We start from the raw sequence: 230,686 nt of genomic DNA on the forward strand, positions 1-230,686 counted from the left end.
ATTGGACAAAATGTATCACTAGGTACAAATTGCAAGATAGGTCATAATTCAATAATTGAAAAAAATGTATCTGTTGGAGATAATTGCACAATAGGTTCCAATACAATAATAAGAAATTCGCTAATAAGTAATAACGTAAAAGTTCTAGATAACTGCGTAGTTGGAAAGCATGGTTTTGGTTTCTTTCCAAATAAAAATAAGAATTTAAGATATCCACATATTGGCATTGTAATTATTGAGGAAAATTGTGAAATAGGATGTGGTTCTACAATCGACAGAGGATCAATGTCAAATACAGTCATAGGTAAAAACACTTACTTTGATAACCAAATACACATAGCTCATAATGTTAAAATAGGAGAAAATTCTATTATAGCAGGACAAGTGGGAATTGCTGGTAGCTCAATTATTGGTTCGAATGTAAGAATAGGTGGCCAAGCAGGAATTTCAGGACATATTAAAATTGGTAATAATGTAGAAATTGGAGGTGGCTCAGGTGTAATTAAAAATATTCCAGATAATACAAAAGTAATGGGTTACCCAGCAAAAAATATCAGAGATTTTTTAAGAGATAATAAATGATACACAAAACTGCAATTATTGATTCAAATGCTAAAATTTCTCAAAATGTAACAATTGGACCTTATTCTATTATAGGTGCAAATGTAGAAATAGGAGATGGAACAGTAATTCAGTCTCATGTAAATATAACAGGTGATACTAAGATTGGTGCTAACAATAAAATTTATTCATTTGCTTCTATAGGAAATGATCCACAAGATTTAAAATTTAAGGGTGAAAAAACTTTATTAGAGATAGGTGATAATAATCAAATAAGAGAATATGTTACTATAAATCCAGGCACAAAAGGTGGTGGAGGTAAAACCAAAGTAGGCAATAATTGTTTGTTTATGGTGTCTTCTCACATTGCTCATGATTGTATTGTTGGTGATAATGTTATTTTAGCAAATAATGTGCCATTGGGTGGCCATGCTCATGTAGATAATAATGCCATAATTGGTGGTAATTCAGCTGTACAACAATTTACTAGGGTTGGTAAATTTGCAATGATAGGTGGCATGTGTGGTGTAGTAAGAGATGTGATACCATATGGAATAGCACACGGAAATAGAAGTATATTGCAAGGAATAAATCTTATTGGTTTAAGAAGGAAAAATATTTCAAATAAAGAAATATTATCTCTTAGCGAAGCTTATAAAATAATATTTAAGAATGAAAATTTAACAGAGAATTTAAGTAATTTATCAAATGATATAAGAAAAAATGAATTAGTTTCTGAAGTAGTTAGTTTTATAGAAAAAGATAAAAAAAGACCAATTTGCACTCCCTTTTCTAAATAAAATGATTGGTTTGTTTTTAGGTGACACAGATTTTCCTGAAATAGTTTTAAAGAAAATTAAAAAATTAAAAAAAGAATATTTTATTATAGATTTTTCTAAAAATAATAAATTTAAAAGAGATAAAAATTCTTACAGGATTAGCATTGGAAAATTTGGAAAAATAATCAAATTAATTAAAAAAAAAAAATCTAAAAAAGTTTTGTTTGCAGGTAAAATTGCAAAGCCTAATTTTACATCCCTTAGATTAGATTTTAAAGGTATATATTATATGCCAAGTGTTATTAGAGCTTCTAAAATTGGTGATGCTGCAATTATAAAATCTATAATTAAGATTCTTGCAGATGAAGATATTAAAGTTATTAGCTCTGTTTATTTTAATCCAGAACTATCTCTTAAAAAAGGAAATTATACAAAAAATAAGCCTAATATGAATGATAACAACTCAATTAAAAAAGCTAAAAATTATTTCAATAAAATTAATAGTTTGGATCACATACAGGCTTTAGTTGTCAAAGATCAAAAAATAATTGCAAAAGAGGGAAGGCAAGGAACAAAAAAAATGCTTTCAAAAGTAAAGAAAAATTCAAAAGGTATATTAATAAAATTACCTAAAAATAAACAAGATTTAAGAATGGATTTACCAACTGTTGGTTTGCAAACTTTAAAAGATATAAAAAAATATGGATTAAAGGGTCTAGTTTTAAAATCTAAAAAGAATATTTTTCTTGATAAAAAAGAAGTAATAAATTTTGCAAATAAAAATAAAATTTTTATTAAAGTTATATGAAAAAAATTTTTGTATTAACTGGTGAACCATCAGGAGACAAACTTGCATCAACTTTAATTTCAAGATTAAAACTAGAAAATTCTGAAATTGAATATTTATCAGTGGGTGGTACTCACCTAAAAAATTTGGGAATCAAGTCTATTTTTGATTTTAAAGAAATTACATATTTAGGATTTACAAGTGTATTGCTTAATATTTTTAGAATTAAATCAAAAATAAATAAAACTGTAGAAGAAATAGTAAAATTTAACCCTGATTTATTGTTAAGTGTTGATAGTCCTGATTTTACTTTGCGTGTAGCAGAAAAGGTTAAAAAAATAAATAACAACATTAAAACAATTCATTATGTAGCACCTCAAGTATGGGTATGGCGAAAGAATAGAGTTAAAAAAATTAAAAAATTTATTGATCACATTCTTTTGTTGTTTGAATTTGAAAAAAAATACTTTGATGAAGAAAATATTAATAATACTTTTGTTGGCCATCCTCTAATAGAAATAAATCAAAATAACAAAACTATTATTGATAATATTTTACCTAAAAATAAAAAAATAATATCTATATTTCCTGGTAGCAGAAATTCTGAAACTAATGTTTTGTTACCTATATTATTGGATTTTATTAAATTAATGAATAAAAAGCATAAAGAATATTTTTTTTATATTCATGCAACAGAAGAAAATAAAAGTTTAATTTTAGAACATGTAAAAAAATATAACTTTGACAATATAGATATAGTGTCTGATGAAAATATTAAATCTGAAATTTTGTCTAAATCTATTTTTGCTGTTTCAAAATCTGGTACTGTTTCATTACAAATTTGTAATTTTAATGTTCCATCAATTATTATTTATAAACTTAGTTTTATAAATTTTATGATTTTTAAAATGTTAGTTAATGTAAAATTTGCAAATATTATAAATATAATTAATAATCGTGAGATAATCCCTGAATTACTTCAAAAAGAATGTAATGCAGATGAAATATATAGGTCTGTAATTTATTTTCTTAAAAACCCCGAGTTGATGAAAAAACAAGTAAGTGATTGTTCCAAAACTTTAGAGGGCATCAGATCTAAAACTTCATCTGTTAGTGAGGCAAGTTCTATTTTAATTAAGTATCTTTCTTAATCTTTTCTCAACATCTGCTTTACCTAAAGATATAACAATATCATATAGGCCTGGTCCAAATTTAGATCCTGTTAGGGCTACTCTTAACGGTTGACCTACACCTTTGAAATTTGTTTCATGTTTTTTTATCAAGTTGTTGACTATTGGTTCTAAATTATCTCTAGTTAAACTTTCTAAGTTTTTGATTTCATCTTGAAATTCATTAATTATTTTTTTGGATTTATCGTCAATTAGTTTTAAATCATTTTCATTAAAATTAACTTCATCATTAATGATATATTTTGCATTATTAAATATTTCTTCCAGTGTTTTCGCTTTATTTTTTAAAAATACTAAAGATGATTTTATTTTTGATGCTTTTTCTGTATTAATTTTATCTTTATATTCTTCACAATATCTCAAAAGATGATCATACAGATCATTTTCATCAATATTTTTGATATAGTGCTCATTCATTGACAAAATACGGCTCATATCTAATTTTGACGGTGATTTTCCAATACCTTCTAAGTTAAAAAATTTGATACTTTCCTCTAAAGTAAATATTTCTTTGTCTTGATATGACCATCCTAGTCTAAGTAAATAGTTTCTTAATGCGTCAGGCATAATTCCAATTTTTGAGTAGTCATTCAATGTTGAAGCATTATCTCTCTTTGATAATTTTTTACCGTCTATTGTGTGAATTAAAGGAATATGGGCAAAAAGTGGCACATCCCATTTCATTGCTTCATAAATTTGTATTTGTTTAAAGGTATTTATTTTATGGTCATCACCTCTAATTATATGCGTCATTCCCATTTCATGATCATCTACAGTTGCTGACAAATTATAAGTTGGAGTTCCATCATTTCTTAATATTACAAAATCTTCTATTGTACTGTTTTCAATTTCAACATCGCCCTGAACTAAATCCTTAAGAATTGAATTTCCTTCAATTTTACTTTTAAATCTAATTACAGGTTTAATTTCTTTAGGAGCATCTTTTTCTTCTGCATCCCTCCATTTTCTGTTGTAAATATAAGGTATTTTCTTTTGTCTAGCTCTTTTTTTTTGCTCTTCTATCTCTTCAGGTGAACAGTAACATTTATAGGCATACCTGTTTTTTAATAATTCATGTGCAATTTTTACATGATCATCAATTTTTTTTGATTGAATATATTCTTCACCATCATGTTTTATCCCTAACCAATTTAAGGATTTAATTATTTGTATTTTGTGTTCTTCTTTCGATCTTTCTTTGTCAGTATCTTCAATTCTTAAATGAAAAGTGCCTTTTTGATTTTTTGAATATAACCAATTAAATAAGGCAGTTCTAACACCACCAATATGAAGAGCCCCAGTAGGTGAGGGAGCAAAACGAGTTGCTACTTTTGACATCAGAGATATTTAGACTATTTTTTTAGAAGTTTCTATATAAAGATACTAAAACACCCTGAACTTTTACTCTATCGGGGCCAAATATTTTGGTTTCATAGTTTCTATTTGCACTTTCCAATGCAACAACTTTACCTTTTTTGCGAATTCTTTTTAACATTGCTTCATGTTCGTCAATTAATGCGACTACAATTTTTCCGTTATCTGCTGTATCTGTTCTTTTAATAATAACTGTGTCTCCTTCGTGGATTCCGGCTTCAATCATTGAGTCTCCTTGAACTTTCAATCCAAAATAATCTCCATTTTTTTCTAAATTATTTGGTAATGGTATTCTTGAAACTTCATTTTGTATTGCTTCAACAGGAGTACCTGCAGCAATTTTTCCTAATACTGGAACCTCCATTTCATCTGCATTGTTAATTTCATCGTCTAAACCACCTTTTATAACGCTTGGTGAAAAACTATTGTAAATATCATTTGCTGAAGCTGTTTCAGGTAATTTTACTACCTCTAAAGCTCTCGCTTTATGAGCTAATCTTTTAATAAATCCTCTTTCTTCTAAGGCGCTAATCAATCTATGAATACCTGACTTTGATTTTAAGTTTAGAGATTGTTTCATCTCTTCGTAAGAAGGAGATACACCAGAACTTCTCAACTTCTTGTTGATAAATAAAAGCAGGTTTTTTTGTTTTTTTGTTAGCATAAGAACAAATATCGTACAAATGATGTTCTATAAAAGTTCTTTTGTTTTAACAATACTAAAAAAATTTAGTAAAATAGCGCTTAAATTGACTACAAAACTGAAAAAATTGAATTTTCATCCAATTTTTTCAAAAGTGATTCACCAATTAAAAAAGTATTAATTGAAGTCTTACTGTTTAATTCCAATAATTCTTCTTTAGATTTAATACCACTCTCAGAAATTAGAGGTCCTTTATGGTTTTTTACAACATTATAAATATCATAGGTTGTATTTATATCAGTTTTAAGTGTTTTTAAGTTTCTGTTGTTAATACCAATTAGTGCATCTTTAAAATTTAATGCCTTTTGAGCCTCTTCAACAGTATGTACTTCTACTATTACTGACATATCTAATTTCAATGCCTCTTGATATAAATTGTTTGCAAGATCATCTGAGACTCCAGCTAAAATAATTAGAATTGCATCTGCACCATAACTTTTGGCAAGTGGCACTTGAAAAGTATCAATAAAAAAATCTTTACATAATATCGGTAAGTTAACCTTATCCTTTATTTTACTTATATGGATTAAATTTCCTAAAAAATAATCTTCTTCAGTTAAAACTGATAAACAAGTAGCATTATTTTTTAAATAAATATTAGCAATTTCTACTGGATTGTAGTCTTTAATTATAACACCCGCAGAAGGACTTGCTTTTTTTATTTCAGCAATAATTGAAGTTTTATTTTCTTTTAAGTTATTTTCAATTTTACCTTTAAAATTTATGTATGATTTATTTTTTTGTATTAATTCATCTAATTTTTTAAGATCTATTGATTTTTTTAGATTATCAATTTTTTCGATTTTTTTTTTAATTATATTTTCTAAAACGTTTTCAGACATTTTGTATTTGTTCCAAATGTGAAAAAGTTTTACCAGAAAGAATAAATTGTCTTGCGTGATTATAGGCTTCTTTAAAATCAACAAACTTTTCTGCAACGATTAAACCAGCTGCAGCATTTAAACAAACTGCTTTTGAAAAATCATTATCTTTACCTTTAAATATTTCAATCATTTTATCTGCATTAAATTTTGCATCATTACCAATTAAATTCTCAAATTTCTCTGCATTCACACCAATTGAATTAGGATCAACCAAAATTTCAGATATTTCTCCATTCTTCAATTGTATTATATTTGTTTTTGCATAAGGAGATATTTCATCCAATCCATCTTCGCTGTTTACTATCCACGCAAATTTTATATTTAAATTTTTTAATCCCTCTGCAAAAATTGTTAATAATTTTTTATCAAATACTCCAACAACCTGTCTTTCTACTAGAGCGGGATTACTTAAAGGACCAATCATATTGAAAATAGTTCTTTTACCGATTTTCTTTCTTACAGGGCCTACAAATCTCATAGCACTATGATAATTTGGAGCAAACATAAAACCAAAATTGTTATTGCTTATTTCTCGTTCTATTTCTCTCGGCTCTAAATCAATTTTAATATTAAGAGCTTCCAAAACATCTCCAGAGCCACATTTTGAGGATACAGCTTTATTGCCGTGTTTTGCAACTTTTATACCCATACTAGCCAAAAGCAAGGCTGATGCAGTTGATATATTAACAGTGTTCATACCGTCACCACCTGTACCGCATGTATCTATACAATCTTGAACGTTTACTCTTTTAGATTTTTCTCTAAGGACATAAACACCCCCAGCAATTTCATCTGCAACTTCTCCTTTTTCTGAAAGAAGTGTTAAAAAATTATAGATTTGATCCTCATCAGCTTTACCAGTCATTAAAATCTCAAATGCTGACTTACTTTCTTCAAAGGTTAAATTTTCTTTATTTTTAAGTTTTTCTAAAATCTTTTTCATAAAATTAATAATTAATAAAATTTTTTAAAATTTTCATTCCCATCTTAGTTTTAATACTTTCTGGATGAAATTGTACACCATGAATATTAAATTGCTTATGTTGGATAGCCATAATTACCCCATCATTAGTTTCAGCCGTAATCTCTAAATCTTTCGAGAGGGTTTTTTTATCAATAATTAAGCTATGATATCTTGTAGCCTCAAAGGAACGAGGCAGATTTTTTAAAATCCCAATTTTTTTTGATTTAATTTTGCTAGTTTTTCCATGCATTAATTTTTTTGCCTGGATAATTTTAGATCCAAAAACTTGACCTATAATTTGATGTCCAAGACAAACACCTAAGAAAGGTAATTTTTTATATAATGATTTTAAAATTCTTATGCAATTTCCAGATTGATTTGGATTTCCAGGTCCAGGTGAAATAACAATTTTATCATATTTTTTTCTTAATATTTCTTTAGAGTCAATTTTATCATTTCTTATGACATCAACTTTTGCATCTAATGAAGAAATGTAATGATAAAGATTAAATGTAAAACTATCATAATTATCTATTAATAATATTTTCATTATCTTAAAGCATTTATCAAAGCTTTCGCCTTGTTCACTGTTTCATCATATTCTTTTATAGGCTTACTATCAGCCACGATACCTGCTCCAGCTTGTACATAGAATTTTTTATTTTTTGCTACAGCTGTTCTTAATGCAATACAAGTATCAAATTCTCCATTAGCAGAAAAATATCCAATTCCACCAGCGTAAACTTTTCTTCTTGATGTCTCTAATTCATCAATAATTTCCATTGCTCTTATCTTAGGAGCACCAGATACAGTACCAGCAGGAAATCCTGCCAACAGTGATTTAAATTTTGAAAACTTTTTATTATACTCTCCAACTACATTGGAAACTATATGCATTACATGAGAGTACCTCTCAATTATGAAACTCTCAGTTACTTTTACAGTATTTATTTTTGATACTTTACCAGCATCATTTCTTCCTAGATCTAAAAGCATTAAATGTTCAGAAAGTTCTTTTTTGTCTTTAAGAAGGTCTTTTTCATAAAAAAGATCTTCTTTTTTATTTTTTCCTCTTGGTCTAGTACCCGCTATTGGTCTAACTGTAATTTTATTATCTCTTAGTCTTACTAAAATTTCTGGACTTGCTCCAATAATTTGGAAGTCATTAAAATTGAAGTAAAACATAAAAGGAGAGGGGTTCGTTACTCTAAGTTTTTTATAAATTTCCAAAGGTTTTTTTGTTAATTTTGCTTCAAATCTTTGACTTAAAACAACTTGAAAAATATCACCAAGTTTAATGTATTGCTTAGCTTTATTAACCATTGCAAGAAATTTATTTTTAGATGTGTTTGATTTAACTTTAATTTTTTTTTCTTTTAATACTTTTTTTGTATCAATATTTTTGATCGATGATTGAATTAATAGTTTAAATAGATCAGTTTTTATAGAGTCATATTTTTTCTGATAATTTTTAATTTTTTCATCATTAAAAACATTACTTATATAAAATATTTCTTTTTTTAAATTATCATGAATTACCAAGGTTCTTGGTCTTATCAATCTTACATCAGGTAAATTAAGATCATTTTTACATGAGTTAGGAATTTTTTCTATGTACCTAATAGAGTCGTAAGAAAAGTAACCTGAAATTAGCGAACAAATTTTAGGTAAATTCTTAGGTGTATCAAATTTAAAATTTTCAATAATTTTTTCTATTAACTCTTCTGGTTTATCTTTAAGAATGATTTTTTTATTTTCAGTGATTAAATATGACTTTTGGTTGTTGAACTCCCATATCTTATCAGGATCTTTACCAAAAATTGTGTATCTACCTTTAATTTTTCCTTTCTCAACAGACTCAAATATAAAACTATTTTTTTCTTCTAAAAAATTATCAATTAAATTTATTACTTCATCATCAGAATTTACTTTTTTAGAAGTGTATATAATCTGATTTTTTTTGCTTCTATGTCGAAACTTAAAATCTTTGAAGCTTCGATTAATTATCATTTGAAATAGTTTTTAATTCTATCAATAGTTTTTTGATTTAGTTGAACCTGATATTTATTATTCAACAGGGTATCGTAAGATTGTAAAATACTTTTTCTGTTGTTTGTATTTTGTGAATTTACAAATCCTTTATATTCCTCACCTTGTTTATTTATTTTATTTTTATTTATATCTTTTATTTTGACTAAAAATATTTGATCATTAGTATTGTTTACTAAAGCAAAAGAATTTTGAGGTAATGAGTAGAGCATTTTAATTGAATTTATTTCAAACAGCCCATCATCACTAATTGAATTAATTGATCCAGTTTGGATTTTACCTGAACTTAACTCTATAAATTTACTTTCATTAAATCCATCATTCTGTATCTCTTCAATTATTTTTCTATTGTAATCAAATTTACCTTTTTGATAAATAAGCTCGACAATTTCACTTTTTACTATCTCATCATTTAGATCTGGTGAACGATCATATTCATTCTCTATATTATAAAGAATATAATTATCGCCACTTTCAAATATATCTAGTTTGCTTGATTTCTTAGAGTAAATTAACTTTTCGTTCGTACTAGTGTTTTCATCTGGAGCAAATTCATTAATATTATTCACATCAACATTTATATTTTCAATTATCGAACTAAAACTTTCATTTTGAGAAATTTTATTTTCTATTGCATCAATTTCGTCAAAAAAGTCTTGATTAAATTCATCAATTCCAATTAAATTTTTTGGATTTAAAACCACATATTTGAAGTCAATATATTCTCTTTTTAATTGATCTTTATTTTCTTCAATAAATGTATTGATTTCATCTGATGTATAATGTTCTTTAATCTTATATAAATTATCCATATCAAAGTATTCAATAGATAATGATTTATTGTTTTCTTCAAATTTACTTTCTATTAGAAATTCAGGGGTAACAGTACCTGCACCGATAAAATCAAATAAGTGTTTCTGTAAACCTTGATTTTTTAATTTCAACTCAAACAAAGGAGCAGACATATTATTTGAAAGTAAAAATTTTTCATATTTAATTCTTTCAAAAGCACCATTCTCGTCTTTAAAATTTTTATTGTCTTTTAAATATTTTAAAATTGTCTTTTCGTTTATAGAAAGTTTAAAATCTTCAATCTCTAGATCAATTAAAGTTGTTGAAATAAGTCCTGATAGTAATTCTTCTATAATGTTGTTGTCTAAATTATTTCTTATTGCTTCTTGTGAAATTCCACTTTGATTAACATAGTCCATGAAATCTTGAGTGGTAACGTTAGTTTTATTTATTTTAGCAATATTATTTTGATTGTTAGTACTAAAGCCACCGCCAAATCCACCAAAGCCAAAAGCTATTATGATGATTACTATTAGAACTAATCCACCAAATTGTTTCCAACCTAAATTTTTTAATTTTTCAACCATAACGTTATAAATTTATTGATCTGTAAAAAACAAATCTATAGATTAAAAAGTCAATTATGACAAATAAATATATGTATTTTATAGCTAATTGGAAAATGTTTGGAGATTTAAAAACTATAAATTCATTAGATAAAGTTATTAAATTCTCAAAAAGTCATAAAAAAAATAAATTCAAACTAATTTATTGTCCTCCAAATACTCTAATACGTCCAATCTCAAAAAGACTTGGTAAAACAAATATTGAAGTTGGTGCACAAAATTCTCATCAAAATTTAGATTATGGAGCTTTTACAGGCCAGGTTAATTCAAAAATGCTTAAAAGTGTTGGAGCAAAATATGTGATCTTGGGTCATTCCGAAAACAGAATGGCAGGAGAAGATGACAATCTAATTAATCTTAAAATAAAAAATTCAATTAAATCTGGTTTAAAAATTATTTTTTGTATTGGTGAAACTCTAAAACAAAAAAGAGATAAAAAGACTAATCAAGTTTTAAATAGTCAATTAAAGAAAGGATTAAAATCTATCATAAAAATTAATGATATAATTATTGCGTACGAACCAGTATGGTCAATTGGAACTGGTTTAATTCCTTCATCAGAGGAATTGTCTAAATCAATTAAATTTATAAAAAGTAAATTTGGAAAAAAATCTCCAAAAGTTTTATATGGAGGCTCTGTTAACAGTAAAAATATTGATCAATTAAAAATAATTCCTGACATAGATGGTTTTTTAATAGGTGGAGCATCACAAAATCCAAAGAAATTTATTGATATAATTAAAAAAACCATTAATTAAACCCACATGGAAACATTATTACTTGTAATTAACATCATACTTGCATTTATTTTAGTTGTGCTTGTGCTACTTCAAAAATCAGAGGGTGGCGCTTTAGGTATTGGTGTTTCTCAAGAAAATTTCATGCTATCTAGATCAGCTGGTAGTTTTATTACTAAAGCAACTGCTATAGTTGCAACTTTATTTATCATTTGTAGCTTAGCGCTGACAATAATTTCTAGAGCAGAATTAACGCCTACAGGATCAGTTTTAGACACTGTTGAAGAAAAAACTGAAGATACTCCATCAATTCCTGAAAATAATTAATTAATACTTTCTATTTCTTTTTTTATTAGCTATAAGATAATTCCATGGCGCGATATATATTTGTCACTGGCGGCGTGGTTTCATCTCTAGGAAAAGGTTTATCATCAGCATCATTAGCTTACCTACTACAATCTCGAGGTTACAAAGTTAGACTTAGAAAATTAGATCCTTATCTAAACGTTGACCCTGGAACAATGAGTCCATTCCAACATGGAGAAGTTTTTGTAACAGATGATGGTGCTGAAACAGATTTAGACTTAGGTCATTACGAGAGATTTTCAGGAGTTACTGCAAAGAAAACAGATAATATTACTACAGGAAAAATTTATAGTGATGTTCTGAGGAAAGAACGAAAAGGAGAATATCTTGGAAAGACAGTTCAAGTTATTCCACATATAACCGACAGAATTAAAGAATTTATTAAATACGACACCTCAAAAGAAGATTTTGTAATTTGCGAAATAGGCGGAATTGTAGGAGATATTGAAAGTTTACCATTTGTTGAAGCTATAAGACAATTTTCAAATGATATTGGAAAAAAAAATGCTTTATTTATTCATTTAACTTTAGTTCCATATTTAAAAGCCTCAGATGAAATAAAAACTAAACCAACACAACATTCTGTTAAAGAATTGAGAAGTATTGGTATTCAACCTGATATAATTATTTGCAGGTCAGAAAGACCAATACCTTTAGAGCATAGAAAAAAAATATCTCTATTTTGTAATGTTGATATTAAAAATGTAATTGAAACAGTTGATGTAAAAACTATTTATGAAGCACCAATTAGTTTTGCTAAAGAAAAGTTGGATGTTCAAGTTTTAGATTATTTTAAAATAAAATCTAAAAAATCAAATAACCTAAATCCTTGGAAGAAAATTACCAAAATTACACTTAATACAAAAAAACAAGTTAATATTGCGATAATAGGTAAGTATGTAGAATTAAAAGATGCATATAAATCATTAGATGAAGCCTTGACGCACGGAGGAATTACAAACAACCTGAAGGTAAATTTAGTTAGAATTGATTCAGAAAAATTAAAAATTTCTGAAATTAAAAGTAAACTTAAAAATGTTTCAGGTATTTTAATACCAGGAGGTTTTGGAAAAAGAGGAACTGAGGGAAAAATCGAAGCAATTAAATATGCCAGAATTAACAAAATACCATTTCTAGGTATTTGTTACGGTATGCAAATGGCAATAATAGAATTTGCTAGAAATAAATTAAAAATTAAAAAAGCAACTTCTTCTGAGTTTGATAAAGGTGGTGTTCATATAATTGGTTTAATGAATGAATGGGAAAAAAGTGGAAAAAAAGTTAAAGGTACAGATAAAAATTTAGGTGGAACAATGAGGCTTGGTTCTTATGATGCAATTTTAAAAGATAAGTCTAAAATTAGAGATATTTATAAATCAAGATTAATCAAAGAAAGACACAGACATAGATATGAAGTGGATATTTCATTTAAGGAAAAATTTGAGAAAAATGGACTAATATTTTCTGGTTTATCACCAGATAATAAACTTCCTGAGATAATTGAGCTTAAAAATCATCCTTGGTTTATTGGAGTTCAGTTCCATCCTGAATTTAAATCTAGACCTTTATCTCCTCATCCTTTATTCTCTTCATTTATCAAAGCAGCAAAAAATCATAAATGAGTAGTATTACAGTCAATTGTGGGAACATAGAAATTTCAAACGATAAAAAAATTTGTATTATTGCTGGTCCATGTCAGCTTGAAACAGAACAGCATGCAATGGACATGGCTGGAAAAATAAAAGAAATAACTTCCAAATATGGTTTAGGTTTTATTTATAAAACTTCTTTTGATAAAGCTAATAGAACAAGTTTAAAAGGTAAGAGAGGTGCTGGTTTGGAAGCTTCGTTACCTGTATTTGACAAAATTAAAAAAGAATTAAATGTTCCAATTTTAACTGATATTCATAATTCAGAGCAATGTTCAGTAGTTGCTAATCATGTTGATGTTTTACAAATTCCAGCTTTTCTTTGTAGACAAACTGATCTTTTAATTGCTGCAGCAAAAACAAACAAAATTATAAATGTTAAAAAAGGTCAATTTTTAGCTCCTTGGGACATGGTAAATGTTACAAAAAAAATATCAGCCTCAGGCAACTCAAATATTCTAGTTACCGAAAGAGGTGCAAGTTTTGGATACAACACTTTGGTTTCTGACATGAGATCTTTACCTATTATGGCTAAGAATGGTTATCCAGTTATTTTTGATGCAACGCATTCAGTTCAGCAACCTGGAGGACAAGGAGAGTCTTCTGGTGGTCAAAGAGAATTTGTTGAGTATCTTGCAAGAGCAGCTGTTGCTGTTGGGGTTGCTGGTGTATTTATAGAAACTCATCAAGATCCTGATAATGCACCATCTGATGGACCTAACATGGTTCCTCTAGATAAACTAGAAAATTTACTAAAACAGTTAACTGAAATTGATAACCTTATTAAGTGAGTAAAATAACAAAAGTAAAAGCGCGGCAAGTTTTTGATAGTCGGGGAAATCCAACTGTAGAGGCAGAGGTTTATACAAATAATTTAAGTGCATCTGCCATATGCCCATCAGGTGCATCTACCGGAACTTATGAAGCTTTTGAAAAACGAGATAAAAATAATAAGAAGTATCTAGGTAAAAGTGTTTTAAAAGCTGTTGAATCAGTAAATACAAAAATTTCAAAAAAATTAAAAGGTCAAAGCGTTCATAACCAAGAGAAAATTGATGCCTTATTAATTAATTTAGACGGTACCAGACAAAAAACTAATCTAGGTGCAAATGCTATGCTTGCAGTATCTATGGCTGTAAAAAAACTTTCTGCAAAAGTAAAAAAACTACCTTTGTATAAGACATTTTTTTTAAAAAATAATTTTAAATTACCTTATCCATTAATGAATATTATTAATGGCGGAGCTCATGCGAATAATGGTCTTAGAATTCAAGAATTTATGATACGACCAGATAGAGCAAAAAGTTTCTCTGAAGCAATGAGGATTTGTTTTGTTGTAATTAAAAACCTAAGTATTTTAATTAAAAACAAAGGCTATTCTACATCAGTAGGTGACGAGGGAGGTTTTGCACCTATGATTAGTAGCAATAACCAAGCTCTAGACTTGATTGTTTCAGCAATTAAGAAATCTGGATTTGTTAATGGTAAAGATGTTTCAATTTGTTTGGATGTAGCTGCAAATGAATTGTTTAAAAAAAATAAATACTCAATCCATTCAAAAATTTTTGTTTCTGTTGAAAAATCAATCAAAGAATACCAAAAAATTATTAAGAAATATAAAATTAAATCTATAGAAGATCCTTTTGCAGAAAATGATTGGTTAGCTTGGAATAAATTAATGCGTTCTGTCAAAAATGTTCAGATTGTGGGAGACGATCTTTATGTTACAAATCTTGAGAGATTAAAAAAAGGATTTTTAAATATTTCATCTAATTCAATATTAATTAAACTTAATCAGATAGGAACTGTTTCTGAAACTTTAGATGTAATTAAATTTGCTCAAACTATCGGTTATAAAACAATAATTTCTCATAGATCTGGAGATAGTGAGGACACATTCATTGCTGATTTAGCAGTTGGAACAAATTCTAATCAAATTAAAACAGGATCTTTAGCACGTTCAGAAAGAGTTGCTAAATACAATCAATTAATTCGTATTGAAGAAGAACTTGGAAATAAGGCAAGAATGAATAAAATCAATTAATGTTGAGATTAATAAAAAGAAATTATTTTTTATTAACATCAATTTTTTTAATATTATATTTTATTTTTAATTTAGTTTCTGGAGAAAGAGGGCTTTTTTCATATTTTGAAAAAAAAGAACTTTTGTCTGACTTGAAAAAAGAAGAGACATTATTAATTAAGAAAATAGAGGATATAGATCATAAAAATTCTTTATTAAGTACAAATCTAGATTTAGATTATGTGGAAATATTAATTAGAGAAAGATTTTTATTTGGTAAAAAAGGTGAAACGATTTATTTAATTAAAAAAGATGAAAAGTAGACATCCTGAAAAAGAAAATAAGCCGATAAATCCAATAAAAAAAAAACCAGATTGGATTAGATCAAAGCTTACAAATAGCAAAGAATTTTTTTTAACAAAAACAATAGTTAATAATAATAATTTAGTAACTGTTTGTCAGGAAGCAAACTGTCCAAATATTACTGAGTGCTGGAGTAAGAGACACGCAACTTTTATGATAATGGGTGATACTTGTACAAGAGCATGTGCTTTCTGTGATGTTAAAACTGGCGTTCCAGGAAATCTAGATTTATTAGAACCAGTAAAAATTGCAGAAGCTGTAAAAAAGTTAAATTTAAAACATGTTGTAATAACTTCAGTTGACAGAGATGATTTAGACGACGGAGGTACTCAACATTTTTATAATGTGATTAATCAAACAAGAAAATCAAATCCAAATACAACTATAGAAGTTTTAACACCAGATTTTTTAAGAAAAGGGGAAGCTTATAAAAAAGTTATTGAGGCTAAACCAGATGTTTTTAATCATAATATTGAAACTGTACCCAGTCTTTATTTAAAAGTAAGACCAGGATCTAGATATTTTGCATCCTTAGAACTTTTAAAAAATGCAAAGAAAATTGATAAAAATATTTTTACTAAATCTGGAATTATGGTTGGGTTAGGAGAAACAAGAGATGAAATATTGCAAGTTATGGATGATTTGAGAGCAGCTGATGTAGATTTTATAACTATCGGCCAGTACTTGCAGCCATCAATAAAACATTTTCCATTAGATAGATATTATACCCCAAAAGAATTTGATGACTTAGGAACTATAGCAAAAGCTAAGGGATTTTTATTAGTTTCCTCATCACCTTTAACAAGATCTTCTTATCATGCCGATGAAGATTTTGCTAAGTTACAACAAAAAAGAATAAAAAGTAATTAATGCCTAAAGCATCAGTTACACGTCATATCGCACGTGACAAACAAACATTAATTAATTTTGTTTTAGATATTGAAAAGTATCCTGAATTCATTCCATTTTGCATAGACTCAAAAGTTTACGAAATAAATGACATGGGAGAAGTAAAAAAAATAATTGCTGATCTGACCATTGGTAAAAGACCCTTTATAGATACTTATAAAAGCGATGTAAGATATGATAAAAAAAACGACTCTATTCATGTAACCAATATTGATGGTCCCTTAAAACATCTTGAAAATAATTGGAAATTTGTAGAAAAAGATAATTTAACTGAAGTTCAATTTGATGTTGATTTTGAAATTAAAAATAAGTTTTTGAATTTAATAATGGAAAAATCATTTCAATTTGGTTTAAACAAAATAGCTGATGCTTTTCAAAAAAGAGCTGAAAATCTTTAAGAAATAATTTTTGTAATTTTTTTTAATACTTCTCTTACTGTATTTTTTTGAATATTTGATCTGTTCTTAGATCTAAATTTATTTTCTAAAATTAATAAATATTTTCCTGTTTTAATCCCAATATAAACAAGACCAACTGGTTTTAATTTTGATCCTCCTCCGGGACCAGCTATACCAGTAATTGATACATTGATTTTGCTTTTAGAAATTTTATATAAATTTTTTACCATTTCTTCACAGCATTCTTTGCTTACAGCACCATATTTTTTAATGATATTTCTATCTACTTTTAAGATTTTAGTTTTTGCCTCATTAGAGTAAGTAATTAAACCCATTTGAAAGTACTTGGATGAATTTGCTAATTTAGTAAGATTGCTAGCTAACAAACCCCCTGTACAAGATTCAGCTACTGAAATTGTTAATTTTTTATCTATCAATTTTTTATGTAGTTTTTTTAAATTCATCAAAATATAAAACTAACTAAATAGATTACGACCATTGAGTAAAGACCAGCCATTATATCATCCATAATTATACCAAAATAATTTTTATGATTTTTATCGAAATAGCTTACCGGAAATGGCTTTAAAATATCAAAAAATCTAAATGATAATAAAGATATGATGTAGTAAAATTCAATATCAATATTGATTTGATTGGTTTGATTTAAATATAGTAGAAGTATCAAAGGCATCGATTGACCCAAAACTTCATCGATTACAATTTGTCTAGGATCTTTATTTTCAAATTCACTCTCAGTGTCTTTGACTGCATAAAAAGAGTAAAAAAACAAAATAATAAAAAAAACTATTGAGAATTTTAAACTTGTATAATCAAGAATTTCATAAGCTATATAAATAAAGATTGTGGTGACAACCGATGCAACAGTACCAGGCATTTTTGTTAAGTATCCGTACCCAAAGAAAGTTGAGATTAAAACATTAATTTTTTTCATTTTGATATCGAGCAAATTACTTCACAGGCAATTGCTTTTTCTTTTCCTATTAATCCAAGTTTTTCTGTAGTTTTACCTTTTAAATTAATTAAATCTTTATTTAAATCTAACAGATTTGAAAGCGAATTTATTATTTTATCTCTGTATTTTGATATTTTTGGTTTTTCACATATCAAATTTATATCTAAATTATTGATATAGTAATTATTTGAATTTAACAATTCTATTATTTGTTTTAGCATTTTTGGAGATCTAATATTTTTAAACTTGTTACTGTTATCAGGAAAAAAAGTTCCAATATCTTTTTTTCTCATAGCTCCTAATATGGAGTCAATTATTGAATGAATAATTACATCACCATCAGAGTGTCCTTTTAATCCTGAGTGATAAGGTATTTTAATACCTCCCAAATAAAGTTTTTTACCTTTGATTAATCTATGAATATCAAATCCTAAACCAAAGTAGGTTTTTTTTTCTTTAATATCTTCTTTGAAAGTAATTTTAGTATTTAAATTTTCACCTTGAACAAATTTTACTTTATGATTGTTTTCAATAAATATTGTTGATTCGTCTGTGACTATGTTTTTTTGCTTTATTGATAAGTTATATAATTCTTTGAATTTAAAAGCTTGGGGGGTTTGTGTTAAAATAGAATTATCTCTGTTTAAATTGAATATTTGATTTTTAATTTTATATTTGATTGAGTCTTTAGATTTGATTGCAGGTATTACTGCCTTATATTTTTTTAGTGAAGTTATTAATTTATTTAAAAGATTTATTGTAAAATTTGGTCTTGCAGCATCATGTATTAGTACATTGGTGGGTTTGTATTTCTTAATAAACTTCAAAGCAATCAATGAAGAATCAGATCTTTCTTTCCCACCAATAATAATTGAAACATTTTTAGGAAATATTTCTTTAATTTCTTTTTTATTGTTAACTACAATTACTATTTTTTTGAAAAGTTTTGATTTTAAAGCTTTATCAAGAGAGTGTTTGAATAAAGGCTTACCCTCGTAAATGATGTATTGTTTAGGTTTTTTCGAATTAAACCTTTTGCTTTGTCCTGATGCAAGTATTATAAAATAGTTATTCATATTTATAGAAATTTTATACCTAAATGTCAGATTTTATTAAGAAAAACATTTATTTGATAATATTATTTATTATCACATTATCGATAGGTTTTTTAACATTTTTAACTTTTATTGATAAAGGATTTATAAAACTAACTGATAAAAATTTACTATATCTTTTAATATTAAATATCCTTCTTCTAACTACGCTTTTTGTATTTATTTTTTTTGAAATTAGAAGAGCAATTAAAACAGATATTGATAAAGACGGTTTAAAATCTAACAAAAAGTATATCACTGTATTTGCTCTATTTACTTTAATACCTTCAGTTTTAATTTCTATTTTTTCATTATTCCTTTTTTCTTTTGCCTTAGAAAAATATTTCGACAAGAAAGTTACAACTGTAGTTAATAATTCTTATGAGTTAGCTAAAAATTATGTAGAGGAGATTAGAAATAAAATTCAATCAGATATTGTTTTAATAGCCTTTGATACTAATAAAAGCAAAAATTTTTTAAATGATAATCCAAATGAATATAGGAGATTTTTAGATACCCAGAAATTAATTAGAGGTGTTGATGAAATTCACATCATCAATATTGATAAAAAATTATTATTTACATCACTAAAAGATGATCAGCCATATGTGCCTCCTGTAGATAGAGCTTTAGCACTAGTTCTTGATGATGATAGACCTTTAAAAATTATAAACGCACCAGAAAATATGTCAGCTGCAATTATGCGACTACAAAATTTTGAAAATAGATTTTTATATGTAATTAAATATCTGGATAAAAATATCTCTAAATATTTAACCGAGTCCCAAGAAGCTATAAATTTTTATTATACTGTGGAAGAAAAGAGTACAGGCATTAAAATTTCTTTTGCAATTATTTATGTAATAGTTGTCAGTGTATTGTTGTTTGTATCTATATCAATAGCTATACGATTTTCTTCTAGATTTTTTAGATCTATTAACAATTTAATTAATGCATCAGTGTCTATTGGTGAAGGTAAATTTGATACTAAAGTCCCCGAAGTAAAAACTGATAAAGATTTAGAAGTTTTGAATAAGAATTTTAATCTAATGATTGACAGACTTAGAAATCAACAAGAAAAATTAATTATTAATGAAAGACATGAGGCATGGAGTAATTTAGCAAGAAAACTAGCACACGAAATCAAGAACCCATTAACCCCAATTCAGTTAACAATAGATAGAATGAAATCAAAATATTCTAACCAAGTTAATGAAGAAGATAAAAAAAATTTTGATGAAAATCTAAAGATAATAAATAATCAAATTAAACAAATAGGAAATTTAGTAAATGAGTTTTCTGATTTCGCTCGAATGCCAAAACCTATTTTAAAAGAAAATAATTTAATTCAAATTATTGAAGAAAACATTAAACTATTAAATGAATTAGATAATTCGATTACTATTTCTGTTAACACCAATACAAAAGAGGTATTTTTAAATAGCGACAAAGAACAACTTGCAAGGGTTTTCTTTAATTTAATTAAAAATTCTATCGAAAGTATTCAACAAAGAGCAGAAAATGACAGTAATTTGGAGAAAAAAATCGCCATTGAAGTTAATGAGGAAAATAACCACATATCAATCAATATAATAGATAATGGTATTGGTTTTGGAATATTTGCAGCAAATATTAAGGATATTTTAAATCCATACTTTACTACTAAAAAAAATGGAACTGGATTGGGTCTTTCAATAGTAAGTAAAATTATAAATGACCATAATGGAAAAATTGAATTTATACCTTTAAACGAAGGCGCGAAAATTAAAATAGATTTTATTAAATAAAATGAGTTCAGAGATATTAATTGTTGACGATAATGCTGATATTAGGAATATCATTAATGAGTTAATTTTAGATGTTGGTTATAAAACAAGACTTGCTGCTAATTATAATCAAGCATTATCTGAAATAGATAAAAAACTTCCAGATGTTGCAATTCTTGATGTTAAATTAGATAAGGGTGATAATGATGGTATAGAATTGTTATCGCATATCAAATCAAAAGATAAAGATGTACCTGTTATAATAATATCAGGACATGCAAATATAGAAATGGCTGTAAAATCTCTTCACGAAGGAGCCTTTGAATTTATTGAAAAACCTTTTGATCAAGAGAGACTGCTTAATTTTGTTAGAAGGGCAGTTGAGAATTATAATCTTAAAAAACAGAATAAAGAATACGAAACAAAATTATTTTCATCATATGAATTAATTGGAAATAGTAAAAATATTTTAAATATAAACGATCAAATTAAAAAAATTTCAATAACAGAAAGTAGAGTATTTATTAATGGTCCATCAGGATCTGGAAAAGAATTAATAGCAAGAAAAATTCATAAATTATCTAAAAGAAATAAAAATCCTTTTGTAGTTTTGAATGGAGCTTTATTAGACTCAAATAAATATGAACTTGAATTATTTGGAGAAGAAAAAGACAACGGCTCTATATCTTATGGAGCGTTAGAAAAAGCTAACAAAGGTACTTTATTGATAGATCAAGTTTCAGAAATACCATTGGATATACAGTCAAAAATTTTGAGAGTATTAACAGATCAAAAGTTTAAAAGAATTAATGGTTCAAATGATGTAATTGTGAATGTTAGATTAATTTGTTCTTCAAGTAAGGATTTAAAGAAAGAAATTGAAATAGGAAATTTTAGAGAAGATTTATTTCATAGACTTAATGTTTTTGAAATAAACGTTGAACCATTGAGTCAACGTATTTCAGATATTCCACTTTTGATTAAATATTTTTCAAAAAAAATATCTGAAAATTACAATATTAATGAATTAGAAATAGATGAAGACAACACTTATATCTTAAATCATGATTGGCACGGTAATGTTAGAGAGTTGAGAAATTTAATTGAACGAATTGCAATTTTACAACCTGATACAAAAGAAAAAATTTCAAATATAATAAAAGAATCCTTAAAAAATATTAATTTCAATGAACAATTGGCTGAAAACAGCCTATCTGTGCCATTAAAAGAGGCTAGAGAAAAATTTGAAAAGGAGTATTTAACTATCCAATTGAAAAAATTTAATGGGAATATTTCAAAAACAGCTAATTTTGTTGGAATGGAAAGAAGTGCCTTACACCGAAAATTAAAAGGCTTAGGAATTAAAGAATTTAATTAAATGAACATAATCATTTGTGGCGCAGGTAGAGTAGGCTTTACTATTGCTAAACAGCTTAGTGAGCAAGGTCATTCTATCACTGTAATAGATCCATCGAGCGAGGATATTCAAAAAATTGATGATGTACTCGATGTAAAAGCTATTGTTGGAAAAGGAAGTTATCCATCAATTCTTGAAAAGGCAAATGCGCAAGAGGCTGATATGATTATAGCAGTAACTCGAAATGACGAAATTAATATGGTTATATGCCAAATTGCATTTTCTATTTTTAAAATACCAAAAAAGATTGCCAGAATAAGATCGCAAGACTATTTAAATCCTAAATTTACAACTGTTTATAATAAAGAAAATTTACCAATAGATGTTATTATTTCTCCAGAAATTGAAATTGCAAAATCAATTCAAAGAAAGTTAGAAGCCCCAGGTGCTTTAGATAGTGTACCTTTTGCAGAAAATAAAATCAGGCTACTTGAAATATTGATTAATGAAAATTGTAGTTTGATCAATATTAAATTAAGTGATCTTACAAAAAAATACCCTAATCTCAAAGCAAATGTAATTGGTGTCATAAGAGAGGATAGGTTTTTTATTCCAAAAAAAACCGATGAAATAATAACTAATGATAAAATTTATGTAATTATAAATTCAACACAAATGTCTGAAACTTTAGAAGCATTTGGACATACCGAAAAAGTTTCTAAAAAAATTCTCATAGTTGGTGGAGGCAATATTGGTTTTAATTTAGCAAAGAATATTGAAGATAATTTAGATGCTGCAAGAGTAAAAATTATTGAAAAAAATAAAGATAGAGCTGAATTTCTTGCAAGTGAGCTAAACAATACAATAGTTATTAATGGAGATGCTTTAGATGAGGAAGTTTTAGCTGAAGCAAATTTAGAAGAAGCAGAGACTGTTCTAGCTCTTACAAATGATGATGAGGATAACTTAATGGTAAGTGTTTTAGTAGAAAAATTTGCAAAAGATGAAAAAGAAATTGATGACAAAAGAACAATGGCATTAATTAATAAGCCAAATTATTCATTATTACAGAACTCACTCAAAATTGACGATTTGATTGATCCTAGAATGAATACTGTTTCTAGTATTTTAAAACATATACACAAAGGAACAATTGAAACAGCTTATACAATAATGAACGGGGAATATGAGGTTATAGAGGCCGAAATTATTGAGACATCCGAATTAATCAATAAGGAGTTAAAAAATTCCAACCTTCCTGAGGAAATTCGAATAGGTGCTGTACTTAGAGACGATAAAGTAATTATACCTAGGTCAGACTTTGTATTTCAAAAAGATGATAAAGTTGTTTTTTTAGCCAAAAAAGACTCAATAACTGTTGTTGAAAATATTTTTAGAATTAGCTCAATTTAATTAAATGCCAATACTTCGGGTAAAATATTTAAGTTTTTTCTTTCTATTAATTTCAGCTTTTTCATTTTTAAATATTATTTACTCTTATTATTTCAACTTATACTTAAACTTAAATACATATTACTTTAGCTTAGTAATCTCTGGTTTAATTAGTTTTTTGTTCTTTAAAATTAATACCTCAGATAAAAAACCTACAATATTTGAAAAAATACTAACTGTGCTTTTGGGATATTTTATTATGCCATTAGTATTATCCATTCCATTTTATTTTAGTATTTATAATTTAACATTTTTAAATTCATTATTTGAAGCAGTCTCTGGTTTTACTTCAACTGGTTTTACAATATTTGAAAATATAAAACATATTGATCAGGGTTTAGTAATTTGGAGATCATCAATTCAATGGATAGGTGGTTTATACTTTTTATTTTCGATAATTTTTTTGATTGATATTTACGATGAAAACTTAAAAAAATCTCTCACAAATTTTTTATCATTTAATACAACTGAAATTTTAAAACAAACAATTAAAATATTTTTTTTATATTTAAGCTTAACTTTAGCTATTTTTATAATTCTTAATATATTTGGAATTAGATCATTTAATTCATTAAATTTAGCAATGACAATTATTTCATCAGGTGGTTTTTTACCTGTAAACGATATCTCAACTATACTTGTACAAAATTCACAGATAATAATTTTTTCTTTATTAATGCTAGTTTCTTTTTTTAGTATTTTTTTTGTATATAATTTAATATTTTTAAGAAAAAATATTAATTTTTTTCACGAGGATATTCACCTATTTTTATACTTAGTAATAACTATCGGAATATTTTTTATATTTTTTAGTTACGATAACACTTTTTCTTATAGTTTTTTATCTTTAGTGAGTAGTATTTCTAACATTGGAATTTCATTGAATGTAGAGCAAACTAATCTTCAATTCTTGTACTTTCTTTTAGTTATAATTGGAGGCTCATTTATTTCAACAAGTTCAGGATTAAGATTTTTAAAAATTTACTCTTTAACAAAATATTCTTTAAACCAAATACTTTCTTTTAGTAGACCCAAAAATGTATTTATGAATAAGTTAGTATTTTCTAAAATTAATTTTGCAACTCATGATATAAATAAATATTTTCTTACAATTGTGATTTTTATAATTTCACTTTTTTCATTAACGATTTTTTTATCTTTGAGTGAGATCAATTTTGAATACTCATTTAAACTAGCAGTATTAACATTAATGAATACTGTTAACTCCTCAGCGTATGGAATAAGTGATTTTGATTTCCAAAGTTTACATTTTATTACTAAATATATTCTTATTTTCTTTATGATTATTGGTAGAATTGAATTGTTATCTTTATTATTGATAGCTAAAAAATTTCTGTTTAAATATTAAATTTGTAATATATATGTATTTCAAATATTGCGCCCTTAGCTCAGCTGGATAGAGCATCGGTTTTCTAAACCGAGGGTCGTAGGTTCGAATCCTTCAGGGCGCGCCATTCCTTAGTCTTTTGACCATAATTTCCTCTTGAAGTAGTTTTTCTAAAATGGTTTAATCCTGCGAATTCAAAACTAAGTTTTGAATTATTTGTTAACAAATAATAATAACTAAAAAGGAAGAATAATGTTTAAATACTTAAAACAATTAACTTCTTTAGTGGCAATGGTTGCAGTGTTGTTTACTTTTACAACAGAAACTATGGCTGCTAAAAAATCTAAAACACTTAAAAACACTCAAAAGAAGGGTTTTGTAAGATGTGGAGTATCTCAAGGTCTTCCAGGATTTTCTAATGCTGATGCGGCTGGAAATTGGACTGGTATCGACGTTGATGTATGTAGAGCAGTAGCTGCTGCAGTACTAGGTGATGCAAACAAAGTTAAGTTTACACCATTAAGTGCTAAAGAAAGATTTACAGCTTTAACTTCTGGTGAGATTGATATCTTATCAAGAAACACAACTTGGACTCTTTCTAGAGATGCTGATATCGGACTAACTTTCGTTGGAGTAAACTTCTACGATGGTCAAGGTTTCATGGTTAGAAAAAGTTCTGGTATTACTTCAACAAGCCAATTCAAAAATGGTATCTCAGCTTGTACAAACATTGGTACAACAACTGAGTTAAACATGAGAGACTTCTTTAACTCTAAAGGAATTTCTTATGAGCCAGTTGCTTTTGAAAAAGCTGACGAAGTCGTAGCTGCTTATGATGCAGGTAGATGTGATACTTACACTACTGATAAATCAGGTCTTGCTGCACAAAGAACTAAAATGACTAACCCAGATGATCACATTGTATTACCTGAAACTGTTTCTAAAGAGCCTTTGGGACCAGTTGTTAGACAAGGTGACTCAGTATGGGAAGATATCGTTAGATGGTCTTTAAATGCTATGATCGAAGCTGAGGAGTATGGAATTACTTCAGCTAATGCAGATATGATGAAATCTTCAGACAACCCAGCTGTAAAAAGATTAGTTGGTGCTGAAGGTGAATTAGGTGCTGCTTTTGGTCTAGACAATGAGTGGAGCTTAAGAATTATCAAGCAAGTTGGTAACTATGGTGAAAGCTACAAAAGAAATATAGCTGACACTGGAATTTTACCAGACAGAGGTCCAAATGAATTATGGACTAAAGGTGGAATTCTTTACGTACCACCTGCAAGATAATTGCATATTTAATTAATTAAAAAGGGCTAGATTTTTCTAGCCCTTTTTTTTATAAGCTCTTAAATGAACTTCAAATTACAAAAAATAGTTCCTCAGTTAGTTACAGTTTTAGCGGTTGTTCTAGTTTTTGGTTTCTTTAGTTATAACGCCCAAGTCAATATGGAAAATAGAGGTATTGATTTTGGATATGGTTTTTTATCTCAAGAATCTTCTTTTGATGTTCAATTTTCTTTAATTGAATATGACGGATCACATTCTTATTTTAGAGCTTACTTAGTTGGATTGTTAAATACTATTTTAGTTTCTGTTATTGGAATAATATTTGCAACTATTCTTGGAGTTATAGTTGGTGTTGCAAGACTTTCACCAAACTATCTTATTAATAAATTTGCAGCATTCTATGTGGAATTTTTCAGAAATATTCCATTACTTTTACAAATATTTTTTTGGTATTTTGCTGCTTTAAGAGCATTGCCATTACCTCAAGATGCTGATGCAATGTTTGGTGTCTTCTTTTTAACAATCAAAGGCTTTTATGTTCCAGCTTTTGTTTGGGAAAACTTTAATGTTTTCTTTTATTCAATAGTTGCAGCAATAATTGCTATTGTAGTTATAAGAATTCATGCAAGAAAAGTTCAAGAAACCGAAGGTAAACAGTTACCAGTTTTATGGATATCTATAGGATTAATTTTTATATTACCTTTATTAAGTTTTGTTATTGGCGGGGTAAGTCTCTCGTTTGAAATTCCAAAATTAAAACAACTTGCAACAACATCGTTTATCTATGAGGGCGGTGTAAGTTTACCTCCTGAATTAATAGCATTAACTTTATCTTTAGCATTATATACAGCAACTTTTATTGCTGAGTGTGTAAGAGCTGGTATTCAAGGTGTTGGAAAAGGACAAAAAGAAGCTGCTGCATCTATTGGTTTAAATCCAAATCAAGTTTTGAAATTAGTAGTAATGCCTCAAGCTTTAAGAATTATTATACCACCAACTACTAACCAATATTTAAATTTAACTAAAAATTCATCATTAGCAGCTGCAATTGCTTATCCAGATTTAGTTTTAGTATTTGCAGGTACTGCGTTAATGCAAACAGGAAAAGCTATTGAGATTGTTTCTATTACTATGCTTACTTACTTAAGTTTGAGTATATCAATTTCTATATTGATGAATTGGTACAATAAAAAAATTGCTATTAAGGAAAAATAAATGTCAAAAATTAATTTTTTAAGACCTGATAAAGAAAATTTGAATACATTTTTGTATCTAGGTTCTTTATTATTTTTTATTAGTGTTTTAGATGTATTTTTGAATTCATTTTTTAATGTTAACATTACAGGTTTTCTACCAACGTTGTTAAGTTTTGTGATCCCTTTAGTGATCGGATTTATAGGTCTTCATTTTATTAGGATTGAACATAGCGGTTATAAATTTTTAGATAGTTTAAACAAAAATATTAATACCAATAGCTTTAATGCTGTTCTTTCATTATTAATTATTTTTGTAATCATTAAAGCAACACCACCAATTCTAAGTTGGTTTTTTGTTGATGCTAGTTTTGCAGGAGACAGTAAAGATGTTTGCTCTGGTAATGGTGCATGTTGGACTTACATCAAAGTTTGGTTTAACAGATTTATGTATGGAATGTACCCAAATGCAGAACAATGGAGAATAAATTTATCATTTATTTCTTTAGCATTACTTGGATCAGTTGGATATTTTGCTACAGAAAAATTTAAAAAGTATTTAACTTTATACTATGTAGTTATTTATCCATTTATTGCGTTTCTATTTATTTTCTTTTTTATTTCAGGTGGACCAGTATTTTTTGATTTTTCTTACGGTATAATTGCTGCTGTTATTTCAATTATTCTTGGATTTTTTATTCCAAGTAGATTTAAATTTTATTATTTTTTAATTGTTCCATTAACAATTTACATAGTTCTTAAATACTTTGTATTTTATGAGGAATTAATAGAACTCGGCAAACTTGACGGTTTAAACTGGGTTGAAACTGGTGCATGGGGAGGATTATCTCTAACATTCATTATCTCTTTCTTCTGTTTAATTTTCTGTTTTCCTATTGGGATGGCTTTTGCTTTAGGAAGAAGATCTGAACTGCCTTTGATCAGATATATATCTGTAGGATTTATTGAGTTTTGGAGAGGGGTACCGCTTATCACAGTTCTATTTATGTCTGCTGTAATGTTTCCGATGTTTTTACCAGAGGATTTTTTCATAGATAAATTAGTTAGAGCAATTATAGCTATTTCATTATTTGAAGCTGCATATGTTGCAGAAGTTATAAGAGGAGGCTTGCAAGCTTTACCAAGAGGCCAATACGAGGCAGCAAGATCACTAGGTATGGGATATTGGAAAATGCATATATTTGTAATTTTACCTCAAGCACTTAAATTAGTAATTCCAGGCATTGCCAATACTTTCTTAGCTTTAGTAAAAGATACACCTTTAATATTTGTAGTTGGTTTATTAGAGATTGTTGGAATGTTAAATTTGGCAAAAACCAATCCAGAATGGTTAGGATTTGCAATGGAAGGCTACGTATTTGCAGCAATAATTTTCTGGATTATTTGTTATGCAATGAGTAAGTATAGCTATAATCTAGAACAAAAATATAAAACAGAGCGATAATTATGTCTGACAGTATTATTAAAATTAAAAATGTAAATAAATGGTTTGGAGATTTTCAAGTATTAAAAGACATAAATTTAGAAGTTAAACCAAAAGAAAAAATTGTGGTTTGTGGTCCATCTGGTTCTGGTAAATCAACATTAATTAGATGCATTAACAGATTAGAGGAACATCAACAAGGGGATATCATTGTTGATGGCAATACTTTAACAGAGGATACAAAAAATATTGAACAAATTAGGGCTGAAGTTGGAATGGTTTTCCAACAATTTAATTTATTTCCACATTTATCAATCGTTGATAACTGTACACTTGCTCCTATTTGGGTAAAGAAAATGCCAAAAAAAGAAGCTGAGGAATTAGCACTAAAACATTTAGAAAGAGTACAAATTCTTGATCAAGCTCAAAAATTTCCAGGTCAATTATCTGGTGGTCAACAACAAAGGGTAGCAATTGCTAGAGCCCTATGCATGGAACCAAAAATTATGTTGTTTGATGAACCAACATCTGCCCTTGACCCTGAAATGATTAAGGAAGTTTTAGATGTAATGGTCGATTTAGCTAATCAAGGTATGACAATGATCGTGGTTACGCACGAGATGGGTTTTGCTAAAGAAGTTGCAGATAAAATGATCTTTATGGATGAAGGAATGATAGTAGAAAAAGCTGATACAAAAGAGTTTTTTGCTAATCCTAAGAGTGATCGTACTAAGCTTTTCTTAAGCCAAATCTTGTAAAATTTATATACATTTTAATCTTAACAATTGCTTGACAGGTTTTTAGTTTTTAAGGTTTTTTTATTAAAATAAATAAATTTTTCTATTGCAGTAGTTGAAATAAATTTGTTCAATAGGTTTTTAAAATTTAATTAAGAGGGGTCTTAATGGAAGATAATTTCAACAAACACTTAGGGAACAAACTTAAGTTAAGAAGATTGGCTTTAGGTTTAACCCAAACAAAAGTAGCAAAAGCTATTAATGTTACATTTCAACAAATTCAAAAATACGAAAAAGGCACTAACGGAGTAAGCTCAATTAGATTACTTCAACTTTCAAATTATTTAAAAGTACCAATAAATTATTTTTTCGAAGATTTTTCAGAATATTTAGTGAACTTAGAAAAATCTCAAGAAGGACATATGAATGTTAATTATAATTTTTTAGCAAAAGTTTATTCAGAACTTAATGCTGATCAAAAATTAAAATTTAACAAAACATTACAAATTTCAGGATCTAATATTTCTAAAGCAGTTTAATCATAACCAAAATGAGACCCTTTTGGTTAATAGTTAACTCTTAATAATTCTAGATTAATTTTTTTGGCTCCTCGGGCAGGACTCGAACCTGCGACCAATTGATTAACAGTCAACTGCTCTACCAACTGAGCTACCGAGGAATATAAAAATCACAACTTACTTTTTTTTAAAACTAAAACAAGATTTTTTTTGGAGGCAACGCCCGGAATCGAACCGGGATACAAGGATTTGCAATCCTCTGCGTAACCATTCCGCCACGTTGCCATCTTGTTTTAGACGAATAGCTTCAGGCCTTTTTATATTAAATTTTTTATATTAGTCTATTAAATAACGATCCAAATTGATTATTGTTAAATAAGATTATTAAATTATAAACTTTAAAATCAATGAGTAACGATAAATATATCCATTCTGAAGTTGAAAATAAGATTTACTCCTATTGGGAAAAAAATGAATTATTTAAACCAAAAGAAAATTCTAAAAAATTTTCAATAGTAATTCCTCCACCAAATGTAACTGGTAGCCTTCATATGGGGCACGCATTAAATAATTCAATTCAAGATTTATTAGTTCGTTATCATCGGATGAATAATTATGAAACTTTATGGCAACCAGGAACTGACCATGCTGGTATTGCAACACAAGCCTTAGTAGAGAAAAAACTCACTTCTGAAAAGATAGATAAGAATGAGATTGGTAGGGAAAAATTTATTGAAAAGGTTTGGGAGTGGAAAGAGCAATATGGTGACATAATAATTAACCAATTAAAAAAACTTGGTTGTTCTTGCGATTGGTCAAGAAATGCATTCACAATGGATGAAAATTTATCCAAATCAGTTATCAAAGTTTTTGTAGAACTTTATAATAAAGGTTTAATTTATAAAGATAAGAAATTAGTAAACTGGGATACCGTTCTTAAAACTGCTATTTCAGATTTAGAGGTAGATCAAAGAGAAGTAAATTCAAAAATTTACTATATTAAATATCCTATAGATGGAACCAGTGAATTTATAACTATAGCAACCACAAGACCTGAAACAATGATAGGTGACACTGCTATAGCTGTTAATCCAAAAGATGAAAGGTTTAAATCATTTGTTGGTAAAACAGTAACTATTCCAATTGTTGGTAGAAAAATAAAAATTATAGAAGATGATTATGCTGATCCTGAACAGGGCACAGGTGCATTAAAAATAACTCCTGCTCATGATTTTAATGATTATGATGTTGGTCAAAGAAACAATCTAGAAATAATAAATATTTTTACTGAAGAGGGTAAGATAAATGAAAACGCACCTGAACACTATAAAGGTCTTGATAGATTTGAAGCAAGAAAAAGAATTTTAAAAGAACTGAAAGAAAAAGAATTTTTTGTTAAAGAAGAAAATATTAAAAATAAAGTTCCATATGGAGATAGGTCTAATTCTATAATTGAACCTTTTCTAACAGAGCAATGGTTTGCTGATGCTGGCAAATTATCTGTTAAAGCTAAAGAAGTTGTTAATTCAAAAAAAACAAATTTCTTTCCTGAAAATTGGTCAAAGACATATTTTCAATGGATGAATAATATTGAGCCTTGGTGTATTTCAAGGCAGTTGTGGTGGGGACATCAAATACCTGCATGGTATGGACCAGATAATAAAATTTTTGTTGCTATAAATGAAGAAGAAGCAAAGTCTCAAGCAAAAGAGTTTTACAAAAAAGAAGTAGAGCTAAATAGAGATCCTGATGTTTTGGACACTTGGTTTTCATCTGGTTTATGGCCTTTTGCTACTTTAGGGTGGCCAGAGGATGATGATTATTTAAAGAAATTTTATCCAACTTCAGTATTGGTAACTGGTTTTGATATTATCTTTTTCTGGGTTGCAAGAATGATTATGTTTGGAACAGAATTTTTAGATAAAGAACCTTTTAAAGATATATATGTTCACGCACTTGTAAGAGACGAAAAAGGACAGAAAATGTCCAAATCAAAAGGAAACGTAATTGATCCATTAGATCTAATTGAAAAATACAGTGCTGATGCATTGAGATTTACTTTACTTTCAATGGCTTCACCTGGAACAGATGTTAAATTATCTGAAGATAGAGTTAAAGGTTATAGAAATTTTTTAAATAAATTATGGAATGCAAATAATTTTTTAATAACAAATGAATGTGATTTTAAAGATATTGATGATCTACCTAATTTAAACATAAATATTAATAAGTGGATATATTCAGAGTTAATAGAAGCAAAAAATAAAATTCAAAAAAATATTGAAGATTATAGATTTGATGAAGCTGCAAAAAACGCTTATCAGTTTGCATGGCATTCGTATTGTGATTGGTATCTAGAGTTATCTAAGACTATTCTATTTTCAGATGATAATGATGCAAAAGCAGAGGTTAAAAAAGTATCATCTTGTGTATTTAAACAAATATTAATCTTGCTTCATCCATTTATTCCATTTGTAACAGAGGAAATATGGCTAAAAGACCAATTTGATAAAAATGGAAGTGATTTTTTAATGTATAAAAATTGGGTAACAGGAGAAGTTGATAAAGACGATAGCACTGATCAGGTAGAAAATATCATCAATATTATTTCTGAGCTTAGATCCTTTAAAAATGAGCTAAATGTTAGTCCAGGATCATTTATTGATATCTCAGTTAAAGGTATCAATGACAATCAAAAAGAATTTATTAATAAGAATGAAGTTATCTTAAAAAAACTTGGAAGAATAAACAACATACTTGATAATGATTTAGAAAAACCTGCTGCAACAATGGTTGTTTCAGGTGACTTATTTAAAATCTATTTTGATAAAGATGTGGATTTAAAATTAATTAAAGAAAACTTAACAACTAAACAAAGTAAATTAGAACAAGAAATGAATAAAATTTCTCAAAGATTAGATAATAAAAGTTTTGTAGACCGTGCTCCAAAAGAGATTGTTGAACAAGAAAAAACTAATTATAATAATTTAAAGAATGATATTGAAAAAATATCAATAACAATAAAGGGTATATAATGGCAAAATTTAATAAAAAGAAACTTCCAAGCAGACATACATCATTAGGACCAGATAGAGCACCACATAGATCTTTTTACTATGCAATGGGTGAAACTGAAAAAGATGTAGCAAAGCCCTTTGTTGGAGTGGTTTCAACTTGGAATGAAGCAGCACCTTGCAACATAGCTTTAATGAGACAAGCACAATCTGTTAAAAAAGGTGTTAGAGCAAATGGTGGAACACCAAGAGAATTTTGTACAATTACTGTTACTGATGGTATTGCAATGGGTCATGAAGGAATGAAGTCTTCATTAATCTCAAGAGAAGTTATTGCGGACTCTGCTGAACTTACTGTTAGAGGACATTGTTATGATGCATTAGTTGGTATAGCTGGTTGTGATAAATCTTTACCAGGTTTAATGATGTCAATGGTTAGACTTAATGTGCCAAGTGTATTTATTTATGGAGGATCAATTCTTCCAGGTACTTACAAAGGAAAAGATGTAACTGTAGTAGATGTATTTGAAGCAGTTGGTAAACATTCATCAGGACAAATGTCTGCAGCAGAACTTAGAAAGCTAGAATTAGTAGCTTGTCCAAGTGCAGGTGCTTGTGGTGGTCAATTTACTGCTAACACAATGGCATGTGTATCAGAAGCGATTGGTTTAGCGTTACCTTATTCAGCAGGAACTCCCGCTCCTTATGAGGAAAGAGATAAGTACGCAAAAGAAAGTGGTAAAATGGTTATGAACCTTTTACAAAAAAAAATTAAACCAAGAGATATTGTAACAAGAAAAGCTTTAGAAAATGCTGCAACCATTGTTGCTGCAACAGGTGGATCTACTAATGCAGGTCTTCATTTACCAGCTATTGCTAATGAGGCAGGAATTAAATTTGATTTAATGGATGTTGCAAAAATATTTAAACGAACACCTTATCTTGCAGATTTAAAACCTGGTGGAAAATATGTTGCAAAAGATATGTGGTTAGCAGGTGGTGTACCAATGTTATTAAAAACTTTATACGAAGGTGGATATATTCATGGTGATTGTATGACTGTTACAGGTAAAACTATGAAAGAAAATTTAAAAAATATTAAATTTAATCCTAAACAAAAAGTAATGAGATCTTACAAAGATCCATTATCACCAACAGGTGGTGTAGTTGGTTTAAAAGGAAACTTAGCTCCAGAGGGTGCAATAGTCAAAGTTGCAGGACTTAAAAAATTACAATTTACTGGAAAAGCAAGATGCTTTGATAATGAAGAAAGCGCTATGAAAGCTGTTCAAAGCAGAAAGTACAATGATGGTGATGTAATTATTATCAGATACGAAGGACCAGTTGGAGGTCCTGGTATGAGAGAAATGTTATCAACAACTGGAGCAATTTATGGTCAGGGAAAAGGTGAGAAAGTAGCCCTTATAACCGATGGAAGGTTCTCTGGTGCTACAAGAGGCTTTTGTGTGGGTCACGTAGGCCCTGAGGCCGCTCTAGGGGGTCCTATAGGTCTATTAAAGAACGGAGATATCATTGATATAGATGCCAAAAAAGGAACTATCAATGTAAGACTTTCTAAAAAAGAATTAGCTTCTAGAAAAAGAAAATGGAAAGCTAAAAAATCTGACTTTGGATCAGGTACTTTGTGGAAATATGCGCAAACAGTAGGACCAGCATATTTAGGCGCTCCAACTCATCCAGGTAAGAAAAAGGAAGTGAAAGACTACTCAGAGATTTAATGAAAATAAGACCAGTTATTTTATGTGGTGGTGCTGGTACCCGCCTTTGGCCAAATTCTAAAAATCATCAAGCAAAACAGTTTATTGATTTTGGTAATTGGACTTTACTTGGAAAAACCTTAGAGAGAACAAAAGCATCCATTTATGATGCACCTATTATAAGTACTAACAAAAAATATCTCAGTAAAGTTAAACAACATTTAAAAAAAAATAAAATCAATAAATACAAAATTGTTGTAGAGCCAGCTAAAAGAAACACAGCACCAGCTATTTTAAGCACAGCTTTAATAAAAGATATTCCTGATAATCAGCCACTAATGTTTTTCACAGCTGATCACTTGATTGAGAAGATGAATATATTTAATAAGGCCATCAATAAAAATAAGTCTAATCTTAATGAAAATAATATTTTTGTATTTGGCATTAAACCAAAATCCCCAACGAGTGATTATGGTTATTTCTTAACTAAAAAAATTAAAGGTAATATTAATAAAGTAACAAGATTTATTGAAAAACCTAAAGAAGCAAAAGCAAAAGAAATCATTCGAAAAAATGGATATTGGAACTCAGGAATGTTTTATCTTAGAAAAGATTCAATCATCAATAACTTTAAAAAATATAACCCAACCATATATAGAAATTGTGTAACAGCTGTTAATAAGGCAAAATATAAATCAAACATTTATCATTTAAATAAAGCCTCATTTATAAAAGCAACTGCTAAATCTTTTGATTATGCAATTCTTGAAAAAACAAAAGAAATTAATGCAATTAAATTAGACATACCTTGGTCAGATCTTGGAAGTTGGAAAGAGATTTTAAAAATGTATGATAAAAATAAAAACAGATACATAAAGAAGATAAATGTTTATTACAGACCATGGGGTAGGTACACGAACCTATTCGAAGGCAAAGAGTTTTTAATTAAAGAACTTTATGTTAAACCAAAAGGCATTTTAAGTTTACAAAAACATCATCACCGTGCTGAACATTGGTTGGTTACCCAAGGAAATGCTAAAATAACTCTAAATAAAGAGACAATTACTAAAAAACCTGGAGAGCATATATTTATTCCATTAGAAGCCATTCACAGAGTTCAAAACCCTGCACAAAAACCAGTTAAAATTATGGAAGCCCAAGTAGGCTCAATATTAAAGGAAACTGATATTGTAAGATTTCAAGATGTGTACGGAAGAGTTTCGTAAAATTAATAATCTTGTAATAATTAGTTTATATTTTTGAAATAATTAAATTCTAAAAGATTAGAACAAAATTTTAATAAGTTTCTAAATTATTCTTACCTCTTAATTTTAAAATTTTGTGAGTAAATCACTTTCCTCTTCTTACAATTTAAGAAGAGGAAAGACGAATTAAAATTTTTAATTATTTACTGATGCTGGATTTTGTTTATTTTTTTTTTTAGCTAGTTTTTTAGCTTTTTTCTCAGCAATTTTTTTCTCTACACTTGCAACTTTTATACTGATCTTATCTAGTTTTTTTTCTTTTAAACTAATTTTATTTTTTAATTTATGAATTGATTTGTTTATTTTTTGTTTTTTCTTTGCAAAGTTTTTTAGTTTTTTCTTCATATCAACCCCCAATTGTATTTAAATTAAATAAATTATTGCAAACTTTCAAAATGAAGTAAATAATATTTTTAGGCTGCTTTTAGTAAATTAAATTTTCTTTTAGAAGATTTGATAACTATATCTTTAAGAGAGCCAAAGTTATCACCATCTATTTGTATTGGTATGCTTTTATCAAAAGTTTTAAGTTTAACTTCGTTTGCATTTTTTGTGATTACCGAAGTTGATTTATTCAGATTGCCATTAAAAATAATTAAAAAGATATAGTATAAAAGTTTCATTCTACTTAAATCTTTAAAGATATATGTTGTAAATTTTTCTTCAAAAATATTTGTATCTGTTATTTTATGGTGTCCCGCATAATATCTACTATTCGAGCATAACACCCAATCTGCTAACAATTCATCGTTGTCAATATTTACTTTAATCTTAGTATTTTTCATAAAAATAAATTTTTCTAATCCTTTAATTCCAAATATAACCTTTCCAAGTATTTTTTTAATTTTAGAATTTATAGATTGAACAATTTGAGCATCCCAACCTATGCCAGCCATGAGAATAAAATAATTATCATTAATTTTAACAAGATTAGTTTTTTCCAAGTTATCCGAAATTAATGTTTGTAAAATTTTGTTTATATTTTTAGACATTCCAAGTTCTGCTTGTAAAATATTTGCTGTACCAGCTGGCACATATCCAATTGCAAAATTCTCTTTTGGTTGAAAATTATTTTTGATTAGTTGATTTATGGCAAAACATACAGAGCCATCACCTCCTGCAATTACTAATCTATCGTAATCTTCTTTTACGATTTGTTTAAATAAATCTTCAGCTTCTTTTTCAGTAACAGTTTCAAAGAGATCAACATGATGCGACAATTTTAGGTTGTTGCAAATTTTTTTTATAAAATTGGATTTTCTACCAGAAGAAGCTTTTTTGTTATAAATAAAGCAAAATTTCATTTTATCTTATAATTTTTATTTTAATAAATCTTTAACATTACTATGACACAAACAAATTAATGATTCTAGTATTAATTGAGAATAATTATCTCAGATCGGAGTTGCATAGTGAAACCCATTTTAAAATATAAAAGTATTTTTATTTCAGATGTTCATCTTGGAACAAAGGGATGCCAAGCGGAGAAATTGTTAGAATTTTTTAAGAATACAAGATCTGAAAAATTGTATTGTGTTGGTGACATTATAGATGTGTGGGCATTACAAAAAAACTTTTATTGGCCGCAAGCACACAACGACGTAATTCAAAAAATATTGAGAAAAGCTCGTCATGGTACAGAAGTGTTTTATGTTATTGGTAATCACGATGAAGTATTTAGGAAGTTTATTCCAATGCATTTTGGACAAATCAAAATGATTAACAGAGTAATTCACCAGTCGGTACAAAATAAAAATTATTTAGTTGTTCATGGCGATGCTTGGGATGGTGTTATGCGATATGCCAAATGGCTCTCCAAGTTAGGTTCAATAGCTTATGAAATGCTATTGAGACTAAACATAGTTATTAATTTCTTTAGAAAATTGAGAGGAAAAACTTATTGGTCTTTGGCTAAGTATTTAAAATATAAAGTTAAAAATGCAGTTAAATATATCGGTGAATATGAAAGAACTATTGCTCAATATGGTAAGAAAAAGAAATTTGATGGAATAATTTGTGGTCATATTCATCACGCTACGAATGAGGATTTTGATGGAGTAAATTACTTAAATTGTGGTGATTGGGTTGAGTCTTGCACTGCACTCGCTGAAAATTATGATGGTACTTTTGAAATAATTTATTGGGACAAAATTAGAAAAGATTATGTAAATGTAGATGAGGATGAAATGATATCATCTAATACAGTAGAAGATGATCAACTTAAAAAAGCATCTTAATGAAAATTTTGATTGTAACAGATGCTTATTATCCACAAGTTAACGGTGTAGTTAGAACTCTTCATGAAACTGGTGAAATATTAAAATCTCAAGGTCATCAAATTGAATATATAACGCCTCAACAGTTCATGACTGTACCGATGCCAAAGTATAATGAAATTAGATTGTCTTTGAATGTTTGGCCAAGAGTAGGAAACTTAATTAAATCAATAAATCCTAACGCAATTCATATTGCAACAGAGGGTCCTTTAGGTTTTATGGCAAGAAGGTATTGTATAAAAAATAAATTAAAATTTACTACAAGTTTTCACACCAGATTTGATAAGTATATGAAGCTTTATATGCCGATCATCCCAGCTAAATGGTCAGAAAAATTTTTATGTAATTTTCATAATAAAGCAGAGAGAATTTTAGTAACAACAGAGTCGATGCGAAAAGAATTGATCGATTTAGGAATTGATAATAGCAAGATGGTAACTTGGACAAGAGGAGGTAACCATGGTGCTTTTAAAAATCCACAAAAAAGAGATCTACCTTACAAAAGACCAATTTGGATTTACGTTGGAAGAGTAGCGGTAGAAAAAAATATTAAAGCATTCTTAGACTTGGATTTAGAGGGCACCAAAGTCGTCATAGGCAAAGGTCCAGATCTTGAAAATTTGAAAAGGAAATTTCCCAATGATATTTTTTTAGGTGAGAGAACTAATGGAGAATTGGCTTCACACTTTGCATCATCAGATGTTTTTGTATTTCCCAGTAAAACTGACACTTTTGGTATTGTTGTTTTAGAATCTTTAAATTGTGGTACACCCGTAGCAGCATACCCTGTACCAGGCCCAAAAGATATTTTAGGTGGAACTAAAATTGATACTTTGGATAATGATTTAAAAGCTTCTGCTTTGAAAGCTTTAAAGATAAGCAGACAAGATTGTCTAGAATTTGCTAAAAAATACAGCTGGGAAGAAACTGCTAAGATATTTTTTGATAATATTTCACCTAATTAATACCTATAACAATATTTTTTAAATTTTCGGAAATCTCTTCATTAGTTAAATTTTTTGTTTTAAGTTCATAAATAGGTTTATTTATTATAACTTTGAAAGTTTCATTTTTCTTGTTTAAGAGTTCACGTATAAATAAAGCTCTTCTTAAATTGTTATTTATAAATCCTGTAAACTGAAAAAACTTACTATTTTTTCCAAAAAATTTTACAGGTATTATTGCTGGATTACTTTTCTTTATTATAGAACCAATCAATGGTTTCCACTTTCTTTCCTTTGGGTTATCAAATATGAATTTTGAAGTAGCAACTTCACCAGATGGAAATGTGATTAAACAACCACCACTCATTATGTGATTTATGGAATTATTTTTGCTATTAATATTGAAGATAACATCTTCTTTATTAGTGCTAAATTTTAAAGGGTATAAATATTCTTTAATGTGATCAATCTTGGTTAATTCATTATTTATAAGAATTTTGTAATCTTTCCTAATATTAGAGACTATAGAAGAAAGTATTAAACCGTCTAAAATGCCAAAAGGGTGGTTTGCAACTAAGATAGTTGGTCCTGATAAAGGTATATTTTGAATTCCTTGAGCATCATATTTAATATTTAAAATTTTAAGAGTTTCATCCCAAAAATTTTTGTTATTAAAGTTATTATAATTTTTGGAGTATAGATTTTGTATATAAGAATATTTTGTAATTTTTTTTAATATTTCCACAATATTAGTAAGAGAATTTTTCTAAATACTTTGTATCAATCTTATTAAATTCTACAAAAACAAATATATCAATAGTTTTAAATTTAGGATCAATGATTGCACCATTTCCAATTTTAGCATTTAGCTTCAGGTATCCTTTGATCAATGTTGGAAGATTTTTTATTAATTTTAAAGATGGTTTAACTTTTTTATTGTAATCAATATTTATTGACATTTTTGGATTTGCTGTGACCTCAACTTCTTTATTCATTAAAAAATTTTGTTGTAAATAAATTAACTCGTCTTCTATTTTTTTATAATCTGTGTGCAAGAAACTAGCTGTACCAAACAAACCCTGTATTTTATTCGATATTACGTATCTATGAATTTCTTTCCACATTGATTGTAGTACATTTTTATTCCTATGATCTTTGTGAATACATGACCTGCTAACTTCCAATAAATTATTATATTTTGGTGATCTAATTAGATTATCTAAATTATATTCTTCACTAGTACAAAATCCTACATTCCTACTATTTTCCTGCTTAAGTAACCTGTATGTACCGATAATACTGGTTTTACTAAATTTATTTTTTTTATATGAAACTATTATATGATCACAATATTTATCATAAATATCAGTATCTTTTTTGAAACCTGAAATGTTTATTATTTTTTTCTTTTTTCTATCTTCAAAAAAAACTTTATACCTTAGTTTTTGTGCAGCTTTTATCTCACTTTTGGTATCTGCCAATTTAGTGACAAAAGTAGGTTTAAAAAAATTTCCAGTGTTTATGTAAAATTTTTTACTATAATTAGTATTTGAAAAATGTTTTAAAGTTAACATTTAAATTAAATAAGAGATTCTTATTTAATTTTTGTTAAACATATGTTTCAAATTTCTTACAGATGATTGGTTTTTTTGAATTAATTTTAATATTAATAATAATAATTTTAGTAATAAAATTATGGAATACTAAAAAAGATAGCATTGAAGAAAAAAAAACTATCTTATCTAAATATGATCCAAATAAAGATAAAAAATTTATTTTAGATGAATTAGAAGATCAATTTATTGCTCTTAATAAATTAAACATAATTGATTACGCTAATCCGAGTGCCAAAATAAGATTTGGTAATAATTTAGAAAATAAACATTTAGGAACAATTATAAGAAATCCTGAGTTAGATAATCTTATAAAAAATGTAAAATTAAGTAATAAAACTGATCATATAGATCTTGAAATTGATTTACCATCGTATCAGCATTACAGGGTTTATGCCATCCCCGGTCCAACAAAACTATTTCCAGATCAAGAGTCTGTGGTGTTATTTCTTAAAGATTTGACAGAAATTTCAAAAGCTCAAAAATTTAGAACTGATTTTGTTGCAAATGTAAGTCATGAATTAAGAACTCCACTTATGTCAATTAAAGGTGCGGTAGAAACTATACAAGGACCCGCAAAAAACGACGAACCAGCTAAGCAAAAATTTTTAGATATAATGGGCTCACAAACCTCAAGAATGGAAAATTTAATTAACGATTTATTAATTTTAAGCAGAATTGAATTAGAAGAACATATTAGACCAAGTAATAAAATAAGTTTAGAAAAAATATTTAATAAATTAAAAGACATACACATTACAAATATCGAAAAAAATAATATAGATTTGAATATTAATGTAGACAAACATTTTGATAAAATTATTGGCAATGAAGATAGAATGCTAACTGTTTTTTCCAATTTAATTGATAATTCAATTAAATATTCCGAAAAAAATAAATCTATTAAAGTATTAACATCAAAAAGTGTTGGCAAACTAGTTAAACCAGGTGTTAAAATTTCAATTATAGATGAAGGTATCGGTATACCTCAAAATCAGATTGTTAGAATTACTGAAAGATTTTATAGAGTAGACATTGAAAAAAGTAAAAAAGTTGGTGGCACAGGTCTGGGTTTAGCAATAATGAAACATATTGTAACTCAGCACAGAGGTGAATTTGAAATTAAAAGTCAATTGGGTAAAGGCACAGAATTCAATATTCATATACCTAGTGAATTGTAATTTATTACATTTATCAATACTTTTAGATCATTAATTTAATTTGTATTAACTTTCTTTTTTTGTAAGAATCTTAATTGTTATGGTTATGTTTAAAAAAATTTTATTTTTTTTTCTTTCTCTAATGTTGTTAACTTCTTCCTTGAATGCTCAATCAATTACAACATTGCTTAGAAATCAACAACTCACAGTCTATGATATTGGTATATTTAGATTGCAAGAGGATATGAAATCAACAATTCCTCAAGTTCAAAAACATTTTCCTGATAAACAAATTGAAATTGATGATGTTTATACAGATGTAGTTTCATCATTATGGAGAAATACAATTGATTTAATAGTATCTGTACCAATGAGTGAGACATTGACAAAAACAAACTATTTTTCAGATATGTATAGATGTAAGAATATTTTTTTTTCTGTTAGAGATCATTTATTAAGGAACCAAAATGAAAGTAATTATAATTTCTCAAGAGCCTCATCTTATGTCGTTTCAACATTTTCAACTCCTACAAGCTGGCCTTCATGGAAATACGAGCATAAAATGATAAAAGAACTAGTATCTATGATACAACTAGAAGTTACTTTAAGACCTTCAAATGAGCTTGCTTTTAAAGAAGGTGTTAGCCCCATCAATTGCAAAGGAAGTCTTGCTGATGATTTTGATACAATTGTTGTAACTAAAAATTTCAATTAAAAAGTTAGGTTTTTAACAAAACTGTAACAAATCTGTAATATTAACATCCATATTCAAATCTAATAAGCGAGTCGTTGATTAAATTTAATTACGAAAGGAAATATCAATGAAAAAACTAACTATTATCCTTGCTTCGTTCTTAGTACTAACTTTAAGTACTGTAACGTCTCAAGCGAGAGATCAAATTACAATCGTTGGTTCTTCAACTGTATTCCCATACGCAACAGTAGTTGCTGAAAGATTCGGTAAAAAAGGATTTAAAACTCCTATCATCGAATCAACTGGAACAGGTGGTGGAGCTAAATTATTTTGTGCAGGTGTAGGTGAAGCTCACCCAGACATCACAAACGCTTCAAGAGCTATGAAAGATAAAGAAAAAGCTCTTTGTGCAAAAAATGGTATTACTGATATTGTAGAAATTATTATTGGTAACGATGGTATAACATTAGCTTACAGCTTAGATGCGGAGCCAGTTAATTTCACAAAAGAGCAATTATATTTAGCACTTGCTAAACACACAGTAGTTGACGGTAAATTAGTTGATAACATTTACAAAAACTGGAATGAGATCGATTCAAGCTTACCAAATAAGCCAATTAAAGTAATGATACCTCCAGGAACTTCTGGAACTAGAGATGCATGGAATTCTTTAGTAATGAAAAAAGGTATGACTAAAGAAGCTAAAGCTCTTTATAAAGCTGGTGCAAGCTCAAATAAAAAATGGGCAAAGCCTGAAAAACTTTACAGAGAAGATGGTTTGGCAATTGAAGTTGGAGAAAACGATAGTTTGATCATTCAAAAACTTGTTGAAGATAAAGATATGTTTGGTTTCTTTGGTTTCAGTTATTACTTAGCAGCTAAAGATAAATTACAAGCAGCAAGTATTGATGGTGGACAACCTTCATTAGAGTCTATTCAAGATTATAGCTATGCTGTTGCAAGACCTTTATTTTTCTATGTGAAAAAAGCTCACGTAGGTGTAATTCCAGGTTTACATGAATTTGTAAAAGAATTTACAAAAACAGGAACTATTGGGAAAAGAGGTTACTTAGCAGACATTGGTTTAGTACCATTAGATAAAGCTATGTACAGAACTACAAGAGATAATGCCACAAATCTTGTAGCAATGAGCGAGTAATTTTGATTTGTTAATAAATTTAAAAAGGCCCTTTTGTAAGGGCCTTTTTTTTAATACAAGATTAAATATATATAAATGAACTCGGTAATATTTTTAACAATTGTTCTATTAGCGCTATCGAGTTATTTTTTTGGACGTAAAAAGGCATTTGCCATAAGATCTTCTAATACTAGACTTACAGCTTTACCAAAATTTTATGGATACTATTTATCAATATGGTGTGCAGCACCTGCATTTATTATTTTTGCATTGTGGTCTATATTTGAACCAACTGTAGTAAAATATATTGTTTTACAATCTTTTAGTGATCAAGGATTGTTAGAAGGAGAATTAAATCTCATATTTGAAAAAACTAAGTCACTTTCAAGAGGACAGTTTAGTGGTGAAATAACTACAGCATTACAGGCAGCAGCAGACAAGTATGCATCTTTACGAAGCACAGCTTCAGCTTCAAAAGCTGTAATTGTATTATGTTTACTTATTGCCTCAATAGCTTACGCTTATAACAGGTTATCTAAAAATACCAGAACAAGGGAACCTGTAGAAATTTTTTTACAGTGGTTGTTTTTCTTTGCTTCTTTAGCAGCAATATTAACTACTGTTGGTATTGTTTTTTCTCTTTTGTTTCAAACAATAGAATTTTTTAAAATTATTCCATTTTTTGATTATTTATTTGGCATGCATTGGTACCCAGCAAAAGCTTTTGTTAGAGATGCTAGTGAAGCTCTTGACCCATCAATGTATAGTGATACGTTTGGTGCAGTACCAGTTTTTGCGGGTACTTTTTTTATCGCATTTATCGCAATGTGTGTTGCTATACCAATAGGTTTATTAAGTGGAATTTATCTAGCAGAGTATGCATCAAAAAAATTTAGACAATTTGCAAAACCAATTGTTGAAATACTAGCTGGAATTCCAACAGTCGTTTATGGTTTTTTTGCAGCTTTAACTGTTGGTCCTTTTTTAAAAGATATCGGAACAGCTGTTGGTTTAGATGTTTCTGCAGAAAGTGCACTTGCAGCTGGTGCAGTAATGGGAGTGATGATTATTCCATTCGTTTCAAGTTTGAGTGACGATGTCATAAATAGTGTTCCTCAGAATTTAAGAGATGGTAGTTATGCAATGGGTGCAACAAAATCTGAGACAATTAAAAGAGTAATTTTTCCTGCTGCTTTACCAGGTATAGTTGGTGCAATTCTTTTAGCTGTTTCTAGAGCTATAGGTGAAACTATGATTGTAGTTATGGCTTCTGGATTAGCTGCTAACTTAACTTTTAATCCACTGGAATCTACTTCAACAATTACTGCTCAAATAGTAGTAATATTAATCGGAGATCAACAATTTGAAGACCCTAAAACTCAAGCTGCTTTTGCTTTAGGATTAACATTATTTGTTGTTACGTTAATTTTAAATGTAATAGCTCTTTCAATAGTTAAAAAATATAGAGAGAAATATGATTAATAGAGAAGAATTTTTAAATAAACGATATAAGGCTGAAAAACGTTTTCAAATGTATGGCAAAACAGCCATCATATTAGCTTTATTGTTCCTAGCTTTATTTTTATTTAAAATTTTTTCTACAGGATATACAGCTTTTCAAAAAACTTGGATAATAGTACCAATTAATTACGATCCAGAATTTATGTATTTGGATGCTGATCAGAAACCTTCTATGGAGGATTTGCAAGAGTCTGAATATTTCGATGTTGGTATAGAAAGTTTTGCAGCATTAGATCAAAATGCTGATGAAGATCAAATCACAGATATTAAAAGAATGTTTGCTTTTATATTTGAGGAGGAAATCAAAGACCATATACTTTCAAATCCAGATGATTTTGGAAAAATTGTTGAAGTTAAGTTGACAGCATCGGATGATTTAGATCAAGTATTTAAAGGAAACTATCCAAGAGATTTACCTGAAGAGCGAAGAAGAGTTAACGATTATCAATTGAATATTTTTGATAGATTAAATTCTGAGGGAAAAGTCGTAAGCAATTTTAATTTTAGTTTTTTTACTAACGCCGATTCCAGAGAAGCAGAGTTGGCCGGTATTGCGAGTTCATTCATGGGTTCATTGTTCAGTATATTGGTTTGTTTAGCTGTATCATTTCCAGTGGCTCTTTTAGCAGCAATTTATTTAGAGGAATTTGCACCCAAAAATAGACTTACAGATTTTATAGAGGTAAATATTAATAATTTAGCGGCAGTCCCATCAATAGTTTTTGGGTTGCTTGGTCTTGGTGTGTTACTTGCAGTATTTGGCTTACCGAGATCCACTCCTTTAGTTGGAGGAATAACTTTATCATTGATGACATTACCAACGATCATTATAGCAGCTAGAGCATCATTGAAAGCAGTTCCGCCAAGCATCAGAGAAGCCGCTCTCGCCATGGGAGCTAGCAAGATGCAAACAACACTACATCATACAGTTCCTTTATCCTTACCAGGAACCTTATCTGGAACAATAATTGGTCTAGCTCAAGCCTTAGGTGAAACTGCACCTTTGATTTTAATTGGAATGGTTGCTTTTGTTAATACCATACCAGGCTCGCCCATGGATCCAGCTGCCTCTTTACCAGTTCAAATATATATTTGGGCTGAAAGTGCTGAAAGAGGTTTTGTCGAAAAGGTATCAGCTTGTATAATGGTATTGTTGATATTTTTAGTATTAATGAATCTAGCAGCACAAATGATAAGACATAAATTTGAAAAGAAATGGAACTAAAAAATGAATAAAATAGAAGCAAAAAAAGTAAATGTTTTTTATGGAGATAAACAAGCTCTTTTTGACATCAACATGGATATACCAGAAAGACAAGTAACGGCATTAATTGGCCCGTCTGGATGTGGAAAATCTACTTTTCTAAGATGTTTAAACAGAATGAACGATGTAATTGAAATTTGTAAAGTTGAAGGAGAAATTAAAATTAATGATTATGATATCAATCAAAAGAGTACAGACGTTGTAAGATTAAGAGAAAAAATTGGAATGGTGTTTCAAAAACCAAATCCATTTCCTAAAACTTTGTATGAAAATATTTCTTATGGACCTGAAATCCACGGTATGGCTCAATCTAAAGATGAGCTTGATCAAATTGTTGAAGATAGTTTAAAAAAAGCAGCTCTTTGGAATGAGGTTAAAGATAGATTAAATGAACCAGGAACAGGTCTTTCAGGAGGACAGCAACAAAGACTTTGTATAGCAAGAGCCATTTCTGTTAAACCTGAGGTAATTTTAATGGATGAACCTTGTTCAGCTTTAGATCCTATAGCAACAGCACAAATTGAGGAACTAATTGATGAATTAAAAAAAGAACATACTATTGTTATAGTAACTCACTCAATGTCTCAAGCAGCACGTGTATCACAGCAAACTGGATTTTTTCATTTAGGTAAATTGATAGAAGTTGGGTCTACTGATAAGATATTTAAAAACCCGAATCAACAACAAACACAAGATTATATTACAGGGAGATTTGGATAATGACTGAGAAGCCACATACAGTAAAATCTTATGAGGAACAATTACAACAACTAACTAATAATTTGGTTATTATGGGAGGTAATTGTGAAACAGCTTTGGGAAATTCTATAAAGGCTCTGTGCAATAACGATAACTCAATTGCAGATACTGTAATAAATAATGATGCTGTCATTGATAATTTTGAAAGTCAAATAGAACAAGAAGTTGTTGATTTGATTGCATTAAGACAACCGATGGCTATAGATTTAAGGGAAACTGTAACTGCTCTCAAAATATCTTCTGACCTTGAAAGAGTAGGTGATTTAGCCAAAAATATTTCTAAAAGAACCAAACTAATAAACAATAATTTACCTGATAATCTGACACAATCTATAGAGAGAGTTGGAACTATGGTGCAAAAACAACTTAAATTAGTATTAGACTCATACACAAATAGATCACCTGAAATGGCATTAGATGTTTGGGAAAAAGATGAAGAAGTAGACAATCTAACTAATTCGTGTATGGAAGAAGTAATCAAATATCTCAAGTCAGGAAATGAAAATATTGAGTATGGATCTCATTTGCTTTTTGTTACAAAAAATATTGAAAGAATAGGAGATCATGTAACTAATATTGCAGAACAAATTTATTTCCTAGTTAAAGGATCTTACTTAGAAGGAGATAGACCTAAAGGTTCACAGCCAATAGTTAATGGTGAAAAATAAATAATGTCTGCACATCTGTTTATAGCTGAAGATGAGTCTCCTATAATAACATTGTTAAAGTATAATTTAGAAAAAGAAGGTCACAAAGTAAGTTATTCAGAAAATGGAGAGGATGCTCTTAAACAAATAAAAGACAAACATCCCGATTTAATATTAATGGATTGGATGCTACCTGATTTATCAGGGGTAGATATTTGTAAAAATTTAAAAAAAGATAAAAAATTTAAAGACATACCTATAATAATGGTTACTGCCAAAGGTGAAGAGGAAGATAAATTAAAAGCATTTGATACAGGTGCTGACGATTATGTTACAAAACCATTTAGTCAAAAAGAATTAAATGCAAGAATAAAATCTCTTTTAAGAAGATCTAAACCACAGTCCTCTGAAGATGTGGTTGTTTTCAGTGATTTAAAAATAGATAGAATAACAAAAAGAGTCTACAGAAAAAATATAGAAATTAACCTGGGTCCTACAGAATTTAAGCTTTTGGATTTTTTTATCAAAAATCCAAAAAGAGTTTATTCAAGAGAACAGCTTCTAAATAATGTTTGGGGTGAAAATATATATGTAGAGTCTAGAACCGTAGATGTTCATATTAGAAGATTAAGACAAGCAATAAATATTAAAGATACAAAGCCATTAATAAGGACAGTAAGATCAGCTGGCTATTCTTTAGAAACCTGAATATCCTTAGGTCTTACAAATTCTTTCAATACACCTTTGTTTACAACTTCAGACCAATCTTTAATTTTAAAATTAATTTTAGCAAAAGCTGATGTTGAAAATTTATAATTAAGTAGTTTAAACAAATTACTATTATGATTTTTTATCAATTCTCTAACTAAATTTGTTATTACCGGCTCGTGGTTAATTAAAAGTATAGAATTATATGTTTTTGGAACTTTTTTGATATATTCAATTATTTTCTTCTCATCTGTTAAATAAAGTTTTTTTGATGAAAAAATTTTTTTAGGCTTTTTTAGCTTTTTTAATAATATTTGTAAGGTTTTTTTGGTTCTCTTTGATGAAGAAACTAAGACATAATCAAAATTAATTTTTTTTGTAACAAAAAATTCACAAACCAACTTAGCATTTTTCTTACCACGTTTATTTAATGGTCTATCAAAATCCTCCAAATTTAAGTTGCTCCAACTAGATTTTGAATGTCGCATGACATATAATTCAAACATATTTCCTAAATATTATGAGTACTCAAAAAAAACAATACAAAGATGAACTTAAATCAAGATATATCAATAGAGAATTATCATGGTTAAAATTTAATGATAGAGTTCTACTGGAAGCACAAAATATTGAAAACCCACTATTTGAAAGAGTTAAATTTTTATCAATAGCAGGTTCAAATCTTGATGAATTTTTTATGGTCAGAGTTGCTGGACTACATAGTCAAATAAAACAAGAGGTTGATTCTTTAAGTTCTGATGGTCTTACACCTGAAGAACAAATGGCAAAAGTTGTAAGTGAAACAAATAATCTTTTAAAAAAACAGAATAAAATTTTTAAAGAATTAGTTTTACAATTAAAAAAAACCAATATTAATTTAGCAAAACCTCAAAGCTTAAGTAATTCTGAAAAAAAAAAATTATTAGAAATTTTTAATGAGGAAATTTATCCACTATTAACACCTTCTGCAATTGATCCAGCACATCCATTTCCATTTATAGTTAATCAAGGACGTGCTTTAGTAATGAAATTGAAGAAGAAAAATAAAAAAAGAATACTCAATTCTATTATTGTTATACCAAAAGCATTACCTAGATTTATAGAAGTTAAAGGAAATAAAAATTTTAAAAAATATGTTGTTATTGATGATTTGATTAGTTTTTTTGCTTCAGAAATCTTTCCTGATCATAACGTTGAACTTAAGATGCTCTTTAGGGTAATAAGAGATAGTGATGTGGAAATACAAGAGGAAGCTGAAGATCTTGTAAGATCATTTGAGTTGGCATTAAAACAAAGAAGAACAGGGGATATTGTAAGACTTGAGATTATAAAAAATAGTAACAATGAACTTGTTAAATTTATAACAAATAAGTTAAACATTAATTCTGATTATATTTATGAAATAGAAGGATTAGTTGGTATTCAAGATATTGACCAAATTTGTAAAATTAAAAATCCAAAGTTTAAATTTAAACATTTTAATCCAAGAGACGTTGAGAGATTAAAAGAATATAACTATAATTTTTTTGAAACAATTAAGAAAAAAGATTTAATAGTTCATCATCCGTTTGAAACTTTTGATGCTGTAATTGAGTTACTTAATCAAGCAGCCAACGATAAAAAAGTTATTGCAATCAAACAAACCCTTTATCGAACAACACTAGACTCGCCTATAGTAAAAGCACTTATTTTAGCAGCAGAAAATGGTAAGGCTGTAACAGCCTTAATAGAAATAAAGGCTAGATTTGATGAAGAAGCAAATATACAATTGGCTAGAAGCTTAGAGAAAGCTGGTGTTCAAATTGTTTATGGTTTTGCAAAATACAAAACACATGCAAAATCTTCACTAATATTAAGAAGAGAACAAGGTAAAATTCAAACTTACATTCACTTGGGTACAGGCAATTATCATCCTGTAAATGCTAAAATTTACACTGATTTATCATTATTTAGTTCAGATAAGAAATTAGCATCCGATGTAGAAAAGTTTTATAATTATGTTACAGGCTATGCCAAACCAAGAAATCTTAATAAAATTTCTATTTCTCCAATAAACTTAAGAAAAACACTTAATGAACTAATAAATAATGAAATTTTAAATTCCAAAAAAGGGAAGAACGGAGAAATTTGGGCAAAAATGAATTCATTAGTCGACCCGGATATAATTGATAAACTATACGAAGCGTCAAATGCTGGTGTTAAAATTTATTTGTTTGTTAGAGGAGTTTGTTGTTTGAGGCCAGGATTAAAAAATATATCTGAAAATATTATAGTAAAAAGCATTATTGGAAGATTTTTAGAACATTCTAGAATTTACTGTTTTGCAAATGGCAAATCAATGCCAAGTAGAGAAGCCAAAGTATTTATTTCTTCTGCTGATTTAATGCCTAGAAACCTTAATCGGAGAGTAGAACTTCTAGTTCCAATTGAAAATAAAACAGTACACGAGCAAGTTTTAGACCAAATAATGTTGGCAAATTATTTAGACAAAAAACAAAGTTGGGTTCTTAATGCAAATGGAGATTACAAAAAAATTCAATATAGTAAGAACGATTCCTTTTCTGCACACGATTATTTTATGAATAATCCAAGTCTGTCAGGAAGGGGAAAGGCTAAGTTAAAAATGAAACCAAAAAAACTAAATTTAAAAGCAGTTTGAGATGCAAATAAAAGTTTTAAAAAGTAAACAAAGTTTAAAACTAAAACAAGCAAAAGTCGCTATAATAGATATTGGATCAAATTCTATCAGAATGCTTATTTATGATGATTTTAGCTCATCAAGGGTACCTTTTTTTAATGAAAAAGCTGTTTGTGAGTTAGGAAAGAATTTAGACAAATCCAGAAAACTACATAAATCAGGTGTAGTCTACGCTTTAAAAGTATTAAAAAGATTTTCTGAAATTTTAAACATTTCAAAAATCTCTAACATAAAAATTATTGCAACAGCTGTGCTAAGAGAAGCTATGGATGCAAAACCTTTTGTGCAGGAAGTTGAAAAACTATTTAAAAAAAAAATTGAGATTTTAACCGGTGAAGAAGAAGCTGAGAGTTCAGCTGAAGGTGTAAAAATTGGATTTGATAATGTAGATGGTCTGGTTGCTGATTTAGGAGGTGGAAGTTTAGAGTTAGCTCGCATAGAAAATGGAACGATAACTAATAAAACATCATTACCCTTAGGTGTTTTGAGGCTATTAAATAACCCTATAGTAAAAAAAAGAAACTTATCTAAGTATATAAAAAAATTATTGAGAGATGAAAAATGGTTATCTAAGAAAAAATTTGAAAATTTATATTTAGTTGGTGGAACTTGGAGAGCTTTATTTAAATTACATCTGTTTCAAAATAACCACCCAGTTCACATTATTCATCAATACTCTATTGATAATCAATCATTGTCAAAATTTATAGAAAAAATCTCTGCTATGAATAAATCTAAACTTAAAACTGTTGAATATATATCCAAATCAAGAACACCATATTTGCCTTATAGTTCTATAATTTTAGGTGATTTAATGAATATTACTAATCCAAAAAATATAATATGTTCGATTAGTGGTATTAGGGAAGGTTCTCTTGCAAAAGATCATTTTAAAAATGTAGATGGTAAAGAGGTTTTTGATAAATCATTAGAGCATATTGCAAAAAAAAGAGGAGACTTAGGTTTTACCTTTAAAAAATATTTTGAATTTATAAAACCAGTTTTTGATGGAAATGAACACTTTAGTGAAAAATTGTTAAATTGGGCTTGTGTTCTAAGTCATATGGATTGGGGTTTGGGAGCATTTCAAAAAGCTGAATTAGTTTTTCAAGAAACCTTAAATACTCCTTTATTAAGATTATCTCACAAAGAAAGAATTCAAATAGCTTTATCATGTTACTGGAGATACTGCAGTATAAAGTATAATCCAAAAATAGAATATCTCACCTATCTAAATAACAATGAAATTTTCTCGAGTAAGCAAGTAGGTTCAGCACTAAGATTTGCCCATTCACTAACTTCAATTTCAACAATTTTTTTAGAGGAATTTAAATTATACAGAAGAGGGAACGCTGTTTTTTTAAAAATACCTTCAGAACATCAGGAAATAATTTCTAAACAAGTCACAAAAAAATTTAAAGCTTTATCAAGAGAATTATTTTTAGAACCTAGAGTAATATACTCAAATAACTGAAATAAATTTTTAAAATACAACTTAGAAGAGATCGCTACTTTTATTGTAACAAAAAGTTAAAAAAAATTAAACTTTTTATTAATCAATTTGTAATTTTTTTTTGCAATTGTATTCACAAAGGAGAAAAAAATTATGAATAAAAAAAATATTGAGTTGCATAATTTATCAATTGATGAATATGATGAAATAAATAATCCACCACCATCTGAAGTAGAATTTGATATTATTTTAAAAAAAGCAATGAGTAGAAGAAGCTTTATAAAAGGCAGTGCTATGTTTGGTGCATCAGCTTTTGTATTGGGTTCTGGTTTGAATATGCTTAGCACATCAGATGCTGAGGCAGCTTTTTCAGGATTAATTGATTTTAAACCAATAAAAGCAAATACAACCGATGACATTACAATACCTAATGGTTTTAATTGGGAAATAGTAGCTAAATGGGGTGATCCACTTTACAGTAAAGGAAAATGGTTTGATCACTTCACAAGAGGTGATGGTGAAAGTCAGGAATTATCATTTGGTGATAACAATGATGGTATGGATACTTTTACCACAAAGGATGGAAAGACAATTATTGCTGTAAACAATGAATATGTAAATAGATCTATAATTTATGGCAACAGACGAACAAAACTTCCAGAAAATGAGGATGATGTAAGAAAAGGTAAGGCTGGCCATGGAGTAAGTATTTTTGAAATCTCAAACGAAAATGGAAAGTGGGAAATAGTTAAAGACTCTATGTACAACAGAAGAATTACAGCAGAGTCTCTTATGGAAATTACTGGTCCAGCAAGAGGTCATTCACTATTGAAAACAATCTCTGATCCAACTGGTACTAAATCATTAGGAACTTGGAATAATTGTGGAAATGGTAAAACTCCATGGGGCACTTATTTAGCCTGTGAGGAAAATTTTAATGGTTATTTCTCTAACACAGACCCTGATGCAGAAGTTCCGCCTGAGTTTAAAAGATATGGTATATCTACTAAAGATTGGGGTTATGCTTGGGGAAAATATGATAATAGATTCTCTTGGGATTTAGAGCCAAATGAACCTAATAGAGCAGGATATGTAGTGGAGATTGATCCTCTTAATCCTTCATCAACACCAAAAAAAAGAACTGCGTTAGGTAGATTCAAGCATGAAAACGCAGAAGTAGTTCTTGGAAAAAATAATGAAGTTATTGTTTATCTTGGAGATGATGAAAGAGGTGAATATCTTTATAAATTTATATCATCAAAAAAATATAGTAAAAATGGTGATAATTCCGAAGTTTTAGAAGATGGAGATTTATTTGTTGCCAAGTTTGATGACAATGGCAAAGGTAAATGGTTACCTTTAACACCTGAAACAACAGGAATGAAGTCTAAAGCCGAAATAGCTATTCACACTAGAATAGCAGCTTCTGCAGCAGGTGGGACTACAATGGATAGACCTGAATGGGTTGCAGCAAATCCATTAAAAGCAGAAGCATATGTTGCTTTAACAAATAATAAGAACAGAGGAAAAAAACCAAATGCTGGTGGTGATGATACGTCTGTAAATGGACCTAACCCTAGAATAAATAATCAATATGGTCAAATTGTTAGATGGACAGCAGACAGAGGTGATCATGCCTCATCTGATTTTAAATGGGATATATTTGTTTTAGTTGGAAATCCAGCTGTTCACAAAGGACCAAATGCTGGATCTAAAAACATAACTAAGGAAAATATGTTTAATGCTCCTGATGGTATTAAATTTGATTCTAAAGGAGGATTATGGATACAAACTGATGGAAAGTATTCTAATTCGGGAGATTTTGCTGGAATGGGTAATAATCAAATGTTGTATGGTGACCCAAAGACAGGTGAGATTAAAAGATTCCTTGTAGGACCTAATGAGGCAGAGGTTACAGGATTGACCTGGAGTAAAGATTACAAAACAATGTTTGTTGGTATTCAACATCCAGGTGAAAAAGGTAATTCTACATGGCCAGACGGACCTGGTACCGCTCCAAGATCTTCAATTATTGCTATTAGAAAATATGATGGCTCTAGAATTGGTTAATTAACATTAAACCCCTTTAAATACGCTCGATAATTTATCGAGCGTATTTTTTTTTATAAAACAAAAACATACCGATATGTGATGCGTTGTTAAATTTACCATTCTTAATTAATTTAATTATTTGATGATCTGAAACTATATGTATTTTTATTCCATTTTCTGGCTTTGAAATTTTAATAAGATTATTACAAAAAAAACCAGTAATTTTAGTGGTGAGCCGACCTGGTTCAGAATAAAACGAAGTAATTTTTTTCAATTTATTTCTTGATTTATATCCCGTTTCTTCAATTAGTTCTTTTTTAGCAGATATTAAAGCCGTTTCATGTTTTTCAATGATACCAGATGGAAATTCATAATTAATTTTATTTATAGGAATTCTTTTCTGAGAAACCAAAATATATTTGTTATTTATTTTAGGTATAACTATCGAAAGATTAGACGTCTTAAAATAATGATAAAATTCTTTTTTTTTAAAAGGTTTATTGATTAGTTCAATATTATTACTGAGTTTAAAATTTTTCAATTTTTCTGTAAGAATAATTTTTTAACTATAAAAATTGCTATTATCATTCCAATTAATTCTGCCATTATATAAAATGGTGTATTTAAATAATTTATACCAGTAAATGATTCTGTAAAAGTTCTAGCTATTGCAACTGCAGGATTTGCAAATGATGTTGATGAAGTAAACCAGTAACCAGCTGTAATATATAAACCAACTGAAGCAGCTACAGTAATTTTACCCGATTTCATTGAACCAAAAATTATCATTATAAGACCTAAAGTAGCTACTATTTCTGATACAAATATATAAACACCATCTCTTGATTTTGTTGATAGCTCAAATATTTGATGTTCAAAAAAAAAGTTAGCTAAAGCTACACCCAACATGCACCCTAAGATTTGAGCAGAAATATAAAAGGGAAGTAATCTTTTTTTTAATTTTCCAGTAATTGTCATTGCAACACTAACAAATGGATTGAAGTGAGCACCAGATACGTCAGCAAATACTGTAATTAACACAAATAAACCAGCGCCTGTTGCTATAGTATTGGCAATTAGCATTACAGCTATATCGTTGGTCAGATTTTCAGCCATTAAGCCTGATCCAACTATGATCATTACTAGAAAGCAACTTCCAATAAATTCTGAAAGAAAATATCTACTTTTATTTTTCATTTACCCAATCTTTAATTTTACTACTTATAATATTGAATGTGTTTCTAATGATTATTTGCTTTTCTTCATTATTTGCACTTTGAAGTTTGGATACAGGATCTTCAATATCCCAATGTATTATTTGTTCCTTTTGAGGCCAGATAGGGCACACCTCATTATTTGCGTTATTGCATACGGTAAATACATGATCCATTTTTATTTCATTATTTATAAATTCTTCAAAGTTTTTAGAACTATAGTTGCTTAGATTATAATTTTTGTTTTTCTCTAAAAAACTTTTAACATCTTGATTGATTGTTCCAGAAGGATTACTTCCAGCACTAAAAGCTTTAAATTTATCTGAGTATTCATTATTTATAATACTTTCAGCTATAATACTTCTTGCAGAATTACCAGTGCATACAAATAATATATTTTTCATTAAAAAATAATTTTATAAATACCAATTACAAATAGTGGAATTTGTAATCCAAAATTAGTTAAGATAGCCTTATCCTTTAATAAAAACCCTGAAATTGTCCATCCAACAACACCAAGTCCATGAAAATATATATTCAGTGGATAAATATTAAGATTTGTAAGTAAAATACCAGTTAATACCAAAAATGTACTGATCCATTTAAGATATTTTTTTAAAAATAACATTCAAAATTTATATGAATGTTATGTTAAAGATTTATTACAAAGAACTTTAATGTAATTTAATTTTTTTGGAGTTCGTAGATTGAAACGTAGTGTTTCTTTTTAGGTAGTGGGATTATTGTTGGAACTTTAGTTAATCTTGGTTTTATCGATTTATTTCCTACAATAATATTTTTGTCATAATTTTCTAAATTTACTTCAGGATGAGGGTTTCCATCATTGATTAATGGCCAAGCATCACAAGCTCTATAACCAAATAAAATTAAGGGTCTTGAGTTATTCATAAGATTGTGTCCAGACCCATGGACTGATCTACAATGAAAAAACACTACTGTACCAGCGGTTCCTGTTATAGAAACACTATCTTTAGTTCCTATTTTATTTTTCTTAGTATCTATTTTTCCAACAAAGTAATTTTCTTTGCTGTGGTGGCTATATAATTTCTTTTTGTGTGAATTTTTTATTATTTTAAGAGGCCCATTTTTTTCATAGCAATCATCTAAATATATACCAACTGTGATTAAATCATCATTTGTATGTGGGTAAAAAGCCCAATCTTGGTGCCATCCAATTTCACTTCCTTTTTTCTTATTAGGTAGTTTAAAATTTAATTTACCAAGATGAAATCTAACTGTTCCACCTAACAATTTTTTAGCTATTGATATTATCTTTTTATCTCTAGATAAATCATAGAAAACTTTATGTCTGTTCTGAGGATTATTTAATCTTAATATCTCTTTATTATTTGAAGAATCTGAATTGTAAACAAAATGGTAATTATCATATGACTGAGTACCATTTTTACCATTACTTTTTTTTCTTTTTTTTTCTTTAGAAATTACTTCATTAACAATTTTATTAATTTTATTTATCTTTGTTTGAGAAATTAGGTTTTCTTTAACTATAAATCCATTTTTCTTAAATAAATTTAAGTCTTTCATCAACCAACTATAATCAAAAATATATAATTTAGACAATAATTTTTTTAAACATTATGTGTAAATTATGTTGACAATATTTTGTTATGTTATAACATAACAATATGTCTAATAAAGAATTAGTCTTTAATATAATTAAAAAATCATCCAAGCATTTAACTGCTTATGAGATATTAGATAAGCTACAAAAAATTAAAAAAACTCAACCAATGACTGTTTATAGAGCTTTGGATAGTTTGATTGAAGAGGAGAGAATTCATAAATCAAATCAAACAAAAACTTATATTTTATGTAATCATACTCATGAAGATAATCATAATACAGCTATAGCAATATGTGAGAAATGTGGTGATACAGAAGAACTTAAATCAAATATCTTTTTAGAATTTTTTAAAAAAAATAATATTAAAAAATATGATTTTAATAGTTTTAAAATGGAAGTTTTAACTACTTGCAAGGATTGTAATTAATGGAACACGCACATTCTCTACCTGAATTTTTACATTTTTTAGAAGAAGTTGATATTTTGAGAGGTGTAATTTTTGGGTTAGTGCACACAATAATTCCTGTAATTGGTTATTATTCCGGATGGAGTATCAATAGACTATTAAAAATTATTTCTAACGGATATATAGCTGGATTGGTTGGTGTTATATTTGCTCATATTATTGCTGATTTTATAGCTGCTACTTTAGATCCACACTTAAAATCTGCAGCAATAGGGATAGTGATTGGTGGTTTGATACCTTTGTCAGTAATACCTTTAATGGAAAAATATGTTACCAAAAGTAAGTATCACGTAGTAGTAGGTGATCACGAAGATTTAAAAAAGGATTTGAAAAGTAAGCATAAATAATATTTAATGATTGGGTGTCTACAGTAGCACTTACTTTAAATGAGATTTATGATTTAGCTAAAAAAACACTTTTAGCTAATGGATGCGATGATGAGACAGCATCAATTTTATCAGATTTAATTAGAAATGCTGAAAGAGATGGATCAGTATCACATGGTTTGTTTAGATTACCAGCATATGTTATAGGCCTTAAAGGTGGAAAGGTAAATGGCAAAGGGAAACCCGAAATAAAAAAAATATCACCTTCTGTAATTAAAGTTGAGGGAAATAATTGTTTAGCACCTGTTGTATTAAATAAAGGATTACCTGAATTAGCTAAAGCTGCAAAAGAAAATGGTGTTGCGGTATTAGCAATAAACAATTCACATCATATGGCCGCTATGTGGCCTGAAACAGAAAAATTAGCTGAAGATGGTTTAGTTGCTTTTGCCTGTACATCTTACAAACCTGCTGTTGCACCTGCAGGAGCTATAAAACCATTATTTGGAACGAACCCAATTTCATTTGCTTGGCCAAGACCTGGAAAAACTCCAGTTGTTTACGATATGGCAACTGCATCGATGGCTATGGGTGAAGTTCAGGTTGCCAAAAGAGAAGGGCACAAAGTTCCACTTGGAACTGGTTTGACTAAAGATGGAAAAGAAACAACTGATCCAGGTCAAATTGCTGATGGTGGAGTATTATTACCGTTCGGTGGTTACAAAGGCTCTGCAATTGCAATGATGGTTGAATTATTAGCGGGCGCTTTAGTTGGTGATAATTTTAGTTACGAAACAGCTGCTAAAGATAATAACGATGGTGGACCTCCAAGCGGTGGTGAATTTATATTAGCAATAAATCCAGATAAAACTTCAGGAACTGATTGGCAGAAACATGCAGAAGAATTTTTTGAGAAGATGAAATCAATGGGTGAAGTAAGATTACCAGGTGAAAGACGTCATAAAAATAGATCGGACACTGGTCCAAGAAATATAAACGAAGAGTTAGTTAATAAAATTAAATCTTTAAGCTAAAGTAATTTCAATAGGAGTGTGGTCAGAGGGTTTTTCTCTTCCACGAGGATCTTTGTTGATATTTATATCTTTAATTTGATCAATTAGTGAATTTGAAACTAAAAAATGGTCAATTCTCATGCCATTATTTTTTTGCCAAGCACCTCTCATATAATCCCAAAATGTGTATCCTTCTTTCTCTTCATTAAAATATCTATATACATCATTGAAACCCAGATTTATCATCTCTCTAAATTTTTTTCTAATTTCTAACCTATATAAAGCGTCATTCTCGAAACTTTTTACATTATAAACATCTTCTGCAGATGGAATTATATTAAAATCACCTGCAAGAATTAAGTTTGGATTTTTCTTAGATAAAGTTTTTAGTTGTTTGATTAATTGATCTAGCCAATTTTTTTTGTAGTCATATTTTTCAGTATCAACAGGATTTCCATTGGGAGTGTATATATTTATTATTTGAATAGTTTTTTTCTTATGTTCAAATTCAGCAGAAATTATTCTTGATTGTTTTAATTTATCTTTAATTAAATCAGTTCTAATATTTTTTAATTTATTTTTTGAAATAATTGCTACACCATTGTAACTTTTTTGACCAAATACGTGGCTTTCATAATCAATTGAAGAAAAATCATCATAAGGAAAATTGATATCCTCGGTTTTGATTTCCTGCATCATTAAAATATCTGGTTTATATTTTAATAAATAGCTTTTGATATTTTCAATTCTTGCTCTTACAGAGTTAACATTCCAGGATGAAATCAGCATTAAAGTGAGAAAGAAACACCACAACCACAAGAAGATTTTGTTTGTGGGTTAGATATTTTAAATTGTTCACCTATTAACTCAGAAACATAGTCAACTTCAGACCCTTTAAGTAAATCTGCAGAAGTTTTATCAATTAAAATATTTTGATAATTTAGATCGTCATCTTGTTTTGATTTGTCAAAAGTGAATTCGTATTGAAATCCTGAACAACCACCACCTTTAATAGCGATTCTAAAAAATGAACCTTTATCTTTTTTTGCTAACAAACTTTCTATTTGTTTTAACGCATTATCTGTAAATTTAATTTCTTTAATCATGTCTCAACACTGATATTACTAATATAATACTTAATTATTTTAATTAAAGGATGAAAAAAGACGCTTTGTTAGGGGTATACAAAAGTAAAGGCAGACTAATTAAGGAAGCTAACTCAAAATATCGATCTCCTTTTCAAAGAGATAGAGATCGTATTATTCATAGCGCATCATTTAGAAGGTTAAAACATAAAACCCAAGTATTTGTTAATACTGAAGGAGATCATTTTAGAACAAGGATTACTCACTCAATCGAAGTTGCTCAAATTGCAAGATCAATAGCTAAATATTTAAAATTAAACGAGGATTTAGCTGAAACTTTAAGTTTAGCACATGATTTAGGCCACACCCCGTTCGGTCATGCTGGAGAAGATGCCTTACATGAATGCATGGAGAATTATGGTGGTTTTGATCACAACCTTCAAACTTTAAGAATAGTTATGTTTTTAGAAAATAAGTATTTTAAGTTTAAGGGATTAAACTTGACCATAGAAACGTTAGAAGGTCTTCTTAAACATAACGGACCTGTTGAGGATATTGGTTTAGTTAATAAGTTAATAGGGTTAAAAGCTTTTAAAGGTAAAATTGAATATAATTCATTTCCCTCTCTTGAAGCTCAAATTTCAGCAATTTCAGATGATATTGCTTATAACAATCATGATATTCAAGACGGAATAAAAGCTAATCTTTTTAAAATGGAGGAATTGGTCGAAATAGATTTTTTTAAAAATATTCATAAAAAATATAAAAATAAAATTACTAATAAAAATTATAAAATTGCAATTTATCAAATTATAAGAGACTCAATTGATCTCATGGTTAGAGATTTATTGAGCAATACCCAAAAAAATATTCAAAAACTTAAGGTAAAATCCTCAAGAGATGTAGCTAAATCTAATGAGTTAATCGTTTGTTTTTCTAACCAAATTAAGAATGCAGAAAAAGAAATTAAATCTTTCTTAAGAGACAAAATGTACGACAACAAGTCAGTATTGAAAAAAAATCATAAAGGTAAATTAATAATTAAGAAATTGTTTAAAATAATTAAATCAAATCCAAGAAAATTTTTGTCCAAAGATCAATTGACTAAAGACAAATATAGAGCTATTTCAGATTTTATATCTGGTATGACTGATAGATATGCTATTAACCTTTATAACGATAATAAATGAATATTTTTGAATTATATTTAGATAAAATTAAATCTGTTATCGTCGATTTGAATAAAAATAATAAACTAGAAATTCCAGAGAGTTTTAATGGTATTAATGCAGAAATACCTCCACCAAAATTTGATTGTGATATTTCAACAAATGTTGCAATGGTTCTATCAAAAATCAATAAAACCTCACCATTACAGCTAGCAGAAAAACTTGCTCCCGAAATTAAAAATAATGACAGCGAAATCGAAACAATATCTGTAGCCAAACCAGGATTTATTAATATTAAATTTAAACCATCTTATTGGTCAAATTTTATTAAAAGTATCACAGATAATGCAGATAGTTTTGGAATAAATGACAAAGAGAAAAAAAATAATTATTTAGTAGAGTTTGTTTCAGCAAACCCGACAGGTCCTTTACATGTAGGACATTGTAGAGGTGCTATTCTAGGTGATGTTATCTCTAATGTTTTAATTTTTAATAAACACAAAGTTACAAAAGAATATTATGTGAATGATTATGGTAACCAAATTATAAATTTTACTAAATCAGTATATTTTAGAATAAGAGAAGTTCATTTTAAAGAAACATTTCCTGAAGATAATCCTGATTTGTACCCTGGGGATTATCTAATTGATTTTGCAAAAAATATAATTTCAAATAATTCAGATCTTAAATTTGATAATTTTGATGAAATTAGAGATAAATTAACTGTCTTATCAATAGAGCAGGCGCTTCTGCTTATCAAAAACAATCTTAATAGCTTGGGTATTAAACATGATAATTTTGTTAGTGAAAAAAATATCGTATTAAACAATGAAGTTGAAAGTGTAATAGATTTTTTAGAAAAAAATAACTTTATTTATAAAGGAAAAATCAAAGCCCCAGCTGGTGAAGATAACAAAGATTGGGTTGAAAGAGAGCAATTATTATTTAAATCAACAGAATTTGGTGACGATAAAGATCGTGCACTTCAAAAATCTGATGGCACATGGACTTATTTTGCAAGTGACGTTGCTTATCATAAAAATAAAGTTGATCGAAATTTTGATTACTTAATCAATATTCTTGGAGCAGATCATGCAGGTTATATAAAACGGATTACCTCATCGGTTGAAGCACTGTCAGGAAAAAAAGATACATTAATTTGTAAAATTAGCCAGTTGGTCAAGTTAATTAAAGATAACAAGCCTTTCAAAATGTCTAAAAGAAAAGGAGATTATATTACCGTAGATGACTTGATTGAAGAAGTTGGAAGAGATGCAACAAGATTTATTATGCTTAACAGAAGTAGTGATGTTGAATTAGATTTTGATTTCGATGCAGTCAAAGAAAAATCTAAAGACAATCCATTATATTATGTTCAATATTGTTACGCTAGAATTTCATCTGTATTTAAACATATAGATAAAGACTTAAATTCAAAAATTGAATTATATGATTTCAATTTTGAATATTCTAATGATGAAATTAAAATTTTAAAAAAATTATCTGAATGGCCAAAATGTATTGATGCAGCTAGTACAAAATTAGAACCACATAGAATACCTGTTTACTTATACGATCTTGCATCGGAATTTCACTCGTATTGGAATTTAGGAAAACAATTTCCTGAAAAAAGGTTCATTAATGATCAAAAAACAGTCTCACCAGATAAATTGATCTTTTTGAAGGCTATTTCTAATGTAATAAAAACAGGCATGGATATTGTTGGTGTAGATACACCAAATCAAATGTAATGCTTAAAGAAATAAAGTACTTAATATTTGTTTTAGTAATACTTTTATTTATTTTTTTTACAGGAAAATATTATTTTTCAGATGAACACAAAAAAAAATCATATAGATCTCATCAAAATATTGATGAGAAAATAAAATTATATTCAAAAAATTTACCAGTTTTAGAGAATGATACTCAAAATGTAATTGAGTATGTTAAGCAAACAAACAAAAAGAAAAAGAAAAAATTTAATTTTTGGAAATTATTAGATAATGATAAGTAAAAGAAAATCTTTTATAGTTGGTTTAAAATCAACAAAGTTATCTAAAAATGAAATTTTATTTCTAAAAAAATATAAACCTTGGGGAATTATCCTATTTACTAGAAATATTACATCTTTTGATCAAGTTAAAAAATTAACCTCTAGCATTAGAAAAATTTTTAAGGATAAAAAATATCCAATCATGATTGATCAAGAAGGAGGAAGAGTAAACAGATTAAGAAATTTAATTTCCTTTGATAATATGACATCTGAATATTTTGGAGATTTGTTTAGTAAAGATAAAAAAAAATTTGAAATCGTTTATAAGTTATTTGTAGATAAAACCTCTTATTTATTGAATTTAATTGGTGTGAATATCAATACTGTTCCAGTTTTAGACCTTAGAGTAAATGGTGCAAGCAAGGTAATTGGTGATCGATCTTATTCAAAAAATAAAAAAATTGTCTCTAAATTAGGGGATATTTGTATTGAATTATTTCAAAATAACTCAATAGGAACTGTAATGAAGCATATACCTGGTCACGGTTTAGCAAAAGTCGACAGTCATTACTTAACACCGATTATTAACAAAACATATAGATATCTTCTTAAAAACGATTTTTGGACATTTAAAAAGAAGAAATGTTTATTTGCAATGACAGGTCATGTTGTTTATTCAAAAATTGATAAAAATAACACTGCCACACACTCTAAAAAAATAATTAATATTATTAGGAAAAATATAGGATTTAAGAATATTTTAATTTCAGATGACTTATCAATGAAGAGTTTAAGTGATGATTTAAAACTTAATACTATTAATTTATTCAGCGCAGGTTGTAATATAGCACTTCATTGCAATGGAAATATGAAAGAAATGAAGATAGTCGCAGAAAATTCACCTCAAGTGAATAGTTTTATTGTTAAAAAAACATCTCAATTTTATAAAATTTTAAGTTAATATCTTTTCATGTCTGCCACTGATTCTGAATTATTTAATGTTGATATAAATAATTATAATGGACCATTGGATGTACTTTTAGATTTAGCAAAAGCTCAAAAAGTTGATCTAGAAGAAATATCTATAACTATGTTAGCAGATCAATTTCATGAGTATATTACTAATGAAAAAAACTTAAATTTAGAAATTGCTTCTGAATATCTTTTAATGGCGACATGGTTAGCTTATTTAAAATCAAAATTACTTTTGCCTGGTACTCCTGAAGAAGAATTTAAAGTTCAAGAAGTTGCAGAAAAGTTAAAATTACAGCTGAAAAAATTAGAATTAATTAGATTATTATCCGAACAAATGCTTAAGAGAAAAAGATTAGGTAGAGAAATAAGAACAAGAGGTATGAAAGGAAATATTAGATCAATTTATAGCACGGAATATAACTTAAGTTTATTTGAACTAATGAAAGCTTACTCAACAATAATAATGACTAAAGATTTTCAAAAAATGAATATTCCAAAACTTCCTGTTTTTACAACAGAAGATGGCATCAAAACAATTAGAGAATTTTTTGGCAAACTATTTGAGTGGAAAAAATTGGATGAATTAATACCAAGTAATTTTAAAAGTGGTTCAAAATACAAAAAAACTGGCAAAGCTGGAATTTTTGCTGGATCATTAGAATTAGTTAAAGAAGGAAATTTATCAATTAAACAAGATAAATTATTTGATGAAATATATATAAAGGAAATAAATGATTAAAAAAGCAAAAGCTTCAAAAGATAATGTTTTAAAATTCCCATCAAAATTATCTGATTTAGATAAAGAAATAGAAGCAATTATTTTTGCTGCAGCTGAGCCTTTAGATGTAGATACAATAGAAAGTAAAGTTTCTAAAAAAGGTAATGTTCCAGAATCTTTAGAAAAATTAAAACAAGAATATTCAAACAGGGGAATTAATTTAATTTGTATAAAAGATAAGTGGTCTTTTAGAACATCACCAAATTTATCAAGTTTGATGTCCCAAGAGAAAACTGTTGAAAAGAAACTATCCAGAGCTGCAGTAGAAACCTTAGCTATAATTGTTTATCATCAACCGGTTACTAGAGCTGAAATTGAAGAAATAAGAGGTGTTGCTTTTGGTACTAACACTTTAGAAATATTAATGGAATTAAATTGGGTAAAACCAGGTGGTCGAAAAGATGTTCCAGGTAGACCAATTCAATACATAACTACAGATGATTTTTTAAGTCATTTCAACATACAAAAATTATCTGACCTTCCAACAATTGATGAATTAGGAGCTGCCGGTTTAATTGATAGTTCAAGTGTTGATAATGCTATTTTTGGAACTGGAAAATTTTACAAAGAAAAGCAAGAAGAGAAAAAAGAAGATATTTATTCTAATATAGATGAAATGCTTAATAGCACTCTAGATCCTGAAGAGAAAGAATAGTAAAAAAGTAACTTTCAAAATAACCTTAAAAAGGTTATAAGTTTTTTATGAGTATAGGAATTTGGCAAATAGCTATTGTAGTTATATTGGTTGTTTTATTGTTTGGAAGAGGAAAAATTTCAAGCTTAATGGGTGATGTAGCTAAAGGTATTAAAAGTTTCAAAAAAGGAATGGCGTCAGACGTAACTGACGATACAGAGCCAAAAAATATATCTGACGATAACAAAGACTCGGATAACAAAAATTAATTTAAATGCCTACTATCGGTTGGTTTGAAATTTTAATTGTTGTTGCTATTGCTATAATAGTTCTTGGCTCAAAGGATTTTCCAGTAATGTTAAAAAAAGCAGGGTCGTGGATTGGATCAGCTAAAAGGTACGTTAATAATATTCAAAATGAAGTTTCAAATCTAGAGATAGATGAAGAAAAAATTGACAACGAAATAAAAAAAGAAATTAAAAAAGATGAGTAATGAAGATCAGGAAGGTGGATTTGTAAGTCACCTTACAGAATTAAGAAAAAGGTTAATAAATAGCTTTATTTTTTTATTTATATTTTTTGTAATTTGTTACTTATTTGCAGAACATATCTATGGTTTTCTTGTTGATCCATTTGCAAGAGCTGTAAAAGAAGATGGCTCTGATAGAAGATTGATATTTACAGCTTTGCAAGAAACTTTTTTAACATATCTTAAAGTATCTTTCTTCACAGCTTTTTTTGTTACATGTCCTTTTATCTTGATGCAAATTTGGAAATTTATTGCACCGGGTTTGTATAAACATGAAAAAATAGCAATTCTGCCTTACCTTATATTAACACCAATATTATTTTTTTTAGGAGGTATGCTGGTTTATTATTTGATAATGCCACTTGCGATTAAATTTTTTCTTTCATTTGAAAGCACAGGTCTTTCTACAAATTTACCAATCCAATTAGAGGCTAAAGTTAATGAATATTTATCACTAGTTATGAAATTAATTTTTGCATTTGGTATCAGTTTTCAGTTACCAGTTGTTTTAAGTCTATTAGCTAGAATCGGAATAGTTGATAGTCAATTTTTAAAAGAGAGAAGAAAATATGTAGTTGTTATAATATTTGCAGCAGCTGCATTGTTAACACCACCAGATCCAATTACTCAAATAGGTTTAGCAATACCTTTATTAATTCTGTATGAATTATCAATATTTTCAGTAAAATTTATAGAAAATAAAAATTTACAAAAAGAAGATGCATAACATTAAAGAAATACGAAAAGATTTTTCCAAATTTCAAAAATCTCTTGAAAAAAGAAATTTAGAAGTAGATTTTGAAAAAATTCAAAAATTAGATGAACAAAATAGAAATTTAATTCAAAAAAAAGAAAGTTTAGAAAAAGAAAAAAAAGATATTTCTAAATCAAAAGATGAGAGTTTGTTTAAGAAATCTAAAGAAATTAGCAAGGAACTTGAGAAAATTGTAGAAGATCAAAAACAAATTAAGTTTGATTTAGATAGTATACTGTCTAGCATACCCAATATACCACATGAAGATGTTCCAAATGGTAAAGACGAAAATGATAACAAAGAAATATTAAAATCAGGAGAGATACCCAATTTAGAGTTTAAACCCAAAACACATTACGAATTAGGTGAAAAACTAAATATGCTTGATTTTGATTTAGCTACAAAAACTACTGGTTCAAGATTTGTATTTGTAAAAGATAAATTGGCTCTTTTAGAAAGGGCAATATCAAATTTTATGCTTGATACGCATATTCATCAAAATGGTTATCAGGAAATATCACCACCATTAATGGCATCAGAAAGCACTATGTACGGCACTGGACAGTTGCCAAAATTTGAAAATGATCAGTTTGAAATTAAATTTGACGAAGGTTCAGATAGAAAATTTTTGATACCAACAGCAGAGGTGATTTTAACCAATATTGTTAAAGATAAAATGATTGATCTTAATAATTTACCAATGAGATTTGTTGCTTCAACTCCTTGTTTTAGAAAAGAAGCTGGAAGTTATGGAAAGGATACAAGGGGCATGATTAGGCAGCATCAATTTTACAAAGTTGAAATGGTAAGCATTGTTGAGAATGAAAAATGTTTAGAAGAATTAGAGAGAATGACAGATTGTGCAACTGACATACTAGATAAATTAGAGTTACCTTATCGGAAAGTAATTTTATGTTCAGGTGATATGGGTTTTAGCGCAGAGAAGACCTATGATATAGAGGTATGGTTGCCATCAGAAAATAAATATAGAGAAATATCATCATGTTCATCTTGTTCAACGTTTCAAGCACAGCGTATGAAGGCAAGATATAAAAACAATAATAAGGAAAATGTTTTTGCAGGTACGTTGAATGGAAGTGGTTTAGCTGTTGGAAGAACTCTGATTGCAATTATGGAAAACTATCAGCAAAAAGATGGTTCTATTATAATTCCTAAAGTTCTAAGACCTTATATGAACAATATGGAATTGATTTCTAAGAATTAAAGTTGTTTTAATTAGTTAGATGGTATAAGAATGCCATAATTTAAAGGAGATTTATGGAAGGTTCAGGAATAGGTCAATTTATACCGCTAATTTTAATTTTTGTTATTTTTTATTTTTTCTTAATTAGACCACAGCAAAAAAAAGTTAAAGAGCATAAAGCAATGGTCGAAAGTTTAAAGAGAGGTGATAAAGTAGTCACTTCTGGTGGTATAACAGGAAGAGTAGAAAGATTAATTGATAACGACAAAGTAGAAGTTGAAATAGCTGAAAATGTTAAAGTAGAAATTGTTAAAGCTACAGGTATTCAAAGTCTCTTAAACAATACTCCAGAAGTTAAAAAATAATCAATTAAGATAAGTGCTTTATTTTTCTAAACTAAGAATCTTATTTGTAACTTTATTTTCTTTATTATTTATTTTAATTGCGTCATCAAATTTATTTAAGTTTGATGATAGTTTTTTTAATAAGAAAATAAATCTTGGTCTAGATTTACAAGGTGGTTCTTACCTTCTACTTGAAATTGATAATAAGCCTGTAATTGAACAAAAATTACAAAATTTAACAACTACTATTAGAAATTATTTTAAAGAGAAAAACATCAAAGTTAATAATATTAAAATTGATAATCAAAATATTTTTTTCAATGTTGCTGATTTAGACAAACAAGCAGTACTAGATGTGTTTCAAGATGAAAATAGTGATCTAAATCCTTATTACCCAAGATTTAAATCACACCAACTTGATATCGAAGATAATGGTATCAATTTAAAAGTAAGTTTTTCAAGACAAGGAATAATAAATCTTAAAACTTCATCGCAAGATCAAGCTATAGAAATTGTAAGAAGAAGGGTAGATGAAGTCGGTACTAATGAACCAAATATTTTAAAAAGAGGTAATGATAGAATCCTTGTTGAACTTCCCGGGTTAGATGATCCTCAAAGAATTAAATCATTATTAGGAAAAACAGCAAATCTTACATTTAGATTTGTAACTAATGATGAAAGTGACAGATTTGGTGTTGAGAAGTTAAAATTTGAAGATGGCTTAGAAGAGGCAACAGTAAGCAAAAGAATAATCATCAGTGGTGAAAATCTATTAGATGCACAACCAAAAATGGACACTCAAAACAATCAAACTATTGTGTCATTTACATTAGATCGAGTAGGTGCCAAAAGATTTGGTAAAGCAACATCTACTGGTATTGGAAAACAATTGGCCATTATTTTAGATGGAAAAATAATTAGTGCACCTGTTGTTAGAGATACAATAGCAAGTGGTTCTGGACAGATCAGTGGAGGATTTACTTTTCAAAGTGCTACAGATTTAGCTTTATTATTAAGGTCTGGAGCATTACCTGCTCCATTAGAAATTATAGAGGAAAGGACTGTAGGTCCTGATCTAGGACAAGATTCGATTAATGCAGGAATGATCGCTTTAGCCATAGGTTTTTTATTAGTTATTATTTTTATGTTTGTTAAATACAAAGTGTTTGGATTAATCACTAACATAACATTAATAATTAATTTGTTTTTATTGCTTGGTATTTTAACTTTATTTGAGGCAACACTAACTCTCCCAGGTATAGCAGGTATCATTTTAACTGTTGGTATGGCAGTTGACGCAAATGTATTAATTTTTGAAAGAATTAAAGAAGAACTTAAAGATGAAAGTAATAATATTTTAGCTTTTGATTGGGGTTACACAAAATCAAGAACGGCAATTATTGATGCAAATATCACTACTTTATTAGCAGCTATAATTTTATTTTTTATGGGTTCTGGTCCAGTAAAAGGATTTGCTGTCACTCTAGGTGTTGGAATTTTTACAACACTATTCTCGGTTTATTTTATAGCAAGATTGTTCACTAGTCTTTATGTGACAAGAAATAAAAATAAGGAAAAACTAATCTAATGATAGCCTTTAATAAATACTATAATCACTTTAACATTCTATCTATACTTTTAATTACAGCATCACTTTTATTACTAATTTTTAAAGGTTTAAATTACGGTATAGACTTTAAAGGTGGAACATTGATTGAACTAAGGTCATCAGATAGCAAAATTAGTGTTAGTTCATTGAGAGATAAGTTTAATCAAATGGATTTAGGAGATATTTCTGTTAAAAAATTTGGAAATGATACTGATTTTCTAATTAAATTCGAAAATAAAGATAATAAAAAAAATATTATTGAAGAAATTAAAAAGGATTTAGATAGTTCTTTTGGAAATAACTATGACTTTAGAAGAGTTGAAAACGTAGGTCCTAAAGTAAGCGCTGAATTGCTTAAAGCTGGCGTGATAGCAATTTCTTTATCTTTAGCTGTAATGCTTATTTATATTTGGATACGTTTTGAGTGGCAATTTAGTTTGGGTGCTATTTTGGCTCTATTTCATGATGTAATAGTAACATTGGGAATTTTTTCATTATTTAGTCTTGAGATTAATTTATCAATTATTGCAGCTGTTCTAACAATTGTTGGTTATTCTATGAACGATACGGTTGTAATTTTTGATCGTGTTAGAGAAAATTTAAGAAAATATTCAGATATTAAAATTTTTGAATTAACAAATATTTCAATTAACGAAACTTTATCTAGAACAATAATAACCTCAGCTACAACATTGTTAGCTTTATTGGCGATATTCTTTTTTGGTGGTGAAATTTTAAAAGGTTTTTCTTTAGCAATGATACTTGGTGTTGTATTTGGAACTTATTCTTCGATTTATATAGCTAATACAGTTTTAGTGAGATTAAGAGTATCACAAAAAACAGTCTTAAGAGAAGACGATAATAATAAAACAGTTTAATATAAGTTTTGAGCAGCTACCATAGAAAGCAACATTGGTAGAGATAAAAGTGTATTTGTTCTTGAAAACAACATTGCAGTTCTAGCAGACTTAGCCTTTGTTTCTGGATCAGCTTCAACTATTCCTAAAGCTCTTTTTTGGTTTGGCCAAATCACAAACCAAACATTAAAAGCCATTACAATTCCTAACCACATACCAATTCCTATTGCTGTATGTTTTGGAACACCAGATCCAATGCTAAAAGTCATAGCATCATGCAAATATCCATTTAACAGAGCTAAAATTAATCCTGAAATAACAGTAAAAGCAGCTGCCCATCTAAAATAAAATAATGCAGCTGGAGCAATCACTTTTCCAATAGCAGGCTTTTGCTCATCAGGTATTTTTCCCATATTTGGAATTTGAACAAAATTAAAATACCACAATAATCCTATCCACATTATTGCAACAACAACATGAATGTATCTAAATAACCAGCTCCAAAAAAGAGTATCGAATGCAATACCATCATTTAAATAGGAAAGACCTAAAAACAATATAATTGCTAATGCAAGCGATGCATGAATTGTTTTAGATAGTGATGATAATAAACTGCTCATGATTCTTAATTAATATACACTAAATTTAGATTTTTTATAAGTTTTTATATTTAATACAAAAGAGGTTTTAAAAACTGGCCTGTGTAGCTTTCTTTTACTTTGCAAACTTCTTCAGGTTTACCTTCTGCAACAATTTTACCACCTTTAACACCACCCTCAGGACCCATATCAACTATATGATCAGCTGTTTTTATAACATCTAAGTTATGCTCTATTACAACTACGGTGTTTCCTAATTTCACGAAGGTGTGAAGAATTTCTAGTAATTTTTTAATATCGTGCTGATGCAGTCCAGTTGTTGGTTCGTCTAATATGTACATAGTTCTACCAGTTGATCTTTTTGATAATTCCTTGGCTAGTTTAATCCTTTGTGCTTCACCACCTGATAGTGTAGTGGCCTGTTGTCCAATTTTAATGTAACCAAGTCCAACTTTTTTTAAGGTTAATAATTTAGATTTAATATTTGAAATGTTTTCAAAATATTCACAACCTTCATCAACAGACATATCTAAAACATCAGCTATACTTTTTCCTTTAAACTTAATCTCTAAAGTTTCTCTGTTGTATCTCGTTCCTTTACACTCATCACACTGAATATAAACATCTGGTAAAAAATGCATTTCATAAGTAATAACTCCATCACCTTCACACGCTTCACATCTACCGCCCTTAACATTAAATGAAAACCTTCCTGGTTTATAACCTCTAGTCTTAGACTCTGGTAAGCTAGTAAACCAATCTCTTATAGGACCAAAAGCTCCAGTGTATGTGGCTGGGTTAGATCTTGGAGTTCTACCGATAGGTGATTGGTCGATATCAATAATTTTGTCAATTAATTCTACTCCTTTGTAACCCTTAAAAGCTTTAGGAGTTTTTCTAGCTTTATTATTAAGTGTTAGGTTTAATGCATGGAATAACGTTTGTAAAACTAATGTAGATTTACCACTACCAGAAACTCCAGTTACACAAGTAAATGTGCCTGTAGGAATTTTTAGATTAACATTATTTAAATTATTTCCACTAGCACCATTTATTTCTACAAATCTACCATTCTTTGCTAATCGTCTAGTTTTAGGAACTTCAATTTTTTGTTTATTTGCAAGATACTGTCCCGTTATACTCTTCTTGTCCTTTTTAAGTTCTTCGTAAGTTCCTTGAGCTGTTATTTGACCACCATTCGTTCCTGCTTCTGGTCCAAGGTCAATAATGTGATCTGCATTTTCCATTGTCTCAGTATCATGTTCAACAACAATTACTGTATTTCCAAGATCTCTTAATCTTTTTAATGCGTTTATTAATTTAACATTATCTTTTTGATGTAAACCAATTGATGGTTCATCTAAAACATACAATACTCCGGTCAAACCAGATCCAATTTGTGATGCTAATCTAATTCTTTGAGCTTCTCCTCCCGATAAAGTTCCAGACTCCCTTGAGAGTGTTAAATAATCCAAACCAACATTAAGTAAGAAATTTAATCTTTCATTTATTTCTTTTAGGACATGTTCTGCAATTTTGAATTGCCTTTTATCTAAATTATTTTCTAAGCTTTTAAACCATTCAGCGGCATCATGAATTGATTTTTTAGTAACTTCACTAATATTTAAATCATTAATCTTAACACATAATGCTTCCTCTTTAAGTCTATCACCATTACAAGATTCACATGCAGTATCAGATTGATATTCGGCTATTGCTTCTCTTTTCCATTCACTATCAGATTCCAAGAAACGTCTTTCAAGATTGTTAATTACACCTTCAAAAGTTTTTTTATATGAATATTTTTCATATCCATCATCATAATTAAATTTAATTTCGTCTTCATCTGAGCCATATAAAATTATATCTTTAATTTTTTTTGGAAGTTTTTTCCATTTTTCATCAAGAGAAAATTCATAATGTTTTGCAAGAGAAGCTAATGTCTGTGCATAATATAAAGTTGTCGATTTAGCCCATGGTTCAATTGCTCCATCCGCTAAACTTTTACGATCATCTGGAACTACTAAATTTGGATCTACATTTAATTTCATTCCTATACCTTCACATTCTTCACAAGCACCATAAGGACTATTAAATGAAAACAATCTTGGTTCTATTTCTTCAATAGTAAAACCACTTTCTGGACAAGCAAACTTTGTTGAGTAAATTAATTTTTCAATTTTTCTAAATTTTTGAGGAAGAGTTTCATCTTCGTATTCAACAAAAACTAATCCATTAGCTAAATTTACAGCTGTTTCTACGCTTTCAGCTAATCTGTTCCCAAGTTTTGAATTGAGTACAATTCTATCAACTAGAATTGAAATATCGTGCTTTAATTTTTTATCAAGATTAGGAGATTTTTCTATATCGTATAATACATTATCAATTTTTATTTTTCTAAATCCACGTCTCTTATAGCTTAAAATATCTTTTTTATATTCACCCTTACGACCTCTAACTACTGGAGCATAAATATAAATTGTAGATTTTTTTGGTAATTTTTTTATTAAATCAACAATTTGAGTAATTGTTTGTGAGGTTATTGGCTTACCTGTAAAAGGAGAGTAGGGAATACCTGCTCTTGCGTAGAGCACTCTCATATAATCATAAATTTCAGTAACAGTTGCAACAGTTGATCTGGGATTTTTTGAAGTGTTTTTCTGCTCAATTGCTATAGCAGGACTTAAGCCTTCAATTAAATCAACATTTGGTTTTTTCATTTTATCTAAAAACTGACGAGCGTAGGCAGATAAGCTCTCGACATATCTTCTTTGACCTTCTGCATAGATGGTATCAAAAGCTAATGAAGATTTTCCTGACCCAGACAAACCTGTTATCACTACAAATTTATCTTTTGGAATCTCTACAGTCACATTCTTCAAATTGTGTTCTTTAGCGCCCTTAATAACTATCTTTTTCATCATATTTTTAGTTGCTTTGAGTCAATAAAATTAATATTCAGAAGAATTGTGATATAAATCTTATTAATTAATTTAACAAATATTAAAATATTATGGCTGGAAGTTTAAATAAAGTATTATTAATTGGTCGTTTGGGCGCAGACCCTGAAATTAAACAAATGGTAAATGGCAAGAGTGTAGCTAGACTAAGTCTTGCAACCAGTCAAACATGGAAAGATAAAAATACTGGTGAAAGAAAAGAAAAAACTGAATGGCACCGTATAGTTGTATTCAATGAAGGATTGGTAAATGTTGTTCAACAATATTTAAAAAAGGGCGCTCAAGTTTATGTAGAGGGACAACTGACAACACGTAAATGGAAAGATGAACAATCTGGCCAGGATAAGTATTCAACAGAAATTGTTATACAAGGTTACAATTCTTCACTTACAATGTTAGGTGGAGGAAATACAGGTGGTGGAATTCAGAATGACACAACTCAACAAAACAATATTGAGGATTCTTCTCAAGTGTCAAATGATATGGATGACGAAATACCATTTTAATTTCTATGCAAAAAACTGAAGAACCAAAAGATAAGAATATTAATCTAATCTCTATGCATGACGAGATGAGCTCGTCTTATTTGTCTTATGCAATGAGTGTTATTGTAAGTCGTGCATTACCTGATGTAAGAGATGGATTAAAACCAGTTCATAGAAGAATTCTTTATGCAATGTATAAAGGTGGTTATGATTGGTCTAAACAATTTAGAAAATCAGCAAGAATAGTCGGGGATGTAATTGGTAAATATCATCCTCATGGTGATCAATCAGTATATGATGCTTTAGTTAGGATGGTGCAAGATTTTTCAATGAGCTTACCTTTGGTTCAAGGGCAAGGTAATTTTGGATCCATTGATGGTGATCCAGCAGCTGCTATGAGATATACCGAAACAAGATTATCAAAAGTCTCACAATATTTGATTGATGATATCGAAAAAAATACGATTAGTTTTAAAAGCAATTATGATGAAACAGAGAAAGAACCTAGCGTTTTACCTGCACAATTTCCAAATTTATTAGTTAATGGGGCTGGAGGTATAGCTGTTGGGATGGCAACTAGTATTCCTCCTCATAATCTTGGTGAGATAATTGATGGAACTTTAGCCTTAATAGAAAACAAAGATATTAAAATAAAAGAACTGATGAAACATATTCCAGGACCAGATTTTCCAACTGGAGGAGTAATAATCGGTAAAGATATAATTAAACAAGGTTACAACAATGGAAGAGGTTCGTTTAAAATTAGAGGTGAAGTATCAGTTGAAAGCTTAAAGAATGGTAGAGATAGATTAGTAATTACTTCAATTCCATACCAAGTAAATAAAGCGGTATTAAATGAAAGAATTGCACAATTAGTTAGAGAAAAGAAAATTGAAGGTATTAAAGATATAAGAGATGAGTCTAATAGAGAAGGTATAAGAGTTGCTATTGATTTAAGAAATGGTGTTGAGCCAGAAACAATTAAAAGACAGCTATACAAAAACACTCAAATAGAAAGCTCTTTTGGTTTTAATACTTTAGCAATAGTAGAAGGGAAACCAAAAACATGCACATTAAAAGAATTTCTTTCTAATTTTTTATCATTTAGAGAAGATGTAGTAATCAAAAAAACAAAATTTGATCTTCAAAAAGCTGAGGAAAGAGCTCATATCTTAATAGGTCTATCTGTTGCAGTAGAAAACTTAGATAAAATTATAAAAATCATTAGATCTTCCAAAACACCTGAAGATGCAAAAAATGCTATCCTTAAAACTAAGTGGAAAATAAACAAATCACAAAAATTAATTTCTTTAGTAGAAGGAAAAAAAGGTAAAAATATTTATTCTTTATCCGAACCACAAGTGTTAGCTATCTTAGAATTAAGATTACAGAAATTAACAGCTCTTGGTATCAATGAAATTGAAGTTGAGATAAAAAAATTAGCTGAATTAATTGCAAAATATAAAAAAATTATATCCTCTAAAAAAGAACTTTTGAGAGTAATAAGTGAAGAATTAAAAAATATTAAAGAAAAATTTGCAGTTCCAAGAAGAACTAAAATAATTGATGCAGTTTTAAATTACGACATAGAAGAAACAATACAAAAACAATCTGTAATTATCACAGTAACTTTGCAAGGATATATTAAAAGAGGCTCATTAAATAATGTGAAACAACAAAAAAGAGGTGGAAAAGGTAAATCTGGAATTACTACCAGAGATCAAGACTCTGTAATACAAACTCTGTCGGTGAATACGCATACATCAGTTTTATTTTTTTCAACAGAAGGACTTGTTTATAAAATTAAAGCCTGGAAAATACCTGAAGGGTCATCAGCGTCAAAAGGTAAATCTTTATTCAATATTCTCCCATTAAAAAGTCATCAATCTATTAGCTCAATTATGCCAATGCCTGATGAGGATACAGACTCAAAAAATTATCAAATTATTTTTGCAACAGCACAAGGTAAAGTTAGAAAGAATAGTTTAGAGGATTTTTCATCCATTAATGCTTCAGGAAAAATTGCAATGAAACTTGACAACAACGATAAAATTGTTGGAGTTAAAATTTGTAAAGATGATCAAGACATAATTCTAAGTACTAAATTTGGAAAATGTATCCGTTTTGAAGCTAGAAAATTAAGAGTATTTAAGGGAAGGTCTTCTAAGGGAATAAAAGGGATTGAACTTGCTTCTGGAGATCAAATTGTTTCATTGTCCGTAATTGATAATGATAAATTAAATAAAAATGGAAAAAAATCAAAAGATGAAAAATCAGAATTAAAAGCAAAAGAAAAATTTGTTTTAGCAATAAGTGAAAACGGTTATGGCAAAAAGACTTCTCATATTGACTACAGAGTTACTAATAGAGGTGGAAAGGGTATTATTGGAATTATAAATTCTCCAAGAAACGGGAATATAACCTCATCTTTTCCAGTTTTTGAAGGTGATGAAATTTTAATTTCCACAAACAAAGGAAGAGTTATTAGAGTTGCAGTGAAAGAAATAAGAACCGCTAGTAGAAATACTCAAGGTGTAAGAATTATAAAATTATCTGGTGATGAAAAAGTTGTTTCTGCAATTAAAATTGATGATAATTTAATTTAATGAGTAAAATTGCTATTTATCCAGGAACTTTTGATCCAATCACTTATGGTCATATAGATGTTATTAAAAAAGCACTAAAACTTTTTGATAAAATAGTAGTTGGAGTTTCAGATGTTAGTAATAAAAATTATTTATTTTCATCAGATGAAAGAATAGAAATTGTTAATAAAGCTTTATTTAAGGATTTAAAATTAAATAAAAAAAAAATTATAGTTGTTTCCTTTGGTTCACTAACCACTGATTTGTGCAAAAAATATAAATCAAACATCATTTTGCGTGGCTTGAGAGCTGTATCTGATTTTGAATACGAATTTCAACTTGCTGGAATGAATAGAAAACTCAACCAAAATATTGAGACAATTTTTTTAATGTCAGATGTAGAAAATCAAATCATTTCCTCAAGGTTTGTTAAAGAAATTGTAAAATTAAATGGAAATATTAAAAAATTTACTACCAAAAGCACAATAAAATCTTTAAAAGAAAAATATGAATAGAATTTTATCGTACATATTTATTTTATTTTTTGTTAGTGCAAATCAATTAATAGCTGAGGAGAATATAATGATTTTAAAACTAAAAGATGGTGATGTAAAAATTGAATTATTTGAAGACGTGGCACCAAATCACGTCAAAAGAATAAAAGAATTAGCTAACAGCGGAAAATATGACAACGTTGTATTTCATAGAGTAATCGATGGTTTCATGGCTCAAACAGGTGATGTTAAATTTGGAAATTCAGAGTCTAAAGAATTTGATTTAAGAAGAGCAGGTATGGGTGGATCTGATATGCCTGATTTAGAACAGGAGTTTAATAGTTTACCTCATGATAGAGGCACATTATCTATGGCTAGAGCTCAAGATCCAAATAGCGCAAATAGCCAGTTTTTCATTTGTTTTCAACCAGCACCTTTTTTAGACAGACAGTATACTGTTTTTGGTAAAGTTATTGAGGGAATGGAGTTTGTAGATAAAATTAAAAGAGGTGACCAAAATAACAATGGTGCTGTAACAGATCCTGATAAAATTATAAGTTTTAAATCTTTGTAAAATATTAAATGGCATTAAAAAATTTTGCCTTTAAAGTTTTAAACAAAGATAAATTTGCTAGACGCGGTGTTATAGAAACTCATAGGGGTGAGATTAATACACCAGCATTTATGCCTGTTGGTACACAAGCAACAGTTAAAGCTTGTACAATCAACGATATAAAGAAAACTGGATCAGAAATAATACTATCTAACACATATCATTTAATGATCCGTCCTGGAGTGGAAAGAGTTGCTTCAGCAGGTGGTTTACATGAGTTCATGAATTGTGATTTACCAATACTTACAGACTCAGGTGGTTTTCAAGTAATGTCTCTATCAAAGTTAAATAAAATAGATCGCGAAAAAGGGGCCATATTTAATTCACACGTTGATGGAAAAAAATTTTATTTAAGTCCTGAAGAAAGTATTAGGATTCAATTAGGCTTAAATTCAGATATTGTAATGATAATGGATGAGTGTCCAAAAAAAACTGAAGATTATGATTTAATAAAAAAATCTATGGATCTATCTTTGTATTGGGCTGAGAGATCTAAAAAGGCATTTGGAAACAATCCTCACAAAGCTTTATTTGGAATTATTCAAGGAGGATTATTTAAAGATTTAAGATTAAAATCCCTTGAAGGACTTACAAAGATCGGGTTTGATGGGTATGCGGTTGGAGGATTAGCTGTAGGTGAAACTCAAGATGAAATGTTTGCTACTTTAGATGGTATTAAAGAACATTTACCAGATGAAAAACCCCATTATTTAATGGGTGTTGGTACACCATCAGATATTTTAGGTGCTGTAAAAAGGGGTATAGATATGTTTGATTGCGTTCTTCCAACTAGATCAGGTAGAACAGGTCTTGCTTTTACTTGGAATGGACGGGTAAATATTAAAAATAACAAATACCAACATGACAACACACCGTTAGATCCGAATTGTGAAAATTTAAATTTAAATAAATATTCAAAAAACTATTTAAATCATTTGTTTAATACCAATGAAATATTAGCATCAATGCTATTAACACTTCACAATATAAATTTTTATCAAGAATTAATGTCCGAAATCAGAAAAAATATTATGAATAATACATTTGATGAATTTCACGATAAATACATTGATAAGTTGTAGTTTTATTAACTGTGCTATTATGTGTACAACTTTGTAATGAAAACCCCTCATTTATAACGAATTCTTTTTATAAAAATTACATTGAACGAATTGAAATATTAAAATTTATCTGTATACAAACCATATTCATTTTCATAAAAATGAATCTTTGTGGGCCGTTAGCTCAGTTGGTAGAGCAATTCCCTTTTAAGGAATGGGTCGATGGTTCGAGTCCATCACGGCTCACCACTTTTTGAATTTAACTTATTTCAATTGGTGGATAATCAAGAATTACCTCATTCATCCAATCATTTAACTGTTTAATTCTAGTGTCAGATGAAGGGTGGGTACTCATAAATTGTGGAGGCTCTTTGCCTTTATTAAATTCTCTCATTCTTTCCCAAATTTTAACTGTTTCTCTGATATCATATCCAGATAAAGATGAAAAAATCATACCAAGATAATCAGCTTCGCTTTCTTGTTTTCTGTTAAATGGATTCATTAGTCCAATTTGAGATAGTAGGCCAACTGTATCCATTCCTGTTGTTCTATTGATATCTGATAATATACCTCCACTTGCAATATCAATAATTCTGGTACCTGTGTTTAGCAAAACTCCTCTACTTGCTCTTTCAACTGAATGTTTTGCAACAGCATGAGCAACTTCATGTCCCATTACTGCAGCCAGACCATTAGTATTTTTTGTTACATCAAGTATACCTGTATAAACCGCAATTTTCCCTCCAGGCATACACCAAGCATTTCTAACTTTTTTATTATCAATTAATATATATTCCCAATCAAAATTAGCAGTTGGATCATTTAAATTAGATCTATAGAAATATTCACTAATTGAATCTTCCATTTTTTTTCCAATTTCTTTTATTTCATTTAAAGTTTTTGTATCATCACTCATTTTCTCTTTTTCTTTAACTTTCTCATAAATTTGAGCAGCTTGAGCATTTAATTTAGCTTCTGGTATTAATTTTAATTGTTTTCTATCAGTAATTGGAGCACTTGTGCATGAATGTAGAAGTATGCTTCCACAACCACATCCAACATATGTTAAAAATTTTCTTCTATTCATTTCATTCTAAAATTGGTAATAATTTATCATTATGAATCTTAATAATAAAATTTTAGTAGTATTATTTATCATTGCAATAATTTTTGTTACATATTCTAGTTATAGTTAATAAATGAAAGAAACCAAAAAGAAACCTATAAAAAAAAGAGAAATTATAGGTCTATGGTTTTATATTTTATCTTTAAAAATTAGGAATTATTTTTTTACTGGTGTTGTTGTTTTAATACCAATAGGACTAACTATTTATTTAAGTAAATTTTTAATAAATACTTCTTCAAAAATTTTACCTTCTCAAATAAATCCTAATTATTATTTACCATTTAATATTCCTGGCCTAGAGATAATTATTTCAATTATTTTCATAACAATCATTGGATTTATATCTTTATCTTATTTAGGGAAAAAATTTCTTCAGTTAATAGACAGTTTATTTAAAAAAATACCACTCCTAGGAACTTTTTGGTCTGCAATTAAACAAATGTCACAATCATTTAAAGAAAGTGGAAGTAAAAGTAAGAGTGTTGTACTTGTTGAATATCCAAGAAAAGGTGTATGGGCTGTGGGTTTTGCAACTAAAGAAAATTCTGGAGAAATTGCTGAAAAAACAAATCAAAAATTAATAAACGTATTTGTTCCAACAACTCCAAATCCAACAAGTGGTTTTTTGCTGATGTTCCCAAAAGACGACGTTATATTTTTAAACATGACTTTTGAGGAAGCTTCTAAATTTATTGTATCGGCCGGTACAACAACAACTGAAAAAAATTAAGCTATATCGTTAATTATATCTGCTCTATCGTACAATTTAATTAAAGGTTTAAACTTACTTAAATTTTCATTTTCAAGTTCAATTCTTTTTATTTCTTTTTCAGCTAATTCAAATAAGTCACTGTTTTGAATTGGGTCTGCTAATTTGAAATTTTTAACACCACTTTGTTTAAAACCCAATATATCACCGAAACCCCTAATCTTCATATCTTCTTCAGAAATAACAAATCCATCATTGGTCTCTTTTAATATATTTATTCTTTTTTTAGCATTTTCACTCAAATTTGACTTGAACATCAAAATACAAGTTGCTTCCTTCTCTCCACGACCAACTCTACCTCTTAATTGGTGGAGTTGAGATAGGCCAAACTTATTTGCATTTTCGATTATAATTACATTTGCGTTAGGAAAATCTATTCCAACCTCTATAATAGTTGTTGATACTAATATTTTAAACTCTTTATTTAAAAATTTTTTCAAAATTTCATCTTTTTCAATTATATCTGTTTTTCCATGAAGAATAGAAACTTGTTTTGGGAATAATTTTTTTAAATATTCAAATTTTTGAATTGCAGAAGTGTGATCTAATTTTTTAGACTCTTCAATTAATGGACAGACCCAAAATATTTGATTACCTGAATTAATTTCTTTTTTTATAAATTTAATTACATCATCAATTTTACTTTCTAATTTACTGTAAGTTTTTATCATTTTACGGTTTTTTGGTTTTTCTCTAATAATTGACAAATCCATATCGCCATAAATTGTCATTGTTAAAGTTCGTGGAATAGGTGTGGCTGTCATCAATAGAACATCACAATCATTTCCCCCTTTGTCAGATAATCTTTTTCTTTGATTCACGCCAAACTTATGTTGTTCGTCAATAATAATTAATCCTAATTTTTTAAATTTAACTGTTTTTTGAAAAATAGCATGTGTACCAAAAATTATATTAATCTTATTATTTATTAGTTCATTGAGGATTAATTTTTTTTCTCTGTAACTAGACTTACCAGAAATTAACTCTATTGATATGCTTGATGGAAAAATTTTTTTTGCTAAATTATAATGTTGTCTTGCTAGTATTTCGGTAGGGGCCATAACAGCTACTTGGAAACCAGAATTGATAGTATTAAATGCAGCTAATAATGAGACAATTGTTTTTCCACTTCCAACATCTCCTTGTAATAATCTAAACATTTTAGTTGAGGATGATAAATCCTCATTAATTTCGTTAATCGATTTAATTTGATCATCAGTTAATGAAAAATCTAATTTATTAATAAGTTTTTTTTGTTTATTTAAATTAATAATTTTATTTTTTTTCTTAACTTTCTTAATTTTTTTTCTTATTTCTGAATTAACTAAAAATGTTGCAAATATTTCATCAAAGGCAAGTCTTTGATAAAAATGATCTTTGTATTTTCCTATATTCTCATGCTTGTGTAATTCTTTAATTGCATCATTCCAATTGATATTATTGAATTTATTTAAAATTTTACTTGAGTGCCATTCTTTTAAGTTAGGTAATTTATCTATTATTTGTTTTATGATTTTATTATAAATTTTCTCAGATATTCCTTCAGTTAATGAATATTTATTATGAACTTGTTTAATTAAACTTGAGTCTTCAGATACATATTTAGGATTGGTTATTTGATATTTGTTTTTAAAGTAGCCAATTTTCCCACTTACAGTTATTTCTTTTCCTAAAGGTAATATTTTTTTAATATATCCTTCATAACTATTAAAAAAAACACAATCTAGCTCACCTGTTTCATCTGAACACTTAACTCTATTTGGTAATTTTCTAATTCTTGGAAACAAATATTTATTTGCTACAACAGTAACAGTTTGATTTTCTCCGATCTTTAAATCTTTTACTTTAGTTGACAAACTTCTGTCTGTATAAGCCTTTGGAAGTTTCCAAAGTAAATCAAAAATATTATTTATATTCTTTTTCTTAAGTAAATTTGTTGTTTTTATACCAACGCCATTTAAAGCTGTTAGATCAGATAATAAATATTCAAAATTAGTTTTATTATCCATAATAAATTAATTATAATCTAATAATGACCCTCAATATAGATGATTTAAAAAAAAAAATTATTTATCGTTCCAATTATCGAGGTACAAAGGAAATGGATAAGCTCTTAGGTAAATTTGTAAAAAAATACATTAATGATTTGCAAAAAGAGGATTTAATTGATTTAGATAAATTTCTTAATATTGATGACACAAATTTATATAATTTCTATAATGGCTTCGATACTGAATTTAAAATAGAAAAAAACAATATTAGCTTGTTGTTTAAAAATTTTAAATATTAAGAAGATGGCGGAGAGACTGGGATTCGAACCCAGGAAAGAGTTGCCCCTTTGCCGGTTTTCAAGACCGGTGCTTTCAACCGCTCAGCCATCTCTCCGTGAGCAAGGTTTTATAATTATAATTATTTAATTCAACCATAAAATAGTCGAAAAAAACTCATTAACGACTAATATCAAAGCTAGATGAACAAAGAATTTAATAAAGGCCTTTTACTTGCTGGATTTGGATCTTTTTGGTGGGGTTTTTTTGGGGTTTTGTATTTTAAATATATTACTTTTATTGGTTATATAGAGCTAGTAGTCCACAGATGTTTATGGACTACTTTGACTTTAATATTAACAACTTTCTTTTTTTCAAAGTGGGATATTTTTTTTAAGATAATTAAAAGTAAACAAAATTTAATTTACCTTTTTATTTCAGGTTTTTTGATTTTTATGAATTGGGGCGTTTGGATTTATGCTATTGCTACTAATAGAATTATAGATGCTAGTTTTGGTTATTTTATAATGCCAATTTTAAGTGTTCTTCTTGGTTTTATTTTTTTTAAAGAAAAATTAAATAATAAAAGAATATTTTCAATTTCCTTAGTTATATTATCAATTTTATATTTAATTTTTGTAAGTTTAAAATCGCTTCCCTGGGTCGGTATATTTGTAGCACTAAGTTGGGGCTTTTATAATTTAGTAAGAAAAAAGGTTAATGTTGATACTGATATTGGTCTCTTAATAGAAAGTTTATTTATATTACCAATTGCAATTGTTGCATTCTATCTCATTGCAGTTAATGGTTACAATGATTTCTTGTTATCCAACCCTCCAATGATGTTAATAATATTGTTGGCAGGTCCAATGACGGTAATACCTTTATTTTTATATGTTAGAGGAGTTGAATTATGTGGATTGGGTCCGACAGGGATGATTTTCTATATAACCCCAACTCTTCAATTTTTACTAGGTTTTTTTTATTACGATGAAGCTTTCTCATTTAATAAACTAGTAAGTTTCATTTTAATCTGGATTGCTGTAATAATATATTTAAGAGATTTATATGAAACTCATTAAACTTATATTTATTTTATCTCTTTGTTTTCATTCAAACACATTAGCAGATATCAATATAGAATTCGAAAACTGGAAAAAAAATTTCAAAAAAATTGCTCTAGTAAATAATATTTCTGAAGCAACATTTGACCTAGTTATGTCTAACACTAAGTTTTTACCTGATGTAATTAAATATGATAGATATCAACCAGAGTTTTATGAAGATACAAAAACTTATATTTCAAAAAGAACCTCTGACCAAAAAGTAAAAAAAGGAAAACAACTTTATATTGATAATTTAAGTTTAATTAATTCTGTTGAAAATCAATTTAATATAGAAAAAGAGCTTCTTTTATCATTAATGGGAATAGAAACAAATTTTGGTACCTATGTTGGTAAAATGGACATTCTTTCTTCATTAGCTACATTAAGTTTTGACAAAAGAAGGTCAGAATTTTTTACCAAAGAACTTTTAATACTTTTGAACTTAATTGAGAAAAATCAAATTGATTATAAAACATTGTATGGTTCTTGGGCGGGTGCTTTTGGTTACTTCCAATTTATGCCTTCTACTATGAAAAATTATGCAACAGATTATGATGGCAATGGTTCAATAAATTTAAAAAGTAACCCTGATGCTTATGCTTCCGCGAGTAATTATTTAAAGAAAATAGGTTGGAAATCTAATGAACCATGTTTTTATAGAATTGATCTGAATAATGATATTCCAAAAAAATATTTAAATATTTCTGCAAAAAAATTACATGATAAGAAACAATTAAAGTTTTTTAGACAATACATTCAGAACAATTCAATTATTTCAAATAATTATGATGAATTAGAAGTTGCAATAATAACACCAGATAAAGATATAATTCCTGATGCGGAAACTCTAAATCCAGCTTATGTGGTATTTAATAATTATGAAATAATTTTACAATGGAATAGATCTTTAAGATTTGCTTTAGCAGTCTGCACATTAAAGGATAAATTCAAAAATGAACTTTAAAAAAGTATTACCATTATTGTTGTTTATTTTTTTTGTGGGATGCAAACAATTAGAAACAACTCAAAAGAAAACTATAAAGAAAGAACCTGATATATTAGCAGCAGAAACAACTTTAAAATCTTCAGATGAAAATGAAGTAAGTAATTCTAAATATATTTTTGATAGAGAGTATACTAACCAAGGCTTTGCATTAATTTACGACGAAAATCTCTTTGATGAAAAAAGTATTTCAAAAAAATTAGATAATAGAGGTTTGTTTATTTTTCATACCAAAATTAGAAAAAATTCTTTTGTGAAAATTACTAACCCTGAAAATAAAAAAACTGTTATTGCGCAAGTGATATCTAATAAGGTAATTTTTTCAAATTTTTATAATTCAGTAATCACCAAAAGAATTGTTGATGAATTGTTGCTTGATGAAAATGAACCTTATGTTGAATTATCTCTAATTTCTAATGAATCAACTTTTGTAGCCAAAAAAGCTAAAACGTTTGATGAAGAAAAAAAAGTAGCTCAAAAGGCTCCTGTAGATGGAATAACCATAGATAATTTAGGAACTGTAGAGAAAAAGGAATTGCCTAAGACTACTCAAAGTAACTTTCTATATTCAATTAAAATTGCAGATTTTTATTATAAAGATTCAGCTGAAAATATGATCCAAAGAATTAAAGATGAAACAAAGATAACAAATCTTGTTATAAAAAAATTATCTCAAACAAAATATAGGGTATTATTAGGTCCATTTAATGATATAAAAAAAATTCAAGAGTCATTTAACGAAATAGAAAAACTAAATTTTGAAAACCTAAAAATTATTAAAGATGTTTAAAAAATTAAATTTAATTATTTTAATATTCATTTTATTTGTATCTAAATCATTTGCTAATTTTGATGTGAAAGCAAAAACTGCAATAATTCAAGATTATCATTCTGGAGAAATTCTTTTTGAGAAAGAAGCAGATTTATCAATATATCCCGCGTCCATGACGAAAATCATGACAGCCATCATTGCTTTTGACCTTATTAAGTCAGGAGATTTGCGTATGGATGAAAAATTTATTATTTCAGAAAAAGCTTGGCGATTATCTACATCTGGTTATTCCTCAATGTTTATTATGGTAGGTGATGAGGTTTCAGTTGAAAATTTACTAAAAGGTATAATCATAGCATCTGGCAATGATGCTTGTATTGCATTAGCAGAAGGCATAGCGGGTACTGAAGAAGAGTTTGCAATCTTAATGACAGCAAAAGCTAAAGATTTAGGAATGGACAATACAAACTTTTCTAATTCATCAGGAATTAATCACCCTGATAATAATTCAACAGTTAGAGATATAATGATCATGTCTAGATACTTAATAAAAGAACATCCAGAATTTTATAAAATGTTTGCAGAAAAAGAATTTACTTGGGATAGAACAGGAGGAGATCCAATAACACAAGGTAATAGAAATCCTTTGTTATATAAAAATCTTGGAGCAGATGGTATCAAAACTGGTTATTTAGCTGTTGAAAAATATTCATTAGCTTCGTCTATAGAGAGAAATGGAAGAAGATTAATTGCTGTTGGCAGTGGTTTTAATTCAAAAAACGCCAGATCACAAGAAAGTACTAAAATGTTAACTTATGGACTTACAAATTTTGATTTAGTTAAAATTAGTGAAGCGAACAAACCTTTTCAAAAAATAGACGTATGGTTGGGAAGAGAAGATACAGTTGATGTTTATACAAATAAAGACATTTACAAAACTATTAAAAAAGCCAAAAAAAAATTATTAAAGGTTTCTGTAAATTATGATGGTCCTGTAGAAGCACCAATAAACAAAGATCAAAAAGTTGCAACATTAAAAGTAGTTTATGACCAAGAATTAGTAGGTGAGTATGATTTGCTTGCTTTAAAAGAAATTAAAAAAGTAAATTTCTTTTCTAGATTGCTTAAATCATTAAACTACTTAATTTGGGGCGATGTCTAAGAAGCCAATAATTGTTTTTGAAGGTATAGAAGGCAGTGGCAAAAGTCATCATATTAAAATTGTTTCAAGGTATTTAGACAAAAATAAAGTTAAATATTTAAAAATCAGAGAACCAGGAGGGAGTTTAAATTCTGAAAAAATCAGAAAATTAATATTAAATAAGAAATCCAATTTTAATGTAAAAACTGATTTACTTTTATATCTAGCTGCCAGAAGTGAAAATATTAATCTTATTAAAAAATATTATAAAAAAAGAGTTATCTTAATTGATAGATTTATAGACTCTACAATTGCTTATCAACATTATGGTATGGGTGTTGATATTGAAATTATAAACATAATTAACAAATATTTATTAAAAAATATTAAGGTTAATTTTACATTTCTTAATGTTGTAAATAAAAAAAATCTTTTCTTAAGATTAAAAATGAGAAAATCTTTGAATAGATATGATCAATTTAATACCAGTTTCTATAACAAAGTTCAAAATGGATTTCTTAAGATGTCAAAACTAAATAAGAAAAAATATAAGATAATTGATTCAAATTTAGACATTAAGAAAAATGAAAAATTAATTATCAATCATGTTAAAAAATTAATTAAATGAGCCTAAATTCTTCTACACAACTGAATTTGTACGAACATCAAGAGATTTTCAACCATTTATCTAAATTATATTTAAATAATAAATTGCCAAATAAAATTCTTTTATCTGGTGAAAAGGGTATTGGTAAAGCAACATTAGGTTATCATCTAATAAATTTTGTATTATCAGAAGATGAAGAACATTCTTATGATGTTGAAAATAATAAAATTAATTTAGAAAATAAATCATTCAAACTTATACAAAATAAATCTAATCCAAATTTTAATCTTATAGACGTTGCTGAAGATAAAAAAAACATTGATATAAATCAAATAAGAGAATTAATTGTTAATCTAAATAAATCTTCATTTAATAATAAAAAAAGATTTGTTTTAGTAGACAATATAGAATTATTAAATTTAAATTCTATTAATGCATTACTAAAAGTCTTAGAAGAACCTAATGAAAATATTAATTTTATCTTAGTTAATAATAATAAAAGAGTTTTACCAACTCTTAAATCTAGATGTTTAAATTTCAAAATTTTTTTAACGAATGCTCAATCTATTGAAATTGTTAATAAATTAATAAACAATGATGTTTATAATTTTATAAATCAAGATTTAGTAAATTACTTTACAACACCAGGTAAATTATATGAATTACTAAATCTTGCAGAAAACTTTGGTTTAGATCTTAAGGATTATAATTTAGACACTTTTTTGCAAAGTCTAATATCAAGTAAGACTTACAAAAAAAACAAACCAATTATTGAATTAATATATTCTTTTATTGAAGTTTATTTTAGAAACAATATATCTACGAAAAATATTAAATTATTTCACCTTTATCATTATTTTTTAAAAAAAATTAATGATACTAAAATTTATAATTTAGATGAAGAGACATTATTTATGGAATTTGAAGATAAAGTTTTAAATGGATAAAAATTTTTATATTACAACACCTATTTATTATCCATCAGCTAAACCTCATATGGGACACGCATACTCAAGTATAGCTGCTGATTTTTTTGCAAGATTTAAAATTATTGATGATTATAAAGTTCATTTTTTAACTGGAACAGATGAGCATGGTTTAAAAATTCAAAGATCTGCTGAACGAGCAGGTGAGACTCCTCAAAAATTTTGTGATCAAATAAGCAAAACTTTTCGAGATCTTTCAAATACTCTAAATTTATGTAACACTGATTTTATTAGAACAACCGAAGAGAGGCATAAAAAAACAGTGCAATATCTTTGGTCAGAACTTGAAAAGAATGATGATATTTATCTATCAAATTATTCTGGTTGGTATTCAGTATCGGATGAAGCCTTTTATAGTGAAGATGAGATAGAAGAAATAGATGGTAAAAAAATAGCTATATCATCAAAATCTCCTGTTGAATGGATTGAAGAAGAGTCGTATTTTTTTAGACTTTCAAAATGGGAAAAACCTCTTTTAAAATATTATGAAGATAATCCTGATTTTATTTATCCAGAGTCTAGACGTAATGAAGTTATTAGTTTTGTAAAAAGTGGTCTAAAAGATCTATCGGTTAGTAGGAAAAGTTTTTCATGGGGTATACCAGTTCCAAGTAATAAAAACCATGTAATTTACGTTTGGTTAGATGCACTTACAAATTATTTAAGCGCACTAAATTATCCAAATAAAGATGATGAATTATTCAAAAAATTTTGGCCTGCATCAATACATTTAATTGGCAAAGACATACTAAGGTTTCACGCAGTTTATTGGCCAGCTTTTTTATTGGCTGCTAAAATTGAAGTACCAAAAAGAGTTTATGGTCATGGTTGGATTTTATCTGGAGAAGAAAAAATGTCCAAATCTAAAGGGAATATTTTGGATCCTTTAGAAATAATAGAAGAGTATGGTTTAGATCCATTAAGGTATTATCTAATAAAAGAAGTTTCATTTGGCAATGATGGCAATATTTCTCAAGATAGATTAGAAGATTGTATAAACAGTGATTTAGCAAATAATTATGGAAATTTATGCCAAAGAGTTACTGCTTTTGCGATCAAAAATTTCAATGGAAGAATTCCTTCCGAAATTAAATTTCTTGATGAAGATTTATTTATTTTAGACAAGTATAAAAAAAATTTAGATAATATTAGATCTAAAATTGATCATCAAAATATTAATTTTTATATAGACTATATTGTTAATTCTCTTTTTGAAGCCAACAAATATTTTAATGATCAAGAACCGTGGAAAAAAAAAGATGATCAAATTAGATTAAATACAATTGTTTATACTTCATTGGAAATAATTAGAAAAATTAGTTTTTTATTATATCCAATTATTCCAGAGTCTTCTTTAAAAGCACTAAAAATTTTTGATATCAATGAATCTCAAATAAAATTAAATTCCCTTTCAGATAATGAATATTTAACTAAAGGAAATAATATTAATAAAATTGATATACTATTTAAAAAAATAGAAAAAAAAAATGATTGATTCTCATTGTCACTTAGATCACGAACCTTTGTTGAGTGATTTAACAAATGTTTTACAAAGATCAAAAGATGTGGGTATTGAAAAACTATTAACAATATCAACGTCTCATGAAAGTTTCTCTAGAGTTAAGGAACTAGTTAATAGAGACGAGATGATTTATGGTACAATTGGAATTCATCCACATGAAAGTTCTACAAACACAATTACTGCCAATGAAATTATTGATAACTTAAAAAATAACAAAAAAATTATAGGTATTGGTGAAACTGGATTAGATTTTTATTATAATAGTAGTGAAAAAGATAAACAAATTGCAAGTTTTAAAGAACATATTCAAGCATCAATAAAAACTAATGTTCCTCTAATTGTTCATTCAAGAAATGCTGAAGATGAAACATTTGAAATCCTAAATCAATATAAAAATGAGAATATTAAAATTTTAATGCATTGTTTTACTGGTTCAAAAGAATTTTCAGAAAAGTTATTATCTTTAAATTCTTGCTTTTCTGCTAGTGGTATCATTACTTTTAAAAATTCAGTTGATTTACAAGAGACATTTAAATCAATCCCAGCTGAAAATATTTTAATTGAAACTGATAGTCCCTTTTTGGCCCCTGTGCCAAATAGAGGAAAAAAAAATGAACCATCATTTATCAATTTTACAGCTGCGAAATTAGCTGAAATAAAGAATATTTCAAAAAAAGAACTGATAGAGATTACTACCAATAATTTTAATAAACTTTTTTTTAATTAACAAACATGAAATTTATTATTTTAGGCTGTGGTAGTTCAATGGGTGTACCAAGACCAGATGGTTTTTTTGGAAATTGTGATCCAAATAATAAAAAAAATTACAGAACAAGATGCTCAGCTTTATTGAAAACTACTGATGAAAATATACTAATAGATACTTCTCCTGATTTAAGGGAACAACTTTTAAGACATAAAATTAAAAAAATAAATAAAGTTTTATTTTCACATATGCATGGAGATCAAACTCATGGAATTAATGATTTAAGATCTTTTTATATAAATAGCAGAAAACAAATTAATGTTTATGCAGATAATGATACTTCAAAATATCTTAAAAATTCATTTTCATATATTTTCAAAAGTTACTCAAAAGAATATCCAGCAACGTTAAATTTAAATAAATTACCAAAAAATATTTATACAAAAAATAAGAATAAAAAAATTAATATTCAATCTATTACAGTTGAGCATGGTAAAGTAAATTCAAATTGTTTTATTATTGATAAAAAATTAGCTTATATTAGTGATGTAAGTAAAATTTTTAAAAAAGATTTTAAATATTTTAAAAACTTGAAATATTTAATAATTGATTGCTTGTGGTATAATTTTCATCCATCACATTTTAACTTAGAAAATTCACTTAATATAATCAAAGTGTTTAAGCCCAAAAAAGCTATTCTAACAAATTTATCAGTAGTGTTAGATTATAAAGTCCTTAAAAAGTTATTGCCAAAAAATGTTGTACCTGCTCATGATGGTTTTACTTTAGAATTATAAAATATTTTCAATTGATTTAATCAATTTTTTTGACATTGGTTTAGTAAAAGATGCAAATGTATCTTCAACTTTTCCTTCCTTATTAATTAAAATTTTATGAAAATTCCATTTTGGAATAGCAGATCTACCGTGATTTTCTTTTGCCCACTTGAAAAGTTCATGAGCATTTTCTCCTTTAACTTCTGTGATAGTTGTTAATGGAAAATTGATATTGAAATTTACTTCACAAAATTCTTTTACATCTGCATTATTTTTTTTTTCTTGATTAAAAGAATTTGAAGGGACTCCAAGAACAACTAAGCCTTTATCTTTATATAAATCCCATAATTCCTGTAATTCGTCGTATTGGTTGGTAAAACCACAAAAACTAGCTGTATTAACTACTAGAATAACTTTATTTTTGTAGTCATTTAGATTTATTGTTCCACCGCTTATGCTTTCAATTGTAAAATCATAAAACTTTTTTTCATAGTTTGCTGTTGCTGAGGTTTTAAAAAAAATCATAAATATAAAAAATAGAAATATTAATTTTCTCATTTCTTAGGTTTATTTGGAGTAAGTAATATTAAAAAATAACCAAATAAAGTGGATAGTAAAGAACCAGTCAAAACACCTATTTTTACACCATCCATATATTGCATGTTTTCAACGAAAGCTAAATTTCCTACAAACAAACTCATTGTGAAACCAATACCAGTAAGAACTCCAACTCCATAAAAATTGTACCAACTTGTATCGTTTGGCATTTGGGCTACTTTTAATTTTATTGATATATAAGAAAATATAAATACACCAAGTTGTTTGCCCAAGAATAGACCAAGTACAATACCTAATGGAACTTTATCTAACAATGAAGCAAAAGATAAGCCTTCAAGAGAAACACCTGCATTAGCAAACGCGAATAAAGGCATTATTCCAAAAGCAACATAAGGACTAATTGCATGTTCTATTTTTATTAATAAAGAAAAATCTTTGTCTTTTTTTCTATGTGGGATTGTCATAGCTAATAAAACACCGGCAATAGTAGCGTGGATACCTGAGTTGTGAGTAAAATCCCAAAGGAAAAGTCCTACTAGCAAATAAGGTAAGAATTTTTTGATATTAAATTTATTTATTAACAACAAAACAATAAAAGCTAACAGCATCAATGTTAAGTACTTAATGCTTAAATCTCCAGAGTAGAATAGAGCAATTATTACTATTGCTCCTAAATCATCAATTATAGCTAAAGCTGTTAAAAATACTTTTAATGATAGAGGGACTCTTTTTCCAAGTAATGATAAAACTCCTAAAGAAAAAGCAATATCTGTGGCTGATGGAATTGCCCATCCAGTTAAAGTTTCACTGTCGCCTAAATTAATAAAAACATAGAATAATGCAGGAACCAACATTCCTCCTACAGCGGCTATAATTGGCAGTAAAGCCTGTTTAATATTTGAAAGTTCTCCTTGTAGAAATTCTCTTTTTATTTCTAATGTAACAAAGAAAAAGAATATAGCCATCAAGGCGTCGTTGATCCAATGTAATACAGATAATTTTAGACCAAAATTATTAATACCTATAAATAAGTATTTATTTAAAGTAGCAAAATATAAATCTGCTAATCCTGAGTTACTTATAAATAATGCAATTATTGCAGCAAATAATAGAACAAGTCCGCTTGCAGCTTCTAATTTAAAAAACCATCTAAAAGGTTTAGATATATAATTAATCATAAAATTTTAAATTAGGTCTATAATAAATAGTTTAATATCTTGCAATGTTTCAAAAAGGTTGAATAATATTACTTCTAGTCCAGGAAATACATTAATTAGTGATGTTTTAAGTGTATCAACCAAGATTATTAAAGCAACAAAAGATATAATAAAAACTATCAAATAAGAAAATAATTTAGATTTTTTACCTTCTGACTTTTCAACTGTTTTTAAGTTTTCTTTTTCTATTTCAGCTTCAATTTTTTTTTCTTGTTGTAAAGTTTTGCTAATTACCAGGTTTTTTTTTATTACCTGATTTTGTTCAGTTATATTTGTAGAAATATTATTATTTAATGTTAATGGAGCTTCACTTTCATTTTGTGGTTTGTAAAACCAAACTTTTTCACATGATCCACATTGCAGCTCACGTCCTTCATTGGGAATTAACGAACTATCAATTTTGAATTGTTTCTTTTCACATGGACATGTAATTATCATGCTTAGTTATATAACAGATTTTACTCAAAATTCTTTTAATTTAGGCTTCTTTATACATTGAAATTATCAATAACTACTGTATTAGTACTTCGATCGGAGTGTAGCGCAGCCTGGTAGCGCATCTGGTTTGGGACCAGAGGGTCGCAGGTTCGAATCCTGCCACTCCGACCATCATTATGAAAAAAGCAATAATTTACATTCCTAACAAAAACCCAATGCAATCAGGTTTAGCTAAAAATGACAAATGGATATTAGAATTTAAAACTAAAGATCCAACAAAGAATCCATTAATGGGTTGGGAAAGCTCGACTGACACTTATTCGGAATTAAAATTAGAATTTTCATCAAAAGAGCTTGCAATCAATTATGCAAAAAAAAAGAAAATTGAGTTTGAATTAATTGAGCCAAGAAAAAGAAAAACAGTAAAAAAATCTTACGCTGATAATTTTTTAAAATAAAAAATGTTTAGGTTTTTCACTCAAAAACATTGGTTGTTGTGGTCATGGATTGGTTCAGCAATAATTTTATCATCACTTTGGATACAGGTAAAAATTGATGTAAAAATCAATGAATGGTTTGGTCAATTCTACGACATGATTCAAAAAGCCTTAAGTGCACCAAACTCTATTACTATAGAAGAGTATTGGTCAAGCTTATTATCTTTTATAACTTTGGCTGCTATGTATGTAGGTGTAGCAGTTGTTGTTAGTTTTTTTACTTCACACTATTTATTCAGATGGAGAACTGCCATGGTTGAATGGTATCATAGCGTATATGATAAAGCTCGAAAAATAGAAGGAGCTGCACAAAGGGTTCAAGAAGATACTATTAAATTTTCTAGAATAATGGAGTCACTAGGAACAAGTTTAATTGAAGCTTTAATGATACTGATTGAATTTATGCCAATTTTATTTGGTTTAAGTGTTGGTATTCCAATTTTTTTCTTTGGTGATTGGGATTATGGCTTGATAGTTGGCGCTTTAATTTGGTCGGTAGGTGGGACCATATTTTTGATTGTGCTTGGTTTAATTTTAAGGTTGGTTGGTGTTGAATATGATCTTCAAAAAAAAGAGGCTGCTTATAGAAAAATACTTGTAATAGCAGAAGACGATGGAACTATTCGTCCAAAAACTATTGAAGAATTATTTGATGGAGTGAGAAATATTCACTTCTTAAGTTACATAAGATATTTGTATTTTAATATTGGGAGAATTGCATACTTACAAGCTAACGTATTATCAGCGTATGTTTTTTTGGCACCAGCAATTGTAGCCGGTGCAGTAACACTTGGTGTAATGCAGCAAATAATTAGAGCCTTTGGTAGAGTAGAAGGTTCTATGCAGTATATATTAAAGGCCTGGCCAACTATAATCGAACTTGCTAGCGTTTATAAACGTTTAAGAGAATTTGAGTTTAAAATCAATCAAGAAGATTTAATTGATTAAAAATTAAATGACAATTGATATAAAATATATTGATAAATTTATTGATGTTACATCAAAAGCGGCTTTAGCTTCCTCATATTTAATTGGAAAAAAAGATAAAAATGCTGCAGATAAAGCTGCAGTAGACTCTATGAGAAGTCAATTAAATAAAATGAATATTCAAGGTGAAATTGTTATTGGAGAGGGTGAATTAGATGAAGCCCCAATGCTTTATATTGGTGAAAAAGTTGGCACTAATAATGGACCTGTATTTGATATAGCTGTAGATCCACTTGAAGGAACAAATTTTGCAGCAAACAATCTTCCTGGCGCTCTATCTGTAATTGCACTAGCAGAAAAAGGGTGTTTATTTAGTGCACCAGAAACTTATATGGAAAAAATAGCTACTAGAGTTAAAGAAAAAAATGTTGTTGATTTAGACTATACAATTAAGCAAAATATTCATAACTTAAGTGATTTTTTAAATAAAAACCCTGAAAATTTAACTGCATGTATCCTTGATAGACCAAGGCATAAAAATATTATTGATAAGTTAAGGGGATTAAGAGTTAATTTGAAATTAATAACTGATGGAGATGTTTCTGGGGCAATGCTTGTTACAGAAGAAAAATATAACGTAGATATTTTTTTAGGAATCGGAGGCGGTCCAGAAGGTGTTCTTGCTGCAACAGCTTTAGATGCATATAACTGCAGTTTTCAAGGAAGATTTTTGTTTGAAACTGATGAAGATAAACAAAGAGCAAAAAAAATGGGTATTAATAATTTTACAAAAAAATATGAGTTAAGCGAAATAGTATCAGGTGACTCTATTTTTTGTGCAACAGGTATAACATCTGGAGATTTAGTTAAAGGTATAGAAATTCACAATAATGAATTTATTTCAGAAACTTTAGTAACACACAAATCATCGGGTCTAAAAAAAGTAATAAAATTAAAACAAAATTTATAATGATAAGCTTGATTAATTGTTTTTTTTACAATAAAAAGCAGCAGTTTGGTCCCTTCGTCTATCGGTTAGGACACGTGGTTTTCATCCTCGAAAGAGGGGTTCGATTCCCCTAGGGACCGCCAAAAATATGGTATTTTATGTATATATGTTAAAATGCATAACACCAAATATTACAAAGTCATATGTTGGCTACACAAATAACATTTCATTAAGATTAAAAAAACACAATCTAGGCAAAGGTGCAAAATCAACAAGAGGATTAAAATGGAAAATTATATATAAAAGAAAGTTTATTTCTAAAAGTTTAGCTTTGTCATATGAATACAGATTAAAAAATAATAAAGTAAAAAGAAAATATTTGATTGATAAAAATTAAAATGAAAATTGCAACAATACTTCCTTACAAAGAAAACTATTCTAATAAAAATGCAGGTGCAGTTTCGTTATGGGTTAGTGATTTTATGAAATATTCTTCGTACAAAAAGAATGTCACTGTATTTGGTCATACATTTGACAGAAGTTATCTAACTAAAAATTATTTTAATATTAATTTGCAATCCATAAATTCAAAAATTTTCAGTTCTACAAAGGAATATTCAAATAATATAATTAAACACTTAACTAAAAATTATTTTGATATAGTTGAAATACACAACAGACCAATTATGGTATACAGCTTTGTAAAAAAAATTGATTCAAAAATAATTCTTTACCTTCATAATGATCCAAAAACAATGAAAGGTTCAAAGACTAAAAATGAAAAACTATTTCTTTTAGAAAAAGTTGATAAAATTATTTTTATCTCTGAATGGATAAAAAAACAATTTTTTTCAAACCTAAAATTTAATGAACATCATAAAACTGAAGTTATTTATCACAGTATTGATCCAATTAAAAAGCTTTCAAAAAAAAAGAAGCAAATTGTTTTTGTTGGAAAACTTAATGAGGCTAAAGGTTATGATCTTTTTTGTAAATCTGTTGATAAAGTTTTAAAAAAATATGATGACTGGAAGGCATTTTCTATTGGTGGTGAAAAAAGATTGCAAGAATATTACAAAAATAAAAAACAAATTAATCTTGGAATTTTAGATAACAAAAAAGTTCTCAATATTTTTAAAGAATCTGAAATAGCTGTAATACCTTCTAGATGGGACGAACCATTTGGAAGAACTGCATTAGAATCAACTTCCCGTGGTTGTGCTACAATCATTTCAAATAGAGGTGGTCTTACAGAAACAACTGATGATGCGATTGTTTTAAAAAATCTTGATTCAAATAATATCGTAAAGGAGTTAATTAAATTAATTAAAAATAAAAATTTAAGAAAAAAATTACAAATATCTGGACTAAAAAACTTGAAACATATTCTTAAGTTAAATTCTGCCAAAATTGACTATATGAGATCTACACTTTTTCCTTTTTCTAATTTTAATACAAATGGTGGTAAATTAAGAATTCTCAATATTTACAATCTTGCTCAAAAATTAAATCATAGAATTTATAATCTTTCTTTGGGGAAAAAATTTACTAATGGTTTTATAAGAAATGGTCATGATGTAATTGAAATTAGTGATAGAGATTATATTAGGCAACAAAAAAGTTTAAATATTTTTAATTTTAGAGAAAAGTTTAATTCATATCTGATAAATACTGTAAAAAATTATAATCCTGATCTAATAACTTTTGGACATACTAATAATTTAGACCTTGATTTGTTGTCTATTTTAAAAAAAATTAATAGAAACATGATTATTTCACAATGGAATGAAGATCCAATGATGAATACGTCTATAGAGGCTAAAGAAAATGTAAATAAAATTAAAAATTTTTTACCTCAAATTGACCATACATTTGTTACAACTAATCCAAAAGTTACTGCTTTTGCTAAAAATAATTTTAATAATATTCATTACTTTATTACACCTGTTGATAAATCTATAGAATGTTTTGACGTTTATAATCTTAATCCTCAAAAAGATTTGTTTTATGCTATTAGTCATGGAGTAAATAGGGGAAGTCTAAAATCTGGTAAAATTGATAGTAGACTTAAAATTTTGCAAACTTTAATAAAAAAACTAAATGGTATTAAGCTTGATTTTTATGGAATTAATGGAAGAGAACCTATTTGGGGAAATGATTTTTATAGTGCTTTATTGAATGTAAAGATGGGATTAAATTTAAGCAGAGGAAAACCAACTAAACATTATTCAAGTAATAGAATTGCGTCTTTAATGGGAAATGGTTTATTAACTTTTATTGATGAAAAAGTTGAAATGGATTCTTTTTTTTCAAAGAATGAAATTATTTTTTATAAAAATATAGACGATTTAGCTAGTAAGATTAAATTTTATTCAAAAAATGATAGAGAAAGAATTAAGATTGCGAAAAATGGAAAGAAAAAATATTTTAAAAGATTTAATGAAATTGCAACCACAAAATATATTGTTGATGTTTCTACTGGAAAGATAAATAATCTTTATAATTAAAGATTAATTTTATTTAATGCCAAATTTTAATGTTTTCAATTATAATACCAACTTATAATAATTTAGAATATTTAAAAATAACTTTAAACAGTATTTTTAAAAATTCTAATTTTAAACATGATATTATTGTTCATATAAATGAAGGTATTGATAGTTCATTGGATTATATAAAAAGTAAAAATATTGAATTTACTTATTCCAAAAAAAACATCGGATTATGTAGTGCCGTTAATAAAGCTGCTAAAAAATCTAAAACTGATTATGTACTTTACTCACACGACGATATGTATTTTTGTCCAGGTTGGGATATTTGCTTAATTAACGAAGTTAAACAACTTAAAACTGAAAAATTTTATTTATCTGCCTCTATGATAGAGCAAAGATCAGGTCATATTCAATTTGATGCTGGTGATACTTTTAATAACTTCGATGAAAATAAACTTTTATCTAATCTTGATAATATTAAATATTTTGATTTTCAGGGTAGTCATTGGGCACCTCATTTAATTCATAAAAAAATTTGGGATGAAGTAGGAGGTTTTAGTGAAGAATTTAATCCTGGTATGGGCTCTGATCCAGATTTAAATATGAAACTTTGGCAAAATGGTGTTAGAATCTTCAAAGGGTTATCTAATTTTAAAGTATATCATTTTGGATCCATCTCTTTAAGAAAAAAAAAAGATCTAATTGTTAACAATGGGTCTAAAACATTTTTAAAAAAATGGAAAATAACACCTAAATTTTTTACGAAACACTATTTGAGAGGTGGTACATTTAAAAACAATAAAATTATCTCAATTAATTATAATGGACCTGTAGATGAACCAATTAAAAACTTTTCATACTTTTTTGATTTAATTAAATGTAAAATAAAATTATTACAAATTTTACTAAGTAAAAAAAAGTCAACTAAATATTAATTTTATTTAGAGCGTTATTTTTAAATAAATTTGCTTCTCTAATATATCTCCTAACCATTTGTGTTGTTTTGTGGCCTGTCATCGCCATTATACTACGCTCATCAGCACCAGACTCTGCAGCAACAGTCGCAAAACCTGATCTTAAACTATGACCTGCAAAATTTTTGTTTTCTATACCTGCAAAATTTAAATATTTTTTAATTAATAATACTACTGATTGATCAGTTAATCTTTCATTAGTTAATGATGATCCTTTTGTAAATCTTCTAAAAATAGGTCCAGACTTTATTTTAGAAATTTCTAACCATTTTTTTAGATTTACAACTGGGCAATAAGTTTCATTAGTGAAGTAGGGCAGTCCTTTAATCATCCCTTCACCGAGTTGATCAGTTTTTGATTTTTTAATAGTGATTTTAAGACCTTCAGGTACAAATTCTAGATCTTCATGATCAATTGAGATTATTTCAGTTCGTCTAAATCCACCTCCAAAGCCTACCAATATTATTGATTTATCTCTAAATTTTTTAATATCATGAATTTTTTGCTCATTTATTACATTAATAATAGATTTTAAATGATTAATTAATAAAGGTTTTTTTCCTTTTTGAATGCTTCCTTTAACCCTTCTAATTCCCATTAAGTTTTCAACAATAATTGGATGTTTTGTATCTAGATAATAACCTTTTAGTTTATGTATCATACTAATTGCCACTAATCTTCTTCTCAAGGTGCTTATTTTAGAGTTTTTAGAAAGATGAGTAATATATAAAGAGATTATTTCTGGTTCAGATGGCAAAGATTTAAATCCATGTTTAGCACAAAATATACCAAAATCTTTGAAATCAGATTTATAAGCTCTTAGTGTATTGTTTGCTTTAGAACTTTTAAGATTATTTAAAGTTTCTTCGTGAAGTGATTTTAAGTCTGTTGTTAGATAATTCATATTATTACTATTGATAACAATTAATTATCGTTAGTAATATATTAATAGATTTTAATAGTCAATACTAATAATTATAAAAATTATGATCAAAAAATCACAAGAACATCTTAATTCGGCTAATGAAAGTTATGCAGAACATATGAGCGTAGCGTTCAAAGTAGGCTCAAAAATGATTGCTAGTGGATTTATTGCTTTAATTCATGGATTAATACCAGCAATTTTCGAAAGAAACGCAAGCAACAGAATAAAAGAACTGAAAAATTTTATAAACCAAAAAAAATAATGATTACAATAATTTAATGTAAATAACTAATGTAAATGATTAGAAAAATTAAAAGAAAAGATAAAGAAAAATGGATAAAATTGTACTGCGGGTATGCTAAATTTTATAAAGTTCCTATGAAACAAGAGATTTTAGATACTTTATGGAGTTGGATACACGATGGAAATCATGTTGTGAATGGAATATGTTACGAAATTGAAGACAAAATTGTTGGAATTGCACACTACAGAACAATGCCAAGACCAATAAAAGGTCAATATATAGGATTTTTAGATGATTTATTTGTGGATGAACACTTTAGAGGCAAGAAAATAGCTCAAAAACTTATAAAATACCTTGAATCTTTATCTAAAGAAAATAATTGGAATGGAATTCGTTGGATAACCCACTCTTCCAATGAGACAGCAAAAAAATTATATGATAAAATTGCAAAAAATACAGGATTTGAATTATATGAACTTAAAAGGGACTAAATTTCAGATAAAAGTTTGGAATTACTTAAAAAAAATACCTAGAGGAGAAGTCAGAACCTACCTTCAGGTGGCAAAAGCTATTGGAAAGCCAAAAGCCCATAGAGCGGTAGCAAATGCAGTTGGGAAAAACCCATATCCTCCAAAAATACCTTGTCATAGGGTAATTAGGACCGACGGATCTCTTGGAGGATACTCAGGAAAAGGTGGAATTAAGACTAAGTTGCGATTACTTAGATCTGAAAAAGTAGATATTTAAGGTTAAAAAAGTGTTGAAAATAAAGTCTTTTAGACAATTTTTGTGAATAATCATGTAAATAGCACTATTCACCCTTCAGTTGTACCGCGTTTCTAAATATAACTAAATAAGTACCCTCTATGGGCGATTAAAGAGCATATTCTATTACTGCATTGCTCTATTTTTCAATGATATCAAACCTTTTTTAACGTCTCAATTTTGCTCTATTTTACAGGTTTTTTAATCCGCCTGCCCTAAAATTTTTGATATAAAAATATACTTTAAAATTTCATTAGTAAAAAACTGTTGCAATTAAACACTTCTATGAATTTATATTATTTTTCAACTCTTTAACTAAAATTAGTATTTTTTTCCATATCAATGTGGTCCAAAAAAGCTATTAATATTAATGATTTTAATTAAAAAACCAAAATATTACTCGACTTCAACAAATATTAATGCATTTTAATTATATTTATATTTAAATAATTTATTCAATAATTACAATATTTTAATTGTATATATTAATGTAAAACATTAATAATTAGTACACAAATAAATACTATTAATTACTCCTTTTTAAAATGTATTCTCTTCTGGTTATATAGAGACCACTTAAGACAATTATAAAAAGACCTAAATAAGTCCAATTATCTGGTAATTCATGAAAGAAATAATAGCTAATTAATATGTTTGTTATGATTTCTGTATAGCCCAAAGGAGCTAATTTTGAAGCATCAGCATATTTGAGTGATAAAATTAAGAAAAGATGGGCTACAGAGGCTATAAGGCCGATTAAAGCCATTAAAATCCACTGATTTGTAGTAGGATTTACCCATACAGAAGGCATAAATAAACTAATAATGACCGTTCCTATTAAACCTGAAAGCAAAAGTGTTAAAAGAGGGTTATCTGAAGTGCTAAGTTTTCTTGTTATAATAAGGTAAAATCCATAACAAATTCCATTACCTAAAGCAGCTAAAGTAGCTAGATTAAGTTCAATAAATCCAGGTCTAATAACAATTAAAGTACCAACAAACCCTAACGATACAGCAGTCCATCTTTTCACCCCTACTTTCTCCTTTAAAAAAAATGGAGATAAAGCTGTGACACAAATTGGTGCTACAAATGCTAAAGTTAAAGCTTTTGGGAGTGAAATTTCAGAAATCGCATAAAAGAATAAATACGTAGAAAAAACAAATATCAAACCTCTTATTAATTGAAGAGCTGGTTTCTTAGTCCAAACTAATGACTGTCTATAAAATATAAGCATTAAAGACAGAGTAAAAACTACGGTAAAAAAATATCTAGCCCATGTTATTTGTAAAACATCCATTGATGAGCTTAAATATTTAGCAAACGCATCCATAACAGGGACAATCATCCAAGCAGACGCATTTAAAATTATAGCCTTCACAGCTGAAAGATATATCTTAATAGAAGTATTTTAAAGCAAAGAATACAACTATTGGAACTGTAATAAATGACATTAATGTAGAAACAACAATTGTGCTAGCAATGTTATCGACTATTTCCTTTGGTGAGTACATTGATCCAATTAAATAATTTAAAATAGCGCTTGGCATAGCAGATTGAATTAAAATTACACCTGCACCAAATCCAGAAAGATCGAAAAAAATTACAATTAAAAAACCAATTATGGGTCCAATGATTACTCTTCCAATAGAGGCAATTATTGAATTGGTGAAAGAAAAAACTTTTAATTTTGTTAATGCAATTCCTAAAGACATTAATATTAAAACAATTGCTGTATATGTTAACAATTCAGTTAAATTAATAATTGCTTTAGGCATCTCCAATTCAAAATAAATAAAAGTAACTGAAAATATAATTGCGTAAAAAGGTGGATTTTTAATTAAAATATTAAAATCAAATTTTCTGTCTGCTAGAAACACTCCCAATGTAAAGTGAAGTAAAATTATAAGCGAAGATATTGATGCAGCTATTCCTAAACCTTGTGAACCATAAGCAAAAAGACAAATAGGAATACCCATATTTCCATTATTAGGAAGAAGAAAAACTGGGATTTCTCTAATGATATCTTTAGTTTTTAATAGATATAAAATAATTATGCCTGTTAAACCAAAACCAGCAATAGCAATTAAATAATAAATAAAATAACTGGTATATTGTTCAAATGTTATACCTGTAGAAGTAATAGAATATATAACCATTGCTGGTGTACCAACATTTGAGGCAAAAGTAGTTATAAAGGAATTATCAAAACCTGGTTTTTTCTTACCAAGATAATATCCAACCCCAACAACAAAAAATACAGGAAATAATACTTCAATAAGTTTGAAATATATTTCCATTAATCAAGCAATCTAATTAACGTAGGTGATTTTAAGATATTCTTATTTTTACTAAATATAGATAAACAGCTATTGCAATTTAATTCTGTGGTTTTATGAGTAACTATTACGATTGTAGCTTTATTATTTTTCTTATCTGGAGTTTGAATTAATCTTTTGACAGAAATTTTATATTTAGCTAAACGATTGGTTATTTGAGATAAAACGCCTGGTTTATCTTTAACTTCAAATCTTAAATAAAGGGAATTAACATAATTATTTACGTTGTAAGTCTTTAAAGATTTTAATTTATTTACACTTACACCAAATGGCTTTTTAATGTTTCCTCTTAAAATAGATAATAAGTCAGATAATAAAGATGATGAAGTTGGACCTGGACCAGCACCCTCCCCTTGTAATACGCTTTCTCCAACTGGTTTGCCATTAAGGATTACAGCATTCATTACTCCATTTACATTACCAATATACGATTTTTTACTTACAAGACATGGATGAACAGTTTCAAAAAGTTGATTATTTTTGAGTTCAGAGATACCCAGTAGTTTAATTCTTAAATCTAATTGATTTGCAATTTTAATATCTTTTAAATCAATTTTTTCTATTCCTTCCATTAAACATTTTTTATTAGATATTTTACTATTAAAAGCCAAAGCAGATAAAATTCTTACTTTTGCAAATGCATCAAAACCATTTAAATCTAATTTTGGATTTCCTGGTTCAGCATATCCAAGCTGTTGAGCTTTTTTTAAAACATCTACAAAATTTTGCTCAGAATTTTCCATCTCTGATAATATATAATTTGAAGTACCATTTAAAATTCCATAAACTTTTGATAATTTATTAGTAGCTAATCCTTCTTTAATTGATCTCAATATCGGTATCCCACCAGCAACAGATGCTTCGAATTCTAAATTGACATTATTTTTTTCAGCTAGTTTTGCTAAATTGTTTCCATGTTTTGAAATTAAAGCTTTATTTGGAGTAATTACATGAATTTTATTTTTTAAAGCAGTTTCAACTAATTTTTTAGAAACCCCATCAGATTGTCCAATTACTTCAAATAATATATCAACTTTTTCTTTTTTAAAAATTTCAAAAGGGTTTTTGTAAAAAATTTTTCTATTAATTTTATATTTTCTTTTTTTATTTATATTTTTTGCAGAAATAGCTACTACATTAACTCTTTTGCCTGTTTTAAGTTCAATATCTTTTTTTTTAACAATTAATTCATTAAATAAATAATTACCTACTTGACCAAGTCCAACAACTGCTACATTCACTATATTATTCATTTGCTTATATCAGGATATTTACTTTTTTTAGTATAGTCATCTATATAAATCTCATATTCTTCTAATGTCATTTTTGTTATATCGTCTGACTTTTTAAGTATTTCAGTTATTTTTTTTTTATTTTTTTTATTTTCAGCAGGATGTTCTGTCCAATACTGAGAATCTTTATTTAAAGAGCAATTACATAAAAAAATTAGAAAAATAATTAACAAATATTTCATTTTAAAGCAGTTCTTTCAGGAAAATTAAATTTATTATTTAAATTTTGTACAGCCTGACCTGCTCCGCCTTTTATTAAATTGTCTATTGCAGAAATAATGATTATTTTGTTTTTATATTTTGATTTACACACTGTGATAAAGCAATTGTTTGTATTGATAACATCATTTGTGCTCAAGAGTTTATCAGAGTCTAATATTTTAACAAAATTTTCTCCCTTATAAGACATCTCAAGTGTTTTGATGATTTTTGATTGATTAACATTTTTTTCTAAATCTAAATAAATTGTACTTAATATACCTCTAAACATTGGAGATAAATGTGGAGTAAAACTAAATTGAAAATTTTTATTTGTAAATTTGCTTAAAAATTGATGAATTTCAGAATTATGTCTATGAAAACCGACACCATAAGCACTTAAAGATTTGTATAAATTCTTATCTTTATATTTTTTATGAACTCCTCTACCGGCACCAGAATATCCAGATTTTGAATCAATAATTATATTGTCTAATTTAACTAATTTTTTTTTAATTAGCGGAACAAGAGGTAATAATATTGATGTTGGATAACATCCTGGACATGAAATAATATTGTGATTTTTTAGTTCATCACGATTTATTTCTGGTAAACAATAAATGCTTTTCTTCTGTAGTTTTGGAGCTCTATGTTTTTGTTTGTACCATTTTAAATAATCATTAACTTTTTTTAATCTAAAATCTGCTGCTAAATCAATTAGAGTAATATTATCATTAAGTTTTTTTGCTATATCTTGAGCTTCACCATTTGGTAAAGCTGTAAAGACAACATCAATACCATTTAACAATTTAGGATTAAATTTTACGATTTTAGGTAATTTTTTTTTTGACAGAGATTTATCAAAATAAGAAATATTTTTTCCAACAGACGTATTTCCACATAGATATTTAATATTAATATATTTGTGGTTAATTAATAACTTGATTAATTGAACACCAATATATCCTGTAGATCCGGCAACTAATGCATTAAGCTTAGGCATTTTTTATTATAGCAGTTTAAATTGTAAAAAAAATTATCTTTTAGAAAACTGGAAGCTTCTTCTAGCTTTTCTTCTACCAGGTTTTTTTCTCTCAACAGCTCTAGAGTCTCTGGTTGTAAGCTTTTCGGTTTTCAATGTTGTTTTTAAATTTTCATCAAAGAGAACCAAAGCTTTAGAAATACCATGAACCATAGCTCCAGCTTGACCTGTGGGTCCGCCACCTTTTACGCTACATCTAACATCATAATCTGTAGCTTGATTTATAATTTCAAAAGGTCTTGTAATTTGCATTTTGTGAATTTCATCAGCAAAATATTCATTATATAATTTACCATTTACATAAATTTTACCAGAACCTTTTTTTAACCATACTTTTGCTATTGAGGTTTTTCTTCTACCAGTTGCATACTTACTATCTTTAAAATCTAATTTTAGCTTAGGAGTTTTTGTAATTGACTGTAAGTTTTCCATATTAATTTCTTGCTATGTTTTTATTGTTTAGTTTATCTAATTCTATAAGTTTTGGATTTTGTGCAGCATGAGGATGTGCACTTCCAGAATAAATTTTTAATTTTGTTAATTGTTTTCTACCCAAAACACCACCTGGCAACATTCTTTTAACTGCTAGTTTCAAAGTTTCTCCAGGTTTTTTTTCATGAAGTTTTTCTGGTGTAGTAACTTTAATTCCACCAGGATGACCTGTATGTCTATAGTACTTTTTATTTTGAAACTTCTTACCAGTAAATTTTGCTTGTTCGATATTTTTTACTACAACAAAATCTCCATCATCCATGTGAGGTGTATAAGTAGTTTTATTTTTACCTCTAATAATATTAGATACAACGGTCGCTAATCTTCCAACAACTGCGTTTTTTGCATCTATCTCGTACCAAGATGATGTAACTTGATCTTTTTTTGTGAATTTTGTCATTGTGCGAGGATTAATACTATTAAATTATTTAAAGTCAATTTTATATTTAGCTTGTAAAACATAACTAATATGCTATTTATCTCTTGCCGATTTGATCCTATTGCGGGCATAAAACTGCTAAAATGGAATTTTCATAAAATTTTAAATCGGTAGGCATTTGAACTGTATTGTGCGCCTTGCATAAAGCAAAAGCACTAAAAAAGGAGTAAAAATGAGTACAAAAAGAAATAATCCAGAAACTATTGCGATACATGGTGGAGATTACAGAAGTGATCCAGCTACAAATTCAGTAGCAGTTCCAATTTATAGAACAACCTCGTATCAATTTAATAACACTGAACATGCAGCTAATTTATTTGCGTTAAAAGAGTTTGGAAATATCTATACGCGGATAATGAATCCAACTAACGATGTGTTGGAAAAGAGAATCGCTGCTCTTGAAGGTGGTCTTGCAAGTTTAACTGTTGCTTCTGGTCAAACTGCATCTACTTTTGCGATATTAAACGTTGCTCAAGCTGGAGACAATATTGTTAGTTCAACGGATCTATATGGCGGAACAGTTTCGTTGTTTACACATACTTTAAGTAAGCTTGGTATAGAAGTAAGGTATGCAGATCCGTCTGATCCAAAAAACTTTGAAAAAGCAATAGACGATAAAACTAGAGCTTTTTATGGAGAAACATTACCAAACCCATATTTAAGAGTTTTTCCAATTAAAGAGGTTTCGGATATTGGGAGAAAATATAACATTCCATTAATCTTGGATAACACTGCTGCCCCTGTAATTTGTAAACCAATTGAACATGGTGCTGCTGTGGTTGTTTATTCTTTAACAAAATATATAGCAGGTCATGGAACAGTAGTTGGAGGTGCACTAGTAGATGGTGGAAATTTTGATTGGACAGCAGATCCAAAAAGACAGCCACTATTTAATGAACCTGATGCAAGTTATGGAGGTGTTGTTTGGGGTAAAGCTGTGCCTGAATTAACAGGTGCAAATGTTGCTTTTGCAGTAAGAGCAAGAGTAACCTTGTTAAGAGATCTAGGATCAGCACTTTCTCCAGATAATGCATTCGGCGTAATACAAGGACTTGAAACAGTTGCTTTAAGAATGAAACAACACTGTGATAATGCTGCAAAAGTGGTTGAGTACTTAAAAAATCATAAAGCTGTTGAGAGAGTAATTTATTCCACTGAACATAATGAAGAGATATCAAGTCGAGCAAAAAAATATCTGAAAAATGGTAATGGTGCTTTAGTTGGTATTGAATTAGCTGGTGGTATCGAAGCTGGTAAAAAGTTCATTGAGGCTTTAAAAATGTTTTATCACGTTGCAAATATAGGTGATGCTAGAAGTTTAGCAATACACCCGGCAACAACTACTCACAGTCAATTAAACGATGATGAATTAGCTGCTTCAGGTGTAACGCCAGGATATGTTAGGCTTTGTATTGGTTTAGAACATATTGATGATATCATTGATGATTTAGATCAAGCTTTAGATAAATCATCAAAAGGTAATTTAAAAGCAGTTAGTTAATTTTATTTATATGTCTACAAATAGAAATTAATTAATCTGTCTTTTGTATTTTGAGATAAATATAAAATACAAAGTTGAAAGTATTATCAAAATAGAATTTATCTGGTGTAAAGATGCAAATAACATTTTTACTCCAGATAAAATAGTTATCACTCCAAGAAAAATTTGAAAAGCCAAAGTCAAACCAATTAAAGTAATAGGTTTGTATAATTTTTTGTTTCCAGTATTAATTACTTTAAAGAGGATTAGGGCATATATGACTATAATTAAGTATGCTAAATTTCTATGTATAAATTGAACAATAGAGGGATTGTCAAAAACTTTTAAATTCAAAAAGTCTTTAAAACTACTATCATCAGGAAAATAATTAACACCCATCAATGGCCAAGTGTTATAAATTTTACCAGCATCCATACCAGATACAAAAGCGCCTATAATTAGTTGCAAAAATAATAAAACTAAAAAAATTTTTACTATAAAAAGATTAATAGAAAATGTTTGATTTGAAGAGGATGATAACTTTAAAAATTGCCAATATACAATTGATAAAATGATAAAAGCTGTTACCAAATGTATTGCTAGTCTATAATGACTAACATCTATTCTCTCAACTAATCCACTTGATACCATGTACCAACCCAAAAATCCTTGAAAACAAACTAGTAAAAAAATAAGTCCATATTTTTTTATAATCCAAAGTCCATGTTTTACTGAAAAATAAACCATTGGGAGTAATACTGTTAAACCAATTATTCTCCCTAACTGCCTGTGTCCCCATTCCCACCAAAATATTACTTTAAATTCATCAAGAGTTATATTGAAGTTTTGTTGGCTGTATTCAGGAATTGTTTTATATAAACTAAAATATTCTAACCATTTTTCATTTGTAATAGGTGGAAAAAAACCAACAAATAATTCCCAAGTGGTAATTGATAGACCAGAGTCAGTTAATCTAGTCAAGCCTCCAACTAATATTATTAAAGAAACTAAAACTAATAATGACAGCATCCACAATTTAAGTTGATTATTTAAATGATTATTCTCACTGTACATGCTCAGATAAATATAATAATTATTAAGTATTCCAATAAATTAAATGTCGCCAAATAATAAAAAAAAACTAGATTTAATAAGAGTTAAGCTAGATAAATTAGATAATAAACTGTTATCACTTATAAAATATAGAACAAAACTAGTTGAGGAAGTTTTAAAGCTTAAAGAATTTAAAAAAGAAATCGTAGATAAGAAAAGAATTAATTTTATTTTAAAAAAAATTAAAGCAAAATCCTTAAAACAAGGCATAGATCCAAAAATAACTAATCGTATTTGGAAAAATATGATTTGGTCTTATATTGATTACGAAAGAAGAAATTTTAAAAAAAAATAGTTTATTTACTATGTGGTGGAAGCTTTTTTTCCACAAACATTTCGTGTTTTCTTGTAACTGGATTATATTTTTTTGCAGATAATTTCACTTTTGCTTTCTCACCACCCGCTGGTTTTTTTACATAATAAAAGTAAGGACTATCTGGTTTAGCTTCAGGCACCATTCTAACTTTTACGTGTGTTTTTTTTGCCATTTATTTTAGTGTTTTTATAATTTTTGATATTTTAGTTAACTTAATTTTTAATTTTTCAGCTTTTATAGATTTATCTGCCATTTCGTCAAGCTTTAAAGTATCTTCATTATCAAGAATCTTTTTAACTCCATTAATTGTCATTCCTTGATCTTTAAGCAAATATTTAATCTTCTTAAGAAGATCTATATTTTTTTCATCATAATATCTTCTATTAGAATTAAGAATTTTTGGCTTGATTTGTTTAAACTGTGTTTCCCAAAATCTTATTATGTGAGTAGGCAAGGAACCTCTCTTATTGACTTTTAAGTCTAAAATTTTAGCAACTTCACCAATAGTTTTATAAGCCTGATCAGCTTTATCCATAATCTTTAAGATTTATAAACTCTTTAAATTCTTTTGAAGGTTTAAATAAAACAACATCCCTACTAGTTATTACTTTAGTTTCCTTAGTTTTTGGGTTTCTACCAATTCTACTTTTTTTCTGTCTAATAGAAAAAGTTCCAAATTTAGATAATTTTAGCTTTTTCTCAGATTTAATGTTGGAAACAATTGTTGATAAAAAATCATCAATTAAATTTTCTGAAATCTGTTTAGAAAAACCTAGTTGCATATAAACTAAATTAACTAAATCTTTTTTAGTTAAATTTATTCTCATTTAAAGATTCTGTTTAATCTTTTCTATCAAATTACCTTTAACAATTCTATGGCAAACATCTAATGAGTTAGCAAAGCCAACGTAATCGGTACCACCATGACTTTTTACTACTGGAGAGTCTAAACCTATAAAAATTGCACCATTGTACAGTCTTGGATCTAATCTTTTTTTAAATTTTTTTAAATTTGAAATGTTTAAAAGAGAAGATAGTTTTCCTATCCAATTTCCAGTCATCGCTTTTTTTAATTCACTTGTAATAAAATTTGCAGTTCCCTCAGCAGTTTTTAATGCTACATTTCCTGTAAATCCATCTGATACAATTACATCAACTTCACCATCCATAATGTGGTTACCCTCGATATATCCCAAAAAATTAAAATTTTCAGATTTTTTGTCATTAAGAATTTGATATGTTTCTTTTATTACTTCATTACCCTTTAATTCTTCTGAACCAATATTCAATAAAGAAACATTAGCCATTTCATTTGGATATAACGAGTTATAAAGAGCAGCTCCCATCGAAGAAAAATCACTTAGATTTTTTGCACTACATTCTATATTAGCACCAAGATCTAATACAACGCTCATACCTTTTTTATTTGGCCAAAGCGCAGACAAAGCTGGTTTATCTATATTTTCGATCATTTTAAGATTTAATTTTGATACAACTAATAAAGCACCAGTATTGCCAGCGGATATAACGATATCAGCCTGCTTTTCTTTAACGCTTTGAATAGCAAGCCACATACTAGTGTCTTTCCCTCTTTTTGCACCCTCTAAAGGACTGTCCGTACTTTTAATTGCATTCTCTGTATGGAAAATTTCATAGAACTCTTTATTAATTTTATTTTCAATTAATGGTGAAATTTTATTTTTATCTCCAAATATTTTGTAAAAAATGTTTTTATTTGATTGATGGTTATAAATAATACCATCAATTACTTTTTTTGGTGAACCATCACCTCCCATTGCATCAACTGCAATTTTAATTTTTTCGGACATTAAGATAATTATACTATTCTTTTGGGTCTAAAACTTGTCTACCCTTATACATACCTGTTTTTAAATCTAGATGATGAGAAAGCCTGTATTCACCTGATTTTTTATCCTCAACTATATTTTTAGTTGAAAATTTCATTGTTTGTGCCCTTCTCATTCCAGTTCTGGATGGGGTTTGTTTTCGTTTCGGTACAGCCATAATTATGGGTTACTTACACTTTTTAAATAATAATTCAAAGTTTTTTTTGATAAATCTAAGTTAAATTCATTAAAATAATCAAGTAAATCATCAATATTATTAAAATCTTCTAAAAATATTGATAATTTTTCAATTTTATCTGATTTTGATAAATCATCCCAAAAATGAATCTCAGAAACCATAGAATGGAACAAATTGATATAATCTTTCATTTTTTTGTTTATAGATTGGTCTCCATATCCTATTTCTCTAATACTTAATTCTAATTGCCTGAAGTTAAAATCGTAAATTTCTTGTAATACTTTTTTATTTTCTTCATTTTTATAATTTTTGAGGAAAAATGAAAAATGAAGTAAAAATAAAGTCAACCGATCAGAAAAGCTGTCTTCTCTATTTAAATCCTTATATAAATCTTTATTTCTAGTGAAATTAATCAATTTATTATAAATATGTATATACTCATTATTCATGAATAAATTATATATATTTTTTTTATTTTTAATACTTTCAAATTGTTCATTTAAACCTGTTGTTAAGCATCATGGCGTTCAATTTTTAGAGAAAAAACAAGAAACACTAATTGTAAATCAGACAAACAAAAATGATATTAAAAAAATACTAGGTATTCCATCTACAACAAGTAAATTTGATAATGATGTTTGGATATATATTGAAAGAAAGCAAACACAATCACAGCTAAAAAACTTGGGTAAAATGAAAATTTTTAAAAATAATGTCCTAGTTTTAGAAATAGGCAAATACGGTATTCTAAAAAAAAAAGAATTCTATAATAAAGACGATATGGAAAAAATTAAAATTGTCGACGATACTACACAAGCACAATACAAAAAAAACTCATTTATATATGATTTTATGTCTAGTATGAGACAAAAGATTAATGACCCTCTAGGAGCGAGGGCCAAAAAACGTAAAGAAATTAGCCAGCGATAACAGCTAACAATAATAAGGCTACAATATTCGTAATCTTAATCATTGGATTAACAGCAGGACCTGCAGTATCTTTGTACGGATCACCAACAGTATCACCTGTTACAGCAGCTTTATGAGCCTCTGAACCTTTACCACCATGATTTCCATCTTCAATATATTTCTTAGCATTATCCCATGCACCACCTCCAGCAGTCATAGAAACAGCCACAAATAGTCCTGTAATTATAACTCCTAAAAGCATAGCTCCAACTGCAGCTAAGGCAGCTACCTGACCACCTATTGATAAAATTATGAAATATAAAACTACAGGTGATAACACTGGTAATAATGATGGGATTATCATTTCTTTAATTGCAGCAACAGTCAACAAGTCAACTAATTTTGCATAATCAGGTTTTTGTTTTCTTTTCATAATACCTGGGAATTTTTTAAACTGTCTTCTAACTTCTACTACTACAGCACCACCTGCTCTACCTACAGCTTGCATACCCATTGAACCAAATAAGTAAGGTAACATTCCTCCAATTAATAAACCAACAACAACATAAGGATTTGATAAATCAAAAGTTACAACTATTCCCTCAAGAGCTGATCCTGCTTCTTTAGAAAAATGTTTAATATCCTCAGTGTATGCTGCAAATAAAACTAGTGCACCTAAACCAGCGGAACCAATCGCATATCCTTTTGTTACAGCTTTTGTAGTATTCCCAACAGCATCTAGAGCATCTGTTGTTTTTCTAACTTTTTTATCCAAGTTAGACATTTCTGCTATCCCTCCAGCGTTGTCGGTTACTGGGCCATAAGCATCTAACGCAACAACCATTCCAGCTAACGCTAACATTGTTGTAACAGCAATCGCAATACCAAATAGGCCAGCAATAGAATTTGTAATTAAGATACCTGCAACAATGATTAACGCAGGTATAGCTGTTGCTTCCATTGATACAGCTAAACCTTGAATAACATTAGTTCCATGACCAGTTGTTGATGATAAAGCTACAGATTTAACAGGTCTGTAACTTGTTCCTGTGTAATATTCTGTAATCCAGATTAACAAACCAGTAATAACTAAACCAATTACTCCACAGTAATATAAATCCATTCCATTAAATGTATTTCCATTAACAGTGTATTCATTTGTAAAACCAATTACATGATCAGTTACAGGCCAAAGAATAACTAATGATGCAACCGCAGATACAATAAATCCTTTGTATAATGCATTCATCACATTGTTATCTTTTCCAAGTTTAACAAAGAATGTACCTATAATAGATGTCAATAAACAAGCAGCACCAATTGTAAGAGGATAGATCATCATATTAAGATCACCTACGAAGAAAATTGATGATAAAACCATGGTAGCAACAATAGTAACTGCATATGTTTCAAATAAATCAGCCGCCATACCTGCACAATCACCAACATTATCTCCAACATTATCTGCAATTACAGCTGGATTTCTAGGATCATCTTCAGGAATACCGGCTTCAACTTTACCAACTAGGTCAGCCCCAACATCTGCACCCTTAGTAAAAATACCTCCACCTAATCTTGCAAAAATTGAAATTAAAGAAGCACCAAAACCTAAAGCAACAAGAGCATTTACAATCTCTCTCTCATCTACTTCATATTTAAGTAATAAAAAATAATAAACTGCTATTGCCAATAATGCTAAACCAGCAACCAACATACCTGTTACAGCACCAGATTTAAAAGCAACTGATAGACCTTGAGCTAGACCTTTTCTTGAAGCTTCAGCAGTTCTAACATTAGCTTCTACAGAAACTAACATACCAACGTACCCTGCAATACCAGATAATGCTGCACCTATTAAATAACCAAGACCAACTAATGGACTAAACGCAATACTAACAATTACAAGAACAGCTGCACCAACAATTGCAATTGTTTTGTATTGTCTTGCTAGATAAGCTTTTGCTCCGATTTGAATAGCTGAAGCAATATCTTGCATTTTTGCATTTCCTGCACTTGAATTTAAAATGTTTTTTCCAGTTAAAAATCCATAAACGATAGATAAAAAACCAGCTCCGATTGTGTATAATAAAATAGTTTCGACAGTTGCACTCATATAACCCTTAGTTGTTGGTTGTTAATTTTTTAAGCCCGGACAATACAAAAAAAGTCAAAAAAGACAATAATTAACTTCAAAATTGGTGGATATAACCACCTGTATTATTGGCGATTTCTCTATCTTTTTGATCTAAAATTAAAGACTTGTTTTTACCAGATAAAATAGTTCCTATTTTAGAAATTTTTACACCAAGAGATTTACTTAATTTATTTATGATTCTGGCATTGTTTGGTCTAGCAGTAAACAAAATTTGATAATCATCTCCATTAGAAACTAGATCAATTTTATTTAAATTCTTACTATTAATTAGGTTGTTAAGATTTCTTGATACAGGAATGGATTTTTCATAAATTTTATAAGAAACATTTTGCTTGTTTATTAATTTATTCAAATCTGCGATTAAACCATCAGATATATCCATAGAACTTGTTGCTAGAGAAAGTAAATTTTTAGAAAACTTATTTTGGATATCAGGCATATAATATTTATTGATAAAATACTTAGTTTTAGATTTATTCAACTTAATTTTATTTTTTAAAATCTGTAGTCCGATAAAACTATCACCTAAATTTCCTGTAACATATATATCATTATTTACATTAGATTGATTTCTATAGATTATTTTTTTTGAGTAGCCAACTGAGGTTATTGTAAAGCTAAGTTTATTAGAAAAAGTTGTATCCCCTCCTCCTAATAATAAATCATATTTTTTCTGCTCTTCCCTTAAAGAATTAGATATTTTTTTAAGATTGTTTTTTGTAAAGTTTTTTTTGTTCCCTGATCCAGCAATAAAATAATATTTTGGCTTAACTCCTTTACAAATCAAATCAGAAATTGAAGATCTTAAAATTTTTTTAATAACTAAATCTGGTCTTTTAAAATCTATAAAATGTATACCTATGTTGTATGTGTCTACTGAAATAACTAATCCTTTTTTTTTATCAAAAAAAACATCATCATTTAAACTTAAAGCAGCTTTATTTTTTTTAGAAATATTAGAAAAATAATTATTTATTAATTCAAATTCATGCATTTGTTCTTAATTTTTTCCCAACATTATCAAGCAAAGCATTTAGGTACTTAGTTTGTGAATTTTCTAAGAAATAATTTGATGAATTTAAATACTCTTTAATAATAATATTTAAGGATAAATTAGGTTTGTACATTAATTCGTATGTAGCAGCTTTTAAAATAGTTTGAAAAACCTTATCTAAATTTTCAAAGACAAATTCATCACCTAATTTATTTTTTAATTCATCTATAATTAGATCATTTCTTTCGATAGTTCCTAGTACAATATCTTTAATAAATTTTTTAAATCTGTGTTTTGGAAACTGTAATTCATCATCTTCGTTATAAAATTTACCATAGAGTTTTTGAATTATTATAACCCTAGGATTATTTTTTGGATTAAAATGTGTTCTCATTTTTGAGATAGAACAGAAATTACTGCTTCAGCTGCTTCCGCACCTTTTTTCTTTCTCGCTTTAGCTTGAGACATATTCAAACAAGTAATTATTCCATTCCCAATTGGTTTTTTACTTGAAATTGATAATTCCATAATACCATTAGTTGCTGCTTGAGAAATAAAATCAAAGTGAGGAGTTTGACCCTTAATAACACAGCCTAAAGCTAAAAAGGCATCATACTTATTTATGTTTTTTGAAATAGTTACTGGGATTTCAAAAGCTCCTGGAACATTAATAACTTTTATATTATTTTTTTTTGAGATTAATTTTAAAGCACTTTTAAGTAGTCCATCTGCAATATCTTTGTAATAATCAGCTATAACAATCAAAATTTTTTTCTTCATTATATCAATTCTTGTTTAGTAATTTTTATACCATAACCATCTAAACCAATAACTTTTTTTGGAGATTTTGTGATTAATATCATATTTTTAATTTTTAAATCTTTTATAATTTGAGCTCCAATTCCGTAATTTCTTATTAATTTATCATTACCCTTTTTATAAAAATCTTTATTTTTATAATCTTTTAGAGTTTGTGTTACAGATTTTAAATTAGAGTCTTTAATAAAGATTAATACACAATTGTTATATTTTTTAAAATAATTCAAAGTTTTGTTAAATGAGTTTGGTAATTGTTGATTAATTAAATAATTTTGAACTACATTTGAAGAGATCACTCTTACCCTTGGGGTAATACCCTTTTTTATTTTTCCTTTAATTAGAGCAAAATGTTCTGCACCATCAATTAAATTTTCATAAATTCGAATATTATACTTTTGATCTTTTACAATTATTGAGCTTTGTTTTTTTAATTTAATTAATTTTTCTTTTTTAAGTCTATAAGCAATCAAATCTTCAATCTTACCTATTTTAAGTTTATGCTTATTTGCAAAATTAAATAAATCGTTACCTTTGGCCATTGTTCCATCTTCGTTCATAATTTCACAAATAACAGCTGAATTATTTTTTTTTGCTAATTTTGAGATATCAACCGACGCTTCTGTATGCCCAGCTCTAACAAGTACACCTCCATCTTTTGCTATTATTGGAAAAACATGACCTGGAGATACAATTTCATTTTTGTTAGCATTTTTCTTTGAAGCAACTTTAATTGTTTTGGCTCTATCCTTCGCTGAAATTCCAGTTGTAATTCCCTTTTTAGCTTCGATAGAAATGGTAAATGCAGTTTTATTTCTTGATTGATTAATTGGTGACATTAATGAAAGGTTTAATTTTTTTGCCTGAACACTATCTAGAGCTAAACAAATTAAACCTCTGCCATACTTGGCCATAAAATTTATATTTTTTGAATTAGTATCTGATGTGGATATTACTAAATCGCCTTCATTTTCTCTTTTTTCATCATCAACTAAAATGAACATTCCACCTTTTCTAGCAATACTGATAATAGTTTCTATTGATGCAAAATTATTTTTTGTCATTAAAATAATTTTTTACATATTTAGACAAGATATCAATCTCAATATTTACCAAACTAGATTTTTTTAAAGTAGATAAATTGGTCTCTTTATAAGTATGGGGAATAATCCAAATTTGAAAACCTTTTTTTGTAATTTTTGAAATTGTAAGAGAGATGCCATTTACACATATTGACGCCTTCTCTATTAAATGTTTTCTTTCTTTTTTTGGAATCTCAAAATCAAAAAGATAAGATTTATCTATTTTATTAATACTATTAACTATTCCAACCGTATCAACATGACCTTGGCAGATATGACCAGAAATTTTAGCTCCATATTTCAAAGGTAACTCTAAGTTCAAAACATCATTTGTTTTGAGAAATTTAAATTTGGACCTTATTAAAGTTTCATTTGATAAATAAAATTCCATTATTTTTGACTTATAGGAAATTAATGTGAGACATACCCCATCACATGCAACTGACAATCCCATATCTTTTGATGAAACTTTTAAGTTACTTTTAACAAATATATTGATGCCTTTTGGTCTTTTAGTAATTCTTTTGACAGTACCTTGGTTATATATAATTCCGTTAAACATAGTTTTTATAAAATTCTATTTTATCCTTTTTTAATTTAAGGTTTAGTTTTGACTTATATCTATATTTTGATTTTAAAGTATTTAAACTGTTAAATTCAACAAATTCAGAATTTTTAGACAAGTTTTTGGAACTTTTAAACAAATAAAATTTATTAAAAATTTTATCATTTATGAATGATTTTGTAAGTTTATCTCCACCTTCAACCAATAAATTTCTACTTCCTAAAGAATAAATTTTTTTTAATATCTCTTTTAAATTGAATTCTTTATTTTTATTAATTTTAGATTTTATTAATAAGACTTTTTTAGATTTAAATAATGAGATTTTTGATTTTGTTGCTTCATTATAAAAAATAATTGTTTTTATTTTAGTTGCAGATTTTATTAAGTAAGAGTCTGGATTAGAATTTAGCTTATTATCTAAAATGACTCTTATAGGTGAAAAATTATTTTTGTTTTTAAGTCTACAATTGAGTTTTGGATTATCCTTATTTAAGGTTTTGTGTGAAATTAATATCGTATCATTTTTATATCTTAAAAAATGTGAAAACTTATCAGAATAAATATTAGTAATTTTTTGCTTTTCTTTACTATAAATTAAATTGTTCTTTGAAACTGCAATTTTACCTGTAACAAAAGGTATTTTATTTTTTCTGTTAAAAAAATAAGGATAGTAAAACCGACTGATTTCTTTTTTTAAAAGATTTTTTCTAACTTTTATTTTACTTGATTTTAAAACTTTAAAAGATTTTCCACTAACACGTTCGTCAATATCAGAATTTGAGTAAATAACTTCTGATATTTTTGATTTAATTATTAAATTTGTACAAGGTGGTGTTTTTCCTTTATGACAACACGGTTCTAATGTGACATACATCTTTGAACCAGCAACATTTTCAATAGAGTCTTTAATTGCATTTCGTTCAGCATGAGGCCTTCCATCATGTGAAGTCTGTCCTATTGATATAATTTTATTATTTTTAACAATTACACATCCAACAGATGGATTTGTACCGGTTAAACCTTCGCGAGCAATTGCCAAATTAAGGGCAATTTGCATGAATTGTTTATCTTTACTTGTAAAATTATCTTTTTTTGTAGACATCTAATCTGTCCACGAATTGTACAAAGTCTTTTTCTTCTCTAAAATTTCTATAAACAGAAGCAAAACGCACGTATGCTACAGGATCAAGCTCTTTTAATCCTTCCATTACCATTGTTCCAATTGTACTTGTTGATATTTCTGTTTGTCCAAGTTCTTCTAATGATCTTGAAATTTTACTTATAAATTTTTCTGCAGTTTCCGTATCAATTGGTCTCTTTTTTAATGCTATATAGATTGATTTAGATAATTTATCTCTATCAAAAGAAGATTTTCTTCCATTTTTTTTAACAACCATTAATTCTCTAAATTGAATTCTTTCAAAGGTAGTAAATCTTTCACCGCATATACATAATCGTCTTCTTCTTATTGCGGTTCCATCTTCAGTTGGTCTAGAGTCTACAACTGATGTATCACCTTTTTTTTCACAAGGACAAATCATTATTTATAAATTTTTATATATTGGAAATGATGAAGTTAGACTAATAACTTCATTTCTTACTTCGTTTTCAACTTTACTGTTATCATCAGGATTTTCAGATAAACCTTTAATAGTTTTTGTTATCAATTCACCTACAGTTTTAAATTCATTTAATCCAAATCCACGTGTAGTAGCAGCTTGAGTACCCAATCTAATTCCCGATGTAATCATTGGCTTCTCTGTATCAAAAGGTATTCCATTTTTATTACATGTTATGTTGGCTCTTGATAGACTTTCCGCTGCAAGATTTCCTTTAACATTAAAAGGTCTTAAATCAACAAGCATTAAATGAGTATCAGTTCCATCTGAATAAATTTTAAATCCATTGTTTTTTAATGTTTCGGCTAAGATTTTTGCATTAGCTAAAACTGATTTTATATAATCTTGAAAATCTGGCTGAAGAGCTTCTAGAAAACCAGCAGCTTTAGCAGCAATAATATGCATCAAAGGTCCACCTTGATAACCAGGGAAAACAGCTGTGTTAAACTTTTTACCAAGCTCCTCGTCATTAGACAAAATTATTCCACCTCTTGCACTTCTAAAAACTTTATGTGTAGTTGAGGTTACAACATGAGCGTAATCACATGGATTTGGATAACCTTTACCAGCCACAAGTCCTGAGAAATGTGCCATATCAACCATTAAATAGGCTCCTACTTTATCAGCTATTTCTCTAAATCTTTTAAAATCTATTACTCGAGAATAAGCACTGCCGCCTGCTATTATTAATTTAGGCTTGTGTTCTAAAGCAAGTTTTTCAACATTATCATAATCAATAAGTTCAGACTCTTTATCAACGTCATAACCTATAGCGTTAAACCATTTACCTGACATAGATATTTTCAATCCGTGTGTTATGTGTCCACCTGAATTTAAACTCATACCCATAAATGTATCTCCAGGATTTAATAAAGCTAAAAATACAGCTCCATTTGCTTGGGCTCCAGAGTGAGGTTGTGCATTTGCATATTTACAATTAAATAATTTTTTTAATCTCTCAATTGCAAGACTTTCTGCAACATCTACATGTTCGCAACCATTATAGTATCTTTTTCCAGGATATCCTTCGGCATACTTATTAGTTAAAACTGATCCTTGAGCTTCAAGAACTGCTTGTGAAACTATATTTTCTGATGCAATTAATTCTATATGTTGTTGTTGTCTTAAGAGTTCGTCTTTTATAGCTTTATATAATTCAGGGTCCTTGCTAGACAAACCATCTTCGAAAAAACTCTTATAACTATCGTTTAAATAACTTTTTTCACTAGACATAATTAATTATATTTTTTTTACTCTTTTTAAGTGTCTCCCACCTTCGAACTTTGTATTTAAAAAAATGCTAATAAATTTTAATGCATTTTTTTTAGATAGTAATCTAGATCCTAATGTAATGATATTTGCATCATTATGCAATCTAGATAATTTAGTAGATTTTTCATTAAAGCATTGAGCGGCTCTAACATTTTTATGTTTATTTGCCGCAATATTCATTCCAGTTCCTGATCCACATACCAAAATACCAATATTTTTTTTAGATGAATTTACTTTTCTTGCAACTTTATGTGCATAATCTGGGTAATCAACGCTATTCTCATTTGAAGGACCAAAATCTTGGAAATTAATTTTTTTCTTTTCTAAATAAATTTTAATTGATTCTTTAAGTTTAAAACCAGCGTGATCTGAAGAGATAAATATCTTTTTCAAATTAATTGAATTTATAATCTAGCACACAAGCAACAAGGTGGACTCTATTTTCTTCACCACCATTAAATGCATTATGATATTTTGTGTTATTAGTCACCCAAACAGAACCATCTGCAGGCATATGTTTTGCAACATTATCTATAACCATTAAGCAGCCAGGGTTAGTTACGATTGGAATGTGCAATCTTGGTTCTGGATCTCTATGCCAACTTAAAGTTGATCTTGGTTCTTTTAATAAAATTCTTACTCTACCCAATTTATATTTGCTTGATAAAACATCATAAACTTCTTTAAAATAAGTATTTTCATAATCTTTTATAAATTCAGAATAAGCTGCTTCATCAATTTCTACATCTCTAGAAACCTCTTTTCCAGTTTTATCAGGTTTAGTCCAATAAACACCTCTAGCTTTATTGCCTTTGATTGAATCAGGATCACCAGGAATTTGAGTTAGTGAAATTGCTCCAAAGTGCGTTATCCCAGCATCTTCAAATTTTTTTGTCTTAATAATTTGGTTATAGGCCTCTTGAAGTTTATTTATATCAAATTTCAAGTTTTGTTTTTGAAAATCACTAAAATCTGAAATTCTTTCTTCTTTTTTTAGGTTTAGGTTTACAACTTTTGTGTTATCAATGCTCATAAAAATGGTTTTGTACTTAATTTAAGAGTTATTTGTATAATACATTTGTCGCATTAATAAAGTAAATTTAAACATGATTGTAGGAAAATATCCAAGCCTAAGATTAAGAAGAAACAGAAAATCTTCTTGGACTAGAAAGCTAATTCAAGAAAATACCCTAAGTCCTAATGATTTTATTCTTCCAATTTTTCTTATTGATGGAATAAATAAAAAACAACATATAAAATCGATGCCTGGCGTCTACAGGTATTCAGTGGATAGAATCAGTCAAATCATCGACAGAGCGATAAGTAAAGGAATTCCAATGGTTGCTCTTTTCCCAAATACAAAAAAATCATTGAAAAATGAACTTGGATCAGAAGCACTCAATGAAAATAATCTTGTTTGTAGAGCATCAAGAATGATTAAAAAAAAATACAAAAATCAAATTGGAATTATGTGTGATGTTGCATTAGACCCTTATACTTCCCATGGACATGACGGATTAATAAAATCTGATAAAATTTTAAATGATGAAACAATTCAAGTTTTAATAAACCAATCTTTACTTCAAGCTGAAATGGGTTGCGATGTCTTAGCTCCATCAGATATGATGGATGGAAGGATTAGTAAAATTAGAAAAGCAATCGATCAAAACAATTTCCAAGAGGTTCAGATTTTATCTTATGCAGCAAAATACGCATCAAGTTTTTATGGTCCCTTTAGAGATGCTGTGGGATCAAAAGGTTCATTAAAAGGTGATAAAAAAACATATCAAATGGATTTTAGAAATTCTGATGAAGCATTAAGAGAAGTTGCTTTAGATATAAAAGAAGGAGCTGATATGGTTATGGTTAAACCAGGAATGCCATATTTAGATATAATTAAATCAATTAAAGAAAAATTCAAAATCCCAGTTTTTGCGTATCAAGTATCTGGAGAATACAGTTTAATAGAAAATGCTATTAATAAAAACCTTGTAAATAAAGATGCAGTGTATGAAAGTTTAGTGGCTTTCAAAAGAGCTGGTGCAAATGCAATTGTAAGTTATTACGCTGACCGAATTGACAAAATAATAAAGTAATCACCTTAAAGTATTAAGAAATAACAATCTATTATTTGGAAAATTAATATTGTTTGGTTTTAAAATCGTTTTATCCAGATAATCATTAACTAACTTCAAACCTTTTAATAAAATTTTAATATCCTCAACCTCTTTATCTTTTTCAATAAGAAAGTTTGGAACATATTTTTTTTCATTTGATGATGAAACATAATAAACAGTTTCGTTATTTTCAGTATCTTTCTCTACTAAGTTTTCTAATTCTAAATCATAACCTAATATTTTGAGTAATTCTAATTCCCAAAAAATATATTTTTTTAACCAATTTTTATCTTGTAAAATTAAAAAGAATTTCTGAATTATGAAAAAAACTTTTTCATTTGATTGTGCGTCTGCTGTTAAAATTTTAATCAAATTCATTGCAGAAGTTAAGCATGATAATTTTTGTCTGTCATCAAAATACAAAGGGCTGTAAGCATTTAAAATTTCAACTTTAAAATAGCCAATCCTATTTTCATTTTTTGAGTTATAATTAACATGCAATTTATTTCCTATTTGCAGATAATTTTTAATTTTTTTTGATGTTCCACCAAATATGATGCCTGACACTTTGCCTTTTTCTTTGGTAAAAATTTCTACAATCAAGGAGTTTTCGTTATATCTATTTTTACTTAACAAAAAACCTTCATCAGACCAATTCATATTATTTATTGAAACTGTTTAAACACTCTGCAGCAGCACTTTGCTCAGCATTTTTTTTGGAATTGCCAGTGCCAATAAAGTATTTTGTATTTGGTAATTTTACTCCTACTTTAAATACAGGTTTGTGTCTTGGTCCAGTGTTTGAGATTAATTTATATTTAGGAAGACTTTTAAATTTTTTTAATGTTTGTTCTTGCAATTTGGTTTTGGCATCAATTTCAGTAATAACACTATCGTTAATTTTTGCTTCCCACTGCTTTAAAATAAATTTTTCAACAATATTAAAACCTTTATCGAGATAAATTGCTCCTATTAAAGCTTCACAACTATCTGCAATAATTTTATCTTCAATTTTTATTTTTTTATTTCTTGGATTAAAAGTTTTTATATATTTTTCTAAATTAATTGATTTTGCAATTTCAAGACAAGATTTTTTATTAACAAGTGAAGCAAATTTCTTATCGAGTATTCCCTCTTTTTCGTTGGGATAAATTTCTAATAATTTTTTAGCCATGACCAATCCTAGTACACGATCACCTAAAAATTCAATTTTCTCATTATTATTAGAGGAATTAAAACTTTTATGAGTAAGAGATTGGTCTAATAAATTTTTATTTTTAAAAACTATATTTATTTTTTTTTCTAATTCTTGATACTTTATTTTCATTAATTAATAACATTAAAGGTTCTTTTAAATCTTATAGATTTATGCCATTTCCAAAATTCAATAAAACTTCCTATTTTTTTATCAGATGAAAAAAAAATAAATTGAGCTTTACCAACCAAGTTATCTTTATGAACATAGCCAACACTCGAAAGAAATCTGCTATCTTTAGAACAATCTCTATTATCACCTAAAAAGAAATAATGATCATCTGGAACTGTAAAAACATCTGAATTTTGATAGGTATAATTTTTTAAATAAACTGTATGAAATTTTTTACCATTAGGTAATTTTTCCTCAAACTTTAAGACATCTATTGTTCTGTCACCACAATAAATTTTAGTTTTAAGTGGGATTTTAGATTTAAGTATTTCGCTACTATTTAAATACAGATTAGCATCAATAAACTGGATTTTATCTCCTGGCAGCCCAATTAAACGTTTTATATAATCTGTTCTATTGTCAGCTGGTGTTTTAAATACAATTACATCTCCTCTTTCAGGACTTTTAAACATTATTCTTTTGCTAAATATTGGCGGACTAAAAGGGAAAGAATGTTTACTATATCCATATGAATATTTTGTAACAAATAATCTGTCACCTACAAGTAATGTGGGTTCCATCGAAGAAGAAGGTATATAAAAAGGTTGTACTAAAAGTGATCTAATTATTACTGCAATTATCAAAGCATAAAATAGAGTTTTTATATTTTCTGAAAAAAAGTTTTTATCTAGTTTCATTATGATTGAATAATAGCAAATGCTGTTGAATATTTTTTTTCATCAGAAATGGATAGAAAACAATTATATTTTTTAATTTTAAATTTATTTTTGATCATTTTGGTAATTTTTTTGTTTGTGGCATAATTTGGTTTACCCATTTTATCGTTAACTACTTCTATATCCTTAAAGTTCAATTTCATTCTAAATCCGGTACCCAAAGCTTTTGCAAATGCTTCTTTTGCTGCAAATCTTTTTGAAAAAAAAGCCACTTTATTCTTTACTAAGTTTGATTGTCTTTGTTCTCTCACGCTATAAACTCGATTAATAAAAGATTTATTTTTTATAGCTTCTTTAACTCTCTTATTTTCAATAATATCCACTCCAATACCTAAAATTTTCATTAATTTTTAATAATTTTTTTAAAATCTTTAATTACTTTGGGTAGACCATAAAATATCGACTCTCCAATAATAAAATGTCCTATATTGAATTCCTCTATTTCTTTAATTTTTGTTAAAATTTTAGTTGTTTTGTAATCTAAACCATGACCTGCATGTACTTCTATGTCTAACATAGATGCAAGTTTTGAGCTTTTTTTAATTCTATTTAATTCACTTGAGAAATTTTTATGCGATTTAACATAATTAGCTAGTTTTCCAGTGTGAATTTCAACACAATCCACATTTAATTTTTTTGAAAGTTTAATATCATTTAAATTGGGGTTGATAAATAAACTAGTTCTAATATTTGACTTTTTAAATTTAAAAATTATTTCTTTTAATTTTTTATAATTATCTTTTAGATTCAAACCACCTTCTGTAGTTATTTCTTTTCTTTTTTCTGGAACAATACAAATGTAATTTGGTTTATATCTTAAAGCTTTTTTAATTATTTCACTATTCATTGAGACTTCAAGATTCACTAACACTTTATTCAAAGCACAAATCTCTTTAGTATCTAAATCATTTATGTGTCTCCTATCTTCTCTCAAATGAATAGTTACAGAGTCTGCACCCAATTTTATAACTTTTTTTGCTGCAAATACTGGATTAGGATGTTTTTCACCACGTGCATTACGCAATGTTGCAATATGATCTATATTTACACCTAGTCTTTTCACTTAATAAATCTACTTCCTGGAGTGGTAATGGGAATTGATTTTAGAGATTTAGGTATATTTTTTAGGTTATAGCTAGGCACATCTATTTTTAAATGGGAAACAATTTTATTTTTTATTTTCAAAGATTTTTTTGTTGATCTGTCAATTATAGAGGCAAATCCAACAAGTTTTGCGTTTGATTTTTTTAAAAGTTTCACACATTCCAAACTGGATTTACCAGTCGTAATCACATCTTCTATAATTAAAACCCTTGCTCCCTTTTTTATACTAAAACCTCTTCTGAGAGTAAATTTTCCATTTACCCTCTCGCAAAAAATTGTTTCTTTTTTTAAAATTTTACCAATTTCATAACCTATGATCACGCCACCCATTGCAGGAGCAAGTATTAAATCTATTTTTTTAAAATTTTTTTTAATTTTATTTGCTAATGATTTGCAAATTTTGTCAGCTAAATCAGGAAAACTTAAAAGTTTAGCACATTGAATATACTTTGAAGAGTGTAGTCCTGAGGATAAAACAAAATGTCCTTCTAATAACGCATCAGTCTTTTTTAAAATATTTAAGGATTTTTTGAGTGAAAGCATTTCTTTTTTCTTCGTGTCTAATTATCTTAAATTTTATACCTTTTTGCTTTAGCTCTGCAATAAAATTTGTAAAATTCTTAAGATTTCTGATTATTAATCTAAATTTAAAATTAATATAGTTTGGATTTTTACCTGCCATCTCCAAATTAGAAATGTTAAGTTTATGACTTCCAATTAAAGAACTTATATCACCAAGTTGACCAGGTTTATCAGGCAATGAAATCCAAAGTGTAGTGTTATATTTTTTTGTTTTTTCCTCTTTTTGTTCACCTTTATCATGCCAATATCTTCTAATAGCGGCTCGTGCTTTACCTGTTTTGGTAGTAGGTATCCAATGTAAAGATGGTGAACTATTTTTAGATGTGAGAATGTTAACCCTATCACCATTTCTTAATATTGTTTGTAATTCATTTTTATTTCCATTTACTTCACATCCAATTGCGGAATTACCAATTTTAGTGTGTACAGCATAAGCAAAATCAATTGCTGTTGCATCTTTTGGTAATTTAATTACAGATCCTTTTGGTGTGAAACAAAACACATTTTCCTGAAACATTTGAAGCTTTGTATATTCATACGAGTCCTCAGGATTTTCATTTTTTTCGATAATCTCTACCAAATCTTTTAACCAATCATACTCTTTCCAACTTAATGAATTAAATTTTTCAGAAGATTTATATTGCCAATGTGATGCAACACCTCTTTGTGCAAAGTCATGCATTTCTTTTGTTCTAATTTGAATCTCTATAGGCTTTTTATTTGAGCCAATTACTGAAGTATGAATTGACTTGTATCCATTTATTTTAGGCGAAGAGATATAATCTTTAAATTTGCCAGGAATACAATTCCACTTCTTATGAAATATACCAAGAGTTTTATAACAGTCATCAATAGTATCTAATATAATTCTAAAGCCAATGATGTCTGTTATCTGCTCTAATGAAACTCTTTTTTTTTGAACTTTTCTCCATATTGAAAATGGAGTTTTTTCTCTTCCATATATATCAGCATTAATTTCATGATCGTTCAATATTTCACTAAGTTCATATGATTGTTCTTCAAAAATATCTTTTCTATCTAATTTTATTTCATCAAGTCTTTTTTTTATTAATTTTCTTGCATCGTAATTTAAAATTTCAAATGATAAATCTTCAAGCTCATCACGTATTCTGTGCATACCCATTCTGTCTGCCAATGGAGCATAAATTTCCATTGTTTCTTGAGCAATCCTTTGTCTTTTTTCCACTTTAGTAATTGCTTTAATCGTTCTCATGTTGTGCAATCTGTCTGCAATTTTTACTAACAAAACCCTGATATCTTTTGATGTTGCTAAAATTAATTTTCTAAAGTTTTCTACTTTAGAATTTGATCCAGCTGTATTTTCAAAAACAGATATTTTAGTGACACCATCTACAAGATCAGCAACCTCATCACCAAATTCAGCTTTTATTGTTTCGTATGTTGCAAAGGTATCTTCAATAGTATCATGTAACAACCCAGTAGCAATTGTGGCACTGTCTAATTTTAACTCTGTTAAAATATTTGCAACTTCAATTGGATGTACAGAGTAAGGATCACCGGAAGCTCTCTTTTGACTCTTATGGGCCTTTACAGCAAAATTATATGCTTTATCTAATTTTTCAGGATTTAAAAATTTATTATAATTTTTAACTTTATTAATTAGTTCGTTAGAATTTAGCATAACCCTATTATAACATTAATTTAAATTTGTTTAATAGACCTAATGTCCGCTTGAGGGAGTGAAGAAATCAAGCTTTTAAGATCTTTTTTAATAATTGGATGATGCCAATCTTTTTGAATTTCAAATAAAGGGATAAGTACAAAATTTCTTTTATGCATAAGTTTATGGGGTAAAGTTAATTTGTTTTTTACTTTTAAAACCTTTTTATTAAAGTCGATTATGTCAATATCACAAATACGTGGATCATTTTTTTTACCTTTTTTTCTTCCTAATAAAATTTCAATTTTCTTACATATTTTAAGGAGACTTTCTGGATCAAAACAAAACTTTGCCTTGATAACTACATTTAAAAATTTAGGTTTTTTGGGGTCCGGCCAAGAAGGTGTTTCATAAAAACTTGAGATAGATAAAAAATCTAGATTATTTTCGCTTAAGTGAGATTTTGCAATTTCTATATTTTTTTTTCTATCACCCAAATTAGAGCCAATACCTAAATAAACAATTTTAGCTTGATTTTCTGATATATCTTGCCTTTTCACGGTTCCAATCTCTGCTCTTTTTTGTTGCTCTTTTATCGTATTGCTTCTTTCCTTTAGCAACTGCTAATTCAATTTTGGCCTTCCCTTTTTTAAAATACATTTTGGTTGGAACAATAGTAAATCCATCTCTTTGCATTTTTCCAATTAATTTGTTTATTTCTCTTTTGTTTAACAGTAACTTTCTTTCATCGGTTGGGTTATGATTGGAATAACTTGCTTGTTTGTAAGGTGAAATATGAGAATTAATTAAAATTATTTCTCCATTTTTTTCAACTGCATAAGAGTCTGCTATATTAACTTTTCCATCTCTTACTGATTTAATTTCAGAACCTTTAAGAACAATTCCTGCTTCTAAAATATCCTCAAAAAAATAATTAAAGCTAGCTTTCCTATTTAAACAAATTATTTTTAAACCAGAATTGGTTTTTGTGTTCATTAAATCAATTTTGCTGACTGAAGAGACTTTTTAACAATTTCCTTAGTTTGTTCGGTAACTTTTACCAGGGGTAATCTAACATCATCTCCGCACAGATTTAATAATTTAGCAGCATATTTAACTGGACTAGGATTACTTTCAACAAACATTGAATGATGAATTGGCTGTAAAATTTTATCTAATTTTTCAGCTTCACTAATATCATTTTCAGATTTAGAAAATTTTTGAAAATCTGAACAAAGTTTTGGTGCTATGTTTGCTGTTACACTTATTGCCCCTACTCCACCTCTTTTATTAAATTCAAGCGCATTGTCATCATTACCAGTCAACTGAATAAATTCTTTACCCATTTTTGATAACTGTTGATCAACCCTGTCCAAATCTCCAGTGGCATCTTTTACACCAACTATATTTTTTAATTCAAACAGTCTTGCCATTGTATCAACATTCATATCAATAACTGATCTACCTGGAATATTATAAATTATTATTGGTATCCCACATTTGTCATTTATAGCTTTATAATGCTGATACAAACCTTCTTGACTAGGTTTATTGTAATAAGGTGTTACAATTAGAGCACCATTTGCACCTGCTTTTTCAGCGTGTGAAGTTAAAGAAATAGCTTCCTCAGTAGAATTTGAACCTGTTCCAGCTATAACTGGAATTTTTCCATTACTTTCTTTTATGCAGAGATCAATTACTTTTTGATGTTCATCGTGACTTAACGTTGGGGATTCTCCTGTTGTACCAGCAGGTACAAGCCCACTAGTTCCATTTTCAATATGAAAATGTATTAATTTAATATACGCCTCCTCATCTAAGAGATTGTTTTTAAACGGCGTAATTAAAGCAACATTTGATCCTTTAAACATAAATACTTATAACATAGTTTAAAGATTCATATACCAAAAGATTATGATTAAAAAATTATTATTTTTAATAATAACCTTCTTGATTGGCTTTAATTTCAGTTGGGCACAGATTGTACCTTTAAAAAAACCATCGCTATCCTCTGAAGAATTAAATAAAAAAATGATATTAAACACAATCAAACCTCTAAAAAAACCTTCAAATGTTAAAGTTGAGAAAAAGGTATCTACAAAAGAAACTAAACTTAGTTTTCTTTTACCTAAAAAAAAACCAGTTATTAACGGATTAATCAACTCAGAAACAGTAAAAATTTCTAAATTTTATAATAAAAAAGATTTTGGGATTGCAAAAAAAGCTATTGGCGAGATGCAAAAAGGCCAATGGAAATCTGCAATTAAAATCTCAAAAAAAGCTAAAGATAGATCTATATATAATTTTATAAAGTGGAGACATTTATTAACAACAGGTAATCAAGAGTCATTTTTTGATTACCAAGTCTTTATCGAAGAAAATTCAGATTATCCAAGAATAGATAGATTGAGATATTTGGCTGAACATAAACTCTCCACGGAAAAAGTTTCTCCAAAAAAAATAATCAATTGGTTTTCAAAAAATGAACCTTTAAGTGGATATGGTAAGATGATTTTAGGTGAAAGTCATATTTTATCAGGAGATAAAGCAAAAGGTATTGCTCTGATTAAAAATGGATGGATTTCCGCAGATTTATCAAAAAGTGAGTTAAGGTTTTTCAGAAAAAAATACAAAAAATATCTTGATACAAATGATTATATTAAGAGAGCTGATCATCTAGCTTGGAATAGCGATCATTGGGATTTAAAAAGATTAATCAGATATTTACCTAAAGACTATGAATTGCTCTATACTGCAAGACATATTTTGATGACCAAGGGATACGGAGTAGATCAAGCAATCAAAAATGTTCCAAATAAATTTAAAAATGATGCTGGATTAAACTATGATCGTTTAAAGTGGAGGAGAAAAAAAGGACGATTGGAGTCTTCTACTGAAATTTTACTCAAGATAAGAAATGATAAAGATTATTTAGTTAGACCTGACAAGTGGTGGAAAGAAAGAGAAATTATTTCTCGAAAGTTAATTTATAAAAAACAATATGAACTAGCTTATAAAATTAGTAGCAATCACGGAATGTCTGAAGGGTCTGAATTTGCAGAGGCAGAATGGATGAGTGGTTGGATAGCACTAAGTTTTTTAAACGATCCACTTCTTGCTAAAGATCATTTTAAAAACTTCTTTGATAATGTTAATTATCCAATAAGTGTTTCTAGGGGCGCATACTGGTTAGGTAGGTCATATGAAAAACTAAAAGATAAAGATCAATCGGAAAAATGGTATAAAGAGGCTACAAAATATCTAACTACATATTACGGACAACTAGCATTTTTAAAAATTAACCCTAATGGAAAATTTGAACTTGATAAAACAATGTTGGTTGAAGATGAATATAGAAAAGCCTTTTTTAATAAAGAATTAGTAAAAATTATACATCTTTTGCATGAACTAGATAAAGACAAGTATACAAAATTTATCTTAAGACATCTTGCTAATGATAACGTTTCTGCAGGCAGTGAACTTTTAGCTGCTGAACTTGCTACAAGTATCAGTAGATATGATTTTGCAATACAAGTCTCGAAAATTGCCTCTTATCAAAAAAGATTTCATAACAAATACAATTATCCATTAATAAGCACACCTAAATACATTAATGGAAGAAAGATTCCTGAAAGTGCATTAATTTTATCAATTATAAGGCAAGAAAGTGAATTTGATTTAAAAGCAAATAGTCATGCGGGTGCAAAAGGTTTAATGCAATTAATGCCTTACACAGCAAAATTAGTTGCTAAACAAGCAAAGCTTCCTTATGCAAAATCTCGATTAACAACCGATCCAGAGTACAATATAAATTTAGGGTCTCATTATATTGCCGGTTTAATTCAGCAATATGATGGTGCTTACCCATTTGCAATAGCTGCGTACAATGCTGGTCCAAATAGAGTTAAATATTGGAAAAAATTAAATAAGGATCCACAAAAAAAACAAATAAATTATGTTGATTGGGTTGAGCTAATCAATTTTAGAGAAACTAGAAACTATGTTCAGCGTGTATTAGAAAATTATAATGTGTACAGATATGTACTGGAACAAAATCCAATAGTAATGAAAGATTTTTTTAAAGATCAGCCTTTATATTAGTGGCGGTGTATTGACCCCCTTTGGGTTCGAATCCTCTACACCTACCATTGAGTTGCAACAATAATCGTCCTGAAAGATAACAAAATCAAGGTTTTTGTTGCTACGATACTGAGCGTTCTCATGTCAAATACTTGGTAGCATTGCATCCTTTGTGGAATCTAATACGGTACCATACCGCTAGTTCAACTCCCGTTTTCCTTCCATTGGAAACAATTAATTCAACAAAATTGATTGAATGAATTCACTTGACATCTTTGCACGTGGTGATACGTTTAGTTTAATCATTTGATTAACTTATCTGTATAATATATTTAGGAGATGATCATGAAACGCACCTTGATGATAGCATTATGCACCCTGATATTGGGTGCGTGTTCCGAAGAAAAAACTGTTCAAAAGCTTGTTAAACCAGTTTCTACAATGATTATTGGTGAGACAAAAACTTATGAAAGCCGTGTTGTTTCAGGAGTTGTTCAACCCTCTGACACAACACAATTAAGCTTTGAGGTGACGGGTAAAGTCCAAGAGGTATATTTTGAGCTTGGCGAAGGCTTTGAAAAAGGTCAGCCACTCGCAAAGCTCGATCAAATCAACTATGAATTGGCCGTGAAAGAACGCGAGGGCCAATTATCAGAAGCAAAAGCCCGTTTATTGGAATCCAGGCGTGATTTTGAGCGTAAAAGCGATCTTGTGAAAGATGGCGCAGTTTCCAAATCCCAATTCGATATTTCTAAATCTCAATTTGAAATAGCCAAAGATCAGGTCGATATAGCTAAAGCCCGTTTAGGTATGGCAAAAGAAGACTTAGATGACACAACTTTGAAAGCCCCTTATAAAGGAACAGTGGCCGCAAGAATGATAGAGCCTTCACAGCGTGTAAGTCCCAATATGGCCGCATTCACTGTGCAGGGTGATAATGGCCTTGAAGTCTCTGTTTTAGTTCCTGAAAGCCTCTTATCATCTATAAGTATTGGCAAAGTCGCTTCCATTGAAATTCCTGCCGTTAATATGGACTTTAATGCTGTAATTAAGGAAATTGGGACCGCAGCAGAAGATGCAAGCTCTTTCCCGGTAACGCTCAAAATCAATTCAGAAGACACGCAAAAATTAAAGCCAGGCATGAGCGCAGAAGTCACGTTGGAGTTTGATCGAGTGCAGGAATTCGCTGAAGGTTTTAAATTACCAGTCAATGCATTATTGGCAGAAAGTGAAAACCGGCATTTTGTTTTCAAGCTTACGAAGCCGGAAACTATTTCTCAAAACAATGCAAATGGCCAAGAAGCTATAGCTCCAGAACAAACACAAAACCCAGATGAGTTTATTCTAACAAAAGCCCCCGTTGAGATTATTCAGCTTTTCGATCAACACGCCGTTGTTGGAGGTGATTTGAAAGAAGGCGAGATCATTGTTGATGCCGGGCTACCTTTTCTAAGTGATGGCCTCAAGGTTACGCCTATAAGCAAAGGCGTTAATCGCTATAACCCGTAATCGATTTTTGAAGAGGAGATAATATAAATGCCGACTATTTCAGAAATCGCAGCCAAGAATAACCGCTTGATGCTGGCTTTGGTTTTTGGCCTTATGATCTTTGGATTATTTAGCTATAACCAGCTTCCTTCGCAAGAAGATCCCAAGATCACTATTCGAGAAGCGGTCATTACCACGAATTTTCCGGGGATGTCAGCTGAAAAGATAGAGCTTTTAATCACAAAAACGATCGAAGAAGCTATCCGCGAGCTTCCCCAAATAGACGAGATCCGCTCTGTTTCAATGCCGGGATCGTCAATCATTCATGCCGAGACCAAACAAACCGTTCCGGGTGAAGGGCTAGATCAGGTCTGGGATGAATTAAGAAATGAACTTGAAGCGGTTCGCGGCGACCTGCCCGAAGGAACTGGGCCATATATTATCAATGATGATTTTGGAGATGTGGCGGTCTTAACTCTCGCACTTATTTCAGATGATCGCTTTGATATGGGTGAGCAGCAAGATATGGCGCAGCACATTGCGGATATGCTTTTTAAAGTCGAGGGCGTTAAAAAGATTGATATCCTTGGCGTTCAGCAAGAAAACATCTTTATTGAAACATCTAATGCAAGACTGGCGCAGTTGGGTATATCACCGAATGAGCTTATAACCGCATTGCAAAATCAAAATGTTATTCGTCCGGGAGGTATTATTGATGCCAATGGTCAAAATTTTACCATTCAGCCATCAGGCAATTTTAACAGTGTTGAAGATATTCGTAATGCGCTGATCAGCATTCCCGGTCAGGAAGAAACAATTGCCTTGCGCGATATTGCCAATATCAAACGCGGCATTGTCGACCCGCCCGCTCGCACGGCCTATTTTAATGGCCAGCAAGCGATTGTTTTTGCTATTTCCCAAACCGAAACGTCTGATGTTTTGAAATTCACACCGCGTGTTGAAGAAATGATCGCACATTTGAATGAGAGCATTCCCGCAGGTTACAAGATTCAAAATATTACTCGTCAAGCGGATGTTGTTGAAAACGCAGTCTATGGCGTAAGTTTGAATGTTATCCAAACCCTTACCATTGTTTTGATAGTTGTGATTATATTCTTGGGGCTTCGCACCGGGCTTATTGTTGGATCAATCGTACCGGGCGTCATCCTCATTACACTATCAATCATGAATTTTTTCAATATGCCCTTAGAGCGAATGTCTTTAGCAACTCTGATTATTGCTCTTGGTCTATTGGTTGATAATGGGATCGTAATTGCCGAAGATTTTAAAAAGCGTTTGGAAGAAGGCGAAGATCGTGATGGTGCGCTTAAAAATACAGGCGGAACACTCGCTATTCCGCTTTTAACATCATCTTTAACAACTATTCTTGTGTTCTTGCCCCTGATACTTGCACAGAGCGATTCCGGGGAATACACGCGCTCGATTTCGCTTGTTATTTTGATCTCACTCATGACGTCTTGGGCGTTGTGTCTCACGATTACCCCGTATCTATGTCATAAATTTATCAAGATCAAAAAGAAAGAAGAGCGCAAAGGTATACGCGCTAAAATCCAAGAATTTTTTGATAAGCTTAATCCTATTTATGAAAGCACATTGCACGGAATTATGATGGCAAGACCGCTATTCTTGATCATTATGTTTGCCTTGTTCATGGCCGGGGGCTGGGCAATGGGACTTGTACCTGTCAAATTTTTTCCGGATTCCGACCGCTCACAAGTTCTCATTTATCTTGATATGCCAGCAGGAACATCGATGCGTGAAACAGATGCAACGATGCAGGAGATATTCACGCATTTGGATGATAAAGAGCGTTTCCCGCATATTCAAAAATATGCTGCTTATGGTGGTTTTGGTGGACCACGATTTGTTTTATCTCTCACGCCAATTGATCCGGAAAATTCCAAAGGATTTTTTATGATCAATGTTGGTGAACAAAAACATGCTGAGCCAACGATTAAAGAAATTCGCGCCATGCTGGAAACTGAATTTCCGAATGTCTTTGGCCGCGTTACAAAAATGTTTTTAGGCCCGTCCGATTCATCACTGATTGAAGTGCAAATCAAAGGCCCTGATCAGGATTATATTTACGGTATAGCCAAGCAGATCGAAGGCTTACTTGCCGATATTGAAGGCACGTATGACATCAAAAACGATTGGGAAAACATGGTCACTGAGCTCAAAGTCGAAGTGAACCAGCAAAATGCAAGACGCGCAGGTGTTAGCTCTTTTGATATTGCACAATCTTTAGAGACTTACTTTTCAGGCCGGGTGATCACGGAATTCCGCGAAGGCGATGATATCTTTCCGATTATCTTACGCGCAAAAGATGGGGAGCGTTATGATTTAGATCGCTTGCAAAGTGTAAATGTCTATTCGCAATCACGCGGCATTAATGTGCTGTTGATGCAGGTGGCCAATGTCAATTATGAGACAAGCTTTGCGCGTATCGCGCGTGAAAACTTATTCCGCACGGTAACGGTTGAATCTAAAAACACGATTATGTCGGCTGAAAACATGGTGCCGTTATTAGAGCCAGGTTTAGAAAAAATCCGCCGCACGTTACCGCCAGCTTATGAAATTGAATATGATGGCGTTGTTCAGGAATCAAAAGAATCACAAGCTTCATTAAATGCGAATTTACCGCTATGTTTAGCAATTATCGTAATTTTACTTGTTGGCCAATTTGGATCATTCCGCCGCGCAGGGATTATATTACTCACCGTTCCGCTAATCGTGGTTGGGGCATCAATTGGCCTTTTGGTTATGGGCGCGGATTTTGGCTTTATGGTGATCCTTGGTTTTTATGCTCTAGCTGGGATTATCATCAACAATGCTATTGTTTTAATTGATAGGATTGATATTGAGCGCAATGATTTGTTGAATGAGGATAATGAGAAAGATTTAGATGATAGAGAGAGTAATCTCAAAAACTATGAAGCTGTTGTGAGCGCTTCTGTCAGGCGTTTACGCCCGATTATCATGTCCACCACAACAACGATCTTGGGTCTTATGCCTCTGATCTTATCTGGTGATGCTTTGTTTTATGGATTAGCCAGTGCTATCTCATTCGGTCTTGCCGTTGGAACAATCTTTACGCTTGGGGTTGTGCCCGTGCTTTACACATACTTCTTTAAAATCAAGCCTGTGAAAAAAGAAGAGAATGACACCCAATCTAAGGAGGCTAACTATGCCAATTAAAAACTATATTTCACCTATTCAAATGGAACGTATTGAAGAAAGCGAACGCGCAAAAGCGCTTCTCAATGCCGGAATTGATCTCTTTGGTATTTATGGCATCAAAGGCACTACAACGCGAATGTTGGCTGATGAATCGGGTTCGAATTCTGCGGCTGTCACATACTACTTCGGCAGTAAGCAGGGGCTTTATTTTGCCACAATGGATCATATAGTTGATGGCATTTTGGAGATGACCAATCCTTTCATTGAGGTCATAGAAGAAAAACTCAAAAGCGGTCTCAATAAAAAGGAAGCTCTGGACGAATTCCAAAACCTAATGGAAGGATTTTGTGAGCTCTTTATTGAAGATAATGGCTTAGAGCGTTGGACAAATATCATTTTGCGCGAACATGCCTCGCCGACAGAAGCTTATGATATTTTTTATGATCGATATTACAAACGCACGCAAAACATCATGCGCGAGCTGATTGGAAACGTTACAGATCAAGATTCCAAAAGCGATGAAGTCATGATATTGGCGCATGCCATATTTGGTCAAACTCTCGGTTTCCTTATCGCTCGTGATTCTTTAGAGCGCGGGCTTAAAGGCAAGAAAATCAAGAAAAATCACCATGGCATTATGAAAGAGACTATTCGCATCAATATCCAAGCAATGCTAGGGAGAGGATAGCCATGACGTTTAAGAAATTGATAATATCAAGCGTTTGTGCTCTTAGCCTTGTAGGATGCTCATTAGGCCCAGATTTCAAACAGCCACAGCTTTTATATGGTGATAAACCTTGGGTCAAGAAGGCAAGCGAAAGCAACGCCGGTTTTACAGACATTGAACAAAGATGGTGGCAAAGCTTTGGTGATCCGCAGCTAACAGCATTAGTAGAAAAAGCCGCGATTGAGAACTTTGATATTCGCATTGCCCAAAAAAACCTAGAACAAGCCGATGCTCTGATATCACAAGCGAGATCTGGTCTATTTCCAAACGTGGATGCAGAAGGTTCATTAACTCGCCGTCAAATCAGTGAAACAGCGGGTATTCCGGTAGGACCGGGCAATCCCCGTATTCAGGATTTTTACTCTACAGGGCTTGTCTCAAACTGGGAGCTTGATATTTTTGGTGGGACGCGCCGTGAAATCTCGGCTGCTTATGCTAGATATCAAAGTCTAGAAGAGCAAAAACGAGACACGCTTTTACTTGTTTTATCAGAAGTTGCACGAAATTATGTGGAACTTCGTGGCACACAAAAACGGCAAGCGATCATTCAATCGAATATAGATTTACAACAACGCACAGCCGATCTTGTTAAACGCCGCTTTGATATAGGCGACGCAAGCGAGTTTGATTATTCAAGGACATTAGCGCAGCTTCAATCAACGAAAGCGAGGCTTCCAAATGTTGATGGACAAATCGATAAGCTTATTTATCGTTTATCAGTTTTAACTGGGCAGCCGCCAGAAGCTCTTAAAGATGAATTGAGCCTTGCAAAAGCTTTGCCTTTTAATCCTGAAATTGTTCCTATTGGCCTGCGTTCAGATCTTTTACGCCGCCGTCCGGATATTAGAGCAGCGGAGCGTGAATTAGAAGCAGAAGTGAATGATATTGGTGCACGAACAGCCGATTTGTTTCCTAAATTCACACTCACTGGTAATATTGGTTATGAAAGTATCGGTGCGGATGATTTCTTATCAAGCGCCTCGCGTGTTTGGAGTATCGGCACAGGCATAAGCTGGCCGATCTTTAGCGCAGGGCGTATCAGGGCGCAGATCAACGCCGAAGAAGCCGGGGCAGAAGCTGCCGCGCTTGAATATGAAAAGACCGTTCTCTTGGCCTTAGAAGATGCAGAAAGCGCATTCACGCAATATGGGCGCGAGCTTGAAACAAGAAATCAACTTAAACAGGCCGTTGCAACACGTAATAACAATCTCGAACTATCCCGTAAACGATACGAAAGCGGTTTAGATAGTTTGATCAATTTGATTGATACCGAACGCGAAGCCTTAACTAGTCAAGAAGAGCTTGTTGCTTCTGAAACGCAAACACTTGTGAAGCTCGTTCGCCTCTATAAATCTCTTGGCGGTGGATGGGAAAGCTTCGAGCATTAAACACATAGCTATCTTAAATTTTTTTTTACATTTTTTAGCACCTTCACATCAAGGAAGCTCGCATGGTGACACCCCAAAAAGGTGACCAAGTCTGATGGTGAGTAGAGAATCTGATCGTTACCGTATTGCTGGAGGCTATGCCATCTTGGGCATATGAAAGTTCGTTTTAGGTTAATGGCGGAGAGAGAGGGATTCGAACCCTCGGTACAAGTTTCCTCGCACGGTCATTTAGCAAACGACTGGTTTCAGCCTCTCACCCATCTCTCCGTATGACATTGTGTAATAAGTGATTTTATTGAAAATTCAATATTTATAAAGTAATTATTCAATTATTATGGGAAATAAATACTCAGTATTTTCATTAATCAAAAATGCTCTTTCATACCATGAGAATTGGCAAAGAGCATGGAAAGACCCTACTCCAAAAAAAGAGTATGATGCTGTCATAGTTGGTGGAGGTGGTCATGGTTTAGCGACAGCATACTATTTAGCAAAAAAACACAATATGAAAAATATTGCTGTTGTTGAAAAAGGATGGATTGGTGGAGGAAACACTGGTCGTAACACTACAATTATCAGATCAAATTATTTATGGGACGCAAGTGCTGGACTTTATGATCACGCGCTAAAAATTTGGGAAGGATTATCTCAAGAGCTAAACTACAATGTAATGTTTAGTCAAAGAGGTGTAATGAATCTTGCTCACAATTTGCAAGATGTAAGAGATTTAAAAAGAAGAACACACGCAAATAGACTAAATGGCATTGATGCCGTTTACTTGAGTACAGAAGAAGTTAAAAAGTTTTGTCCAATTATAAATACATCTCAAGATATAAGATATCCGGTACTTGGTGGTACATTACAAAGAAGAGCTGGTACAGCAAGACATGATGCTGTTGCCTGGGGTTATGCTAGAGGTGCTGATGAAATGGGTGTTGATATAATTCAAAATTGTGAAGTAAAAGGTATAAAAAGAAATGGTGATACTGTTGAAGGTATAGAAACAACAAAAGGTTTTATTAAAACAAAAAAAATTGGAGTTGTGGCAGCTGGACATTCAAGTGTGATTGCTAATATGGCTGGAATAAGACTTCCTCTAGAAAGCAAACCTCTTCAAGCACTAGTATCAGAACCTGTGAAACCAATTATAGATACAGTTGTTATGTCAAACGCTGTTCACGCTTACGTAAGTCAATCTGATAAAGGTGAATTAGTTATTGGCGCTGGAACAGACGATTATGTTTCATACACTCAGAAAGGAAGTCATCAAATAGTCGAGGGAACTCTAAATGCTATTTTAGAATTGTATCCAATTTTCAGCAGAATGAGAATGCTAAGACAATGGGGAGGAATAGTAGACATTTGTCCTGATGCAAGTCCAATATTAAGTAAAACTTCTATCAAAGGACTTTATTTTAATTGTGGTTGGGGTACAGGAGGTTTTAAAGCTACACCTGGATCAGGAGATTTATTTGCACACACAATTGCTAATGATGAGCCACACAAACTCAACGCAGCATTTAATTTAAATAGATTTGTAAGTGGAGACCTTGTTGATGAACATGGCGCTGCAGCAGTTGCTCACTAATGTTTGTTATTAATTGTCCATATTGTGGTGAGAGAGATCAGCAAGAATTTAAAGCTGGTGGTGAAGCTCATATTGAAAGACCAAAACAACCGACAGAACTTAGTGATGATGAATGGGCAGAATATTTATTTATGAGAAAAAATATTAAAGGTGTTCAATATGAAAGATGGAACCATGCTCATGGTTGTCGTAAATGGTTTAATATGATTAGAGACACTTCGAATGATGAGATTAAAGCAATCTATAAAATGGGAGAAAAACCCCCATCGATATAAAACAAATGTCAGAAAATTTAAGAGTTAAATCTAGTCAATATATTGATGAAACAACAAGAGTTTCGTTTAAATTTAATGGTACAACTTATTATGGATTTAAAGGAGACACTCTTGCTTCTGCTTTATTGGCAAATAATGTTCATTTAGTAGGTAGGAGTTTTAAATACCATAGACCAAGAGGTATAATGACATCAGGTTCTGAGGAGCCAAATGCAATTGTTCAAATTAATCCAAATACTAATAGAACTGAACCAAATGTTAGGGCAACTGAAGTTGAAATATATGAAGGAATGGAGGCATCAAGTCAAAATTGCTGGCCAAGTGTAAACTTTGATATTGGTGGAATAAACAATTTTTTATCACCCCTATTACCTGCAGGATTTTATTACAAAACATTTATGTGGCCTCCAAGCTTCTGGGAAAAATATGAATACTTTATAAGACACTCAGCAGGACTGGGGAAATCACCAACATCAAACGATCCTGATATTTACGATCACAGAAACATTCATTGCGATGTTCTAGTAGTTGGAGCAGGTATATCTGGAATTCTAGCAGCTAAAAATGCTGCAAAGAATAACTACAAAACTTTACTTTTAGATGAAAAAAATGAATTGGGAGGATCAACTATTTATGAAAACAATGAAAGTAATAAAATTGATAATAAAATTTCATCCGAATGGTTAAAAAAAGAAATTGAAGAACTTAAAAATATTAAAAATTTAGAAATAAAAACTAGAACAAGTGTTGCTGCGTACCATCAATATAATTATTTGCTAGCAAGAGAGAACTTAACAGATCATTTAGAAAAAAAAGATAAGACAAATAAAATTAGACAAAGATTACTCAAAATAAGAGCAAAGAAGGTAATTTTGGCAACAGGTGCTTTGGAAAGACCGATGGTATTTAATAATAATGATAGACCTGGAATAATGCTTTCTTCTGCAATTAAAAAATATAGTGATTTTTATGGTGTAGCCTGTGGTAGGAAGATTATTTTTTTTACAAATAATGATAGTGCTTATGAAAGTGCACTTTCATTAAACGATAAAGGTATAAAAGTTGAAGCAATAGTTGATATTAGAAAGCAATCTAAAACAAATTTAGAAAAAAGAGTTATTGATGCAGGTATAAAAATATACTGGGAACATACAGTTGTTGATACCTCTGGTTATAAAAGATTAAACAATGTCTCAATAATGAAACTATCAAATGATGGAACTTCAGTAACTGGAAATAAAATTTCCATTTCATGTGATTGCTTAGGAGTTGCTGGTGGATGGACTCCGGCTGTTCACCTATACACTCAGTCAGGTAGTAAACTTACTTTTGATGAGGATAAAAAAATATTTATTCCAAATAAAAATAATCCAGATCAAATAAGTGTTGGATCTTGTTGCGGTGATTTTAAGCTTGATGAAATACTTAAAAACTTAAATGATAAACTAAAAGATTTTTTAGATATAAATAAAACAGATTTTGAAAATATTACTGTTAATAACGAACAAGAGATTTCAAAAAGAAACATATGGTTATTACCATCTGATAAAGCTTTAGGCAAAACTAAGCCTTTTGTTGATTATCAAAATGATGCAACTGCAAAGGATATAAAATTAGCACTAAGAGAGGGTTTCAGATCTATCGAACATGTCAAAAGATATACAACAACTGGGATGGGTACTGATCAAGGAAAATTAGGAAATATGCATGCATTGGGAATAATAGCAGATACAGCAGGTGTTAAGATGGGAGAACTTGGAACGACTACTTTTAGACCTCCTTATACTCCTTTAACATTTGGAACAATTGTAGGACGTAATGTTGGTAAGTTTTTTGATATTTTTAGAAGAACACCTATGGATGATTGGCATGTTGAACAAAAAGCAGAATTTGAAAATGTTGGTCAATGGAAAAGAGCTTGGTACTACCCTATCGATGGTGAAACTATGCACCAAGCAGTTCAAAGAGAAAGCAAAGCTGCAAGAGAGAGTTCGGGAATATTAGATGCGTCCACACTTGGTAAGATTGATATACAAGGAAGTGATGCCTCAGAGTTTTTAAATAGAGTTTATACAAATGCATGGTCAAAACTTGGCATTGGCAAATGTAGATATGGTTTAATGTTAAATGAAGATGGTATGGTATATGACGATGGTGTTACTACAAGATTAGGTGAAAATCACTATCTAATGACAACAACAACTGGTGGTGCAGCAAATGTTCTTGGAAAATTAGAGGATTACCTTCAAACTGAGTGGCCAGAATTAGATGTATATTTAACTTCAGTTACAGATCAATTTGCTACTGCGAGTTTGTGTGGCCCAAATAGTAAAAAAATTCTTAAAAAAATTATTCCTGATTTAGATTTGTCTGATGAAAATTTTCCACACATGTCTTTTAAAGAAGCAAAAATCGGAAGCATTGTTTGCAGAATTATGAGAATAAGTTTCACAGGTGAGCAAAGTTTTGAAATTAACGTACAAGCAAGTTATGGAAAAGATCTGTGGGAGAAATGTATAGAGGCTGGTAAAGAATTTAATATTACTCCTTATGGTACAGAAACGATGCACTTACTGAGAGCTGAAAAAGGTTTTATTATTGTTGGCCAAGATACAGATGGAACAATGACACCAATAGATTTACAGATGGATTGGATTGTTAGTAAAAAGAAATATGATTTTATTGGCAAAAGATCTCTTTACAGATCAGATACTATGAGAGAAGACAGAAAACAATTGGTGGGATTATTAACAGATGACCCTAAAGTTGTACTAGAGGAAGGAGCACAAATTATTTCTGAACTAAATAAAAATCCTGTTGAAATGCTTGGTCATGTTACATCAAGTTACTTTAGTCCTAATTTAAATAAATCTATAGCCCTAGCTGTTGTCAGAGGTGGGAAAGGTATGATGGGTAAAAAACTATTTATCCCTATGGAAGATAAAACAATTAATGTAACTGTTTCAAATCCAGTATTTTTTGATCAAACTAATGAAAGATTAAATGCTTAATTATAATCAAGTAACAAATAGTGAAATTAATAATAACGGTGTTTCCATAAAAGAAATTGCACCAATAATGAAATTAAATTTAAGAGGCAAAACAAGAGAATTTTTTACAAATGTAGGAAAAAGTTTGAATATGATTTTGCCAACAGAAGCAAATACATCTTCATCTAGTGATAAACTTACTGCGATATGGTTAAGTCCAGATGAATGGATGATTGTATCAAATGAGACTACTAGCAAAGAAACCAATACATACGAATTAAATGATATATTATTTAATAATATTTCAAAAACATCATTAGGAGCAGTCACTGATGTAACTGACCAATTTGTTCAATTAGAGATAAAAGGTGATAAAATATATGAACTTTTTTCTTCAGGATGTCCTTTTAATTTTAATTTATTTCGTGAAAAAAAAGGGTCAACAACTCAAACTTTGCTAAATCATATAGACGTTATTATTCACAATAAAGACAAAGATTATGTTAATCTATTTGTTAGAAGATCATTTGCCAAACACCTTTGGGAATGGATGGAAGATAGCTCTTCAAGATTATAAAAATTAATCTTTACGCCTATAATCCCACGGCATTTCAAATTTACCTTGCCAAATCCCTAATTTATTATTTTTGGCATTAATCTCATCAGAAATATATTTTTTAGAATACTTTCTATAAGCTACTGCATAACCATTTGAAACCATCCAAGAATTTAAATTTATATTTCTTTTAAAACACTCGCCTACTAACCTTTTATACCTATCAACATCCAAAATATTACAATTTAATTTTTGTTTATTAATCTTTTTAATTAACTTTTGAGTAGATACTTCTCCACACATATAATCTTTAGTAAAAGACATAAAAGATATTGTTAAATAAGTTTTTTTACATTTTTGTTTTTTTTCAGGTGCATCAATACCGTATAATCTAATTTTTTTTGAATTGATCTTAATTGTATCTCCATCAACAACTTTAGCAAAACCTGATATTTTATTTATATTTTCAGATCTTACATCGTTATATGTAATTATAAAAAATATAGATGAAATAATTATCAAAATTATCAATTTCTTTTTTGTATAAAACATTAACCAGTAGTTAATTTATTGTTAATATAATATTTAACATAAAAGAATAGTAAGATTGATATTAACCATTGCGATATTGCCCAGATATAAAAGAAAGTTTTAAAGTCTGCATCAATAGAACGTGCTATATAATAAGATAAAAATGGAACCAAAACGTTCCTTAATATATTGTTAATCATTGCTTTCTCAGATTTTTTTAAAGCCATAAAAAAACCATTTGATAGAAAAAAAATTGGGTACGCTGGTAAGATAAAAGCAGAAATTTTTAAATACATTGACCCATATTCAATAACTTCCTTGTTAGATGAAAAAAATTTTGGCATTAGATCTGCAGTTACAAATACCAATACTCCAGACGCTAACATTATAACCAAGCCGTATTTTACAGATGTAAAATAAGATTGCTTTACTCTATCATAATATTTCGCACCTATATTCTGTGCAATAATTGATATTATTGCTGTATTGATCCCCAATACAGGCAACAAGACAACCTGCTCTATCCTTGTTGCTGCTCCATAACCTGCTACAGCATATTCTCCTGTAAATGCAACATAAGTAAATACAATCGTTGCAGCAATTGAGTACCCAAGAATAGCTATTGTAATTGGCATTGATTGGAAGAAAATATTCTTAATGTAGAAGAATTTAATCTTAAAATTTTGAAAAGTGATCTCTTTAATACGTTTATTTTTTAACAATTTAATTAAAACGATTATTAGAGAAAGGAATTGTGCAATCAAAGTTGCATAACCTATGCCCCCAACACCAAAAGCTGGAATAAATAAAAATCCAAATATAAATATTGGATTTAATAAAATGTTTAAAAAAAAAGATAATATAAGAGCATTTCTATATGTAACTGTATCTCCCTCAGCATGAAGAAATGAGTTTAAAGCAACAACTAGAATAAAGAGAATAGTTCCATAAAATATTACATTAGTATACTCAAGGCCAAGAGTAATTACCTCTCTTGATGAATTCATAGTTAAAAATAATTTTTCGGAGAAACTAAATCCAATTATTGATACAATTATTGAAATAATTACTGAATAAAGAATGATATTAGTAAAATAACCTAATACATTTTTTTCGTTTTTTTCCCCAATGCTACTTCCAATTAATGAAGTGCCAGCAACAGTGACACCAATAGATGTAGCAATAATTAGAAAGTAAATTGGAAAGGATTTACTTAAAGCAGATAAAGCTTCAGGCGAAATTTTCCCAGCATAAAAAGTATCAACTAAAGTGTATAATGTTTGAAATAATGTTCCAACACTTGCTGGTATTGCAAGTTTTTTTATAAGTTGAGAGACGTCATCTTTTAATAAATTCATTTCTTTAAACTAAAAATATTTAATATTCTTTTTGAAAGATATGACTTTTTCCAGTTTTTTTGGCAAGGTTAATTTGTTTTTGTCTCATTCTAAATCTCGATTTTTGATCATTTGTTAAATTATCGTGACAATTTGGACAAGAAACCCCTTCTTCATATTTTTTAGATTTTTTATCTTTTAAAGAAATAGGTTTTCTACAACCACTACACATTGAGTAAGAACCTATTTTCAAACCATGCTTTAAACTAATTCTGTTGTCAAAGACGAAGCACTCACCTTTCCATAAACTTTTTTTTGGGTCTGTTTTTTTTAAATAGTTTAAAATACCACCTTTTAGTTGGTATACATTATTGTAGCCTTTATTTTCCAAATAGACTGACGCTTTTTCACACCTAATACCTCCAGTGCAAAACATAGCAATGGGTTGATTTTTTTTTAATTTTTTTAGATATTTTGGAAAATCTCGAAAATTATCTACATCTGGATTAATTGAACCTTTAAAAGTTCCAACTTTGTATTCAAAGGGTTTTCTCGCATCAATTAAAACTGTTTTTTTATCTTTAATTAATGAGTTCCACTTTTGAGGGTTAACATGACTATCTTTTTTTTTAATTCTCTTTTTTAAACTTAAATTCATTGGAACCACTTCTTTTTTAATTTTTACTTTTAGTTTATGAAACGGCTGAAAAGAGCTTTTTGAATTATTAATGCTATCAAATTTTTTAAATTTAAATAATTTGTGTAAATAGTCTTTAATCAATTTAATATCATTATTTTTTCCAGAAATTGTTCCATTTAACCCTTCGTTAGAAATAATAATTGTTCCACGTATGTTTTTATTTAATAATTGATCTTGAAGTATTTTTTGATTTTTCTTTAAATAAGAAATTTTAATAAACTTATAAAATCCAAAAACATCAAACATTATAATTTTCTACAAACCGTCATACCATCACCTAATGGAACTATAATTTTTTCAACTCTTTTATCTTTAGAAACATAATTATTAAAATCTTTAATTGTTAAAGTGATTTTATCATCACTATTTTCATCAACAACTTGACCATACCATAGAACATTATCAATTATTATTAAGCCATTTTTCTTTAATAATATTAAAGTTTTTTCATAATATTCTTTATAATTTTTCTTATCAGCATCAATAAAGATTAAATCAAAATCATTTTCTTTTATTTCACTCAAACTTTCTAAAGCAGGTTTAATTATTGTTTGAATTTTATGACCTTGTTTTGCTTTTTCAAAAAATTTTATTGCAATTTCATTAGTTTCTTGATTTTTGTCCAAAGCAATAATTCTACCATCTTCTGGTAAAGCAAGAGACATTGACAAAGCACTTAAGCCAGTAAAAGTTCCAATCTCTAGTATTTTTCTAACATTGGATGTTTTTACTATTAAGTGTAAAAATTGAGATTGTGAGATAGATATTTGCATCCTTTTAATATCTCCCAGAGACTCATTATAAGAAATAATTTCTTTTTGAACTGAATGAAGATCTAGTCCATTATTTAAAATGTACTCTTGAATTTTAGTACTAATTTTTAGGTCTGAGCCCATAAACCTAAAGTTTTTTCTTTAAAATCTCATTTACTAACTGAGGGTTAGCTTTTCCACCTGAAACTTTCATTACTTGTCCAACAAAGAAGCCAAATAATTTAACTTTACCAGATTTATATTCGGTGGCTTTATCTCTATTGCTATCAATTACTTTATCTATTAAAGCTTCTAAAGCTTTTGGATCGCTTTCTTGTTTTAAACCTTTTTCTTCAACAATTTTTTTAGGATCCTTGTCCCCTTCCATCATTTGTTCAAAAACAGTTTTTGCAATTTTTCCAGAAATTGTTCCGTCCTTAATTAAATTAATTAATTTTGATAAATTACCAGCACTAATTGGACTATCAGTTATTTCTAAATTTTTTTCATTAAGCGCAGCAAATAATTCGCCTATGATCCAGTTTGTTGCTAATTTAACATCTGATTTTTTAACAACATCTTCAAAATAGTTTGAAGTTTCAATGTCTGAAACCATGATATTTGCTTCATATGGAGTTAATTTAAATTGATCTATAAATCTTTTTTTCTTTTCATCGGGTAACTCAGGTATTTCAGATTGTAATTGTTCGATAAATTCATCAGAAACTTCTAATGGTAATAAATCAGGATCTGGAAAATATCTATAATCATGAGCATCTTCTTTTGATCTCATAGATCTTGTTTCATTTTTTTTGGTATCAAAAAGTCTTGTTTCTTGATCAATAGATTGTCCATCTTCAATTAAATCAACTTGTCTATTTGCTTCATATTCAATTGCCATTTGCATGAATTTAATAGAATTAACATTTTTAATTTCACATCTAGTACCAAAATCTTTTGTTCCTTTTTTTCTTACAGAAACATTAACATCTGCTCTCAAAGATCCTTCCTGCATATTACCATCACAAGTTCCTAAATATCTCATTATTGATCTTAATTTCTTAATATAAGCATTAACTTCCTCTGGTGATCTTAAATCAGGTTTGCTAACAATTTCCATTAAAGCTACGCCTGACCTATTTAAATCAACAAAGGTGTTTTTTGGATCTAAATCATGGATACTTTTACCCGCATCTTGTTCTAAGTGTAATCTTTCAATACCAACCTCTTTTTGACCATCCGGCATATCCAAAATAACTTTACCTTCACCAACTATTGGGTCCTTAAATTGAGAGATTTGGTATCCTTGTGGTAAATCAGCATAAAAATAATTTTTTCTATCGAATACTGATCTTTTGTTAATTTTAGCTTTTAATCCTATTCCAGTTTTAATTGCTTGCTTAACACAAAATTCATTAATCACTGGAAGCATTCCAGGAAAAGCAGCGTCTACTAAACTTACCTGTGTGTTTGGTTCAGCGCCAAATTTAGTAGCTGACGTAGAAAATAACTTCGATTGGGAAAGTACTTGAGCATGAACCTCTAAACCAATGACAACTTCGTATTGATTGTCATTTCTATTAATTAAATATTCTGACTTTTCTTTACTCACTTAATCCACCAATCGGTAATTTTATTTTTAAAATTAATTTTTTCTTCCATTGCATAAGCAATGTTTAAGATATTTTGTTCATCAAATGCTTTTCCAATAATTTGTAAACCTAAAGGGTAGCCTTTGCTGTCATGACCAGCTGGAATAGAAATTCCTGGTAAACCTGCTAAATTTACAGGAACAGTAAAAATATCGTTTAAGTACATTGAAACTGGGTCATTTGTTTTTTCACCAATTTTAAAAGCAGAACTTGGCGTTGATGGAGTTAATATTGCATCTACTTTTTTGTACGCTTCATCAAAATCATTTTTAATTAGTTTTCTAACTTTTTGAGCTTTCAAATAATATGCATCGTAATAACCTGAAGATAAAACATATGTGCCTATCATTATTCTTCTTTGAACTTCGGCTCCAAATCCCTCTGATCTAGTTTTTTCATACATATCAATAAGGTTTTCTCCATCAGCTCTAAAGCCGTATTTAACACCATCATATCTTGCAAGATTAGAAGATGCTTCAGCTGGTGCCACTATATAGTAAGTTGGTAAAGCATAATTTGTGTGTGGAAGAGAAATATCAATTATTTCCGCACCACAATCTTTAGCATACTCAATGCCTTTCAGCCAAAGATCATCAATTTCTTTTGGCATTCCATCAACTCTATATTCTTTTGGTATACCTATTTTTTTTCCTTTAATATCTTTTGTTAATTCTTTGCTGTATTGGTTTCTTTTAAAATCAATAGAAGTTGAGTCTTTTTGATCGTATGAGCTAATTACCTCTTGCAACAAAGCACAATCTTGAACATTTTGAGCCATTGGACCAGCTTGATCAAGAGAAGATGCAAAAGCAACTATTCCGTATCTTGAACAACTACCATAAGTTGGTTTTAAACCCACTGTACCTGTAAACGACGCCGGTTGTCTAATTGATCCACCTGTATCAGTTCCAATTGTAATTGGAGTTAATTGTGCTGCTACAGCAGAAGATGAACCACCAGATGAACCACCTGGAACTAAATTTTTATCAATCGGATTTTGAACATTGCCAAAAAAACTTGTTTCGTTTGAAGATCCCATTGCAAATTCATCACAATTTAATTTACCAATAAGAATTGCTCCTTCGTTCCAAATATTCTGAGTAACAGTAGATTCATAAGTAGGTACAAAATTATTTAATATTTTGCTACCAGCTGTTGTTCTTACATTAGCTGTACAAAATAAATCTTTTACAGCCATTGGAATTCCTGGTAATTTTAAATCCAAATTTGGGTTGTCATCAAATTTTTTAGCTTTATCTAAAGCATTACTAAAATCTTCAGTAATATAAGTGTTTAATTCTTTTGATTTTTCTGATCTATCAACAAAAGCTTGGGTAATTTCTGAAGAAGAAAGTTTTTTTTCTTTAATATTATTAACTAATTCAGAAAGTGTTTGCTTGGTTATTTCAGACATTATTCTATAACTTTTGGTACAACAAAATAATCTTCATTATCTTTTGGAGAATTTTTTATTATTTGTTCCCTTAAATTTTTACTTTTAACTTCATCAGGTCTTAATTTTAAAGTCGTTTCAGCCACTGATGTAAGTGGTTCAACATTTTCAGTTTTAAGTTCATTGAGTTTTTCAATGAAATCAAAAATTGAATTTAAATCACTAGCAAGTTTTTCAGCTTTTTTCTCATCTACTGAAATTCTTGATAATTTAGATATATGCTTTATGGTTTTAAGATCAATGCTCATATGATATTTAAATATGACGCAAACTATCACTATAGTTTAAAATATACAACATGATCACAATAGAAGAATTTAAAAAAAAACAGTCAGAAAAATGTCGTTTGATAGGTTTAGATTTGGGCTCAAAAAGAATTGGTGTATCGATTTGTGACGAAAAGCAATTAATAGCTACCCCTTATAAAACTATACATAAATCAAAAAATAATGAATTAATTGAAGAGTTAAAAAACATTATTCAAGAGAATGACATCAAGGCAATTATCATTGGTTATCCTTTAAATATGGATGGATCTTCAGGCTCTTCAGCACAGTCAGTCAATGATGTATCTAAAAATATAGATAAAGAGATAGATGTTGATGTGTGTCTCTGGGATGAAAGGCTATCAACTGTTGGCGCTTTTAATTTATCAAGCCAATTAGATGTTAATGTATCTAAAAGAGAAAAGAATATAGATCAGAACGCAGCAGCTTTTATTCTTCAGGGAGCCATAGACTATCTAAATAATTAATCCTTGCCATTCAATGGCTTTATAGTTATAGAGTTAATTTTAATGGCAAAAAACATCAAAGCTATTAAAATTTCTCAAAAACATTTGTTAGGTATCCAAGATCTATCAGTTAGTGATATTAACTACATTTTAGATGAATCTGAAACTTTCATTAAATTAAATCAGAGCAAGAACAAGAAAATTGATGTTCTTAGAGGCAAAACTCAAATTAATCTATTTTTTGAACCATCAACAAGAACACAAAGTTCATTCGAGTTAGCTGGAAAAAGACTTGGTGCTGATGTGATGTCAATGAATATGAATAATTCAGCAATTAAAAAAGGTGAAACTTTAATTGATACAGCAATGACTCTAAATGCGATGCATCCTGACATTATTGTAATAAGACATCAAGATTCTGGGGCATGCAATTTATTATCTCAGAAAGTAAATTGTGTAGTATTAAATGCTGGTGATGGAAGGCGTGAGCACCCTACTCAAGCATTGCTGGATGCTTTAACAATAAGAAATAGAAAGAAAAAAATTGAAGGATTAAAAATTGCTATATGTGGAGATATTCTTCACTCAAGAGTCGCAAGATCAAATATTTATTTACTAACTATGCTTGGTGCTGAAGTAAATATTGTTGCCCCAACAAATTTAATGCCAAAAGAAATTGAAAAGTTTGGTGTTAATACTTTTACTGATATGAAAAAAGGATTGAAAGATTGTGACATTGTAATGATGCTAAGATTACAAAATGAGAGAATGACAAGTTCTTATTTGTCATCAAATAGAGAGTATTATGAATATTACGGTTTAACACCTGATAAGTTAGATCATGCTAAACCTGATGCACTAATAATGCATCCTGGCCCAATGAATAGAGGTATCGAAATAGATACAAGATTGGCTGACGATATAAACAAAAGTGTAATCAAAGAGCAAGTTGAACTTGGAGTTGCTGTAAGGATGGCCTGTTTAAAAATATTTTGTGAATAAATGAAAAAACAATATTTTATCAATGCAAATATAATTGATCCTCAAAATTCAATTAATGAAAATGGAGGATTAATTATTAGCGAAGAAGGCAAAATTGAAGCAATAGGAAAAAAAGTAAATATAAATAATTTACCATCCAGAGAAAAACCAATTGATTTAAAAGGAAAATATATATTTCCTGGTTTAGTCGATATGAGAGTTTTTGTTGGAGAACCTGGGTATGAGTATAAGGAAAATTTTAGAACTCTAAGTAATGCAGCTCTATCTGGAGGAGTAACATCTGTAGTAACAATGCCTAATACAGATCCTGTAATTGATAATGTTTCAATAGTAGATTTTTTAAAACGAAGAGGACGAGATAAATCTAAGATTAATATATTTCCATGCGCATCTCTTACGCAAAATGTAGAGGGAACAAATATGACGGAATTTGGATTATTAGCTAGTAAAGGAATTGTAGCTTTTACAGATGGTGTAAAGACAATTCAAAATACTAGATTAATGTCAAGAATAATGAATTCAGCAAAGGATTTAGGATGCCTAATAATGCAACATGCTGAGGATTATGAGTTGGCAAAAAACGGTATGATAAATTCCGGTATAATCGCTACAAAACTTGGGTTATCAAGTATACCAGATGTGGCTGAGAGAATAATTATTGAACGAGATTTAACATTGTTAGAAAAATCAAAGTGTCGATATCACATATCTCAACTATCATCAGGCAAATCAGTAGAAATAATTAAACAAAGAAAAAATGATATTAAATTTTCTTGTGGAGTTTCAATAAATAACCTTTCCTTAAATGAAAATGATATTGGAGATTTTAAAACATTTTTAAAATTATCTCCGCCATTGAGAAAAGAAGAAGATAGATTGGCTTTAGTCCAAGGATTAAAAGATAAAACAATTGATGTCATTGTTTCAGATCATAAACCTGAAGATGAAGAATCAAAACGATTGACATTTTCGCAAGCAGCAACAGGTGCATCTGGTATTGAAACTTTGTTGTCTTTAAGTTTGGAACTATTTCATAATGGATCTGTAAAACTTGAAACAATAATCCAAGCACTAACATCTAATCCAGCTAAAATTTTAAATATCAATAAAGGAAATCTTTCAATTGGTAATGATGCTGACTTTTGTGTTGTTGATATAAATAAACCTTGGATTGTAAAAAAAGAAAATTTAATTTCTAAATCCAAAAATACGTCTATTGAGAACAAAAAACTTCAAGGAAAAGTAACCAATACATTTGTAAAAGGTAAAGAATTATTTAAGATATAAAAATGGAATTATTAATAATAGGTATTATCTCATACCTAATGGGTTCTATCCCATTTGGGTTAATATTAACTAAAATTTTTTTAAAAAAAGATATCCGAGATATTGGATCAGGTAACATTGGTGCAACAAATGCTCTAAGAACAGGAAATAAATTTATTGGTTATTCAACTTTAATACTTGATATAGTTAAAGCAGTTATTCCAGTTTTATATGTAAAGGTAAATTTTCCTGATCTGATTTATATATCAGCTTTATGTGCTTTTCTGGGTCATGTTTTTCCAGTTTGGTTAAAGTTTAAAGGTGGTAAGGGAGTAGCAACTTATGTTGGTATATTATGCAGTATGAATATAATGTTTGGAATAGTTTTTGGTATTTGTTGGCTTGTAACTTTTTTTATTTCTAAATTTTCATCATTAGCATCATTAATTGGATCCTTTTCAGTTCCTGTTTATTCATTTCTGTTTGAATCAATAGAAAATGAATTATTTTTTGGAATTATGTTTATTTTAATATTTTATACTCATAGAGAAAATATTAAACGACTTATAAATAAAGAAGAAAACAAGACTAAAATTTATTAATTTGACTATCAAACACTTTTAAGTAGTTTGTTAAATTATGAATCTAGTCATAGTTGAAAGTCCTGCAAAAGCTAAAACCATCAACAAATACCTTGGTGATAATTATACTGTTTTAGCTAGTTATGGTCATATAAGAGATCTACCATCGAAAAATGGATCGGTTGATCCTGATCATAATTTTAAAATGGAATGGGAAGTTGATAGTTTTTCAAAAAAATATTTAAAAGAAATAACTGATGTTGCAAAGGAATCCTCTAAAATAATACTTGCGACTGACCCTGACCGTGAAGGTGAAGCTATAGCATGGCATGTTAAAGAATATCTTGATGAAAAAAAACTTTTAAAAGATAAAGAAATTGAAAGAGTTGTTTTTAATGAGATAACAAAAAAAGCCGTAATTCATGGCATTGAAAATCCACGACAAATCGAACCTTTGTTAGTGGATGCCTACATGGCAAGAAGAGCTCTTGATTACTTGGTTGGTTTTAATATTTCTCCAATACTTTGGACTAAACTACCTGGGTCAAAATCAGCTGGAAGAGTTCAGTCTGTAGCTTTAAAATTAATCACTGAAAGAGAGCATGAAATAGAATTATTTAATCCAGAGGAATTTTGGACACTTACTCTTAAATTTGGAGACGATAATAAAAATACTATTACTGCAAGCATCTCACAATTAAATGGTAACAAAATAGAAAAATTTACTTTTAGAGACAAGAATAGCATTGAAAAAGCAATCAAAGAAATAAAAGATAAAAAATTTCAAATAACAGATATTTCATCAAAAGTTGTAAAAAGAAACCCCTCTGGTCCATTTACAACCTCAACATTACAACAAGTTGCATCTAGTAGATTAGGTTTTGGAGCTTCAAGAACAATGCAAATTGCACAAAAATTATATCAAGGTGTTGAGATTGATGGAGATACTGTTGGATTGATTACTTATATGAGAACTGATGGAACTAATTTATCAGCTGATGCAGTAAATGATTTTAGAAATTTTATTAAAAGTGAGTATGGTAATGAATATTTGCCTGCATCTGCAAATAATTATTCTGGTAAAAAAGCTAAGAACGCACAAGAAGCTCATGAGGCTATTAGACCAACAGATATAAATAGAGCACCCGACACTCTAAAAAAATATTTAAGCAGTGATCAACAAAAACTATACAATTTAATTTGGTCCAGAGCTTTATCCTCACAAATGGAAGTTGCTCAATTTGACAGAAATACCATAACAATAGAATCAGAGGATAATCAGACAATATGTAAGGCAAGTGGCTCTGTATTAAAATTTGATGGTTTTTTAAAAGTTTACTCAAATACAAGCAAAGATGATGATGAAGAAATTTTACCAGAAATGTCTAAAGGACCAATTAATATTGAAGCATTAATTGATGAACAACATTTTACACAACCACCTCCAAGGTATTCTGAGGCAAGTTTAGTCAAAAAATTAGAAGAATTGGGAATTGGTAGACCTTCTACTTACGCAAGTATAATTTCCACAATAGCTAATCGAGGTTATGCAGAAATAGTAAATAAAAGGTTTTTCCCCACAGATCGTGGCAAACTTATCTCTGCATTTTTAGAAAAATTATTTTCTAAGTACGTTGATTATAACTTTACTGCAGGTTTAGAAGATCAATTAGATGAAATTACAACTGGTAAAGAAAGCTGGATAAAAGTTTTAGAGATGTTTTGGAAAGATTTTAATAACAATGTTTCTGAGGTTAAGGAGAAGAGAACAAGAGAAGTGTTAGATCTTTTAAATGAAAGTTTAGGAGCTTTAATTTTTGATACTGATAAAGATGGAAATATTGTTCGAAAGTGTCAGCTATGTGAAACAGGTTCACTAAGTCTTAAAAATAGTTTTAGAGGTGGAGCTTTTATAGGATGTTCAAATTATCCAGAGTGTAAATTCACTAGACCCTTGTCTAAGGCAAAAGCAGCAGCTCAATCACAGCTAGCAGAACCTAAATTTTTAGGAAAACACGAAAATGGGAATGATATATATTTGAAAAATGGAAGATTTGGTCCCTATCTTCAATATGAAAAACTCAAGGAAGAAGAAATAGAAGAGCCAAAAACTAAAAAAAAGAAAAAAACTAAAAAATCTAAACCAGATGTTAATGAATTAATTAAAAATGTTTCTATACCAAAAGGTTTAGAGTTAGAAAGTATTGATTTAGAAAAAGCTCAATTTTTATGTTCTCTACCAAAATCAATTGGTGTTAACCCTGATAATCAAAAAGAAATAATTTTAAATACTGGAAGATTTGGTCCCTATCTTAAGTGTGAAAATAAATCTGCTAGAATAGAAAATGTAGAAGAAATTTTCTCTATAGGATTAAATCGAGCAATTACCCTCATTGCTGAAGCAAAACCAGGTAGAATGTCTTCTTCAATTATTAAGGATTTAGGAGAACATCCAGAAGATAAAAAACCAGTTAGGGTTATGAAGGGGCAATATGGTCCTTACATAAAATATAAGTCTTTAAATGCAACAATTCCTGAAGAAAAAGATCCAACAGAACTTACAATTGAAGAGGCCTTAATCCTTATTGAGAAAAGAAAAGAATACGATAAAACTAAAAAGAAAAAAAAAACTAAAAAATAATGAAAATTAAATTACTTGCTTATTTATTAATTTTGACAATCACTAATGTTAACTTATCTGTGGCAGATGATTGTAATAAATTTGATAAATTAAGTAAAGAATATGCAAAATGTACAGCAGAGTTGATTAAAGAAAAAACTTCAGAAAAAGCTGAATTGATCAAAGAAAAAACTTCTGAAAAATATAAAGAAGGAAAAAAAAAACTTAATAAATTAAAATTAAAAGAGAAATTAATTAAATTTAAAAATAGTAAATCACACAAAGAATTCACGGAGAAATAAAATGAATTTTGAAAAAAAAATAAAAGAATTAAATATTATTTTACCAGAAGCAAAACCTCCTGTTGGCTCATATGTTGCAACTAAAGTAACTGGTAATCTACTTTTTATTTCAGGTCAAATATCAATAAATGAAAACGGAGAGTTAATTAAAGGAAAAGTTGGTAAAGATTTAAGTGCAGAGCAAGGCTACGAAGCTGCGAAAAGATGTGGATTGAGCTTGGTTTCTCAAGCAAAGACTGCTTGTGATGGTGATTTATCTAGAATAAAATCATGCATCAAGTTAACTGGATTTGTTAATTCTACAAATGACTTTACCGAACAACCAAAAGTAATTAATGGAGCTTCAGATTTAATCGCATCAATATTTGGAGATGCAGGAATGCATACAAGAGCTGCAGTAAGTACTAACAGTTTACCACTTGGAGTTTCTGTAGAAGTTGATGCTATATTTGAGTTAAACTAAATTATCTTCCTATACCAAAATATTTTATACCTAGTTTCTTGATTTTAGTTGGTGAGAATAAATTTCTCATATCGTAAATAATAAGTTTTTTATTCTTAGAAAGTTTTTTAAAATTAATTGATTTAAAATCATTCCATTCAGTATGAATAATTATAAGGTCTGAACCTAGAATACAGTTTTGTATTGAATTAGCAAATTCGACATTTTTTAAATTATTGAATTCTTTTTTTGAACCAGTGGGATCATAATATTTAATCTTTGCTCCCTTTTTGGATAGATAAGGAATTAATTTTAAACTTGAAGAGTCTCTCATATCATCAGTATTTGCTTTAAATGTAACTCCCAAAAATGAAACATATTTATTATTAAATTTTTTAATTATTGAATGAAGTCTTTTAAGTAATAAATCTGTCCTATTCTGATTAGATTTAATAACACTTTTAATTACAGATAAATTAGATTTAAATTTATCAGCTGTAGACACAATAGCTTTAGTATCTTTTGGAAAACAAGAGCCTCCATATGCAGGACCAGCTCTTAAAAATCTACTTCCTATTCTTTTATCAAGTCCAATTCCTATGGATATATCTTCAACATCGATACCAGTTTTTTCACATAAATTAGCAATTTCATTTATAAATGTAATTTTAGTTGCTAAAAAAGCATTAGAAGCATATTTAATTAACTCAGCAGCTCTTCTATTTGTAGAAACATATTTTGCACCCTTGGAAATTAATGGAGAATATAAATTTTTAAGTATTTTTTTTGATTTTTCTTCGTTTGAACCAACTACAACTCTATCAGGATAAATAAAATCTCTAATCGCCTCACCTTCTCTTAAAAATTCAGGATTAGACACTACTGAAAACAATCTTTTATTTACTTTTTTTGAAATAATCTTTTCTAGTTCATCACCTGTAGTAACAGGAACAGTTGATTTTGTTATAATTATTTTAAATTTGTTAATTGATTTAGATATTTCTTTTCCAACTGAATAAACTTGAGAAAGGTCAGCGCTATTACTATTTTTTTTTGTTGGTGTTCCAACGCATATAAAAACTATGTCAGATTTTCTTACAGATTCTTTTAAATTTGTTGAAAAATTTAATCTATTATTTTTTATATTTTTTTTGACTAATTCTTCTAAACCTGGCTCGTAGATAGGTATTTTACCATTTTTTAAATTATTAATTTTATTATTATCTTTATCTACACAAATAACATCATTACCTAAGTCTGAAAAACAAACGCCACTCACTAAACCAACATAACCAGTACCTATCATACAAAGTTTCATATTTTTCCTATTTCTTTATTAGAATTAATAAATCCTTGCATTGTCCCACAATCTAAATATTTACCTGAAAAATTATGAGCAATAAATTTTTCACCTTCTTTTATTAAAGTTTGAATAGCATCTGTTATATGTATTTCACCACCGTTACCAGGTTTTTGCTTGGCTAATTTATTAAATATAGTTTTGGGAAGGATATATCTTCCTATAACTGCTTTATTAGAAGGAGCATTTTTAGTTGAAGGTTTTTCAACTACATCATCAATAAAATAATCATTTTTGGAAATTTTTTTGTTTAAACTATAGATGCCCCATCTTGAAACTGTTTTAGAATTAACTTTCATACTAGCCATTACAGAGGATTTGTACTTTTGATGTACTTTAATCATATCTTTAGAACAGTTTTTTTTTATTATCAAATCATCTGGTAGCAACATTAAAAAATATTTATCTTTTATATATTTTTTTGTTTTAAAAACAGCGTCACCTGTTCCTTTAGGTATATTTTGATATACAAATTTTATTAGTTTTTTATATTTTAATATTTTTTTATATTCAGCAATTATTCTGGAATCTTTTTTTTTTTTAATAATTTTTTTATAAAAAGTGTCGCTATAAAAATAATTTTTAATCATTTTTTTTTTATTTGATATGATAAAAACAATTTCTTTAATTCCTGCCTCAATGCACTCATCTAAAATATACTCAATACCTGGCTTTCCATTTATTGGGAGCAGTTCTTTGGCAAAAACACTTGTTAAAGGCAAAAGTCTAGTTCCTTGACCTGCTAGAGGAATAATTGCTTGTTTAATCATATAAATGTTTTACTTATCTAAATTTCTAATACAAATGAAAATTATATTAAATAATAATTCATTATTTAAAGTTTTAAGGCCATTTAATGATATTGGCTTTGTTCCCACAATGGGGAGTATACATGAGGGTCATTTATCACTTATAGAAAGATCAAATCGAACTTGCAAAAAGACAATAGTAAGTATTTTTGTTAATCCCAAACAATTTAACAATAAAAAAGATTTCAAAAACTATCCAACAAATATTAAAGAAGATATTAAAATTTTAAAAAAAACTAAAAAGGTAGATTTCTTATACATTCCAAAATTTAAAGATATTTACAATAATAATAAAAAATCAAATATAAAAATCACAAAAAAAGATAAAATTTTATGCGCCAAATATAGAAAAGGCCATTTTGAAGGAGTACTAGATGTAATGGAAAGATTAACTAGCTTAGTAAATCCAAAAAAAATATTTATGGGCAAAAAAGATTATCAACAATATTACTTAATAAAAAATTATCTGAAAAATAAATATAAAACTTCTATAATTCCATGCAAAACGATTAGAAATAAAAGCAAAATAGCTTTGTCTTCAAGAAATAATCATTTAGATTTAAATGGAATTAAAAAAGCAAGTTTCTTAAGTAAAAGTCTAATTAAATTAAAAAGAAATTTAGTAAATAGTAAAAAAATAAAACAAAATTTAAAAATTCAAATGAAATATTTTCAGAAGTTTTTAAAAATTAAAATTGAATACTTGGAATTAAGATCAATTAAAAATCTTAAAATATCTAATACTGTTAAAGGCTCACGTTTATTTGTTGCTTACTATATTGATAACGTTAGATTAATTGATAACTTTTAAAGAAAGTAAGCCCCAACACCTAAAAATGAAACAAAACCTATTACATCAGTAATAGTGGTAACAAAAACACTCGATGCAATTGCGGGATCAATATTCATTTTTTTTAAAGTAAAAGGAACAAGTATTCCAAACAGTCCAGCTATAATCATAGTAAGTACCATTGATATTGAAATGATTATTGAAAGAATAATATCTTGAAACCAAATTTGAACTATTAAAGCACTTATGGCAGCAAATATAATTCCATTTAATATGCCAATTGAAAATTCTTTAAAAACATTTGATGAAAAATTATTTTGAGTTAAGTCATTTGTTGCAATTGTTCTTACTGTAACAGCCAATGTTTGCATACCTGCATTTCCACCCATTGAAGCAACAATTGGCATCAGGAAAGCAAGAACAACCATTTGCTCAATAGTTGCTCCAAATAAGCTAATACACCAAGTTGCCAAGAAGGCTGTAAATAAATTCAATAAAAGCCAATTAAATCTTCGTTTAGTTTTTGTAACAACACCATCGGTAATTTCCTCATCACCCACACCAGCTAGCCTCAATGCATCCTCCTCAGCTTCTTCTTTAAGGACTGTAAGAACGTCATCGTTCATAATCATTCCTACCAATTTATTATTTTTATCAATTACAGCTGCTGAATTTAGATTATAATTTTCAAATAGATTAGCTACCTCTTCTTTGTCCATATCAACAGGCACTAATAGTTGAGACTCTGACATGATGCTTGCCATTTTTGTGTCTCTTGGTGAAGTAAGCACTCTTGATGATGGAACTGTTCCAATAGGTTTAAATTCTTCATTAACGATAAAAATTTCCAAAAATTCTTCAGGCAGATCTTTATTTTCTCTTAAATAGTCTATTGTTTGACCTACAGACCAGTTGCTTGGTATAGCTGTAAACTCACGCTGCATAAGTCTAGCAGCAGTGTCTTCTGGATAGCTTAAGCTTTCTAACAGAGCAAATCTGTCTTTAGGCGGTAATGAGCTTAATATAGTATTCTTGTCTTCTTCAGGTACATTTTCTAAAATCGAAATAGCATCATCTGACTCTAAGTTAGTAAGAATAGTTACAATTGAATCTGAAGATAAATATTTAATTATTTCAGTTTGTATAGACTCATTTAATTCTACAAAAACCTCTGCATCAATATTAAAATTATTTAGTTTAATTAAACTTTCTCTATCGCTAATACTTAAGTGTTCAATTATGTCTGCTGCATCAGCAGGGTGCATTTCATTGAATGAATCGTTAATAAATTTTGCATCATTGTCAGCTATTTTAGAGGTAACAACTCTCAAATATTCTTTATTGAATTCAAAATTTACTTTTTTATCTTTAGTTTTTTTAATTAAAGACATAAATGTACCTATAATTTAGTTGTGCACTATTAATACATAATTAAAATATTACAAATTTTAAATGGATATAGAGATCAAAAAGTCAATAAAACCGGTAAATTATTTTGAGGCAATTGATTTATTAGAGTCTAGATTAAAAAATATTACAGCTAATAAAGAAAAAGAATTAATTTGGATTCTAGAGCATCCTGAAATTTTTACAGCAGGTACATCGTATAAAGAAAATGAAATAATTGATAAGTCAATTGATCTATTAAAAACAAACAGAGGTGGAAAAATTACATATCATGGTCCAGGTCAATTAATTTGTTATTTTGTTATTGATCTGAGAGAAAAAAAAGACATTAGAAAATTTATTACAACTATTGAAAATACAATTATTCAAAGTTTAAAAAAATATAATATTGAAACCTTTCCTGATAAAGAAAATATTGGAATATGGTATAAAAACAAAAATGAAATTCAAAAAATTGCTGCCATAGGTATTAGAGTGAGTAAGTGGATTGCATATCATGGATTTGCAATAAATGTTGATAACAACCTAGAAAATTATAAAAAAATAGTACCTTGTGGAATTTCAGATAAAGGTGTGACAAATTTAAAAAAAATTTCAAATCAAGATTATTCTAACTTAAATAATGAAATTATTGAAAATTTTATTTCAAATTTGAAAAACTAAGTCTTTTTGATTTTAACAACTTTTTAAAATATTCTGGCAATAAAGCTGAATAAGTATGCTTCATATCATTTATTTTAAATTTAATTTGATACGAGTGCAGCATAAGATTTTTATTTATACCTTTGTCTGACTTAGATAGTTTGTATTTCGTATCACCAAATATAGGATTTCCAATTTCAAAAAGTTGTTTACGTAACTGATGTTTTCTTCCAGTTATTGGTTTTAACTCTAATAAAGATGCTTCAGAATTTTTATCTATTACCTTGAATATAGTTTTTGCTTTTTCTACTAATTTTTTATCTCCATCATATCTTATTAAGTCATCATCCCAAACACCTGAGTTTTTATTTATTTCTCCTTGGCATATGGCAAGATAAGTTTTATGTACTTTTCGTAATCTAAATAATGATGTTAGTAACTGTGCGCTCTCTCTATTTTTCGCCATTATGAATACACCAGATGTATCTTTGTCTAATCTATGAACAGAATAAGGTTTTGTTCCTTTAAAAATTTCACTCTTTGCAAAAATATCAACTAAGTTTTTTTTAGATTTTGTACCACCTTGTACTGATATTCCGGATTCTTTATTTAATACAACAAAATTATCATTATCATCAATTATTTGATCTTCGTTTGATTTTATTATTTCTTTAGTTGGTAAAAATTTTATTTTTTTTTGTTCTACTCTTTCTTTAAATTCAATATTAAAGATGTTTACTTGATCTCCTTTTTTTATTTTGTGAGAACTTTTAACTTTTTTTTTGTTAATTTTAATTTTTCCTGTCCTAAGATATTTTTCAATTAAACCTTGAGGTATTTTTCCAATATTTAATCTCATCCATCTATCAACACGCATATCATTACACGTTGAATCAACGATGTATGACTTGTTCATGACTTAGAATTTAAGCTGTAGCTTGTTTATTTTGTTCTGTTTTTGGAGCTTCTTTTGACGTATCTTTTTTCTTCTTATCTACTCTTTTGGCTTCAACATCTCTATCTACAAATTCTATAATTGCCATTGGAGCATTATCACCATATCTAAAACCCGCTTTAATAATTCTAGTATAGCCACCTTTTCTATTTGAATATCTTTTAGAAAGAGTTTTTTTTACTTTATTGGCTGATTTAATATCCTGCAATTGAGACACAAGCATCTTAGTTGTTTGCAATGTATCTTTTTTACCCAAAGTAATTATTTTGTCAGCTTGAGGTCTTAAAAACTTTGCTTTTGGCAATGTAGTTTTAATCTGTTCATATTTTATTAAAGAATTTAACATATTCTTTAACAAAGCTTTTCTATGCTCAGAAGTTCTATTTAACTTTTTATTGGCTAAGCCGTGTCTCATTAAATTGCTTCCTCTAATTTTTTAGACATTTCTGCAATGTTATCTGGTGGCCAGTTAGGTATTTCCATGCCTAAATACAGAGACATTCCAGTTAGAACTTCTTTGATCTCGTTTAAAGATTTTCTACCAAAATTTGGTGTTCTTAACATTTCACCCTCAGATTTTTGAACTAAATCACCAATATAAATTATATTGTCATTTTTTAAGCAATTCATTGATCTAACAGACAACTCTAGCTCATCAACTTTTCTTAATAAATTCTTATTAAATTCAGGCTCAGAGGAAACTTCTTTTACTGGAGCTTCGACAGGTTCATCAAAATTAACAAACATTTTTAACTGGTCTTGAAAAATTCTTGCAGAGTACGCAACAGCATCTTCTGCTGAAATTGAACCATTAGTTTCTACTTCCATTGTTAATTTATCATAATCAAGAGCTTTACCTTCTCTTGCTGTACTAACTGAATAAGAAACCTTTTTTACTGGACTATACAAAGAGTCAATTGCAATTAAACCTAATGGTGGCTCCTCTGGTTTGTTAAGCTCAGCTGGAACATAACCTTTGCCAGTGTTTACATTCATTTCCATATGAAAAGTAGTATTTTCATCTAAATTACAAATTACTAACTCAGGATTTAATATTTCTACATCAGTCACAGGAGCAATGTCTGAAGCTTTTATTTCACCTGGACCTTTTGCATCTAAAACTAATTTTTTTGTCCCTTCAGAATTACATTTTAAGGCTAGTGATTTAACATTTAATACTATGTCAGTTACATCTTCTCTTACACCTTTAATTGATGTAAATTCATGCAAAACACCATCTATTTGAATTGAAGTAACTGCAGCTCCTCTGATTGAAGAAAGCAAAATTCTTCTTAAAGAGTTTCCTAAAGTTAATCCGTAACCTTTTTCTAAAGGCTCAGCTATAATCTTAGCATGAGTTAAGTCATCACTAATTTGAACATCTAATTTAGATGGTTTAATTAAAGATTTCCAATTTTTAACATTAACGTTTTCTACTTCCATTAAACTCTCCTTTTTTTTGGTGGTCTAGTTCCGTTGTGAGGCATAGGTGTTGTATCTTTAATTGATAAAATTTTAAAACCTCTTGCTTGTAAAGCTCTTAATGCTGTTTCTCTTCCTGAACCTGGCCCTTTTACCTCAACAGACAAAGTTTTCATTCCATACTCTAATGCTTTTGATGCTGCGGAGTCAGCTGCTATTTGAGCTGCATAAGGTGTAGATTTTCTTGATCCTTTAAATCCTTTCTGTCCAGCAGATGCCCAGGATATTACATTTCCATTTGTATCAGCAATTGAAATTATTGTGTTATTAAATGTCGACTGCACATAAGCAATTCCATTTAAAATATTTTTTTTTATCTTTTTCTTTTTTGAATAAGAACTCTTAGCACTTTTTTTAGAAGATTTTTCTATCTTCTGATCTTTACTGTCAGTTTTTTCTGTTTTTGCCATTATTATTTTTTAGTTGGTGTTAATTTCTTCCCTGCAATAGCGATTGCTTTTCCTTTTCTTGTTCTTGCATTACATCTTGTTCTTTGACCTCTTACAGGTAATTTTTTTCTATGTCTTGTTCCTCTATAACATGCAAGATCTATTAATCTTTTAATACTTAAGGAATAATCTCTTCTAAGATCTCCTTCGACTTTAAAATTTTGATCGATGTATTCTCTTATTTTTAAAATTTCATCATCAGTTAACTCATTCACTCTTTTGGCTCTTGGAATTTCTAGAGATGAACAAATTTGTTGTGAGAATTTATCTCCAATTCCATAAATATATGTAAGTCCAATGTGGACAAGTTTATTTTGTGGAATGTTTATACCTGCGATACGAGCCATAATTTTTGTGATAAATTGTGCCTTTTATATAAGAAGATTAATCAAAGTCAACGTCTTAAACATTTATAAAAGTGTCTATTTTCCTTGTTATTTCGTCTATTTCTAAACTCCCATCAATTTCTTTAAATTTAGGATTCTCTGAGTAGTAATTAAGTACTGGCTCTGTTGTGTTCATGTATGTGTCAAAACGTTTTAGAATAGTATTTGTTTCGTCGTCTGATCTATTTTCAATAATTTTTCTTTTCTCTAGTCTTTTTACCACTGTATCTTTATCAACTTTGAGATACAAAATTAAATCTATCTTTTGATTTGATGCCTCGAGTAAGATATCTAAATTTTTTGCTTGGCTCAAAGATCTAGGGTATCCATCAAATATTAATCTATTTTTTTTTTGAGGGTCAGAAACTAAATTTTCAATAAGCTTATTTACAATTTCATCACTTACAAATTTACCATTTTTCATGTCATTAGTAATCATCTTACCAATATCTGAATTTTTATAAATTTCTTCTCTTAAAAGTTCGCCAGTTGAGATCTGAAATGAATTTAGTTTCTTTACTAAATATTTAGCTTGAGTACCTTTACCAGCACCAGGCGGTCCAAACAAAACTATATTCACTTACTTTCCAAATTTAGTTTTTTTAATTAATTGTTCGTATTGAGAACTCATTAATCTTGTTTGAATTTGAGTTACAGTATCAATGGCAACAACAACAACAATTAAAATCGATGCACCACCCAAATAAAAAGGAATTGGGTAATTAGCTATTAAAAACTCTGGCATTAAACATACAAGTGTCAAATATAGAGCACCTATTGTAGTAAGTTTAGTTAAAATATTTTCAATATACAATGCTGTACTTTCACCAGGTCTAATTCCTGGAACAAAGCCACCATATTTTCTTAAGTTTTCTGCTGTTTCAGTTGGGTTAAATGTAATTGAAGTATAGAAAAATGTAAAAAATATTATACCAGATGCATATAGCAACATGTACAAAGGTTGACCTTGAGTAAAATAAGAACTTAAGTTTAAAAAAGTTTCATTATTTGAAAAAGAAAAATTAGAAAAAGTGACAGGTAACAATAATAAAGCTGATGCAAATATTGCTGGTATTACTCCTGCTTGATTAATTTTTAATGGCAAATGAGAAGACTCTCCACCATACATTTTATTTCCCATTTGTCTTTTAGGATAATTGATAAGAATTTTTCTTAATGCTCTCTCCATAAAAACAACAAATAAAATAGTTAATATTAAAAGAACAAAAATTGCTAAGATCATGAATGTTGACACAGCACCTGTTCTACCTAGTTCAAAAGTAGTAACTAAAGCTCTAGGTATTTCAGCAACAATACCAGCAAAAATAATTAAAGAAATTCCATTTCCAATTCCTCTTTGGGTAATTTGTTCACCTAGCCACATAAGAAAAATTGTACCAGCAACAATAGTTGTCACTGTTGTAATTTTAAAAAATGCTCCTGGATTAATTACCAAATCCGCAGAAGACTCTAAACCTACCGATAAACCATAACCTTGAACTGTAGCAAGTAAAACTGTTCCATATCTTGTTATTTGAGTAATCTTTGCTCTACCTGTTTCTCCCTGTGCTTTTAAATTCTTAAAATAATCTGAAACCCCTGTTAATAACTGAACTATAATAGCAGATGATATGTATGGCATTATACCAAGAGCGAAAATTGCCATTCTACTAACTGCTCCTCCAGCAAAAACATTAAACATACCAAGTAACCCTTTTTGATTGCCATCCATCATGATTTTTAATTGTTCTGGATCAATTCCTGGTAAAGGAACAAATGTACCAAATCTATATACTGCAAGAATTGCTATGGTAAAAATTATTCTATTTCTTAGATCATTTGTTGAAGATGATGCACTCATTTAAACAAATTATTTTTTTAATTGAATAGATCCACCAATTTTTTCTAGTTTTTCTATTGCTGATTTTGATGCTAAGTCAGCCTCAATATTAATTTTATCTTTTAACTCTCCAGTACCTAATATTTTTAATTTTGTAGAGTTTTTGTTTATTAGTTTTAATTTTTTTAGAGATGAAGAATTAAGCACTTCATTTGGATTAATATTTTTTTTATCAATATAAGACTGAATTTTTTCTAAGTTTAAAATTGCTATGTCTTCTCTTGAAATTGGATTAAAGCCTCTTTTAGGTAATCTTCTATACAAAGGCATTTGACCACCTTCAAAACTTTTAATTGCTACACCAGATCTAGATTTTTGACCTTTAACACCTCTCCCCGATGTCTTACCTTTTCCAGAACCAATACCTCTTCCTACTCTAATTTTAGGTTTATTAATTTTCTGTCTTGTATTTAATGTAATCATTATCCTCTTTTTTCAATAATTTCTGATATTTTTTTATTTCTTATTGCTGAAATTTGTTTTGGTGAATTTTGTTTCATTAAAGCTTTCATGGTTGCTCTAATCACATTGTGTGCATTTGATGTGCCCATTGATTTAGCAACAATATCTTTTACACCCAATACCTCACATACTGCTCTAACTGGACCACCTGCAATAATTCCTGTACCTTTTGATGCTGCTCTTAAAACTATTCTACCAGAGCCATCTTTAGCTTTCACATCATGATGAATTGTTCTACCTTCTCTCAAAGGTATATGTGTTAATTTTCTTCTAGCCATTTCATTAGCTTTTTTAATTGCATCTGGAACTTGTTTTGCTTTAGCGTGTGCTATTCCAATTTTTCCAGCCTGATTCCCTACCACTACAAGAGCTGAAAAACCAAATCTTCTTCCACCTTTTACAACCTTTGTAATTCTATTGATATGAACTAACTTTTCTAAAATATCGTCTGTTTTTTTGTCTTTGTTATTTTCCATAATTAAAATTCCATCCCATTTTCTCTTAACGTGTCTGCAAATGCTTTAATTCTACCATGATATTTATAAGATCCTCTATCAAAATAAATTTTTGTAATATTTTTTTCCTGAGCTTTTTTTGCAAGTTTTTGGGCAACTAATTTTGAAAGCTCTGTTTTGTTAATTTTATCAGATGATTTTAAATCTTTCTCAATGGATGAAGCTGATAATAAAGTTACTTTTTTTGTATCATCAATGATTTGAGCTGAAATATTTTTAGCAGATCTTGAAATACTTAATCTAAATCTATCTTTTGAAGCAACTTTTTTTACTTTGTTGCTAACTCTAAATCTTTTTCTAATACTAGTGTTTAGTTTCATTATTTTTTCTTACCTTCTTTTTTAAGAACATATTGGCCTTTTTCTCTAACACCTTTACCCTTATATGGCTCAATTTTTCTAAATGTTTTTATTTTTGATGCAACTTCACCAACTAATTGTTTGTCAGATCCAGTGATTTTAAGTGTAGTTTGTTTTTCTACAGCAATTTTAATTCCTTCTGGAATGTCAAAATCAATATCATGACTGTAGCCTAATTGTAAATTTAGCTGATTTCCTTTTAATGCTGCTCTATATCCAACACCTACAAGTTCTAACACTTTTTCGTAGCCAGTACTTGAGCCAATTACGGCATTATTAATTAAACTTCTGTTCATGCCCCAAAGTCGTTTGGAATTTTGGTCAATTTTTTTTGGTTTTATTGAAATCTCTTTTCCTTCTTTGATATCTAAATTAAACATATCCAAATCAATATTTATTGATTTCTTTCCTAATGGCCCTTCTATATTTATTATATTGCCAGCTAAAGCCACTTTAACTTTTTCAGGGATTGATATATTTATTTTTCCAATTTTAGACATTAAAATACCTTACAAATAATTTCGCCACCAACACGTTGTTTTCTGGCGTCAATATCAGTCATTACACCTTTTGGTGTAGAAACTATTGCAATACCAAGACCGTTATTAATTTTAGGTAAACCTTCGGCACTAGAAAAAATTCTTCTTCCTGGTTTAGAAACTCTTTCAAATGCACTGATAACTGGGTTACCATAGTGATATTTAAGTTCTAAAGACAATGTTGGTTTATTATCCTCTGAACTGATTTTAAAATCTTTTATAAAACCTTCATTTTTAAGTATATCGGCAATTTTTGATTTGAAGTTTGATGATGGCAGATCTACTTTTTTATGATTTCTCGCTTGAGCATTCTTAACTCTAGCTATCATATCTCCTATTGGGTCACTTAAACTCATAATTTTCCTTCCTACCAGCTCGACTTAACTAAGCCAGGTATTTTTCCTTGTAATCCTAATTGTCTAAGAGCAATTCTTGATATTTTTAATTTTCTATAAACACCATGTGGTCTACCTGTTATTTCACATCTATTCATCACTCTTGTTTTAGCTGAATTTCTTGGCAATTTTGATAATTTCTGCTGTGCCTTAAATCTTTCCTCTAATGGAAGTTTTTTATCCATTATTACTTTTTTCAAATTTTGTCTTTTCTTGAACATTTTGTCTGAAAGTTTAATTCTTTTTTTGTTTTTATTTACAGCACTAAGTTTAGCCATTTTTAATTGTCTCCTTTTTTAATAAATGGAAAATTCATTTTTTCTAATAATGCAAAGCTGTGCTCTTTGTTAATTGCTTTTATAACAATAACGATATCTAAGCCTCTAACTTTATCAGCTCTATCAAAACTAACTTCGGGAAATATGATATGTTCCTTTATGCCAAAAGTATAATTTCCGAATTTATCAAACCCTTTTGGTGATAATCCTCTAAAATCTTTAATTCTTGGCAGAGCAATATTCACCAATCTGTCTAAAAATTCATACATTTTGTTCTTTCTTAAAGTAACTTTTAAACCTGCATTAGACCCTTTTCTTGTCTTAAAGTTTGCTACAGATTTTTTAAATTTTGTAGTCACAGGTTTTTGGCCTGTTATCTTAGCCATATCCTCTTCACATGATTTTAGGATTTTAGAATCAGAACCATCTAAACCAAGACCCATGTTTAAAACAATTTTCTCAATTCTTGGAGCCATGTAAATATTTTTGAAGCCAAATTGATCTTTTAAAGCTGGTTGTATTTCTTTATTAAAAATTTCTTTTAATCTTGGAGTCATTATTTCTTAGCCTCTTTTTTCTTTTCTGCTTTTTCATCTATTAATTTTAAATTTGATAAATGAATAAAACCTTCTTTTGAAAAAATACCACCTTTTTTCTCTTTTGTTGTTTTAACGTGTTTTTTAACCATATTAATTTCTTTTACTTTGGCTCTATTATTTGCTCTGTCGATTTCGATAACTTCACCTTCTTTTTTTTTGTCTTTTCCAGTTAGCACTCTTACTTTTAGACCTTTTTTAATCATCCTATAAAACCTCCGGCGCTAGTGAAATTATTTTCATTTGCCCTCTACTTCTTAATTCTCTAGTTACAGGGCCAAATATTCTAGTACCAACTGGTTCACCCTTATCGTCAACTAATACTGCTGCATTATTATCAAATTTTACTTTTGATCCATCGTTTCTATGAATTCCTTTTTTAACTCTTACTACTACAGCTTTATGAACTGTTCCTTTCTTTACTTTGCCCTTAGGGATAGCCTCTTTCACAGCAATTACAATTGTATCTCCAATACTGGCATATCTTCTCTTAGATCCACCCAATACTTTGATGCACTCTATTCTTTTTGCACCAGTGTTGTCAGCAACTTGTAATTCTGTCTGTACACCAATCATTATTTATTATTCTCCATAACTTGAAACTTTTTATTTTTTGAAAATGGTTTGCTTTCAATAATTGAAACTTTATCACCTGTTTTAAATGTATTATTTTCATCATGAGCATTGTAATTTTTTCTGACTCTAATGACTTTTTTCAATACAGGGTGTGAATATTTTCTTTCTACCATAACTGTAATTGTTTTATTAGGTTTGTCGCTTATCACCACTCCTGTTAATATTTTTTTAGGCATTTGATTTTCCTTTTAAAATTGTTTTCAATCTTGCAATTGTTTTTCTTGTTTCTCCAATTTTTGCAGGATTAGTTATTTGAGAATTCATTTTTTGAAAACGAAAATTAAATAAGTCTTTTTTAAGCTTATCAATATTTTTGATAACTTCATCTTTGCTTAATTTTTTAATTTCTTGTTTTTTCATTTATGCAAATCTCTTTATTGTCTTTGTTTTTATTGGTAACTTTGCTGAAGCTTTATAAAGTGCCTCTTTGGCAATTTGTTCAGAAACACCATCAACTTCAAATAAAATTCTTCCAGGTTTTACTCTACAAGCAAAATATTCTGGTGATCCTTTTCCTTTACCCATTCTAACTTCTATTGGTTTTTTAGAAACTGGAATATTTGGAAAAACTCTTGTCCAAACTCTTCCTTGTCTTTTCATGTGTCTAGTTAAAGCAACCCTAGCAGCTTCAATTTGTTTTCCAGTAACTCTTTCAGGCTGTAATGCCTTCAAGGCATATGCACCGTAATTAATAGTACTTGCTCTAGTAGCATTACCATGAATTCTTCCTTTATGAGCTTTTCTCCATTTAGTTCTTACTGGCTGAAGCATTATTGTTTACCTTCCTTTGGAGTGACTTTGTTTGTTTCCTGGCTAAATTCTCTTGCAAAAACTTCACCTTTATAGATCCAAACCTTAATTCCAATAATTCCATATGTTGTAAGAGCTTCCGCTTCTGCATAATCTATATCTGCTCTTAAAGTGTGTGATGGTATACTACCATCTCTTAACCATTCGGTTCTAGCGATCTCATTACCACCTAATCTTCCACTTACTGAAACTTTAATCCCTTTTGCACCTAGTCTGATACATGATTGCATGGCTCTTTTCATGGCTCTTCTGTATGAAATTCTTTTTACTAACTGTTGTGCAATGTTTTCAGCAACTAAATATGCATTTGTTTCAGGTTTTTTAACCTCTTTGATATTTAAGTTTACCTCATTTGTAGTAAATTTTGATAAGTTGTTTTTAATTTTATCAATATCACTACCTTTTTTACCAATTACAAATCCTGGTCTAGATGTGTAAATTGTGACGTAACATTTGTTTGATGTTCTCTCTATCATCACTTTAGATACACCTGAATTAATCACATTTTTCTTGATGTATTCTCTTATTTTAAAATCTTCAATTAGATAGTTGCCAAAATCTTTTTTCTTAGCATACCAAACAGAGTCCCAACCTCTGTTTACACCTAATCTAAAACCTACAGGATTAACCTTTTGTCCCATGTTTCTCCATTTGTTTTGCCTCTGATAAAATTATAGTTACTGTTGACCAAGGTTTTAAAATTGGTGCCGCTCTACCTTTTGCTCTTGGTCTAAATCTTTTCATAACAATTTTTTTTCCACAATACGCTTCTTTGACAATTAAATTGTCAATATCATATTGAAAGTTATTTTCAGCGTTTGCAACAGCTGAGCTAATTGTTTTTCTAATATCTCTGGTAACTCTTTTTTCCGAAAACTGTAGATCTCTAATAGCTACATCGACCTTTTTACCAACAATACTTTTTAGAATTGGATTAATCTTTCTTACGCTAGATCTAATTCCATTGTTTATAGACTTTACAGTCTTATCGTTGTTTTTATCAATTTTCTTTTTCTTACCCATAATTATTTTTTCTCTGCTGGTTTAGCTTTCTTATCAGCTGGTGTGTGTCCAAAGAAAGTTCTTGTTGGCGCAAACTCTCCTAATTTATGACCAACCATATCTTCTGATACTGTTATTGGAATAAATTTTTTACCATTATATATTTGAAAAGCTACCCCTACGAAATCTGGAAGAATAGTAGATTTTCTAGACCAAGTTTTAATTGGAATTTTCTTCGGATCATCTCTGTACTTGTCTACTTTTTTCATCAAGCTTTCTTCAACAAATGGTCCTTTCCATACAGCTCTAGCCATTACTTAGTATCCTTCCTTTTATTTCTTCTCTTAACTATAAATTTATCTGTTCTCTTATTATCTCTAGTCTTTAAACCTTTTGCTGATTGTCCTGTTGGAGACACCGGATGTCTTCCTCCGGCTGACTTACCTTCACCACCTCCATGTGGGTGATCTACTGGGTTTTTAACAACACCTCTAGTATGAGGTCTTCTTCCCAACCATCTTGATCTACCAGCTTTACCAATTTTAATATTTTTTTGATCAGGATTACTTAATATTCCAATAGTAGCTAAAGCCCTTGAGTCTATTTTACGTACTTCCCCTGATGCTAATTTAATTAAACTATAATTTCCATCTAATCCACTAATCGTAACTGAAGAACCAGCTGCTCTAGCTATTTTACCGCCACCGCCTGGTTGAATTTCAACGTTATGAATATTGATACCAACTGGTATATCTTGTAGCGGCATGCAATTTCCAATTTTAATCTCTTTTTTTGATCCACTCTCAATCTTATCACCAACTTTAATTTTTTGAGGAGCTAAAAAATACGAATGTGTTCCATCTTCAAATTTAACCAACATTATGTAGCAAGATCTATTCGGATCGTATTCTATTCTTTCAACAGTAGCCTCCATGTCAAATTTTTTTCTATAAAAATCAACATGTCTATACATTTTCTTATGGCCACCTGCTCTGTTAATTGAAGTGATGTGTCCATTGTTATTTCTTCCCTTCATAGCATTTTTTGGAGAAACAAGAGTTTTAAAAGGTTTACCTTTCCATAGACCTGTTCTATCTACTAAAATAGTACCTCTCGTAGATTTTGTGTATGGTTTAAAAGTTTTTAATGCCATTTATTAAATTCCTGTTGTTAGATCAATGCTTTGACCTTTTTTTAGAGTTATGATTGCTTTTTTGTATCCTGAAACTTTCACTTTTTTACCTCTAGTAAGCTTAGTTCTATTTTGTTTATTGATGATGTTAATTTTAGTGACATTAACCTTAAAAATTTTTTCAATATTTTTTTTTAGGTTTTTTTTGTTAGCACCATCAGGAACCTTGAAAGTAATTTTATTCAATTCTGATAAGTTTGTTGATTTCTCAGTAACAACTGGAAAAAGAATTTTGTCGTACAAATGAATTTTATCCATATTAAGAATACCTTTTCTCCAATTCTTTTACTGAACTTTCTGTAAAAACAACTTTCTTAAATTTTATTATATCATAAGCACTAAAATGATTTACATCAGTAACTTTAACGTTTGGAATATTTCTTACAGATTTTTCTATCTTATCTTTTGAATTTTTATCAAGAATAATTAGTGAATTAGAAATCTCCAATTTGTTAATTATTGAATTCATTTCTTTTGTTTTTTTAATTTCAGAATTAAAATCATTTAAAATCAATAAGTTCTTGTTATTATTTTTTTCAGTAATTAAAGAAGCAACACTTTGTTTCTTTTCATTTTTGTTCAACTTTCTTTTTTTATAAGCTAATTCACCTTTTGGACCATGAGCTATACCACCACCAACAAAAATAGGAGCTTTTCTACTAGCGTGTCTTGCTCCACCAGTTCCTTTTTGTGCATAAATTTTTGATGTCGGACCTTTTACCTCATTTTGTTGTTTAGTCTTAGCGTGTCTACCTTTGTAGTTAGCGTTTGTTTTGTACAAAACACTAGCAACTAACTTTTGATTGATTTTTGCAGAAAATATTTTATCTAACACTTCAATAGTATCTTTTTTTCCGTCTATGCTAATTTTATCTAATTTCATTATTTTTTCTTTTTATCTGGTGTTTTTTTTGCTTCCTCAGCAGCAGCTTGTTTTTCACTGATTGTCATTTTGTTTATATTTTTTACTGATTTTTTAACCATCACTTCAGCATTTTTTGATCCTGGAATAGATCCTTTTAAATAAAGTAGCTCATTTTCTAAATCTGTTTTTATTATTTCGATATTTTGCATTGTTCTTAGCTTATCACCCATATGACCAGCCATTTTTTTCCCTTTAAAAACTTTACCTGGATCTTGACTGTGTCCTGTTGAACCATGAGCTCTATGAGAAATAGAAACACCATGACTGGCTCTTAAGCCTCCAAAATTATGTCTCTTCATTGCACCAGCAAAACCTTTTCCAATTGTTTTTGATCTTGTATCTACAAATTTAATATCTTTGAAAATTTCTAAACCAAATTCATTTCCTTCTTTATAGGCAGAAGTATCGTTCACTCTAAATTCTTTTAATTTTTTCTTAGCTTCAGTGTTTTTCTTTGCAAAAACACCTTTCATTGCTTTTGTTAATTTTGAATTTTTTATTTTTCCATATCCAAGTTGAACAGCTTTATAACCTCTTTTTTCTTCCTCAATTACTTGAATAACTCTAGCTTTTTCAACTTTAAGAACTGTAACAGGCACTAATTGACCAGATTTATAAAACTCTCTAGTCATGCCAATTTTCTTACCTAATAAAGCTATCTCACTCATAATTATATTTTTATCTCCACATCTACACCTGAGGCTAAGTCTAGTTTCATCAAAGCCTCTACTGTTTGTGGTGTTGGTTCAATAATATCAATTAATCTTTTGTGGGTTCTAGACTCAAATTGCTCTCTACTTTTTTTATCAATGTGTGGAGATCTTAATACTGTGTATCTTTCAATTCTTGTAGGAAGTGGTATTGGACCCTTTATAGTAGCTCCAGTTCTTTTAACTGTATTAACTATCTCCTCGGTAGAAGCATCTAAGACTTTATTGTCGTATGCTCTTAGTTTAATTCTAATATTTTGTTTTTCCATTAACCTGCTACCTTTTTAGTTACTTCGTCTTGAACATTTTGTGGAACTTTAGAATAATGATCAAAGAACATTGAATATTGCGCTCTTCCTTGAGACATTGATCTTAGATTATTTATGTAACCAAACATATTTGCTAAAGGAACCATTGCAGTGATTACAGTTGCATTACCTCTTTGCTCTTGAGTGCTAATTTGGCCTCTTCTACTGTTTAAATCACCAATTACATCTCCCATATAATCTTCTGGAGTAACAACTTCCACTCTCATAATAGGCTCTAAAAGCTTTAATCCACCTTGTGTACAAGCTTCTTTAAAACATGCTCTGCTGGCAAGTTCAAATGCTAGAACACTTGAGTCTACATCATGATGTAAACCGTCAACAATCGTTACTTTGTAATCAATCATAGGAAACCCTGCTAAAATCCCACTATCAGAAACTGTCTCAATACCTTTTTCAACACCAGGTATAAATTCTTTTGGAATAGCTCCACCTTTAATGGCACTTTCAACCTCTCTACCCTTACCTGGTTCTTGAGGTTCAACAAATAATTTTACTTTAGCGAATTGACCAGCGCCACCGCTTTGTTTTTTATGTATATATTCAAATTCAGCTGATTTTTCTATTGTCTCCCTGTAAGCAACTTGTGGAGCCCCAACATTTGCCTCAACTTTAAATTCTCTTTTCATACGATCAACAATAATATCTAAGTGAAGTTCACCCATACCTTTGATGATTGTTTGACCAGATTCCTCGTCAGATGATACTCTAAATGATGGATCTTCTTTAGCTAATCTTGCTAAAGCTTCACCCATTTTTTCTTGGTCACCTTTTGTTTTAGGCTCAACAGCAATTTCAATTACTGGTTCAGGAAATTCCATTGGCTCTAATAAAACAGGGTTTTCTTTGTCACACAAAGTATGACCTGTCATAGTATTTTTTAAACCCGCCAAAGAAACAATATCACCTGCATTTGCTTCTTTAATATCTTCTCTAGAGTTTGCATGCATTAAAAGCATACGACCAACTCTTTCTTCTTTATCTGATGAAGAATTGTACACAGCTGTACCTGATTTAATTGTACCAGAATAAATTCTAACAAATGTTAATGAACCAACAAATGGATCATTTGCAACTTTAAATGCTAAACCTGAAAAAGACGATCCATCCTCGAATTTCATTTCAATTTCATCATCTGAACCAACTTTAGTTCCTTTAATAGATCCAATATCCACTGGACTTGGAAGGTAATTAATAACCGCATCTAATAAAGGTTGAACACCTTTATTTTTAAAAGCTGAACCAGTTAAAACAGGAACAAAGCTAAAATTTAAAGTTCCTTTTCTAATGCACTTAACTAAATCTTCCTCTTTAATTTCATCACCATTTAAATACGCTTCCATTAAATTTTCGTCTTGCTCAACTGCAGACTCAATTAATTCAGTTCTGTATTTTTCTGAAATTTCTTTTAAATCATCAGGTATATCTTTATATTCCCACTCAGCACCTAATGCTTCATTTTTCCATACTTGAGCTTTCATTTTAACTAAGTCAACTACACCAGTCAAAGAAGCTTCAATTCCGATAGGTACTTGTAAAACTAATGGTTTAGCACCCAATCTATCTCTGATCATATCAACACATCTAAAGAAATCTGCACCAGTTCTATCAAGTTTATTTACAAAACAAATTCTCGGAACTTTATATTTGTCTGCCTGTCTCCATACTGTCTCAGATTGAGGCTCTACACCAGCAACTCCATCAAATACAGCCACAGCACCATCTAATACTTTTAAAGATCTTTCTACTTCAATTGTAAAATCTACGTGGCCTGGAGTATCAATTATATTAACTCTGTGGTCATTCCAAAAACAAGTTGTTGCTGCAGAAGTAATTGTGATACCTCTTTCTTGTTCTTGTTCCATCCAGTCCATTGTTGCAGCACCGTCGTGTACTTCACCAATTTTATGACTTTTTCCTGTATAATATAAAATTCTTTCTGTAGTAGTCGTTTTACCAGCGTCTATGTGGGCCATGATCCCAATATTTCTATATTTATCTAATGTATGAGTTCTAGCCATAATTTTTTACCATCTAAAATGAGCAAATGCCTTATTAGACTCTGCCATTTTATGAACATCCTCTCGTTTTTTTACTGCAGCACCTTTTTTTTCATAAGCATCATACAGTTCGTTAAAAATTTTATCTGCCATGTGTTTATCTTTTCTTTTTCTAGCAGAATCAACTAACCATCTTATTGCAAGTGCTTGAGCTCTTTTACTTTTTACCTCAACTGGCACTTGGTATGTTGCACCACCTACTCTTCGCGATCTAACCTCTACAGTTGGTTTAATGTTGTTAATTGCTTCATTAAAAATATTTATAGGTTCATCTTTAGTTTTTGTTTTGATTTTCTCTATTGCTTCATAAACTATTTTTGCAGCAATACCTCTTTTGCCATCATACATAATGTTGTTTATTAATTTTGGAATTATAGTTGAATTAAATTTTGGATCAGGAACTACATTTTTTTTGGGTTGAGTTTTTTTTCTAGACATTATTTACCTTTTTTTGTTCCGTATAAAGATCTTCTCTGTTTTCTATTTGCAACACCTTGTGTATCTAAATTTCCTCTTAAGATATGATATCTAACACCAGGTAAATCTTTAACCCTTCCACCTCTAATTAGTACAACTGAGTGTTCTTGCAAGTTATGTCCTTCACCTGGAATATAAGCAGTTACTTCAAAACCGTTTGACAATCTAACTCTAGCGACTTTTCTTAATGCAGAGTTTGGTTTTTTTGGAGTGGTTGTATAAACTTTAACACAAACACCTCTTTTTAAAGGTTGCTTTTGTAAAGCAGGAACTTTGTTCCTAGAAACTTGTTTAACTCTTTTTTTTCTTAACAACTGATTAATAGTTGGCATAATTTTTTTTAAAATTAATTAATTTATTTTTGAGATGAAAATAACTGACAGGTTATTTTGTGGCAGCGTTTAGTACCTCAAGAGCACTACATTCCAACCAAAAACATCGCCAAAATACTTATTAATCAGCTATTGTCAAACTAAAACTGCAATTTTTAGGTGATTTTTTTATTGATTTGCTTGTGTTTCTTCAGGATCAGAAGCTTCAAGTTTATCTTGTTCTGCTAAGAAGCTATTATCATCTTCCAAGGCCTTGTTGTTCCATCTGTTCTTGATATTACCCGTACCAGCAGGAACTAATCTTCCAACAATTACGTTCTCTTTTAAACCGTTTAATGGATCAACTTTCCCTTTAATTGCAGCATCTGTTAATACTCTTGTTGTCTCTTGGAAAGATGCAGCAGAAATGAATGATTCTGTTTGGAGTGAAGCTTTAGTAATACCCATTAAAACTCTTTCTCCAACTGCAGGAGTTTTGCCTTCAGCAACTAATTTTTCATTAGTATTATCAAACTTTATTCTATCAACCACTTCACCTGGTAAATAACTTGAATCTCCAGATACCTTAACTTCAACTTTCTTGAGCATTTGTCTTAGAATTGTTTCAATATGTTTATCGTTAATTATTACACCTTGTAATCGATATACTTCTTGAACTTGATTAACAAAATATTCTGTTAATTCTTTAATGCCTAAAATTCTTAAAATATCATGCGGTAATGGCTGTCCATCTAAAAGATATTCACCTTTTTGAATTTTTTCACCAGGATTAAAGTTAATGTGTTTTCCTTTTGGAATTAAATAATTTGATGGTTCTGATCCGTCTTCAGGAACAATCGAAATTCTTTGTTTACCTCTAACTTCTTTTCCAAAAACAACACTTCCATCATTTTCGGCAATAATAGCACTGTCCTTAGCTTTTCTAGCTTCAAAAAGTTCAGCTACTCTTGGAAGACCTCCAGTAATATCTTTGGTTTTAGTTGTTTCTTTGGGCAATCTTGCAATAACATCACCAGCATAAACTTTTTGACCATCTTTAATTGATAAAATTGAATCTGGTACTAAGTAATATCTAGCTTCATTGTCATCTGCTTTTTTAATTACATTTCCTTTTTCATCTCTTAAAGTAATTCTTGGTTTTAAATCTGTACTCTTAGATTGACCTCTCCAATCAATCACAGATTTTGATGAAATACCAGTTGCATCATCAGTAGTTTCTTGAATTGAAACACCATCTATTAAATCAACATAACTTGCAATACCACTCTTTTCAGCAATAACTGGAGTTGTATATGGATCCCACTCACAAATTTTTGTATTTGCTTTAACTTTATCTCCATTATTAAAAAATAATCTTGATCCATAAGCAACTTTATAAACTGCTATTTGAACTCCTTTATCATCCTCAATAGAAAGTTGAGTATTTCTTCCCATAACAATTAAATTCTTTTTAGAATCTTCTAGAATATTTGAGTTAATAATTTTTAATGTTCCATCACTTTTGCTGATAATTTGGTTATCTTGTTTAACCGAAGCTGTTCCCCCAACGTGGAATGTTCTCATCGTTAACTGAGTACCTGGTTCACCAATTGATTGAGCTGAAATCATACCAATTGCTTCACCCACATGCACCATTTTACCTCTAGATAAATCTCTTCCGTAACAAGTAGCACAAACACCCTCTTTAGAGCTACAAGTCATTACTGAATAAACTTTTATAGATTTAACACCTGCTGCATCAATTTTATCACAGCCTGCCTCGTCAATCATTTCAGATTTTTTGATTATTACCTCGCCACTTAAAGGATTTTTCACTTCAGCAGCTGTAACTCTACCTAGTGCTCTTTCTGCTAAACTAACAACTACATTACCACCCTCTAAGATCTCTGATAGTTCAATAAAACCTGGTTCATCACATTTAATTTTTGTTACTGTTAAATCTTGAGCAACATCACACAATCTTCTTGTTAAATAACCAGAGCTTGCTGTTTTAAGCGCGGTATCTGCTAATCCTTTTCTTGCTCCGTGTGTAGAATTAAAATACTCTAAGGCTGTTAAACCTTCTTTAAAGTTAGAGATAATTGGACTCTCAATAATTTCACCTGAAGGTTTTGCAATTAATCCTCTCATACCAGCTAATTGTTTCATTTGCGCTGCTGAACCTCTAGCACCGCTATCAGCCATCATAAATACTGAATTTATTTTTAAACCCTCTTCTGTTTTTTCAGTTGCAGAAATTCTTTTCATCATTTCACCCGCAACTTTATCAGTACATTTAGACCATGCATCGACAACCTTGTTGTACTTCTCGCCTCTTGTAATCAAACCTTCGGCATATTGGGTTTCATAATCAGCAATTAATTTTTTAGTATCATCAATTAATTGAGTTTTATTTTCAGGAATAATTAAATCATCTTTTCCAAATGAAATTCCTGCTTTAAATGCATGCTTAAATCCCAAATCTTTAAGTTTATCACAGAAAATAACTGTCGTTTTCTGACCACAGAATCTGAAAACCACATCAATTATTTCAGAAACAACTTTTTTTGGTAGCAATCTATCAACTAATGAAAATTTAATATTGCTATTTTTTGGTAATAGGTTGGCTAATAAAAATCTTCCTGCAGTTGATGTATATTTTTCAATCTTCTTATTTCCTTGTTCGTCAACAGTTTCATATCTTGAAATAATAGTGCTATGAACGTTAATTTCACCTGAAGATAATGCAAACTCTATTTGATCAGAATTAGTAAAGTATCCAGATGGTTTATCCGATACTGGTTCCTGTGAAAGATAATATATTCCTAAAATCATATCCTGACTTGGAACGATTATAGGTTTACCATTTGAAGGAGATAGAATGTTGTTCGTTGATAGCATTAATATTCTTGCTTCCAACTGAGCTTCTAAACTTAAAGGTACATGAACAGCCATTTGGTCACCATCAAAATCAGCATTAAAAGCTGCACAAGTTAGGGGGTGTAGCTCGATTGCATCACCTTCAATTAATTTTGGTTCAAAAGCTTGAACACCAAGTCTATGAAGTGTTGGTGCTCTGTTTAATAAAACAGGGTGTTCTCTTACGATTAACTCTAATGCATCCCATACAGCATTGGTTTCTTTCTCTACTAATTTTTTAGCTTGTTTAATTGTAGATGCTAAACCTAATTTATTTAATCTTGCGTATAAAAATGGTTTAAATAACTCCAAAGCCATTTTTTTTGGTAATCCACACTCATGTAATTTTAGGTCTGGACCGACAACAATTACTGATCTTCCAGAGTAATCTACCCTTTTTCCTAATAAGTTTTGTCTAAATCTACCCTGCTTACCTTTAAGCATTTCTGCAAGAGATTTGAGTGGTCTTTTACCTGTTCCAGTAATAACACGACCTCTTCTTCCATTGTCGAAAAGAGCATCAACAGACTCTTGAAGCATTCTTTTTTCATTTCTAACAATGATGTCCGGAGCTTTAAGATCCATTAATCTTTTTAATCTGTTATTTCTATTAATAACTCTTCTATACAGGTCGTTAAGATCTGAAGTAGCAAATCTACCACCATCTAGCGGAACCAAAGGTCTTAATTCTGGTGGAATAACTGGAACCACAGTCATAATCATCCACTCTGGTTTTTGACCAGTTTCGATAAATGACTCTATTAATTTTAATCTCTTAATTGCTCTTTCTTCATTAACTTTAGATTTAGTCTCTTTAATAAAGCTAACAAGACTTTTTCTTTCTAATTCTAAGTCAAGATTTTTTAACATCTCAAGAACAGCTTCAGCTCCAATACCTGCAGTAAAGCTTTCTTCTCCAAATTCATCTTGATATTTTGCTAATTCTTCCTCATTTAAAAGTTGGTTTTTTTGCAAACCAGTTAATCCTGGTTCGATTACTATAAAGTTTTCAAAATAAAGAACTCTCTCGATCTCTTTCAACTTCATATCTACAGCAAGTGCAATTCTGCTTGGTAATGATTTTAAGAACCAAATATGTGCCACAGGAGTTGCAAGATTAATGTGGCCCATTCTCTCTCTTCTTACATTAGATTTTGTTACCTCAACGCCACATTTTTCACAAATAATACCTCTAAATTTCATTCGTTTATACTTTCCACATAAACATTCATAATCTTTGATTGGTCCAAAAATTCTTGCACAGAATAGACCATCTTTCTCTGGTCTAAATGTTCTATAATTTATAGTTTCTGGTTTTTTAATTTCACCAAATGTCCAAGATTTAATTTTTTCAGGACTAGCTAAAGAAATTTTAATACTATTAAAATTTTGCGCTTCTGAAATTTCGCTTCCTTTAAATAAATCAGTTAATTCTTTTTTCATTAATTAAGCTCCACGTTTAATGCTAATGATTTAATTTCTTTAACTAAGACGTTAAATGACTCTGGAATACCGGACTCGAAATTCTCTTCACCTTTAACTATAGTTTCGTAAACTTTAACTCTTCCAGCAACGTCATCGGATTTTACAGTCAAAATTTCTTGTAAAGTATAAGAAGCTCCGTAAGCTTCAAGAGCCCATACTTCCATTTCTCCAAATCTTTGACCACCTAATTGTGCTTTACCACCAAGAGGTTGTTGTGTAACCAAACTGTAAGGACCTGTAGATCTTGCATGAATTTTATCTTCAACCAAGTGATGAAGTTTCAACATATAAATTATTCCAACTGTAACTGGTCTGTCAAATTTTTCTCCAGTTCTTCCATCCCATAAATAAGTTTGACCAGATCCTGGTAAGTTCGCTAACTTTAACATGTCAGTTACATTTTTCTCTTTAGCACCATCAAAAACAGGTGTTGATATTGCAATACCATTTTGTAAATTTTCACACAGGTCTTTAAATTCGTTCTTACTTAATTTGTCTACTTTTTCATTGAAAGTTTCTTCTCCATATACAGATTTTAAGAATTTTTCTATTTTTTCAGTTCTTTCTATTTTTTTGTTATTTTCATTAACTAAATTTTTAATCTGTTCACCAAATTCTTTACAAGCCCAACCTAGATGGGTTTCTAAAATTTGACCTACATTCATCCTACTTGGAACACCTAAAGGATTTAAAACAATATCTACTGGTCTACCATCTTCTCTATATGGCATATCTTCAACAGGTACTATTTTACTAACAACACCTTTGTTACCATGTCTCCCTGACATTTTATCACCTGGTCTTAATCTTCTCTTAATAGCTACAAAAACTTTTACCATTTTCATAACACTTGGTAATAAATCATCACCACTTCTAATTTTTAAAACTTTATCTTCAAATCTTTCTGTAATGTCTTGTTTTGCTTTGTTGTATTGATCTTTAAGTTGTGCCAAAGTTGCTTCATCATTTACATTTCCAACTGTTATTTTAAATACATCATTTATAGAAAGATTATTGATTGCATCAAAATCAAGTTTTGTTCCTTCAGATAAATCCTTTACTTTTTTAGTTAATGATGATCCTGATAAAATTTGTGAAGCTCTTTGTTTAATACTTCTCTCTAAAATTTCTTCCTCTACTAATTTATCTTGCTGAACTTGTTCAATTTCAGCTCTTTCAATAGTTATTGATCTTTCATCTTTTTCAATACCATGTCTGTTAAATACTCTTACATCAACAACTGTACCACTAGCACCTCGTGACATTCTCAAAGATGTATCAGTAACATCAATAGCTTTTTCTCCAAAAATTGATCTCAATAGTTTTTCTTCTGGTCCTGATGCTGAATCACCTTTTGGAGTAACTTTTCCAACTAAAATATCACCAGCGTTTACTTCAGCTCCAATGTAAACTATACCTGACTCATCAAGATTTTTTAAAGCTTCCTCGTTAACATTAGGAATATCTCTGGTAATTTCTTCTTCCCCAAGTTTTGTGTCTCTTGCCATTATTTCGTATTCTTCAATATGTACCGAAGTAAATACATCGTCAGTTACACATCTTTCTGAAATCAAAATTGAGTCTTCAAAGTTGTAACCTTGCCATGGCATAAATGCTACTGTTACATTTTTTCCAAGTGCTAATTCACCTAATTTTGTTGATGGACCATCTGCAATAATATCACCAGATTTAACTTTATCACCAACTCTAACAAGTGGTCTTTGGTTAATACATGTATTTTGGTTTGATCTTTTAAATTTTTGTAAGTTATAAATATCTACACCTGATTCACTGAAATCAGTTTCTTCTGTTACTTTAATAACAATTCTTTTACCATCAATTTTATCTACAACTCCATCTCTCTTAGCAACAATCGTTACACCAGAGTCTAAAGCCACATCACTTTCAATTCCAGTACCAACCAATGGAGATTCTGGTTTTAAAAGAGGAACTGCTTGTCTCATCATGTTAGAACCCATTAGAGCTCTGTTAGCATCATCATTTTCCAAGAAAGGTATTAAAGATGCCGCAACAGAAACAAGTTGTTTTGGTGAAACGTCGATATAATCAATTGCATCTGGTTTTGATAAAAGGAAGTTTAAATTTTGTCTGCAAGAAACAAGCTCCTCAACTATCTTTCCATTTTTATCTAACTTTGTATTTGCTTGAGCAATTGTAAATTTGGTTTCTTCCATTGCAGATAAATACTCAACTTTATCCTGCACAATTCCATCTTTTACTTTTTTGTATGGGCTTTCAATAAAGCCATATTTATTTATTTTTGCATAAGTTGATAAACTATTTATTAAACCAATGTTTGGCCCCTCTGGAGTCTCAATTGGGCAAATTCTTCCATAATGAGTTGGGTGAACGTCACGAACTTCAAATCCTGCTCTTTCTCTTGTTAGTCCACCTGGTCCAAGAGCAGAAACTCTTCTTTTATGTGTAATTTCTGACAATGGGTTCGTTTGATCCATAAACTGTGAAAGTTGAGAGCTAGCAAAAAAATCTTTCAATGAAACAGTTAGTGGTTTTGCGTTAATTAAATCCTGTGGCATAGCAGACTCAACATCTAAAGTAGTCATTTTTTCTTTAATAGCCCTTTCCATTCTGTAAACACCAATTCTCGCTTGGTTTTCAACTAATTCACCTACAGAACGTACTCTTCTATTTCCTAAATGATCAATATCATCTACATCATCCTTGCCATCTCGCAAATCTAACATTTTGTGAATAATTGCAATAATGTCATCATTTCTTAAGATCGTAATTTTATCAGAACACTCTTGGTTTAGTCTTGAATTCATTTTTACTCTACCAACATCAGATAGATCGTATCTGTCTGAGCTAAAGAAAAGATTATTAAATATTTGAGTAGCTATCTCTATTGTTGGAGGTTCACCAGGTCTTAGCATTTTATATATTTCAGTTATAGCTTCGTCTTTAGAGTTATTTTTGTCTGCTAAAACAGTTGTTAATAAATAAGGTCCTTTATTTATGGAATTTGTTACTGATATTTGCAAAGAGTGAATATTTCCATCCAATATTTGTTGAATAATTGTATCATTTAGTTCAGTACCAATTTTAAAAGTACCTTCTTCTTCATCACTTACTTTAACATCTCTATGTAAGAATTTTCCAAAAAGAGATTCTTTTGAAACTAAAATATCTTTAAGCCCATCGTTAGCTAATTTTTTTGCATTTAAAAAATTTATTTTATCACCTAATTTTATTACTACTTCACCAGTTTTTGCATCAATTACTTCCTCTGAAAAGTTTTTAGCTTTATAATTCTCAGGGTTAAATTTAGTTTTCCATTTTTCTGTCTTAGGATCAAAAGTATATTGCTCACTATCATAAAACTCATCAACAATTTCTGATTTAGAAAAACCTAAAGCTAAAAGTAATGTTGAAGCAAATATTTTCTTTTTTCTGTCAATTTTAAAATATAAAAAATCTTTAACATCATATTCAAAATCTAACCAAGATCCCCTGTTAGGTATTACTCTACAATTAAATAATAATTTTCCACTTGCGTGTGTTTTTCCTTTGTCATGATCAAAGAAAACACCTGGGCTTCTGTGCATTTGGTTTACAACAACACGTTGAACACCATTAGTAATAAACGTCCCACTATTAGTCATCATAGGAACTTCACCCATGTAAACTTCTTGTTCTTTTGCTGATAAAATATCTTTAGTATTGTTCTCTTGATCTATTTCGTAAACAACTAATCTTAAAGTACATTTAAGAGCTGAAGAATAAGTTAAACCTCTTGTTATACATTCTTCAACATCAAATTTAGGTTTTTCTAATCTGTATGAAACATATTCAAGAGTTGCTTTGTCATTTAAATCTTCAATTGGAAAAATACTTTTGAATACTCTATCAAAACCTTTTGTTAATTCAGTTTCGGCATAGTATTCTGTTAATTCTTTGTAAGAATTTTTTTGAACTTCAATAAGATTTGGTATTGATAAGCTTTCTTTTAGTTTACCAAAACTTTTTCTAATGTTTTTCTTTTCAGTAAAAGATAATTGCATTTATATTTATTAATACTGATTAAAAATAATCAGTATTTGAATTCTTTCTAATTAATTTACTTAAGTTCTACTTTTGCGCCAGCAGCTTCTAATTTAGCTTTGATCTCTTCAGCTTCTTTTTTGTTAACACCCGATTTAACTTCTTTTGGTGCTCCCTCTACAAGATCTTTAGCTTCTTTTAAACCTAATGAAGTAGCTGCTCTTACTTCTTTAATAACATTAATTTTTTTATCACCTGCAGAAACTAACATGATAGTGAAATCATCTTTTTCTTCTGCTGGAGCTGCACCACCTGCTGCTGCTGGAGCCGCTGCTGCCATTGGAGTTACACCCCACTTTTCTTCTAACTGTTTTGAAAGTTCGGCTGCCTCAGCAACAGTCAAACTTGATAAGTCTTCAATAATTTTATTTAGGTCAGGCATATTTTTCTACTCTTTGGGTTGTGTTTCAGAATTTTCTGCGGACAAACTACTCATTTTTTCCGAATGTGCAAGCAAAATACTAATTAATTTTGAGGCTGGAGCGTTTAAAATACCTATAATATTGGCTCTTGCTTCGTCTAGTGTAGGTAAACTAGCTACATTTTGGACACCGGCCTGATCCAAGACCTCATCATCCATTATTCCACCAATTAATTTTAGATTCTCATTTTCTTTGGCAAATTTAGATAAGATTCTTGCGGACATTATTGCATCTTCACCAAATGCAACTGCTGTAGGACCTGTGAAAAGATTAGATAAATCTTTACACTTAGTTTTCTCCAATGCTAATTTTGTAATTCTGTTTTTAGTGATCTTAAAGACAATACCATGCTCTCTCATTTTTGCTCTTAAATCATCTAATTGTGTCATTGTTAAGCCTTGATAGTGTGTAACCATTACAGCTTTGCTACTCTCAAATTTAGAGGTCATTTCTTCAATATAATTTTTCTTTTGCTCTTTGTTCATCATAACTATATCGATTTTCCTAATTTAACTTTGTACGAAACACCCATAGTAGAAGTTGCAAAAACACCTTTTATTAAATCACCTTTGAGTGTGTTGTTAGATTTTTCTTTTTCTAATGCATCTATTATTGCATTATAATTTTTTAATAATTGATCATCACTGAATGATTTTTTTCCAATACTTACACCGATATTTCCATCTTTATCATTTCTAATTTCAACTTGTCCTGATTTTGCATCAGTAACTGCTTGTTTAATATTTTCAGATACTGAACCAAGTTTTGGATTTGGCATTAATCCTTTTGGACCTAAAACTTTTCCTAATTTCGAAAGTTTAATCATCATTCCTGGTGTGCAAATCAATTTTTCAAAGTTTAAATCTCCACCTTTGATTTGTTCAACAAATTCATCTCCACCAACAATATCAGCACCTGCATCTTTTGCTTCTTGTGCTTTATTGTCTTCACAAACTACAGCAACTTTTACTTTTTTACCTGTTCCTCCTGGAAGATTTACTACAGTTCTAATGTTGACTTCACTTTTTTTTTGTTTGTTATTTATTTGAAAACTTAAATCTAAAGATTCATCAAATTTTGTTGTGCAGTTTTTTTTAAGCTCAGGTAATAATTTTTCAATAGACTCTGAGTTTAAGTCTTTAGTTTTTTCAGGCAATTTTTTATATCTTTTTGAAGCCATTATTCTTTCACCTCTATACCCATTGATCTAGCTGAACCTGCAATAATTTTTACTGCTTCATTTATATCGTGAGCATTTAAATCATTCATTTTTTCTTTAGCAATATCCTCTAATTGTTTTTTTGAAATTGAAGCTACAATATTTCTTCCTGGCTCTTTTGATCCACCTTTTAATTTAACAGCTTCTTTAATATAAAAAGATGCTGGTGGTGATTTAATTTTAAAATCAAATTTTTTATCTTTATAAACAGTAATTTCAACTGGAACAGGTTTTCCAGCCATAGATTTTGTTTTATCATTAAATGCTTTACAAAATTCCATTATATTAACGCCACGTTGTCCTAAAGCAGGACCAACAGGAGGAGCAGGATTAGCTTGTCCGCCTTTAATTTGTAACTTTATAAATCCACTTATTTCTTTTGCCATTAACTTACTTTCTCAACTTGGTTATATTCTAAATCTACCGGTGTTGGACGACCAAATATAGAAACTGACACCTTAAGTCTAGCTTTTTCTTCATCAATTTCTTCAATCATTCCATTAAATGATGCAAATGGACCATCAACAACCTGTACTTTTTCTCCAACGCTGTAATCTATACCAGATTTTGGCTGTGCCACACCATCTTTAATTTGACCTAGAATCTTCTCAACTTCTTTATCAGAAACAGGTACTGGGATTCCTTTTGATCCAAGGAAACCACTAACTCTCTTTATTCCTTTGATCATATGATAAATATTGTTATCCATTTCACTCTTTATTAGTACGTATCCAGGAAAATATTTCTTTTTTCTTTGAATTCTCTTTCCTCTTTTAACTTCCGTTACGTCGTGAGTTGGAACTATAATTTCTTCGAATTTCTCACTTATTTTAGCCTTATCCGCTTCTTCTTTAATTAATGAAGCAACTTTATTTTCAAAACTGGAGTGTGATTGAACAATGTACCAATTTTTCATTAAATACTCACCTTTAACAACAATTCTAAGAAGAATTTAAGAACCTGATCTAATAAAAGAAAGAATAGAGACATTACAACCGCCATAACAAATACCATTAAAGCACCTTGCAAAGTTTCTTTCCAAGTAGGCCAAGTAACTTTGAAAGCCTCTTGTTTTACTTCCTGAATAAATTTAATCGGGTTCTTCATAATTCTTTAGCTCGAATTGGCAGGAGCGGAGGGACTCGAACCCTCAGCCTCCGGTTTTGGAGACCGGCGCTCTACCAATTGAGCTACACTCCTATTTATAGAGTTACTCTATAATTTTAGTTACTACTCCTGCTCCAACAGTTCTACCACCTTCTCTAATAGCAAAGTTTAATTTTTCTGCCATTGCAATAGGTGTAATCAGTTTAACAGTGAATTTAGCATCATCACCTGGCATAACCATTTCAGTACCTGCTGGTAATTCTACTTCTCCTGTAACGTCTGTTGTTCTAAAATAAAACTGCGGTCTATATTTTGTAAAGAAAGGAGTGTGTCTTCCACCCTCGTCTTTTTTAAGAATATAAGCTTGAGCTTCAAATTTAGTATGAGGAGTTATTGATCCAGGCTTACAAAGAACTTGACCTCTTTCAATGTCAGTTCTTTCAATACCTCTCAATAAAATTCCTACGTTATCACCAGCTTCACCAGAGTCTAAAAGTTTTCTAAACATTTCTACTCCAGTACAAACTGATTTTTTTGTCTCTTTAATTCCAACGATTTCAACTTCCTCACCAGTTTTAATTACACCAGATTCTACTCTTCCAGTTGCAACTGTTCCTCTTCCTGAAATTGAAAATACGTCCTCAACTGGCATCAAGAATGGTTTGTCAACTTCTCTAGCTGGTTGCGGAATATGTTCATCAACAGCTTTCATTAATTCTAAAATTGAATTTTTTCCAATTTCATCATCTCTTTTTTCAACTGCTGCTAAAGCCGAACCTTTAACGATTGGAGTTGTGTCTCCAGGATATTTGTATGAAGTTAAAAGTTCTCTAATTTCTTCTTCTACAAGTTCAATCATATCTTTATCATCAACTTGGTCTACTTTATTTAGGTAAACAACAATTGCTGGAATACCAACTTGTCTTCCTAAAAGAATATGTTCTCTTGTTTGTGGCATAGGACCATCAGCTGCATTAACAACCAATATTGCTCCATCCATTTGTGCTGCACCAGTAATCATATTTTTTACATAGTCAGCGTGACCAGGACAGTCTACGTGAGCATAGTGTCTTTTTTCAGTTTCATATTCAACGTGTGCTGTAGAAATTGTAATTCCTCTTTCTTTTTCCTCTGGAGCTTTATCGATTTGATCGTATGCTACAGCTGTTCCACCACCAGCTTCAGCTAATACATTTGTTATAGCTGCAGTAAGAGTTGTTTTACCATGGTCGACATGACCAATAGTCCCAATGTTACAGTGGGGTTTACTTCGTACGAATTTTTCTTTTGACATTTCTTTTTAACCTCAGTTTTTTTTTTGTTTCTTACTTTAATTTCTTGGAGCGGGTAAAGGGAATCGAACCCTTACATCCAGCTTGGAAGGCTAGCGTTCTACCATTGAACTACACCCGCACAACCCCAAGAGTAACACTCCATTGTTATTTAAAATTATATTAAATGGTGGAGGGGGAAAGATTCGAACTTTCGAAGACCGAAGTCAACGGGTTTACAGCCCGCCCCATTTGACCGCTCTGGAACCCCTCCTTTGGGGAAGTGTCCCCTTGTTCAATATAGCTTCAAATAACATGCGTTTTATATATTTTATTTATCCAAATGCAACACGTGATTTATTAAGAAAAACTATTAAAAAACGTGTAAAACACATCATAATTTTATGAATAAATCATCTTTTTTTATTGTTGGTCAACATGCGGTAATGGAAGCATTACGTAATCCAAATAGGAAAGTTTTAAGAGTGTTTTTAACAGAGGATGCTAAAAAAAATATTCATAGAAAAAATCCAAATAAAAATCTTCTTGAAGAGGTAAAAGTCTATTTTAAATCAAAAAAAGAGTTAGACAAATACTCATCAAAAGAACAATTAATGCATAATGGATATGTTGCTGAGATTGAACATTTAGATCAACCAGAATTAAAAGAATTTATTAAAGAAAAAAATAATTTAACCTTTGTATGTTTGGATGAAGTTACTGATCCAAGAAATATAGGTTCACTCATTAGAAGCGCAGCATCTTTTAAAATTGATGGTGTAATAATTAAAGAGAGACATTTTCCAAAGGATAGTAAACTAATGTATAAATCAGCGAGCGGATGTATGGAGCATGTAAATATTTTTGAAGTTTCAAATATTAATTCTACCTTAAAAAATTTAAGAGAAAGAAATTTTTGGGTTTATGGTTTTGATTCAAAGGGCCAAAAGGATTTTACTGATGTCAAATGGGAGGGAAATAATATTTTACTTTTTGGATCAGAAGGATTTGGAATGAGGCAACACACTGGAAAATATGCAGACTTTTTTGTCAAAATTGACATCAATGAAGAAATAGAAAGTTTGAATATATCAAATAGTGCAGCAATAGTGTTTCATCACTTGAGTTATTTAAAAAAAAAGAGTTGATTATTTAACAAATAATTAATAATTATTGCGCATGCCCTTGTAGCTCAGTTGGTAGAGCAATTGATTTGTAATCAATAGGTCCGCGGTTCGAATCCGTGCGGGGGCACCACTTTTTTCTTTACCAAGCAGTTAACTTCAAACACTTATCAAAATTCTCGATACGAACATAACAACCGAAGAATGACATTAATTTAAATGCAAAAAATCCTGCAAATAAAACTAAAGCAATTACTATAATTGGATTAAATTTATTCATTAAATCTAATTTGTTTCTTTTCTTATTTGTTCAATTTTAATTTTTTTTTGTAAACTTCTATTTTTATCATAGAGAAGATTAAACTTAATTTTATTATTTATTTTAACAGTAATAGATTTCGCATTTCTTACTTCCAAATTATCTGCAACTGCACTAATGGGTCTCTTTGATGGATTTAGATTTGTGATAACAATTTTAGATTTATCATTAACTATTTTACCTTTCCACCTTCTTGGTCTAAATGCGCTAATTGGAGATATGGATAATTTTTTTGAATGAAGACTTAATATAGGTCCATGAACCGATAAATTGTAAGCAGTGCTTCCAGCAGGTGTAGACACTAAAACTCCATCAGAAACTAATTTTTTTATAATTTGTCTAGAACCTTGTTTAATTGATAACGATGCTGCTTGTCTGCTCTGTCTTAATACAGAAACTTCATTAATAGCTATAGATTTTTTGATTTGATTATTTTTATTTCTTACAATCATTTCTAAAGGAGAAATTGAAACCATATTTGCTTTGGAAAGGTTTTTTGTAATATCTTTCGAGGAAAATTTATTCATTAGAAAACCATAGTTTCCAGAGTTAATCCCATAGAAAAACTTATTTGAATTTTTGTTTCTTTTAAGAGTTTGGAGCATAAAACCATCGCCTCCAATAACAATGGTTAAATTTTTGTTTTGAAAATTATTAGAACTAATTTTTTTTAATAAAATATTTTTTATATTTAGAGATTTCTTATTTTTATCAGAAATAATTTGTAACTTGTTCATTTAATGGTGCCCTCGGCCAGACTCGAACTGGCACTCCGCAAGCGGCAAGGATTTTAAGTCCTTTGTGTCTACCAATTTCACCACGAGGGCATTAATGAATTTCACTGTTATATCCACAATAATTTATAACTCAACTATATTAAATTATATTGGTAATCTCTAGCTTCTATTACCTCTTTTGGTAAATGAAGCTCAACATCACTAATTTTTAATATTTCATCTTTACTGATATTTTTTTTCAATATTGCATTATCGGTTAAACCAAGTGGTAAAATCATTTCATTTTTAGAATTTTGAGATGTAATTAATTTACCTCTTGCGCAAAACCCTCCTTCTCCGTCAAGCTTTTCGCCAACTTTTAAATCTTTTTTTGCAACACTTGCAACATCTGCATTATATGCTTTCGTATAACCTGTTGCTCTATTATCAAGCGCTATAGAATATATAGACTGAGCAAGTTCTAAACCAATATAATGATAAGGTCTCCATATTGCTGAATAGTTTCCAGAGGAATCTGTAACCATGCCATAATCTTTAAAACAATTTTTTACATATTCATTTTGAGCTTTAATGACAATGTATACGCCCCACCTCAAGTCATTAGGAATATCTTTTTTATTTAAATCAATACTTGATATAACTTCAACTTGACCTTCAAAATCAATTAATCCACCATCTTTTTTTGGTATTAATTTTTTTGCAATATCATAAACCCCAACTGGAGGAAAAGTTAATCCGTTAGAAGGACATTTAAGATTTGCAGCATTGCTTACTGCACACATTTCAATTGCAGATTTATCACCACATAAAAAACTATTAAACATTTTAGGATTCATTCCCGACTCATTCTCTGCCCTTTCTTTAGTTAAGCCATAATGACCCCAAACTGTATCGGGTGTGGAATATTCAAAACTTGGATGGTACTTTGTTCCTTTTCCAGCACAAATAACTTCAAAACCATTAAGTCTAGCCCATTCAATTTGCTCTATAATTAACGAAGGTTGGTCACCATAAGCCATCGAACAAATAACTCCATTTTCTTTAGCTATATCTGATAAATATTTTCCACATGTGATATCTGCTTCTACATTAACTAAAATCAAATGTTTCTTTTCTTTTAAAATTTTTGTTGCATGGACAGTACCTACAATTGGGTTTCCTGTTGCTTCAATAAAAATTTCAATATTTCTATCAATAATTTGATCAAGAGAAGTTGAAAAATTAATTTTAGATACCTCTTCTTCACTTACTCCACTTTTTAAACAATTTTTTTTTGCTTGATCCATATTGAGGTCAACTATGCTATCAATTTTAATTTTATTTAAGTTAGAATATTGAGATAAAAACATACTTACAAATTTTCCACATCCAATAATAGCTACTCTTATTGGATGTTTTCTATACTCTAATTTTGTGTGTAAAAACATTTCAATTAAAATTGTAAAGCTTTTGTGAGAAATTTTTTATCTAACTTGCAATCTTTATATCCTCTTTTAACTATGTTTAGATATCTTTCTGTAGGAAACTTAAAAGGAGATTTTTTAACCATTGTATAAGTCATGACTTTTTTTCCATAATAATAGAAATAGTATTTTTTATATAAAATTGGAAAATCCTCATAAACATCCAACTTTTTCTCATCACTTTTTGAAATTTCAAATAATCCACCTGGTACGATGGAATTTTTTTTTGGCTCAATGTCTGCTGCTCTGTATTTGCTTCTAAATGTTAATTTAAAATCTTTTAAGTTTATTTTTTTTAAAAAAACACTGTCTTTGCATCTTCGTTTCATTTGAAAATGATGAAGATTGCTACCGTAAGCAAAATACAACATTAGCGCTCAACTACCTCAATTTTTTTTTCATTTACAAATTTTAAAATCTGCGAATTACAATCATCAATTTTATTTTGATCTTCTGATCTAATAACTATCGATACACCAAGCTTACCAGCATGAAAAAATGGGTAACTGCCAATCTCAACGTCCAAATTATTATTTTGTACTTTTGTTAATGAACTTGCTATTTCACTTTCAACTGTTCTTAAATTTATAGTTAAGCTTTTGATTGGTTCACCTCCAACTATATTATTTGTTAATCCACCTAACATGGATTTTAATATAGAAGGAACCCCTGGAAGCGAATAAACATTCTCAACATTAAATCCTGGAGCGCCACTTGTTGGATTTAAAATAAGATTTGCATTTTCAGGCATCCATGCCATTTTTTGTCTTCCCTCATTAAATTCTCCAGGTTGGTAATATTCTTCTAGAATTTTGAAAGCTTCTTTATGAACTTCATATTTTATTCCAAATGCTTTTGAAACTGATTGAGCTGTTATATCATCGTGAGTAGGTCCAATACCACCAGTTGTAAAAACATAATCATATTTTGATCTAAGTAAATTTAGTGTTTCAACTATAATATTTTCTACATCGGGAATTACTCTAACTTCCTCAATTTTTACCCCTATAGAATTTAACCAAGTTGCTAATGTTGAGGTATTAGTATCTTGCGTTCTTCCAGATAAAATTTCATTACCAATAATTAAAATAGAAGCTTTAAATTTTGCTTTTTTATCCATATGAAATATATAATTTACTCATGGAATTTACCAAGTCTTTAGTAAAAGGCAAACTAATCAAACGTTACAAAAGGTTTTTTACCGACATAAAACTTGGTAAAGAAATTGTCACAGCTCATTGTCCTAACACAGGTTCTATGAAAGGTTTATTAAATGAGGGTAATGAAGTTTATTTACTGCCAAATAATGATCCTAAGAGAAAACTAAAGTTTGGACTTGAAATAATTAAATCAAGAAAAAATTTAGTAGGTGTTAATACTCATATGGCTAACAAGATAGTAAATCATGCTATCGAAAATAATTTGATCAAAGAATTAAAAAATAACGACAAAATAAAACCAGAAGTATTCTTTAATAAGGAAACTAGATTTGATTTTTTGCTAGAAAAAAAAAATAAAAAAAGCTTTGTAGAGGTAAAGAACGTTACGTTATTTAGAGATAAAGAAACCGCTGAGTTTCCAGATGCTATTACTTCAAGAGGTTCTAAGCATTTATTAACTCTTATTGATGCCATAAATAAAGGTTATAAAGGTTATCTGATATTTTTAGTTCAAATTCAAAATATGAAATATTTTAAAATAGCTAAAGATATCGATGAAGAATATTATGTAAATTATAAAAAAGCTAAAAGAGCAGGAGTAAATTTTCTAGCTTATAGATGTGATATAAATTCAAAAAAAATTATTGTAGATAAAAAACTTAAATTTTTAGATGAGTGATTATAAAGAAAAATTTGAAAAAATGAGAATTGCTGGTGATTTAGCAGCAAGGACACTTGATATGTTAACAGATAACATTAAGGAAGGTGTCTCAACTGATTATATAGATAAATTGGGATATGAGTTTATAAGAGATAACGGAGGACACTCTGCTCCACTTTACTATAGAGGTTTTACTAAATCTTTATGTACTTCATTAAATCATGTTGTATGTCATGGAATTCCTTCGGATAGAGTTTTAAGAGATGGTGATGCAGTAAATGTTGATGTTACTGCAATTGTAGATGAACATTATGGTGATACCAGTAGAATGTTTTGCATTGGTAAAACACCAATTAAATTAAACAATCTAATAGATGCAACATATGACTCTATGATGAGAGCAATTAGAATTTTAAAACCAGGAATTAAATTAGGTGATATTGGTTACGAAATTCAATCATTTGTTGAAGAAAAAGGATACTCTGTTGTTAGAGATTTTTGTGGTCATGGTATAAGTACAACATTTCATGAACCACCAAACATTTTACATTATGGAAGTAAAAACTCCGGACCAGAGTTAAAACCTGGAATGACTTTTACAATAGAGCCAATGATAAATTCAGGTAAATATGATGTCAAAATGTTAAATGATGGTTGGACTGCTGTCACAAAAGATAAATCTTTATCTGCTCAATTTGAACATACGTTAGGAATTACTGAAAATGGTTATGAAATCTTTACAGAATCTGCTAAAGGTTACTCAAAGCCTCCATACTTATAATTAATGATTAAAAGATACTCTCGAAAAGAACTAACTGATATTTGGTCAGAGGAAAATAAATACAAAATTTGGCTAGATGTAGAGGTTGCAGCTGCTGAGGCTATGGAAAAACTTGGTCAAATACCAAGAGGAGTAGCTTCGATTGTTAGAAAAAAAGCAGTCATCAATGTAAATAGAATACATAAAATTGAATCCGAAGTTAAACATGATGTTATAGCTTTTCTTACCTCTGTTACAGAAAAAGCGGGAATTAAAGCAAGATATTTGCATCAAGGGATGACTTCATCAGATGTACTTGATACCAGTTTTAATATCCAAATGGTTCAATCAGGTAAAATCATCTTAAAAGACTTAGATCAAATTTTAAAAGTTCTTAAGAAGCAGGCAAAAAAATATAAAATGACTCCATGTATGGGAAGAAGTCACGGAATTCATGCTGAACCAGTTACTTTTGGATTAAAATTGGCTTCGTTTTACGAAGAATTTAAGAGAAATAGAAAAAGACTTAAAGATGCGATAGATGAAGTGTCCACTTGCGCAATATCAGGAGCAGTTGGAACTTTTGCAAATATTAGCCCAAATGTAGAAAAACATGTTGCAAAAAAATTAGGTTTAAAAGTTGAGCCAATATCAACTCAAGTTATTCCAAGAGATAGGCATGCTTTTTATTTTTCAGTTTTAGGTATTATTGCAGGTTCAATTGAAAGAGTTGCTATTGAAATAAGACATTTACAAAGAACAGAGGTTTATGAATTACAAGAATATTTCTCAAAAAACCAAAAAGGATCTTCTGCAATGCCTCACAAGAAAAATCCAATTTTAAGTGAAAACTTAACTGGTTTAGCAAGAATGGTTAGAAGTGCTGTGATGCCAGCTTTAGAAAATATAGCGCTCTGGCATGAAAGAGACATATCTCATTCAAGTGTTGAAAGAAATATTGGTCCTGATGCAAATATTACAACTGACTTTGCATTAGTTAGATTAACAAATATTTTAGATAACATGATTGTTTATCCTAAAAAAATGTTAGAAAATTTAAATATAACAAAAGGACTAATTTTCTCTCAAGAAGTGATGCTTGAATTAACTAAATCTGGTTTAAGTAGAGAACAATCTTACCGAATGGTTCAAAATTACGCAAAAAAATGTTTTGCAGAAAATCTAAATTTATTTGATGTGATCTCTAATGATAAATTTATTATGAGTAAAATTACCACAAAAAGGTTAAAATCAATATTTAGTTACGCAAAACACTTTAAAAATGTAAATTTGATCTTTAGAAGAGTTTTTAAATAATGAAAAAGGGAAAGAAACTATACGAAGGTAAAGCTAAAATCATTTATGCAACAAATGATAAAAATTTAGTTATCCAATATTTTAAAGACGACGCAACAGCATTTAACAATCAAAAGAAAACTACTATTGAAGGTAAAGGTGTTTTAAATAATAGAATATCTGAACACATTCTCTCAAATTTAACTCAAATAGGAATTAAAAATCATTTAGTTAAAAGACTAAACATGCGTGAACAAATCATTAAGTTGGTAGAGATCATTCCAATTGAATTTATTGTTAGAAATGTTGCAACAGGATCTATCACGAAAAGACTGGGTATCGAAGATGGAACTGTTTTAAAAGAACCACTAATTGAATACTGCTTAAAAGATGACAAATTAGGTGACCCTCTAATTGCAGAAGAGCACATATTAGCTTTTGATTGGGCTACTAAAAATGAAATTGATAAAGTTAAAAAAATGATTTTAAGAATTAATGACTTTATGATTGGTATGTTTAGAGGTGTTGGAATTAAGTTAATTGATTTTAAATTAGAATTTGGAAGATTAAAGTCAAATGGCAAACAAGAAGTAATCTTAGCAGATGAAATAAGCCCTGACACATGTAGACTTTGGGACAGTATTACAGATAAAAAACTTGATAAGGATCGATTTAGAAAAGATTTAGGTGATTTAATACCAGCATATACAGAAGTTGCTAAAAGATTAGGTATTTTGCATGAACAATCAAATGTGAGTGCTGTGAATGTTACAAAATTGTCATCTGTTAAAAGAAAGAAAAAATGAAAATCTCGGTAATCATTACTTTAAAAAAAGATGTTTTAGATCCTCAAGGTAAAGTTATTCATCAAACTTTAGATGGCATGGGCTTTAATGATATTAATGAAGTTAGACAAGGTAAATATTTTGAAATTGATACAAAAGAAAATGATCCAAAAAAAGCTAAAGATAAAGTTGAAGAAATGTGCAAAAAACTTTTAGCCAATCTTGTAATTGAAAACTATAAAATTATTGATCTAAAATAATTAATGAAATCGTCCGTCATTACTTTTCCTGGATCTAATTGCGATAGAGATATGGATGTTGCTCTAAAAAAATTTGGATTTAAAAATAAAATGGTTTGGCATGATGATGCTGAACTGCCTAAAAGTGATTTAATAGTATTGCCAGGTGGGTTTTCATATGGTGATTATTTAAGATGTGGAAGTATGGCTTCTAAATCTAAAATTATGAAATCAGTAATTAATTTTGCAAACTCCGGTGGCATGGTAATGGGAATTTGTAATGGTTTTCAAATACTAGTTGAAACAGGTTTGGTTCCTGGTGTGTTATTGAGAAACAAATATTTAGAATTTATTTGCAAAAATGTGTTTGTAAAAATTAATAATAAATCAAATAATTATTTTAATAATATTAAAAATGATGTTTTAGAATTTCATATTGCTCACAATGAAGGAAATTATTTTTGTACGAAAGATCAATTAAAAGAAATTGAAGATAATGAACAAGTTGCAATAAATTATTGTGATGAAAATGGAAAAGTAGAAGATGATTTTAACCCAAATGGTTCAGTTAAAAATATCGCTGGTATTTTTAATAAAGAAAAAAATGTTTTAGGTATGATGCCTCATCCTGAGAGAATGATTGATAATTGTTTATCTGGAGAAGATGGTTCAATTTTTTTTAATAATTTAATTAATAATTTAAAATGATTGTAAACGAACAGGTAGCTATTGATCATGGTTTAAAGAAAGATGAATATGCTAAAATTTGTGAATTATTAAAAAGAACACCAAATATTACTGAATTAGGTATCTTTTCTGCAATGTGGAATGAGCATTGCTCTTATAAATCTTCAAGACTTCATTTAAAAAAACTTCCTACAAAAGGAAAAAAAGTAATTCAAGGACCAGGAGAAAATGCTGGTGTTATTGATATTGAAGATGATGATGCCATTGTATTTAAAATTGAAAGCCATAACCATCCATCGTTTATTGAGCCCTATCAAGGTGCAGCAACTGGTGTTGGTGGGATTATGAGAGATGTGTTCACAATGGGCGCAAGACCTATTGCTAACTTAAACTCAATTCATTTTGGTTCCCCACAACACAAAAAAACAAAAAATCTATTAAGAGGTGTAATTCATGGAATTGGAGGATATGGAAATTGCATGGGCGTTCCAACAGTTGCGGGGCAAACAAGTTTTGATAGCTCATATAACGGAAATATCTTAGTTAATGCAATGACCCTTGGCTTGGTCAAAAAAGACAAGATTTTTTATTCAAAAGCAGCAGGTTTAAATAAACCAGTTATCTATGTCGGTTCAAAAACAGGAAGAGATGGAATTCATGGAGCTAGTATGGCTTCAGCAAGTTTTGATGACAAAATAGAGGAAAAGAAACCTACTGTCCAAGTTGGGGATCCATTTACTGAAAAACTGTTACTTGAAGCTTGTTTAGAATTAATGGCTGGGGACTCGATTATTGCAATACAAGATATGGGAGCAGCAGGATTAACCTCATCAAGTATTGAAATGGCTTCTAAAGGAAATCTTGGAATTGAAATAAATCTCAACAAAGTTCCTTGTAGAGAAGCTAAAATGACTCCCTATGAAATTATGCTTTCAGAAAGCCAAGAGAGAATGTTGATTGTTTTAGAAAATGGAAAAGAAAAACAGGCAAAAAAAATATTTGATAAATGGAATTTAGATTTTGCTGTGATTGGTAAAACAACTAACTCAAAAAAAATACAACTTTATTTTGATGATGAAATCGTAGCTGATATCCCTGTAAATACATTGGTCGAAAATTCACCTATGTACGATCGTAAATGGAAAAAAGCAAAGTTACCTAAAAAAAATAAAATTAAAAAAGAAGATTTAAAAAATTTAAAAGTTATTGATGTTCTTAAAAAAATTTTAGCAAACCCAAATATTTGTAGCAAAGAATGGATTTGGCAACAATACGATCATACAGTCATGGGTGATACTATTCAAAAACCAGGTGGTGATGCTGGAGTTGTTAGAGTACATGGAACGAATAAAGCTGTAGCAGCATCAGTAGACAGTTCTGCAGTTTATTGTTGGGCCCACCCTCTTACTGGTGGAAAACAAGTTGTATGTGAAAGTTTTAGAAATTTAATTGCTGTTGGAGCAAAACCTATTGCTATTACCAATTGCTTAAATTTTGGAAGCCCAGAAAATGAGGAGAATATGGGTGAATTTGTTGAATGTGTTCAAGGAATTGGTGAGGCAAGTGAATATTTAAAATTCCCAGTCGTTTCAGGAAATGTATCCTTTTACAATCAAACTAGGGATGAAGGTATCAAGCCTACCCCTGCTATTGGAGGAGTCGGTTTAATAAAAGACTATAATAAAATGATCACCATGGATTTTAAAGAAGTTGATAATGTGATTTTAGTTATAGGAAAAACAGAAGGTCATTTAGATCAAAGTTTATTTGCAAGAAATATTTTAGACGAAAAAAATGGTCCGCCACCAGAAATAAATTTGTTTAACGAAAAAAATAATGGTGAAACTTTATTAAAACTCATTGAAAGTAATCTTATTAAAAGCGCACACGATGTTTCTTTAGGGGGAATTATTACTGCAGTCGCTAAAATGTGTATCAAAGGTAAAAAAGGAATTAATCTATATAAACCAAAATATTTAATTAATGAAATGGAGTATTTCTTTGGTGAGGATCAAGGACGTTACATTATTGAAGTAAATAAAAAGGATTTAAAAAAAGTTAAAGATATCTTGAATAAAAACGCAGTTCATTTTGATGAACTTGGTACAATCAATGAAAATGAGCTATATATTGATGATAAGACAAAAGTTACAATTGACGAATTAACAAGTTCAAATAAAAAGTGGCTTTCAGATTATATGAGTAACTAATGGCAATGGATTTAAAAGAAATTGAGAGTTTAATTAAAGAGGCAATGCCTGATGCAGTTGTTGAAATACAGGATTTAGCGGGAGATGGAAATCATTATTCAGCGACTGTGACCTCTTCTCAGTTTTCAGGAAAAAGTAAAATTGAACAACATAAAATGGTATATAATTCTCTAAAAGGTCGAATGGGAAATGAATTACATGCCCTAGCAATTAAAACAAAGGAGCAATAATGGACGAAAATACAAAAAATACAATTCAAGATCATATAGACAATAATGATGTATGTTTATTTATGAAAGGAACTCCAGATGCTCCCCAATGTGGTTTTTCAATGGCTGTATCAAATATGTTAAAAATTCTTGAAGTAAATTTTAAAGGAGTGAATGTTTTAGAAGATCAAAATATTAGAGAAGGAATTAAAGTTTACAGTGATTGGCCAACAATTCCACAATTGTATATTAAAAAAGAATTCGTAGGTGGTTGTGATATTGTGAAAGAAATGTACGAAAATGGAGAACTAAAAAAGGTTCTTGAAGACAAAGGGATAAGTTTCAAAAACTAATTTTTAAAATTTTTTATTAAGAAAATTATCTAGAATAATATTCAATAACTAGATTCGGTTCCATAATTACTGGATAAGGAACTTCTTCAAATTTAGGAACTCTTACAAATTTCAACTTTTTGTTCTTTTCATCCATTTGGATGTATTCTGGTGTTTCTCTCTCTTTATTCGCTAAAGCGATATCAATGATTGCTAGTTGCTTAGATTTGTCTCTAATTTCGATTGTATCTTCTTCTTTAACTAAATAACTTCCAATATTAACTTTTTTACCGTTCACTCTTACATGTCCATGGTTAATTAATTGTCTAGCAGAGAAAATAGTAGTTGCAAATTTTGCTCTATAAATCACAGCATCTAATCTTCTCTCTAAAAGACCAATTAGATTTTCACCAGTATCTCCTTTAAGCATAACTGCTTTTTTGTAGATATTTCTGAACTGTTTTTCATTAATATTTCCGTAGTAAGCTTTTAGTTTTTGTTTAGCTTGTAACTGAATTCCATAATCTGAAGGTTTCGATGTTTTTGTTTGACCGTGTTGACCAGGTCCGTAAGCTCTAGTGTTAAAAGGACTTTTCGGTCTACCCCAAAGGTTAACCTTTAATCTTCTATCTACTTTATGTTTAGAGTTTAATCTTTTTGTCATTTAATAGTGGGCTTTATAAACTTACTCTTACTTTTGTCAATCAACGTTTTTTACCTAAACTCGCAAATACACCAGATAAAATGCGCGTTTCTTTAGTTGATAATTCCATCCGGTAAAAAATATTTCTTAAGTTTTCAAGCATTATTGGCTTCTTCTCTTTTGATTTGAAGAAATTAATCTCCTCCAGATTCTGGATACATAAATTTGCCATCGCAACTATCTCTTTTTTAGAGGCTGATTTAACTTTGTCTGATTTATTAAAAGAGCTTACTTTTGAATTAATGATACTTGATACATATTGAGCAATAATTATCAAACTATGAGATAGGTTTAACGACTTAAAATCAGGATTTGTTGGTATTTGAAGTGTGTAATTAGCATAACTAATTTCATTATTAGATAAACCTGATGCCTCCGACCCAAATAAGAAGGCGACTTTTTTTTTATAATTAATTTTTTTTAAATCTTCTAATTGAATGTGCTTTATATTTTTATTTCTAAATCTTGCAGATGTTGCGATAACAGTGTCTATATTCTTTAAAGACTTTTCTAAATTTTCATAACACTTTGCTTTGTTAATAATATTTTTAGCACCAACAGAGGTTGCTAAAATTTTATCATTTGGAAATATTGGTTTAGGATCAACAACAATTAATTTTTTAAAATTGAAATTTTTCATTCCTCTGGCGCAAGCTCCAATATTTTCTGAAAGCTGAGGTTTGTGTAAAATAAAAGAAATATTTTTAACAGACATTAATCAATGCCATGATTTCTGTTATAACTAGAAATAGCAGAAGGTTTGATATTGTTTAAATATTTAGGATCTAATGACCAAATAGAAACTTTTAAAGGATAACATTTAGCAACATCAGAGGAATGTTCAGATCCACAATCTCCTCCTGGACAAGCAGAAAGAGCTCCTAAAATATCTGTTTCAGCAAAAAATTCCAGATAATCCCCTGGTCTAACTGGACTAGCTTTCATAAAGTATTGTTTAGTATCATTAGTAAAACCAGTAAGCATAAATACATTTAATACATCATGAACTATTTTTTCAGCATGATCTAATTGAACATTTTTTTCTTTAACTAGTGCTCTTGTTAGATTTGAATGACAACAATAGTGGTAATCATTATCGCTTAAAAGTTTTGAAGTATAAGGATCACATCTAGTACCAATTACATCATGGACAGAGCCACCATCTTTATCATAATCATACCAATCCAAAGTATCCCAAGTTATTGTCGCTAAAGATCTAAGGTATGGAAAGCTGCTAAACATTTTGTCTCCAACTGATAGATGTGTCCCATATAAAGCTCTTGTTTTTCCTGAATAAAATTTTTCCTCTAAATTATTTAAATTAAATAAATTTAGATCTCCTACTTGTGGACCATCTACACTTTCAATTCTAAAAAACTCACCAAATTTTACCTCAAACGTTTTTGCATCTCTTGGAGGAATAATTACTTCATCTTTTTTAACCAAATGCTCTCTTGCAGAATGTAAAATACTTAAATTTTTATCTTCAATTGTGGTATTTGGATAACAAACGATGGGCTTTGCCCCTATTCTACTATCGATATCTGTTGGTTTTTCTGAAAATTTTTTAATTTTCATTTTTATAAACTTCCAGGCGCTTTATCCTTAAATAATTTATAATCTAAACTATCCACTAATGCTTTAAATGAAGCATCAATTATATTAGGTGATACTCCGATTGTGAACCAGTTCACTCCTTTAGAGTCTGTACTTTCAATACTAACTCTTGTTACTGCTTCTGTACCTGTATTTAAAATTCTAACTTTATAGTCAACAAGCCTTAAATCTTTCAAATACTCAGAATATTTTGCAAGCTTATTTACATTCTTTCTAATTGCATTATCTAAAGCATTAACAGGTCCGTTTCCTTGTCCTTCACATAAAATTTTGTCCCCGTCCACTTCTAATTGAGCTTTAGCATATGATATTATCTCTCCAGTTTTATCTTTCTTTACAGAAACATCGTATTCATTAATTGAAATATATCTTGGTATCTCTCCCATTAGTCTTCTAGCTAACAATTCAAAAGAAGCGTCAGCACCATCGTAACTATAACCAATAAACTCTCTATCTTTCACTTCATCTAAGAGTTTTTTAATTTTTGGGTCACTTTTTTCAACATTGATACCAATTGAATTTAATCTTGACATTATGTTTGATTGTCCTGATTGATCTGAAACTACAATATTTCTAGAGTTTCCTACCTCTTCAGGGTTAATGTGTTCATAAGTTTTAGGATCTTTTTGAACAGCAGATACATGCATACCACCTTTATGTGAGAAAGCTGAGGCACCAACATAAGGCAAATGTTTATTAGGTTTTCTATTTAATATTTCATCTAGCAATCTTGAGCATTGAGTTAAATTTTTTAAATTTTCTCTTTTAATACTAAGTTCAAATTTGTCTGAAAAATCTTTCTTTAAAAAAAATGAAGGTATTAAAGACATTAAATTTGCATTACCACATCTTTCTCCTAATCCGTTTATAGTTCCTTGAACTTGTCTTGCTCCTGCTTGAACTGCAGCAAGACTATTCGCTACTGCATTTTCGGTATCATTATGAGCATGTATTCCTAAGTTATTTCCTGGAATATGCTTGCTTACTTCGGTTACAATTTTAGAAATTTCATGTGGAAGTGTTCCACCGTTAGTATCACACAATACAATCCATCTAGCTCCATTATCATAAGCAGCTTTCAAACAAGACAATGCGTATTCTGGATTAGATTTATAACCATCAAAGAAATGCTCTGCATCAAACATAAATTCTTTACCTGATTTAACAATATGCTTGGTGCTTTCACTTATGTTAGTTAAATTTTGTTCATTAGTAATTCCTAAGGCAACTTTAACTTGGAAATCCCATGATTTTCCAAATAAACAAACTGCTGAGCTTTTTGAATTAATTAATGATGATAACATTGGATCATTTTCAGCACTATGTTCTGATTTTTTTGTCATGCCAAATGCGGTTAATTTAGCTGATTTAAAATTATGATCTTTATTAAAAAATTCTGTATCTGTTGGATTAGCGCCTGGCCAACCTCCTTCTACATAATCAACTCCCAACATATCTAATGCTGATGAAATTTTCTTTTTATCATCAATGGAAAAATCAACTCCTTGCGTCTGTGCACCATCACGTAATGTTGTATCAAAAATATAAAGTTGTTCTTTACTCATTTAAATTTCCAAGTCGTTTTACCATCTTTATCTTCTATTAAAACACCTTTGTCTAAAAGCTCATTTCTAATTTTGTCAGCTTCCTCGTAATTTTTGTTCTCTCTAGCTTTGTTTCTTTCGTCAATTTTCTGCAAAATTTCTTTTTCTGAAATAGAAGCTTTGCTCATTTTGAAGCTTAACCACTCATCTTTATTTTGGTTTAAAAGTCCTACGAACTGACAAGCAGAAACAAATACAGCTTTATCATTGTCATTACCTTTTAGTGCTTTTTCATATAATTTGTGTAAATTTGCTATGTAACCTGGTGTGTTTAAATCATCATACAGAGGTTGAAGAATTTCATCCGAGATATCTGCATTATTTTTACTATCTACATAAACATTGTACCATTTGTTAATAGTATTTTGACAATCTTCTAAAAGTTTATCATTCCAATCTAATGGTTGTTTATAATGCGCACTCATTAAAGCTAATCTTAAAACCTGACCACTTATCTTATTTCTAAAATCTTTTATTTTTAAAATGTTACCTTGAGATTTTGCCATCTTTTCATTGGACATAGTAATAAATGCATTGTGCAACCAAAAATTAGCAAATACCTTTGTATCATTAGCACATCTTGATTGTGCTATTTCATTTTCATGATGGGGGAATATTAAATCAATACCACCTCCATGAACATCAAACTCATCTCCTAAAAATTTTTTTGACATTGCTGAACATTCTAAATGCCATCCAGGTCTTCCTTTTCCCCATGGAGAGTCCCAAGAAGGTTCATCACTTGCTGATGGCTTCCATAAAACAAAATCTTCTGAATTTTTTTTATTTTCACTTATTTCAATCCTTGATCCTGCAATTAAGTCTTCTAGTTTTTTGTTTGATAGCTGACCATAATCATTAAACTTTTTAACCTCAAAATAAACATGGTTGTTATTCTCATAAGCAAAACCTTTTTTGATTAATTCAGAAACCATTTCAATCATCAAATCAATATTTTCAGTTGCTTTAGGTTGATGAGTTGGTGTTTCACAATTTAAATAATTACAATCTTCACCAAAACTTTTAGTAACTTTATTTGTTAGCTCTGAAATTGAAATATTATTTTCTTTTGAAGATTTAATAATTTTATCATCTACATCTGTAATATTTCTAACATAAGTAACTTTTAAATATTTTTTTTTAAAAATTTTATAAAGGATATCAAAAACAACTATTGGTCTTGCATTACCAATATGAGGATCATCATAAACTGTTGGTCCACAAACATACATTCTTATATTTTGTTCATCTATTGGAACAAATTTTTCTTTTTTGTTTGTAAGATTGTTTGTTAAAAAAATATCATTACTCATAATTTTAGAAATATACTTAAATTATAGATTTGTGAATCTATTTGATTAATTTGGAATTTTGCATACTGGAATAGGCTCCATTTTATGCAAATTTTGTTTTCTAATAGTTTCGTATTTTTCTCTATTGGAAGATTTAGGATTATCCATGGCTTCTTCAAGTTCTTCATATTTTAACCCAAGCTGACCCTCATCTGTTCTGCCGTCATCCCACAAACCATCAGTAGGTGCTGCTTCAATAATTTCATTTAATATACCAAGTTCTTTGCCGAGTTCCCAAACTTGAGTTTTATTACAATCTGCTATGGGAGAAATATCTACGCCTCCATCTCCGTATTTTGTGTAAAATCCTACACCAAAGTCTTCTACTTTGTTACCAGTTCCAACTACTATTCCTTTATTAGCTGCAGCTACTTGGTAAAGAGTAGTCATTCTTAATCTGGCTCTAGAATTTGCCATTCCATGCTCGTTATCAAATTTAGACAAACTTGAGCTAAATGCCAAAAACAATTCATCTAAGTTAATTGTATGTGCTTCAACATTTTTAAAATTTTTTACTAACCACTGTTGGTGTTTTAAACTTAGATCATGTTGATGTGATTTTTGTTTAATTGGCATCGACAAAACTATTGTTTTCAAACCCGTCATAGCACTTAAGGTGCTAGAAACAGATGAATCAATGCCTCCAGATATTCCTATAACAAGAGACTGTGCCTTTGAAGGCATATTGTCTACATAGTTTTTAATCCAATTAGATATAAACCTAGCTTTTTCTGAAGCATTCATAACTTATACAATATTTTATTATAGAGATTTTACAATGTCTTAAGATGCCGCTCTGTCTGCATTTTTAGAATATGAGCTATTCTTTTTAATCTCATCTGAAATCATAAATGCTAATTCTAAAGCTTGGTTGGCATTTAACCTAGGATCACAATGAGTATGGTATCTTGAAGAAAGATCTTCTTCAGAAATTTTTTGTGCTCCACCAATACATTCAGTTACATCTTGACCAGTTAACTCAATATGAAGACCTCCTGCATAACTTCCTTCACTTTGGTGACACGCGAATACATTTTTCACTTCATTCAGTACACTGTTGAATGGTCTAGTTTTGAAACCTGTTGCAGCTTTAATTGTATTTCCATGGCATGGGTCACAAGACCAAATTACATTCAATCCTTCTTTTTTAATAGATCTAATTAATTTTGGCAAAAATTTTGACACATTGTCTGCTCCAAATCTTGAAATTAAAGTTATTTTACCTTTCTCATTTTTTGGATTAATTCGGTTACATAAATTAACTAAATCATCTGGTTTTAGTGTTGGTCCACATTTTATTCCTATAGGGTTTTCAATCCCTCTACAAAACTCTACATGACCTCCATCAAGCTGTCTTGTTCTATCTCCAATCCAAACAAAATGGGCTGAAGTATCATGGTTCTCACCTGTAGTAGAGTCTGTTCTAGTCATTGCTTCTTCAAAAGGTAACAATAACGCTTCGTGTGATGTCCAAAAATTTACTGTATATAATCTATTGTTGAAATCTGAAGTAATTCCACATGCTCTCATAAAAGCTATAGCATCTGCAATTTTATCTTCTAGATCTTTAAATTTTTTAGCTTCTGGACTTTTTTTAATGTAACCTAAATTCCATAAATGAACTTTGTTCAAATCTGCAAAACCTCCTTTTGAGAATGCTCTGATAAGGTTTAAAGTTGATGCTGATTGAGAATAAGCTTTGTATAATCTTTTTGGGTCAGGAATTCTTGCTTTCTTTGTAAATTCCATTCCATTTATATTATCACCTAAATAACTTGGAAGCTCAACACCATCTTTACTTTCAACTGGAGAACTTCTTGGTTTTGAAAACTGACCGGCAATTCTTCCAACTTTAACGACTGGTAAAGATGCTGAGTAAGTTAGCACTAAAGACATTTGCAAAATTAATTTAAATGTATCTCTTAAATTATCAGGGTTAAATTCAGCAAAACTCTCTGCACAATCTCCACCCTGAAGTAAAAATGCTTTTCCATCAACTACATCAGCTAACTGATCTTTTAGATGCCTAGTCTCTCCGGCAAATACTAAAGGAGGAAAGGTTCCAATTTTATCTAAAACCTTATTCAGTTCTTTTTTATCTGGATATTCCGGTATGTGTTTAACAGGATATTTTCTCCAACTATTTTTTTTCCAATTTTTCATATTCAACCTAAGGGTGTTTTAGCAGAGTTTAAACTTTATTCAACTGTGACGGATTTAGCTAAGTTTCTTGGCTTATCTATATCATAACCCATTTTCAAAGCTGAATAATAAGCAAGCTTTTGAAGTGGAATTGTTAAAAGGAATGGTAATAAATCATCATTGGTATTTTCAACCTCAATAGTTTCCCAAATATTCTCCGAAACAATTTCATCCTTGCTTTTGTTTGTGATTAAAAGAACTTTGGCACCTCTTGCTATAACTTCCTGCATGTTGGAAATTGTTTTTTTATAGTAACTGTCTCTTGGTGCTAGAACAACAACTGGCATCCCCTCTTCTATTAAAGCAAGTGGTCCATGTTTCATTTCACCTGCTGGATAACCCTCTGCATGAACATAAGATAATTCTTTCAATTTCAAAGCTCCTTCCAAAGCTATTGGGAAAGAGAAACCTCTTCCAAGAAACATAGATCCTTTAGCTTCATTGAATGTTGAGGAGATTGCATGAATATCATTATCTATCAATAAAGTTTTTTCTATTAAGTTTGGTAGGTTTTTAAGATCTTTAATTTTTTCTTGATAATTTTTTTTATCAATTTGACTAGACAAATACCCAATTTTTAAAGCTAAAATATATAAAACAAGTATTTGACCTAAGAAAGCTTTTGTTGATGCAACCCCAATTTCAGGTCCGCAGTGAATTGGTAAAACAAAATTTGAATCTCTTGCTATAGAACTTTCAATTACATTAACTACCGCACATGTTTTCATGTTATTTTCGTTACAAAGATCCAAGGCCGCATAAGTATCTGCAGTCTCACCAGACTGAGAAACAAAAATATATAAACTATCCTTTTTAAATCTATTTTTTCTATATCTAAACTCAGAAGCTATATCTATATTAACATCTAAAGAAGTTAATTCTTCAAACCAATATTTTGCCATTAAACATGAATGATAAGCGGTACCACAACCAATTAAAGTAACTGATTTAATTTCGTTAATTTTCCATGGAAAATTGAAAATATTTATCTCATTATTTACACTATCTAAATACTCTTTGATTCCAGTTTTAATTGTTACAGGCTGCTCTTCTATTTCTTTAGCCATAAAGTGTTTAAAGTCACCCTTATCATAAGTTGACTCAATAGATGATAATTCTAAAATTTTTTTGTTAATTTTCTTGCCCTCTTCATTATAAAAATGAACTTGATCTTTTTTAACAATACAAAACTCTCCATCATCAAGATAAGTAATTTTGTTTGTCATGGATTTTAAAGCATAAGAGTCTGACCCTAGATAATTTTCATTTGGACCATAACCAACAGCTAATGGCGATCCTCTTCTCGCCCCTACAATCAAATCAGGCATATCTTTTAAAATTATACCTAATGCAAAACTTCCATGAAGTTGTTTTAAAGTTTTGGTTAATGCCTCTTCAAGTTCCATAGTTTTTAAATTTTCTGTAATTAAATGAACAATTACCTCGGTATCAGTCTGAGATTTGAAAGCATGGCCTTTATTAATTAGGTATTTTTTTAAAATTGTTGAGTTCTCTATTATTCCATTATGGACAACAGACACATTGTCTGATGAGTGTGGGTGAGCATTAATACTATTAGGAATTCCATGAGTAGCCCATCTGACATGTCCTATCCCTATATTTCCTTTTAAAGATTTTAGATCAAAGTTTTGTTCTAAATTATCAACTCTTCCTTCAGATTTAACTTCATTTAACTGACCATCAAATAAAGTTGCAACCCCAGCAGAGTCATAACCCCTATATTCAAGTTTTTTTAGAGAATTTATTATATTTGCAGAAACAGATTTATTGCTAGATATTCCTATAATTCCACACATAATTTATTTTGTCTTTCTTTTATAATTTTTAATTTCCACTTGTACAGATCTGGTTAGTGCAAGAGTTTTTTTTTTAACATTTTTTGTTATTACAGACCCTGCACCAACAATACTTTCTTTGTCAATTTTTACAGGAGCTACTAAAGATGAATTTGATCCTATGAATACTTTATCTTTAATTATTGTCTTACTTTTTTTTACACCATCATAATTACAAGTAATTGTTCCAGCACCAACATTTACCATCTTACCAATGTCGCTATCTCCAACATAAGATAAATGATTAATTTTTGATTTATTTCCAACAGTTGATTTTTTAATCTCTACAAAATTACCTACTTTCGAACCTTCTTTAAGAATTGAATCGGGTCTAATTCTTGCATAAGGACCTATCTCAACTTTATTTTCTACCTTACAAGATTCTAAATGTGAAAAAGATTTAATTACAACGTTATTTCCTATTTTAACTTTAGAACCAATTACCACATATGGTTCGATTGTAACTCCTTTTCCAATTTTTGTATCATTTGAAAAAAAAATAGTTTCAGGACCTGTCATTTTAACACCAGCTTTTAAAAACTTATTTCGAAGTTTGTTTTGATTATTTTGCTGCTTTGTAGGTTTCATCTAGATTTTCTTTACATTAAGTATATATGTTAATTAATTCACAAATTATTTCTTTAAAATACTTTTAATATGAAACAAAAATTTACTGTATTATTTGATTTAGATGGAACATTGGTTGATACAGCACCAGATTTGATGCTTGCTCATAATCATGTAATGAAAAAATTTGGATACCCTACGAAATCACTAAATGATTTAAAAAGTTCAGTTGGAAAAGGTGCGGGTGCTATGATTGGCAGGTCAATATGGAGCCAAGCAAAAAAAGAACTGACTAGTATTAATGAAAAAGTTAAAAGTGATATGACTGATGAGTTCATATCTTATTATGGCAAAAATATTCTAAGAGAAAGTGTTTTAATTAATGGCACAAAAGATTTTTTAAATTGGTGTAAAAATGAAAATATCTCTATGGCTGTATGTACTAACAAAACTGAGCATCTCGCTGTTGATCTTTTAAAAAAAATTGGAATTTATGATTATTTTGAATATGTAGCGGGATATAACACATTTGATTATTGTAAGCCTGATCCAAGACATTTGACTACAGTTATAGAAATTTTAGATGGTGATTTAAAAAAATCTATTATGATTGGAGATAGTGAAACAGATGCTAATTCTGCAAAAGCTGCGGATATTCCAATGATATTGCTTGAGGATGGATATACTGAAAAAAAATCTGATGAAATATACCATAATCACCTAATAAAAGATTTTGTTGGTATTGAAAAAATCATATCTGAATATCTTTAATATTGATTAATTTATTTTAGCTATTAAAACAAAATTACTTATAAGGAGTTATTTTGTTACTACATACAGTTAAAGTTTTTCCATCTAAAATACATTTACCTAAGAAAAAACAACTTGCCTGGAAAATTGCAGAAATTGCAAGTGATAACGCTAAACTTAATAGAGAAGCAATTGAAATGGTAATCAATAGAATTATTGATAATGCTTCAGTTGCTATTGCTTCTTTAAATAGAAGACCAGTAGTTTCATCTAGAGAAATGGCTTTAAAGCATTCTAGAAAAAATGGAGCAACTCTTTTTGGTGTTAATTCAAAATTAAAATTTGATTGTGAATGGGCAGCTTGGTCAAACGGAACTGCTGTAAGAGAACTTGATTTTCATGATACTTTTTTAGCTGCAGACTACAGTCACCCTGGTGATAACATTCCACCACTATTGAGTGTTGCTCAACAAAATAAAAAAAGTGGTCTAGATCTATTAAGAGGAATTATTACTGCTTACGAAGTTCAAGTAAATTTAGTTAAAGGGATTTGTTTACATAAACATAAAGTAGATCACATTGCTCACCTTGGTCCAAGTGTTGCTGCAGGGTTAGGTTCGATGTTAAAATTAAATACTGAAACAATTTATCAAGCAGTTCAGCAAGCACTACACACAACTATTTCTACAAGACAATCTAGAAAAGGAGAAATTTCTAGCTGGAAAGCATATGCACCTGCACATGCTGGGAAACTAGCAATAGAAGCTGTTGATAGAGTTATGAGAGGTGAAGGCGCTCCAAGCCCAATTTATGAAGGTGAAGATAGTGTAATTGCAAGAATACTTGATGGAAAAAAAGCAAAATATAAAGTTCCATTACCTAAAAAGGGAGAAAGTAAAAAAGCTATATTAGAAACTTATACAAAAGAATATTCTGCAGAGTACCAATCTCAAGCTTTAATAGATCTTGCAAAGAAATTAAAAACTAAAATACCAAATTTAAATCAAATCAAAAAAATAGATATTTATACAAGTCATCATACGCATTATGTAATTGGAACAGGTGCAAACGATCCACAAAAAATGGATCCAAATGCAAGTAGAGAAACATTAGATCACTCTATAATGTATATTTTTGCAGTCGCTCTAGAGGATGGTGATTGGCATCATGTAAAATCTTATACAAAATCTAGAGCTAATAAAAAAAGTACTGTTAAGATATGGAATTCAATAACAACCTATGAAGATAAAAAATGGACAAAAAAATATCATGATCCAGATCCAAAAAAGAAATCTTTTGGAGCAAAAGTTGTTGTTACATTGAATAGTGGGAAAAAAGTAACTGAAGAACTAGATAGAGCTGATGCTCATCCGTATGGAGCAAGACCATTTAAAAGAGAAAATTATATAAATAAATTTTTAACTCTAACAGATGGCATTTTAGATAAAAAAGAGAGCGATCGTTTTTTAAGAAATGTTCAAAATTTAAAAAACTTAAAGGCTGGCCAATTAGACAAACTAAATATTGAGATTAAAAAAAGTAAGTTAAAAAGAAATTTGAAAAAAGGTATTTTTTAATGCACTTTGTTGAAAAAGAACCAAGCCAAAAAAGAATTGATTTTGACCAAAAACTTAAATCAAATAAAATTCTAAGAGTTCCTGGAGCTTACAATCCTCTAACAGCGAAATTAATTGAGGAAATTGGTTATGATGCAGTTTACGTATCGGGTGGTGTTATGGCTAATGATCTTGGTTTTCCTGATATTGGTTTAACAACGCTTCAAGATGTGAGTACCAGATCTTATTTAATATCTAGGATAACAAATCTTCCAACAATAGTTGATATAGATACAGGATTTAAATCTTGTAAAGAAACTATAGAGACTTTCGAAGAGTTTGGATTAACTGGTGTTCATTTGGAGGATCAAATTGAAAGAAAAAGATGCGGGCATCTAGATAATAAGGAACTTGTTTCAACAGAGGCCATGGTTTTAAAAATAAAAGAATGTGTGGCTGCAAAAAAAGATCAAAATTTTAAAATTATAGCACGATCAGATGCAAAAAGTGTTGAGGGAATTGATAAAATGATTGATAGATGTAAAGCTTATATTGATGCTGGAGCTGAAATTATATTTCCTGAAGCTTTACATGATGAAAAAGATTTTGAAAAAGTAAGAAAAGAACTTTCATGTTATTTGTTAGCTAATATGACAGAATTTGGTAAATCTAAGTTATTTAATTATAAGGAGTTAGAAAACCTTGGCTATAATATTGTTATATATCCAGTAACTACACAAAGGCTAGCTATGAAAAACGTTGAAGATGGATTAAGAGACATTTATGCAAATGGACATCAAAATAATATAATAGATAAGATGCAGACAAGAAAAAGATTGTATGAGTTAGTAGAATACGAAAAATACAATTCTTTAGATGAAAAAATTTATAATTTTAGTACAGAAGGACATGAATAATGAGTGATGATATTAAAAAAGGTTTACTTGGAATTGTTGTAGATGAAACTGAAGTTTCAAAAGTTATGCCGGAGATTAATTCTCTTACATATAGAGGTTATGCTGCTCAAGATTTATGTGAATATTGCAGATTTGAGGAAGTCGCTTATTTAATTTTAAATAAAGATCTACCTAACACTATTCAATTAAGACAATTTGAAAAAGAGGAGAGAAATAATAGAGAGCTTACAAAAAATTTATATGAAATTATAAAACACATGCCAAAAAAATCTCATCCGATGGATGTTGCAAGAACAGCTGTTAGTGTAATGGGATTAGAAGATAAAGAAACATCCAACTCTACTCCAGAAGCCAATATGCGAAAAGCATTAAGAATTTTTGCAAAAACTCCTACAGCTCTTGCTGCTTTTTACAGAATTAGAAGTGGTAAAAAAATAATTAAACCTAAAAAAAATTTAACTTTTGCAGAAAACTTTTTCTATATGTGTTTTGGAAAAGTACCTCAAAAAGAAATTGTTAAAGCGTTTGATGTGTCTTTAATATTGTACGCTGAACACAGTTTTAATGTTTCAACTTTTACTGCTAGAACAATTACAAGTAGCTTATCTGATATTCATGGGGCGATAACTGGTGCAATTGCTAGTTTAAAAGGTCCATTACATGGTGGCGCTAATGAAGAAGTGATGCACATGATGAACAGAATTAAAAAACCAGAAAATGCATTAAAATGGATTAACAATGCCCTTAAAAATAAAGAAGTAGTTATGGGATTTGGTCATAGAGTTTATAAATCAGGAGATTCTAGAGTTCCAACTATGAGAAATTATTTTGGTAAAGTTGCTAAACTTAAAAAAGATAAAAAGTTTGAAAAAATTTATGACATTGTTGAAAAAGTTATGATCAAAAAGAAAAATATCCATCCTAATGTGGACTACCCTACTGGTCCAATGTACCATTTAATGGGATTTGATACTGATTTTTTCACACCAATATTTGTTATTTCTAGGATTACTGGTTGGTCAGCACATATTATGGAACAACACGCTGCCAACAAACTTATTCGACCACTTGCTAAATATAAAGGTAGCAAGCATCGAAAAGTAATGGAATTAAATTACAGATAATACAATTATATTTATTAACTAAATGCTTCTGCCCAAGTTCCTTGGGTTGACGCTTTAGAATATTCTGTAGCTCTTCCTTCAAAGAAGTTCATGTGCTCTACAGCATTTAACATTGTATCTAACCAATTTAATGGGTTTTTATCAATATCATAGATCGCTTCTAATCCTAATTGATCTAATCTTCTATTTGCAATAAATCGAATATATTTTTTAATATCGTCTGCAGTCAAACCTTCCATTGGACCCATTTGAAAAGCTAAATCAATAAAAGCATCTTCATGCTCAACAATTGTTCTGCAAGCTTCATAAATTTCTTTTTTCAATTGAGGTGTCCATGTTTCAGGATTTTCTTTAATGAAATCTTTAAATAATCTGATCATCGAATTACAATGCAATGTCTCATCTCTTACCGACCAAGTAACAATCTGACCCATTCCTTTCATCTTATTATGTCTTGGAAAGTTTAACAAAATTGCAAAACTTGCAAATAACTGAAGACCTTCTGTGAAAGCACTAAATACAGCAATTGTTTTTGCAATATCATGATTTGATTTAACATCGAAACCTTGCATGTAATCGTATTTATCTTTCATTTCTTTGTACTTCATGAATGCTGAGTACTCAGACTCTGGCATACCAATTGTATCTAACAAATGTGAGTAAGCAGCAATATGAACAGTTTCCATTGAAGCAAAAGATGACATCATCATTAATACTTCGGTTGGTTTAAATACATTCATGTAATGTCTTATGTAACAATTACTAACTTCAACATCTGCTTGAGTAAAAAATCTAAAAATTTGTGTTAATAGATTTTTTTCTGAAGCTGAAAGATTTTTTTGCCAATCTCTCACATCATCTCCAAGTGGAACTTCTTCTGGTAACCAGTGAATTCTTTGTTGAGTTAACCACGCATCATAGCACCAAGGATATCTAAAAGGTTTATAAACTGGATTTGCAACAAGCAATCCATTATTATTTTTTTGTGGTTGAATAATTTCTGACTTAACTTTTTCTGCTACTGACATGATAAACACTCCTCGTACTCTGGTTCACTATTTTCGGTTGATTTATTTTTATATACATTAGCCATAATGTCTGTTGACTTAGAGTCGTTAACATTCTCAGCTCTTTGAATTGATTTTGATCTGCAATAGTAAAGGCTCTTTAAACCTTTCTTCCATGCATCAAAATGAATTTTATGTAATTCTTTTTTATGAACATCTGCAGGTAAAAATAAGTTAACAGATTGAGCTTGTGAAATAAAAGGAGTTCTGTCTCCGCTCAATTCAATTATCCAACTTTGATTAAGTTCAAATGCAGTTTTAAATACATCTTTTTCTAAATCAGTTAAAAAGTCTAAATGGTTAACTGAGCCTTGGTTTGTAGTAATACTAGACCAAGTTTCCTCATCATTTTTACCATGACTTTCAAGAATTTCTTCAAGATATCTGTTTCTCACATTAAACGAACCAGATAAAGTTTTGTGAGTATAACTGTTTGCTGCAATGGGCTCTACTCCTGGAGAAGCTCCTCCACAAATAATAGAAATTGATGCTGTTGGTGCAATTGCAGTTTTGTTAGAAAATCTTTCTTGATAACCATACTCTGCAGCATCAGGACACGCTCCTCTTTCTTCAGCTAAATCTTTAGAAGCTTGATTAACTTTTTCGTGAATGTTTTTAAATATTTTTTTATTCCATGATTTTGCCATTACAGACTCGAGTGGAATTCGATTTTTCTGCAAAAAAGAATGAAAGCCCATTACGCCCAAACCAACACTTCTCTCTCTTTCAGCAGAATATTTAGCATCTTTAAATTGTTCAGGAGCTTTGTTAATGAAATCAGATAATACATTATCTAAAAATCTCATTACATCGCTAATCATATCTGGATCGTCTTTCCATTCTTCATATTTTTCTAAATTTAAAGATGATAAACAACACACAGCCGTTCTATCTCTACCGTCTTTATCAATTCCTGTAGGAAGAGTTATCTCACTACATAAGTTAGAAGTTTTAACAGTAAGATTTGCTAACTTATGATGTTGAGGAATTTGTCGGTTAACTGTATCTATATAAATTATATAAGGCTCACCAGTTTCAATTCTAGCAGTTAATAACCTTATCCATAAATTTCGTGCAGATATAGTTTGCTGCACAGTTCCGTCTGCTGGACTTTTTAATGCCCACTGCTCATCCATTTCAACTGCTCTCATGAAAGCATCTGAAACTAAAACACCATGATGTAAATTTAATGCTTTTCTATTTGGATCTCCACCAGTTGGTCTTCTCATTTCAATAAACTCTTCTATCTCAGGATGATCAATTGGAAGGTAACAAGCAGCAGAACCTCTTCTTAATGAACCTTGGCTAATTGCCATTGTTAAAGAGTCCATTACTTTAATAAAAGGAATTATTCCTGAAGTTTTTCCAACTCTGCCAATTTTTTCTCCAATAGATCTTAGGTTACCCCAGTAGCTTCCAATTCCACCACCCTTCGCAGCAAGCCAAACATTTTCACTCCAAAGATCTAAAATTCCACCTAAGCTATCAGATGCTTCATTTAAAAAACATGAAATAGGTAAACCTCTTTTAGTTCCACCGTTTGATAAAACTGGTGTTGCTGGCATAAACCAAAGATTACTTATGTAATTATAAATTCTTTGTGCATGCAAATTGTCATCAGCATAAGTACTCGCTACTCTGGCAAATAAATCTTGATAAGATTCGTTTAAACCAAGGTATCTATCTTTTAAAGTCGCTTTACCAAAATCAGTAAGATTTGAATCTTTAGAACGATCAATTTTAATTATTATACCTTTGTCATTTTGAAATAACTCTGTTTCATTATTTAATGAAAATAAATCAGGTTTATTAGCTTTTGAAACTTCTTTAACTTCTGGGCTATATTCGGAGACAGCTTTCTTGAGGGCTTGAGATAGAATCTTGTTCATATTTGTTATTATATTATTTTAGTTTTGCGAAAACAACTATATGTTGTAGGCGCTTTGATTAAGTATACTAAATAAACGTTTAATCAATGGAACATTTATAGAACGCGACAATATGATTATCAATAAAAAAATAAAATTTTTTTAAAGAAATTAACATAAAAAGAGTAAGTAGTGGATAAATGAGTAAAAATTTAAAAATAGATCCTTACGGTTTTAGAGAATATGACGCCCGTTGGTTGTATGAAAAAGACATAAACTCCGCGGGTATAGAGAATCTCGGCAAAGGACTTGGGACACAAATAAAAAATCACACCAAAAAAGATCATCCAAGAATTATTGTTGGACATGATTACCGATCTTACAGTGAGGAAATAAAAACTTCACTTAAAAAAGGATTAAAGTCAACAGGATGTCATATAGAGGACGTAGGTTTGTCATTATCTCCAATGGTTTATTTTGCACAATTTAATTTAGATGCAGATGCAGTTGCTATGGTTACAGCAAGTCATAATGAAAATGGTTGGACTGGTGTAAAAATGGGTATCAAAAAAGGTTTAACTCATGCACCTGAAGAAATGAAAGAATTAAAAGAAATAACATTAAATGAAAAGTTTTCAAAAGGTGATGGAAATGAAAAAGAAATAAAAGATTTCGATAAAATTTATAAAAATGATCTGATTAATAAAAACAAAATAAATAAAAAGATTAAAGCTGTTGTTGCTTGTGGTAATGGAACCGCAGGTGTTTTTGCACCAGATATTTTAAGGGGTATTGGGTGTGAGGTAATAGAGTTAGATTGTAAATTAGATTGGAATTTTCCTAAATATAATCCTAATCCAGAAGATTTAGAAATGCTTCACGAAATTGCTAAAGTGGTTAAAGAAAATAATGCTGATATAGGTTTTGGCTTTGATGGTGATGGAGATCGAGTTGGTGTTATTGATAATGAAGGTAACGAAATATTCTCTGATAAAATTGGTTTACTAATAGCAAGAAACTTATCTACTAAACACAAAAATTCTAAATTTGTTGTAGATGTAAAATCAACAGGTTTGTACTCAAAAGATAAAATTTTATTAGAAAATAATTGTGAAACAATTTATTGGAAAACAGGTCATTCCCATATTAAACGTAAGGTTAACACTGAAAACGCATTAGCAGGATTTGAAAAAAGTGGTCATTTCTTTTTCAATCAACCTTTAGGATATGGTTACGACGATGGAATAAATTCAGCGATTCATGTTTGTCATTTATTAGATAATGAAAATAAAAAAATGAGTGAAATAATTAATGAATTACCAAATACTTTCCAAACACCTACAATGGCTCCATTCTGTAAAGATGAAGAAAAATATCAAGTAGTTGAAGATTTGGTTAAAAAAGTAGAACAAATAAAAAATAATAAAACTAAAATTGATGATCAAGTAATAACTGAAGTTCTTACGGTTAATGGTATAAGATTTTCTTTTGAAGATGGATCTTGGGGATTAATAAGAGCATCATCCAATAAACCTTCATTAGTTATTGTAACTGAAAGCCCAACCTCAGATAATAGAAAAAAGAAAATCTTTGATTTTATTGACGATTTACTTCAAAAAACGGGGAAAATAGGAGAATACGATCAAAAAATTTAGCGCTTAATAAAGTTAATTTTCAACTAATAAGTGTTCATAAAACTGTAAAGAATCATTTAAAAAATTAGATGAGGTGATGGAGGGAGACTGAAGTCACCTCTTTTTATTTTAGAGCTTTTCTTAATTTATCAACTATTACTTTTAGAGCTGTTTTTGAGTAATTTTTTCCTTTAACAACCCATACAGATAATGGCCATGAACTATCTTTTTTACTTCTAGCAATAATATGTATGTGCAACTGAGGAACAATATTTCCAATTTTTTCTACATTGAGCTTCGAAGTTTTAAATAATTTTTTCATTACTTTACTTACATAAACAATTTCTTTCATAAGCAGAGTTTGATCTTTAGAATTAAGATCGCTCATATCGGTAATCTTATTTCTCTTAGGAATTAGAATTATCCATGGAAATTTAGAATTATCGTTTAGCCTAATAGTGCATAATTTAAGATCAATAAGATGATATGAAGTCTTTATAAATTTCCTATTTAACGTAAACGACATGCTTATAATTTAATATATTCGTAGAAAAACTTAACTGCTACGATTAGTAAGAAAATAGCAAGTAATTTACTAATTTTATTTTTATCTATTCTGTGAGCTGTTCTTGCACCTAGTCTTGCCATAAAAGTTGTAATCGGAATGAAGATTAAAAAAGCTGGTACATTTAAAAATCCAATACTAAATGGTAAATTTGTTTTTAAATAACTTCCTGAAATAAAAAAACCTGTAGCACCAAATAGTGCAATTAAAAAACCAATCGCTGCGGCACTACCAATTGCTTTATTAATTGAATAACCGAAAAATTTAAGGATTGGTACATTCATAACAGCGCCACCTATACCTGTTATAGCTGATATAAATCCAACAATCGCACCAAGTATTATTTTTAAATACAATTTCATTTCAGATATTACATTTTGTTCTTTTTCTTTAATCGTAAGTAAATAAATTCCTAAAAGGAAGATTACGATTGCAAAAAAAAGCACTAATGATTTTGTTTTGAAGGTTGCAGCAAATATTGTTCCCAAAACAACACCTGCAACTACAAAAAAACCATAACTTTTAACTACATTAAAATCCACTGAATTAAATTTATGATGGGTTAAAACTGAAACTATTGATGTTGGAATTATTATTGCAAAAGAAGTTCCTACCGCTAGGTGCATTATATAAGCTTGATCAATTCCAAGTTTGCCAAATATGTAATACAGAAACGGGACAGTTATTAAACCACCACCAATACCAAAAAGGCCAGCTACAAATCCAACTGGAATTGCAGTCAAAACCATTAATAAAACTATATAGATATATTCATTTGCTAAGATTGAACTAAACAGATTGACCTTCTCTCATATCAACATTATTGTATTTAATTTTATCCATTATGTGATCAATTTTTTTTACATCAGCATCTCTCACACACATATTTTCACTTAAATATCTTTTCCAATGACTAGCACCAGATTGACCGTGAAATAAACCTAATGTGTGTCTCATGATTTGGTTTAACCGAGTTCCTTTTTTTAGTTCATCTTTTACATAAGGAATTAACTGTTCAATAACGTCTTGCCTACTAGGAATATCCTCATTATTAAAAATTTCTCTCTCAATATCTGCTAACAAATAAGGTGTATGATAAGCAGCTCTTCCAATCATAACGCCATCTATTTTTTCTAAATGTGGTTTAATTTGATCAACAGAAGTTATTCCTCCATTGATTATTATTTCTTCATTTGGAAAATCTTCTTTTAATTTATAAACAAACTCATATTTTAAAGGCGGAATATTTAGATTTTGTTTAGGTGTAAACTTGCCAAGCATAGCCTTTCTTGCATGAATAATAAAAGTTTTTATACCTGTGGATTTAAGAGTAGATATAAAATTATGTAAGTTTTCGTAATCTTCGACATTGTCATATCCAATTCTAGTTTTTATGGTTACGGGTAATTTAGTTTTTGATTGCATCTCTGTTAAACAATCTGCAACTAAATTTGGCTCTTTCATTAAACAAGCACCAAATCTATTTTTCTCTACTTTTCTACTTGGGCAGCCTAAATTTAAATTAATTTCATCATAACCAAAGTCTTCACCAACTTTTGTTGCCTCCGCAAGTAACTTAGGTGAAGATCCACCTAATTGAAGTGCAACTGGCTTTTCATTGATATTGAATTCTAGTAATTTTTTTTTATCACCTCTATTGATTGCCTCATCGACAACCATTTCAGTATATAGAAGTATATTTTTGGATATTATTCTTAAAAAATATCTTTCATGACGATCTGTACAGTCCATCATAGGAGCAACTGATACTAACCTATTCATAAACTAAGACTTTATATTATTTTTTTATGAGTTTGAAGCTTCTGGATCTTCAGAAGTAACATCTGCTTCTTGATTTTCTGATTCTGAAACTTCATCTAATGAAACTTCACCCTGTTCATTCATAGTTTCTTGGCCAACTGAAGCGTCTACTTCAGGCGCAGCTTTATCAGACAATTCAGCTAAATCTTCCTTTGATACTTGAATTTTTTCTGGAGTTTTTCTTGCTCTTTTAGATGGTAAAATTGGAGTTCCACTTTTTGAAATCTCTCCTTTGTAAAGATTTTCAAAATCATCACCTATATCTTCATCATCTTCTACACCGTCATCAACTTGTTCAACGTGTTTTCTAAGTTTATAAACAGCACTTTCAGTTAAATCTGATACTTTGATTTTCTCCTCAGCAATTTCTCTTAAAGATATCACTGTATTTTTGTCATTATCCCTATCTATTGTTGGTTCTAAACCAGCATTAAGTTGAGTAGCTCTCTCTTTAGCTACTAAAACTAATTCATAAGGACTTTCTACTTTATCTATACAGTCTTCTACGGTAACTCTAGCCATGCGCAGTATCTATACAGTGAACCTTAAAAAATCAAGGAGTATTTTTTATAAATATTGAGGATTTAGCTTATTTTTCACCAAATAAAGGAGCAATATAGATAGCAAGATATAAGCACCTGATACAACAGCAATTTGTTCAATGCTAAACCCGAAATCAATAAGAATCCCAAATAAAGCTGTCCCAAAAGCAGTTGAAAATACCATTAGAGCTGTTGTTAAAGCTTTAATTGATCCAATATGTTTTACACCATAAATTTCTGCCCAAGTTGAAGAACCCAAAACATTGGCTAGACCATTTGAAATACCAATCAAACCTAGAAAGACAAAAGATGAAATTGGTGTTTTAAAATAAAATAATACAATTGTTGAAAAAAATAGTGGGATATTCATATATATTAGTAACTTACGACTAGAAAACTTATCAATTAAAAATCCTGATATAAATAATGTGATTACTGAAAAGGTTGAATAAGCCATAAACGATTGCGCGATAACATATGGCCCCCATCCTTTAGAGTTTGTTATAAAAGATTGATAAACAAAAGATCCAGTTGCTATCCATGGCATAGCTAACATGGTCATACAAATAATATAAAACCTGTAATCTTTAAGAACCTCAGTTCTTTTCCATTGTCTTATCTCTTTTGGTATTTCATTATTCTTTGCTTCTTCTCTAGTATCTAATTTTATTTCTCTTACCAGGGTATATGCAACAATAGGAAGAAATATAATTACGACAATGGATATTGAAATCCAAATATTTCTCCATTCAACAAATGTTAATAAAAAAACTATTAATACAGGTAAAATAAATTCTGCCAAAGATAATCCTAGCCACCCAATACTTAATGCTCTTCCTCTATTTTTTTCAAAAAAACGTGAAATTGTGGTTGTAGCTGTATGAGTTGTTAAACCTTGACCAGCTAAACGCATTAAAAAAATTCCAACAAATAAAAAAATTACAGATGATATTTTTGAAAAAATAAAACATGAAACTGATAGAAAAATAATCACGTAAGAAGCAAATTTTAAGATATTTACATCATCAATTTTCTTACCAATCCAAACAAGAACTATACTGCTTAGTAAAGTTGCAGATGCATATAATGAGCCAAATTGACCGTGGGTAATAGATAAAGCATCTCTGATGCTTGAATTAAACAATCCAAGAAAAAAACTCTGTCCAAAACTAGAAAAAAATGTAAAAATGAATCCAAATACAATTACTTTTAAACTTAAACTTTTAAACATAGAAAAAAATTATGACTTTTAATGTTGCTTTCATAGGTCTTGGGGTAATGGGCTACCCAATGGCTGGTTATATATCAAAAGCCGGACACAATGTAACTGTTTTTAACAGAACAAAATCAAAAGCTGAAAAATGGATTGGTGAATACAAAGGTAAAATGGCTGATACTCCAGCACAAGCAGCAGAGGGTGCGGATTTTATATTTACATGTGTAGGTAATGATGATGATTTAAGAGAAGTATCATTAGGTGAAAATGGATTATTTAAATCGGCAAAAGAAGGTTCTGTTTATATTGATAACTCAACTGTCTCTGCGGAAATTTCTAGAGAACTGTATGCTGCTGCTAAAGAAAAAGGATTTGGATTTTTAGATGCTCCTATATCTGGAGGACAATCTGGAGCAGAAGGAGGAATTTTAACTGTTATGGTTGGTGGAGATGAAGATGTATTTTCAAAAGCAGAACCAGTTATTGATTGCTATAGCAGAAAAGTAAAATTAATTGGTCCATCTGGAAGCGGACAACTAACAAAAATGATGAACCAAATGTGTATTGCTGGAGCAGTGCAAGGTTTATCAGAAGCAATTAATTTTGGAATAAATGCTGGTCTTGATATGGATATTGTAATGGAAACAATTTCAAAAGGTGCGGCTCAATCTTGGCAAATGGAAAATAGATACCGAACTATGACGGATGAT

General features: G+C 29.3%; 250 protein-coding genes, 13 tRNA genes and 1 riboswitch (2 of these 264 cut by a window edge). Of the genes, 121 read left to right on the forward strand and 142 right to left on the reverse strand.

Features of this window, described 5'->3' with window-relative positions; translation table 11 throughout:
* The 4 genes in view from lpxD to lpxB are tightly spaced (at most 1 nt apart) and all read left to right on the forward strand, a layout consistent with a single transcriptional unit that may run on beyond the window.
* Positions 1-582 carry the 3' portion of a UDP-3-O-(3-hydroxymyristoyl)glucosamine N-acyltransferase gene (gene lpxD / locus ACTTBO_RS04545; protein ID WP_440656592.1) on the forward strand. 399 nt of this gene lie to the left of the window's left edge, so only the last 582 of its 981 coding nucleotides appear in the window; its start codon lies beyond the left edge, outside the window; its stop codon occupies positions 580-582.
* Positions 579-1,361, forward strand: coding sequence for an acyl-ACP--UDP-N-acetylglucosamine O-acyltransferase (gene lpxA / locus ACTTBO_RS04550; RefSeq protein WP_440656593.1), 783 nt, complete (start codon positions 579-581; stop codon positions 1,359-1,361). The genes lpxD and lpxA overlap by 4 nt, the downstream gene beginning before the upstream one ends.
* Before the next feature lies 1 nt (position 1,362).
* The gene (gene lpxI / locus ACTTBO_RS04555) at positions 1,363-2,148 is read left to right on the forward strand and encodes a UDP-2,3-diacylglucosamine diphosphatase LpxI domain-containing protein (RefSeq protein WP_440656594.1); all 786 of its coding nucleotides are present in this window, start codon (positions 1,363-1,365) and stop codon (positions 2,146-2,148) included.
* Complete coding sequence (gene lpxB, locus ACTTBO_RS04560; RefSeq protein ID WP_440656595.1) at positions 2,145-3,278, forward strand: lipid-A-disaccharide synthase; 1,134 nt, start codon at positions 2,145-2,147, stop codon at positions 3,276-3,278. Before lpxI ends, lpxB begins: the two co-directional genes overlap by 4 nt.
* Here the strand turns inward: lpxB and gltX are convergent.
* The 7 genes from gltX to ACTTBO_RS04595 all read right to left on the reverse strand — a co-directional run bounded on the left by gltX (position 3,258) and on the right by ACTTBO_RS04595 (position 10,670).
* Positions 3,258-4,655 (reverse strand): glutamate--tRNA ligase, encoded by a 1,398-nt coding sequence (gene gltX, locus ACTTBO_RS04565; protein ID WP_440656596.1) that lies wholly within the window; start codon positions 4,653-4,655, stop codon positions 3,258-3,260. The genes lpxB and gltX overlap by 21 nt on opposite strands.
* Positions 4,656-4,677: 22 nt before the next feature.
* Positions 4,678-5,355 (reverse strand): transcriptional repressor LexA, encoded by a 678-nt coding sequence (gene lexA / locus ACTTBO_RS04570; RefSeq protein WP_440656597.1) that lies wholly within the window; start codon positions 5,353-5,355, stop codon positions 4,678-4,680.
* 89 nt (positions 5,356-5,444) lie between these two features.
* The gene (locus ACTTBO_RS04575) at positions 5,445-6,236 is read right to left on the reverse strand and encodes an indole-3-glycerol phosphate synthase TrpC (protein WP_440656598.1); all 792 of its coding nucleotides are present in this window, start codon (positions 6,234-6,236) and stop codon (positions 5,445-5,447) included.
* Positions 6,229-7,221, reverse strand: coding sequence for an anthranilate phosphoribosyltransferase (gene trpD, locus ACTTBO_RS04580; protein ID WP_440656599.1), 993 nt, complete (start codon positions 7,219-7,221; stop codon positions 6,229-6,231). Before trpD ends, ACTTBO_RS04575 begins: the two co-directional genes overlap by 8 nt.
* Before the next feature lie 4 nt (positions 7,222-7,225).
* Entirely contained in the window at positions 7,226-7,792 is a 567-nt protein-coding gene (locus ACTTBO_RS04585) for an anthranilate synthase component II (protein ID WP_440656600.1), read from the reverse strand.
* Positions 7,792-9,249, reverse strand: coding sequence for an anthranilate synthase component I (gene trpE, locus ACTTBO_RS04590; RefSeq protein WP_440657128.1), 1,458 nt, complete (start codon positions 9,247-9,249; stop codon positions 7,792-7,794). Before trpE ends, ACTTBO_RS04585 begins: the two co-directional genes overlap by 1 nt.
* Positions 9,249-10,670 (reverse strand): SurA N-terminal domain-containing protein, encoded by a 1,422-nt coding sequence (locus ACTTBO_RS04595; protein ID WP_440656601.1) that lies wholly within the window; start codon positions 10,668-10,670, stop codon positions 9,249-9,251. The genes trpE and ACTTBO_RS04595 overlap by 1 nt, the downstream gene beginning before the upstream one ends.
* A gap of 56 nt (positions 10,671-10,726) precedes the next feature.
* On the opposite strand from ACTTBO_RS04595, the gene tpiA reads away from it, so the two are divergent.
* The 8 genes from tpiA to ACTTBO_RS04635 are packed head-to-tail and all read left to right on the forward strand — an operon-like array spanning position 10,727 to position 17,154.
* Positions 10,727-11,467 carry a triose-phosphate isomerase gene (gene tpiA / locus ACTTBO_RS04600; RefSeq protein WP_440656602.1) on the forward strand — a complete coding sequence of 247 codons (741 nt, stop codon included), beginning with the start codon at positions 10,727-10,729 and terminating at the stop codon, positions 11,465-11,467.
* A gap of 6 nt (positions 11,468-11,473) precedes the next feature.
* Positions 11,474-11,773, forward strand: a complete 300-nt coding sequence (secG, locus tag ACTTBO_RS04605; RefSeq protein WP_075506676.1) for a preprotein translocase subunit SecG — start codon at positions 11,474-11,476, stop codon at positions 11,771-11,773.
* A gap of 44 nt (positions 11,774-11,817) precedes the next feature.
* Complete coding sequence (locus ACTTBO_RS04610; protein WP_440656603.1) at positions 11,818-13,434, forward strand: CTP synthase; 1,617 nt, start codon at positions 11,818-11,820, stop codon at positions 13,432-13,434.
* Positions 13,431-14,252, forward strand: a complete 822-nt coding sequence (gene kdsA, locus ACTTBO_RS04615) for a 3-deoxy-8-phosphooctulonate synthase (RefSeq protein ID WP_440656604.1) — start codon at positions 13,431-13,433, stop codon at positions 14,250-14,252. Before ACTTBO_RS04610 ends, kdsA begins: the two co-directional genes overlap by 4 nt.
* Positions 14,249-15,505: a phosphopyruvate hydratase gene (gene eno / locus ACTTBO_RS04620; protein ID WP_440656605.1), complete on the forward strand. Its 1,257-nt coding sequence runs from the start codon at positions 14,249-14,251 to the stop codon at positions 15,503-15,505. Before kdsA ends, eno begins: the two co-directional genes overlap by 4 nt.
* Positions 15,505-15,807 carry an FtsB family cell division protein gene (locus tag ACTTBO_RS04625; RefSeq protein WP_440656606.1) on the forward strand — a complete coding sequence of 101 codons (303 nt, stop codon included), beginning with the start codon at positions 15,505-15,507 and terminating at the stop codon, positions 15,805-15,807. The genes eno and ACTTBO_RS04625 overlap by 1 nt, the downstream gene beginning before the upstream one ends.
* Positions 15,797-16,717, forward strand: a complete 921-nt coding sequence (gene lipA, locus ACTTBO_RS04630) for a lipoyl synthase (protein ID WP_440656607.1) — start codon at positions 15,797-15,799, stop codon at positions 16,715-16,717. Before ACTTBO_RS04625 ends, lipA begins: the two co-directional genes overlap by 11 nt.
* On the forward strand, positions 16,717-17,154 hold the full coding sequence (locus ACTTBO_RS04635; protein ID WP_440656608.1) for a type II toxin-antitoxin system RatA family toxin: 438 nt from the start codon (positions 16,717-16,719) through the stop codon (positions 17,152-17,154). The genes lipA and ACTTBO_RS04635 overlap by 1 nt, the downstream gene beginning before the upstream one ends.
* Here the strand turns inward: ACTTBO_RS04635 and ACTTBO_RS04640 are convergent.
* Genes ACTTBO_RS04640 through ispF form a run of 3 tightly spaced genes read right to left on the reverse strand, consistent with a single transcriptional unit; the run spans position 17,151 to position 19,206 of the window.
* Positions 17,151-17,618: a CinA family protein gene (locus tag ACTTBO_RS04640; RefSeq protein ID WP_440656609.1), complete on the reverse strand. Its 468-nt coding sequence runs from the start codon at positions 17,616-17,618 to the stop codon at positions 17,151-17,153. The two genes, ACTTBO_RS04635 and ACTTBO_RS04640, sit on opposite strands and share 4 nt — an antisense overlap.
* Positions 17,618-18,109 (reverse strand): phosphatidylglycerophosphatase A family protein, encoded by a 492-nt coding sequence (locus ACTTBO_RS04645; RefSeq protein ID WP_440656610.1) that lies wholly within the window; start codon positions 18,107-18,109, stop codon positions 17,618-17,620. Before ACTTBO_RS04645 ends, ACTTBO_RS04640 begins: the two co-directional genes overlap by 1 nt.
* The gene (ispF, locus tag ACTTBO_RS04650) at positions 18,106-19,206 is read right to left on the reverse strand and encodes a 2-C-methyl-D-erythritol 2,4-cyclodiphosphate synthase (protein WP_440656611.1); all 1,101 of its coding nucleotides are present in this window, start codon (positions 19,204-19,206) and stop codon (positions 18,106-18,108) included. Before ispF ends, ACTTBO_RS04645 begins: the two co-directional genes overlap by 4 nt.
* Positions 19,207-19,229: 23 nt before the next feature.
* On the opposite strand from ispF, the gene ACTTBO_RS04655 reads away from it, so the two are divergent.
* The 10 genes from ACTTBO_RS04655 to ACTTBO_RS04700 all read left to right on the forward strand — a co-directional run bounded on the left by ACTTBO_RS04655 (position 19,230) and on the right by ACTTBO_RS04700 (position 30,353).
* Complete coding sequence (locus ACTTBO_RS04655) at positions 19,230-21,011, forward strand: ATP-binding protein (protein ID WP_440656612.1); 1,782 nt, start codon at positions 19,230-19,232, stop codon at positions 21,009-21,011.
* Between the two features lies 1 nt (position 21,012).
* A complete protein-coding gene (locus tag ACTTBO_RS04660) occupies positions 21,013-22,368 on the forward strand; it encodes a sigma-54-dependent transcriptional regulator (RefSeq protein ID WP_440656613.1) in 1,356 nt (451 codons plus the stop codon).
* The gene (gene trkA / locus ACTTBO_RS04665) at positions 22,369-23,760 is read left to right on the forward strand and encodes a Trk system potassium transporter TrkA (protein ID WP_440656614.1); all 1,392 of its coding nucleotides are present in this window, start codon (positions 22,369-22,371) and stop codon (positions 23,758-23,760) included.
* A 238-nt stretch (positions 23,761-23,998) separates the two neighbouring features.
* On the forward strand, positions 23,999-25,168 hold the full coding sequence (locus tag ACTTBO_RS04670) for a TrkH family potassium uptake protein (RefSeq protein ID WP_440656615.1): 1,170 nt from the start codon (positions 23,999-24,001) through the stop codon (positions 25,166-25,168).
* A 29-nt stretch (positions 25,169-25,197) separates the two neighbouring features.
* Positions 25,198-25,274, forward strand: a tRNA-Arg gene (locus ACTTBO_RS04675).
* A 125-nt stretch (positions 25,275-25,399) separates the two neighbouring features.
* On the forward strand, positions 25,400-26,440 hold the full coding sequence (locus ACTTBO_RS04680; RefSeq protein ID WP_440618463.1) for an amino acid ABC transporter substrate-binding protein: 1,041 nt from the start codon (positions 25,400-25,402) through the stop codon (positions 26,438-26,440).
* Positions 26,441-26,503: 63 nt separating this feature from the next.
* Complete coding sequence (locus ACTTBO_RS04685; RefSeq protein WP_440656616.1) at positions 26,504-27,655, forward strand: amino acid ABC transporter permease; 1,152 nt, start codon at positions 26,504-26,506, stop codon at positions 27,653-27,655.
* Positions 27,656-29,098: an amino acid ABC transporter permease gene (locus ACTTBO_RS04690; RefSeq protein WP_440656617.1), complete on the forward strand. Its 1,443-nt coding sequence runs from the start codon at positions 27,656-27,658 to the stop codon at positions 29,096-29,098. It abuts the gene before it with no gap.
* Between the two features lie 2 nt (positions 29,099-29,100).
* Positions 29,101-29,835 carry an amino acid ABC transporter ATP-binding protein gene (locus ACTTBO_RS04695; RefSeq protein WP_440656618.1) on the forward strand — a complete coding sequence of 245 codons (735 nt, stop codon included), beginning with the start codon at positions 29,101-29,103 and terminating at the stop codon, positions 29,833-29,835.
* A 146-nt stretch (positions 29,836-29,981) separates the two neighbouring features.
* Positions 29,982-30,353, forward strand: coding sequence for a helix-turn-helix domain-containing protein (locus ACTTBO_RS04700; RefSeq protein WP_262589252.1), 372 nt, complete (start codon positions 29,982-29,984; stop codon positions 30,351-30,353).
* 64 nt (positions 30,354-30,417) lie between these two features.
* On the opposite strand, the gene ACTTBO_RS04705 is transcribed toward ACTTBO_RS04700, so the two are convergent.
* Both ACTTBO_RS04705 and ACTTBO_RS04710 read right to left on the reverse strand, forming a co-directional pair.
* Positions 30,418-30,493 (reverse strand) — tRNA-Asn (locus ACTTBO_RS04705).
* Between the two features lie 50 nt (positions 30,494-30,543).
* Positions 30,544-30,617, reverse strand: a tRNA-Cys gene (locus ACTTBO_RS04710).
* A 122-nt stretch (positions 30,618-30,739) separates the two neighbouring features.
* Here ACTTBO_RS04710 and ACTTBO_RS04715 point away from each other — a divergent pair.
* Genes ACTTBO_RS04715 through ACTTBO_RS04725 form a run of 3 tightly spaced genes read left to right on the forward strand, consistent with a single transcriptional unit; the run spans position 30,740 to position 36,290 of the window.
* A complete protein-coding gene (locus ACTTBO_RS04715; protein WP_440656619.1) occupies positions 30,740-33,367 on the forward strand; it encodes a valine--tRNA ligase in 2,628 nt (875 codons plus the stop codon).
* The gene (gene ilvD, locus ACTTBO_RS04720) at positions 33,367-35,085 is read left to right on the forward strand and encodes a dihydroxy-acid dehydratase (RefSeq protein ID WP_440656620.1); all 1,719 of its coding nucleotides are present in this window, start codon (positions 33,367-33,369) and stop codon (positions 35,083-35,085) included. The genes ACTTBO_RS04715 and ilvD overlap by 1 nt, the downstream gene beginning before the upstream one ends.
* Entirely contained in the window at positions 35,085-36,290 is a 1,206-nt protein-coding gene (locus tag ACTTBO_RS04725) for a sugar phosphate nucleotidyltransferase (protein WP_440656621.1), read from the forward strand. The genes ilvD and ACTTBO_RS04725 overlap by 1 nt, the downstream gene beginning before the upstream one ends.
* Positions 36,291-36,464: 174 nt before the next feature.
* On the opposite strand, the gene ACTTBO_RS04730 is transcribed toward ACTTBO_RS04725, so the two are convergent.
* A complete protein-coding gene (locus tag ACTTBO_RS04730; RefSeq protein WP_440656622.1) occupies positions 36,465-36,674 on the reverse strand; it encodes a hypothetical protein in 210 nt (69 codons plus the stop codon).
* 68 nt (positions 36,675-36,742) lie between these two features.
* Positions 36,743-37,633 carry a diacylglycerol/lipid kinase family protein gene (locus ACTTBO_RS04735; protein ID WP_440656623.1) on the reverse strand — a complete coding sequence of 297 codons (891 nt, stop codon included), beginning with the start codon at positions 37,631-37,633 and terminating at the stop codon, positions 36,743-36,745.
* A gap of 108 nt (positions 37,634-37,741) precedes the next feature.
* Here ACTTBO_RS04735 and ACTTBO_RS04740 point away from each other — a divergent pair, with 108 nt between their 5' ends.
* Positions 37,742-38,566, forward strand: coding sequence for a UDP-2,3-diacylglucosamine diphosphatase (locus tag ACTTBO_RS04740; RefSeq protein ID WP_440656624.1), 825 nt, complete (start codon positions 37,742-37,744; stop codon positions 38,564-38,566).
* The gene (locus ACTTBO_RS04745; protein ID WP_440656625.1) at positions 38,566-39,570 is read left to right on the forward strand and encodes a glycosyltransferase family 4 protein; all 1,005 of its coding nucleotides are present in this window, start codon (positions 38,566-38,568) and stop codon (positions 39,568-39,570) included. The genes ACTTBO_RS04740 and ACTTBO_RS04745 overlap by 1 nt, the downstream gene beginning before the upstream one ends.
* Here the strand turns inward: ACTTBO_RS04745 and ACTTBO_RS04750 are convergent.
* Positions 39,563-40,294, reverse strand: coding sequence for a 1-acyl-sn-glycerol-3-phosphate acyltransferase (locus ACTTBO_RS04750; protein ID WP_440656626.1), 732 nt, complete (start codon positions 40,292-40,294; stop codon positions 39,563-39,565). The two genes, ACTTBO_RS04745 and ACTTBO_RS04750, sit on opposite strands and share 8 nt — an antisense overlap.
* A gap of 4 nt (positions 40,295-40,298) precedes the next feature.
* Positions 40,299-41,123 (reverse strand): GNAT family N-acetyltransferase, encoded by an 825-nt coding sequence (locus tag ACTTBO_RS04755; protein WP_440656627.1) that lies wholly within the window; start codon positions 41,121-41,123, stop codon positions 40,299-40,301.
* Positions 41,124-41,185: 62 nt separating this feature from the next.
* On the opposite strand from ACTTBO_RS04755, the gene ACTTBO_RS04760 reads away from it, so the two are divergent.
* From ACTTBO_RS04760 to phoB, 8 genes are all read left to right on the forward strand, one after another.
* Positions 41,186-42,343: an ATP-binding protein gene (locus ACTTBO_RS04760; protein ID WP_440656628.1), complete on the forward strand. Its 1,158-nt coding sequence runs from the start codon at positions 41,186-41,188 to the stop codon at positions 42,341-42,343.
* A gap of 85 nt (positions 42,344-42,428) precedes the next feature.
* Entirely contained in the window at positions 42,429-43,037 is a 609-nt protein-coding gene (locus ACTTBO_RS04765) for a hypothetical protein (RefSeq protein WP_440656629.1), read from the forward strand.
* A gap of 106 nt (positions 43,038-43,143) precedes the next feature.
* Positions 43,144-44,175, forward strand: coding sequence for a substrate-binding domain-containing protein (locus ACTTBO_RS04770; RefSeq protein WP_440656630.1), 1,032 nt, complete (start codon positions 43,144-43,146; stop codon positions 44,173-44,175).
* A gap of 75 nt (positions 44,176-44,250) precedes the next feature.
* Positions 44,251-45,636 carry a phosphate ABC transporter permease subunit PstC gene (pstC, locus tag ACTTBO_RS04775; RefSeq protein ID WP_440656631.1) on the forward strand — a complete coding sequence of 462 codons (1,386 nt, stop codon included), beginning with the start codon at positions 44,251-44,253 and terminating at the stop codon, positions 45,634-45,636.
* Positions 45,629-46,900 (forward strand): phosphate ABC transporter permease PstA, encoded by a 1,272-nt coding sequence (pstA, locus tag ACTTBO_RS04780; RefSeq protein ID WP_440656632.1) that lies wholly within the window; start codon positions 45,629-45,631, stop codon positions 46,898-46,900. Before pstC ends, pstA begins: the two co-directional genes overlap by 8 nt.
* Positions 46,901-46,903: 3 nt before the next feature.
* Positions 46,904-47,659: a phosphate ABC transporter ATP-binding protein PstB gene (gene pstB / locus ACTTBO_RS04785; RefSeq protein WP_440656633.1), complete on the forward strand. Its 756-nt coding sequence runs from the start codon at positions 46,904-46,906 to the stop codon at positions 47,657-47,659.
* Positions 47,659-48,366 (forward strand): phosphate signaling complex protein PhoU, encoded by a 708-nt coding sequence (phoU, locus tag ACTTBO_RS04790; protein WP_440656634.1) that lies wholly within the window; start codon positions 47,659-47,661, stop codon positions 48,364-48,366. Before pstB ends, phoU begins: the two co-directional genes overlap by 1 nt.
* 3 nt (positions 48,367-48,369) lie before the next feature.
* Positions 48,370-49,053, forward strand: coding sequence for a phosphate regulon transcriptional regulator PhoB (gene phoB / locus ACTTBO_RS04795; RefSeq protein WP_440656635.1), 684 nt, complete (start codon positions 48,370-48,372; stop codon positions 49,051-49,053).
* On the opposite strand, the gene ACTTBO_RS04800 is transcribed toward phoB, so the two are convergent.
* Positions 49,035-49,559, reverse strand: a complete 525-nt coding sequence (locus tag ACTTBO_RS04800; protein ID WP_440656636.1) for a SixA phosphatase family protein — start codon at positions 49,557-49,559, stop codon at positions 49,035-49,037. The two genes, phoB and ACTTBO_RS04800, sit on opposite strands and share 19 nt — an antisense overlap.
* Before the next feature lie 14 nt (positions 49,560-49,573).
* Between ACTTBO_RS04800 and ACTTBO_RS04805 the strand changes: the two genes are divergently transcribed.
* From ACTTBO_RS04805 to ACTTBO_RS04815, 3 genes are all read left to right on the forward strand, one after another.
* Positions 49,574-51,712 carry an RNA degradosome polyphosphate kinase gene (locus ACTTBO_RS04805; protein WP_440656637.1) on the forward strand — a complete coding sequence of 713 codons (2,139 nt, stop codon included), beginning with the start codon at positions 49,574-49,576 and terminating at the stop codon, positions 51,710-51,712.
* A 1-nt stretch (position 51,713) separates the two neighbouring features.
* On the forward strand, positions 51,714-53,225 hold the full coding sequence (locus ACTTBO_RS04810; RefSeq protein WP_440656638.1) for a Ppx/GppA phosphatase family protein: 1,512 nt from the start codon (positions 51,714-51,716) through the stop codon (positions 53,223-53,225).
* Between the two features lie 132 nt (positions 53,226-53,357).
* On the forward strand, positions 53,358-55,274 hold the full coding sequence (locus tag ACTTBO_RS04815) for a PhoX family protein (RefSeq protein WP_440656639.1): 1,917 nt from the start codon (positions 53,358-53,360) through the stop codon (positions 55,272-55,274).
* A 34-nt stretch (positions 55,275-55,308) separates the two neighbouring features.
* Here ACTTBO_RS04815 and ACTTBO_RS04820 read toward each other — a convergent pair whose 3' ends face one another.
* The 5 genes from ACTTBO_RS04820 to ACTTBO_RS04840 are packed head-to-tail and all read right to left on the reverse strand — an operon-like array spanning position 55,309 to position 58,036.
* Positions 55,309-55,797 (reverse strand): NUDIX hydrolase, encoded by a 489-nt coding sequence (locus ACTTBO_RS04820; protein WP_440656640.1) that lies wholly within the window; start codon positions 55,795-55,797, stop codon positions 55,309-55,311.
* Positions 55,794-56,453 (reverse strand): MIP/aquaporin family protein, encoded by a 660-nt coding sequence (locus tag ACTTBO_RS04825; RefSeq protein WP_440656641.1) that lies wholly within the window; start codon positions 56,451-56,453, stop codon positions 55,794-55,796. Before ACTTBO_RS04825 ends, ACTTBO_RS04820 begins: the two co-directional genes overlap by 4 nt.
* Positions 56,443-56,874 (reverse strand): arsenate reductase ArsC, encoded by a 432-nt coding sequence (locus tag ACTTBO_RS04830; protein WP_440656642.1) that lies wholly within the window; start codon positions 56,872-56,874, stop codon positions 56,443-56,445. The genes ACTTBO_RS04825 and ACTTBO_RS04830 overlap by 11 nt, the downstream gene beginning before the upstream one ends.
* The gene (locus ACTTBO_RS04835; protein WP_075506507.1) at positions 56,874-57,098 is read right to left on the reverse strand and encodes a DUF6552 family protein; all 225 of its coding nucleotides are present in this window, start codon (positions 57,096-57,098) and stop codon (positions 56,874-56,876) included. The genes ACTTBO_RS04830 and ACTTBO_RS04835 overlap by 1 nt, the downstream gene beginning before the upstream one ends.
* Positions 57,099-57,154: 56 nt before the next feature.
* Positions 57,155-58,036 (reverse strand): phytanoyl-CoA dioxygenase family protein, encoded by an 882-nt coding sequence (locus tag ACTTBO_RS04840; RefSeq protein WP_440656643.1) that lies wholly within the window; start codon positions 58,034-58,036, stop codon positions 57,155-57,157.
* Positions 58,037-58,137: 101 nt separating this feature from the next.
* Here ACTTBO_RS04840 and ACTTBO_RS04845 point away from each other — a divergent pair, with 101 nt between their 5' ends.
* Genes ACTTBO_RS04845 through ACTTBO_RS04855 form a run of 3 tightly spaced genes read left to right on the forward strand, consistent with a single transcriptional unit; the run spans position 58,138 to position 59,902 of the window.
* Entirely contained in the window at positions 58,138-58,503 is a 366-nt protein-coding gene (locus ACTTBO_RS04845) for a Fur family transcriptional regulator (RefSeq protein WP_440656644.1), read from the forward strand.
* Positions 58,503-58,889, forward strand: coding sequence for a hypothetical protein (locus tag ACTTBO_RS04850; RefSeq protein WP_440656645.1), 387 nt, complete (start codon positions 58,503-58,505; stop codon positions 58,887-58,889). The genes ACTTBO_RS04845 and ACTTBO_RS04850 overlap by 1 nt, the downstream gene beginning before the upstream one ends.
* Positions 58,890-58,903: 14 nt before the next feature.
* Positions 58,904-59,902, forward strand: coding sequence for an Ldh family oxidoreductase (locus ACTTBO_RS04855; protein ID WP_440656646.1), 999 nt, complete (start codon positions 58,904-58,906; stop codon positions 59,900-59,902).
* On the opposite strand, the gene xth is transcribed toward ACTTBO_RS04855, so the two are convergent.
* Complete coding sequence (xth, locus tag ACTTBO_RS04860) at positions 59,894-60,670, reverse strand: exodeoxyribonuclease III (RefSeq protein ID WP_440656647.1); 777 nt, start codon at positions 60,668-60,670, stop codon at positions 59,894-59,896. The two genes, ACTTBO_RS04855 and xth, sit on opposite strands and share 9 nt — an antisense overlap.
* Positions 60,670-60,987 (reverse strand): HesB/IscA family protein, encoded by a 318-nt coding sequence (locus ACTTBO_RS04865; protein ID WP_262589230.1) that lies wholly within the window; start codon positions 60,985-60,987, stop codon positions 60,670-60,672. Before ACTTBO_RS04865 ends, xth begins: the two co-directional genes overlap by 1 nt.
* 50 nt (positions 60,988-61,037) lie before the next feature.
* Here ACTTBO_RS04865 and ACTTBO_RS04870 point away from each other — a divergent pair, with 50 nt between their 5' ends.
* The 13 genes from ACTTBO_RS04870 to secF are packed head-to-tail and all read left to right on the forward strand — an operon-like array spanning position 61,038 to position 71,833.
* Positions 61,038-62,156 carry a deoxyguanosinetriphosphate triphosphohydrolase gene (locus tag ACTTBO_RS04870; protein WP_440656648.1) on the forward strand — a complete coding sequence of 373 codons (1,119 nt, stop codon included), beginning with the start codon at positions 61,038-61,040 and terminating at the stop codon, positions 62,154-62,156.
* Positions 62,153-63,886: an arginine--tRNA ligase gene (gene argS / locus ACTTBO_RS04875; protein WP_440656649.1), complete on the forward strand. Its 1,734-nt coding sequence runs from the start codon at positions 62,153-62,155 to the stop codon at positions 63,884-63,886. Before ACTTBO_RS04870 ends, argS begins: the two co-directional genes overlap by 4 nt.
* Positions 63,886-64,149, forward strand: coding sequence for a hypothetical protein (locus tag ACTTBO_RS04880; RefSeq protein ID WP_262589227.1), 264 nt, complete (start codon positions 63,886-63,888; stop codon positions 64,147-64,149). Before argS ends, ACTTBO_RS04880 begins: the two co-directional genes overlap by 1 nt.
* On the forward strand, positions 64,139-65,089 hold the full coding sequence (locus ACTTBO_RS04885) for a glycoside hydrolase family 3 N-terminal domain-containing protein (protein WP_440656650.1): 951 nt from the start codon (positions 64,139-64,141) through the stop codon (positions 65,087-65,089). Before ACTTBO_RS04880 ends, ACTTBO_RS04885 begins: the two co-directional genes overlap by 11 nt.
* A 9-nt stretch (positions 65,090-65,098) precedes the next feature.
* Positions 65,099-65,842, forward strand: a complete 744-nt coding sequence (locus ACTTBO_RS04890) for a segregation and condensation protein A (protein WP_440656651.1) — start codon at positions 65,099-65,101, stop codon at positions 65,840-65,842.
* On the forward strand, positions 65,835-66,536 hold the full coding sequence (gene scpB / locus ACTTBO_RS04895) for an SMC-Scp complex subunit ScpB (RefSeq protein ID WP_440651392.1): 702 nt from the start codon (positions 65,835-65,837) through the stop codon (positions 66,534-66,536). Before ACTTBO_RS04890 ends, scpB begins: the two co-directional genes overlap by 8 nt.
* 47 nt (positions 66,537-66,583) lie before the next feature.
* A complete protein-coding gene (tatA, locus tag ACTTBO_RS04900; RefSeq protein ID WP_262589223.1) occupies positions 66,584-66,784 on the forward strand; it encodes a twin-arginine translocase TatA/TatE family subunit in 201 nt (66 codons plus the stop codon).
* Positions 66,785-66,789: 5 nt separating this feature from the next.
* Entirely contained in the window at positions 66,790-67,008 is a 219-nt protein-coding gene (gene tatB, locus ACTTBO_RS04905) for a Sec-independent protein translocase protein TatB (RefSeq protein WP_440656652.1), read from the forward strand.
* Positions 67,001-67,771 (forward strand): twin-arginine translocase subunit TatC, encoded by a 771-nt coding sequence (gene tatC, locus ACTTBO_RS04910; protein ID WP_440614387.1) that lies wholly within the window; start codon positions 67,001-67,003, stop codon positions 67,769-67,771. The genes tatB and tatC overlap by 8 nt, the downstream gene beginning before the upstream one ends.
* A complete protein-coding gene (serS, locus tag ACTTBO_RS04915; RefSeq protein WP_440656653.1) occupies positions 67,764-69,023 on the forward strand; it encodes a serine--tRNA ligase in 1,260 nt (419 codons plus the stop codon). The genes tatC and serS overlap by 8 nt, the downstream gene beginning before the upstream one ends.
* Before the next feature lie 53 nt (positions 69,024-69,076).
* Positions 69,077-69,367 carry a preprotein translocase subunit YajC gene (yajC, locus tag ACTTBO_RS04920; protein ID WP_440656654.1) on the forward strand — a complete coding sequence of 97 codons (291 nt, stop codon included), beginning with the start codon at positions 69,077-69,079 and terminating at the stop codon, positions 69,365-69,367.
* 13 nt (positions 69,368-69,380) lie between these two features.
* Positions 69,381-70,934, forward strand: a complete 1,554-nt coding sequence (gene secD / locus ACTTBO_RS04925; RefSeq protein ID WP_440656655.1) for a protein translocase subunit SecD — start codon at positions 69,381-69,383, stop codon at positions 70,932-70,934.
* Positions 70,934-71,833 carry a protein translocase subunit SecF gene (secF, locus tag ACTTBO_RS04930; protein WP_440656656.1) on the forward strand — a complete coding sequence of 300 codons (900 nt, stop codon included), beginning with the start codon at positions 70,934-70,936 and terminating at the stop codon, positions 71,831-71,833. The genes secD and secF overlap by 1 nt, the downstream gene beginning before the upstream one ends.
* On the opposite strand, the gene ACTTBO_RS04935 is transcribed toward secF, so the two are convergent.
* Both ACTTBO_RS04935 and uvrA read right to left on the reverse strand, forming a co-directional pair.
* Positions 71,830-72,432, reverse strand: coding sequence for a urate hydroxylase PuuD (locus tag ACTTBO_RS04935; RefSeq protein WP_440656657.1), 603 nt, complete (start codon positions 72,430-72,432; stop codon positions 71,830-71,832). The genes secF and ACTTBO_RS04935 overlap by 4 nt on opposite strands.
* Positions 72,433-72,482: 50 nt before the next feature.
* Positions 72,483-75,335 (reverse strand): excinuclease ABC subunit UvrA, encoded by a 2,853-nt coding sequence (uvrA, locus tag ACTTBO_RS04940; RefSeq protein WP_440656658.1) that lies wholly within the window; start codon positions 75,333-75,335, stop codon positions 72,483-72,485.
* 89 nt (positions 75,336-75,424) lie between these two features.
* On the opposite strand from uvrA, the gene ssb reads away from it, so the two are divergent.
* From ssb to ACTTBO_RS04970, 6 genes are all read left to right on the forward strand, one after another.
* Positions 75,425-75,877, forward strand: a complete 453-nt coding sequence (ssb, locus tag ACTTBO_RS04945; protein ID WP_262589214.1) for a single-stranded DNA-binding protein — start codon at positions 75,425-75,427, stop codon at positions 75,875-75,877.
* A gap of 5 nt (positions 75,878-75,882) precedes the next feature.
* Positions 75,883-78,462, forward strand: a complete 2,580-nt coding sequence (gene gyrA, locus ACTTBO_RS04950) for a DNA gyrase subunit A (RefSeq protein ID WP_440656659.1) — start codon at positions 75,883-75,885, stop codon at positions 78,460-78,462.
* On the forward strand, positions 78,462-78,956 hold the full coding sequence (coaD, locus tag ACTTBO_RS04955) for a pantetheine-phosphate adenylyltransferase (protein ID WP_440656660.1): 495 nt from the start codon (positions 78,462-78,464) through the stop codon (positions 78,954-78,956). The genes gyrA and coaD overlap by 1 nt, the downstream gene beginning before the upstream one ends.
* Positions 78,949-79,509: a peptidylprolyl isomerase gene (locus ACTTBO_RS04960; protein ID WP_440656661.1), complete on the forward strand. Its 561-nt coding sequence runs from the start codon at positions 78,949-78,951 to the stop codon at positions 79,507-79,509. Before coaD ends, ACTTBO_RS04960 begins: the two co-directional genes overlap by 8 nt.
* A gap of 8 nt (positions 79,510-79,517) precedes the next feature.
* Positions 79,518-80,630, forward strand: coding sequence for a tRNA guanosine(34) transglycosylase Tgt (gene tgt / locus ACTTBO_RS04965; protein WP_440656662.1), 1,113 nt, complete (start codon positions 79,518-79,520; stop codon positions 80,628-80,630).
* 152 nt (positions 80,631-80,782) lie between these two features.
* Positions 80,783-80,858, forward strand: a tRNA-Lys gene (locus ACTTBO_RS04970).
* A 10-nt stretch (positions 80,859-80,868) separates the two neighbouring features.
* On the opposite strand, the gene ACTTBO_RS04975 is transcribed toward ACTTBO_RS04970, so the two are convergent.
* Positions 80,869-81,696 carry a M48 family metallopeptidase gene (locus ACTTBO_RS04975; RefSeq protein WP_440656663.1) on the reverse strand — a complete coding sequence of 276 codons (828 nt, stop codon included), beginning with the start codon at positions 81,694-81,696 and terminating at the stop codon, positions 80,869-80,871.
* A gap of 112 nt (positions 81,697-81,808) precedes the next feature.
* Between ACTTBO_RS04975 and ACTTBO_RS04980 the strand changes: the two genes are divergently transcribed.
* Positions 81,809-82,465 carry a DUF502 domain-containing protein gene (locus ACTTBO_RS04980; RefSeq protein ID WP_440634143.1) on the forward strand — a complete coding sequence of 219 codons (657 nt, stop codon included), beginning with the start codon at positions 81,809-81,811 and terminating at the stop codon, positions 82,463-82,465.
* Here the strand turns inward: ACTTBO_RS04980 and recG are convergent.
* Positions 82,462-84,513 (reverse strand): ATP-dependent DNA helicase RecG, encoded by a 2,052-nt coding sequence (gene recG / locus ACTTBO_RS04985; protein ID WP_440656664.1) that lies wholly within the window; start codon positions 84,511-84,513, stop codon positions 82,462-82,464. The genes ACTTBO_RS04980 and recG overlap by 4 nt on opposite strands.
* Before the next feature lie 23 nt (positions 84,514-84,536).
* On the opposite strand from recG, the gene ACTTBO_RS04990 reads away from it, so the two are divergent.
* Positions 84,537-84,794: a succinate dehydrogenase assembly factor 2 gene (locus tag ACTTBO_RS04990; RefSeq protein WP_440656665.1), complete on the forward strand. Its 258-nt coding sequence runs from the start codon at positions 84,537-84,539 to the stop codon at positions 84,792-84,794.
* Positions 84,795-84,799: 5 nt separating this feature from the next.
* Here ACTTBO_RS04990 and ACTTBO_RS04995 read toward each other — a convergent pair.
* Positions 84,800-84,889 (reverse strand) — tRNA-Ser (locus ACTTBO_RS04995).
* A gap of 85 nt (positions 84,890-84,974) precedes the next feature.
* On the opposite strand from ACTTBO_RS04995, the gene rarD reads away from it, so the two are divergent.
* Genes rarD through ACTTBO_RS05040 form a run of 9 tightly spaced genes read left to right on the forward strand, consistent with a single transcriptional unit; the run spans position 84,975 to position 93,411 of the window.
* The gene (gene rarD, locus ACTTBO_RS05000; RefSeq protein WP_440656666.1) at positions 84,975-85,853 is read left to right on the forward strand and encodes an EamA family transporter RarD; all 879 of its coding nucleotides are present in this window, start codon (positions 84,975-84,977) and stop codon (positions 85,851-85,853) included.
* Positions 85,840-86,841, forward strand: coding sequence for a lytic murein transglycosylase (locus ACTTBO_RS05005; protein WP_440656667.1), 1,002 nt, complete (start codon positions 85,840-85,842; stop codon positions 86,839-86,841). The genes rarD and ACTTBO_RS05005 overlap by 14 nt, the downstream gene beginning before the upstream one ends.
* Positions 86,831-87,670 (forward strand): SPOR domain-containing protein, encoded by an 840-nt coding sequence (locus tag ACTTBO_RS05010; protein WP_440656668.1) that lies wholly within the window; start codon positions 86,831-86,833, stop codon positions 87,668-87,670. The genes ACTTBO_RS05005 and ACTTBO_RS05010 overlap by 11 nt, the downstream gene beginning before the upstream one ends.
* Positions 87,663-88,814, forward strand: a complete 1,152-nt coding sequence (locus tag ACTTBO_RS05015) for a D-alanyl-D-alanine carboxypeptidase family protein (RefSeq protein WP_440656669.1) — start codon at positions 87,663-87,665, stop codon at positions 88,812-88,814. Before ACTTBO_RS05010 ends, ACTTBO_RS05015 begins: the two co-directional genes overlap by 8 nt.
* Positions 88,807-89,421: a dTMP kinase gene (gene tmk, locus ACTTBO_RS05020; RefSeq protein WP_440656670.1), complete on the forward strand. Its 615-nt coding sequence runs from the start codon at positions 88,807-88,809 to the stop codon at positions 89,419-89,421. Before ACTTBO_RS05015 ends, tmk begins: the two co-directional genes overlap by 8 nt.
* Positions 89,418-90,347, forward strand: a complete 930-nt coding sequence (locus tag ACTTBO_RS05025; protein ID WP_440656671.1) for an AAA family ATPase — start codon at positions 89,418-89,420, stop codon at positions 90,345-90,347. The genes tmk and ACTTBO_RS05025 overlap by 4 nt, the downstream gene beginning before the upstream one ends.
* A complete protein-coding gene (gene metG / locus ACTTBO_RS05030; protein ID WP_440656672.1) occupies positions 90,340-91,881 on the forward strand; it encodes a methionine--tRNA ligase in 1,542 nt (513 codons plus the stop codon). The genes ACTTBO_RS05025 and metG overlap by 8 nt, the downstream gene beginning before the upstream one ends.
* Positions 91,874-92,635: a TatD family hydrolase gene (locus ACTTBO_RS05035; RefSeq protein WP_440656673.1), complete on the forward strand. Its 762-nt coding sequence runs from the start codon at positions 91,874-91,876 to the stop codon at positions 92,633-92,635. Before metG ends, ACTTBO_RS05035 begins: the two co-directional genes overlap by 8 nt.
* A gap of 5 nt (positions 92,636-92,640) precedes the next feature.
* Complete coding sequence (locus ACTTBO_RS05040; protein ID WP_440656674.1) at positions 92,641-93,411, forward strand: MBL fold metallo-hydrolase; 771 nt, start codon at positions 92,641-92,643, stop codon at positions 93,409-93,411.
* On the opposite strand, the gene ACTTBO_RS05045 is transcribed toward ACTTBO_RS05040, so the two are convergent.
* From ACTTBO_RS05045 to ACTTBO_RS05055, 3 genes are read right to left on the reverse strand one after another with little or no spacing between them, the layout of a single operon-like run.
* Positions 93,406-93,948 (reverse strand): glutathione peroxidase, encoded by a 543-nt coding sequence (locus ACTTBO_RS05045; protein WP_440656675.1) that lies wholly within the window; start codon positions 93,946-93,948, stop codon positions 93,406-93,408. The two genes, ACTTBO_RS05040 and ACTTBO_RS05045, sit on opposite strands and share 6 nt — an antisense overlap.
* Positions 93,945-95,126, reverse strand: a complete 1,182-nt coding sequence (gene nhaA, locus ACTTBO_RS05050; RefSeq protein ID WP_440656676.1) for a Na+/H+ antiporter NhaA — start codon at positions 95,124-95,126, stop codon at positions 93,945-93,947. Before nhaA ends, ACTTBO_RS05045 begins: the two co-directional genes overlap by 4 nt.
* 6 nt (positions 95,127-95,132) lie before the next feature.
* Positions 95,133-95,603: a zinc-ribbon domain-containing protein gene (locus ACTTBO_RS05055; RefSeq protein ID WP_440656677.1), complete on the reverse strand. Its 471-nt coding sequence runs from the start codon at positions 95,601-95,603 to the stop codon at positions 95,133-95,135.
* A gap of 94 nt (positions 95,604-95,697) precedes the next feature.
* Between ACTTBO_RS05055 and ACTTBO_RS05060 the strand changes: the two genes are divergently transcribed.
* The 8 genes from ACTTBO_RS05060 (at position 95,698) to ACTTBO_RS05095 (ending at position 101,403) form a co-directional block, all read left to right on the forward strand.
* Positions 95,698-95,774, forward strand: a tRNA-Pro gene (locus ACTTBO_RS05060).
* A 5-nt stretch (positions 95,775-95,779) separates the two neighbouring features.
* Positions 95,780-96,061, forward strand: a complete 282-nt coding sequence (locus ACTTBO_RS05065) for an ETC complex I subunit (RefSeq protein WP_440656678.1) — start codon at positions 95,780-95,782, stop codon at positions 96,059-96,061.
* A 3-nt stretch (positions 96,062-96,064) separates the two neighbouring features.
* Positions 96,065-97,048, forward strand: coding sequence for a putative transporter (locus tag ACTTBO_RS05070; RefSeq protein WP_440656679.1), 984 nt, complete (start codon positions 96,065-96,067; stop codon positions 97,046-97,048).
* Between the two features lie 7 nt (positions 97,049-97,055).
* On the forward strand, positions 97,056-97,997 hold the full coding sequence (gene glpX, locus ACTTBO_RS05075; protein WP_440656680.1) for a class II fructose-bisphosphatase: 942 nt from the start codon (positions 97,056-97,058) through the stop codon (positions 97,995-97,997).
* Between the two features lie 47 nt (positions 97,998-98,044).
* Positions 98,045-98,119, forward strand: a tRNA-Glu gene (locus ACTTBO_RS05080).
* A 23-nt stretch (positions 98,120-98,142) separates the two neighbouring features.
* Complete coding sequence (locus ACTTBO_RS05085; RefSeq protein ID WP_440656681.1) at positions 98,143-98,373, forward strand: GIY-YIG nuclease family protein; 231 nt, start codon at positions 98,143-98,145, stop codon at positions 98,371-98,373.
* A gap of 1 nt (position 98,374) precedes the next feature.
* Positions 98,375-100,483 carry a glycosyltransferase gene (locus ACTTBO_RS05090; RefSeq protein ID WP_440656682.1) on the forward strand — a complete coding sequence of 703 codons (2,109 nt, stop codon included), beginning with the start codon at positions 98,375-98,377 and terminating at the stop codon, positions 100,481-100,483.
* Positions 100,484-100,512: 29 nt separating this feature from the next.
* Positions 100,513-101,403, forward strand: coding sequence for a glycosyltransferase family 2 protein (locus tag ACTTBO_RS05095; RefSeq protein ID WP_440656683.1), 891 nt, complete (start codon positions 100,513-100,515; stop codon positions 101,401-101,403).
* Here ACTTBO_RS05095 and ACTTBO_RS05100 read toward each other — a convergent pair.
* Complete coding sequence (locus tag ACTTBO_RS05100) at positions 101,393-102,346, reverse strand: site-specific integrase (RefSeq protein WP_440656684.1); 954 nt, start codon at positions 102,344-102,346, stop codon at positions 101,393-101,395. The two genes, ACTTBO_RS05095 and ACTTBO_RS05100, sit on opposite strands and share 11 nt — an antisense overlap.
* Before the next feature lie 82 nt (positions 102,347-102,428).
* Between ACTTBO_RS05100 and ACTTBO_RS05105 the strand changes: the two genes are divergently transcribed.
* From ACTTBO_RS05105 to ACTTBO_RS05115, 3 genes are read left to right on the forward strand one after another with little or no spacing between them, the layout of a single operon-like run.
* On the forward strand, positions 102,429-102,629 hold the full coding sequence (locus ACTTBO_RS05105) for a DUF6356 family protein (protein ID WP_440656685.1): 201 nt from the start codon (positions 102,429-102,431) through the stop codon (positions 102,627-102,629).
* Between the two features lie 35 nt (positions 102,630-102,664).
* Positions 102,665-103,102 (forward strand): N-acetyltransferase family protein, encoded by a 438-nt coding sequence (locus tag ACTTBO_RS05110; protein WP_440656686.1) that lies wholly within the window; start codon positions 102,665-102,667, stop codon positions 103,100-103,102.
* A complete protein-coding gene (locus ACTTBO_RS05115; protein WP_179850447.1) occupies positions 103,083-103,358 on the forward strand; it encodes a methylated-DNA--[protein]-cysteine S-methyltransferase in 276 nt (91 codons plus the stop codon). The genes ACTTBO_RS05110 and ACTTBO_RS05115 overlap by 20 nt, the downstream gene beginning before the upstream one ends.
* Positions 103,359-103,902: 544 nt before the next feature.
* Here the strand turns inward: ACTTBO_RS05115 and ACTTBO_RS05120 are convergent.
* From ACTTBO_RS05120 to rplM, 7 genes are read right to left on the reverse strand one after another with little or no spacing between them, the layout of a single operon-like run.
* On the reverse strand, positions 103,903-104,754 hold the full coding sequence (locus ACTTBO_RS05120; protein ID WP_440656687.1) for a DMT family transporter: 852 nt from the start codon (positions 104,752-104,754) through the stop codon (positions 103,903-103,905).
* 16 nt (positions 104,755-104,770) lie between these two features.
* Positions 104,771-105,673 (reverse strand): AEC family transporter, encoded by a 903-nt coding sequence (locus ACTTBO_RS05125; RefSeq protein WP_440656688.1) that lies wholly within the window; start codon positions 105,671-105,673, stop codon positions 104,771-104,773.
* The gene (locus ACTTBO_RS05130; RefSeq protein WP_440656689.1) at positions 105,673-106,965 is read right to left on the reverse strand and encodes a homoserine dehydrogenase; all 1,293 of its coding nucleotides are present in this window, start codon (positions 106,963-106,965) and stop codon (positions 105,673-105,675) included. Before ACTTBO_RS05130 ends, ACTTBO_RS05125 begins: the two co-directional genes overlap by 1 nt.
* Positions 106,962-107,186 carry a hypothetical protein gene (locus ACTTBO_RS05135; RefSeq protein ID WP_440656690.1) on the reverse strand — a complete coding sequence of 75 codons (225 nt, stop codon included), beginning with the start codon at positions 107,184-107,186 and terminating at the stop codon, positions 106,962-106,964. The genes ACTTBO_RS05130 and ACTTBO_RS05135 overlap by 4 nt, the downstream gene beginning before the upstream one ends.
* Positions 107,183-108,205, reverse strand: coding sequence for an N-acetyl-gamma-glutamyl-phosphate reductase (gene argC / locus ACTTBO_RS05140; RefSeq protein WP_440656691.1), 1,023 nt, complete (start codon positions 108,203-108,205; stop codon positions 107,183-107,185). Before argC ends, ACTTBO_RS05135 begins: the two co-directional genes overlap by 4 nt.
* A gap of 33 nt (positions 108,206-108,238) precedes the next feature.
* Entirely contained in the window at positions 108,239-108,676 is a 438-nt protein-coding gene (gene rpsI, locus ACTTBO_RS05145) for a 30S ribosomal protein S9 (RefSeq protein WP_440656692.1), read from the reverse strand.
* A gap of 1 nt (position 108,677) precedes the next feature.
* The gene (rplM, locus tag ACTTBO_RS05150) at positions 108,678-109,136 is read right to left on the reverse strand and encodes a 50S ribosomal protein L13 (RefSeq protein ID WP_440656693.1); all 459 of its coding nucleotides are present in this window, start codon (positions 109,134-109,136) and stop codon (positions 108,678-108,680) included.
* A 142-nt stretch (positions 109,137-109,278) separates the two neighbouring features.
* A riboswitch (SAM riboswitch) is annotated at positions 109,279-109,345 on the forward strand.
* 2 nt (positions 109,346-109,347) lie between these two features.
* On the opposite strand from rplM, the gene ACTTBO_RS05155 reads away from it, so the two are divergent.
* Entirely contained in the window at positions 109,348-110,676 is a 1,329-nt protein-coding gene (locus ACTTBO_RS05155; RefSeq protein WP_440618393.1) for an O-acetylhomoserine aminocarboxypropyltransferase/cysteine synthase family protein, read from the forward strand.
* 27 nt (positions 110,677-110,703) lie between these two features.
* Here ACTTBO_RS05155 and ACTTBO_RS05160 read toward each other — a convergent pair whose 3' ends face one another.
* Entirely contained in the window at positions 110,704-111,729 is a 1,026-nt protein-coding gene (locus ACTTBO_RS05160) for a COX15/CtaA family protein (RefSeq protein ID WP_440656694.1), read from the reverse strand.
* Positions 111,730-111,772: 43 nt separating this feature from the next.
* On the opposite strand from ACTTBO_RS05160, the gene ACTTBO_RS05165 reads away from it, so the two are divergent.
* A complete protein-coding gene (locus ACTTBO_RS05165) occupies positions 111,773-112,063 on the forward strand; it encodes a chorismate mutase (RefSeq protein ID WP_075506733.1) in 291 nt (96 codons plus the stop codon).
* Position 112,064: 1 nt separating this feature from the next.
* Here the strand turns inward: ACTTBO_RS05165 and ACTTBO_RS05170 are convergent, their stop codons facing one another.
* The 6 genes from ACTTBO_RS05170 to ACTTBO_RS05195 are packed head-to-tail and all read right to left on the reverse strand — an operon-like array spanning position 112,065 to position 114,579.
* Entirely contained in the window at positions 112,065-112,256 is a 192-nt protein-coding gene (locus tag ACTTBO_RS05170; protein WP_440656695.1) for a bL33 family ribosomal protein, read from the reverse strand.
* The gene (locus ACTTBO_RS05175) at positions 112,257-112,619 is read right to left on the reverse strand and encodes a MerR family transcriptional regulator (RefSeq protein WP_440656696.1); all 363 of its coding nucleotides are present in this window, start codon (positions 112,617-112,619) and stop codon (positions 112,257-112,259) included.
* Positions 112,612-112,911, reverse strand: coding sequence for an HU family DNA-binding protein (locus tag ACTTBO_RS05180; RefSeq protein ID WP_262589169.1), 300 nt, complete (start codon positions 112,909-112,911; stop codon positions 112,612-112,614). Before ACTTBO_RS05180 ends, ACTTBO_RS05175 begins: the two co-directional genes overlap by 8 nt.
* Positions 112,912-113,913 (reverse strand): phosphate acyltransferase PlsX, encoded by a 1,002-nt coding sequence (gene plsX / locus ACTTBO_RS05185; RefSeq protein ID WP_440656697.1) that lies wholly within the window; start codon positions 113,911-113,913, stop codon positions 112,912-112,914.
* A gap of 13 nt (positions 113,914-113,926) precedes the next feature.
* Complete coding sequence (gene rpmF, locus ACTTBO_RS05190) at positions 113,927-114,109, reverse strand: 50S ribosomal protein L32 (RefSeq protein WP_023853776.1); 183 nt, start codon at positions 114,107-114,109, stop codon at positions 113,927-113,929.
* A gap of 2 nt (positions 114,110-114,111) precedes the next feature.
* Entirely contained in the window at positions 114,112-114,579 is a 468-nt protein-coding gene (locus ACTTBO_RS05195) for a ubiquinol-cytochrome C chaperone family protein (RefSeq protein ID WP_440656698.1), read from the reverse strand.
* Here ACTTBO_RS05195 and bamE point away from each other — a divergent pair.
* Positions 114,578-115,060 (forward strand): outer membrane protein assembly factor BamE domain-containing protein, encoded by a 483-nt coding sequence (bamE, locus tag ACTTBO_RS05200; RefSeq protein ID WP_440656699.1) that lies wholly within the window; start codon positions 114,578-114,580, stop codon positions 115,058-115,060. The genes ACTTBO_RS05195 and bamE overlap by 2 nt on opposite strands.
* Here bamE and ACTTBO_RS05205 read toward each other — a convergent pair.
* From ACTTBO_RS05205 to ACTTBO_RS05255, 11 genes are all read right to left on the reverse strand, one after another.
* The gene (locus tag ACTTBO_RS05205) at positions 115,047-117,152 is read right to left on the reverse strand and encodes a sodium-translocating pyrophosphatase (protein WP_440656700.1); all 2,106 of its coding nucleotides are present in this window, start codon (positions 117,150-117,152) and stop codon (positions 115,047-115,049) included. The two genes, bamE and ACTTBO_RS05205, sit on opposite strands and share 14 nt — an antisense overlap.
* A gap of 76 nt (positions 117,153-117,228) precedes the next feature.
* Positions 117,229-118,188 (reverse strand): thiamine-phosphate kinase, encoded by a 960-nt coding sequence (gene thiL / locus ACTTBO_RS05210; protein ID WP_440656701.1) that lies wholly within the window; start codon positions 118,186-118,188, stop codon positions 117,229-117,231.
* A complete protein-coding gene (locus tag ACTTBO_RS05215; RefSeq protein WP_262589163.1) occupies positions 118,181-118,582 on the reverse strand; it encodes a transcription antitermination factor NusB in 402 nt (133 codons plus the stop codon). Before ACTTBO_RS05215 ends, thiL begins: the two co-directional genes overlap by 8 nt.
* A complete protein-coding gene (gene ribH, locus ACTTBO_RS05220; protein WP_440614335.1) occupies positions 118,579-118,968 on the reverse strand; it encodes a 6,7-dimethyl-8-ribityllumazine synthase in 390 nt (129 codons plus the stop codon). The genes ACTTBO_RS05215 and ribH overlap by 4 nt, the downstream gene beginning before the upstream one ends.
* The gene (ribB, locus tag ACTTBO_RS05225) at positions 118,968-120,068 is read right to left on the reverse strand and encodes a 3,4-dihydroxy-2-butanone-4-phosphate synthase (protein ID WP_262589161.1); all 1,101 of its coding nucleotides are present in this window, start codon (positions 120,066-120,068) and stop codon (positions 118,968-118,970) included. The genes ribH and ribB overlap by 1 nt, the downstream gene beginning before the upstream one ends.
* Positions 120,055-120,648, reverse strand: coding sequence for a riboflavin synthase (locus ACTTBO_RS05230; RefSeq protein ID WP_440656702.1), 594 nt, complete (start codon positions 120,646-120,648; stop codon positions 120,055-120,057). Before ACTTBO_RS05230 ends, ribB begins: the two co-directional genes overlap by 14 nt.
* The gene (gene ribD / locus ACTTBO_RS05235) at positions 120,641-121,753 is read right to left on the reverse strand and encodes a bifunctional diaminohydroxyphosphoribosylaminopyrimidine deaminase/5-amino-6-(5-phosphoribosylamino)uracil reductase RibD (RefSeq protein WP_440656703.1); all 1,113 of its coding nucleotides are present in this window, start codon (positions 121,751-121,753) and stop codon (positions 120,641-120,643) included. Before ribD ends, ACTTBO_RS05230 begins: the two co-directional genes overlap by 8 nt.
* The gene (gene nrdR, locus ACTTBO_RS05240) at positions 121,734-122,192 is read right to left on the reverse strand and encodes a transcriptional regulator NrdR (protein ID WP_075506746.1); all 459 of its coding nucleotides are present in this window, start codon (positions 122,190-122,192) and stop codon (positions 121,734-121,736) included. The genes ribD and nrdR overlap by 20 nt, the downstream gene beginning before the upstream one ends.
* 3 nt (positions 122,193-122,195) lie before the next feature.
* Positions 122,196-123,503: a serine hydroxymethyltransferase gene (gene glyA / locus ACTTBO_RS05245; protein ID WP_440656704.1), complete on the reverse strand. Its 1,308-nt coding sequence runs from the start codon at positions 123,501-123,503 to the stop codon at positions 122,196-122,198.
* A gap of 6 nt (positions 123,504-123,509) precedes the next feature.
* Positions 123,510-123,935, reverse strand: coding sequence for a ribose 5-phosphate isomerase B (gene rpiB / locus ACTTBO_RS05250; protein WP_440656705.1), 426 nt, complete (start codon positions 123,933-123,935; stop codon positions 123,510-123,512).
* 1 nt (position 123,936) lies between these two features.
* Complete coding sequence (locus ACTTBO_RS05255; RefSeq protein ID WP_440656706.1) at positions 123,937-124,575, reverse strand: aspartyl/asparaginyl beta-hydroxylase domain-containing protein; 639 nt, start codon at positions 124,573-124,575, stop codon at positions 123,937-123,939.
* A gap of 73 nt (positions 124,576-124,648) precedes the next feature.
* On the opposite strand from ACTTBO_RS05255, the gene hemB reads away from it, so the two are divergent.
* The gene (gene hemB / locus ACTTBO_RS05260; RefSeq protein WP_440656707.1) at positions 124,649-125,638 is read left to right on the forward strand and encodes a porphobilinogen synthase; all 990 of its coding nucleotides are present in this window, start codon (positions 124,649-124,651) and stop codon (positions 125,636-125,638) included.
* Here the strand turns inward: hemB and recO are convergent, their stop codons facing one another.
* From recO to dapA, 10 genes are read right to left on the reverse strand one after another with little or no spacing between them, the layout of a single operon-like run.
* Positions 125,639-126,319 carry a DNA repair protein RecO gene (gene recO, locus ACTTBO_RS05265; RefSeq protein ID WP_440656708.1) on the reverse strand — a complete coding sequence of 227 codons (681 nt, stop codon included), beginning with the start codon at positions 126,317-126,319 and terminating at the stop codon, positions 125,639-125,641.
* Position 126,320: 1 nt separating this feature from the next.
* Entirely contained in the window at positions 126,321-126,986 is a 666-nt protein-coding gene (rnc, locus tag ACTTBO_RS05270) for a ribonuclease III (protein WP_440656709.1), read from the reverse strand.
* The gene (gene lepB, locus ACTTBO_RS05275) at positions 126,986-127,723 is read right to left on the reverse strand and encodes a signal peptidase I (RefSeq protein ID WP_440656710.1); all 738 of its coding nucleotides are present in this window, start codon (positions 127,721-127,723) and stop codon (positions 126,986-126,988) included. Before lepB ends, rnc begins: the two co-directional genes overlap by 1 nt.
* The gene (acpS, locus tag ACTTBO_RS05280; RefSeq protein ID WP_440656711.1) at positions 127,723-128,106 is read right to left on the reverse strand and encodes a holo-ACP synthase; all 384 of its coding nucleotides are present in this window, start codon (positions 128,104-128,106) and stop codon (positions 127,723-127,725) included. Before acpS ends, lepB begins: the two co-directional genes overlap by 1 nt.
* A complete protein-coding gene (locus ACTTBO_RS05285) occupies positions 128,106-128,825 on the reverse strand; it encodes a pyridoxine 5'-phosphate synthase (RefSeq protein WP_440656712.1) in 720 nt (239 codons plus the stop codon). Before ACTTBO_RS05285 ends, acpS begins: the two co-directional genes overlap by 1 nt.
* Complete coding sequence (gene pyrE / locus ACTTBO_RS05290; protein WP_440656713.1) at positions 128,822-129,409, reverse strand: orotate phosphoribosyltransferase; 588 nt, start codon at positions 129,407-129,409, stop codon at positions 128,822-128,824. Before pyrE ends, ACTTBO_RS05285 begins: the two co-directional genes overlap by 4 nt.
* Positions 129,366-131,111: a RelA/SpoT family protein gene (locus ACTTBO_RS05295; protein ID WP_440656714.1), complete on the reverse strand. Its 1,746-nt coding sequence runs from the start codon at positions 131,109-131,111 to the stop codon at positions 129,366-129,368. The genes pyrE and ACTTBO_RS05295 overlap by 44 nt, the downstream gene beginning before the upstream one ends.
* A 20-nt stretch (positions 131,112-131,131) precedes the next feature.
* Positions 131,132-131,650 (reverse strand): 2-amino-4-hydroxy-6-hydroxymethyldihydropteridine diphosphokinase, encoded by a 519-nt coding sequence (gene folK, locus ACTTBO_RS05300; RefSeq protein WP_440656715.1) that lies wholly within the window; start codon positions 131,648-131,650, stop codon positions 131,132-131,134.
* On the reverse strand, positions 131,616-132,086 hold the full coding sequence (smpB, locus tag ACTTBO_RS05305) for an SsrA-binding protein SmpB (RefSeq protein WP_440656716.1): 471 nt from the start codon (positions 132,084-132,086) through the stop codon (positions 131,616-131,618). The genes folK and smpB overlap by 35 nt, the downstream gene beginning before the upstream one ends.
* Positions 132,086-132,961 (reverse strand): 4-hydroxy-tetrahydrodipicolinate synthase, encoded by an 876-nt coding sequence (gene dapA, locus ACTTBO_RS05310; protein ID WP_440656717.1) that lies wholly within the window; start codon positions 132,959-132,961, stop codon positions 132,086-132,088. Before dapA ends, smpB begins: the two co-directional genes overlap by 1 nt.
* A gap of 43 nt (positions 132,962-133,004) precedes the next feature.
* On the opposite strand from dapA, the gene ACTTBO_RS05315 reads away from it, so the two are divergent.
* From ACTTBO_RS05315 to ACTTBO_RS05335, 5 genes are all read left to right on the forward strand, one after another.
* A complete protein-coding gene (locus ACTTBO_RS05315; RefSeq protein WP_440656718.1) occupies positions 133,005-135,191 on the forward strand; it encodes a lytic transglycosylase domain-containing protein in 2,187 nt (728 codons plus the stop codon).
* A 324-nt stretch (positions 135,192-135,515) separates the two neighbouring features.
* Entirely contained in the window at positions 135,516-136,679 is a 1,164-nt protein-coding gene (locus ACTTBO_RS05320) for an efflux RND transporter periplasmic adaptor subunit (protein WP_440656719.1), read from the forward strand.
* A 27-nt stretch (positions 136,680-136,706) separates the two neighbouring features.
* On the forward strand, positions 136,707-139,877 hold the full coding sequence (locus tag ACTTBO_RS05325) for an efflux RND transporter permease subunit (RefSeq protein WP_440656720.1): 3,171 nt from the start codon (positions 136,707-136,709) through the stop codon (positions 139,875-139,877).
* Positions 139,867-140,547, forward strand: a complete 681-nt coding sequence (locus ACTTBO_RS05330) for a CerR family C-terminal domain-containing protein (RefSeq protein WP_440656721.1) — start codon at positions 139,867-139,869, stop codon at positions 140,545-140,547. Before ACTTBO_RS05325 ends, ACTTBO_RS05330 begins: the two co-directional genes overlap by 11 nt.
* Positions 140,548-140,549: 2 nt before the next feature.
* Positions 140,550-141,974, forward strand: coding sequence for an efflux transporter outer membrane subunit (locus ACTTBO_RS05335; protein WP_440656722.1), 1,425 nt, complete (start codon positions 140,550-140,552; stop codon positions 141,972-141,974).
* Positions 141,975-142,149: 175 nt separating this feature from the next.
* Here the strand turns inward: ACTTBO_RS05335 and ACTTBO_RS05340 are convergent.
* Positions 142,150-142,241: transfer RNA gene (locus tag ACTTBO_RS05340), tRNA-Ser, on the reverse strand.
* A 67-nt stretch (positions 142,242-142,308) separates the two neighbouring features.
* Here ACTTBO_RS05340 and ACTTBO_RS05345 point away from each other — a divergent pair.
* Genes ACTTBO_RS05345 through ACTTBO_RS05360 form a run of 4 tightly spaced genes read left to right on the forward strand, consistent with a single transcriptional unit; the run spans position 142,309 to position 147,404 of the window.
* Entirely contained in the window at positions 142,309-143,562 is a 1,254-nt protein-coding gene (locus ACTTBO_RS05345) for a sarcosine oxidase subunit beta family protein (protein ID WP_440656723.1), read from the forward strand.
* Entirely contained in the window at positions 143,562-143,837 is a 276-nt protein-coding gene (locus ACTTBO_RS05350; protein WP_075506763.1) for a sarcosine oxidase subunit delta, read from the forward strand. The genes ACTTBO_RS05345 and ACTTBO_RS05350 overlap by 1 nt, the downstream gene beginning before the upstream one ends.
* Before the next feature lie 5 nt (positions 143,838-143,842).
* Positions 143,843-146,848 (forward strand): sarcosine oxidase subunit alpha family protein, encoded by a 3,006-nt coding sequence (locus ACTTBO_RS05355; protein ID WP_440656724.1) that lies wholly within the window; start codon positions 143,843-143,845, stop codon positions 146,846-146,848.
* On the forward strand, positions 146,841-147,404 hold the full coding sequence (locus ACTTBO_RS05360; protein WP_440656725.1) for a sarcosine oxidase subunit gamma: 564 nt from the start codon (positions 146,841-146,843) through the stop codon (positions 147,402-147,404). Before ACTTBO_RS05355 ends, ACTTBO_RS05360 begins: the two co-directional genes overlap by 8 nt.
* A 3-nt stretch (positions 147,405-147,407) precedes the next feature.
* Here the strand turns inward: ACTTBO_RS05360 and ACTTBO_RS05365 are convergent, their stop codons facing one another.
* From ACTTBO_RS05365 to gatC, 7 genes are read right to left on the reverse strand one after another with little or no spacing between them, the layout of a single operon-like run.
* Complete coding sequence (locus ACTTBO_RS05365; RefSeq protein ID WP_440656726.1) at positions 147,408-147,935, reverse strand: thermonuclease family protein; 528 nt, start codon at positions 147,933-147,935, stop codon at positions 147,408-147,410.
* Positions 147,935-149,272 (reverse strand): MATE family efflux transporter, encoded by a 1,338-nt coding sequence (locus ACTTBO_RS05370; protein WP_440656727.1) that lies wholly within the window; start codon positions 149,270-149,272, stop codon positions 147,935-147,937. The genes ACTTBO_RS05365 and ACTTBO_RS05370 overlap by 1 nt, the downstream gene beginning before the upstream one ends.
* Before the next feature lie 19 nt (positions 149,273-149,291).
* Positions 149,292-150,197, reverse strand: coding sequence for an oxygen-dependent tRNA uridine(34) hydroxylase TrhO (gene trhO / locus ACTTBO_RS05375; RefSeq protein WP_440656728.1), 906 nt, complete (start codon positions 150,195-150,197; stop codon positions 149,292-149,294).
* Positions 150,197-150,847, reverse strand: a complete 651-nt coding sequence (locus tag ACTTBO_RS05380; protein ID WP_440656729.1) for an O-methyltransferase — start codon at positions 150,845-150,847, stop codon at positions 150,197-150,199. The genes trhO and ACTTBO_RS05380 overlap by 1 nt, the downstream gene beginning before the upstream one ends.
* A 4-nt stretch (positions 150,848-150,851) precedes the next feature.
* Entirely contained in the window at positions 150,852-152,315 is a 1,464-nt protein-coding gene (gatB, locus tag ACTTBO_RS05385) for an Asp-tRNA(Asn)/Glu-tRNA(Gln) amidotransferase subunit GatB (RefSeq protein WP_440656730.1), read from the reverse strand.
* Entirely contained in the window at positions 152,312-153,769 is a 1,458-nt protein-coding gene (gene gatA / locus ACTTBO_RS05390; protein ID WP_440656731.1) for an Asp-tRNA(Asn)/Glu-tRNA(Gln) amidotransferase subunit GatA, read from the reverse strand. The genes gatB and gatA overlap by 4 nt, the downstream gene beginning before the upstream one ends.
* Positions 153,769-154,056 (reverse strand): Asp-tRNA(Asn)/Glu-tRNA(Gln) amidotransferase subunit GatC, encoded by a 288-nt coding sequence (gene gatC / locus ACTTBO_RS05395; protein WP_075506772.1) that lies wholly within the window; start codon positions 154,054-154,056, stop codon positions 153,769-153,771. Before gatC ends, gatA begins: the two co-directional genes overlap by 1 nt.
* Before the next feature lie 50 nt (positions 154,057-154,106).
* Here gatC and ruvX point away from each other — a divergent pair, with 50 nt between their 5' ends.
* Genes ruvX through ACTTBO_RS05430 form a run of 7 tightly spaced genes read left to right on the forward strand, consistent with a single transcriptional unit; the run spans position 154,107 to position 160,775 of the window.
* Complete coding sequence (ruvX, locus tag ACTTBO_RS05400; protein WP_440634565.1) at positions 154,107-154,562, forward strand: Holliday junction resolvase RuvX; 456 nt, start codon at positions 154,107-154,109, stop codon at positions 154,560-154,562.
* 42 nt (positions 154,563-154,604) lie between these two features.
* The gene (locus tag ACTTBO_RS05405; protein WP_262589128.1) at positions 154,605-155,543 is read left to right on the forward strand and encodes an aspartate carbamoyltransferase catalytic subunit; all 939 of its coding nucleotides are present in this window, start codon (positions 154,605-154,607) and stop codon (positions 155,541-155,543) included.
* On the forward strand, positions 155,544-156,830 hold the full coding sequence (pyrC, locus tag ACTTBO_RS05410) for a dihydroorotase (protein WP_440656732.1): 1,287 nt from the start codon (positions 155,544-155,546) through the stop codon (positions 156,828-156,830).
* Positions 156,831-156,832: 2 nt separating this feature from the next.
* Positions 156,833-157,411: a glycerol-3-phosphate 1-O-acyltransferase PlsY gene (gene plsY / locus ACTTBO_RS05415; RefSeq protein ID WP_440656733.1), complete on the forward strand. Its 579-nt coding sequence runs from the start codon at positions 156,833-156,835 to the stop codon at positions 157,409-157,411.
* A 37-nt stretch (positions 157,412-157,448) separates the two neighbouring features.
* Complete coding sequence (gene topA, locus ACTTBO_RS05420) at positions 157,449-160,031, forward strand: type I DNA topoisomerase (protein WP_440656734.1); 2,583 nt, start codon at positions 157,449-157,451, stop codon at positions 160,029-160,031.
* Positions 160,031-160,312 (forward strand): hypothetical protein, encoded by a 282-nt coding sequence (locus ACTTBO_RS05425; protein WP_440656735.1) that lies wholly within the window; start codon positions 160,031-160,033, stop codon positions 160,310-160,312. Before topA ends, ACTTBO_RS05425 begins: the two co-directional genes overlap by 1 nt.
* 1 nt (position 160,313) lies before the next feature.
* A complete protein-coding gene (locus ACTTBO_RS05430; RefSeq protein WP_440656736.1) occupies positions 160,314-160,775 on the forward strand; it encodes a RidA family protein in 462 nt (153 codons plus the stop codon).
* Position 160,776: 1 nt separating this feature from the next.
* Here the strand turns inward: ACTTBO_RS05430 and ACTTBO_RS05435 are convergent, their stop codons facing one another.
* Positions 160,777-162,072, reverse strand: coding sequence for a UDP-glucose dehydrogenase family protein (locus ACTTBO_RS05435; protein WP_440656737.1), 1,296 nt, complete (start codon positions 162,070-162,072; stop codon positions 160,777-160,779).
* Positions 162,069-162,884 carry a sugar phosphate nucleotidyltransferase gene (locus ACTTBO_RS05440; RefSeq protein ID WP_440656738.1) on the reverse strand — a complete coding sequence of 272 codons (816 nt, stop codon included), beginning with the start codon at positions 162,882-162,884 and terminating at the stop codon, positions 162,069-162,071. The genes ACTTBO_RS05435 and ACTTBO_RS05440 overlap by 4 nt, the downstream gene beginning before the upstream one ends.
* A gap of 4 nt (positions 162,885-162,888) precedes the next feature.
* Between ACTTBO_RS05440 and ACTTBO_RS05445 the strand changes: the two genes are divergently transcribed.
* A complete protein-coding gene (locus ACTTBO_RS05445; protein ID WP_440656739.1) occupies positions 162,889-163,734 on the forward strand; it encodes a pantoate--beta-alanine ligase in 846 nt (281 codons plus the stop codon).
* Here the strand turns inward: ACTTBO_RS05445 and mgtE are convergent.
* Entirely contained in the window at positions 163,731-165,104 is a 1,374-nt protein-coding gene (gene mgtE, locus ACTTBO_RS05450) for a magnesium transporter (RefSeq protein WP_440656740.1), read from the reverse strand. The two genes, ACTTBO_RS05445 and mgtE, sit on opposite strands and share 4 nt — an antisense overlap.
* Positions 165,105-165,165: 61 nt before the next feature.
* Here mgtE and lipB point away from each other — a divergent pair, with 61 nt between their 5' ends.
* Positions 165,166-165,783, forward strand: coding sequence for a lipoyl(octanoyl) transferase LipB (lipB, locus tag ACTTBO_RS05455; protein WP_440656741.1), 618 nt, complete (start codon positions 165,166-165,168; stop codon positions 165,781-165,783).
* Here lipB and ACTTBO_RS05460 read toward each other — a convergent pair.
* The 42 genes from ACTTBO_RS05460 to ACTTBO_RS05665 all read right to left on the reverse strand — a co-directional run bounded on the left by ACTTBO_RS05460 (position 165,761) and on the right by ACTTBO_RS05665 (position 195,307).
* Complete coding sequence (locus tag ACTTBO_RS05460; RefSeq protein ID WP_440656742.1) at positions 165,761-166,678, reverse strand: RluA family pseudouridine synthase; 918 nt, start codon at positions 166,676-166,678, stop codon at positions 165,761-165,763. The genes lipB and ACTTBO_RS05460 overlap by 23 nt on opposite strands.
* Before the next feature lie 10 nt (positions 166,679-166,688).
* Positions 166,689-167,132 (reverse strand): 50S ribosomal protein L17, encoded by a 444-nt coding sequence (rplQ, locus tag ACTTBO_RS05465; RefSeq protein ID WP_440656743.1) that lies wholly within the window; start codon positions 167,130-167,132, stop codon positions 166,689-166,691.
* Positions 167,132-168,160 carry a DNA-directed RNA polymerase subunit alpha gene (locus ACTTBO_RS05470; protein WP_075506787.1) on the reverse strand — a complete coding sequence of 343 codons (1,029 nt, stop codon included), beginning with the start codon at positions 168,158-168,160 and terminating at the stop codon, positions 167,132-167,134. The genes rplQ and ACTTBO_RS05470 overlap by 1 nt, the downstream gene beginning before the upstream one ends.
* Positions 168,160-168,609, reverse strand: a complete 450-nt coding sequence (rpsK, locus tag ACTTBO_RS05475) for a 30S ribosomal protein S11 (protein ID WP_440656744.1) — start codon at positions 168,607-168,609, stop codon at positions 168,160-168,162. Before rpsK ends, ACTTBO_RS05470 begins: the two co-directional genes overlap by 1 nt.
* 2 nt (positions 168,610-168,611) lie before the next feature.
* Complete coding sequence (gene rpsM, locus ACTTBO_RS05480; protein ID WP_075506789.1) at positions 168,612-168,995, reverse strand: 30S ribosomal protein S13; 384 nt, start codon at positions 168,993-168,995, stop codon at positions 168,612-168,614.
* Between the two features lie 55 nt (positions 168,996-169,050).
* A complete protein-coding gene (locus ACTTBO_RS05485; protein ID WP_440656745.1) occupies positions 169,051-169,614 on the reverse strand; it encodes an adenylate kinase in 564 nt (187 codons plus the stop codon).
* Positions 169,615-170,895 (reverse strand): preprotein translocase subunit SecY, encoded by a 1,281-nt coding sequence (secY, locus tag ACTTBO_RS05490; protein WP_075506791.1) that lies wholly within the window; start codon positions 170,893-170,895, stop codon positions 169,615-169,617.
* A 9-nt stretch (positions 170,896-170,904) separates the two neighbouring features.
* Positions 170,905-171,357 carry a 50S ribosomal protein L15 gene (gene rplO, locus ACTTBO_RS05495; protein WP_440656746.1) on the reverse strand — a complete coding sequence of 151 codons (453 nt, stop codon included), beginning with the start codon at positions 171,355-171,357 and terminating at the stop codon, positions 170,905-170,907.
* Positions 171,357-171,872, reverse strand: coding sequence for a 30S ribosomal protein S5 (gene rpsE, locus ACTTBO_RS05500; RefSeq protein ID WP_075506793.1), 516 nt, complete (start codon positions 171,870-171,872; stop codon positions 171,357-171,359). Before rpsE ends, rplO begins: the two co-directional genes overlap by 1 nt.
* Before the next feature lie 2 nt (positions 171,873-171,874).
* Positions 171,875-172,231, reverse strand: a complete 357-nt coding sequence (gene rplR / locus ACTTBO_RS05505) for a 50S ribosomal protein L18 (protein ID WP_440652369.1) — start codon at positions 172,229-172,231, stop codon at positions 171,875-171,877.
* Positions 172,231-172,770, reverse strand: a complete 540-nt coding sequence (gene rplF / locus ACTTBO_RS05510) for a 50S ribosomal protein L6 (RefSeq protein WP_262589108.1) — start codon at positions 172,768-172,770, stop codon at positions 172,231-172,233. Before rplF ends, rplR begins: the two co-directional genes overlap by 1 nt.
* Positions 172,770-173,165 carry a 30S ribosomal protein S8 gene (gene rpsH, locus ACTTBO_RS05515; protein ID WP_440656747.1) on the reverse strand — a complete coding sequence of 132 codons (396 nt, stop codon included), beginning with the start codon at positions 173,163-173,165 and terminating at the stop codon, positions 172,770-172,772. The genes rplF and rpsH overlap by 1 nt, the downstream gene beginning before the upstream one ends.
* Positions 173,166-173,176: 11 nt before the next feature.
* On the reverse strand, positions 173,177-173,482 hold the full coding sequence (rpsN, locus tag ACTTBO_RS05520) for a 30S ribosomal protein S14 (protein WP_440618342.1): 306 nt from the start codon (positions 173,480-173,482) through the stop codon (positions 173,177-173,179).
* A 2-nt stretch (positions 173,483-173,484) separates the two neighbouring features.
* Positions 173,485-174,039: a 50S ribosomal protein L5 gene (gene rplE / locus ACTTBO_RS05525; RefSeq protein WP_262589106.1), complete on the reverse strand. Its 555-nt coding sequence runs from the start codon at positions 174,037-174,039 to the stop codon at positions 173,485-173,487.
* Positions 174,039-174,284 carry a 50S ribosomal protein L24 gene (rplX, locus tag ACTTBO_RS05530; protein WP_262589105.1) on the reverse strand — a complete coding sequence of 82 codons (246 nt, stop codon included), beginning with the start codon at positions 174,282-174,284 and terminating at the stop codon, positions 174,039-174,041. The genes rplE and rplX overlap by 1 nt, the downstream gene beginning before the upstream one ends.
* A gap of 1 nt (position 174,285) precedes the next feature.
* Positions 174,286-174,654: a 50S ribosomal protein L14 gene (gene rplN, locus ACTTBO_RS05535; RefSeq protein ID WP_008544079.1), complete on the reverse strand. Its 369-nt coding sequence runs from the start codon at positions 174,652-174,654 to the stop codon at positions 174,286-174,288.
* Positions 174,654-174,890, reverse strand: coding sequence for a 30S ribosomal protein S17 (rpsQ, locus tag ACTTBO_RS05540; RefSeq protein ID WP_428080011.1), 237 nt, complete (start codon positions 174,888-174,890; stop codon positions 174,654-174,656). Before rpsQ ends, rplN begins: the two co-directional genes overlap by 1 nt.
* Positions 174,883-175,074, reverse strand: a complete 192-nt coding sequence (rpmC, locus tag ACTTBO_RS05545) for a 50S ribosomal protein L29 (RefSeq protein WP_075506802.1) — start codon at positions 175,072-175,074, stop codon at positions 174,883-174,885. Before rpmC ends, rpsQ begins: the two co-directional genes overlap by 8 nt.
* A complete protein-coding gene (rplP, locus tag ACTTBO_RS05550) occupies positions 175,075-175,485 on the reverse strand; it encodes a 50S ribosomal protein L16 (RefSeq protein WP_075506803.1) in 411 nt (136 codons plus the stop codon).
* Complete coding sequence (gene rpsC, locus ACTTBO_RS05555) at positions 175,485-176,165, reverse strand: 30S ribosomal protein S3 (protein WP_075506804.1); 681 nt, start codon at positions 176,163-176,165, stop codon at positions 175,485-175,487. Before rpsC ends, rplP begins: the two co-directional genes overlap by 1 nt.
* On the reverse strand, positions 176,149-176,547 hold the full coding sequence (gene rplV, locus ACTTBO_RS05560) for a 50S ribosomal protein L22 (RefSeq protein ID WP_075506805.1): 399 nt from the start codon (positions 176,545-176,547) through the stop codon (positions 176,149-176,151). Before rplV ends, rpsC begins: the two co-directional genes overlap by 17 nt.
* 2 nt (positions 176,548-176,549) lie before the next feature.
* Positions 176,550-176,840: a 30S ribosomal protein S19 gene (gene rpsS / locus ACTTBO_RS05565; RefSeq protein WP_440656748.1), complete on the reverse strand. Its 291-nt coding sequence runs from the start codon at positions 176,838-176,840 to the stop codon at positions 176,550-176,552.
* Positions 176,840-177,679, reverse strand: coding sequence for a 50S ribosomal protein L2 (rplB, locus tag ACTTBO_RS05570; protein ID WP_075506807.1), 840 nt, complete (start codon positions 177,677-177,679; stop codon positions 176,840-176,842). Before rplB ends, rpsS begins: the two co-directional genes overlap by 1 nt.
* Before the next feature lie 3 nt (positions 177,680-177,682).
* Entirely contained in the window at positions 177,683-177,976 is a 294-nt protein-coding gene (rplW, locus tag ACTTBO_RS05575) for a 50S ribosomal protein L23 (protein ID WP_262589101.1), read from the reverse strand.
* A 1-nt stretch (position 177,977) separates the two neighbouring features.
* Complete coding sequence (gene rplD, locus ACTTBO_RS05580) at positions 177,978-178,601, reverse strand: 50S ribosomal protein L4 (protein WP_262589100.1); 624 nt, start codon at positions 178,599-178,601, stop codon at positions 177,978-177,980.
* Positions 178,601-179,311 carry a 50S ribosomal protein L3 gene (rplC, locus tag ACTTBO_RS05585; RefSeq protein ID WP_440614291.1) on the reverse strand — a complete coding sequence of 237 codons (711 nt, stop codon included), beginning with the start codon at positions 179,309-179,311 and terminating at the stop codon, positions 178,601-178,603. Before rplC ends, rplD begins: the two co-directional genes overlap by 1 nt.
* Before the next feature lie 2 nt (positions 179,312-179,313).
* A complete protein-coding gene (rpsJ, locus tag ACTTBO_RS05590) occupies positions 179,314-179,622 on the reverse strand; it encodes a 30S ribosomal protein S10 (RefSeq protein WP_023853699.1) in 309 nt (102 codons plus the stop codon).
* On the reverse strand, positions 179,622-181,700 hold the full coding sequence (gene fusA, locus ACTTBO_RS05595) for an elongation factor G (RefSeq protein ID WP_440656749.1): 2,079 nt from the start codon (positions 181,698-181,700) through the stop codon (positions 179,622-179,624). Before fusA ends, rpsJ begins: the two co-directional genes overlap by 1 nt.
* Before the next feature lie 6 nt (positions 181,701-181,706).
* On the reverse strand, positions 181,707-182,177 hold the full coding sequence (gene rpsG, locus ACTTBO_RS05600) for a 30S ribosomal protein S7 (RefSeq protein WP_075506812.1): 471 nt from the start codon (positions 182,175-182,177) through the stop codon (positions 181,707-181,709).
* Positions 182,177-182,548, reverse strand: a complete 372-nt coding sequence (gene rpsL / locus ACTTBO_RS05605) for a 30S ribosomal protein S12 (protein WP_075506813.1) — start codon at positions 182,546-182,548, stop codon at positions 182,177-182,179. The genes rpsG and rpsL overlap by 1 nt, the downstream gene beginning before the upstream one ends.
* Positions 182,549-182,716: 168 nt before the next feature.
* The gene (gene rpoC / locus ACTTBO_RS05610; RefSeq protein WP_440656750.1) at positions 182,717-186,889 is read right to left on the reverse strand and encodes a DNA-directed RNA polymerase subunit beta'; all 4,173 of its coding nucleotides are present in this window, start codon (positions 186,887-186,889) and stop codon (positions 182,717-182,719) included.
* A complete protein-coding gene (gene rpoB / locus ACTTBO_RS05615) occupies positions 186,889-190,974 on the reverse strand; it encodes a DNA-directed RNA polymerase subunit beta (protein ID WP_440656751.1) in 4,086 nt (1,361 codons plus the stop codon). Before rpoB ends, rpoC begins: the two co-directional genes overlap by 1 nt.
* Before the next feature lie 56 nt (positions 190,975-191,030).
* On the reverse strand, positions 191,031-191,396 hold the full coding sequence (rplL, locus tag ACTTBO_RS05620) for a 50S ribosomal protein L7/L12 (protein WP_440656752.1): 366 nt from the start codon (positions 191,394-191,396) through the stop codon (positions 191,031-191,033).
* Positions 191,397-191,402: 6 nt separating this feature from the next.
* Positions 191,403-191,921, reverse strand: coding sequence for a 50S ribosomal protein L10 (gene rplJ, locus ACTTBO_RS05625; RefSeq protein ID WP_440656753.1), 519 nt, complete (start codon positions 191,919-191,921; stop codon positions 191,403-191,405).
* A gap of 5 nt (positions 191,922-191,926) precedes the next feature.
* Positions 191,927-192,616 (reverse strand): 50S ribosomal protein L1, encoded by a 690-nt coding sequence (gene rplA / locus ACTTBO_RS05630; RefSeq protein WP_440656754.1) that lies wholly within the window; start codon positions 192,614-192,616, stop codon positions 191,927-191,929.
* Positions 192,616-193,041, reverse strand: a complete 426-nt coding sequence (gene rplK / locus ACTTBO_RS05635; protein ID WP_262589090.1) for a 50S ribosomal protein L11 — start codon at positions 193,039-193,041, stop codon at positions 192,616-192,618. Before rplK ends, rplA begins: the two co-directional genes overlap by 1 nt.
* Entirely contained in the window at positions 193,041-193,571 is a 531-nt protein-coding gene (gene nusG, locus ACTTBO_RS05640) for a transcription termination/antitermination protein NusG (protein WP_262589089.1), read from the reverse strand. The genes rplK and nusG overlap by 1 nt, the downstream gene beginning before the upstream one ends.
* A complete protein-coding gene (gene secE / locus ACTTBO_RS05645) occupies positions 193,571-193,762 on the reverse strand; it encodes a preprotein translocase subunit SecE (RefSeq protein WP_262589088.1) in 192 nt (63 codons plus the stop codon). Before secE ends, nusG begins: the two co-directional genes overlap by 1 nt.
* A gap of 17 nt (positions 193,763-193,779) precedes the next feature.
* Positions 193,780-193,855, reverse strand: a tRNA-Trp gene (locus ACTTBO_RS05650).
* 10 nt (positions 193,856-193,865) lie between these two features.
* Complete coding sequence (gene tuf, locus ACTTBO_RS05655; protein ID WP_262589086.1) at positions 193,866-195,056, reverse strand: elongation factor Tu; 1,191 nt, start codon at positions 195,054-195,056, stop codon at positions 193,866-193,868.
* 45 nt (positions 195,057-195,101) lie between these two features.
* Positions 195,102-195,175 (reverse strand) — tRNA-Gly (locus ACTTBO_RS05660).
* A gap of 46 nt (positions 195,176-195,221) precedes the next feature.
* Positions 195,222-195,307 (reverse strand) — tRNA-Tyr (locus ACTTBO_RS05665).
* Positions 195,308-195,437: 130 nt separating this feature from the next.
* Between ACTTBO_RS05665 and rlmB the strand changes: the two genes are divergently transcribed.
* The gene (gene rlmB / locus ACTTBO_RS05670) at positions 195,438-196,181 is read left to right on the forward strand and encodes a 23S rRNA (guanosine(2251)-2'-O)-methyltransferase RlmB (RefSeq protein ID WP_440656755.1); all 744 of its coding nucleotides are present in this window, start codon (positions 195,438-195,440) and stop codon (positions 196,179-196,181) included.
* Between the two features lie 33 nt (positions 196,182-196,214).
* Positions 196,215-196,290: transfer RNA gene (locus tag ACTTBO_RS05675), tRNA-Thr, on the forward strand.
* Between the two features lie 152 nt (positions 196,291-196,442).
* Here the strand turns inward: ACTTBO_RS05675 and ACTTBO_RS05680 are convergent.
* The 5 genes from ACTTBO_RS05680 to ACTTBO_RS05700 form a co-directional block, all read right to left on the reverse strand.
* Complete coding sequence (locus tag ACTTBO_RS05680; protein WP_440656756.1) at positions 196,443-197,213, reverse strand: NAD kinase; 771 nt, start codon at positions 197,211-197,213, stop codon at positions 196,443-196,445.
* Positions 197,214-197,217: 4 nt separating this feature from the next.
* Positions 197,218-197,303, reverse strand: a tRNA-Leu gene (locus tag ACTTBO_RS05685).
* 44 nt (positions 197,304-197,347) lie between these two features.
* Positions 197,348-198,640, reverse strand: a complete 1,293-nt coding sequence (locus tag ACTTBO_RS05690) for an NAD(P)H-dependent oxidoreductase (RefSeq protein WP_440656757.1) — start codon at positions 198,638-198,640, stop codon at positions 197,348-197,350.
* A gap of 5 nt (positions 198,641-198,645) precedes the next feature.
* The gene (locus ACTTBO_RS05695) at positions 198,646-199,047 is read right to left on the reverse strand and encodes a gamma-glutamylcyclotransferase family protein (RefSeq protein ID WP_440652359.1); all 402 of its coding nucleotides are present in this window, start codon (positions 199,045-199,047) and stop codon (positions 198,646-198,648) included.
* Positions 199,047-199,796, reverse strand: coding sequence for a competence/damage-inducible protein A (locus tag ACTTBO_RS05700; protein ID WP_440656758.1), 750 nt, complete (start codon positions 199,794-199,796; stop codon positions 199,047-199,049). Before ACTTBO_RS05700 ends, ACTTBO_RS05695 begins: the two co-directional genes overlap by 1 nt.
* Positions 199,797-199,816: 20 nt before the next feature.
* Between ACTTBO_RS05700 and sfsA the strand changes: the two genes are divergently transcribed.
* Genes sfsA through grxD form a run of 9 tightly spaced genes read left to right on the forward strand, consistent with a single transcriptional unit; the run spans position 199,817 to position 207,036 of the window.
* Positions 199,817-200,515 carry a DNA/RNA nuclease SfsA gene (gene sfsA, locus ACTTBO_RS05705; protein ID WP_440656759.1) on the forward strand — a complete coding sequence of 233 codons (699 nt, stop codon included), beginning with the start codon at positions 199,817-199,819 and terminating at the stop codon, positions 200,513-200,515.
* Positions 200,508-201,278: a type I methionyl aminopeptidase gene (gene map / locus ACTTBO_RS05710; RefSeq protein ID WP_440656760.1), complete on the forward strand. Its 771-nt coding sequence runs from the start codon at positions 200,508-200,510 to the stop codon at positions 201,276-201,278. The genes sfsA and map overlap by 8 nt, the downstream gene beginning before the upstream one ends.
* A gap of 3 nt (positions 201,279-201,281) precedes the next feature.
* Positions 201,282-202,574: an adenylosuccinate lyase gene (gene purB / locus ACTTBO_RS05715; RefSeq protein ID WP_440656761.1), complete on the forward strand. Its 1,293-nt coding sequence runs from the start codon at positions 201,282-201,284 to the stop codon at positions 202,572-202,574.
* Complete coding sequence (gene purC, locus ACTTBO_RS05720; protein ID WP_440656762.1) at positions 202,574-203,359, forward strand: phosphoribosylaminoimidazolesuccinocarboxamide synthase; 786 nt, start codon at positions 202,574-202,576, stop codon at positions 203,357-203,359. The genes purB and purC overlap by 1 nt, the downstream gene beginning before the upstream one ends.
* Positions 203,356-203,598: a phosphoribosylformylglycinamidine synthase subunit PurS gene (gene purS / locus ACTTBO_RS05725; RefSeq protein ID WP_440656763.1), complete on the forward strand. Its 243-nt coding sequence runs from the start codon at positions 203,356-203,358 to the stop codon at positions 203,596-203,598. The genes purC and purS overlap by 4 nt, the downstream gene beginning before the upstream one ends.
* A gap of 3 nt (positions 203,599-203,601) precedes the next feature.
* Complete coding sequence (gene purQ / locus ACTTBO_RS05730; RefSeq protein ID WP_440656764.1) at positions 203,602-204,285, forward strand: phosphoribosylformylglycinamidine synthase I; 684 nt, start codon at positions 203,602-203,604, stop codon at positions 204,283-204,285.
* Complete coding sequence (gene purL / locus ACTTBO_RS05735) at positions 204,282-206,474, forward strand: phosphoribosylformylglycinamidine synthase subunit PurL (protein WP_440656765.1); 2,193 nt, start codon at positions 204,282-204,284, stop codon at positions 206,472-206,474. The genes purQ and purL overlap by 4 nt, the downstream gene beginning before the upstream one ends.
* On the forward strand, positions 206,474-206,704 hold the full coding sequence (locus tag ACTTBO_RS05740) for a BolA/IbaG family iron-sulfur metabolism protein (protein ID WP_262589071.1): 231 nt from the start codon (positions 206,474-206,476) through the stop codon (positions 206,702-206,704). Before purL ends, ACTTBO_RS05740 begins: the two co-directional genes overlap by 1 nt.
* Positions 206,704-207,036 carry a Grx4 family monothiol glutaredoxin gene (gene grxD / locus ACTTBO_RS05745; RefSeq protein ID WP_440656766.1) on the forward strand — a complete coding sequence of 111 codons (333 nt, stop codon included), beginning with the start codon at positions 206,704-206,706 and terminating at the stop codon, positions 207,034-207,036. Before ACTTBO_RS05740 ends, grxD begins: the two co-directional genes overlap by 1 nt.
* A gap of 25 nt (positions 207,037-207,061) precedes the next feature.
* Here the strand turns inward: grxD and rpsD are convergent, their stop codons facing one another.
* The 9 genes from rpsD to ACTTBO_RS05790 are packed head-to-tail and all read right to left on the reverse strand — an operon-like array spanning position 207,062 to position 216,937.
* A complete protein-coding gene (rpsD, locus tag ACTTBO_RS05750; protein WP_440633469.1) occupies positions 207,062-207,679 on the reverse strand; it encodes a 30S ribosomal protein S4 in 618 nt (205 codons plus the stop codon).
* A gap of 40 nt (positions 207,680-207,719) precedes the next feature.
* The gene (locus ACTTBO_RS05755; protein WP_440656767.1) at positions 207,720-208,433 is read right to left on the reverse strand and encodes an RNA methyltransferase; all 714 of its coding nucleotides are present in this window, start codon (positions 208,431-208,433) and stop codon (positions 207,720-207,722) included.
* The gene (locus ACTTBO_RS05760; RefSeq protein WP_440656768.1) at positions 208,433-209,296 is read right to left on the reverse strand and encodes an urea carboxylase-associated family protein; all 864 of its coding nucleotides are present in this window, start codon (positions 209,294-209,296) and stop codon (positions 208,433-208,435) included. The genes ACTTBO_RS05755 and ACTTBO_RS05760 overlap by 1 nt, the downstream gene beginning before the upstream one ends.
* Before the next feature lie 2 nt (positions 209,297-209,298).
* Positions 209,299-210,900 carry a citramalate synthase gene (gene cimA, locus ACTTBO_RS05765; protein ID WP_440656769.1) on the reverse strand — a complete coding sequence of 534 codons (1,602 nt, stop codon included), beginning with the start codon at positions 210,898-210,900 and terminating at the stop codon, positions 209,299-209,301.
* Positions 210,897-212,252 carry a cysteine--tRNA ligase gene (gene cysS / locus ACTTBO_RS05770; RefSeq protein WP_440656770.1) on the reverse strand — a complete coding sequence of 452 codons (1,356 nt, stop codon included), beginning with the start codon at positions 212,250-212,252 and terminating at the stop codon, positions 210,897-210,899. Before cysS ends, cimA begins: the two co-directional genes overlap by 4 nt.
* Positions 212,253-212,297: 45 nt before the next feature.
* Positions 212,298-213,035: an NAD(+) synthase gene (gene nadE / locus ACTTBO_RS05775; protein ID WP_440656771.1), complete on the reverse strand. Its 738-nt coding sequence runs from the start codon at positions 213,033-213,035 to the stop codon at positions 212,298-212,300.
* Positions 213,036-213,074: 39 nt separating this feature from the next.
* On the reverse strand, positions 213,075-214,454 hold the full coding sequence (locus ACTTBO_RS05780; RefSeq protein WP_440656772.1) for a class II 3-deoxy-7-phosphoheptulonate synthase: 1,380 nt from the start codon (positions 214,452-214,454) through the stop codon (positions 213,075-213,077).
* Positions 214,455-214,489: 35 nt separating this feature from the next.
* Entirely contained in the window at positions 214,490-216,310 is a 1,821-nt protein-coding gene (gene glmS, locus ACTTBO_RS05785; protein ID WP_440656773.1) for a glutamine--fructose-6-phosphate transaminase (isomerizing), read from the reverse strand.
* A 3-nt stretch (positions 216,311-216,313) separates the two neighbouring features.
* Positions 216,314-216,937 carry a DapH/DapD/GlmU-related protein gene (locus tag ACTTBO_RS05790; protein WP_440656774.1) on the reverse strand — a complete coding sequence of 208 codons (624 nt, stop codon included), beginning with the start codon at positions 216,935-216,937 and terminating at the stop codon, positions 216,314-216,316.
* A gap of 69 nt (positions 216,938-217,006) precedes the next feature.
* Between ACTTBO_RS05790 and ACTTBO_RS05795 the strand changes: the two genes are divergently transcribed.
* The 4 genes from ACTTBO_RS05795 to ACTTBO_RS05810 are packed head-to-tail and all read left to right on the forward strand — an operon-like array spanning position 217,007 to position 221,263.
* Positions 217,007-217,687, forward strand: coding sequence for an HAD-IA family hydrolase (locus tag ACTTBO_RS05795; RefSeq protein WP_440656775.1), 681 nt, complete (start codon positions 217,007-217,009; stop codon positions 217,685-217,687).
* A gap of 53 nt (positions 217,688-217,740) precedes the next feature.
* Positions 217,741-219,243, forward strand: a complete 1,503-nt coding sequence (locus ACTTBO_RS05800; RefSeq protein WP_440656776.1) for an MmgE/PrpD family protein — start codon at positions 217,741-217,743, stop codon at positions 219,241-219,243.
* The gene (gene prpB, locus ACTTBO_RS05805) at positions 219,243-220,139 is read left to right on the forward strand and encodes a methylisocitrate lyase (protein WP_440656777.1); all 897 of its coding nucleotides are present in this window, start codon (positions 219,243-219,245) and stop codon (positions 220,137-220,139) included. Before ACTTBO_RS05800 ends, prpB begins: the two co-directional genes overlap by 1 nt.
* Entirely contained in the window at positions 220,139-221,263 is a 1,125-nt protein-coding gene (locus ACTTBO_RS05810) for a bifunctional 2-methylcitrate synthase/citrate synthase (protein ID WP_262589057.1), read from the forward strand. Before prpB ends, ACTTBO_RS05810 begins: the two co-directional genes overlap by 1 nt.
* Positions 221,264-221,277: 14 nt before the next feature.
* Here the strand turns inward: ACTTBO_RS05810 and ACTTBO_RS05815 are convergent, their stop codons facing one another.
* A complete protein-coding gene (locus ACTTBO_RS05815; protein WP_440656778.1) occupies positions 221,278-222,291 on the reverse strand; it encodes a ribonucleotide-diphosphate reductase subunit beta in 1,014 nt (337 codons plus the stop codon).
* Positions 222,282-224,219: a ribonucleoside-diphosphate reductase subunit alpha gene (locus ACTTBO_RS05820; protein WP_440656779.1), complete on the reverse strand. Its 1,938-nt coding sequence runs from the start codon at positions 224,217-224,219 to the stop codon at positions 222,282-222,284. The genes ACTTBO_RS05815 and ACTTBO_RS05820 overlap by 10 nt, the downstream gene beginning before the upstream one ends.
* Positions 224,220-224,398: 179 nt before the next feature.
* On the opposite strand from ACTTBO_RS05820, the gene ACTTBO_RS05825 reads away from it, so the two are divergent.
* Entirely contained in the window at positions 224,399-225,853 is a 1,455-nt protein-coding gene (locus ACTTBO_RS05825) for a phosphomannomutase/phosphoglucomutase (protein ID WP_440656780.1), read from the forward strand.
* A gap of 103 nt (positions 225,854-225,956) precedes the next feature.
* Here ACTTBO_RS05825 and ACTTBO_RS05830 read toward each other — a convergent pair whose 3' ends face one another.
* Genes ACTTBO_RS05830 through ACTTBO_RS05850 form a run of 5 tightly spaced genes read right to left on the reverse strand, consistent with a single transcriptional unit; the run spans position 225,957 to position 229,991 of the window.
* Positions 225,957-226,358: an HIT domain-containing protein gene (locus ACTTBO_RS05830; RefSeq protein WP_440656781.1), complete on the reverse strand. Its 402-nt coding sequence runs from the start codon at positions 226,356-226,358 to the stop codon at positions 225,957-225,959.
* A gap of 2 nt (positions 226,359-226,360) precedes the next feature.
* Complete coding sequence (locus ACTTBO_RS05835; protein WP_440656782.1) at positions 226,361-227,146, reverse strand: sulfite exporter TauE/SafE family protein; 786 nt, start codon at positions 227,144-227,146, stop codon at positions 226,361-226,363.
* A gap of 40 nt (positions 227,147-227,186) precedes the next feature.
* On the reverse strand, positions 227,187-228,179 hold the full coding sequence (gene dusA / locus ACTTBO_RS05840) for a tRNA dihydrouridine(20/20a) synthase DusA (RefSeq protein ID WP_440656783.1): 993 nt from the start codon (positions 228,177-228,179) through the stop codon (positions 227,187-227,189).
* A 24-nt stretch (positions 228,180-228,203) separates the two neighbouring features.
* Positions 228,204-228,740, reverse strand: coding sequence for a DNA-directed RNA polymerase subunit omega (rpoZ, locus tag ACTTBO_RS05845; RefSeq protein ID WP_440656784.1), 537 nt, complete (start codon positions 228,738-228,740; stop codon positions 228,204-228,206).
* 45 nt (positions 228,741-228,785) lie between these two features.
* Positions 228,786-229,991, reverse strand: coding sequence for an MFS transporter (locus ACTTBO_RS05850; protein WP_440656785.1), 1,206 nt, complete (start codon positions 229,989-229,991; stop codon positions 228,786-228,788).
* An 11-nt stretch (positions 229,992-230,002) separates the two neighbouring features.
* Between ACTTBO_RS05850 and ACTTBO_RS05855 the strand changes: the two genes are divergently transcribed.
* Positions 230,003-230,686: the 5' portion of an NAD(P)-dependent oxidoreductase gene (locus ACTTBO_RS05855; protein ID WP_440656786.1), read on the forward strand. It continues 192 nt past the right edge of the window; 684 of the gene's 876 nt are visible here — the first part of the coding sequence; it begins with the start codon at positions 230,003-230,005; its stop codon lies beyond the right edge, outside the window.

The sequence above is a fragment of the Candidatus Pelagibacter sp. HIMB1509 genome (genome assembly GCF_052047855.1).
Lineage (GTDB): Bacteria > Pseudomonadota > Alphaproteobacteria > Pelagibacterales > Pelagibacteraceae > Pelagibacter.

Coding starts and splice junctions, on each gene's coding strand:
- lpxA (WP_440656593.1), top strand. CDS start 579: ATGATACACAAAACTGCAATTATTGATTCAAATGCTAAAATTTCTCAA.
- lpxI (WP_440656594.1), top strand. CDS start 1,363: ATGATTGGTTTGTTTTTAGGTGACACAGATTTTCCTGAAATAGTTTTA.
- lpxB (WP_440656595.1), top strand. CDS start 2,145: ATGAAAAAAATTTTTGTATTAACTGGTGAACCATCAGGAGACAAACTT.
- gltX (WP_440656596.1), bottom strand. CDS start 4,655: ATGTCAAAAGTAGCAACTCGTTTTGCTCCCTCACCTACTGGGGCTCTT.
- lexA (WP_440656597.1), bottom strand. CDS start 5,355: ATGCTAACAAAAAAACAAAAAAACCTGCTTTTATTTATCAACAAGAAG.
- ACTTBO_RS04575 (WP_440656598.1), bottom strand. CDS start 6,236: ATGTCTGAAAACGTTTTAGAAAATATAATTAAAAAAAAAATCGAAAAA.
- trpD (WP_440656599.1), bottom strand. CDS start 7,221: ATGAAAAAGATTTTAGAAAAACTTAAAAATAAAGAAAATTTAACCTTT.
- ACTTBO_RS04585 (WP_440656600.1), bottom strand. CDS start 7,792: ATGAAAATATTATTAATAGATAATTATGATAGTTTTACATTTAATCTT.
- ACTTBO_RS04595 (WP_440656601.1), bottom strand. CDS start 10,670: ATGGTTGAAAAATTAAAAAATTTAGGTTGGAAACAATTTGGTGGATTA.
- tpiA (WP_440656602.1), top strand. CDS start 10,727: ATGACAAATAAATATATGTATTTTATAGCTAATTGGAAAATGTTTGGA.
- secG (WP_075506676.1), top strand. CDS start 11,474: ATGGAAACATTATTACTTGTAATTAACATCATACTTGCATTTATTTTA.
- ACTTBO_RS04610 (WP_440656603.1), top strand. CDS start 11,818: ATGGCGCGATATATATTTGTCACTGGCGGCGTGGTTTCATCTCTAGGA.
- kdsA (WP_440656604.1), top strand. CDS start 13,431: ATGAGTAGTATTACAGTCAATTGTGGGAACATAGAAATTTCAAACGAT.
- ACTTBO_RS04625 (WP_440656606.1), top strand. CDS start 15,505: ATGTTGAGATTAATAAAAAGAAATTATTTTTTATTAACATCAATTTTT.
- lipA (WP_440656607.1), top strand. CDS start 15,797: ATGAAAAGTAGACATCCTGAAAAAGAAAATAAGCCGATAAATCCAATA.
- ACTTBO_RS04635 (WP_440656608.1), top strand. CDS start 16,717: ATGCCTAAAGCATCAGTTACACGTCATATCGCACGTGACAAACAAACA.
- ACTTBO_RS04640 (WP_440656609.1), bottom strand. CDS start 17,618: ATGAATTTAAAAAAACTACATAAAAAATTGATAGATAAAAAATTAACA.
- ACTTBO_RS04645 (WP_440656610.1), bottom strand. CDS start 18,109: ATGAAAAAAATTAATGTTTTAATCTCAACTTTCTTTGGGTACGGATAC.
- ispF (WP_440656611.1), bottom strand. CDS start 19,206: ATGAATAACTATTTTATAATACTTGCATCAGGACAAAGCAAAAGGTTT.
- ACTTBO_RS04655 (WP_440656612.1), top strand. CDS start 19,230: ATGTCAGATTTTATTAAGAAAAACATTTATTTGATAATATTATTTATT.
- ACTTBO_RS04660 (WP_440656613.1), top strand. CDS start 21,013: ATGAGTTCAGAGATATTAATTGTTGACGATAATGCTGATATTAGGAAT.
- trkA (WP_440656614.1), top strand. CDS start 22,369: ATGAACATAATCATTTGTGGCGCAGGTAGAGTAGGCTTTACTATTGCT.
- ACTTBO_RS04670 (WP_440656615.1), top strand. CDS start 23,999: ATGCCATTAGTATTATCCATTCCATTTTATTTTAGTATTTATAATTTA.
- ACTTBO_RS04680 (WP_440618463.1), top strand. CDS start 25,400: ATGTTTAAATACTTAAAACAATTAACTTCTTTAGTGGCAATGGTTGCA.
- ACTTBO_RS04685 (WP_440656616.1), top strand. CDS start 26,504: ATGAACTTCAAATTACAAAAAATAGTTCCTCAGTTAGTTACAGTTTTA.
- ACTTBO_RS04690 (WP_440656617.1), top strand. CDS start 27,656: ATGTCAAAAATTAATTTTTTAAGACCTGATAAAGAAAATTTGAATACA.
- ACTTBO_RS04695 (WP_440656618.1), top strand. CDS start 29,101: ATGTCTGACAGTATTATTAAAATTAAAAATGTAAATAAATGGTTTGGA.
- ACTTBO_RS04700 (WP_262589252.1), top strand. CDS start 29,982: ATGGAAGATAATTTCAACAAACACTTAGGGAACAAACTTAAGTTAAGA.
- ACTTBO_RS04715 (WP_440656619.1), top strand. CDS start 30,740: ATGAGTAACGATAAATATATCCATTCTGAAGTTGAAAATAAGATTTAC.
- ilvD (WP_440656620.1), top strand. CDS start 33,367: ATGGCAAAATTTAATAAAAAGAAACTTCCAAGCAGACATACATCATTA.
- ACTTBO_RS04725 (WP_440656621.1), top strand. CDS start 35,085: ATGAAAATAAGACCAGTTATTTTATGTGGTGGTGCTGGTACCCGCCTT.
- ACTTBO_RS04730 (WP_440656622.1), bottom strand. CDS start 36,674: ATGAAGAAAAAACTAAAAAACTTTGCAAAGAAAAAACAAAAAATAAAC.
- ACTTBO_RS04735 (WP_440656623.1), bottom strand. CDS start 37,633: ATGAAATTTTGCTTTATTTATAACAAAAAAGCTTCTTCTGGTAGAAAA.
- ACTTBO_RS04745 (WP_440656625.1), top strand. CDS start 38,566: ATGAAAATTTTGATTGTAACAGATGCTTATTATCCACAAGTTAACGGT.
- ACTTBO_RS04755 (WP_440656627.1), bottom strand. CDS start 41,123: ATGTTAACTTTAAAACATTTTTCAAATACTAATTATAGTAAAAAATTT.
- ACTTBO_RS04760 (WP_440656628.1), top strand. CDS start 41,186: ATGATTGGTTTTTTTGAATTAATTTTAATATTAATAATAATAATTTTA.
- ACTTBO_RS04765 (WP_440656629.1), top strand. CDS start 42,429: ATGTTTAAAAAAATTTTATTTTTTTTTCTTTCTCTAATGTTGTTAACT.
- ACTTBO_RS04770 (WP_440656630.1), top strand. CDS start 43,144: ATGAAAAAACTAACTATTATCCTTGCTTCGTTCTTAGTACTAACTTTA.
- pstC (WP_440656631.1), top strand. CDS start 44,251: ATGAACTCGGTAATATTTTTAACAATTGTTCTATTAGCGCTATCGAGT.
- pstA (WP_440656632.1), top strand. CDS start 45,629: ATGATTAATAGAGAAGAATTTTTAAATAAACGATATAAGGCTGAAAAA.
- pstB (WP_440656633.1), top strand. CDS start 46,904: ATGAATAAAATAGAAGCAAAAAAAGTAAATGTTTTTTATGGAGATAAA.
- phoU (WP_440656634.1), top strand. CDS start 47,659: ATGACTGAGAAGCCACATACAGTAAAATCTTATGAGGAACAATTACAA.
- phoB (WP_440656635.1), top strand. CDS start 48,370: ATGTCTGCACATCTGTTTATAGCTGAAGATGAGTCTCCTATAATAACA.
- ACTTBO_RS04800 (WP_440656636.1), bottom strand. CDS start 49,559: ATGTTTGAATTATATGTCATGCGACATTCAAAATCTAGTTGGAGCAAC.
- ACTTBO_RS04805 (WP_440656637.1), top strand. CDS start 49,574: ATGAGTACTCAAAAAAAACAATACAAAGATGAACTTAAATCAAGATAT.
- ACTTBO_RS04810 (WP_440656638.1), top strand. CDS start 51,714: ATGCAAATAAAAGTTTTAAAAAGTAAACAAAGTTTAAAACTAAAACAA.
- ACTTBO_RS04815 (WP_440656639.1), top strand. CDS start 53,358: ATGAATAAAAAAAATATTGAGTTGCATAATTTATCAATTGATGAATAT.
- ACTTBO_RS04825 (WP_440656641.1), bottom strand. CDS start 56,453: ATGAAAAATAAAAGTAGATATTTTCTTTCAGAATTTATTGGAAGTTGC.
- ACTTBO_RS04830 (WP_440656642.1), bottom strand. CDS start 56,874: ATGAAAAATATATTATTTGTATGCACTGGTAATTCTGCAAGAAGTATT.
- ACTTBO_RS04835 (WP_075506507.1), bottom strand. CDS start 57,098: ATGTTATTTTTAAAAAAATATCTTAAATGGATCAGTACATTTTTGGTA.
- ACTTBO_RS04840 (WP_440656643.1), bottom strand. CDS start 58,036: ATGAAAGACTTAAATTTATTTAAGAAAAATGGATTTATAGTTAAAGAA.
- ACTTBO_RS04845 (WP_440656644.1), top strand. CDS start 58,138: ATGTCTAATAAAGAATTAGTCTTTAATATAATTAAAAAATCATCCAAG.
- ACTTBO_RS04850 (WP_440656645.1), top strand. CDS start 58,503: ATGGAACACGCACATTCTCTACCTGAATTTTTACATTTTTTAGAAGAA.
- xth (WP_440656647.1), bottom strand. CDS start 60,670: ATGCTGATTTCATCCTGGAATGTTAACTCTGTAAGAGCAAGAATTGAA.
- ACTTBO_RS04865 (WP_262589230.1), bottom strand. CDS start 60,987: ATGATTAAAGAAATTAAATTTACAGATAATGCGTTAAAACAAATAGAA.
- ACTTBO_RS04870 (WP_440656648.1), top strand. CDS start 61,038: ATGAAAAAAGACGCTTTGTTAGGGGTATACAAAAGTAAAGGCAGACTA.
- argS (WP_440656649.1), top strand. CDS start 62,153: ATGAATATTTTTGAATTATATTTAGATAAAATTAAATCTGTTATCGTC.
- ACTTBO_RS04880 (WP_262589227.1), top strand. CDS start 63,886: ATGCTTAAAGAAATAAAGTACTTAATATTTGTTTTAGTAATACTTTTA.
- ACTTBO_RS04885 (WP_440656650.1), top strand. CDS start 64,139: ATGATAAGTAAAAGAAAATCTTTTATAGTTGGTTTAAAATCAACAAAG.
- ACTTBO_RS04890 (WP_440656651.1), top strand. CDS start 65,099: ATGTCTGCCACTGATTCTGAATTATTTAATGTTGATATAAATAATTAT.
- scpB (WP_440651392.1), top strand. CDS start 65,835: ATGATTAAAAAAGCAAAAGCTTCAAAAGATAATGTTTTAAAATTCCCA.
- tatA (WP_262589223.1), top strand. CDS start 66,584: ATGAGTATAGGAATTTGGCAAATAGCTATTGTAGTTATATTGGTTGTT.
- tatB (WP_440656652.1), top strand. CDS start 66,790: ATGCCTACTATCGGTTGGTTTGAAATTTTAATTGTTGTTGCTATTGCT.
- tatC (WP_440614387.1), top strand. CDS start 67,001: ATGAGTAATGAAGATCAGGAAGGTGGATTTGTAAGTCACCTTACAGAA.
- serS (WP_440656653.1), top strand. CDS start 67,764: ATGCATAACATTAAAGAAATACGAAAAGATTTTTCCAAATTTCAAAAA.
- yajC (WP_440656654.1), top strand. CDS start 69,077: ATGGAAGGTTCAGGAATAGGTCAATTTATACCGCTAATTTTAATTTTT.
- secF (WP_440656656.1), top strand. CDS start 70,934: ATGATAGCCTTTAATAAATACTATAATCACTTTAACATTCTATCTATA.
- ACTTBO_RS04935 (WP_440656657.1), bottom strand. CDS start 72,432: ATGAGCAGTTTATTATCATCACTATCTAAAACAATTCATGCATCGCTT.
- uvrA (WP_440656658.1), bottom strand. CDS start 75,335: ATGATGAAAAAGATAGTTATTAAGGGCGCTAAAGAACACAATTTGAAG.
- ssb (WP_262589214.1), top strand. CDS start 75,425: ATGGCTGGAAGTTTAAATAAAGTATTATTAATTGGTCGTTTGGGCGCA.
- gyrA (WP_440656659.1), top strand. CDS start 75,883: ATGCAAAAAACTGAAGAACCAAAAGATAAGAATATTAATCTAATCTCT.
- coaD (WP_440656660.1), top strand. CDS start 78,462: ATGAGTAAAATTGCTATTTATCCAGGAACTTTTGATCCAATCACTTAT.
- ACTTBO_RS04960 (WP_440656661.1), top strand. CDS start 78,949: ATGAATAGAATTTTATCGTACATATTTATTTTATTTTTTGTTAGTGCA.
- tgt (WP_440656662.1), top strand. CDS start 79,518: ATGGCATTAAAAAATTTTGCCTTTAAAGTTTTAAACAAAGATAAATTT.
- ACTTBO_RS04975 (WP_440656663.1), bottom strand. CDS start 81,696: ATGAATAGAAGAAAATTTTTAACATATGTTGGATGTGGTTGTGGAAGC.
- ACTTBO_RS04980 (WP_440634143.1), top strand. CDS start 81,809: ATGAAAGAAACCAAAAAGAAACCTATAAAAAAAAGAGAAATTATAGGT.
- recG (WP_440656664.1), bottom strand. CDS start 84,513: ATGGATAATAAAACTAATTTTGAATATTTATTATCTGATCTAACAGCT.
- ACTTBO_RS04990 (WP_440656665.1), top strand. CDS start 84,537: ATGACCCTCAATATAGATGATTTAAAAAAAAAAATTATTTATCGTTCC.
- rarD (WP_440656666.1), top strand. CDS start 84,975: ATGAACAAAGAATTTAATAAAGGCCTTTTACTTGCTGGATTTGGATCT.
- ACTTBO_RS05005 (WP_440656667.1), top strand. CDS start 85,840: ATGAAACTCATTAAACTTATATTTATTTTATCTCTTTGTTTTCATTCA.
- ACTTBO_RS05010 (WP_440656668.1), top strand. CDS start 86,831: ATGAACTTTAAAAAAGTATTACCATTATTGTTGTTTATTTTTTTTGTG.
- ACTTBO_RS05015 (WP_440656669.1), top strand. CDS start 87,663: ATGTTTAAAAAATTAAATTTAATTATTTTAATATTCATTTTATTTGTA.
- tmk (WP_440656670.1), top strand. CDS start 88,807: ATGTCTAAGAAGCCAATAATTGTTTTTGAAGGTATAGAAGGCAGTGGC.
- ACTTBO_RS05025 (WP_440656671.1), top strand. CDS start 89,418: ATGAGCCTAAATTCTTCTACACAACTGAATTTGTACGAACATCAAGAG.
- metG (WP_440656672.1), top strand. CDS start 90,340: ATGGATAAAAATTTTTATATTACAACACCTATTTATTATCCATCAGCT.
- ACTTBO_RS05035 (WP_440656673.1), top strand. CDS start 91,874: ATGATTGATTCTCATTGTCACTTAGATCACGAACCTTTGTTGAGTGAT.
- ACTTBO_RS05040 (WP_440656674.1), top strand. CDS start 92,641: ATGAAATTTATTATTTTAGGCTGTGGTAGTTCAATGGGTGTACCAAGA.
- ACTTBO_RS05045 (WP_440656675.1), bottom strand. CDS start 93,948: ATGAGAAAATTAATATTTCTATTTTTTATATTTATGATTTTTTTTAAA.
- nhaA (WP_440656676.1), bottom strand. CDS start 95,126: ATGATTAATTATATATCTAAACCTTTTAGATGGTTTTTTAAATTAGAA.
- ACTTBO_RS05055 (WP_440656677.1), bottom strand. CDS start 95,603: ATGATAATTACATGTCCATGTGAAAAGAAACAATTCAAAATTGATAGT.
- ACTTBO_RS05065 (WP_440656678.1), top strand. CDS start 95,780: ATGAAAAAAGCAATAATTTACATTCCTAACAAAAACCCAATGCAATCA.
- ACTTBO_RS05070 (WP_440656679.1), top strand. CDS start 96,065: ATGTTTAGGTTTTTCACTCAAAAACATTGGTTGTTGTGGTCATGGATT.
- glpX (WP_440656680.1), top strand. CDS start 97,056: ATGACAATTGATATAAAATATATTGATAAATTTATTGATGTTACATCA.
- ACTTBO_RS05085 (WP_440656681.1), top strand. CDS start 98,143: ATGTTAAAATGCATAACACCAAATATTACAAAGTCATATGTTGGCTAC.
- ACTTBO_RS05090 (WP_440656682.1), top strand. CDS start 98,375: ATGAAAATTGCAACAATACTTCCTTACAAAGAAAACTATTCTAATAAA.
- ACTTBO_RS05095 (WP_440656683.1), top strand. CDS start 100,513: ATGTTTTCAATTATAATACCAACTTATAATAATTTAGAATATTTAAAA.
- ACTTBO_RS05100 (WP_440656684.1), bottom strand. CDS start 102,346: ATGAATTATCTAACAACAGACTTAAAATCACTTCACGAAGAAACTTTA.
- ACTTBO_RS05105 (WP_440656685.1), top strand. CDS start 102,429: ATGATCAAAAAATCACAAGAACATCTTAATTCGGCTAATGAAAGTTAT.
- ACTTBO_RS05110 (WP_440656686.1), top strand. CDS start 102,665: ATGATTAGAAAAATTAAAAGAAAAGATAAAGAAAAATGGATAAAATTG.
- ACTTBO_RS05115 (WP_179850447.1), top strand. CDS start 103,083: ATGAACTTAAAAGGGACTAAATTTCAGATAAAAGTTTGGAATTACTTA.
- ACTTBO_RS05125 (WP_440656688.1), bottom strand. CDS start 105,673: ATGGAAATATATTTCAAACTTATTGAAGTATTATTTCCTGTATTTTTT.
- ACTTBO_RS05130 (WP_440656689.1), bottom strand. CDS start 106,965: ATGAATAATATAGTGAATGTAGCAGTTGTTGGACTTGGTCAAGTAGGT.
- ACTTBO_RS05135 (WP_440656690.1), bottom strand. CDS start 107,186: ATGAAATATTTGTTAATTATTTTTCTAATTTTTTTATGTAATTGCTCT.
- argC (WP_440656691.1), bottom strand. CDS start 108,205: ATGCCTAAGCTTAATGCATTAGTTGCCGGATCTACAGGATATATTGGT.
- rpsI (WP_440656692.1), bottom strand. CDS start 108,676: ATGGAAAACTTACAGTCAATTACAAAAACTCCTAAGCTAAAATTAGAT.
- rplM (WP_440656693.1), bottom strand. CDS start 109,136: ATGACAAAATTCACAAAAAAAGATCAAGTTACATCATCTTGGTACGAG.
- ACTTBO_RS05155 (WP_440618393.1), top strand. CDS start 109,348: ATGAGTACAAAAAGAAATAATCCAGAAACTATTGCGATACATGGTGGA.
- ACTTBO_RS05160 (WP_440656694.1), bottom strand. CDS start 111,729: ATGTACAGTGAGAATAATCATTTAAATAATCAACTTAAATTGTGGATG.
- ACTTBO_RS05165 (WP_075506733.1), top strand. CDS start 111,773: ATGTCGCCAAATAATAAAAAAAAACTAGATTTAATAAGAGTTAAGCTA.
- ACTTBO_RS05170 (WP_440656695.1), bottom strand. CDS start 112,256: ATGGCAAAAAAAACACACGTAAAAGTTAGAATGGTGCCTGAAGCTAAA.
- ACTTBO_RS05175 (WP_440656696.1), bottom strand. CDS start 112,619: ATGGATAAAGCTGATCAGGCTTATAAAACTATTGGTGAAGTTGCTAAA.
- ACTTBO_RS05180 (WP_262589169.1), bottom strand. CDS start 112,911: ATGAGAATAAATTTAACTAAAAAAGATTTAGTTAATTTAGTTTATATG.
- plsX (WP_440656697.1), bottom strand. CDS start 113,913: ATGTCCGAAAAAATTAAAATTGCAGTTGATGCAATGGGAGGTGATGGT.
- rpmF (WP_023853776.1), bottom strand. CDS start 114,109: ATGGCTGTACCGAAACGAAAACAAACCCCATCCAGAACTGGAATGAGA.
- bamE (WP_440656699.1), top strand. CDS start 114,578: ATGAATAAATTATATATATTTTTTTTATTTTTAATACTTTCAAATTGT.
- ACTTBO_RS05195 (WP_440656698.1), bottom strand. CDS start 114,579: ATGAATAATGAGTATATACATATTTATAATAAATTGATTAATTTCACT.
- ACTTBO_RS05205 (WP_440656700.1), bottom strand. CDS start 117,152: ATGAGTGCAACTGTCGAAACTATTTTATTATACACAATCGGAGCTGGT.
- thiL (WP_440656701.1), bottom strand. CDS start 118,188: ATGCATGAATTTGAATTAATAAATAATTATTTTTCTAATATTTCTAAA.
- ACTTBO_RS05215 (WP_262589163.1), bottom strand. CDS start 118,582: ATGAGAACACATTTTAATCCAAAAAATAATCCTAGGGTTATAATAATT.
- ribH (WP_440614335.1), bottom strand. CDS start 118,968: ATGAAGAAAAAAATTTTGATTGTTATAGCTGATTATTACAAAGATATT.
- ribB (WP_262589161.1), bottom strand. CDS start 120,068: ATGACAAAAAATAATTTTGCATCAATAGAAACTATTATCAGTATTGCT.
- ACTTBO_RS05230 (WP_440656702.1), bottom strand. CDS start 120,648: ATGTTTAACGGAATTATATATAACCAAGGTACTGTCAAAAGAATTACT.
- ribD (WP_440656703.1), bottom strand. CDS start 121,753: ATGTCTACAAAAAAAGATAATTTTACAAGTAAAGATAAACAATTCATG.
- nrdR (WP_075506746.1), bottom strand. CDS start 122,192: ATGATTTGTCCTTGTGAAAAAAAAGGTGATACATCAGTTGTAGACTCT.
- glyA (WP_440656704.1), bottom strand. CDS start 123,503: ATGTCTAGTGAAAAAAGTTATTTAAACGATAGTTATAAGAGTTTTTTC.
- ACTTBO_RS05255 (WP_440656706.1), bottom strand. CDS start 124,575: ATGAGCATTGATAACACAAAAGTTGTAAACCTAAACCTAAAAAAAGAA.
- hemB (WP_440656707.1), top strand. CDS start 124,649: ATGATTGTAGGAAAATATCCAAGCCTAAGATTAAGAAGAAACAGAAAA.
- recO (WP_440656708.1), bottom strand. CDS start 126,319: ATGAATTGGTCTGATGAAGGTTTTTTGTTAAGTAAAAATAGATATAAC.
- rnc (WP_440656709.1), bottom strand. CDS start 126,986: ATGAAAATAAAGTATCAAGAATTAGAAAAAAAAATAAATATAGTTTTT.
- lepB (WP_440656710.1), bottom strand. CDS start 127,723: ATGAAACTAGATAAAAACTTTTTTTCAGAAAATATAAAAACTCTATTT.
- acpS (WP_440656711.1), bottom strand. CDS start 128,106: ATGAAAATTTTAGGTATTGGAGTGGATATTATTGAAAATAAGAGAGTT.
- pyrE (WP_440656713.1), bottom strand. CDS start 129,409: ATGCTTTCACTCAAAAAATCCTTAAATATTTTAAAAAAGACTGATGCG.
- ACTTBO_RS05295 (WP_440656714.1), bottom strand. CDS start 131,111: ATGCTAAATTCTAACGAACTAATTAATAAAGTTAAAAATTATAATAAA.
- smpB (WP_440656716.1), bottom strand. CDS start 132,086: ATGAACACAAAAACCAATTCTGGTTTAAAAATAATTTGTTTAAATAGG.
- dapA (WP_440656717.1), bottom strand. CDS start 132,961: ATGTTTAAAGGATCAAATGTTGCTTTAATTACGCCGTTTAAAAACAAT.
- ACTTBO_RS05315 (WP_440656718.1), top strand. CDS start 133,005: ATGATTAAAAAATTATTATTTTTAATAATAACCTTCTTGATTGGCTTT.
- ACTTBO_RS05320 (WP_440656719.1), top strand. CDS start 135,516: ATGAAACGCACCTTGATGATAGCATTATGCACCCTGATATTGGGTGCG.
- ACTTBO_RS05325 (WP_440656720.1), top strand. CDS start 136,707: ATGCCGACTATTTCAGAAATCGCAGCCAAGAATAACCGCTTGATGCTG.
- ACTTBO_RS05330 (WP_440656721.1), top strand. CDS start 139,867: ATGCCAATTAAAAACTATATTTCACCTATTCAAATGGAACGTATTGAA.
- ACTTBO_RS05335 (WP_440656722.1), top strand. CDS start 140,550: ATGACGTTTAAGAAATTGATAATATCAAGCGTTTGTGCTCTTAGCCTT.
- ACTTBO_RS05345 (WP_440656723.1), top strand. CDS start 142,309: ATGGGAAATAAATACTCAGTATTTTCATTAATCAAAAATGCTCTTTCA.
- ACTTBO_RS05350 (WP_075506763.1), top strand. CDS start 143,562: ATGTTTGTTATTAATTGTCCATATTGTGGTGAGAGAGATCAGCAAGAA.
- ACTTBO_RS05355 (WP_440656724.1), top strand. CDS start 143,843: ATGTCAGAAAATTTAAGAGTTAAATCTAGTCAATATATTGATGAAACA.
- ACTTBO_RS05360 (WP_440656725.1), top strand. CDS start 146,841: ATGCTTAATTATAATCAAGTAACAAATAGTGAAATTAATAATAACGGT.
- ACTTBO_RS05365 (WP_440656726.1), bottom strand. CDS start 147,935: ATGTTTTATACAAAAAAGAAATTGATAATTTTGATAATTATTTCATCT.
- ACTTBO_RS05370 (WP_440656727.1), bottom strand. CDS start 149,272: ATGAATTTATTAAAAGATGACGTCTCTCAACTTATAAAAAAACTTGCA.
- trhO (WP_440656728.1), bottom strand. CDS start 150,197: ATGTTTGATGTTTTTGGATTTTATAAGTTTATTAAAATTTCTTATTTA.
- ACTTBO_RS05380 (WP_440656729.1), bottom strand. CDS start 150,847: ATGGGCTCAGACCTAAAAATTAGTACTAAAATTCAAGAGTACATTTTA.
- gatA (WP_440656731.1), bottom strand. CDS start 153,769: ATGTCTGAAATAACCAAGCAAACACTTTCTGAATTAGTTAATAATATT.
- gatC (WP_075506772.1), bottom strand. CDS start 154,056: ATGAGCATTGATCTTAAAACCATAAAGCATATATCTAAATTATCAAGA.
- ruvX (WP_440634565.1), top strand. CDS start 154,107: ATGATCACAATAGAAGAATTTAAAAAAAAACAGTCAGAAAAATGTCGT.
- ACTTBO_RS05405 (WP_262589128.1), top strand. CDS start 154,605: ATGGCAAAAAACATCAAAGCTATTAAAATTTCTCAAAAACATTTGTTA.
- pyrC (WP_440656732.1), top strand. CDS start 155,544: ATGAAAAAACAATATTTTATCAATGCAAATATAATTGATCCTCAAAAT.
- plsY (WP_440656733.1), top strand. CDS start 156,833: ATGGAATTATTAATAATAGGTATTATCTCATACCTAATGGGTTCTATC.
- topA (WP_440656734.1), top strand. CDS start 157,449: ATGAATCTAGTCATAGTTGAAAGTCCTGCAAAAGCTAAAACCATCAAC.
- ACTTBO_RS05425 (WP_440656735.1), top strand. CDS start 160,031: ATGAAAATTAAATTACTTGCTTATTTATTAATTTTGACAATCACTAAT.
- ACTTBO_RS05430 (WP_440656736.1), top strand. CDS start 160,314: ATGAATTTTGAAAAAAAAATAAAAGAATTAAATATTATTTTACCAGAA.
- ACTTBO_RS05435 (WP_440656737.1), bottom strand. CDS start 162,072: ATGAAACTTTGTATGATAGGTACTGGTTATGTTGGTTTAGTGAGTGGC.
- ACTTBO_RS05440 (WP_440656738.1), bottom strand. CDS start 162,884: ATGATTAAACAAGCAATTATTCCTCTAGCAGGTCAAGGAACTAGACTT.
- ACTTBO_RS05445 (WP_440656739.1), top strand. CDS start 162,889: ATGTTTTACTTATCTAAATTTCTAATACAAATGAAAATTATATTAAAT.
- mgtE (WP_440656740.1), bottom strand. CDS start 165,104: ATGTCTTTAATTAAAAAAACTAAAGATAAAAAAGTAAATTTTGAATTC.
- lipB (WP_440656741.1), top strand. CDS start 165,166: ATGGATATAGAGATCAAAAAGTCAATAAAACCGGTAAATTATTTTGAG.
- ACTTBO_RS05460 (WP_440656742.1), bottom strand. CDS start 166,678: ATGAACAAGTCATACATCGTTGATTCAACGTGTAATGATATGCGTGTT.
- rplQ (WP_440656743.1), bottom strand. CDS start 167,132: ATGAGACACGGCTTAGCCAATAAAAAGTTAAATAGAACTTCTGAGCAT.
- ACTTBO_RS05470 (WP_075506787.1), bottom strand. CDS start 168,160: ATGGAAGTAGAAAACGTTAATGTTAAAAATTGGAAATCTTTAATTAAA.
- rpsK (WP_440656744.1), bottom strand. CDS start 168,609: ATGGCAAAAACAGAAAAAACTGACAGTAAAGATCAGAAGATAGAAAAA.
- rpsM (WP_075506789.1), bottom strand. CDS start 168,995: ATGGCTCGTATCGCAGGTATAAACATTCCACAAAATAAACTTGTCCAC.
- secY (WP_075506791.1), bottom strand. CDS start 170,895: ATGAGTGCATCATCTTCAACAAATGATCTAAGAAATAGAATAATTTTT.
- rplO (WP_440656746.1), bottom strand. CDS start 171,357: ATGATTACATTAAATACAAGACAGAAAATTAATAAACCTAAAATTAGA.
- rpsE (WP_075506793.1), bottom strand. CDS start 171,872: ATGGAAAATAACAAAGACAAAAAAACAGACGATATTTTAGAAAAGTTA.
- rplR (WP_440652369.1), bottom strand. CDS start 172,231: ATGAAACTAAACACTAGTATTAGAAAAAGATTTAGAGTTAGCAACAAA.
- rplF (WP_262589108.1), bottom strand. CDS start 172,770: ATGTCTAAAATTGGAAAAATAAATATATCAATCCCTGAAAAAGTTAAA.
- rpsH (WP_440656747.1), bottom strand. CDS start 173,165: ATGAGTTTAAGTGACCCAATAGGAGATATGATAGCTAGAGTTAAGAAT.
- rpsN (WP_440618342.1), bottom strand. CDS start 173,482: ATGGCTAAACTTAGTGCTGTAAATAAAAACAAAAAAAGAATTAAACTT.
- rplE (WP_262589106.1), bottom strand. CDS start 174,039: ATGACTCCAAGATTAAAAGAAATTTTTAATAAAGAAATACAACCAGCT.
- rplX (WP_262589105.1), bottom strand. CDS start 174,284: ATGATTAAAAAAGGTCTAAAAGTAAGAGTGCTAACTGGAAAAGACAAA.
- rplN (WP_008544079.1), bottom strand. CDS start 174,654: ATGATTGGTGTACAGACAGAATTACAAGTTGCTGACAACACTGGTGCA.
- rpsQ (WP_428080011.1), bottom strand. CDS start 174,890: ATGCCTAAAAAAATATTAACAGGAGTGGTGATAAGCGACAAACCTAAT.
- rpmC (WP_075506802.1), bottom strand. CDS start 175,074: ATGAAAAAACAAGAAATTAAAAAATTAAGCAAAGATGAAGTTATCAAA.
- rplP (WP_075506803.1), bottom strand. CDS start 175,485: ATGCTTCAGCCAGTAAGAACTAAATGGAGAAAAGCTCATAAAGGAAGA.
- rpsC (WP_075506804.1), bottom strand. CDS start 176,165: ATGGGACAAAAGGTTAATCCTGTAGGTTTTAGATTAGGTGTAAACAGA.
- rplV (WP_075506805.1), bottom strand. CDS start 176,547: ATGGGTAAGAAAAAGAAAATTGATAAAAACAACGATAAGACTGTAAAG.
- rpsS (WP_440656748.1), bottom strand. CDS start 176,840: ATGGCTAGAGCTGTATGGAAAGGACCATTTGTTGAAGAAAGCTTGATG.
- rplB (WP_075506807.1), bottom strand. CDS start 177,679: ATGGCATTAAAAACTTTTAAACCATACACAAAATCTACGAGAGGTACT.
- rplW (WP_262589101.1), bottom strand. CDS start 177,976: ATGGATAAAATTCATTTGTACGACAAAATTCTTTTTCCAGTTGTTACT.
- rplD (WP_262589100.1), bottom strand. CDS start 178,601: ATGAAATTAGATAAAATTAGCATAGACGGAAAAAAAGATACTATTGAA.
- rplC (WP_440614291.1), bottom strand. CDS start 179,311: ATGAGTGAGATAGCTTTATTAGGTAAGAAAATTGGCATGACTAGAGAG.
- rpsJ (WP_023853699.1), bottom strand. CDS start 179,622: ATGGAAAAACAAAATATTAGAATTAAACTAAGAGCATACGACAATAAA.
- fusA (WP_440656749.1), bottom strand. CDS start 181,700: ATGGCTAGAACTCATACATTAGATAAATATAGAAATATTGGGATCATG.
- rpsG (WP_075506812.1), bottom strand. CDS start 182,177: ATGTCTAGAAAAAAAACTCAACCCAAAAAAAATGTAGTTCCTGATCCA.
- rpsL (WP_075506813.1), bottom strand. CDS start 182,548: ATGCCAACTATTAATCAGTTGTTAAGAAAAAAAAGAGTTAAACAAGTT.
- rpoC (WP_440656750.1), bottom strand. CDS start 186,889: ATGAAAAAAGAATTAACTGATTTATTTAAAGGAAGCGAAATTTCAGAA.
- rpoB (WP_440656751.1), bottom strand. CDS start 190,974: ATGCAATTATCTTTTACTGAAAAGAAAAACATTAGAAAAAGTTTTGGT.
- rplL (WP_440656752.1), bottom strand. CDS start 191,396: ATGCCTGACCTAAATAAAATTATTGAAGACTTATCAAGTTTGACTGTT.
- rplJ (WP_440656753.1), bottom strand. CDS start 191,921: ATGAACAAAGAGCAAAAGAAAAATTATATTGAAGAAATGACCTCTAAA.
- rplA (WP_440656754.1), bottom strand. CDS start 192,616: ATGGCTTCAAAAAGATATAAAAAATTGCCTGAAAAAACTAAAGACTTA.
- rplK (WP_262589090.1), bottom strand. CDS start 193,041: ATGGCAAAAGAAATAAGTGGATTTATAAAGTTACAAATTAAAGGCGGA.
- nusG (WP_262589089.1), bottom strand. CDS start 193,571: ATGAAAAATTGGTACATTGTTCAATCACACTCCAGTTTTGAAAATAAA.
- secE (WP_262589088.1), bottom strand. CDS start 193,762: ATGAAGAACCCGATTAAATTTATTCAGGAAGTAAAACAAGAGGCTTTC.
- tuf (WP_262589086.1), bottom strand. CDS start 195,056: ATGTCAAAAGAAAAATTCGTACGAAGTAAACCCCACTGTAACATTGGG.
- rlmB (WP_440656755.1), top strand. CDS start 195,438: ATGAATAAATCATCTTTTTTTATTGTTGGTCAACATGCGGTAATGGAA.
- ACTTBO_RS05680 (WP_440656756.1), bottom strand. CDS start 197,213: ATGAACAAGTTACAAATTATTTCTGATAAAAATAAGAAATCTCTAAAT.
- ACTTBO_RS05690 (WP_440656757.1), bottom strand. CDS start 198,640: ATGTTTTTACACACAAAATTAGAGTATAGAAAACATCCAATAAGAGTA.
- ACTTBO_RS05695 (WP_440652359.1), bottom strand. CDS start 199,047: ATGTTGTATTTTGCTTACGGTAGCAATCTTCATCATTTTCAAATGAAA.
- ACTTBO_RS05700 (WP_440656758.1), bottom strand. CDS start 199,796: ATGGATAAAAAAGCAAAATTTAAAGCTTCTATTTTAATTATTGGTAAT.
- sfsA (WP_440656759.1), top strand. CDS start 199,817: ATGGAATTTACCAAGTCTTTAGTAAAAGGCAAACTAATCAAACGTTAC.
- map (WP_440656760.1), top strand. CDS start 200,508: ATGAGTGATTATAAAGAAAAATTTGAAAAAATGAGAATTGCTGGTGAT.
- purB (WP_440656761.1), top strand. CDS start 201,282: ATGATTAAAAGATACTCTCGAAAAGAACTAACTGATATTTGGTCAGAG.
- purC (WP_440656762.1), top strand. CDS start 202,574: ATGAAAAAGGGAAAGAAACTATACGAAGGTAAAGCTAAAATCATTTAT.
- purS (WP_440656763.1), top strand. CDS start 203,356: ATGAAAATCTCGGTAATCATTACTTTAAAAAAAGATGTTTTAGATCCT.
- purQ (WP_440656764.1), top strand. CDS start 203,602: ATGAAATCGTCCGTCATTACTTTTCCTGGATCTAATTGCGATAGAGAT.
- purL (WP_440656765.1), top strand. CDS start 204,282: ATGATTGTAAACGAACAGGTAGCTATTGATCATGGTTTAAAGAAAGAT.
- ACTTBO_RS05740 (WP_262589071.1), top strand. CDS start 206,474: ATGGCAATGGATTTAAAAGAAATTGAGAGTTTAATTAAAGAGGCAATG.
- grxD (WP_440656766.1), top strand. CDS start 206,704: ATGGACGAAAATACAAAAAATACAATTCAAGATCATATAGACAATAAT.
- rpsD (WP_440633469.1), bottom strand. CDS start 207,679: ATGACAAAAAGATTAAACTCTAAACATAAAGTAGATAGAAGATTAAAG.
- ACTTBO_RS05755 (WP_440656767.1), bottom strand. CDS start 208,433: ATGTCTGTTAAAAATATTTCTTTTATTTTACACAAACCTCAGCTTTCA.
- ACTTBO_RS05760 (WP_440656768.1), bottom strand. CDS start 209,296: ATGAAAATTAAAAAATTTTCAGAAAAACCAACAGATATCGATAGTAGA.
- cimA (WP_440656769.1), bottom strand. CDS start 210,900: ATGAGTAAAGAACAACTTTATATTTTTGATACAACATTACGTGATGGT.
- cysS (WP_440656770.1), bottom strand. CDS start 212,252: ATGAGTAATGATATTTTTTTAACAAACAATCTTACAAACAAAAAAGAA.
- nadE (WP_440656771.1), bottom strand. CDS start 213,035: ATGAATGCTTCAGAAAAAGCTAGGTTTATATCTAATTGGATTAAAAAC.
- ACTTBO_RS05780 (WP_440656772.1), bottom strand. CDS start 214,454: ATGAAAAATTGGAAAAAAAATAGTTGGAGAAAATATCCTGTTAAACAC.
- glmS (WP_440656773.1), bottom strand. CDS start 216,310: ATGTGTGGAATTATAGGAATATCTAGCAATAAATCTGTTTCTGCAAAT.
- ACTTBO_RS05790 (WP_440656774.1), bottom strand. CDS start 216,937: ATGAAACCTACAAAGCAGCAAAATAATCAAAACAAACTTCGAAATAAG.
- ACTTBO_RS05795 (WP_440656775.1), top strand. CDS start 217,007: ATGAAACAAAAATTTACTGTATTATTTGATTTAGATGGAACATTGGTT.
- prpB (WP_440656777.1), top strand. CDS start 219,243: ATGCACTTTGTTGAAAAAGAACCAAGCCAAAAAAGAATTGATTTTGAC.
- ACTTBO_RS05810 (WP_262589057.1), top strand. CDS start 220,139: ATGAGTGATGATATTAAAAAAGGTTTACTTGGAATTGTTGTAGATGAA.
- ACTTBO_RS05815 (WP_440656778.1), bottom strand. CDS start 222,291: ATGTCAGTAGCAGAAAAAGTTAAGTCAGAAATTATTCAACCACAAAAA.
- ACTTBO_RS05820 (WP_440656779.1), bottom strand. CDS start 224,219: ATGAACAAGATTCTATCTCAAGCCCTCAAGAAAGCTGTCTCCGAATAT.
- ACTTBO_RS05825 (WP_440656780.1), top strand. CDS start 224,399: ATGAGTAAAAATTTAAAAATAGATCCTTACGGTTTTAGAGAATATGAC.
- ACTTBO_RS05830 (WP_440656781.1), bottom strand. CDS start 226,358: ATGTCGTTTACGTTAAATAGGAAATTTATAAAGACTTCATATCATCTT.
- ACTTBO_RS05835 (WP_440656782.1), bottom strand. CDS start 227,146: ATGGTTTTGACTGCAATTCCAGTTGGATTTGTAGCTGGCCTTTTTGGT.
- dusA (WP_440656783.1), bottom strand. CDS start 228,179: ATGAATAGGTTAGTATCAGTTGCTCCTATGATGGACTGTACAGATCGT.
- rpoZ (WP_440656784.1), bottom strand. CDS start 228,740: ATGGCTAGAGTTACCGTAGAAGACTGTATAGATAAAGTAGAAAGTCCT.
- ACTTBO_RS05850 (WP_440656785.1), bottom strand. CDS start 229,991: ATGTTTAAAAGTTTAAGTTTAAAAGTAATTGTATTTGGATTCATTTTT.